This window comes from Aeromonas bestiarum, from assembly GCF_028751155.1.
Classification (GTDB): domain Bacteria; phylum Pseudomonadota; class Gammaproteobacteria; order Enterobacterales; family Aeromonadaceae; genus Aeromonas; species Aeromonas bestiarum.
In genome coordinates this window covers 3,930,001-4,150,269 of the sequence record NZ_CP064746.1, presented here as the reverse complement: position 1 = coordinate 4,150,269, position 220,269 = coordinate 3,930,001, and the positions used below count along the sequence as shown (strand labels likewise).

Here is a 220,269-nt window from a genome sequence, read left to right as displayed (position 1 = left end):
CGCTGGGCGGCGAACGGCGGCCAGTCGTGTTTCCCTTCACCTTGAACCCCAGCCCCTTCATAGCGATGACCACGGCCTCCAGCTGTGCGGCCTTGAGCCCCTTGGCAGAGCGGGATCCGGTGACCGACTCCAGCAGGGCGCGATAATCCTCATCATCCAGCCCCAGTTCGCGGCGGCCGACGTGCACCAGGGTAAGCAGACGCTTGGCATCAGGCTGCATGGCGGCCTCCGTTAAATTGATGGAGAGCGACGAACCGCTGCAGGTGCTCTGGGTCAACTTCTTCCCAGCTGATAAAACGGGGCTTGCCCTCCACTTCGCGGCGTTTGGCCCGCAGTTGTGTGGGGATGGTCTCGCTGCTAATGCGCGAGGCATCCAGCTCGAAGCCTTCCGCCACCGCCTTCTGGATCAGCCAGCGCAACCAGGAGTAATTGTTACCTGCGCCATAGACCTCTTTAGCCAGCAGACCCAGATAAACAGTGCCCTGATGCTGGGCCAGATAACGCTGGATGCGGCGCACCGTCAGCAATCCATCGTAAGTGATCAGTGAACGTGGCTCGATCAGTCCCTTATCTATCAGGGTGCGGATCCATCTCAGCATCTGCCGTTCAGAGCACTCTCCCAATGCCTCGGCCAGCATGGCCGCGCTCTTGTGGCGGTAGTCAGGAACCTGCTTGATCTTTTGCGCCAGGGCTTCCCAGCTGTGTTTATTCATCATCGTCTTGCTCCTCATCTGCATCGCTCACCGAGAGCGCAGCGACATAAATCTTGTTGGTCTTGGGCGGCTTGCCTTCTCGCCAGCGGGGCACGGTGCGATCAAGCCAGGCCATGGCCTTCTGGTCGTCTTCGGCCTTGGCCGCCTTCACGGCGGCCCGGTTCATCCCCTTATGCTGGCGGGTGACCATGCCGGGCATATTGGCCTTGACGTAGTCCACCTGACGTCGTTGGTAGGCGGTCAGCTTCATGCTGCTTTCTCCTTCCAACGCTTGACGGCGATCTCCCCCTCGCAGGCCTTGCAGTAGTGCTGCAGCCCATCGCAGGATCTGGCGCTGTTCCACACTGACCAGAAGGCCGTGTCTTGCGGCCAGTATTCGTTGCAGCCGCTGCAGAGCTTTTCCAGACCCATCTCGGGATCCAGCCTCGCCTTGCCAGAGGCCAGCCGCTTGGCCAGCAAGCCGGGTTTCATCAGTGGCGTGTATTCACCGTGCATACGGCCCCCTTGCCATTCCACTGCAGGCGGTCGGCCTCCAGCTCTGCCAGCAACTGTTCGGCGCCGCGCAGGGCATCACCGGCCAGATCGTTGGCGTGGTACTTTCTTGCGCCCCGTGACAGGGCAACAAACCGGCGCTGCAGCACCAGCTTCGCTTTCCAATCCAGCGCGATGGCCATCTCGCCATAGAGCCGGTTTAACAGGTTGTTCAGCACTTCTCGGGTCATAGCGTCCTCACTGGTTTCAGGAGTGGGTTATGACCGGGCCCGGTCGGCTGCTCATCAGTGCCTGGCAACCACGCCAGGCAGACGGGGGCGAGCCCCCGTTTCGCTTACTTGCCCAGCTGCTTACGCGCCTTGTTGACGATGGTGGTCAGCATGGCCAGGCGGGAGCGATGCTTCGCGGCTTGGCCGTACTGGTTGATGAAGTCGATGGCCAGCTGCGCATCGTCCAGGGCCTGCTGCGGGTTGCTTTGCAGTTGGCACTCCAGGGAGCTTTTGCCATCGGCCACGCTGGTGTTGAGCAGGTATTTCACGTTCGACATGTCGGTCACTCCCTACTTCACAATTTCGTACACCGCCCAGGCGGCAGCCGGGATCAGCAGCGCCCAATAGAGCGCCACCGCCAGATAGAAGGTCCGGGGTTTGATGCTCATGCCGTCACCTCTTTCAGCTCGCTGACCAGCTCCAACCCCTCGATCTTCTTGAACTGGCGCACCAGGGTTGCACTGCTGCCGAAGAAGGGGGATAGATAGAACTTCCCCTGTTTTTCTGGCTCCTTGCCATACAGTTCATTGGCAAACTTGGCGCCACACTCGCGCTTGGTTCTGGCATAGTTCACCAGTTCTTTCTTGCCATAGCGCTTGATGAACTTGTGGAAGTAGACCTGTTTAACCACCTTGTTCATGAACTCGTCAGTGGGGTCTATCTCGTCCAGATATTTCCACCAAATTCCCTTGATCGAACCATCGATATAAACCGGCAGAACGCTGGTGCTTTCGCTCTTTCGCTCACGGGTCACGAGAATTTCGTGCCCATGCAGCTTGAATTTGACCCACACCCAACTGCCTTTCAGCTCGGCCTCAATGGCCTTCCACTGCTCCTTGCTGATGCTCATACTGCCCCCAACTTTGCTTGTTCCTGGCCACCGACACCGGCATTCAGCTCCACCTGCTTCGCGGCAATCCAGCCATGCAGCGACGCGGACTGATCACGCTTGGTCGCCTTGGCGGCGCGGGAGATTCAATGCGTTCTTGGCCGCTTTTCAGGCTGCCTTCCACAGATCCTGGGCGGCGATATAGCGGCCCTCGCGCTCCAGTTCGGCGGCGCGGGTGGCCAGTGCCAGGTAGCCGTTCGGCTTATTTGCGATTTGGTGGGCGATCTCGTCGCCCTTCAAAGCCGGATTACTCATGGTGTTGCTCCTGTTTAAATGCGGTTCAGTGCTTGTCGTAAACGGTGACGATTGAGCCGTTCTTCAAGATGAAGTAGGCATGGTCACATTCGAGGATCCGGCGCGGGCTCCATCCCGCCTCGCGCTGCCGGATCCGCCGCAGCTGGCGTTTGCTTGGGCGCCACGCCCGTGACAGGGCGCCCAGCATCTCCAGTTCGCTGCGGCCGGTACGTTGCACCCAACGCTGGAAGGCGTGGCGGGTGACGTACAGCGGGCCATAACGGGTTTCAAACTCCATCGTCTATCCCGACAAGCCCAAGGCCTTCGGTCATGATGGCCAGCTCTGCTTCGGTGACGGGCCACTCGGTCGGGTTATAGGGCGGGTTATCGAGCAGCCCGCACATCCAGCCCAGGGCGTCGCGTACACCTTGCTCATAGGTGCCATCTTCAAACTCGGTGCCCTGGTCTTCACTCTGGTCTGCCAGCAGTTGGGCCAGCGCCAACTGCTTGATCACTTCGGGGGTCAGGTTCTTCATGGCGGGCCTCACAGCTTCGACCAGTCGATGACGATTGCCTTGTAGGCCCCGGTACCGGTCTTCTCATAGAACCGGATGTACTCGGCCTTGCCGACCACGGTGATGGCGTCGGCGATGGCCTGCATGGCTGATTTCCATTCAGCATCCTGAATGTCGAGCTTGCGCAGGGAGAGCACCTGATTGACGTCCACGTGGCCGCCCTTGTTGACGCGGAAGGCGTGATCCACCAGGGCGCGGATCTCGCTGCTGCTGCCCTCGCTCCAGCGGCCGATGCAGGCGTCGATCAGGGTTTTGGCGGTCTGCAGGCGCTCGTCGAACTTGCGGTGTTCGCCGATGGCCCGCACCACCTGGAAGCGGCCATCAAAACTGGTCAGGGTGACGTTTCCCTTGGTGCCGCCGTACTGCACGCCGTACTCGGCGGCCGACAGATCCATGAAGGCTTCGATCTCCTGGGCGATGCTGGCCTTGCGGGCCAGCAGGCGCAGCTTCTCTTCGTGCGCCTCGTTGCACAGGCGGGTCACCAGGTCATCGCGCAGCAGGTCGAGCGGGGCGATCAGAGACTCCGGTACGAAGTGCCCCAGGGCGTTCTTGCGCAGGTTGTTGGGTTGGGTGGTCATTGCTGTGTTCTCCTGTTAAGCCGGGAAGCCGGCGGCGCGGTGGTGCAGGTACTCGACCGCGGTCATGTTGCCGGTCAGTTCGAAGTCGTCTTGCGGCAGGTCTTCATGCCAGTGGACGATGCAGTCGCCGAGGCGGGCGGCATAGGCGCGGCGACGCAGCCCATTGACCTGCTCCCTCAGCTCGATGGCGTCCTTTTTCAGCGCATCGGTGGGGTAAGCGATCTCGATCATGGGGCGGACTTGGGCAGCCTTGACGGCCAGCACCTGGCAGCCACTCTTGCGCAGGGTGGCGATGACGCGCTGGGCGATGACGCCGATGCTGTTGGTGCGAATGTTCATGCGTTCTCTCCTTGTGAATCACGGTCAAGCGGCGCCCAGGTGAGGTGCAGCCAGTTTTCTTCATAGCTCTGTGTCAGTCCCTGATCGCACTGGATCACCACCTCGCCATCACTGCGGCTCACCTCGTGGCCCTTGCGGCCGCTCGGCAGGTGGACATGGGTCCAGTTCTGGTCGGTGGTGACGCCGTAGAAGGTCGTCTGTTGGGGGTTGGCGTTCATCGAACACCTCCAATTTCTTCAGCAAATGCCTCGACAAGCGATTGGCTGCACAGCACCAGTGGCAAGACATCCATGGCCTTACTACCAACTGACTCAACCATCACCATCCCGTCTCGATAGAGGGTGTAGTGCTCGCTACCTGTGGCGTTATATACACGGGCAATCGGCAGCCCTGATTCAGGGAATTTGCGGCCAAGCCAGCACAGGAATTTGAACCAGATGGAATTCATCACTCCCCCTCCAGCTTGTTGAAGGTGTGCAGCAGGATCTGCTCGGTCAGCGGTTCACCGCCCGAGTACATCACCGCGAGTTTCAGATTCTTGCTGACCAGGCGCAGGGCCCCCGGGCGTTCGCTGATGCGCAGCAGCAGATCCAGCTCGGCCGCACCGGTGATGTTCCAGGCGCTGGCAAAGGCGAGCACATCGGCCTTCTTGGCCTTGGTCAGGGCGCGTTTCATGGCGATGCGGGAGAACAGGCGGGCAAAGTCCTCGCTGCGCGGGCCGCCGGTCAGCTGGGTGTAAACCCGGCTGTTGCCGACCAGCACCAGGCCCACTTCGACCTCCTCGGCCAGGATGCGCAGCTCTTCCAGGGTGGGGCGGTCTACGTGGTCCGCTTCGTCCACCACGATCAAGCCCTTGGTGTTGCGCAGTCGACGGCGCAGGGCGCGGGCCAGGGGGCCACGCAGACGCGGGGCGTTGTCCATGCCCAGCTCCATGGCCAGCTCGTAGAGGCATTCGGTCATGGTGGCGCGGCTCGGACTGGTGGTGATCACCCAGACGTTGTTGTTGTTGCGCTGGAACTCGCGCAGGGCGGTGGTCTTGCCCACGCCAGAGATGCCGTGAATGATGACGATGCTCTGGGTGGTCAGCGCATAGCCCATGTCGGCCATGATCTGCTTGGCGGTCTCGGTCATCACAAAGCCGGGATCGCGGGGGGCATCGGCCCGCTGGTCGCGGGCGGTCAGCCAGTTGGCCAGCTTCTGCACCATCGCGGTCGGGTCCGCCTTGTAGTTGCCATTGAGCAGCTGGTTGACGGTCGAGCCGGAGACGCCGATCTCTTTGGCGATCTGCGCCTGGGTGACGGTGCTCTGCTCCAGCAGGGCTTTGACGCGGGCGATCACGTCGCTGCCGGTGTTGCTGTTCTGGTCTAAAGTGACTACGTTTGACATGTAAATCTCCTTTCAGGCGGCCCCACAGGCCGCTTTTTTCTTGGGTAAACGCCGGTTAAATCCGGCTTTTCTTCAACGTGGCCAGGGCCAGCTCGTTGGCTGCGATATAGCGAGCCTCGTAGTCGACGACTGGGGCGGGTTCTGTCTTGGGTTGGCTGGCCGCCAGGGGCGCTGGCTGCACCGCCAGGGCGGCATTGCCGAGCGCCACCGGGCGCACCATCTCCACCACCTTGGTTTCGGGGGCGGGTTCATCGCTGATGCTGGGCAGCAGGGCGGCGGCTTCGAGGGCAGACATCCCTTGCTGGGCCAGTGCGGCGGCCTTGTTGGCCTTGACGAACTGGGTGCGCTTGCGCTTGTGCTCGCGGGCCTGCTGGGTGTCACCAAAGGCGACTTTGTCCTGGCACTCCGCTTCGCAGATGGTCTGGCCATGCAGGGTGGTGACGATCACCGCCTCGTGCAGGCGCTGGGGGTCGAACTTGGCCACCACTTTCTGCCCGGCGTACTGGGCCAGATCGGGGTGGTAATAGCGGTTGTTGCGACTGGCGATGGCGCCGCCGGCTTCGAGCCTGATGGTGCCGTGCTGGCTGACGCGGGTGGCCTCGGCCTGCAGCATCATCATCATCAGTTGCTCGCGGCTGGCCTTGCGCACGGTGGCCTGGGCATAGCTCTGGGCAAAGGCCTGGTCAAAGCTCATGACGCCCCGGCAGGCTTCTGTCTGGCGGCCCAGCTTGGCGTTGTACATCGCTACACCCTCGGCAACCATGCGCAGAAAGTCCTCTGCATTAGCCACCCGTTCACCATAATTATCCGGCTTGGCCATGGGATTGGGGCCGGTGTAGCAACCATCCAAACCGGGGGCGATATCGATGTATTGCTCCAAACCACCCTTGCCGAAAGCACGCTCGATCGGCTTGGCCTGACCGTGCCCCTTACCCAGCAGCACGCTGGACCAGTGCAGCTTGATGCCCAGCTGAGGGATAAGGCCGAGCGGATCGTCTGGCTTGACCTTGAAGCGGTAGCGGTTCGGCACGCCCCCGGTCATCCATTTGTTGGCGGCGGCGCGGGTGTTATCGATGGTGATCTCGCGCGGGATGCCGTATTGGCTGCAGACGTCCATCAGGGACAGGCGGATGCTGTCGGTGTTCTCGCTGATGTCGGTGCGCCAGCCCACGATCTTGCGGCTGTAGATGTCTTGCCAGAACCAGGTCTTGGGGCGGATCACTTCGCCGTTGAACCAGCGCACGAAGACGTTGTGCAGGTAGCCGTCGCCGTTGATCCACTCCATGGCATCCAACCCTTCGATAGTGCGCTCCTGCGGCGGGTAGAGCTGCATCAGCGCGTGCTCGCCCTGGCGCAACATCACCTGCTGGGGCTTGGGCACTTCCAGCTCCAGGCGGCGCATCAGGCTGCTCAGGCTGGGCACGGCCCAGGCTTGATCGCGGGCGGCCAGCTTCAACCGCTCATAACAGACCGAGGCGTTAGGCTGCTCGCGGCGCAGGTAGTCGGCCTTGAAGAACTCCCAGGCTTGATCGCTGACGGGGGCCAGACGGGCGGCGCGGCTTTCGGTGGCTGCTTGCTGCTGCTTGGGCACCAGCACGGCCAGCCAGTCGCAGTCATCGAATCCCTTCACTGCGGCGCAGTAGCGGCGCAGGGTCGGCAGGGCGATGGCGAACTCGGCAGAGATATGCTGGTAGGCCTCCATCAGGGTGCTGCCGTTCGCCACCAGGGCATGCACGGATTGCACCGCTTTCAGGCGGTCTTTGGCCTTGGCGTGGGCCTTGTCGTTGGCCTTGCTCCAGTTGGCCCACAGCTGCTCTTTGCAGTAGCGCGGCGCCTGGGGCTTGGGCAGATCCAGCGTCATGCCACCGACCTTGACCTTGCCGGATTTGCGCAGCAGGGCGGCTTGGACAACCGGCGGCAAGATGCTGATGTGGTATTCGGTGGCTTTGCTCCCTTCGCGCTGGCGGGCTTTCTCAGGATCGGATGAAGCCAGATCCTTCATGATGTTTCTGATTTGGCGGTCTGTTGTTGGCATGCCTGCTGTGCCTGCCAACTCAGATGAGGTGAACCACTCCATCGCGATGCTCCTCAACTGGCCTGTTGCAGGTTTTGATAACGGCTAGGCCAGATGTCTTTTGGTTCAAGACCAAGAGCACCAGAGATGATTTTTTCCCCTTTCGGCCATGGCAAGCGGAATGCGTTTGCCAGTGTGCTGGCCGCTAGTCCGTTGGCACGGCTCAGCGCAGAGATGGTCATCCCCTTTTTCTTGAGAGCGGCGACGACATCAGCACGATGCCAGTCAACATTTCCGCTCCCCTCCGGTGTCTTTTTCTGCGAGACTATTTCGCTAACTTGGTAACTCATCTTTGTAACTCCATCTGGTTACTCGTCTTATTAACCAGACTATAAAGACGAAACGGACGTGAGATCAAGCGAATCGGAAATTTATTTTTCCGTTGTTTCCGATTCGACTTTTCAGAATCACTCCTCAATACGCATACAAAGCCAATACAAACAATTGGTTACGGGATTCGGAAATGAGTGAACATGAATCGGAAGTGATTTCCGATTCCCAGGGTGGGAATCGGAAATTGTGGGTCACTGCAAAAGAGGTGGCCGGGCTGGAAGGAATGCCGACGACAGACCGCCGCACCAGGGACATCCTGGACGAGTGGGCGAAAGGAAAGGAGGGGGCCCGGCGCAAGCGTTCTGGCACCAAGGCATTCGAGTATCACATCTCAGTGCTACCCAAGGCGGTGAGCGATCAGTTATCGCCGCCGAACCAGGGAGGAGTGGCGACGTGGGTTCCTGGCGCTGGTGCAGCGTTAAGTGCCCCTATTGCCACAGTGGCTGGCGGGCCGATGGCGGCTGCGGGTGGTTTTCCATTTATTGGTGCCGCTGCAGCAGTGGGATCCGTTGCTGGAGGTCTTGGTAAACTTCTTGGTAGAGATAGTAGTATTGAAGAAGAATCAATAAGTTATAAAACAAGAAGACATGATGATGTCGTTGAACTGCGTTTCTTCATAGAAGAGCCAGAGCTTTTCTTGAATGAGATGGGGGGCACCTTCCCGGTCTCTTCCAAGTGGCTGAAATGGCGTGGGTTCGAGCCAAGCGATTTGGCTTTCTTTGTGCAGAACGGCGACAGCATGGCGCAGCGGATCAAGCACCGCGACACCGTCATCATCAATAGCCGCGACAACCGTCTGGCTGATGGATCCCTCATGGTCGTTGAAGTCGACGGCGCCGCGCTCATTCGCAATGTGCAGAAGATCCCGGGCGGATGGAGCCTGAACTGCGAGAACCCGCGCTATGAGCCAATCACTCTGCCTGTCGATGCCGATGAGGTGTGCAAGGTGATTGGCCGCGTTGTGCGCATCATCAACGAAACGTGATGTCGGTTTAAAGCCTGTTTAAACCCGGCCTCATCAAATCAGCTGTGATCAATTCACTAGCGATTTTTTGCCGCTTTTGGATCCGCTGATCATTTCGTGGATCCGCTCCAACGAAAACGGCCTGCAGAGTTTTGATCGCTCTACAGGCCGCTTTCCTTCTGGTTTCCCGATCCCATCTAATCCCTCAAGATCCCACTTATTCCCTAACCATTCCCAGTGATCAGTTCAATAGGTCCTATACAGACACCACTGGGCCGAATACCTCGCGCCGCACTATCTCATCCTCCTGGCGGGCGCCGACGATCAGGGTCGGCTCGAAGAAGAAACCGTTGCCGGGGCGGATCTTGCCCCCCGCCGTCACCTCCACATGACCGCTGCTCTGGGCCCGCTCGACGAAGCTGGCGACCCGGTTGCGCTGCCTGTCCGAGATGAGCGGCCCCATCTCCACCCCCTCCTCGCGCTGACTACCGACCTTGATGGAGGCCACGGCATCCGTCATGGCGGCGACAAACTTGTCGTAGATCTTGCCCTGGGCATAGATGCGGCAGGCGGCGGTGCAGTCCTGGCCGGCGTTGTAGAAGCCGAAGGTGCGAATGCCGGCCACCACGGCCTCCAGATCCGCATCGTCGAAGATGATGACAGGCGCCTTGCCTCCCAGCTCAAGGTGGGTGCGCTTCATGGTACGGGCGGCGCTCTGCAGTATCTTCTGGCCGGTGGCGATATCACCGGTCAGGGACACCATGCGCACCAGCGGATGCTCCACCAGCGGTGCCCCCACGCTCTCGCCACGGCCGCAGACGATGTTGATGACGCCGCGGGGGAAGAGCTCGCTGGCGAGCTCGGCCAGGCGCAGGGCGGTGAGCGGAGTCTGCTCTGAGGGCTTGAGCACTACCGTATTGCCGGCGGCGAGCACGGGGGCCATCTTCCAGGCCGCCATCATCAATGGGTAGTTCCAGGGCGCTATGCTGCCCACCACACCTATGGGATCCCGGCGGATCATGCTGGTGTGTCCCTCTATGTACTCCCCCGCCAGCGGCCCCTGCAGGCAGCGAGCCGCGCCGGCGAAGAAGCGGAAACAGTCCACCACAGCCGGCAGCTCGTCATTGAGTACCGCCAGATAGGGCTTGCCGCAGTTGAGGGATTCGAGCGCCGCAAACTCCTCGGCATGACGCTCTATGGCATCGGCGAGGCGCAGCAACAGGTTGCTGCGTTGGGCCGGGGTGGTGCGACTCCACTGGGTGAAGGCGCGCTGGGCGCCGTTCACCGCCCGGCTCACCTGCTCGAACGAGGCTTCGGGCACAGAGGCGAGCAGCTCGCCGGTGGCCGGGTTGAGGATGGGCTCGGCCGGGCCATCTCCGGTAACAAACTGGCCGTCGATCAAGAGTTGGGTTGATAGCTTCATGTTGCATCCTTGCGCACGCGTTGAGTTGTTACTTGCCACTGCCGGCGACATCCTGGCCGTCGCGGGTGAGGTAGTAGGCAAGCAGAATGGGGATAGTGGTGAAGGCCACTATGATGAGGGCCACCACGTTGGTGACGGGTCTATCCCGGGGGCGGATCAGCTCCTGATACATCCAGATGGGCAGCGTGGTCTGCTGGCCCGCGGTGAAGGTGGTGACGATCACCTCGTCAAAGCTCAGCGCAAACGCCAGCATGCCCCCCGCCAGCAGCGCGGTGGCCAGATTGGGCAGGATCACGTAGCGCAGGGTCTGGAAGCCGTCGGCGCCGAGATCCATGGACGCCTCGATCAGCGACTGGTTGGTGCGGCGAAAACGCGCCAGCGCATTGTTGTAGACCACTACCACGCAGAAGGTGGCGTGGCCTATGACTATGGTCCAGAAGCTGAACGGGATCTCCAGCAGGCCGTAGGCGGATCGCAGCGCTATGCCGGTGACTATGCCGGGCAGGGCGATGGGCAGCACCAGCAGCAGCGACACCACCTCCTGGCCGAAGAAGCGGCTGCGGGCTATGGCCCCTGCCGCCAGAGTGCCGAGCACCATGGCCGCCAGGGTGGCCAGTCCCGCCACCTCCAGCGACAGCTGGATGGCGCGCCACACATCGGGTCTGTTCAGGGTCACCTCGAACCACTTCAGGGTCAGGCCGGGGGGCGGAAACTGGTAGCTCTTGCTCTCGCTGGTGAAGGCGTAGAGGAAGATGAACAGGATCGGGATGTGCAGGAACAGCAGCCCACCGATGGCGGCGTACTTGAGCAGACCGGATGGGCGCTGGCCATGGTCCTGATTGATCGAGGGATTAGATCGCATCTAAGGCCCCCAGTCGTTTCGCTGTTGTCAGGTGGATAGCCATAATCAGGCAGGGTACCTGCGTGCTGGTATGGAGGCGTGATATCTGGGCATTAGAGCGCATCGAAGGCTCCTAAACGTTTCGCTATGGTGAGGTAGATGGCGATGATCAGGATGGGGACCAGCGAGAAGGCGGCGGCGAACGGCAGGTTGCCCGCCGTGCCCTGCTGCATGTAGACCACCTGGCCTATATACATGGTCGAGTTGCCAATGATGCCGGGGATGATGTAGTCCCCAAGCGTCAGGGAGAAGGTGAAGATGGATCCCGCCACCACGCCCGGCAATGCCAGCGGCAGTATCAGGGTGCGAAAGGTCTGTGCCGGGGTGGCGCCGAGATCGCTGCTCGCCTCCAGCAGGGAGCGCGGGATCCGCTCCACCGCCGCCTGGATAGGCAGGATCATGAAGGGCAGCCAGACATAGACGAAGACGATGAAGGTGCCGAGCCGCGAGAACGACAGCGAGGGGCCGCCTATCACCGGCAGGGAGAGGATGCCATCCAGCAGCCAGTCCAGTCCCAGACTGTCCGCCAGCCAGCTGATGACCCCCTCCTTGGCCAGGATCAGTTTCCAGGCATAGACCCGCACCAGATAGCTGGACCAGAGCGGCAGCATGATGCCCACGTAGAACAGCGCCCGGGTCTTGCCGCTGGTGTAGCGTGCCATGTAGTAGGCGATGGGGAAGCCGAGCAGCGCACAGGCCAGGGTCACCAGCAGCGACATGCCGACGGTGCGGCCTATGACGTCGAGGTTCTCCGCCCGCAGCAGGGCGACGAAATTTTGCAGTCCGAGCTCGTGGCGTACCTGGCCGCTGAACTCATCCAGCCCGAAGAAGGCGTTGGAGAGCAGCATCAGCAGGGAGCCCACGTAGATGACGCCGAGCCAGATCAGCGGTGGGCCGAGCAGGATCCCCAGCAGCAGGCCGGGTCGACCATAGAGCAGGGTGGAGAGGCGCCGCAATGGCCGCAAGCGTGCAGGTTCTGTGATGTGGCTCATGGCAAGGCTCGCACTGTGGGGGAGGCTCATGGCTGAGCCCCGGACTCGGAGCCATTCAGACGATGAATGGCCTGTTCCGGCCAGCTGAGGCTGACCCGGCTGCCATGGGCCAGACGGGCCTGCCCCTCGTTGGGGTGGTTGACGATAAGCTCGAGCCGCTCACCCAGATCGACCCGGTAGCGTACGAAGGGACCCAGGTATTCCACTTCGCGCACCTCCCCGGACCAGCCGGGGCTGCCGGCCTCGGCGAGCCGGATCCGCTCCGGGCGTACCATCATCTGGCGAGCATCGCCGCACAGACGGTGGGCCTGCTCCCCCTCGAACAGGTTGACGGTGCCGACGAAGCGGGCGACGAAGGGAGTGGCGGGGGCGTCGTAGATGGTATCCGGCGCGGCTATCTGTTCTATCTTGCCCTGATTGAAGATGCAGATGCGGTCGCTCATGGAGAGCGCCTCCTGCTGATCGTGGGTGACGAAGATGAAGGTGATGCCGAGCTGGCGCTGCAAGGCTTTCAGTTCGAGCTGCATCTGCTCGCGCAGCTTGAGATCGAGCGCCCCCAGCGGCTCGTCCAGCAGCAGGATGCGCGGCTGGTTGATCAGCGCCCGGGCGATGGCGATGCGCTGGCGCTGGCCGCCGGAGAGCTGGCCCGGTTTGCGGCTGCCGACGCCGGGCAGGCGTACCAGCTCCAGCATCTCGTCCACCTTGCGGTAACGCTCCGCCTTGGCCACGCCCTTGAGCATCAGGCCGTAGCCGATGTTGTCGCGCACATCCATGTTGGGGAAGAGGGCATAGTCCTGGAATACGGTGTTGAGGTTGCGATCGTAGGGCGGCACCCGGGAGCAGGGCTCACCGAACAGGCGGATCTCCCCCTCGCTCGGGTATTCGAAGCCGGCGATCATCCGCAGGCAGGTGGTCTTGCCGGAACCGCTCGGGCCAAGCAGGGTAAAAAACTCGCCGGAAGGGATCTGGAAGGAGATGTCGTCGACCGCCTTCACCTCGCCATAGTGGCGGCTGACGCGGTCAAATTGTACGGCGTTCATGGAGCGTCCTTGTCTGTGCAGGGATGGGCCGGACTCCTGTCCGGCCCGCTGGGTTGCGCGTAGTCAGCTCAAGCTCAGCGACCACCCAGGATGGCGATATAGTCGGAGACCCAGCGATAGTGCAGAGGACACGCGGGTCTCCTGTTACTGGCGCAGGGGAACCGATGGATGTCGTGCTGATCAATCTGCATCAGCGACCACCCAGGATGGCAATATAGTCGGACACCCAGCGATAGTAGGGCACGCAAGTCCCCTGGCTCTTGCACTGGGAGACGGGGGTACGCCAGAAGTGCACCCGATCGAAGTTGTCGATGCCGTTGGTCTTGCAGCCCTCTTTCCCCAGCAGGGCGTTGCCCTCACAGGCGGCGGGCACCACGGGCACTGAGCCGAACCAGGAGGCGAGATCCCCCTGCAGCTTGTTGTTGAGGGAGTGCTCCAGCCACTGGTAGGCGCAGGTCAGGTTCTTGGCCTCGCTGTGTACCATGCTGGTGTCGGCCCAGCCGGTGACCCCTTCCTTGGGCACAGTGGTGGCGATGGGCTGCTTGTCGGCGATCAGGGTGTTGGCCTGGAATGGCCAGGAGTCGGAGGCCACCACTCCCTCGTTCTTGAAGTCATCGATCTGGACGAAGGCATCGTGCCAGTAGCGGCCCACCAGCTGGCGCTGCTTGCGCAGCAGCTCGAGGGAGGCCTTGTACTGATCCTCGTTCAGCTCGTAAGGGTCTTTGATGCCGAGTGCCGGCTGGTGGGTCATCAGATAGAGGGCTGCATCTGCGATGTGAATGGGGCCGTCGAAGGCCTGTACCCGTCCCTTGTTGGACTTGCCGTCCGGCAGGGTTTGCTCTTCGAACACCAGGCTCCAGGAGTCAGGGGCCTTGGGGAACACCTTGGTGTTGTACATCAGTATGTTGCCACCCCACTGGTAGGGCACGCCGTAGTGCTTTCCCTCCACCGTGTGCCAGGGAGCACTCTGCAGGCGGGGATCTATCTTGCTGTAGCTCGGGATGAGCGCCAGGTTGAGCGGCTGTACCTTGCCCCCTGCGATGAGGCGCAGGCTGGCATCGCCGGAGGCTGTCACCAGATCGAAGCCCCCCTCGTTCATCAGCGCCACCATTTCGTCCGAGGTCGCCGCCGTCTTGACGCTGACCTTGCAGCCTGTCTCCTTTTCGAAGCCGGTCACCCAGTCGTAGTTCTTGTCGGTCTCGCCACGCTCTATGTAGCCGGCCCAGGCCACGATATTGAGTTGGCCTTCACCCTTGCCGAGTTCGGTGGGGGCAGCCTGGGTCTGGCCTGCCAGCAGGGCGGGGATCAGGGCCAGGGTCAGGGGGGTCAGTTTCATCTTGCTCTCCTTGCATGATCGGAAACCATGGCGATACCGCAATGGCAATTAACATCCTGTTAACCAGTCATGAGCGTAGGAGAAGACGGTGGTAATGAGAATTTCAATTTTTAACGCCAGAGGTATCTGCCAAATCGATATCGAGTGCAGATGAATCTGAATTTCTGTGGCAAATGCGGTCGTCAGGTCTCCGGGAGCGGTTAGCGAGAGACCTGCTGACGGGCCCGCAAGCGGCTCTGATCCCGCACTATGTCGATGAATTCGCGGGCAGTCCAATCCAGCCGCGAGCCGCGCCGCCACACCAGCCCTATGTCGATGGCGGGAATGGGCTCCTTGATGGTGCGGGCCTCGACCCGCTCCTGCTCCAGTGACCAGGGGCGATAGGCAAAGTCCGGCAACAGGGCAACCCCGAGCTGACTGGCTACCAGGCTGCGCACCGCCTCCACCGAGGCGGTACGCAGTACGATGCGCGGCGCTATGCCGTAGCGGCGCAGGCCGCCGCCGATGATCTGGTCCAGCTGATCGGCGGTCAGCGAGATCATGGGCTCTTCGCCGAGTGCCTTGAGGGAGAGGGTCGATTCGGCGCAGAGGGGGTGGTTGGCGGCGAGCCAGACCCGCAGCGGCGAGCGGGTCAGCAGCTCGGTATCGAACGCCTCCTGGCGGATGGTGCGGTTGGTCATCAGGATCCCCACGTCCACCTCGCCGTTGACTATCTGGTGCTCGAGATAGGGCTGTTCATCCTCCTTCACCTCGATGCGCACCGCCGGAAAGGCGCGGCGAAAGCGCCCGAGCGCCTCCGACAGGTAGTAACCGGCCACCAGGGTAGTGACCCCTATGGTGAGCTGCCCCTGATCCTGCTGGGCCACCGCCTTGAGGGACTGGCCTGCCTCCGTCATGGCGCCAAGGATGCGGCGGGCGTGCAGCAGAAACTGGTGGCCCTGGGTGGTGAGGCTGACCCCGCGCGGATTACGTTCGAACAGGGCGGCGCCCAGCTCGGTTTCCAGCTCGCGAATGGCGCTGGTGACCGCCGACTGGGAGATGTGCAGCTCGGCGGCTGCGCGGCTGACCGAGAAGCTGTCGGCCACGGCGACGAAATAGCGGATCTGGCGAAAGGTAAAATTCATCTGGGCATCCTGCCACTCGCGACTGGGGTGTCTGCCAGCTTAACCTCGAATCCCGCTCAAACAAAAGGCGCCGTGATGGCGCCTTTGTCATTGATCTCGCAACGATTAGCGGGAGCTGGCAGCGGCCACCAGCGGAACCCGGTTCACCGCCTTGCCCAGGTAGGCGAGGGTGATGGTCACTATGATGCAAGTGAAGCTGAGCCACATGTAGGGCAGGTAGTCGAGGGTGGCGACCCCGAGCACCCCGGCCATGAAGATACCGTTGTCGCTCCAGGGCACCATGCCGCAGGTGAGGGTGCCGCCGAACTCGGCATTGCGGGAGAGGTTCTTGCGTGCCAGTCCCAGCCGGTCGTAGTTCTTGGCCATGATCTTGGGGGTCAGGATCAGCGACACATACATGGCCGAGCCGAACACGTTGGCCAGGAAGGCGGTGCCTATGGTGTGGCTGGTCAGGCTGCCGACGCTGTTGATGCGCTTCTCGAAGGCGCCGGCAATCACGTCCAGAATACCGACCTTCTCCAGCAGGCCGCCAAAGCCCAGACCGAAGATGATCACGGCCACCGAGCCCAGCATGGACTCCATGCCACCACGACCCAGGATGTTGTCGATGAAGTCGATGCCGGAGATGATGGGGAAGGGGCTGTAGGCTGAGTGCATCGCCTTGACCGGATCCATGTCCTGAAATGCGATGGCCCAGATCAGGCCCAGCAGGGCGCCGAAGCTGATCACCGGGAAGGCGGGTTTGCGGTTGGCCAGCAGGCCCAGCACCAGCACCACGGGGACTATGGCCAGCGGCGTGATGTTGAACTGCTTGTCGAGCGCCTCCATCACCAGATTGACCTGCTCCAGGCTGACATTGCCGGAGTACTGCATGCCGACCAGGGTGAACAGCACGGCCGTGATGACATAGGAGACTAGGCTGATGGGCAGCATCCCCTTGATGTGTTCCACCACATCGACGTTGGACATGGTCGATGCCAGCACCACGGAGTCGGAGAGCGGGGAGAGCTTGTCACCGAAATAGACACCGGAGAGCACGGCGCCGGCCACCAGGGGGGCGGGGACTCCCAGGCTGTGGCCAATGCCCATCATGGCGATGCCGGCGGTGGCGGCAGAGCCCCAGGAGGTACCGGTGGCCAGGGAGGTGAGGGAGCAGATGATCAGGGTCGCCAGCAGGAAGATGGAGGGGTGTATCACCTTGAGACCGAAGTAGATGATGCTGGGCACTATGCCGCCGGCGATCCAGGTGCCGACCAGGGCACCGACGGAGACCAGTATCAGGATGGCCCCCATCCCCTTGGAGACGCCATCGACGGCGGCCTGCTCCAGGGACTTGTAATCATGGCCGAGCTTGATGCCAAGCCCCATGATGACGAACCAGGCGATGAACAGCGCCAACTGGATTGGCAGGTCGAGCACGCTGGTAAACGAGAAGGCCAGGGCCAGGAAAATGGCCAGGCAGGTAAACACCTGCGACATGCCCGGTAGTCGGATGTGGTTTTGTTGGTTTTGCATAGATACTTCCTAAACTCTTGCTCGCCAAGGTCAGTCCCTCTCGTCCTGTGGATACACGTATCCCGAGGGGCCAACCCAAAAAGAGGCCGCAATCTACCACAAACCAGGGGGGGCAAATCCCAACAGATTTAGCAAAAATGCAGTTTTGATTGAAAAACTTACAAATTAGTTGATCTCATAACCCGTTTTTGAGTGCTCTGTTTGCCCCTATGGGACATTCGACTCTGATAGAAAAGTCCGATTGCATACTCCTAAAATACAAATGATAATCGTTATCAAGTAATGCGGGAGGAGGCATCACCATGATCTGGATTGTGAGAGTCATGTTGTTGGTCGGGCTGCTGGCCGTGCTGGGTTGGGGCCAGGAGAAGGAGTATGGCATCTGGAGTCTTGGCTTTGTGCTGGCCGCCTGGGTCATGCTGGAACCCAGGCTGAGGCCTGCCCTTATCCTGCTGCCGGTGGCCGGGATGACCGGCATAGCGGCTCTGATCTGGCAGCAGCCCTGGTGAGGATCAGGGGATGGGGGCGCTCTGAACCTTCTCCTGTGCCAGCTTGAGCGACTCAATGACGTTTTTCTCCATCTCGGTACGCTTGGCATCGGTCAGGAAGTAGATCATGTCGACGTCGTGACGTATGTAGTGGGAGGGCAGCTGGTTGAGGGTCAGGCAGCAGAGATCGGCCATCTGGTTGGTGTTCAGCGTCAGGTTCAGACCCTGTCTCTCAATCTCCTTGAGCACCAGATGCTCGTAGAAGTTGTGAATGTCGGTATCCAGTATCATATGCGTTCCTTGGCATGACGATGGGCGGTAAGTCGTCAAAAGCATAGTCATAACAAGGAGTAAAAACAAAAAGCCCATCACTTGCGTGATGGGCTTTTTATGTAATGAATGGTGCGAAGAGAGGGACTCGAACCCTCACATCCGTGGGACACTAACACCTGAAGCTAGCGCGTCTACCAATTCCGCCACCTTCGCACACTGATTTTCTCCAGCTGGTTTTTAAATGCGGTTGGAGCGCATTGCTCTGTTTTTACATGTCAGAATCATGGTGCGAAGAGAGGGACTCGAACCCTCACACCCGGGGGGCACTAACACCTGAAGCTAGCGCGTCTACCAATTCCGCCACCTTCGCACATTGTGTTACCAGTTTTGATTTACATGCTGTCTGGAGAAGCATGGTGCGAAGAGAGGGACTCGAACCCTCACATCCGTGGGACACTAACACCTGAAGCTAGCGCGTCTACCAATTCCGCCACCTTCGCACATTGTGTTACCAGTTTTGATTTACATGCTGTCTGGAGAAGCATGGTGCGAAGAGAGGGACTCGAACCCTCACACCCGGGGGGCACTAACACCTGAAGCTAGCGCGTCTACCAATTCCGCCACCTTCGCACATTCGGGTTATCAGTCTGGATTGACATGCTGTCTGATAAAAGCATGTTGCAGTATGGTGCGAAGAGAGGGACTCGAACCCTCACATCCGTGGGACACTAACACCTGAAGCTAGCGCGTCTACCAATTCCGCCACCTTCGCATCACTGCGGTGGGGGATTCTATAGAGTTTTGGAAGAGCGTCAACAGCCAAAGGGGACTTTTTTCGCTGTTGACGTTCAAAGCAGTGCTAAGGGCACAAAACTTCAGCAATTAGCGTCATTGACGCGCCAGGGCGTCCCGATACATCTGCTCATACTGGGTGACCGAGTCCGGCCAGTTGAAGCGGGTGTTCATGGCGTTGCGCTGCACTCTGGCAAACCGTTCGGGATCCTGCAGGTAATAGAGCAGGCTGCGGCGCATGGCATCGAGCAGTATGTTGGCGGTCGGATCGTTGAAGCAGAAGCCGGTGGCGTGCTCAGGATCGGCATCCCAGTCCACTACGGTATCCTTGAGGCCACCGACGGCCCGCACCAGCGGCAAGGTGCCGTAGGCCAGGCTGTACATCTGGTTGAGACCGCAGGGTTCGAACAGGGAGGGCATCAGGAAGAAGTCGGCGCCCGCTTCCACCAGGTGGGCCAGCCGGTCGTCATAGGTGTTGATGAAGGCAAACTTGTCCGGGTACTGCTGGGCCATGGCCTGCAACTGGGCGGCGAGGGAGGGATCCCCCGAGCCCACTATCACCACCTGCACCTTGTGATGCAGGAACTTGTCCAGCACCGGCAGCAACAGGTGCACCCCTTTCTGCTCGGTCAGCCGGCACACCATGCCGTAGATGGGCAGATCCGCCACCGGCAGGCCGGTTTCCTGTTGCAGCGTCTGTTTGCAGATCCGCTTGCCGGCGAGGTTGTCGACGTCATAGGTGGCGGGCAGGAAGTCGTCGAAGGCCGGATCCCAGTCCTGATAGTCGCAGCCATTGAGAATGCCGCGTAGGTCGGCTGCCCGCTGCTGGAAGATGCTGGCCATGCCGTGGGCGCCCAGGTGAGTCAGCAGCTCGCTGGCGTAGTTGGGACTGACCGCGTTGATCTTGTCGGCATAGAGCACCCCGCACTTGAGCAGGTTGATGTGACCGTAGTCGTAGCTGATGCGCTGTTCATACTCGGCAATCTCGGGCATGGCCCAGAACTGCTCCCGACCGAACACCCCCTGGAAGGCCGCGTTGTGAATGCTGATCACGCTGCGGGTGTGCTGGAAGAAGGGGTTATGGGCATGACGGGACTTGAGCAGCAGCGGCAGCAGACCGGTATGCCAGTCGTTGCAGTGCACTATGTCGGGGGCAAAGTTGAGCTGTTCGCAAGCATGCAGGGCCGCGGCCGAGAAGAAGGCGAAGCGTTCACCATTGTCGCCATAGGCCTGGTTGTTCTCGGCGTAGAGCTGGGGTCGATCGAAATATTGCGGGCAGTCGAGCAGGTAGACACAGACTCCTTCCAGCTCCATCTGATAGATGCGATAGCCGATATCCGGCAGTCCCGGATGGGTTGGCAACCAGCGCGAGGCGATCAGTCTGGCCTCATCACGGCGTTTGATCGTCTTGTAGAAGGGCAAGATGATCCTGACGTCATGGCCCTTCTGGGCCAGATACAGCGGCAGGGCTCTGGCCACGTCCGCCAGGCCCCCGGTCTTCACAAGCCCCTCAACTTCCGAGGCAACAAACAGGATTTTCAGTAGGTTAATAGCCAACTCTTGCTCCCTTAGGTACCACGACGATACCGCCTTCGGATACGGTAAATCTCTCTCTGTCATGGTCCAGATTTTCACCGATCACGGTGCCGGGTGCAATTTCAACGTTCTTGTCAATGATGGCGCGCCGAATGGAACAGCCTTCGCCAATCTTCACATCCCCGAGCAACACCGACTCGCTGATGTGGCTGCAGGGGCCTATGTTGCAGCGAAAACCCAGGATGGAGCGCTGGATTTGGCTGCCCTGAATGAAGCAGCCGCCGGAGATCAGGGAGTTGGCAATCTTGACCTTGCAGTCATCGGTATCGACGAAGGTGGCTGGCGGCAGGGGCGGATAGTGAGTGTGCAGCGGCCACTTGCGGTTGTAGAGGGAGAAGGGGGCGTCGTCCGCCACCAGATCCATGTGCGCCTGCCAATAGGAGTCGAGGGTGCCCACGTCGCGCCAGTAGACGTTGGGCTTCTCGCCCGGGATCACGTTGGTACTGTAGTCGTAGACATAGACGGGGGCGCGCGGGAACAGGCTGGGGATGATGTCCTTGCCAAAATCGTGGCTGGAGTTCTCCTCGGCGGCATCGCGCTTGAGCTCGCGGTAGAGCGCTTCGGTTTCGAAAATGTAGTTTCCCATCGAGACCAGTGCCTGGGTGGGATCCCCCGGGATGTGCTTAGGATGTTTGGGTTTTTCTTCGAAGCCTATCATGCGCCCTTCCTGATCCACCTCGATCACCCCGAAGGCGCTCGCCTCCTCGATGGGCATGCGCAGGGCGGCGACGGTCAGGGCGGCGGCCTTCTGTTTGTGGAAGGTCACCATCTGGCTCACATCCATCTTGTAGATGTGGTCGGAGCCGAAGATGCAGACGTGCTCGGGGTCGGAGATCTCGATGAAACGCAGGTTCTGGTAGATGGCATCGGCCGTGCCGTCATACCAGCGTTTGCCCATTCGCATCTGGGCAGGAATGGGGTCGATGAAGCGGTCCGTGATGCCGACTATGTTCCAGCCCTTCTTCATGTGCAGATAGAGGGACTGGGACTTGAATTGGGTCAATACGTAGATGCGCAGGAAGTCTGCGTTGACGAAGTTGTTGAGGACGAAGTCGATCAGTCGATAGCTGCCGCCGAACGGGACAGAGGGCTTGCTGCGAGTGGTGGTAAGCGGCTGGAGACGGGTTCCTTCGCCGCCTGCCAGTATCATGGTGAGTATGCCTGCCATCGTATTTCTCTCCCTGAATTTATGATATGAAAAGGTTTTCAGCTCACTGCAAAAAAACACCCCTAAAGGGGTGGTTAAACGATTGACAATTACCTTATCAGATCCCGGATGGGGCCCTCTACTTGTTTTATTACACCGGTTACACTTTGCTCAGATACACCTTGAATTTGCTGTCGCTGTTGACCACTTCGGTCCGTTTGAAGTGCGTATCCAGTATAGGCTGATATCGCAGGAAGGCGTTGGCGACTATGGTCAGACCGCCATTCACCGACAGGTATTCCGGTGCCTTGGCGAGGAAGGTTTCGGTGGCCGCATAGAAGGTCTTGAGCCCGGCGTGGAAGGGAGGGTTCGAGACGATATGTTGAAACTTTTCAGCAATGTCGGAGTAAACGTCAGAGGCATGAACCTTCCCCTGCAAGCCATTGACGGCCAGGGTGCGGCGGCTCGACTCCAGCGCCAGCGCGCTGATATCCACCATGCTGACCGCCAGATCCGGATTACGCTTGGCCAGCATTGACCCTATGACACCGGCGCCGCAACCAAAATCGAGCAGCTTGCCCCGCATCGGCGGCAGGCTGGCCAGCAACATCTGGCTGCCCAGATCCAGCTCATCGGCACTGAATACCCCCGGCAGCGCCAGCACGGTCAGTTCTGTCTCACCCGCCTTGCATTCATACCGGCTGAACCAGGCGTCCAGTTCGAATGGCGCTACCGGTTTGCTCAGCTCACCGTGATAGAGGGAGCAGCGGCGCGCCGAGTCGCGCTTGATGGGCTTGTCGCCGTAAGGGGCCAGCAGTTTGTCGGCGCCATTGATGCCGCCGCGATTCTCACCGGCCAGAAACAGATCGGCGCCTGCCTCCAGCAGGGGGGCCATCATGGCCAGCAGATATTGCGCCTCGGCCTTGGCCTTGGGCATCAGCAGCAGCAGGGCATCGAAACGGGGGGCACCGCCGAGCTGGTGATCGAACTGGATGGCGTCCCCCAGTGCGGCCTGTTGGCTGCGGTAGTAGCAATAGTCCGTGGTGAATACTGTCAGGGATAGGGCCAGCTCGGCCAGCTGGCGGGGATAGTCATCCTCCAGCGTCCCGCAGACAAGTAGCCGCTTGCCGACAAAGAGGGCTTGGTTTCGTTCCAGCATCTGGCTGACGGCACTGACAGGGCTGCTCATCGGGTCTCTCCACACAATTTTGGGCGGCCATTATACATAGCCCCTTTCGCCTTGACATTTATGCCGTGTTCCCGAAATATGCCCAGACACCATTTTTTGACCAGAGATGATGAAATGCGGTTCAACGGGTTGAAACGAAAGCACAAGAAAAGCCTGACATTCGGGCCTGCTAACGTTCGCGCGTAACCTCTCATCCCTGAGAAGATTCAAACCCCGGTTGCGCAGCCCGTACCGGGGTTTTTTTATTGCCATATGCGAGTCAACGGAGAAGGAAATCCCATGTTTCAAGGTTCGATAGTTGCCCTGATCACCCCATTTCGACAGGGCCAGCTGGATGAGGCCGCACTGGCCCGTCTGGTGGAGTGGCACATAGCGCAGGGGACCCACGGCATAGTGCCGGTCGGTACCACGGGTGAGAGCCCGACCCTGACCCACGACGAGCATTGCCGGGTGGTGGAACTGGTGGTCAAGCAGGTGGCGGGACGCATTCCCGTGATTGCCGGCGCCGGCTCCAACAACCCGGTCGAAGCCATCGAATACACCCGCCACGCCGAGCAGGCGGGGGCCGATGCGACCCTGCATGTGGCCGGTTACTACAACCGTCCCAATCAGGAGGGGCTCTACCACCACTTCAAGGCGGTGCACGATGCGACGACCAAGCCCATCATCGTCTACAACATTCCGCCGCGCGCCATCGTGGACGTGCAACCGGCGACTCTGGCCCGCCTGGCCGAGCTGCCGCGCATCGCCGGCGTGAAGGATGCCACCGGCGACCTGGCCCGCCCCTGGACCGAGCGCCAGCTGATCAAGAAGCCGTTTGCCTGGCTCTCCGGCGAAGATGCCACGGCGGTGGCCTACAACATAGGTGGCGGCCAGGGCTGCATCTCGGTGACGGCCAACGTGGCACCCAAGCTGGTGGCCGAGGTGCAGAACCTGACGCTGGCCGGTGAGTGGCAGGCCGCCCGTGAGTTGCAGGACACGCTCATTCCGCTGCATCAGGCCATGTTCGCCGAGCCGAGCCCGGCGGGCGCCAAGTATGCGGTTTCCCTGCTGGGCTTTTGCAGCGAAGAGTGTCGCCTGCCGGTGATGCCGCTGTCCGAGGCGACCCGCGAACGCATCCGCAGTGCGATGCAGGCATTGAATTTGTTATAAAAATTGGGCTCTGGATCGCGCTTTTGACTGCCTAGTCAATTAATGTGCAAGGTTTGCCGATATACTCGCTTGGATACAACCAAGGATGGCAGGCATGCAGGAATGGGATCCAGAGCACTTCACCAGTTTTGAACATCTCTGTGAAGTGACGCTGGCAGCGGTCAGGGAAAAGACAGAAGCCGAACAAATTTACCTCTGGTTGCGGGCTCCCGAGTCCCAACTTTACAGCTTTCAGCTCGATCAGGGGCTGATCTGCCTGAATGCGGACATTGCCGCCCCCCTCAAACTCCCCGTCATCTTCATCGAGCATGCCTTCGACAAGGGCCAGCTGGTGGTGGAGCAGATAGCCCCGACGACCGATGTCTGGGAGACGGTCGAACCCGAAATTCCACGCCTGCGTGCCTGCTTCCCGCTCAAACGCCAGAAGGGGCTCAAGGCCGTGGTCTATCTGGAGACTCGCCGTCGCCTCGATCGCCTCTCCCGACGCCAACAGCAGAGCATCCAGTTGCTGATGCACTACCTGGCCGCCGAGCTGGAGAGCCGGTTGCTCGCCAGCCAGATCGATCAGGAGCGGGATCAGCGCAGGCACACCCAGGCCGATCTCATCCGCAGCCAGGCGCTGCAAGACTCTTTCCTCAGCATGTTGCAGGCGCTGCATCAGGTGGGGGTCAAACTCTCCCGCTGCGACAGCGAGCATCAACTGCTGCACGATGCGGTGGCGCTGGCCCGTCAGGATCTGCAGTTCGACCGCATCGCCATCTTCCTGGTCGACGCCGAGTTCAAGACAATGCACGGCACCTGGGGCACCAACGAGGCGGGTGAACTCATCGACGAGCACCACTTCATCAGCCCCATTCCGGAGCACCCCACAGTGCAGGAGGCTCTGCGCCGCAAGGACTATGTGCTGGTGCTGGAAGATGCGCCGCTCTACTACGAGAAGCAGGAGGTGGGGCGCGGCTGGAATGCCATGGTCTCGCTGTGGGACGGCGCCACACCCATCGGCTGGATCGCCGCCGACAACCTGCTGTGGCGGCGGCCGCTCAAGGCGTACCAGAGCGAGATCTTCAAGCAGTATGCGGCCATGCTCTCCCAGCTGTTGATCCGTCAGCGCACCCAGGCCGCGCTGGAGCGCTTCAACCGGGAGCTGGAGCTGAGGGTCAGCGAGCGCACCATGCAATTGGCGGAGACCAACCGGGCGCTGGAGGCGGCCAACAAGCGACTGTCGCTGCTGTCGCTGGAGGATCCCCTGACCGGCATAGCCAACCGTCGCCACTGGGATCTCACCATGCAGCGGGAGTGGGAGTGGGCCCGTCGTCACCAGGGCCTGCTGGCGGTGCTGATGATCGACGTGGACGAGTTCAAGTCCTACAACGATCACTTCGGCCATGCCAAGGGGGATCTGTGTCTGCAACAGGTGGCCAGTTTGCTGCAGGAGGCGGAGCGGCGACGCACCAACCTGGTGGCCCGCTATGGCGGGGAGGAGTTCGTGATCCTGCTGTGCGGCCCGCAACCCGAAGAGGCCGAGCGGTTGGCGGAGCGGATTCACGAGGGGCTCAGTGAATTAAAGATCCCACATCCGGCTTCCCGAGTTGCTGATTTCATTACGGTTAGCATAGGCTTTAGCTATCTGGTTCCCTCGCTGGATGGAACATGGCAGAGCTTGACCGAACAGGCCGATCAGGCGCTCTATCATGCCAAGTCGCAGGGGAGGGCGTGTACGCTAGCCTATCGGTGAGCCCATGTTGTTACGTCGCTATCCCATCTTCAATCGTCGTCTCGCCCTCGTTGCCTATGGCATGGACTATCAGCTTGCCGACCCCGCCGAATGGACTCTTCTCGCGACGCAATGCCGTCTGCTGGCCCAGGGGCGCCAATACTTGCTGCCCTTCAGCCATGAACAACTCGATGAGCAACGTCCCCTGCTGTTCGATCAGGACACTATCCCACTGGTCGAGGCCTCGACCGAGCGGTTGCCCGCCTCGTTTCCCGTGCTGGCCCAGTGGCGCGATTATCGACGCCGCCTGGCCGTGCACGGCGCCCAGCGCGAGCCCCGATGGTTCAATGCCTCCCGTCTGCTGGTGTTCTGGATGGGGGAGGAGGGGATCAGTCAGCCGACCGAGCACAAGCGGATGGCGCTCGACATCGAGACCTGGGGCGATTTTCTGCCGCTCAAGGAGGCGGGGGTGGACTTCTTTGCCGGCGGTTTCCTCGCGCGTCCCGAGCTGGTGAATCAGCGCGCCGCCCAGCCGGACATGAAGCTGGTGCAGGAGATACTGCAAATCATCTGCCATGAGGAGTTCTCCTTTGCCAGGGTCGCCAGCCTGCTGGAGCAGGACGCCTGGCTGCCGGGCCAGCTGATGACCTATGTCAACGCCCCCGGCTTCGATCACGCCAGTCCCATCGTCTCGGTCACGCGGGCGCTCTCCTATCTGGGGGAGCAGGAGATCCGCAAGTTCGTGCTCATCTACGGGCTGGCGCGGGTCAGTCAGCACATGCCGGAGGCCTGTACCCGCATGGCCATCGCCCGTGGCCGTTTCTGCGAGCTGATCGCCGTGACCGCGCTCGGCAAGGCCGTCGCCAGCTGGGCGTTTCTGGTGGGGCTGGTGCTGGATGGCTCGCTGCTCTCCGAGCAGCTCAAGGCCCATCTGCCCAAGGATGTGAAGCGGGCGCTCGAGTCCAGTGAGGGGCCGCTCTTTCATCTGTTCCAGCTGGTGAAGACCTATGAGCAGGGGAACTGGCCGCTGCTTGCCCAGCTGGCGCCTAACTACCAGCTGGATCCCGCCAAGCTGACCCCCATCTATTTTCAGGCACAAATGTGGGGGCAAGCGTTTCTCGCCACCTAGGTCATGGCGACGGGGCGCGGCTCTGGCTAGAATGGGGACCCATTTTCAGACACAGACCCCGCACTATGACCCTCTCCGGATTTCAAGGCCTGGTATTTGACCTCGATGGCACTCTGGTGGACTCAATGCCGCTGCACCTTGCCGCCTGGGCGCACACGGCCCGGGAGTTTGGTTTTCACTTCGATGCCGACTGGTTCTATGAACTCGGTGGCATGCCGAGCCGCAAAATCGCCCTGCTGGTCGCCGAGCAGCAGCAGATCGCCCTGGATCCGCTGGTAGTGACCCGTTGCAAGACGGATCACTACGTGGCCAACCTGCACAAGGTCACCGTCTTTCCGGCCATGCTGGAACTGGTTCAGCGCCATCACGGCCTCATTCCCATGGGGATAGGCACAGGCTCGCCCCGTATCAATGCCGAGGCCGTGCTGCGCAATACCGGGCTGGATCGTTACTTCCCCGTGGTGGTGACCGCCGACGATGTGGATCTGCACAAGCCCCATCCAGATACGTTTCTGCTGGTTGCACGTCGGCTGGGGGTCGAGCCGGCGACCTGTCTGGTGTTCGAGGATACGGGAATTGGCGTACAGGCCGGTCAGGCTGCGGGGATGCAGACCTGCATGGTCAGGGATGGCAGACCGGTCGACTTGCAGTATTGAAGTGAAGGGCGGTGAAACAGGTGGATCCACTCGGAGGAAGAGTGGAGTCCATTCTCATACGGGACAGACATGATAAATGAGAATGGACTCGGTCACCCTTTGACGCAGCAATGGCGTGGGGGTGATTCAGGAAAGCGCATTACTGCTCGCTGCTACCGCCGCCCTGATTGTCATCGTAACGACCGGGGGCGCCATGGGGACGCGGCGCCATGGAGACGCGCGGCTTGCGGGCACGCTGTATGCTGACCTGGGGACGGCCGGAGTGCATGGCGATGGTGGAGATCTTGGCCTTGTAGACCAGCTGCTGGTTGCCATGGGCATCGGTCAACAGCACGCTGTACTGGTCGAAACCGCTGATGGTCCCCTCCAGCTTGATGCCGCTCACCAGGAAGATGGCAACCTGACTGCGATTCTTGCGCAACCAGTTGAGGGCAGAATCTTGCCCGTTCCCGAGGGAGAAGGCTTGCTCGATCGTGGAGTAGCTTGGGGATTCAGTTGTCATAAATTATTGTCCCGCGGAAAAAAAGTGGCGTTTGATTGTGCTAAATGGTCACTGGCTTGTCAAAGTCATTCTCGCTCCCATCCCGGATGGTGCAACGACAGTGCTGGTCGGCAGGGGCCGCTGCTGTAATAATTGGCGGCTCTGGCCCCGTGGCGGGCCTCATGCTGGGGTTTCATCTTGCATCCGGTTTCACACCAACACCTACCCACCTATACCCATGACGCGACCGCGTGCGAAGAGTGTGACCTGCTGGTGCCGGCCACCGCGCTGGCCGTCGGGGAGACGAGCAGCTGTCCGCGTTGCGGCCATACCCTGAGCCGTCATTTGCCGGAGCAGGAGCGCAGGCCCATCGCTTACGGCTTTGCGGCCCTCATCATGTTCGTGCTCTCCAACGCCTTTACCTTCATGTCGTTCTCGGCCAAGGGGGTGGGGCAGGAGATGACGTTTCTGCAGTGCATCACCACGCTGGTGGATCAGGGCTATCTGTTTCTGGGTGCCGTGCTGAGCCTGACCCTGATCGGCCTGCCGCTGGTCTACATCGGCTCCATCATGCTGGTGCTGTGGCGGGTCGACAGGGACTTGCACAGCAATGCCCTGCGCTCCCTCGGTCGCCTGCTGTGCCGGATCAAGCCCTGGCTGATGGTGGATGTCTTCCTGATCGGGGTGCTCATCTCGCTGGTGAAGCTGATGGGGATGGCCGACATCAAGATGGGGCTGTCGTTCTGGGCCTTCGTCGGCTATACGGTGCTGCTGATCAAGATGATCTCGTCGCTGGACCGGATGTGGCTGTGGCAACGGCTGTTCGGCCCGACCGAGGCCCGTGAGCTGGATGCAGATGCCGAGGCCGCTGCCATGGCGTCCGGGCTGGTGGGCTGCCACATCTGCGGCGCCCTGAGCGAGGCGGGCGAGCACAGCTGCCCGCGCTGCGGCGGCAAGCTGCACAGCCGCAAGCCGGGCGGCCTGAACCGGACCTGGGCCCTGCTCTTCACCTCTGTGATCCTCTATGTGCCCGCCAACCTCTATCCCATCATGGACACGGTCTTCCTGGGGGACGACAGCCCTTCCACCATCCTCGGCGGCGTGGTCTTGCTATGGGCCATGGGTTCCTACCCCATAGCCGCGGTGATCTTCATCGCCAGCGTGGTGGTGCCGCTGGTGAAAATTCTGGCTCTGTTGTGGCTTTGCTATATGGTACAGCGCGGCCACGGCGCCTCGCCCCTTGGCAAGCTCAAGCTCTATCGCATGACTGAATTCGTGGGACGCTGGTCGATGATCGACGTCTTCGTGGTGGCCATACTGGCGGGCCTGATCCGGCTCGACAACCTGATGACCATCTACCCCGGCCCCGCGGCCGTCGCATTTGCGGGTGTGGTGCTGATTACCATGGTGGCAGCCATGAGTTTCGATTCCCGCCTGATCTGGGATTTACAACAAGGAGAACGCGAACGTGAGTGAGCGTAAGAAAAGGTGGAAACCCGGCTCTGATTTTCTGAGCTCGGCCGCCGCAATCTGGATGGTACCGCTGCTGGCGCTGTTCATCGGCATCTGGATGTTGTTCCAGCACTGGTATTCGCAAGGTCCCAGCTTCACCCTGACAGTGGCCACCGCCGAAGGCATAGTGGCGGGCAAGACGGTGATCCGCTCCCGCGAGGTGGAAGTGGGCCGCATCGAGGCGGTGGAGCTCAGCGAGGACTACAGCCATGCGGTGCTGAAGGCTCGCTTGACCAATGCCGCCGCCGGCATGCTCAAGAAAGACAGCCAGTTCTGGGTGGTCAAGCCCAGGGTTGGCCGGGAAGGGGTCTCGGGCCTCGGCACCCTGCTCTCCGGCGCCTACATCGAGCTGGCCCCCGGCAAGAAGGGCAGGCCGCTGGACGAATACGCCATGCTGGACAAGCCGCCGCTGGCCTCCCAGGACGCCAAGGGACTGCGGCTCTCCCTGAGCAGCCGGGATACCCGGGCGCTCGGGGTGGGCTCGCCCATCAACTACCAGGGCTTCACCATAGGCCAGGTGGAAGAGGCCAAGTTCCTGCCCGAGAAGAGCGAGATGCAGTACCAGATCTTCATCAACGCCCCCTATGACGTGCTGGTGAGCGGCAACTCCCGCTTCTGGATGACCCCGGGCTTCGAGGTCTCCATGAGCAGCGAGGGGATGAAGGTGAAGATGGACTCGCTGGAGAGCCTGCTCGACGGCGGTATCACCATGGGGCTGCCCCCTGGCTGGGCACCGGGTGAGCCGGCCAAGCAGATGGACGATTTCACCCTGTTCCAGGATCAGGCCAGCGTGCTGGCCGGTAGCCTGGATCAGTTCATCGACTACGTGTTCCTGTTTGAAGACAGCGTCGGTGGCCTGCACCCCGGTGCGGCGGTGGAGTATCGCGGCATCCGGGTCGGCACCGTCATCTCGGCACCCTATCTCATCGATGAGAAAGGGGTGCAGATATTCCAGAACCGGCAGATCCCGGTACTAGCGCGCATCGAGGTGCAGCGCCTCTCCCACCGCTACGCCAACGCGGAGAAGGAGCAGTGGCGCGCCCTGTTCGGCAAGCAGTTCAAGGAGGGGTTGCGGGCGACGCTCAAGACCTCCAGCCTGTTGACCGGCGGCAAGGTGGTGGATCTGAACTTCTATCCGGATGCCCCCAAATATCAGGCCATCAAGCTGGCCGGTTATCAGGTATTCCCGACCGTGCAGGCCGGGCTGGACCAGATCGAGCGCAAGGTGAACCAGATCCTCGACAAGTTTGTCGACATGGACACGGCCAAGACGCTGAACCAGGTGAATCACACCCTGGTTACCCTGGACCAGACCCTCAAGAACGTCAGCGCGGTGAGCGCCAATCTGGACAAGTTTACCGGCCAGAGCGCGACCCAGCAGTTGCCGGCGTCCCTGAACGACAGCCTGAAGCAGTTGCAGAGCACGCTGCAAGAGTACGATGCCAACTCCCAGACCAATCAGGATCTGCGTCAGTCGGTACAGTCGCTCAATCAGCTGATGCGTGAGTTGCAGCCACTGGTGCATTCGCTCAACGAGCAGCCGAGTTCGTTGATCTTCGATCGCGCCCGTCCCCGTGATCCCGAGCCCAAGCGAGGCCAATGATGAAAAAACAGATGATGACGCTGGCCTTGCTGGGTCTGCTGGCGGGTTGCAGTTCGGCGCCGACGGCGCTGCACTACTACTCCCTCGATGCCGAGGCGCAGCAGCCGACCACTATGACGGCACAACCGCAGCACCAGCTGGTGCTCAAACCTGTCTCCCTGTCCGGCCAGCTGGACAGGATGAGCCTGGTCTATCAGCTGGAGGGCAGGGAGTTGCACTTCGCCGAGTACCATCGCTGGGCGGGGTCGCTCGATGCCCAGCTCGATCAGCTGACCCTGAACGGTCTCTCCAGCCGGCTGCCCGGTTGGGTGGTGCGTCAGGACGGTGCTCGCAAGGGGCCAGTGCTGACCATCTCGGTCGAGCGCTTCCAGGGGCGCCACGACGGGCGCGCCGTGCTGAGTGGCCGCTGGCGACTGCTGACGGAAGAGGGCACAGTCCTGCGCGACGTTCCCTTCCAGCAGGTGCGGGTGTTGCCGGAGGATGGCTACGGCTCCCTGGTCAGCGAACTGGGACAGGGCTGGCAACAGCTGCTCGACCAGATTGCGGCAGAGGTGCGCAAGGGCGCCTGAAACCGCCGAGAATGAAAACGGGAGGCCAGAGGCCTCCCGTTTTTTTATCCCGGCACCACAGACCCGGTGCCAAGGCGGTGGAACTTACTGCTGAACGTCGGATACCCCTTCCACCTTGACCTCGACCCGGCGATCCGGGGCCAGGCAGACGATCAGCTCACGCTTGGATTTGCTGGTGCAGCTGTCGCCGGTGACAGGGGAACCCTTGCCACGCCCTTCCACATTGACCTTGCCTGCCGGCAGGCCCTTGCCGACCAGGTAATCGGCGACTGTGTGGGCACGCTGCTCGGAGAGCTTCTGGTTGTAGGCATCCGAGCCGATGCGGTCGGTATAGCCGATCACTGTGGCGACGCCATCCTTGGGTCTGGCTTGCTCAATCTGGCCGTAGAGGTTATCCAGCGCCTGTCCGCCTTCCGCTTTGAGGGTCGCCTTGTTGAAGTCGAACAGCACGTCCGAGCTCAGTGTGAACTGCTTCTCGACCACCACGGGCTCAGGCGCGGGGGCCGGAACCGGGGCCGCGACCACGGGAGCAACCTGACCGAAGCGGTAGACCACGGCGACCGCCAGCAGGCCGTTGTCGAGCTCGGCCCCCGTCTTGTCGAGCGCCTTGTCACCGAGCGGGGTTGTGTACTGGTATTCGAGGCGGGCGGCCCAGTCGCGGTTGAAGGCGTATTCGGCCCCCAGTGCGCCGACGAAGGCGGCCCCGTTGTCATTGTCGAACTGCTTGCTGTCGGTCCAGGCGTAGGCACCACCGAGGCGAGTGTAGAGATCCAGGCTGTCGCTCACCGGCAGACCTATCTTCATGGTGAGCTGGGCCAGCTGGGCCTTGATCTCGTCCTGGCTGATGTCGGTGGGCGTCAGCAGGTCGGTTGCTGTGTACTTGTATTTGCCGAGCCAGTCATAACCGAGCTCGACGCCGAGGTTCTGGTTGATCTGGTAGCCGAGGAAAGCGCCGGCGCCGACGTCGTTCTTGTCCTCTTCGCCGATGGTGAAGTTGTCCTTGATGCTCTGGTTGTGATCGACACCATAGAAGTTGGACCAACCCAGCTTGGCGCCGCCATACCAGGTGTTGTCTTGTCCGGCAGCCTGGGCGTTGGCCGCAAGCAAGCCTGAAACCAGTAAGGTAATCAGTGTTTTATTCATGTTGAGCCTCTGCAATTTCATATTGGGGGGGAGGTTTTTCTATGTCGCCTCTCCTTATGGGTCGGGGCTTATAGCACAGCCACAACAGATTAAAGGTAGTCGCTTTCCATGGGTTCTCAAGCAACTGATATAAAACATATTGTGATTATTATTGCCGCAGTTGAGCTGTGTGATTTGATCTCTGGGACGGGGCGGCAATAGTTAACCGAGGCAGGATCGCACCGGGGTGGGCATGAAAAACAAATGGATATGGCTGTGCTGGTCGCTGTGGCTGGCGCCGGTCTGGGCTGCTGACTCGCTGCAGGTGGTGACAGAAGACTATGCCCCCTACAACTATCTGGAAGAGGCCGAGATCAAGGGGCTGGGCACCGAAGTGGTGGAGGCCATGTTGGAGGAGGCGGGATTCGAGTACGACCTCGACATCTATCCTTGGGCGAGGGCCATCTCGCTGGCCCGCAGCCGCCCCAACGTGCTCATCTACAGCATCAGCCGCTTCCCCGAGCGCGAGGCGCAGTTCCAGTGGATCGGGGTGATAGCCCGCATCAACTTTCATGTGTTTGCCCTGGCCAAACGCGACGATATCAAGCCGTTCAGCCAGCTGTCACAGGCGCGGGCCTGGTCCATCGGCACAGTGCGCAACGATGCGCTGGAGCAGTATCTGATCGGTCTCAACTTCTCCAACCTGCAGCGCAACAACAGCAACGAGGCCAACATGCTCAAATTGTTGATGGGGCGCATCGATCTCTGGCCCGTGTCGCAGGAGGCGGCGAACTACTATGTGCGGCAGGCGGGCTATGGGCCAGACACCCTCAAGATAGTGCACGACATCGAAGACTTTACCGGGGGAGAGCTCTACGTGGCGGCGAGCCTGAAGACGGCGCCTGAGGTGATCAAGCGGCTGCAGGAGGCGCTGGCCACCATCCGGCAGAACGGCATCTATGACGGCATAGTGAAGCGCTATCGCTGATTGATGGTGTCGTGACGAGGCAAAAGAGGGGCCGACCGAGTGTCGGCCCCTTGTCATCAGTGGGCGAGGAACTCGTACTGGCTCTCGATGAAGGTGGCGGCGCGCTCGCTCAGGGCGGCGTGCACGACAGTGGTGGGGTGGACCTGATCCCAGAACATCTTGCCCTCACAGTTGAGGGTGCTGGCGCTGCGGCGGGCCATGGGGCTGGCGACGGCCTGTGCCAGCAGCGGGTTGCCGGCGATGGCGAGGCGCTCCTGCGGGTTGAAGGCGGAGAGCTGGCTGTCGGTGCTGGCGCTGCGGGAGGCAAACGGCTTCCATACATAGCTGCCACCATAGCAGGCGTTCTCCGTGTCGCTCAGGCCGAAGTTCTGCGGATCACGCAGCATCTCGGCAAACTGCTTGTCGATCTCGAACAGCTTCACCATGCCGGTGGGAGCCAGCTGGCGTGCCAGGTTCAGCAGCAGCTGGTTGTGGTAGGCGGAGACATGGCTGGCCGCCTCGACCACCTTCTGGCTGCGGGCCGAGGGGTTCTGGCCCAGATCCGGCAGGTTGAACAGCAGTATCTGCTTGGCGCCGTTCAATACCATGCGGTTGGCCGCATCGCTGATGGCGTCGCGCACCCGCTTGGCATCCTGCTCTGTGTTCCAGCCATAGGCCAGATAGTCGTTGGCGCCGACCCAGAGGATCACCAGATCGTCCGGCTTGAAGCTGTCTTTTTGCAGGAACTGGGTGACCTCGTAATCCAGGTTGTTGATGACCTGATACTTGGGATTCCAGGAGATCTTGTTGTAAGCCACGGCGGTGGCTCCGCCTTCCGCCTCGTTGGCTATGGTCAGGCCCGGGAACTGCTTGGTCAGCTGCTCCAGCCAGACGGGCCCGTTGGAGAAGCGGCCCTCATAGTAGGGGGGGCTGGAGGGGAGGTAACCGCGCATCTTGCTGTACATCTTGCCGGTATCGGAGAGGCTGTCGCCAAACATCACGATCCGGGAGAAGGCGGGACGGCTGTCGGCTGCCTGAACTGTCAGCGCGACCAATCCCAATAAACACACAAACCATTTTTTCATCTTGTTGTTCTCGTTGCTTTGAAAGCAGGTGGTACCTGCAGGCTTTTCCTCGATAGGCAAAGGTGCTGGGAAGCTGTTTTGCCATTTTGCAGGGTATCCAGCCGAATTAAATTTCGCAGCAGGCGGTGCTGATTAAATCGATTACGGTCACACCCCCTTCACCCAGATGGGGAGGCTTCACGTTTGTTTCACGCCCCGGCTTGCACACTGCTCCCGTACCCAATGACAGGAGCATGAAATGAACAAGGCAAGCGTAATCGGTCTGTTGACCCTGATGTCCATCTCTTCTTTCGCCATGGCGGCCTATACAGGCCCGCAGGAGCAGAACAAGGTGTCCGTCGCGCAGTTGAAGGATCTGGCCGATGACAGCTGGGCCACCCTGGAAGGGAAGCTGGTCAAGCACCTGGGCGGCGAGAACTACATGTTCCGTGACGCCAGTGGCGAGGTGGAAGTCGAGGTGGATCAGGATGTGTGGCGCGGCACCGAGGTGGGCCCGGACGATCTGATCCGCATTCGTGGTGAAGTGGACCACAGCTGGAACAAGACAGAGGTGGAGGTGGAGAGCCTGGAGAAGGTGGGCGCCGCTCCGCAGAGCAAGGGCGGGTTTGTCGCCAAGTAAGGCAGGATAGCCGCACGCCAGACGTAACAAGGGCGCCTCCATGGAGGCGCCCTTTTGTTGTTGGTCTGCTTAGCCGGTGCGGGCCAGCGTGCGCTTGAATCCCTTCTCGGCCTGATTGACCTTGTAGAGATAGCGTCTGGCTTCCGCCTTGGGGTGCTGCTCGGTCAGGATCTGGTACACAGCCTCGGGGGATAGCTGGTTGATCATGCCGGGCGCAGCCTTGCGGTCGCTGGAGAAGGTGTTCAGCACGCCGCCGGCACCGCCGTTGTAGGCCGAGATGACGGCATAGCGGCGGGAGAGCGGATCCTGGATGTCCACCAGATAGACGGTCTGCAACAGGTGCAGGTAGGCGGTGCCCACGTCTATGTTGTAGGCCGGGTTGAACAGATCCTCCCGGGTCGGCTGGCCGTTCCTGCCCTTGACCCGCACGTAGACGTCCCGTCCGGCGGTGGCCGGGATCACCTGCATCAGGCCATAGGCGTTGGCGTGGCTGACCGCATAGGGGTTGAAGCTGCTCTCTGTCTTGATCACCGCGTAGATGAGGCTTTCGGCGACCCCGTACTTGCGGGAGGCTTCCCGTATAATGCCGGCATACTTGTAACCCCGTCTGTCCTCGTGGTTGGCCACCATGGGGATGTCGACGAAGAAGATGGTGCGGATCCCCAGGGTGCGCTTCTTCATCGCCGTGCTGAGCAGGTAATCGGCGTAGCGCTCGGCACGCCAGTCGAAGCGGATCGGCTGGCCCAGGTTGTCCAGCACCTGACCATAGAGGAAGGGCTCGCCACCGGGCAGAATTTCACGGTCGGAGTACAGATCCACTTCCGCCGGGTCGTCCGGGGTCAGCAGGGTCTCTATGATGGCGCGGCGCAGGTGGGCACGAGGGTCAAGCCCGGAGACGGTTTCCACCATGATGTGGCCGCTGGAGAAGTCGATGTGAGCCCGGCTCTTGTACTGATCCGTGTATTTGACGTAGTCAAATTTGCCCGCGAACAGCGCCTCACGCCCCCATATCTCGTTCACGTTATGGGAGAGCGCGCTGATCATGTGTTCGAAACCGCGAATGTCCTTGCCGTTGACCAGATCGTCATCCTCACTCCCGCTGGGCTTGGGGGAGGATGAGCAGGCAGAGAGAAACAGCAGGGTGCAAAGCAGCCAAAAAATTCGGCCCATAGGATCCTCAAACTGGGCGGCGGGGCCGCCCGTCATGCATGGCTGTGAACAGAGAGAGGTATAGCCGTCACTGGCTCACAGGTACAACTCATTGGTTCATAGGCCGGTCACTGGCTGTGAACCGGGAGCTGGATCGCCGTCGCTGGCTCACAAGTACAACTCATCGGCTCATTGGCTGGGAGGGGTATAACCGTCTATGGCCACTTCACCCGCTTCAAACAGGTAGCTCACCATCTCTTTTTCCAGCAGCTGACGATGCTCCAGGTTCATCATGTTCAGCTTCTTCTCGTTGATCAGCATCACCTGCTTCTTCTGCCATTCGGTCCAGGCTTCCTTGCTGATGTTGTCAAAAATCCGCTTGCCGAGTTCACCGGGATAGAGTTGGAAATCCAGGCCCGGGCCCTCTTTTTTCAGGCGTTGGCAAAATACAGTACGGCTCATGTTGACCTCTATGGTTGTAAGTCCGGGTAGGCGAGCAGGCGGGCCGTGGCGGCCGCCAGACCCACCTCTGCAGGATGGCGTAAGTTATACCAGAGTCGGTTATCCGCTTCCATGAGCTGGGGGGCCGGTGGCGCATCGATTTCAATCAGGAAAGGCTGAATATCGAGATGGAAGTGGCTGAATGTATGCCGAAATCCGCTCAGTTCCCGATAATCATGGCCGCTCAGTCCGAGTCGCTGCATCAGCCCCTCGACCTCCGTCAGCGACTCCACCTGCGGGAAGCAGTAGAGCCCGCCCCAGATCCCCTGTGGCGGCCGCTTCTCCAGCAACAGCTGGTCGCCGTGACGAATGAGCAGCATGATGCCGGCGCGGGCCGGAATGCTCTTCTTGGGCTTGCTGTTGGGGTAGGCGGTGGGCTTGCCCTGCGACAGCCCCTGGCAATCGGCCTGCACCGGGCAGCGCTCGCAGGCGGGTTTGCTGCGGGTGCAGACGGTGGCTCCCATGTCCATCATGGCCTGGTTGTAGTGGGCCACGCCGAGCTTGGGCGTGAGGCGGATGGCGAGCTCCCACAGATCGTTCTCCACCTGTTTCTGGCCGGGCCAGCCCGGCAGTGCCAGCCAGCGGGTGAGCACCCGCTTCACGTTGCCGTCCAGAATGGCGTGGGGCTGGCCAAGGGAGAGGGAGAGCACGGCGCCCGCGGTGGAGCGGCCTATGCCAGGCAGGGCCATCACCTCTTCCAGCCGCTCCGGGAACAGGCCGCCGTGCAGTTCGCAGATCTGCTGGGCCGCCTTGTGCAGGTTGCGGGCGCGGGCGTAATAGCCGAGCCCGGCCCAGTGGTGCAGCACCTCATCTATGGGGGCCTGTGCCAGGGCCTGCACGTCGGGGAAGCGGGTCATGAAGCGTTGATAATACGGGATCACGGTGGCGACCTGAGTCTGCTGCAGCATGATCTCGGAGACCCAGACCCGATAGGGCGTCTTGTCCTGCTGCCAGGGCAGGGTCTTGCGGCCGTGGATCTGGTACCAGTCCAGGATCCTGGTGGCGAAGGTGGTGTTGTCTGAATTGCTCACATGGCTCTCATGTTATTGATTAAAAAGGGGAGCTCTCAGGCTCCCTCTTGAAATGGACGCCGGCTCAGCGGGGCTGAGCCGGCGTTGTGGTCGTGACGGGATCAGCCGCGCCAGTCCTGCAGCGCCTTGAGACTGACGTTCTGGCCCGCCACCTGCAGGATGATGTAATCCTGGGCGATGGCGATCAGGGTAACGCCGGGGGCGACCTCGCTGCCCTCACGAAACTCACGGCCGTTCAGCATCACGGCCCGCTTGGCCGGGTTGGACGAGAAGACGTGGGAGCCGTAGGCCAGGGGCGGCACCCGCTGCTTCAGCTCCAGCGGCAGGGCGCTGATCGGCATGGCCTGAGACTCGCTCTGGGCCTGGGGAGCCGTCTCCTCCATCAGCGGCGTGCTGTTGAGTGCATTCATGATGCGCTCAGCCAGCCCCTGGCTGCCGTTGGCGGCAGGGGCACTGTCATTGGGGGTGACTCTGGGGCGCACCACGGGTTCCGGCAGCGGCGGGGGCAGCGGGCGGGTGATCATGGGTCTGGGTTCGACCCGCACGAACGGCGGCGTGACCACCTCTTTCACCTCCACCGTCTTCTCGATGGGGCGGTTGTTGAGCAGGTGCCAGCCATAGTTGGCGCCGGCCCCCATCAGCAGGGCAAGCGGGGCCAGCAGCCACCAGATCCAGCGCCGGTTCTGCTCCTCTTCCTGGGTGACGGGCAGCCCCATCGCCGGAATATGCGGGGTGAACTGGGGCTGTTCGGCCCGGCGCAGTGCCTTGAGCAGGGTAGACATCAGGAAGCCTCCTCCGACAATGTGACCATGGGCTCATCGTTCATGGTATCCGGCGTGGCCGGTGTACTGGCGCGCTGGGACTCATCTTCCAGCTTCGGCATGGGCTCACCGGCCATCACGTTGAGGCGCAACAGGGTATTGCTGCCGGCGATGCCGTCCGGGTTCAGCCCCTGCTCGCGCTGGAACTGCTGCAACTTGTTCTTGAGCTCGGCGTCGAAGCGACGCACCTTGCGATCCGGCTGTTGAAGGGCACGGCTGAGAGCGTTGTCCAGCCACTGCACCTGGGTCGCCCCGGCATTGTTGCCGATCAGGGCGACACCGCCCTTGGGCATGCGCCACAGCAGGGTGTAGCTGCCGCCCCAGAAGTCGGACAGCCACTGCCTGTCCACCTGCCAGCTCTGGTTGCCGATGAGCAGGTTGGCCTTGTCCGGCCCGAGATTCACCAGGGTTGCGTAATAGATGCCGCCCGTCTCGTCGGTCAGGCTGATGAGGGCCGGGTGCTGCAGGGCCTGCAGCTCCGCCAGCGAGGCGTCGCCCTCCTGGCAGCGCAAGCCGGCGCGCGGTGCATTGTCGCAGGTCGCCTCCTCCAGCTCTGTCTGGTAGCCCCACACCTTGTAGAGATTCTGCATGGCGCTATCCGGCTCCAGCGCCTGATTGATGGCGCGGGTCAGCTGCTCCTGCTGCTCCGGGGTGTCGTCCACCTTGACCGGCACCTCCACCTTGATCACGGGGCGTTCGGGGAAGAAGCCGAAGAACTGCCAGCCCCACCAGCCGGTGGCGACCAGCAAGGCCCCCGCCAGGGCGACCATGAGGCCGGACTGCCAGGTGCCTTCGTCGCGAATGCCGCTCACCTCATAGGCCGCCAGGCTGATGTCGCCGTGCACTATCTTGTGGCTGCCACGGGCGAAGGCGGCGATCAGGGCGCGATCGCAGATGAGGTTGATGAGGCGGGGAATGCCGCCGGAGAGGCGGTGCAGGGTCTGAAGTGCCTTGGGGGTAAAGATGGGCTGGACGCAGCCCGCGACCTGCAGCCGGAAGCGCACATAGGCATCCACGTCCTGATGCGAAAGCGGCAGCAGGTGATAACGGGCCGTGATGCGCTGGGCCAGCTGGCGCAGCAGGGGCTGGCGCAGCATCTGTTGCAGCTCGGGCTGACCGATGAGCACCACTTGCAGCAGCTTCTTCTCGTCGGTTTCCAGGTTGGTGAGCAGGCGCAGTTGCTCCAGCACACCGGGCAGCAGGTGCTGGGCCTCATCCACCAGCACCACGCTGCGCTTGCCTGCCGCCAGATTGGCCAGCAGGTGGTCGCGAATGAGATCGAACAGCAGCTTGAGACCGGCGTCCTTGTCGTACGGCAGCTGGAACTCGTCGCAGATGGCCGCCAGCAGGTCACGCTCGGTCAGGGATGGATTGAGGATGTAGGCGATCTCGGTCTCGGTCGGCAACTGCTGCAACAGGCAGCGGGAGACGGTGGTTTTACCGGTTCCCACTTCCCCGGTCAGCAACACGAAGCCTCCCCCATCCTGCAACCCGTAGTTGAGGTGGGCGAGGGCCTCCCCGTGACGTTCACTCATATAGAGGTATTTGGGGTTGGGCGAGATGGAGAACGGGGGCTCCGACAGACCGAAGAACTGTGTGTACATAAGGATCCATTCCATTGTTATGGGCGGCAGGTTAAAGCCTCCCCACCGGGATGTCAAAGACCCGGATGCCATAAGGGGGGCTGGCGCATCTGGCGGCCAAAACCGCTGTTTTTATCGAATGTGGCCTGGTTGTGGCGGGGATAGGTCAGAGTGGCTGTCGGGCCAAACCAACCGGGCGATCACGGCTGCCTGATCGCGGGGGCGTGGCGGCGCCATCGTGCCCGCCAGGCAAAACCGGTATAATCGAGGCAGGTTTATCAAGGGAGACAGAGATTGCAGACTTATCTGGTTGGGGGCGCGGTGCGGGATCGCCTGCTGGGATTGCCGCAAGGGGATCGGGATCACCTGGTGGTGGGGGCGACCGTGGAGCAGATGCTGGCGCTGGGGTTCACCCAGGTGGGCCGCGACTTCCCCGTGTTTCTCCATCCCAAGACCCAGCAGGAGTACGCACTGGCCCGTACCGAACGCAAGCAGGGCCGCGGTTACACCGGGTTTGTCTGCCACGCCTCCCCCGAGGTGACGCTGGAGCAGGATCTGCTGCGCCGGGATCTCACCGTCAATGCCATCGCCGAGGACGAAGAGGGTCGGCTGCACGATCCCTACGGCGGCATCCAGGACCTGGAGCGACGGGTGCTGCGTCACGTCTCCCCGGCCTTTGCCGAGGATCCGCTGCGCATCCTGCGGGTTGCCCGCTTCGCCGCCCGTTTCCACGCCCAGGGCTTCGTGGTGGCCCCTGAGACGCTGGCGCTGATGCGCGAGATGACCGACGCCGGCGAGCTGGCACACCTGACCCCGGAGCGGGTCTGGAAGGAGCTGGAGAAGGTGCTGCTGGGAGAGACTCCCCAGATCTTCTTCGAGGTGCTGCGCGAATGTGGCGCCCTCAAGGCGCTGTTCCCTGAGCTGGACGCCCTGTTCGGGGTACCGGCGCCCGCCAAGTGGCACCCTGAGATAGACACCGGCATCCACACTCTCATGGTGCTGGGGCAGGCGTGCCGCCTCTCCCCCGAGCTGGCGGTGCGCTTCGCCGCCCTGTGCCACGACTTTGGCAAGGGGCTGACTCCGCCCGCCTTCTGGCCGAGCCACCACGGTCACGGCCAGAAGGGCTTGCCGCTGATCCGCGATTTTTGCGAGCGTTTTCGGGTGCCGAACGACTGCCGCGATCTGGCGCTGCTGGTGAGCGATCTGCACACCCATATCCACATCGCCTTCGAACTCAAGCCCGCGACCCTGCTCAAGGTGTTCGACAAGGCGGATGCCTGGCGCAGACCCGAGCGTTTCGCCCAGCTGCTGGACGCCTGCCGCGCCGACTTCCACGGCCGCACCGGCTTCGAGGAGCGGGTCTATGCCGAGCCCGACTATGTGGCCCAGGCGCTCTGCGCGGCCCAGGCCGTGCCCGTGAAAGAGATAGTGGCCGCCGGTTTCAAGGGCGAGGCCATTCGCGAGCAGCTCGCCAAGCGTCGGCTCGATGCCATCAGCCGGGTGCGGGACGAGTGGACCTTTATCGAGGAGTAGGCGCGGCTTCTGCCAGCTGTCCGCCATGAAAAAGCCCGGGTCACTGACCCGGGCTTTTTGCTGAGGTGTGTCTTGCCATTGTGATGGTTCACACCTCTGAGTATTTGGAAGTCTCGATAGTACAAGGTATTAGGCGAACTCAGCGCGACCTCTTGCGATGTTTAAATTGACTGTGGTTGAGCAGATCGAAAAAGGGTCACAAGCAAGCTCAAATACACCATGTATTTAGGACTACTCTACCGTTCTGGTATGGCTCACCAATTTTGGTCCCGGTGGCCATCAATATGTAAAAGGGCGCCAATCTGGCGCCCTTTGTTCTATGTGCGTTGCGACCTGTCAGCCATCAACCCGTGTTGCGCATACCTGCCGCTATACCGGCTATGGTGACCATCAGCGCCTGATCCAGCTCGGGGTGCAGGGTCTCAGGGTTCTTGCGCGAGCGGCCAAGCAGCTCGACCTGCAGCACGTTGAGCGGGTCTGTGTAGGGGTTGCGCAGCTTGATGGACTCCTTGATCCAGGGCTGGTCGTCCAGCAGGTCACCCTGCGGGCGCAGCTCCAGCACCACCTGGATGGAGTCGGCAAGCTCCTGACGCAGCTGCTTGCCGAGGGCCCACAGCTCTTGCGGCACCAGACGGGTGTCGTAGTACTCCGCCAGCCAGAGGTCGGCCTTGAGGAACACCATCTCCAGCATCTCGAGGCGGGTGCGGAAGAAGGGCCACTGGCGGCTCATCTCGTCCAGCACGCTCTTCTGGCCGTCATCTATGGCCTGCTGCAGGCCCTTGTGGGCACCGAGCCAGGCCGGCAGCATCAGCCGGTTCTGGGTCCAGGCGAAGATCCAGGGGATGGCGCGCAGGCTCTCGACGCCGCCGTTGGGCTTGCGCTTGGCGGGACGGGAACCTAGCGGCAGCTTGCCGAGCTCCATCTCAGGGGTGGCGGCGCGGAAATAGGGCACGAAGTCCGGGTGGCCGCGCACTATGCTGCGGTAGTGATCGCAGGAGACGGTGGCCAGCTGCTCCATCACGGCGCGCCAGCACTCCTTCGGCTTGGGCGGCGGCAGCAGGTTCCCCTCCAGCACGGCGCTGGTGTAGAGGTTCAGGCTGTGAATGGCGACCTTGGGCAGACCGAACTTGAAGCGGATCATCTCCCCCTGTTCGGTGACCCGCAGACCACCGCGCAGGGATCCCGGCGGTTGGGACAGGATCGCCTGATGGGCGGGGGCGCCGCCGCGACCGACGGTGCCGCCACGGCCATGGAACAGGGTGAGGCGGATGTTGTTGGCCTCAGCCAGCCCCACCAGGGATTCCATGGCGGCATACTGGGCCCAGCCGGCGGCCATCATGCCCGCATCCTTGGCGGAATCCGAGTAGCCGATCATCACGTACTGGCGACCCTGGATGTAGCCGCGATACCAGTCCACCGACAGCAGGCGCTCCATCACGGCGGTGCCTGCCATCAGGTCTTCCTGGGTCTCGAACAGGGGGGCGACCGGCATGCGGAACTTGCAGCCGGCCTCTTTGAGCAGCAGCTGCACCGCCAGCACGTCGGACGGTGCGCCGGCCATGGAGATGATGTAGATGCCGAAGGCATCGGGATCGTGACCGGCGATCACCCGACAGGTGTCTATGGTCTCGCGGGTCTCGTCGCTCGGTTCCCAGTCGGTCGGGATCAGCGGGCGGCGGGAATTCAGCTCGTTGAGCAGGAAGGCCTGCTTGTCGTCCTCGCTCCACTCGGCGTAGTCGCCCATGCCGAGGTAACGGGTCAGCTCGGAGAAGACCTGACCGTGGCGCTCGCCATCCTGACGTATGTCCAGCTTGACCAGGTGGATGCCGAAACAGGCCAGCTTGCGCAGCACGTCCAGCAGCATGCCGTCGGCTATGTTGCCCATGCCGCAGGCGTGCAGCGAGTGGTAGCAGAGCTCCAGCGGCTCGCGCAGCTGGGCCGTGGTCTTGACCAGATCCCGGCTCTCGCTCGCCTGACCCTGCACCTTGGCGGTGAGAAATTCCTGGGTCTCGCGCAGCTGTTCACGCAGCTCGCGCACCAGGGCGCGGTAGGGTTCGGGGTGATCGCCCACCCGCTCGCGCACTGCGTCTGTGCAGTCGGACATGGAGAGCTCGGAGGTGAGCTCCTTGATGTCCTTGTAGAACAGGTTGACCGCCATCCAACGGCCCAGCTCCAGTACTTCTGCGGTCACCTTGGCGGTGACGAAGGGGTTGCCGTCACGGTCACCGCCCATCCAGGAGGTGAACTTGACCGGCGCGGCATCCAGCGGCAGCCGCACACCCAGGTGCTGTTGCAGACGCTCGTCCAGATTGCGCATGAATTCGGGAATGGCCGGCCAGAGGCTGTTTTCCACCACGGCGAAGCCCCACTTGGCTTCGTCCACCGGGGTCGGACGCTGCTCGCGGATCTCGTTGGTGTGCCAGGCCTGATTGACCAGCTGTTCGATGCGATTGAGGATCTTGTCCCGCTCGCGAGGCAGCAGATCGGAGAGCTCCAGCGCCTCCAGACAGTCGTTGAGCTGCACGTGTTTGTGGATCAGGGTGCGACGGGTCACCTCGGTCGGGTGAGCGGTCAGCACCAGGTCGATATCCAGCTCGCGCACGGCCTGAATGATGGCTTCCTGCGACAGGTTAGAGGCCTTGAGCTTGGCGAACATCTGCTCCAGCGGATCCGGGGTGCAGACCTGCTCTTCGCAGCGGCGGGAGATGGTGTGGAACTGTTCGGCCACGTTGGCGAGGTTGAGGAACTGGCTGAAGGCGCGGGCCACCGGCAGCAGCTCGTCATCGCTCAGGGTGCGCAGGGTATCGAGCAGACGTTCCCGGTCTGCCTCATTGCCTTTGCGGGAGGATTTGGCCAACTGGCGAATGGTTTCGATCTTGTCGAGGAAGGCCTGTCCCTGATGATCCTTGATGGACTTGCCCAGCAGTTGACCCAGCATGCCTACGTTGGCGCGTAGCGCGGCGTACTTTTCGTTCATTCCACATCCTTATCTGGTTGGTGTCTCTCTCCATCCGAGGTGAGAGACAGCCTCACTTATTGTTGTGTGATTACAACATATGCTCCGTCATCTTAGGGTGACAATCTACCCAGATTGTCTGCGCAAGGTCAAATAACAGGCCGATTCAGAACATGTATTTCCCTCACCTGTCCCGAGGCGGCATGTTATGTAACTTACTTACATTCCCGTCAATTCAGAGGCAAAACCGGCGGATCAGGTGTTGCAGCACAGCCGTGGTCGGTTTGACGAAGGAGAGATCCAGGTATTCGTCCGGCTGATGGGCCTGGGTGATATGGCCCGGGCCCAGCACGATTGTCTGGCATCCCAGCTGCTGGATAAAGGGCGCCTCGGTGCAATAGTTCACCGACTCCGCCTTGTGCCCGCTCGCCTTCTCGGCCTCGCGCACCAGCACTGAGTCGTCCGCGCAGGCATAGGCGGGGATGGGCTCGTGCAGGTGTTGCAGGTGCAGGCAGCCCGGCTGGTGGATTTCGATGGGGGCGAGTGCCTCCTTCAGCATGCCCATCAGCTCGTCCGGCCCCACCTGCGGTGTGGGGCGCATGTCTATGTGCAGCTCGCAGCAACCGCAGATGCGGTTCGGGCTGTCGCCGCCCTGGATATATCCCAGATTCAGCGTGGGCTGCGGCACCGCGAATCTGTGGTCGGCGTAACGATCTTTCAGATCCTGCTGCAAGCGCAGCACCCGCCCCATGGCCTGGTGCATTATCTCCAGCGCATTGACGCCGTTGGCGGGATCCGAGCTGTGACCGCTCTTGCCCGTGATGCGGATCGCCTCCGACATATGCCCCTTGTGGGCCACCACGGGCACCAGTCCGGTGGGCTCGCCGATCACCGCGTAGTCGGGTTTCAGCTCGGCCGCCGCTGCGATGGCGCGGGCGCCCGCCATTGTGGTCTCCTCATCGGCGGTGGCCAGGATGCGCAGCGGCTTGCTGAGGGTGGTGAGATCTATCTCTTTGAGCGCCTCCACGATAAAGGCGAAGAAGCCCTTCATGTCTATGGTGCCGAGGCCGTACAGGCGGTTGCCCTCTTCGGTCACCTTGAAGGGATCCTTGCTCCAGGCGCCCTCGTCGAACGGGACTGTATCTGTATGGCCCGCCAGCAGCAGGCCGCCCTCGCCCTGACCGATCGTCGCCACCAGATTGAACTTGCCCGGCAGATCCGGCAGGGCGGTCACCTCGCACTGAAAGCCGAGCTGGCCGAACCAGTCGGCCAGCAGCCGGATCACCGCCTCGTTGCTCTGATCCCAGCGGGGATCCGTGCTGCTGATGGAGGGAATCGCAATAATATTCTTATAAAGTGCAAAAAAATCCAGATTGGCCATCAGCTCCTCCTTGCGTCCCCGGAATGTTTCTGTTAGAAAATACAAATGCAAAGTGAGTGCATGAATATTCTGTAAGTTTGCCTGAATATCTGGCTCATCGACAAGGCTTCTAGTTGTAAGGGAAAGTTAATGTTCTGTCACCTGATCTATAACCGACGACACACACCCGCCTGAATTGCCCCTCCGCACGCGTTGCGTCAAAGGGGCGGTTCCTCACCCCTTGCACCATCTGCAGCACCATGCTGTGAATTTCGAACCCTGACTTGGAATACTCAATAATGCTTAACACCGTTATCGTCGGTGCCAGTGGCTACGCGGGAGCCGAACTGGCCGCACTGGTCCAGAACCACCCTCAACTCAAGCTGTTCGGCCTCTATGTGTCGGCCGGCAGCCAGGATGCCCACAAGCGTTTCTCTTCCCTGCATCCCCAATGGGTCGGCGCGCTGGATCAGCCGCTGCTGCCGCTGGACGAGGATGGCATGACCCGGATCCTGACCCAGGCCGATCTGGTGCTGCTGGCTACCGCCCATGAGGTGAGTGCCGAGCTGGCACCCAAGTTCCTGGCCAAGGGTCTGCCGGTGTTCGATCTCTCCGGTGCCTTCCGGGTCAAGGATCAAGGTTTCTACAACAGCTTCTACGGCTTCACCCACGACAGCGAGCAGTGGCTGGATCAGGCAGCCTACGGTCTGGCGGAATGGAACAGCGATGCCATTGCCGCCGCCCAGCTGATTGCGGTGCCGGGTTGTTACCCGACCGCTTCCTTGTGCGCCCTCAAGCCGCTGCAGCAGGCCGGCCTGATCGCCAAGGGGTGGCAGCCCATCATCAACGCCGTGTCCGGTGTCTCCGGCGCCGGTCGCAAGGCTGCCATCAACACCAGCTTCTGCGAAGTGAGCCTGAATCCCTACGGCACCTTCAACCACAGACACCAGCCTGAGATCAGCCACCACCTGGGCTGCGAGGTGCTCTTCCAGCCCCACCTCGGCAACTATGTGCGCGGCATCCTGGCCACCATCTATGTGCAGCTGGCGGACGGCGTGACGCCGACTCAGGTGGATCAGGCCTTCCTCAAGGCTTACGAAGGCAAGCCGCTGGTGCGCCTCACCGGCCAGATGCCCTCCATCCGTGGCGTGGCAAGCACCCCTTACTGCGATATCGCCTGGCAACAGCAGGGCAACATGCTGGTGGTGGTTTCCGCCATCGACAATCTGCTCAAGGGCGCCGCCTCCCAGGCTGTGCAATGCATAAATATCAAATTCGGATTTGAACCGGCCACCGGCCTGATTTAAGGACTTAAGGAAGGATTGCAACGATGGACAAACAGACGCTGGTAATCAAGTTGGGTGGTGCCCTGATCGAGAACGACGAGGCGCTGACCGCCCTGTTCGCCACCCTCAAAACCTTTCTGGATGAGCAACACAGACCCCTGGTGCTGGTGCACGGTGGCGGCTGCCTGGTGGATGACCTGCTCAAGGGGCTGGGTCTGACTTCCACCAAGAAGAACGGCCTGCGGGTGACCCCGTTCGAGCAGATCCCCTTTATCGCCGGGGCGTTAGCTGGCACGGCGAACAAGCAGATGATGGCCAAGGCCATCGCCACCGGCATTCCGGCCGTGGGGCTCTGCCTCGCCGATGGTGGCCTGTGCCAGGTAACCCAGCTCGACCCGGATCTCGGTGCGGTCGGCGACTGCAAACCGGGCAACCCGGCGCTGGTGACCGGCATACTGGGGCAGGGCTTCCTGCCGGTGGTGAGCTCCATCGGCATCACGGCCGATGGCCAGCTGATGAACGTCAACGCGGATCAGGCGGCCACCGCCATTGCCGAGGCGCTCGGCGCCGATCTGGTGATGCTGTCGGACGTGAGCGGCATCCTGGATGGCAAGGGCAAGCTGGTGCCGCAGCTGAACAAGGCGACCGCACTGGATCTGATGGAGAAGGGCGTGATCAGCGATGGCATGGCGGTCAAGGTGAAAGCCGCGCTGCATGCCGCAGAGACCCTCGGCAAGCCGGTCTGTGTGGCCAGCTGGCGTTACCCGGATCAACTGCTCAAGCTGCTGGCCGGTGGTGCCGTCGGCACCCAGGTCACCCTCTAACCCTGGCCGGAAAAAGGAACATCCGATGCAACATCTTCTGAAAGACAGCGACTTGAACAAATCCCAGATCCTGGCGCTGATCGCCCTGGGCAAAGCGGTCAAGGCCGACCCTAAAAAGTACAGCCAGGCGCTGGCGGGCAAGAGCGTGGTCACTTTGTTCGAGAAGCCCTCCCTGCGTACCCGGGTCACCTTCGACATCGGCATCGCCAGACTCGGTGGCCACAGCGTCTATCTGGATCAGCAGAACGGTGCGCTGGGCAAGCGCGAATCGGTGCAGGACTTTGCCGCCAACCTGTCACGCTGGTGTGACGCCATAGTCGCGCGGGTATTCGACCACCAGACGCTTGTTGGATTAGCGGAGCACGGCACCGTGCCCGTGGTGAACAGCCTGTGCAACCTCTACCACCCCTGCCAGGGGCTGGCCGACTTTATGACCATTGCCGAGCACTACGCGGATCTGTCCAAGGTGAAGCTGGCGTATCTCGGCGATGGCAACAACGTCAGCCACTCTCTGTTGCTGCTGGGGGCGACGCTCGGTACCGACGTGACCCTGATCTGCCCCAAGGGCCATGGCCCGGATACCCAGATCTTCCTGCAGGCCCAGGCGCTGGCGGCCGATTCCGGCGCCACCATTCACATCAGCGATGACGTGGGGGATATCGAAGGGTTTGACGTGGTTTACACCGATACCTGGGTCTCCATGGGTGACAACACGCCAATGGAGCAGGTAAAAGATATCTTTATGCCTTATCAAATCAACCAGGCCCTGCTCGACCGCACCGGCATCCAGCATGTGCTGCACTGCCAGCCGGCGCACCGGGAGCTGGAGATCACCTCCCAGGTCATGGATGGCCCAGCCTCCCTCATCATGGACGAGGCCGAGAACCGTATGCATATCCAGAACGCCGTGCTGCTGACCCTGTTTGGACAGGGGCACAAGTAACGCGGCAACCGAACCTGAAGCACAACCTTTTATCGAATCATCATGGAGAGAAGTAAAATGAGCGGAATCAACAAGATAGTACTGGCTTACTCGGGCGGACTGGATACCTCGGCCATCATTCCCTGGCTGAAAGAGAACTATGATGCGGAAATCATCGCCTTCGTCGCCGACGTGGGTCAGGAGCGCGACGATCTGGAAGGGATAGAGCAAAAAGCCATCGCCTCCGGCGCGACCAAATGCATCGTCAAAGACCTGCGCGAAGAGTTCGTCAAGGAGTACGTCTATCCGACCCTGAAGACAGGGGCCGTCTATGAAGGCACCTACCTGCTCGGCACCTCAATGGCGCGTCCCATCATCGCCAAGGCCATGGTGGAAGCTGCGCTGGCGGAAGGCGCCGACGCCATCTCCCACGGTTGCACCGGCAAGGGCAACGATCAGGTGCGTTTCGAAGGCGCCGTGGCGGCCCTGGCCCCGCAACTGAAGGTGATCGCCCCCTGGCGTCTGTGGGACATGCGCTCCCGTGAAGATCTGCTGGCCTATCTGGAAGCCCGCGACATCCCCTGCAAGGCGACCCTGAAGAAGATCTACAGCCGCGATGCCAACGCCTGGCACATCTCCACCGAGGGTGGCGAGCTGGAGAGCACCTGGAACGAGCCGTCCGAAGCGGTCTGGCAGTGGACCGTCTCCGCCGAGCAGGCACCGAACGAGCCGGAATACGTCAAGTTGACCGTGGCTCAGGGTGAAGTGGTCGCCGTTGACGACCAGCCGCTGACCCCGCACCAGATCCTGATGACCCTGAACGAGCGTGCCGGCAAGCACGGCGTCGGTCGCATCGACATCACCGAGAACCGCATGGTGGGCATGAAGTCCCGTGGCTGCTACGAGACCCCAGGTGGCACCGTCATGGTGGCGGCACTGCGCGCCGTGGAAGAGCTGGTACTGGACAGACCGACCCGCGCCTGGCGCGAGAAGCTGGGTGCCGAGTTCTCCCACCTGGTCTATGACGGTCGCTGGTTCACCCCGCTGTGCAAGGCCATTGTCGCCTCCGCCAACGCCATCGCCGAGGATCTCGACGGCGAAGTGATCCTGAAGATGTACAAGGGTCAGGTCACAGCAGTGCAGAAGAAGTCACCGAACAGCCTCTACTCCGAAGACTTCGCCACCTTCGGCGCCGACGAGGTGTACGACCAGAGCCACGCGGAAGGCTTTATCCGTCTCTACACCCTGGCCAGCCGGATCCGCGCCATGAAGGAACAGCATCAGGCCATCGGTGGTGATCATACCCACGGCTAAGCCTTGAGGTTTCAAGCCGCAGAAAATCGGTGAGGGGGCTTGGCCCCCTCACTTATAAGCGGCTAAGCGGCGACCTGGTTCTCACTGGGATAACCGGTGAGCTGTGACAAGAGCGGCAGCACCTCGGCTGCTTCTGTGAGATAACAGGGCCAGTTTCCGAATGATGTTGGTGTGTTTTGCTCCCTTCTCCCCTTGTGGGAGAAGGGTTGGGGATGAGGGGGTGGTAGCCAACCATACCCTCACCCTGGCCCTCTCCCAGAGGGAGAGGGAACCGGTTCGCAGCTGCTGGATGTGACGTGACCAACGGCAACAGCATCGATCACCACCGCACTGTTATGCAGAAAAATACAGGGCAAGATTTCAGCGCGCAGGCCAAGGGGCCGCGCGAGTACGGCAGGCGTAGGCGCCTACCGACAACGCATTCAAGGAGAGCAGTATGGCACTTTGGGGTGGACGCTTCAGTCAGGGAGCAGACAGCAGGTTCAAGCAGTTCAACGATTCGCTGCGCTTCGATTACCGCTTGGCGGAGCAGGACATTCAGGGCTCCATGGCCTGGGCCAAGGCGCTGGTCAAGGTGGGTGTATTGACCGCCGATGAGCAGGGCAAACTGCAACAGGCGATGGAGGTGCTGCTTGCCTCGGTGCAGCAGGATCCCCAGCAGATCCTGAGCTCGGATGCCGAAGACATCCACTCCTGGGTCGAGAGCGCGCTTATCGCCGCCGTCGGCGATCTCGGCAAGAAGCTGCACACCGGTCGTTCGCGCAACGATCAGGTCGCCACCGACCTCAAACTCTGGTGCAAGGCCCAAGGGGAGTTGCTGCTTGCCTCCATCACCGCCCTGCAAGCCGGACTGGTCGCCTCCGCCCGTGCCAATCAGGCCGCCGTGCTGCCGGGTTACACCCACCTGCAGCGCGCCCAGCCGGTCACCTTCGCCCACTGGGCGCTGGCCTATGTGGAGATGCTGGAGCGGGATTATTCCCGCCTGCAGGATGCGCTCAAGCGCCTCGACACCAGCCCGCTCGGCTGCGGCGCGCTGGCGGGCACCGCCTATGCCATCGACCGCGAAGCCTTGGCGCTCGACATGGGCTTTGGCGGCGCCACCCGCAACAGCCTGGATTCGGTCTCCGACCGGGATCACGTGGTAGAGTTGATGCACGTGGCGTCCCTCTCCATGACTCACCTGTCGCGCTTTGCCGAGGATCTCATCTTCTACAACACGGGGGAGGCGGGTTTCGTGGAGTTATCCGATGCAGTGACCTCGGGGTCGTCGCTGATGCCGCAGAAGAAGAACCCGGATGCGCTTGAGCTCATTCGTGGCAAGACAGGCAGGGTAGTGGGCGCCCAGATGGGCATGCTGATGAGCCTCAAGGCGCTGCCGCTGGCCTACAACAAGGACATGCAGGAAGATAAGGAAGGGCTGTTCGATGCCCTCGACACCTGGCACGACTGCCTCGACATGGCGGCGCTGGTGCTGATCGATCTGAAAGTGAACGTCGAACGCACCAAGGCGGCGGCCCAGGGCGGCTATGCCAACGCCACCGAGCTGGCAGACTATCTGGTGGCCAAGGGGATTCCGTTCCGTGAGGCGCACCATATCGTCGGCGAGACAGTGGTCTATGCGATCGGCGTGAAGAAGCCGCTGGAAGATCTCTCTTTGCCTGAGTTCCAGCGCTTCAGCCCTGTCATCGGTGAGGATGTCTATCCCAACCTGGAGCTGGAAGCGACCCTGGCCAAGCGGGTCGCCAAAGGCGGCGTTGCCCGGGAGCTGGTGGATGCGGCCCTCACCACCGCCGAACAGTGGCTGGCCAAGCGCGGCTAGTCGCCGAGCTGGATGAACCGAAGAGGGCTTAGGCCCTCTTTTTATATCTGCGCCATCGCCTGCCGACCTCGATTGCGCAAGAATGGGCCTCTGCATGGAAGCCAATGCCTCGCTCAAGGAGCCCTTATGTATCAACCACCCCATTTCGCCGTTACCGATCCCGAGACGCTGTACCAGTTGATCCTGGCCCACCCGCTGGGGGCTCTGATCACCCACGGTGAGCGGGGGCTGGATGCGAACCATTTGCCGTTTGAGCTGGACGCCGGTAGTGGCGAGCAGGGCGTCCTGCGCGCTCATGTTGCCCGCAACAACCCGCTCTGGCAGGAGGTCAGGGATGGCGACGAGGTGCTGGTGATCTTCAAGGCTGCCGACGGCTACGTCTCCCCCAACTGGTATCCGAGCAAGCAGGAGCATCACCAGCAGGTGCCGACCTGGAACTACGCCGTGGTCCATGCCCATGGTCGCATCCGGGTGCGCGACGATGCCCGCTTCGTGCGCCGCCTGCTGGCAAGTCTGACGAGGGTTCATTAGGCGGCGGAGCCCAAACCCTGGAAGATGGCGGACGCGCCGCGAGACTATCTCGAGGCCAGGGTACAGGCCGTGGTCGGCATCGAAGTCGAGATAACCGGGCTGGTAGGCAAGTTCAAACTGAGCCAGAACAAGGATGAGGCGGACCGGCAGGGGGCGGCCAATACCCTGCAGGCTCGCGGGCAGACCGCGCTGGCAGAGGCGATGCTGAGTCCACCACCTTCACTACCCTAGCGTTGCATCCTGCGATCCGGCCCAACAAAAACGGCAACCCTGAGGTTGCCGTTTTTAATGTATCCGCCCTTGCTCACACGCTGGCATTCAGCAGCTTGCCAACCCCTTCCCCCTTGCCATTGGGCAGGGTCTGCTTGAAGGCGCCGAGCAGCTGATCCAGGTTCAGATCGCTGCTGCCCAGTGTGCCCTTGAGGGCATCGAGTTCGCTTTGCAGGGCGTCGAGACGGGTGCTCTGGGTGCCGTTGGCCAGCTGGCTGCGGGCCGTGTCTATGGCCTGGGGCAGGGACTGGCCATTGTTCTCCTGACCCAGGGTCTGCAGCAACTCGCTCATGAAGTGGTTGATGGCGGGGCGGTTCTGCTCGCTGTTGGCGTCCTTGACTCCCAGCCGCTGGAACAGGCTCTGCACCGTGGGTGCCAGGCGATCTTCCTGCACGGGGGACTCGGCCTTGGCCTGTGGCGTGCCGTCGCCGAGCAGCTTGCTGCCGAGCTTGAGGGCAAGGGAGGCGAGGGGAAGCAGGGTGCTGATGGCGATCATGATGTCACTCTCCGGTACGGCTGATGACAGTGACAGAGCAGGGATTGGGCCAGTTTGGTGAAAAATGCAGCAGTCGTGGGCAGGCCGCTGATCCTGTTGTGAATTTAGTTTTGCAGGCCGTAGGGGGGAGGGGCAAGTGTGGGGGAAAGCGGCAACCCCTTGCAGCCCGGAAGCTGGCCGGTTTGCCGCCATCGCTGCCGGTTCACAGATTCTTGAACGGGCGGCGCTTCTCCTCTTCGATGACGATGGCTTCCAGATTGGCGATCCGCTCCCGCAGTTCCTGGATAAGCACATCCTGTTTGCCGAGGCGATCCGTGATGCGGATATCCCCCAGCTGGTAGCGGGCGCGTTTGCTGAGATAGCCGAACAGCATGCTGATAAAGACGATCAGGACTATGCCTGTCCACATTGTCATGGGTGACTCCTTGTCGATAAATACGCGAGAAAACCGCCTTGCAGGCCCTCTGTTGTCTCATACCCAGAAAGGGGTCGCAATGCCCGCGCTGGTGAGGAGTATGAGCCCTCGGCTCAGGCCAGTGCCTATGTGCAAGCCGCGTCACGCCGTTGATCGGTGCGTCGTGCTGGCGCCTTGGCGATCCTCAGACCCCTTGCCAGAGGGGCCGGCCGAGCCAGAGTCCCCACAGGGTGAGGTGCAGCAGCACGATAAACCAGAACACCAGCCGGTAGCTGCCCTTCTGGGTCTTGTGGCGCAGCCAGTGACGGGCCACCAGGGCCCCTGGCCAGCCGCCGCACAGCTCCAGCAGGTGGAGGCGGGATTCGGGGATGCGCCAGCCACCGCGAATGGCCTGCCGTTTGTCGTGGGCGTAGGCCAGCGCCGTCAGCAGGCTCATGGTGGTGACTATGGCCAGCGGCCACCAGTTGGCGTCAGCCAGGCCAAGCCAGGCGGTCCAGAGCAGGGGAAACAGGGCCAGCCAGATCACAGCGCCAGCTCCCAGCCGCGGGGGGCATCCGGCGTCAGGGTGCGGATCACGCGAGCGGGGTTGCCCACCGCCACCGAGTCGGCCGGTATGTCGCGGGTGACCACGGCGCCGGCGCCTATGATGGAGCGCGCCCCGATCGTGACGCCGGGGCAGATGATGGCGCCGCCGCCGATCCAGCAGTCATCGCCTATGCGAACCGACTTGTTGTAGGCGGTCCAGTTGCGCCGCTCCAGATAGTCCGTGCTGTGGGTGGCGGTGTAGATCTGCACGTTGGGGGCCAGCAGCACATGGCTGCCGATGTGCACCTCGCCCACGTCGAGAATGGTGATGTTGAAGTTGAAGAAGGTCTTCTCGCCGATGTGGATGTTGCGGCCGAATTCGCAGGTGAAGGGGGTACTGATCCAGCAGGAGTCGGGGCAGTGGCCGAACAGCTCGCCGCACAGGCGCTGGCGCAGTGGCTGATCCCCGGCCGGGGAGGCGTTGAGTTGTGCCAGCAGCGCCTGGCCGCGGATCCGGTCGTTCGCTATCTCCTCGCTCTGGCTGTCCAGGGCGCCGCCCGCCAGTACCTTGTCCCAATCGCTTGCCATGCTCACCTCTCCTCATGTGCCAAGAGGAGCCAGTATACGCCAGCGACCCGGCGGCGTCAGGCTGTCACTTGCTGCAACCTCAGGCACCCGGCCAGATGAGCGGCAGGATCAGCAGGGCAGAAACGAAGTAGGGCAGCAGCACCCGCAGCCCCAGTCGGCGGCCGCCGATCCCCAAGGCCAGCAGCCCCTTCACCAGCGAGTTGACCAGCCCGGCGAGCAGGATGCCGCGGGCCGCCACCTCCAGCGCCAGCTCCTTGTGGGAGAGTTGGGAGAGCGACAGGGTAATGGCGTCCACATCAGTGATCCCCGATACCAGCGACAGCAGATAGACACCTGAGTTGCCCACCTTGCTCTGCAGCAGGGTGGCCATGAAGCCGATCAGTGCCAGCAGCAGGCCGAACTTGATGGCGGTGGCGAGATCGAGCGGGTTGCTGGTCTGGGGCTGCACAGGACCATCGGTCAGCTCCTCGCGCTGGCGCCAGAACCAGAAGGCGAAGCCGTAGACGGTGGCCGCCAGCAGCAGCAGGGGCGCCGCCAGGCGCATCGCCAGCTCGCTGTGAATGAGCAGCACCAGCACCAGCAGCCGCAGCCACATGGTGGCTCCCGCCATCAGTATGCCGGTGGCCAGCAACCGCTCCAGCCCGCCCTGTTCCCTGTTGAGGCGGGCAAACTGCAGGGTGAGGGCGGTGGAGGAGGCGAGCCCCGCCAGTATGCTGGTGAGCACCAGTCCCGAGCGGGTGCCGAGCAGGCGTACCGCGAAGTGGCCCGAGAACGAGATGCCGGCGATCACCACCACCATCAGCCAGATCTTGAAGGGGTTGAAGGCATCGAGGGGCCCCATCTCCTCGTTGGGCAGCACCGGCAGCAGTACCAGAGAGATGAGCAGGAAGCGCAGGGTGGCGTGGAATTCGGTCTCGCTCAAAAACAGCATCCCCTGCTGGATCTTGCCCTTGAGCCCCATCAAGAGGGCCGCCAGCACGGCGCAGGCTACCGCCTCGCTCGGGCTCAGCAGCACGGACATCAGCCCCAGCAGGTAGGTGAGCAGCATGGCCACCGAGCTGGTGAGACCGAACTCCCCCTGCCAGCGCTGGGCCAGCCAGACCGAGAGGCCGCAGCCCGTCACCACCGCCAGCAGGCCGAGCAGCGGCAGCCAGGGCCCCAGGGTCGGCAGCAGCAGGGCGCAGACACCGCCGAGCAGGCCGATGAGACCATAGGTCCGCATCCCGGCGATGCGCTGGTTGTCCCCCAGCTGGCGCACCTGCCAGCCGCGCTCCAGTCCTATGATGAGGCCGATGGCCAGCGACACCAGGGCACCATTGACGGGGTCTGCATTGATCCACATAACGACTTCCTTTTCGCTGTGTCATGGCCTTGATCCCATGATGGCACAGCCAACAGGGGGGCAGGGAGGCATGGCTCACAGAGTGTGCGAGTGGCGCCGGTCGGCGGGTTGATATGAGCAAAAGAGATAAGCAAAGCGTTATTTCTTGGTTCTCGGTATAACAAGCCCACGGCATGCTGCATTCAACCCAACGAGATATGGAGTATCACCATGAAACTGCGAACGACCGCCCTCACCCTGCTCTCTCTGCTGGCCCTCGGCCAGGCCAACGCCGCCGAGATCCTCCTGCTCAACGTCTCCTACGATCCGACTCGCGAGCTGTTCCAGGAGTACAACGGCGCCTTCGCCAAGGAGTGGAAAGCCAAGACGGGTGACGATGTGGTGGTGAGCCAGTCTCACGGTGGCTCCGGCAAGCAGGCCCGTGCCGTGGTGGACGGGCTGGAAGCGGACCTGGTGTCGCTGGCGCTGGCCTATGACGTCAACGCCGTTGCCAAGCAGGGCTTGATCGCCGCCGACTGGCAGAGCCGGCTGGCCAACAACGCATCTCCCTATACCTCCACCATCGTCTTCCTGGTGCGCAAGGACAATCCCAAGCAGATCAAGGATTGGGGCGATCTGGTGCGCAAGGATATCGCCATAGTGACGCCGAACCCCAAGACCTCCGGCGGGGCGCGCTGGAACTACCTGGCGGCCTGGGGCTATGCCCTGAAGAAAAGCGGCAGTGAGGAGGGCGCCAAACAGTTCGTCGGCGATCTCTACAAGAACGTGAAGGTGCTGGACTCCGGCGCCCGTGGCGCCACCACCAGCTTTATCGAGCGCGGCCTCGGCGACGTGCTGCTGGCGTGGGAAAACGAAGCCCTGCTGGTGCTCAATCAGCCAGGCAACCGCGACAAGTTCGAGCTGGTGGTGCCGTCGGTCTCCATCCTGGCGGAGCCGCCGGTGGCCGTGGTGGACAAGGTGGCCAAGAAGCACGGCACGGAAGCGGTCGCCAAGGCCTACCTCGAGTACCTCTACTCCGACGAGGGACAGCGCATCATCGCCAAATACCATTATCGCCCCAGCAATCCGGCGATCCTGAAGGAGACGGCGGCCCAGTTCCCGCAACTGACCCTGTTTACCGTCAAGGATCTGGAAGGCGATTGGGACAAGGCCCAGAAGAAACACTTTGCCCAGGGTGGCCTGTTTGACCAGATTTACCAGCCGGGCGGCTAAGGCGCCCCGCTTCCTCGTGGCATGTTCACCCCGCACTGGCCCCTGTGCCAGCTGATAGGAGCACCAAGATGAACAAGATCCTCCTGGTTCCCGGTCTGCACAACAGTGGGCCGGATCATTGGCAGAGTCGCTGGCATCAATATTTCCCCCACTGGCAGCGCATGGTTGGCCTGCCGTGGGACAAGCCGGACCTGACGGTCTGGAGCGCCAAGCTGGCGAGCAAGCTGCGCAGCCGGCGCGGCCGGGCCCATCTGGTGGCTCACTCCTTCGGCGCCCTGGCGGCCATCACGGCGGCACGCCAGCAGCCCGACAAGGTGGCCTCGCTGTTCATCGTGGCGCCGGCCGATCCGGCCCGTTTCGGTTTGCCTGACGAGCTGCTGGCGGGCTCGCTCAAGGTCTCGGCCCAGCTGATCGCCAGTCGCAACGATCCCTGGATGAGCTTCGAGCGGGCCGAATACTGGAGTCGCCAGTGGCAGGTGCCGCTGTTCGATGCCGGCGAAGTGGGCCATATCAATGCCCAGTCCGGCCATGGGGAGTGGAGCCAGGGGCTCAACCTGCTCGGCACCCTCTACCGGCGGGCCGAGATGGTGGTCGAACCGGCGCCAGCCGTGTGGGAGCGGCGCGCTGCCCTCAGTTTCCGTTGATGTTTTCGCTGATCCGGTTCAATACGCCGACAAGGAGAGAGATAGCACCCGACACCACAACAGTTGATTTTTGATGGCTTGGTACATTGCACGACGCTCCATTTTTTAGGTCTTTTATTTATATAAAAGACCTTTTTTTCATTTTATGGCTCTAAAAGCCTGATCCGCCGTTGTTAGATAAAAAAGTGCTTAGCAAAGGCATTATTGGTGTTTGTTGCCCCTAACTGGAATGCGCAGAATCGCTCTATCGAATGTTTTTCATAACAAACGGAAGCGTTATGCGATTTGGTTCTTACTCAGTCCTGCCGGGCTTTGGCCCGACCCTCGGCTTCAGCCTGCTCTACCTGGGCGTGCTGGTGCTGCTGCCGATCTCGGCGCTGGTGCTGTTCGCGGTGAACAACCTCACCCTCGCCGAGTTCTGGCAGGTGATAGGCTCCCCGCGGGTGCTCGCCTCCTTTCGCCTGAGTTTCGGGGCGGCCTTTATCGCGGCGCTGCTCAACAGCCTGTTCGGCCTGATCCTGGCCTGGGTGCTGGTGCGTTACACCTTCCCCGGTCGCCGGCTGGTGGATGCGCTGATCGATCTGCCGTTCGCCATGCCCACCGCCGTCTCCGGCATCGCCCTGTGCGCCATCTTCGCCCCCAACGGCTGGATCGGGCAGTGGGTCGCCCCGTTTGGCATAGAGCTCGCCTACAACCCCATCGGGGTGGTGATTGCCCTCACCTTCATCGGTCTGCCCTTCGTGGTGCGCACCCTGCAGCCCGTGCTGCGGGAAGCCGAGACGGAGCAGGAAGAGGCCGCCGCCAGCCTGGGGGCTGACCGCTGGCAGACCTTCCTGCGGGTGCTGTGGCCGACCCTGGTTCCTGCGCTGATCACCGGCTTTGCGCTGGCGTTTGCCCGCGCCGTGGGGGAGTACGGTTCAGTCATCTTCATCGCCGGCAACCTGCCCATGGTTTCCGAGATAGCGCCGCTGATGATTATGAGTCACCTGGAGGAGTACGACTATGCCGGTGCCTCCGCCATCGCCGTGGTCATGCTGCTCATCTCTTTCATTCTGTTATTGCTGATCAACAAGCTGCAGGCCTGGAGCTGGGCGCGCATAGGAGGTAGCCGGATATGAACGTATTTGCCATCAGCTTGAATGCTGTCCCTCATACCGGGGAAGCCGCAGGCAAACACCGGTCGGATATCTCTGAACGGTGCAGGAGCATGATGTTATTGCCGATCAGCCAAGTGCTGCAGGCCTGGAGCTGGGCCCGTATCGGAGGGAGCCGCATATGAACGCCTCACATTCAAGCCTGGACCTTGCCCTCGACGTGGCAAAGGCCACCCCGGTTCGTCATCCCCCCGTGACCCGTGAACCCGTCTGGGTCAAGTGGCTGCTGATCTCCCTCGGGCTGGGCTGGTTTGCCGCTCTGCTGCTGCTGCCGTTGGCCACCGTCTTCATTCAGGCGCTGAGACCCGGGCTGGCCTTCTTCTGGCACGCCATCAGCGAGCCGGATGCCCTGAGTGCGCTCGGGCTGACCGCCCTGGTCACGCTCTGCGCGGTTCCCCTCAACCTGCTGTTCGGGATAGCGGCGGCCTGGGCCATAGCCCGCTTCCGCTTCCCCGGCCGGCAACTGCTCATCACCATCATAGATCTGCCGTTCTCGGTCTCGCCGGTGATCGCTGGGCTGATGTTCGTGCTGATGTTCGGCAGCCGCGGCTGGTTTGGCGACTGGCTGAGCGAGCACGACATCAAGGTCATCTTCGCCACACCCGGCATCATTTTGGCGACCACCTTCATTACCGTGCCCTTCGTGGTACGCGAGCTGCTGCCCCAGATGGAGGCGCGCGGCCCGGAAGAGGAAGAAGCCGCCATCATGCTGGGGGCGAGCGGTTTGCAGATGTTCTGGCGGGTCACCTTGCCAGGCATCCGCTGGAGTCTGATGTATGGCCTGCTGCTCTGTACCGCCCGGGCCGTGGGGGAGTTTGGTGCCGTCTCCGTGGTCTCCGGCCATATTCGCGGCCAGACCAATACCCTGCCGCTGCACATCGAGATCCTCTACAACGAGTACCAGACCGGTGCCGCCTTCGCGGTGGCCAGCCTCCTGGCGCTGTTCGGGATCTTCACCCTGCTGGGAGAAACCCTGCTGGCCCGGCTGCGTGGGCAGCCCACCAAGTCCCATTGATGTTATTGCGACACGGATCTGGCTGCGCGGTCAGCCCGATCCGGATACCCCATTGATATGGATTGGGGTGTGATGGCGAGCAGGACCGGCCGTACGGGCTGGCCAGCTCGGAGACGCCATCCATCCCGATTTAACGGTTCAGAGAGGCAGCCATGAGCATTCAGGTTCAACAACTCAACAAGCATTTCAATCAGTACGCGGCCCTGGCCGACATCAACCTCGACTTTCACGACGGCGAGCTGGTGGCCCTGCTCGGCCCCTCCGGCTGCGGCAAGACCACCTTGCTGCGGATCATCGCCGGGCTGGAGCAGGCCGACAGCGGCAGCGTCATCATCCGCGGGGAAGATGCCTCGGATCTGCACGTGCGCGAGCGCAACGTCGGCTTCGTGTTCCAGCACTACGCCCTGTTTCGCCACATGACGGTGTTCGAGAACGTGGCGTTCGGCCTGCGGGTCAAGCCGCGCAGCGAGCGTCCGGCCGAGGCGACCATCCGCGCCCGGGTCAAGGAGCTGCTGGATCTGGTGCAGCTCAGCCACGTGGCCGAGCGCTATCCGACCCAGCTCTCCGGTGGCCAGCGCCAGCGGGTCGCCCTGGCCCGCGCATTGGCGGTGCAGCCCAAGGTGCTGCTGCTGGACGAGCCTTTCGGCGCCCTCGATGCCCAGGTGCGCAAGGAGCTGCGCCGCTGGCTGCGCGAATTGCACGACGAGCTGCACGTCACCAGCCTGTTCGTGACTCACGATCAGGAGGAGGCGCTGGAGGTGGCGGATCGGGTGGTGCTGATGAACGCCGGCCGGGTCGAGCAGATAGGCACCCCGGCCGAGGTCTATGACCATCCCGCCAGCTCCTTCGTCCACAGTTTCCTCGGCAGCGTGAACCTGTTTCGTGGCCGGGTGGCGGAGCAGGGCTTTGGCATCGGCGAGCAGCTGCTTGGCGGCCCCATCAGCTCCCATCAGCTGGCTCAGGGCAGTGCGGCCATCGCCTATGTGCGCCCCCACGAGCTGGAGATACTGCCGGCGGATGCGCCCGGCGGGATCAGCGCCACCATCACCCGTCTGCTGCCCATGGGGCCGCGCATCCGGGTGGAACTGCGTGGCAATGGGGATACAAACGGTGCACACTTCGAGGCCGAACTGAGCAAGGAGGCGGCCAAAGCCTTCACGCCGGGGCAGGGGGTGCGACTGGTCGCCAAACAGGCTCAACTCTATCCGGACTACCAGATCTGACGGCCATCGCCGCTTGAAATGAACAGATAGGATGGCGGAGTGAGCCCGCCTGGGATACAAGGGTGTCAGGCCGTTGTCGGACTCGATGAGGAGTCCGGCCAGGCAGATAACAAGAAAACGGCGGCGGGTAACCCCCGACCGGCCAGTCAGCGCAGGAGGCGATGACGTGAATTTTCAGCAGTTACGTATTATCCGGGAGGCGGCGCGGCGGGATTACAACCTGACCGAGGTCGCCAATGCCCTGTTTACCTCCCAGTCCGGGGTCAGCCGCCATATCCGCGAGCTGGAAGAGGAGCTGGGGATAGAGTTGTTCATCCGCTACGGCAAACGGCTGCTCGGCATGACGGAGCCGGGCAAGGAGTTGCTGGTGATCGCCGAGCGCATCCTCAACGACGCCAACAACATCCGCAAGCTGGCCAGCACCTTTGCCAACCGCGAGTCGGGCCGGCTGCTGGTGGCGACCACTCACACCCAGGCCCGTTACGCCCTGCCGAGGGTGGTGAAGGCGTTTCGCGATCAGTTCCCGCAGGTGCAGCTGGAGCTGCGCCAGGGCAGCCCGGAGGAGATAGTGCGGCTGGTGCAGACCGGCGAGGTGGACATAGGCATCAGCAGCGAGCAGCTCGACAAGAGCGAAGGCGTGGTGGCGTTTCCCTACTATCGCTGGCACCACAACATAGTGGTGCCCGAGCAGCATCCCCTCACCGCCGAGCGGGAGCTGACCCTGGCTGCGCTGGCGAACTGGCCCATCATCACCTATCAGGCCGGACTGACCGGACGGGCACGGGTGGACGAGGCGTTTGCCGAGGCGGGAATAGCGCCGCAGATCCTGCTGACCGCCCAGGATTCAGACGTCATCAAGACCTATGTCGAGCTGGAGATGGGGGTCGGCATACTGGCGGACATGGCGTTCGACACCCAGCGCGACAAGGGGCTGGTGCAGCTCGACGGCAGCCGGCTGTTTGCGCCGCACACCGCCTGGATCGGCCTCAAGCAGGGGCAGTTCCAGCACAACTTCGCCTGGCAGTTCATCCAGCTCTGCAACCCCGAACTGGCGCTGGCAGACATCCAGGCTCGTGCCATGGGCGGCGAGCCCGCCCTCGACTTCCAGATCTGAGTCCTGCTGCGAGATGAGAGAACAGGGAGCCATGGGCTCCCTGTTTTTTATCTGCCTATCGATGGAAAGCCGCCTCTGCCTATTTGCCGGTGTGGGGCCCCAGCATGCGGTAGAGGGTGCGATCGCCCTTGATCCTGTGGTGATACAGGGCCGCGACTACGTGCAGCATGACCAGGGTGGCCAGCGACAGGCAAGCGAGGCGATGAACGTCGAAGAAGAAGCGGTTGATCTCGGGAGTGTTGATGGGGTTGGTTATCGGGTAGAGCCAGAACAGGGGATAACCCCGCTCCAGCATCAGGAAACCGCTCAGCAGCACGGCGAACATCAGCCCGTAGAGCAGGGCATGGGCCAGCTTGACCCACCCATTATGATGGTCGGCGCCGTTCTCGGGCAGCGGATGCCTCAGATGTTGCCAGCCCCAGCGCAGCAGGAAGAGCGGGGTGATCAGGGTGGCCATCGACATGTTCAGCACCGACAGAAACTGAAACAGCCGAGGGTGGCTGTCGATCACCAGGTGCATCAGGTAACCGGCCAGGGTGGCGTAGAGAATGACGACAGCCATCAGCCAGTGCAGCAGGCGACTCAGAGGGTCATAGTAGTTTTTCGTCATAGTGTTGGTCCGATGGGGGATCTCGCGGTGCCCAGGGCAGCGGGATCCCGGATAACAGGCGCAAAAAAGAGGCCGCTCGGGCCTCTTCTGCTCAGGTGTTGCGGGTTCAGTTCACTTGGGTCCAGGCATCCTGCCAGTTGGAACCCACGCCGGGCTCATACTGGGTCGCTGTGCTCGACCAGATGGTGCACCAGCCACTGTAGGGGAAGGGCTTGCACTGGTAGATCTTGCCATTCTTGGGCTGCAGCACCTTGGTGCCGTTGGTGTAGGACTTGAGTCCCTCCGGGAAGCTGAACTGGTAGTCGCCACCGGACGGATCCTTGAGCATCAGATCCAGCGTTTGCTGCAGGGAGGCACCACCCGCCTTCGGCTTGCCTTCGATCACCAGCTGATGATGACCGGCGCTGAGCCCGGTCAGCGGCATGGTGAAGCTCTGGCTGCTGTCTTTGATGTCGGCACTGGTCTGGCCCTTGGCGGCGCCGCCATGGTCATACAGGGTGTTGGTGACGGCGAGATCCCCCTGGGCGGTGACGCTGAAGTTCAGGGTGACCTTGCCGTTGTCGAGCAGGTATTCACTCTCCAGGCCGCTCACGCTGATGCTGTCGCTCACCGGAGGTTGCTGCTGCTCGAGCTGGACCTCGACCCGTTGCAGGTTGCTGCCTGCCTTCAGGTAAACGGGGTTCTGGCCGTAGACGGGGTTGAACTGGCCGTCGGTGCCCTGCTGGCCGGCGCGGATCTGGCTCTGCTCGGCGTTGATCTTGGCCGCCAGATCGTGGGCCCAGTTATTCTTCTGGCCCTGCTCCGTGGTGGTGATGGTCAGCTCGGTCTGCAGATCGGTGCGCTCGCCGTTGGCGTCGAACACCCGGGTCTTGGCCTTGTCGCCGGCCACCAGATCGGTGGAGGGGTAGATGGTCCCGCCCTGGCTCCAGTTCAGCGGTGGCTGGGTGCCACCATCGAACTTGGCATCGATCAGGTTGTAGAAGCTGTTGCTGGTATCGCCCACTTCCCACACGCCGAGGATCAGCTGATAACCGGTGCGTGCCGGCAGGGTGCAGTTATGGGTGACCTGTTTGGGCGGTTGTACCATGCCCCCGTCGATGACGCAGAAGGGGTTCAGATCGAAGGCGGCGCGGGTCAGCGGCTGGTTCGGGTTCCAATCCTGCTTGGTGAGGTAGTAACGCCAGTTGCGGGTCACGTGGTTGGCGGTGAAGTTCCAGCTGATGGCAAAGGGCCCGGCCTGCACCTGGCGCTTGGTCCAGCGATCGCTGGTCTGAACGTCGAGCTCACCGAACTGCGGGTGACCGGCCGAGGCTATCTGACCGTCGGCGGGGCCGTCTTTGGGGAAGCCGGACGGCGCCTCCAGGCTCTGGGGCTCATACTGCACAGCACCACACTGGCTGTTGCCGCCAGTCTTGCACAGGTAGTTGCGCGCCTCTGGCTGGTTGATATAGCCATGGGCGAGCACGCCGCCGCTGGCCAGCAGCGCGAGCGCCGCCGCGACGTAATTGAGTTGGATTTTTGCTGCCATACATTCCTCTGTTCGATAGATGTGGGCAGTCAAGTTGGCAGGGGAGTTCCCCGATACACACTTGCGTGTGGCAACCCCGCTATCCTGGACGACGTGTCTTTAGACCGGAGGCTTTGCGTCCTGGCCTTTCAACCAGTTTGCCAAATGACTACATAAAGGGTCATGGTGTCGCGTTTGACGACAATCCCATCATGACTAGTTTTGATTAAATAATTAAGTGTAAATGTTTACAGCTTGACCTCATCGGAGTAGTGCAAACACTTAACTTTATGTTTTTGAATGTATATTTAATCTACTCACCTTTCTGAACATCCTTGATTACGTCGATAAAATGCAAAAATACGACATTTTTTATCAATAAAAAAATCCCTGCCAGCCAGGCTGGCAGGGATGGTCGTTGCGACAGGGCGGGACGGATCAGTGGCGAGCGCGGGGGCGTTCGGCCTGATGGCTCTGCCGATGCAGCGGTGCCAGCCGCTGTTCCAGCTGCTGGTCGATGGCGCTGCCGAGCTTGAACACCGCCAGCCGCTCGTCCAGGCTGCGGGATAGGCTGGCCAGCAGCTCGCTCTCCCGGGCCAGTTGCGAGGCGGACTGGGACATCTCCAGCGCCGAGTCGTTGATGCCGCTGACGTTGCGGTTCATGTCCTCGGCCACCATGCTCTGCTGTTCGGCGGCTGTGGCTATCTGGGTCGCCATGTCGCTCACGTGCTGGATGTGGTTGACGATGAGGGAGAGATCCTGCCCCGCCTTCTCCGACTGGCTGACGCTGCTCTCCGCCAGCTTGCGGCTGGCATCCATGGCGCTGGCGGCGGTGACGGCCCGCTGTTGCAGCTGGGCTATGGTGCTCTGGATCTCCTCGGTGGACTGGCGGGTACGGCTCGCCAGCTGGCGTACCTCGTCGGCCACTACCGCAAACCCGCGTCCCTGCTCCCCGGCGCGGGCCGCCTCTATGGCGGCGTTGAGGGCCAGCAGGTTGGTCTGCTCCGAGATGGCGCTGATGACGGCGGTCACCTCGCTTATCTGCATCACCCCCTCCTTGAGCTGATTGACCTGCAGCGTGGCCTGCTCCACCTCGGTGGCCAGCGCCTGTATGCCGTGCACGCTGGCATGCACGTCCCGGTTGCCGAGCCCGGCCTCGCTGGTGGCATCCTGGGTATCGCGGGCGGTATTTTCCGCGTGGCCCGCCACATCCGAGATGGTCGCGCTCATCTCGTTCATGGCGGTGGCGAGCTGAGCCAGCTGATCCCGCTGGCTGTTGACCGCCTGATTGGTCTGCTCGGCGGAGGCGGCGATGCGCAGGGCTGCATCCGCCACGTTGCGGGCACCCTGGCTGGCCTCCAGCAGGGCGTGGCGAATGGCATCTAGCCCCTGGTTGGTGCAGGTGGCGACGACCCCCAGCTCATCCTTGCCGTGTATCGGTATGCTGACCACCAGATCCCCGGCCGCCACCTGCTGCATGGCGCGCTTGATCTCGGCCAGCGGATTGACGATGGAGCGGCTGATGGCAAACCCCAGCAGCCCCATCAGCAGGATCACCAGCAGGGTGGCGCCCCCCATCAGCTGGTACTGGGACCAGATGGTGGCCTCTATGTCCTGCAGCAGCACGCCGGAGCCCAGGATCCAGCCCCAGGGCTGGTAGCCCGCCACCAGCGACATCTTCTGGGCCGCCTCACCCGTGGGGGTAATCCATTGATATTCCAGCCGGCCATGCTGGCCTCCCTTGCCAAGATCCACCATGCGTTGCCAGTGAGCCCCGGCGGTTGCGCCGCTTTCCCCCATCTGTTGGCCGACCAGCTCAGGCTTGGTGGGGTGCACCACCACGTGGCGGGTCTCATCGATCACGAACAGATAGTTGTCGCCATCAAAGCGCATGCTGTTGAGCATGGCCTTGGCTTCGGCCTGGGCCTGGGGGGCGGGCAGTGTGGTAGCGAGGGCCTGGATCCGGCTCATGGCGAGATCCAGCACGGCCTGCAGCCGTGCCTCCCGCTCACTCATCAGATTGCGATTCAAGGCACTGGCCGAGATGAGCAGCAGTGCGATGAAGCCGACCAGTGCCAGTGAGAGCAGCAGCATCAATTTGCGGCTCACGGCGATATCACCGAGCTTGAACATAATCTCTTCCTTCTTTCCCGTGCGGGTCTGGTGGTGGCCAGTCATGATGATGGCCCTGATTATTTCATTATTAACATTTAATTAACTTTCAATAACTTGTGGTCACTAAACGCTAATTGAGTATTTTGACAACCAGTATAGCCAGCAGACAGAAACCCTCGCTTTTGGTAGCGTGGTCGTGCGCATCCCGGCGCACCATTTGCCGTACAATTTGCAGAAAATGTGAATGAGTTGGCATTTCACCAAAAAAGGAGTGGGCGCCCCAGGGGCAGCCCCATAACAAGAGGGAATTTATGAGTTCCATTGCCAGGAATTACTTGAACCAGCTCAACGCCGACTACCTGCAGGTACACAGGCGCAAGGAGGACCTGTTCTGGTCCACCTACATGGGCACCAGCGACGATCAGGCCGGCTTCACCGCCGCCGAGCAGGCCTACAAGGCCTTCTGTGCCGATCCTGCGCGCCTGCCGGTACTGCGGGAGATGCAGGCCTTGGCCGAGGAGACGGAACTCAAGCGGGGTCTGGGGGGCTGGATCGCCTTCTTCGAATGCAATGTCATCGAGGATCCTCAGGCCGCGGCCTTGATGGACGAGCTGGTGGCCGCCGAGGCGGCGCTGTTCGCCCGTCGCCGGGAGCTGAAGCTGACGTTACTGGACGAGCAGGGCCGCCAGGTGGCTGGCAGCCTGCCCGCCGCCAGCACGGCACTGGCCGCCAGCGCCGATGAAGCGGTGCGCCAGAGCGCGCTCGCCATGTTCCATACCCTGGAGCAGTGGGTGGTCGACAACGGCTATCTGGAGATAGTTCGGCTTCGCAACCGCTTCGCCCGCGCCATAGGCTATCGGGACTACTTCGATTACAAGGTGCGCAAGAACGAGCAGATGAGCCCGGCGCAGCTGTTCGCCGTGCTCGATGACTTCATCGCCCGTACCGAACAGCGGGTGCACCAGAGCCTGGCGGAACTCAAGGCGGCCAAGGGGGAGACGGCCCTGCTGCCCCACAACCTGCGCTACAGCGTGAGCGGCGACGTGACCCGCCAGCTCGACCCTTATGTGCCGTTTTCACGGGCGCTGAAGGACTGGGTCGAGAGCTTCCGCCGGCTCGGCATCCAGTACCGGGACGCGACCCTCACCCTGGATCTGCTGACCCGGGAGGGGAAATACGAGAACGGCTTCTGCCACGGTCCGGTGCCGAGCTTCTGGCAGGAGGGCCAGTGGGTGCCCGCCGTGGTCAACTTCACCAGCCTGGCGGATCCGGCTCAGGTCGGCAGCGGCTGGAGCGGCCTCAACACCCTGTTCCACGAGGGGGGCCACGCCGCCCACTTTGCCAACGTGACCGGCAACGCCCCCTGCTTCTCCCAGGAGTTTCCGCCTACCTCCATGGCCTATGCCGAAACCCAGTCCATGTTCTGCGACAGCCTGCTGGACGATGCCGACTGGCTCAAGCGCTATGCCAGAAACGCCGCGGGGGAGGCGATCCCCGATTCGCTCATCAAGGCCATGATAGAGGCGCGCCAGCCGTTTCGTGCCTTCAACGAGCGCCAAATTGCCCTGGTCTCCTACTTCGAGCGGGATCTCTACGCCATGGCCGATGGCGATCGCACCCCGGCCGCCGTGCTGGCGCTGGCCCGCCAGTGGGAGCGCAAGATCCTGGGGACAGAGAGCCCGCGTCCGCTGCTGGCCATCCCGCACCTCCTCAATCAGGAGTCGGCCTGTGCCTACCACGGCTATCTGCTGGCGCTGATGGCGGTGGAGCAGACCCGCGCCTACTTCCTCAGACGTGATGGCTATCTCACCGACAACCCGCGCATCGGGCCGGATCTGGCCGCCCACTACTGGGGTCCGGGCAACGGCATGACCCACGACCAGACGCTGCAGAGCCTCACCGGCGAGGGCTTCAGTGCCGCGCCGCTGGCACGGGCATGCAACCTGAGCGTGGCTGACGCCTGGGCGCAAGCCGAAGCCTGCATGACGGCGGCGCAGCAGCGGCCGCCGGCAGGCGAGGGCACGCCGCTCAATGCCCGCATCCGGGTGGTGCACGGGGATCTGCTGGTTGCCGACAACAGCCAGTCGGAGGCGGCCATGCTGGCCGATTTCGAGGCCTGGATCCGGCGCCATGGCGAGGCCGAGCCCGCCACCCTGGGTTAGGAAACCCCGGCTGCAAGAGAGCCCTGCCAATTGGCAGGGCTCTCTCTTTATATGACGAGCGGGTTCGTTACATCTTCAGCAGGGTCACCGGCTTGCCCTTGAGGGCGACCAGCAGCTGCCTGCCCGGCAGCTTGTGGCCATCGATCATCATGCTGCTGTGGCTGAAGTTGGCCACCAGCCGGCTGCCGTCCGAGAAGCGGGTCTCCTGCACCCGGCCCACCCCGTCCCGCCAGCGAAACCCCACCAGCGCCTTGTCCCACAGCGCCTCGTGCAGCGGGGCAAACTGGCTGTTGAGCCTCACCAGCTCCGGCAGGCGACTGTCCAGGGTGCTGCGGCTCAGGTTGACCAGGGGCGGCGTGTTGTAGAGCAGGCCGAGCAGGGCGCGATCCTCCTTGATGCCCGGGAACTTGAGGTTGTCCAGCAGCCAGTGGTGGCTGTTGAGCACAGAGTCGTGGAACACCGCCTGGTAGAGAGGCAGCCGATCCGCCGGGTTGAACACCGTCTTCAGGTAGCGCGGCTTGAGCCGGGCTGGCTGGAAGAAGACCTGCGGCGCCTCGTCCGGCCACCACTTGCCGAGGTAGTAGGGAGACTTGGCCTGCTTGCGCATGGCGGCATCCTCCCAGCCGAAGCCCCAGCTCTGGATGCCGTGGGCAAACATCAGCGGCTTGCTGGTGAGGGCGTTGCCATCCTCCGAACCCAGCACCAGCCCGAGCCGCTCCCCCACCCAGCTCATGCGGGCGTTGCGGTCGGCGATCATGGCCTGACTGCCCTGCTGGTGGGCCGGGTTGTAATCGTTGGAGGCCATGGCGGTGCCGTCCACGTCGAGGAACAGGCTGTTGATGCCGCTGGCCTTGGCCAGCTCGCTCATGCGGCTCTTGGCAAACGGCAGGGTGCAGCCCGGGTTGAGGTAGACCCCCTCGCCGCCGAAGCCCGGCTTGGGCTTGCCATTGGCCTCGACGATGGCGCAGCGCTTGCCGATCTCGATCGGCAGCTGGGCGGTGAGCCAGCTGTCGTTGCTGCCGGGGGGGATGGCGGTATCGTAGGAGTCATAGCTGCCCACCAGATAGCCCTGGCGCTGGGCGTCGGTGAGGGCATAACCCTGCTGCAGGGCTGCCGTCCATTGCGGTGTGCCGAGCCAGAGCTTGCGCAGCCCCGCCTGTTGCAACGCCTCGACCACAGGCAGCGACAGCCCCTGGCCCCAGCGCTCCTGCGCCACCAGCTGCTCGCCGAATCGGCCCTTGACCCACTGCTGGCGCAGGGCCAGCACCTTGCTCTGGGCCAGGGGGCCCTGCTGGGCGGGCAGCGGCAGCTGGCTGGCAATCAGCCGGTTTAGGCCGGCCATGATCAGGGCCTGCTGCCAGGGCTCGGGCGCCTTGGCGGCCAGCGCCTCCCGCTCCTCGGCGTGAAAGTCTTGCAGCCACTCAGGCTTTTGCCGGAGTTTGGCCTGCAGGCCGGGCCAATCCGTCACATCCTGCCGATCGAGCAGGGCATCGCCCCACAGATAGACATGGCTGGCGCCGATCAGCCGCCGCCCGGCGGGAATGCTGGCGACCTTGTCGGCCAGAGACTGCCAGGCCCCCTCGCTCTGCAGCCACGCCCGGTAGCGGCGGGCGCCGGCCAGCCAGTCATCCCCCGCGCTCAGCCGCACCACCATGGGTGCCTGCTGGTTGAAGCTGCTGAATTCATGGCTGGCGCTCAGTTGCAGCCGGCCTCCCTGGCGGCTGAAGCGAAGCCGGTTGTCGTAGGGGGTCTGCAGGATCCAGCTGTAGGTCTGCTTGCCGGCATCCTGGCTCCAGAGCGGCAGCTTGAGGTCGTAGTGGGTGTTGAGTTCGGCCAGCTCGTCGCCGACATAGCCGAGCCAGTCGCTGTCGCGTACCGAGAAGCGGCTGCCCTCGCCGAAGGCCAGCGACAGGTGGGTCTGGTTTTTCGGCAGGCTGTACCAGGCCAGCTGACGGGGACTGTCGCTGACCAGTGTCAGCAGCAAGTCATTGCCGTCCAGCTTGACCTCCACCCTGGCGTCCTGGGCGGGCCAGCGCCAGCTGGCCTGCTGCTCGCCCTGCTGCAACTGATCGACCTGGCGGGCGGGCTGGCCGGCGCTGACCGGGATCTTGTTGACCGAAATGGCCAGGGTGTCGGGATCTATGCGGTAACTTTGCGTCTCACCCTGCAGCGTCAGGGGGGCGGCGGCCAGCGGCGCCGCCAGCAGTGAAATCAGCAGCCAGCCCAGTGCTGGCGCCTTTGTCGGTGAAGCCTTCATTCAACATCCTTGACCTGATTGATGCCATCAGGGTACGCCGTCGTCCGCCCCCCGGTACAGCCGAATTTGGCTGAGTCCGGTGAACCAGATTGCTGATCTATCTGCGTTGGTTGTTTGCCGAATGTATCCGTGATGTGGCGCTGCATCTGTCTTTCAGCTTGCCTCCTGACGGTTCGAGAGGGGGTCGCTGCACAACGGGTCCTTGTGGGCGGTCACACACTGCCACAAATTTCCGCTCTCCAGGCAAAGTCTTGTGACCGGGCGAAGGTGTAATGGCGCCATGAGCAGGGAGATGACGCCCTGCAGTGATGGAACTGGGGGAGTGTGATGACGGACAAGCGAGTGTTGTGGGGGCTGCCGGTGCTGGCGACAGTGATCTGGTGGGCGGGATATGCAGGAGATGCCAACGGCGTCTGGCCCTGGCGCCATGAGATGTTGCTGCTGACCGGCCTGCTGGGGCTGGGTTACATGGCGCTGACCCTGTTGCTGGCACTGCGCCTGCCGAGACTGGAAGTCTGGTGTGGCGGGCTGGATCGCATGTTGCGATTCCATCGTCACAGCGCCATGGCCGCGACCCTGGCCCTGACCAGTCACTGGTTGCTGGTGGAAGCGCCCAAGTGGGCTGTGACGGCCGGCTGGTTGACCCGGCCGGCCCGTCGGGGGGCCGGAGCGGGTGCCGATAATGGCCTCTCCCTGCATGCCCTTGGCAATACGCTGGGGGAGTGGAGCTTCTATCTGCTGATCGCCCTGGTGGTGGTGAGTCTGTTGTCACTGGTGAGTTATGGCCGTTTTCGGCTGATCCACCGTCTGGCACCGCTCATCTATCTGGCGGGGTGGATACACGGTCTCTGCCTGTTGCCCCAGGTTGGCCTGCTGACACCCGTGGGGCTCGGAATAACTCTGCTGGGTGGCGCAGGGGCTGTGGCTGCCATCTACTCCCTGCTGGGCTTGACCGGTCAGCGGGATCGTCATCAGGGCCGCATAGTGGCGCTGCGCACCCTGGCGGACAGTACCCGTGAATTCACCTTGCAGCTGGAGACGCCGTTGTCGCACTACAGGCCAGGCCAGTTTGCCTTCTTCGAGTTTGATGCGAGTGAGGGCCCTCATCCCTTCACGCTGGTGCGGGTGTCGCCCGACAAGCGTCAGCTGGTGATCGCGGTGCGGGCGCTGGGAGACCATACCCGTCAGCTGGTCGAGGCGGCCCGGATCGAGGATGCTGTGACCGTGACAGGGCCTTATGGCGCCTTTGTCTGTCCCGCTCGACATGGGCAGTCGCTCTGGCTTGGCGCCGGGATCGGCATTACGCCCTTCGTCGCCTGGCTGGAGGGGTTGGTAGCCCGTAGTGAACGAGGGGAGGGGATCACCTTGATCCAGTGTGCACCGGATCTGGCCGGCGCCGTCTATCACCAGCGATTGGCCGAGTTGTGTCAGCGTACCGGGGTTCGCTATCAGCTGCATCTGGACAAGGAGGCGGGGCGGCTGGACTTGGCCAGCCTTGCGCAGAACAAGCCCGCAGACGTCTGGTTCTGCGGGCCGGAAAGGATGGCAGACGCCCTGGCCCGGCTGTTGCCGGGTGGGCGCCTGCACCGCGAGCTATTTCGCTTTCGCTGACAACTGGGCGAGGGCGGCCTGCACCGCGGCTTCCAGCTGGGGGTCTCGGCCGCCAACTATGTCGGCCGGGGTCAGCGCCACCTGCACGTCCGGGATCAGCTCCTGATTTTCGTAAAGCGTGCCGTCCGGATTGCGCAGTCCCAGGGTCGGGATGCCGTAGGCAAGCCCCGGGATCAGTCTGGATTCGTGGCCATAGACCATGGTGCCCGTGCCCGGCACAGGCTCGCCGATTATGGGGCCCACCTTGAGGGTGCGGTAGTACTGGGGGAAGGCCGAGCCTTCCGAGTAGCTGCCCGCGTTGACCAGCACCACCGAGGGCTTGGTCCACTGGCGTGTGGCGGCGTCCGTCTCCCCCTTGCCGAGCCGTGGCCAGCTGCGGGCCATCCCCTTGGCGCTGCCGTTGCCGGTCAGAAACTCCACCAGGGTATTGGCCAGGTAGCCGCCCTTGTTGAAGCGCACGTCCACTATCAGTGCCTCGCGATTGCGCTGACGGCCGAGGGCATCGGCAACCATCTCCTCATACACGGCGCTGCTCATCTCCGGCAGATAGACGTAGCCGACCCGACCCTGACTCAGTTGCGCCACCTGGGCGCGGCGCTTGGCGACCCAGCCATCCAGTTGCAGGCGGTACTCCTGCGGCAAGTCCATGGCGGTGACATCGAGCTGCACCGGATCCTTGCTCCCCTTGGGCAGCAGGGTGAGGGCCAGTCGCTGGCCGGCCTGGTGATTGAGCAGGGCATCCAGCTCGTTCAGGCTGCGCAGCTCTGCGCCGTTGATGGCCAGCAGGCGGGCGCCCGGCACCAGATCCGTCTCCTGATCCAGCGGGCCGCCGGCCAGCAGGGCCGTCAGTTCGACCCCGTGTTTGTCTTCGCGCCAGTAGCCGCCGAGGCTGGCGGTGTCATCGGGCAGCCGCGGGAAGGGCGCCGGGCCATAGCCCCAGGTGTGGGAGACGTTCAGCTCGCCGGCCAGCTCCGCCAGCAGGTTGCCGAAGTCCCGACCATTGCCGATGCCGGGCAGCTGGCGGCGATAGGCGGCCACATAGCCATCCCAGTCCACTCCGTTCATGTCGGCCCGATAGAATTCGTCCCGGGTGAGCCGGGTGATCTGGTCAAAGGCGGCCGTCATCCGAGCTTGCCAGCGCCCGCTCTGCAACAGGGCGAAGGGGTGAGGGGTCGCCTCGCCGGAGGCCATGTCTATCAGGGTCACTTCCCCCTCCCGCACCAGGGTGGCGAGGCTGGCGTCGTCATTGAGGCTGGCCAGCGCCGGGCCAGGCTGTTCGGCGAACAGCAGCTTGGTCTCCCCCTTGCGCAGCTCCTGGGCGTAGCCCTTGATCTCGCTCTCGCCATTGGCATCCGTCTCCTCCACCAGATAGATCAGGTGATCATCGACGATGCGGCTGGCGAGGACGGGGCCGCGTGGTTGCAGCTGCAGCGCTTCCCTGTGTGCCAGCTTGTCGCTCTCGAAGCCGTAACCCCCCTTGGGGGGCGCCTGTTCGGCGAGGAAGTCGCTCTTGGCGGCGCGGCTGCTGTAGAGGCCGAGCAGGCTGCCATCCAGCGGCTCGCCGTCGGCGCCGAGCTTGCCGTACTTGGCGGATTGCCAGTAAAGGATGCCGCCATCCTGACTCCAGGCCGGGCTGCCATCCTGATAACCGTTGAGACTGACGTTGACCGGTTTGGCCTTGGCGTCCCGGGTGTCGATGACGGCGATCTCCTGCTGGGCCGAGTCGGGCTGTAGGGTCAGCGCCAGATGGCGGGAGTCGGGGGCGAAGGCCAGCTCCACCGCATGGCGGGAGGGGTTGAACTCGGCGGCGACCAGCGGTCGCTGCTTGCCGCTGGCCAGATCCAGCAGGTGCACGGCCTGACCGTCCACCACGAAGGCGAGCTGCTTGCCGTCGGGGGAGAGGGTCGGCTTGCTGATGGCGACACCCGGCATGGCCAGCAGCTTCTCCTCGATGAGGGGGCCGGGCTCGCTGAACAGCCGGTCCGGCTGCGCCTTCTTCAGGCGATAGAGGGCGGCCGGCCCATGCTGCTCGGAGAGATAAATGAGCCCCTGTTCCTTGTCCACGTAGCGCGGCGATGACTGCTCGCTGGGGTGGCGGGTGAGCTGGCGTACCCGCTCGCGGCGGGTGTCGACCGCAAACAGATCCCCCTGGCTCACCAGTATCACCTCCTCCCCATCCTGGCGGGCGAGGGCCTCGTCGATGACGACCGGAGTGTCGCTCTGCTCGTCGGGAGCCTGGGCCGAGAGCGGCCGGATCGTCAGCTTGCGCGGCGCCTCGCTGCCGGCATCGAGCCGGTAGAGCTCACCCTGCCAGGACCAGACCAGATCGCCGTGGCGGGAGGCGCTGAGACCGCGCACCGGATGGCCCTGATAGTGGGTGAGCTGGCGATCCTGACCGCTGGCCAGATCCCGTTGCCAGACGTTGAAATCGCCGCTGCGCTCGCTCAGGTAATAGAGCGCTTCGCCCTTGTCATCCCAGACGGGATCGCTGGCGGCGATCCTGTCTTCGGTCAGCTGGCGATGCTGTTTGCCATCGAACAGCCAGAGGCGGGAGACGGCAAAGGAGCGCTGGTGCTTGCGAAACGGCTGATCCATGCCCGGCATCTGATAAGCCAGCTGGTTGCCGTGGGGGCGGGCCAGGGTCGCGGGCAGGGGCTGGGCCGGAGTCAGGGCGCCGCCATCTATGGGGGTCCAGTAGAGGGCGCTGGCCTGCAGCCCCTCTGCCACGAAGTGATCCGCCTCCGGACTGGTCAGGCGCTGGCTGCTCAGCAGCAGCTGTTTGCCATCGGCGCTGAATGCCTGGGGCAGGTCGGGGCGCGAATCCCGGGTCAGCCGCACCATCTCGCCCCCCTCGCTCGGCACCACGAACACGTCTTCATTGCCATAGAGGTTGGCGGCGAAAGCAATCTGCTTGCCGTCCGGTGACCAGAGCGGGCGCTGGCTCAGGTAGTCGCTGCCGGTGAGCGGCGTGGCGAGGCCGCCGTCCCCCGCACTCAGGTAGATGCGACCCTGCCAGGTGAACGCAAGCTGCTTGCCGTCGGGGGAGAGCGCAGGCTCGCGCAACCAGCGCGGCTCGGCGGCCTGCAGGGGGGCGCAGATCAGCAGGATCAGCAAGGAGAGTCGGTATCGCATCGTGGAGGTTCCTGAGGGGTGAAAAGCGCCTTATCTTCCCCCAATCCCCCGCGGGGGACTATCCCGAGATAGGGGGGGTATCCCGTTGTTTTGGCAGTTAATTGTAACAATCTATAAAAGATGGCGCGGGATATGTTTCTCTGGATATATTGAGTATTGATGGCGATCCAATATGATGGCGCTCGCCCGCCACTCGGGGCGGTGCAGTTCAGATGATTTGGTAACAAGAAAAGCCCTTACCAGAGGCTTGTCGAGGGATGGAATGAGAGCCGTATTACTGTGTTTGCTGGGGCTGTGGCCCGCACTGAGTTTTGCCACCTTGTCGGCCGACATGATAGTGGTGAAGAAGTCTTCCTATAGCCTGACCCTGATGAAGGATGGCAAGGAGGTCAAACGCTACTGGATCGCCCTGGGGCCGGCCCCCAAGGGTCACAAGCAGCGGGAAGGGGATCAGCGTACGCCGGAAGGGCGCTACATCCTCGACTACAAGAAGACCAACTCCAACTATTACAAGGCCATCCACATCAACTACCCGAACCTGGACGACATCAAGACGGCCAACGAGCTGGGTGTGCGACCGGGTGGCATGATCATGATCCATGGTCAGCGCAACAGCATAGGCAACACCCGTTTGCAGCCGTCCAACTGGACCAATGGCTGCATCGCCATGCTCAACAAGGATCTGGACGAAGTGTGGAACGCCATCGAACCCGGTACCCCCATCGTCATTCAGCCCTGACCCTCTGCAGCGCGCCACCTCCGGGTGGCGCCCTGTTTTTCGGCTCCCCCTGTTCTGTCTCCATCCTCTCTTTGCCCGTTGCCCCTTGGTATCTGTCCCCCTGCTGTGCTAGTTTTTCCGGCTCGCCGTGGATGCAACAAGGATGATCCCATGCCGTCAGCAACAAGCTCCCAGCCCGTCGGGGCCGAGAGTAGTCGCGCGCTCTGGTGGCGCGCTTCCATCGACATTCTGCCGCTCTCCATCTCAGTCATTCCCTGGGGGATCCTGTGCGGCGCCCTGGCGCTGCAGGTGGGCTTGAGCCCGCTGCAGGCCCAGCTGATGTCGCTGCTGGTCTATGCCGGCGCCGCCCAGCTCTCGGCCACCACCCTGTTCGGGGCCGGTACGCCCCTGCTGCCCATCATGGGCTCCACCTTCGTCATCACCTCCCAGCATCTGCTCTATGGCTTCACCTTCCGCCGCGATGTGCTGCCGCTCGCCCTGCGCTGGCGTGCCAGCCTGGCGTTCTTCCTGACCGACGAGATGTTCGCGGTGGCGCTGAAAGACAGGGAGCGCAGCGGTGCCTTCAATCCCACCTACGCCCTGATTGCGGGCTTCGTTTTCTATCTGTTCTGGAATCTGGCGACCCTGCTCGGCATCGCCGCCGGTCAGTACATAGACGGGCTGGACAAGATGGGGCTGGACTTTGCCATCGCCGCCACCTTCATCGCCATGACCATACCCGCCATGAAGAACCTGCCCATGGTGGCGGCGACCCTGGTGAGCGGCGGCACTGCGCTGCTCACCAAGCCGCTGCTGGCGGAGATCCATATCATCATATCGGCGCTGGCTGGCATGCTGGTGGGCTACGTGCTGCACCGGATGAGGAGATGACCATGAGCTGGCTGATGATAGGCCTGCTGGCCCTGATTACCTTCTTCAACCGCTTTGCCTTCTTCTCGCGGCTGACCCGCTATCAGCCGGGCGCCGAGATGGGGGCCTTCCTCAGCTTCTCGGCCCAGTCGGTGTTGACCGCCATCTGGCTGCCCATCGTCTTCAGCTATGAGCCGGGCAAGGGGCTGACGTGGGATCCGGACTACCTGGCCGCCACCCTGCTGGTGACGGCGCTGACCCTGTTGCGGCTGCCGACTCTGCTGGTGGTTGTGGTGGGCATGGGGGGCTTCTTCCTGCTGCGCTGGCAGGGGGGACTGGCGGCGCTGCTGCCCTGGTTCGGCTGAGCCGTGATCCCGCATGGTGGATATCTTTTATGGATATCCGCCATGTTGTGAATGTCACTTCAAAAAACACCTCCAAAATGTGAGGATTTAGGGACCATCCGCCGAGGAGCTCCCCCATGTCTTTCACCGAAACCTGTCAGCGCATAGTGCGTGATCACCACCTCTCTGCCGCCCAGAAGAGCCATGCCCTGGCGCTGGCCGCCGAAAACGCGCTGCCTTACCCCGAGCTGCCCCCGGCGGTCGCCGAGGCTAGGGTGCAGGGTTTTCTCTGTGACATGTTCGAGGGGCATGCCCCCTACAAGCCGCGTTACGTGTTGCCGGACTATGAAAAGTTCCTGAGTCAGGGATCCGCCTGGCTGGAGCTGGCGCCGCCCAAGGATTTCGACGAAGCGCTCGATGCCCTGCGCATCCTCTATCACCATGTGCCCTCCGTCACCGGCATGCCGGTCTGGCTGGGGCGGCTCGATCATCTGCTGCTGCCCTTTGTCAGGGATCTGGATGACGAGACCCTCCATCGCAAGCTGAAGGGGTTCTGGATCTACCTGGATCGGGTGCTGCCGGATGCCTTCATGCACGTCAACATAGGCCCCGATGACAACCGTCTCTGCCGCCTGCTCCTGCGCATCGACGGCGAGCTCAAGCAGGTGGCGCCGAACCTGACCCTGTTCCACGATCCGGCGCAGACCCCGGACAGCCTGCTGATGCTGGCGGTGCAGAACATAGCCAGCTGCAGCAAGCCGCACATCGCCAACTACCCGCTCCATAGCAACACCTTCGATCAGCGCGGCTTCGGCATCGTCAGCTGCTACAACGCCCTGCCCCAGGCGGGCGGCGCCAATACCCTGGTGCGGCTCTCCCTCAAGCGGGTGGCCGAGCAGGCCCACGGCATAGATGACTTCATGGGCTGTCTGCTGCCCCACTACTGCCGCCTTGCCTCCCAACTGATCGAGGCGCGCGCCGCCTTCCTCCATCAGGAGTCCGGCTTCTTCGACAGCTTCCTGGTCAAGGAGGGCTTGCTCGATGAGGATCGCTTCGTCCCCATGTTCGGCATCTATGGCATGGCGGAGGCGGTCAATTTGCTGATGGACAAGGAGAATCTGCCCGAGCGCTACGGCCGTGACGAGGAGGCCAACCAGCTTGGCTATCGCATCTCGGCCCAGCTCTCCCGCCATGTGACCGAGACGCCACAGGTACACGCCTGGGGCGGTCGCGCCCTGCTCCACTCGCAGGGCGGGCTCAGCGTGGATCGCGGTGTGACGCCCGGGGTACGCATCCCTTACGGCCAGGAGCCGGATCCGGCCAGCCATGTGCTGGCGCTGGCGCCGCACCACGGTTTTTATCACTCCGGGATCAGCGAGATCCTGACCCTGGATCCCACCATACGTCAGAATCCTCAGGCGTTGTTGCAGCTCTGCAAGGGGGCGCTCGCCATCGGCATGCGCGAGTTCACCGCCAACGTGGCGGACAGCGATCTGGTGCGGGTGACCGGCTACATGATCCGCAAGAGCGACGTGGCCCGTTTCGCGACCGAGGGCTCGCGGCTGCAGACCACCTGCCTCGGCGCCGAGGCGAGCGAGCTGACCGGGATCCGCCAGCGGGCGCCGCGGGTAGTAGGGCGCGAGGCGACCCTGTGTGACTACTGAGTGCGGCAGCCGGGCAGGAGCGGCGCGCACCGCGACGGTCAGCCGCTGGCTGCCCTTCTCCTGCGTGGACGGCCCCGGCAACCGGCTGGTGCTCTTCCTGCAGGGGTGCAACTTTCGCTGCCCCGGCTGCCATAACCCGCACACTATCGGCATGTGCGATCACTGCGGTGACTGCGTGCCCGGCTGCCCGAGCGGGGCCCTGACGCTCGTCGAGGGCCGGGTACGTTGGCAGGCGGCGCTCTGCACAGATTGCGATCGCTGCATCGACGACTGTCCGCGCCATGCCAGCCCCAAGACCAGCCAGATGTCGGTGGCCGAGGTGCTGGCCCTGCTGCGCCGCTACGGCCCGCTGCTGACCGGCATTACCGTCTCCGGCGGCGAGGCCACCACCCAGCTGCCGTTCGTGATCGCCCTGTTCACGGCCATCAAGGCAGCGCCGGATCTGGCTCATCTCAGCTGCCTGCTCGACAGCAACGGCTCCCTCGCCGCGACCGGCTGGCAGCGACTGCTGCCGGTGCTCGACGGCGCCATGCTCGATCTCAAGGGGTGGCGCGACTCTGTGCATCATAAGCTGACCGGCCATGGCCGCGAGCGGGTGCTGGCCTCGCTGCAACTGCTGGCCAGCCACGGCAAGCTGGCCGAGCTGCGGCTGCTCCATGTGCCGGGGCGCAGCGATTTTCTGGATGCCGATGGCAAGCTGGAGGCGGGCCTGGCCAGCTTTCTGCAGAGCCTGGGGCCAGTCCCCATTCGCCTCAACGGTTTTCGCCATCACGGGGTGCGCGGGGTGGCGACGAGCTGGCAGGAGGCGGACAGGGAGGCCTTGACCCGGCTTGCCGTCGAGCTGAGGGAAAGGGGGCTGGGGCCTGTGTCCCTGCCTGCGATCTGCTGAATGGCTAATCGATGCTAATCAATTGATCGCAAAGGTATTTTGTGTGGTTTCCTGGTCGATGTCCGGCGAGCAGGCGGCAAGTTTGTGGCCTGGCTCCGGGTTTTGGACTCTGTGAGTCTCAAGATGACGTAACTGTGATTGCTGTCTATTTGAGCTCTGGGAAGGGGCGGCTAGAATGGGGCATTCGCCCACCATCAACAGACGAACATGAGTGAATCCAACGCCTTATACCGAGTGCAGTTCATTTGTCACAACGAGCGTTACGAAGTCTATGTCAGGGAAGTGAGCCAGGGTCAGCTATTTGGCTTCATCGAGATCGCGAACTTCGTGTGGGACACCCACACGGCGCTGATCGTCGATCCCAGCCACGAGAAATTGAAGAGTGAATTTGCCGACGTCAATCGCACCATGATCCCCATGCACCACGTGCTGCGGGTCGATCAGGTACGCAAGCAGGGGGCTGCCCGCATCACAGAGCTGGGCAACAACGTCGCTTCCTTTCCCAGCCCCATCTATACCAAGAAGCCCTGAGGCTTCCTCCTCTCTGCGAGCCTTGCCATGGGGATCCCGCTGGCGAGGCTCTCTTCTCTTCGGATCTGTATTGGCGCCCGCAGGATCTGCAATGGGTGCCGCCTGGGTGCGCTAACCCAGTTCCCGGGCCAGTTGCAGGATCCGCTGGCGGAACCAGCGCCGCGCGGGCTCTTCACCGGCCGGGCCGTACCACACCAGGCTGTGGGTGACGGCGCCATAGTCGAACGGGACCGGGCGGATCACCAGATCCCGGCTCATGGCCTGCTCGGCCCAGCCTTCGACGGCGGTGAGGATCAGATCGCTCTGGCGCAGCAGGGCCGCCGCGCTGCCAAAATCCGGCAGGGTGGCGCTGATCTGGCGGCGCACCTGCAACTGGGCCAGGCTCTGCTCGAAGAAGGGGTTGGCAAGCTCCTGATCGCGAATGGCGATATGGCGCCAGCTCAGGTAGGCATCCAGATCCCAGGGCTTGTCCAGCGCCGGGTGGCCTGCCCGCAACAGGCAGACCAGCTTGTCTTCCCGCAGCGTCTCCCATACCAGACCCGGTTGGCGGGGCAGGGGCTGGCTCTGGTCGTGGGGCAGGATCACGAAGTCGAGCTTGCCCGCCGCCAATGCCGCCAGCCCCTGTTCATCCTTGTTCCAGATGTCGGGCACCAGACCGGGCACCTCCCGCATCAGCTGGCCGAGAATGGGGCCCATGGGCCAGACCATGCCGCTTTCCCGCAGGGCGAATTTCAGTTGTCCCTGCCAGGTGGCGGGGTCGAAACCGCCCTGGCTGGTGAGGCTGTTGAGCTCGCTCAGCAGCCGGTGCAGGGTGGGGCCGAGTCGCTCGGCAAACGGGGTCAGCAACAGCTGGTTGCCCTGGCGGTAGAGCAGCTGATCGCCGAGCAGATCCCGCAACTGGTTGAGGGTCTTGCTGACGGTGGAGGGGGTGGTGCAGAGCCGCTCGGCTGTGCGGGTGACGCTCTGGCTGTCGAGCAGCAGGTGCAGGGTGACCAGATGGCGACCTCCCAGCCGGGACAGGGCAATCAGATCCATAGAGACTCCACAAGCGAGACAAGTGCGGGCAGGGGCGGTCGATTGACCCGATGGCGACCCCTCACAGTTACACATGACAGTGCAATCAGGTCCATAGCGGCTCCATAAAATCGGGACAAACAAAAAGCCCCGCCGAGGCGGGGCTTGAGCGGATTAGCCCTTGAGCACGGCCGCCATGGCATCGGCCACATAGTCGACGTTGCGGCTGTTGAGGCCCGCCACGCACATGCGACCTGAGCGCACCAGGTAGACGGCGAACTCTTCGCGTAGGCGGTCAACCTGCGCCGGTGTGAAGCCGGTGTAGCTGAACATGCCGCGCTGGCTGATGAAGTAGCCAAAATCGCGGCCAGGCACCTTGGCGCTCAGCACCTCGAACAGCTTCTGGCGCATGGCCTTGATGCGGGTGCGCATCTCGCCCACCTCGTCGACCCAGAGGGCGTGCAGACTGGCATCGTTCATCACGGCCGCGGTGATTTGGCCGCCGTGGGTGGGGGGGCTTGAGTAGTTGCGACGCACGGTCGCCTTCATCTGGCCCAGCACCCGGCTCGCCTCTTCGGCATCCTTGCAGATGACAGACAGGCCGCCGCAACGTTCGCCGTAGAAGGAGAGGTTCTTGGAGAAGGAGTTGCTGACGAAGAAGCTGACACCGGCGGCCACCATGGCACGGATGGCGTAGGCATCCTCTTCCAGCCCGTCACCGAAGCCCTGATAGGCGATGTCCATGAAAGGAATGAGATTTTTCTCGACCACCAGCGCAATGACCCTGTCCCACTGGGCAGAGGAGAGATCCACGCCGGTCGGGTTGTGACAGCAGGGGTGCAGCAGCACTATGCTTTTCGCCGGCAGGCTGCTCAGGCAGTCGAGCATGGCATCGAACTGGACGCCGCCGGTGGCTTCATCGTAGTAGGGGTAGTCGTGCACCTTGATGCCGGCCCCCTCGAACATGGCCTTGTGGTTGTCCCAGGTCGGATTGCTGACCCACACCTCCGAGGTCGGGAAGTAGCGCTTGAGCAGGTCGGCGCCGATCTTGAGCGCGCCCGAGCCGCCTATGGTCTGGATGGTGGCGATGCGGCCGGCCTTGACCGCCTCGTGGTCGGCGCCAAACAGCAGGTGCTGCACCGCGGTGCGGTAGTTGGCGGCGCCTTCCATCGGCTGATAGGGGCGCGGTGCCGGCGCGGCGGCGCGGCGGGCTTCTGCCTGCTGCACCGAGGCCAGCAGCGGAATGCGGCCCTGCTCGTCGTAATAGAGGCCGATCCCCAGGTTCACCTTCTGCTCGCGGGTGTCTTTGTGGAAGGTCTCGACCAGGGTCAGTATGGGGTCGCCAGCGTAGGCATCGACGTGTTCAAACATGGGGGGTCCTTGCGAAGTGGAATCCAGGGTAAGGCGATCAACGATCGGCGGTCATGATGGCGTAAAGCGGGCGAGGGCTCAAGTCTGAAACGGACCTGGGATGCCCGGCCGGCCCAGCCCGGCTGTCAAGCGGCCCGCACTGCCGACGCGTTTCACCGCAGGCATGCAGGCTGGCCGCCAGCGCGCAGGCGGGGGCTCCCTTACTTCAGATAGGATCTCAGCACCCGCACCACCTGATCCAGATCCTCCAGCCGCTCGGCCGGGGTGGCCTCCTCAGCGCCCAGATGTTCGCGCATATGCCCCTCAAGCACCTCCAGCATCAGGCCGTTGACGGCGCCGCGGATGGCGGCTATCTGCTGCAAAATGGCTGCGCAGTCACCCTCCTGCTCCAGCGCGCTTTCCAGTGCGCCTGTCTGGCCCTTGATGCGGCGCACCCGCGCCAGCAGCTTCTTTTTGCCGTGAATGGTGTGTGACATGCAGGATCCTCTCGATCAATAAAACTATACTGGGGTATAGTATATTGCATTGTCGCCCTCAGGAGAAATTCATGTCATCCCTCGTCTCATCCCATTGCCATCAACCCGTCGTACACCAGGGCAATCCGCTGGCCGAACAGAAGACCCGCTGGGCCGTGCTGCTCACCGTCATCATGATGGTGGCGGAGATCAGCGGCGGCTGGTTCTACAACTCAATGGCGCTGCTGGCCGACGGCTGGCACATGAGCTCCCACGCGCTGGCGCTCGGCCTCTCGGTGCTGGCCTACCGCGCAGCCCGCCACTTCGCCCGTGACCACAGATTCAGCTTCGGCACCTGGAAGATAGAGGTGCTTGGCGGCTTCACCAGTGCCCTGCTGCTGGTGGGAGTGGCAGCTCTTATGCTGTTCGAGTCGGTGTTCCGGCTGCTGGATCCCAGCCCGATCCACTATCAGCAGGCCATCGTCATCGCCATCGTCGGCCTGCTGGTGAATCTGGCCTGTGCCTGGCTGCTGAAGGACGATCATGGTCATCACCACGGTCATGACCATGGCCACCATCATGATCATCACGGCCACGATCATCATGACCATGCCGACCACCAGGGTCATCAGGATCTGAACCTGCGTGCCGCCTACATCCATGTGCTGGCGGATGCGGCCACCTCGGTGCTGGCCATACTGGCGCTGGTGGGTGGCATGTGGTGGGGGGCCGACTGGCTGGATCCCCTGATGGGCATAGCGGGCGCCGTGCTGGTGGCCGTGTGGGCCTGGGGTCTGCTGCGCGACTCGGGCCGGGTGCTGCTGGATGCCGAGATGGATACCCCGCTGGTGGCGGAGATCCGCGAGGTGATAGCCGAGTTGCCGGAGGCCGAGATCCGCGATCTGCACGTCTGGCGGGTGGGGCAGGAGCAGTATGCCTGCGTGCTCTCCCTGCTGATGGCTGCCCCCATGCCTGCCCGGGAGATCCGCGAGCGACTCGCCATCCACGAGGAGCTGGTGCACGTCACCATAGAGATTGCCCAGCCCTGATCATGCCCGGCTGGTCGCACGAGACATGAAGAAGGGGCCCAGGCCCCTTCTTGTGGTTTGAATCAGTGGTGCTGGCCGTGATCATCGTCCGGCTTGTGCTGCCAGATGGCCCCCAGCAGCAGCTTGAGCAGCAACTGGGGCGGGTTGTCCAGCAAGGATCCCGACTCCAGCTGCAGGTGGCCATCGGCCCGAAAGCCCAGGCTGGCGTGGACTGTGCCATCTTCGCTGCCCACCTGGATGAGACCGCTCAAGGTGCCACGCTCCCCCGGCTGGCAGCGCAGGCGCAGCTCGCGCGGCTCCCCCAGCAGGGTGAAGGCCCGGCAGAGGGGCGGTGTGTCTTCATAGTCGGGCCAGTTGAAGAAGTGGTACTGCTCGGCGAGCACGCCCGCCTGCTGGCAAAATTGGTCAAACAACTGCGCGATCGCCTGATACTCCTGATCCAGCCGTTTGGCCTGTTCCTCAATTCGCTTCATATGCCGTGACTCCCTCTCTATCCACTTGATCGGAAATTGATTTTTCCGGTATGGACTCATCTGTCTGCTGGTATGGGCCGAAAGTGAGGCCGGGTCTGTGAGCCCGATCCAACTTTCGTTATGAAAACGTTATCTTGTTGAAAAGGGTTGGTTTTTTTGCCCTGCTGCTCACATTTGAAACGATTGCCGCTGATTAATATGACACCGCTCGGCAATGACCGGGTACTCGACTATCGAGACTAACTACAGCGGGAATTATAAAAAAATGGATATGAAAAAGACCAAAGTGGCGCTGGTAACAGCCTCACTGCTCGCGCTTTTGTCCGGCTGCAATGACAACAGCTCCTCCCCCACCCCTGACCCTACTGACGGCCCCGTCGCCCGTCTGCCCAATGTGCAACCCCCTGCCGAGCAACTGGTGGCCGGGCCCGATCAGGCGGTGATCGCCCTGGTGGATACCCAGACCAGCGCGGCGCGCGGGGTGGATGGTCCCTTTGCCAACTACAGCCTGCACCTGTGGAACAACGACGCCTGCAGCGCCACCGCCGAGAGCGGCCTGAACGCGGGCTGGGATGACAAGGTCAATACCCCGGCGGCGGCCGACGGCTTCGGTCCCAGTTGGGTGGTACCGCTGGCCAAGCTGGAAGGCTGTATCAACTTTATCGCCCGCAACGGCGATCTGGCGAACCTGACCGGCAGCGACATGAAGGTGGTCTTCAGCGATCACCCGGATCGCACAGTGGCAATCGTCGCGGGCAAGAGCGAGGTCTTCGGCAGTCGTGCCGACGCCTTCACTGCCGCCTTTGGCGTGGCGGGGGCCAGCGCCCATCTGATCGATGGCAACACCCTGATCTGGCAAGGGGGCAAGGACAAGCCCCATGTGCGCCTCTATTACACTGAGTCGGGCACCATCAAGGCCAATGCGGAAGGGGTATTCGACTTCCCCTACATCACTCTAACGGCTACCAGTCTCACTGCCGAGCAGCAGGCCAAGTATCCGCACCTCAAGGATGCCGCCGCCTTCGCCCTGCCGGCTGGCAAGGACCTCAAGCCCCTGCTCAAGGGCGAGCTGGTGGCCATAGGCACAGATGCCGACGGCATACTGCAGGGGGCAACGCTGGTGCAGAGCGCCGGTGCCCTTGATGCCCTCTATGCCGACGCCGCCGCCAAGCTGGCCTATGGCGCCATCGTCGAGGGGGGCAATGTCACCTTCCGGCTGTGGGCGCCGACCGCCAAGTCGGTCAAGCTGGCACTGTTTGATGACAAGCACAGGGCGCTGGGCGAGCGCACCATGACTCGGGACGAGGCCAGCGGCAGCTGGAGCGTGCAGGGTGGCAGCGAGCTGGTAGGCAAGTTCTACCGCTACGACATCCAGGTCTATCACCCGGTCAGCCGCAAGCTGGAATCCTATCAGGTGACAGACCCCTACTCCCTGAGCCTGGCGATGAACTCAGAGTTCAGCCAGGTGGTGGATCTCGATGATCCGGCCCTCAAGCCGGAAGGGTGGGACAGCCTGAAGGCGCCCCACAGCCAGCAGAACCCTGCCGACATCACCATCTATGAGGCCCATGTCCGCGATCTGACCGGCAACGACGACTCCACCTTGCCTGCGCACCGCGGCAAGTTCCTGGGGCTGACCGACAGCGACAGCGTGCCGGTCAAGCACCTGCAGGCGCTGGCCAAGAGCGGCGTCAGCCACCTGCATTTGTTGCCGGTGTTCGACATCGCCACCGTCAACGAGGATCCGGCCAAGGTGGCCAACCTTGCCGATGACTTCAGCAAGCTGTGTCAGGTCAACCCCGAGGTGCAGAACTCCAAGTTCGCCAGCCATTGCGGTGGCGGTCAGACCATAGAAGCCGTGCTCACCGATCTGCAGGGGGCCGACAGCAAGGAGAACCCGCAGGTACAGGAGCTTTACGGCTATCTGCGCGGGGTGGACTCCTTCAACTGGGGCTATGACCCTTACCACTACACGGCGCCGGAAGGCTCTTACGCCACCAATGCCGAGGGCAGCCAGCGCATCCTGGAGTTCCGCGAGATGGTCAAGGCCATCAAGCAGAACATCGGCATGAACGTGGTGATGGACGTGGTCTACAACCACACCAACGAAGCCGGCCTGGGTCCCAAGTCGGTGCTCGACAAGATAGTGCCCTGGTACTATCAGCGCCTCAATCCGGAGACCGGCTCGGTGGAGAACTCCACCTGCTGCTCCAATACGGCGCCGGAACACGCCATGTTCGCCAAGCTGATGGATGACTCCCTGGTCACCTGGGCCCGCGATTACAAGATCGACGCCTTCCGCTTCGACCTGATGGGTCACCACCCGAAAGATCAGATGGTGCAGGCGCTGGCCGCGGTGAAGAAGGTCAACCCCGAGATGTACTTCTACGGCGAGGGCTGGAACTTCGGCGAGGTGCAGGATGACAAGCGCTTCGTGCAGGCGACCCAGAAGCACCTGGGCGGCACCGGCATAGGTTCCTTCTCCGACCGGCTGCGGGATGCGGTGCGCGGCGGCAGTCCGTTTGACGGTGGCGATACCATTCGCAAGACCCAGGGCTTCGGCAACGGTGCCCTGGTGGATGCCAACGAGATGGACGGCGTCGAGCTGGCCACGGCGCTGCATCAATCCGACCTGGTTCGCCTCGGCATGGCCGGCAACCTCAAGGATTTCGTGCTGACCGACAAGGATGGCATGCCGAAGAAGGGCTCCGACATTGACTACAACGGTCAAGCTGCGGGTTATGCCCAGGATCCGACCGAGATCCAGAACTATGTCGACAAGCACGACAACCAGACCCTGTTCGACAACCTGATCTACAAGGCGCCGGAAGGAGCCGATTTGGTGCGGATGCAGGGGGTGTCGCTGGCCACCGCCATGCTGGGGCAGGGCATTCCGTTTACCCACGCCGGTGTCGAGCTGCTGCGCTCCAAATCCATGGAGCGGGACAGCTACGACTCGGGTGACTGGTACAACCGGGTCGACTACAGCCTGGCCGACAACAACTTCAACAAGGGGTTGCCGCGCAAGGACAAGGATGGCGACAACTATCCGCTGATCGAGCAGGTGCTCGACAAGCACGTCAAGCCGAGCGGGGCCGACATGGCGACCATGGTGGGCTTCTACCAGGAGCTGGCCGAGCTGCGTCAATCCTCACGTCTGCTGCGTCTGGGCAGCGGCGCCGAGGTGATCAAGCGGGTCGACTTCCGCAATACCGGCCCGGATCAGGAGCCAGGCCTCATAGTGATGACGGTGGATGACGGCATCAATGCGGGTGCGGATCTGGATCCGGCCATCGACGGTCTGGTGGTGATGATCAACGCCACCAATGCTCCCCAGAGCATCGGCGACTTCCGTGACGGCAATGATCAGCCCATCGATCTGAGCACGCTGCAACTGAGCCCGGCCCACCATGCCGGTAGCAGCATAGCCCGCGATGCCGCCGTCAATGGCGGTACCCTGACCCTGGGGGCCTGGTCCGCTGCCGTGTTCGTCAAGCCGCAGGCCGGTGCCCAGGGGGCGGGTCTGCCGGTGAGCAAGAAGACTGATCTGAGCACGGTTCCGCCGTTTGGTGACACAGATGTCTTCGTGCGTGGTTTCCTGAACCAATGGGATCCGGTCAACAAGATGATCTTTGGCGGCAACTTCACCTACGAGTTCACCACAGAAGTGACGGCCGACAAGCTGGGGATGACCCAGGTGAAGATTGCCGGTAGCGACTGGGGCGGTTCGATCAACTACGGCAAGTGCAGCAACACCGACCAGCTGGCGGTAGGCCAGATCAGTGTGCTCTGTGCCAATGGCGGTGATTTGCCGTTCAATGCTGACAAGGCGGGCAGCTACAAGTTCGTCTTTACCGCCATGAACAAGGAGAAACCAAGCTTGAGTGTCAGCTTTACCGCACCCACCGCGACCAAGTAAGCAGCCCCATCGAGCCCGGGGCTGGCTCGGCGGCCCAGGGTTGAATTCCACCTTGCCAAGGGTGGGATAACGCCGAGAGCGTAAGCAAAGCGCGACTGCCAACCGGCAGCCGCGCTTTTTCTTTGTCGTCGTGGGCGAGGCAATAAAAAAGCCGCCCCACAGGGGCGGCTGTTGGCTGTGCCGTTAACGGCTGGCTTAGCGCTTGCGCAGCAGGCGCAGGGCGTTGGCCGTCACCAGGGCGGTGGCGCCGGTATCCGCCAGCACGGCAATCCACAGACCCGTGATGCCGAGCAGACTGGTGACCAGGAAGATGGCCTTCAGTCCCAGCGCCAGCGCTATGTTCTGGTGGATGTTGGCCAGCGCCGCCCGCGACAAGCGGATCATGGCGGCGATGCCGCCGAGCTGGTTGTGGGTCAGGGCGGCATCGGCCGTCTCCAGCGCCACGTCTGTGCCGCCACCCATGGCGATGCCGATGCTGGCGCGCTTCATGGCGGGGGCGTCGTTGATGCCATCCCCTATCATGGCGACCTTCTGGCTGGTGGCCAGCTTGGCTATCTCCTCCACCTTGCCCTCCGGCAGCAGGCTGGCGCGCCAGCCCATGCCGAGCTCGTTGGCAATCGCCTCGGCGGCGCGCGGGTTGTCGCCGGTCAGCATTATGCTGCGCAGTCCCAGCCCCTTGAGCTCCGCCAAGGCCGCCGCCGCTTCGGGCCGGATCTGATCCCGCAGGGCCAGCAGGGCCGCCGGCGCTGCGCCCGGCTGGCCGAGCACCACTACCGTCTTGCCCTGCTGCTCCAGGGTGGTTATCTGGGCGTTGAGGGCATGGCTCAGCGAGTCAATCCGGCTCGGCGCCAGCAGTTGCCAGAGGGTGCCGTCGATGCGCCCCTCCACCCCCATGCCGGGCAGGGCACGCAGATCCTGAGCCGCGGCCAGAGTCAGTCCCTGCTCGGTCGCTTTGGCTACCACGGCGCGGGCCAGCGGGTGGTGGGAGCCCTGCTCTATGGCGGCGGCCAGTGCCAGCAGTTCGGCCTCGGGCCGGCCATTGAGGCTGACCAGCTCGGTCAGCTGCGGCTTGCCCAGGGTCAGGGTGCCTGTCTTGTCAAACGCCACTGTATCTATATGGGCCAGTCGCTCCAGCGCGGCGCCGCCCTTGATCAGGGCCCCCTGCCGGGTCGCCGCCGCCAGGGCGGAGGTGACAGCCGCCGGGGTGGAGATCACCAGGGCGCAGGGGCAGCCGATGAGCAGCAGCGCCAGTCCGCGATAGACCCACTCGTCCCAGCTCTGGCCGAAGGCCAGCGGCGGCACTATCACCACCAGCAGGGCGACCAGCATCATGGCCGGGGTATACCAGCGGCTGAAGCGGTCGATGAAACGCTCTATGGGCGCGCGCTGGGTCTCGGCCTCCTCGATCAGGTGCAGTATGCGGTCGATGGCGTTGTTGCCGGGCTCGGACACCACCTCGAGGCGCAGCACCCGATCCGCCGCCAGACTGCCGGCGGGTACCTTGTCACCCTGGCGACGCTCCACCGGAATGGATTCCCCGGTCAGGGCGCTCTCATCAAAGGCGCCGAGGGCATCGAGCAGACGGGCATCCGCCGGCAGGCGGGCGCCCGGGGCTATCTCTATGATGTCGCCGGGACGCAGCTGGTCGGCCGCCACCTCTTCCCGCACGTCACCGTCAACCGTGGTGCGGATCCGCAGCGCCTTGTCGGGCACCAGCGCCATCAGGGCCGTGACCCCGGCGCGGGCGCGGCCGGCGGCATAGGCCTCCAGATGTTCCCCCAGCATGAAGAGCAGCAGCACCATGGCCGCTTCGGCGGTTTCACCTAGGAAGAGGGCGCCCAGCGCCGCCACCGTCATCAGGGTCTCGATGGCGAAGGGGGAGCCGCTCTTGGTCAGGGCCCAGGCCTTGCGGGAGATGGGCCACAGGCCCCACAGGGTGGCCAGGGTAAACAGCGGCTGACCGAACTCTTTCGGCAGCAGGGCCGCTACCAGCATCAGGCCGGCCAGCGACAGCGGCTGCCAATATTTGGCGAGCAGGGTCATCTGCGGGCTGCGCCGCCTGGCGTTGTCGTCTCCGGGCTGAGTTGCGCCCTTGAGCCGGAAACCCGCGGCCAGCACGGCGGCGGTGACGGGATCGGGGGAGAGGCCGGGGGCCAGATCCACCACCAGCTTCTCGGTGGCAAACAGCACCCGGGCCTGCTGCACGCCAGCGACCCGGCTGACGGCTGTCTCGATCTTGCGGGCGCAGCTGGGGCAATCCATCCCCAGCACCTGCCAGCTGTGGCGGCGACTGTCCTGCTCCGGCGCGATTAACGGCTCGGCGGTGTCGGCGGTTTGCTCATGGTGATCATGCTCATGATGATCATGCTCATGATGATCATGATCATGGTCATGGGGCGGCTGCGGGCTGCAGCAGCCCTGGCTGTGACAGCCTGCTCTGGGGGGCTCTTCGTCCCCCGGCGATTCACTCACCCCCTGATCCTGATGATCATGGGGGGCCTTGCTGGCACAGCTGCTGACCGGCGTGGCACTGTCACAGCAATGGCTGTCGTGCTGATGCTCGTTCTGACTGGTGGCAGACTTGCTGACGGCCTTGATGGGGGCGGCGGCAGCTTGATGGCTGCAGCAGGATTTGCTCATGATGAGTCCCTCTTGGATGGATCCCGCCGGTGCGAGATCTTCGATGACTGAGCCGAGTGTAAACCTTGGTGTTAAGTCCAAGGTCAAGCTCCTTTATCTTGCTGACTGAGCCGGCAGGGGCTAGCTGTCCGGGTCAGGATGAAGCGCCCTTATATCCTTGTGGTTGGCGGGTGTTTGTCACCGCCCGGCGCGCCTATACTGGGGAGCCCTATCCTCCCTCGATAATCAAGGACATAACATGAGCAATTCCGTTACCCTGCAAGGCAACCCCGTCTCCGTCGCCGGTCACTTCCCCGTTGCCGGTGAGCAGGCCAAGCCCTTCTCCCTGGTTGCCAAGGATCTGTCCGACCTGACCCTGGCGGCCTACGCCGGTCAGCGCAAGATCCTGAACATATTCCCGAGCGTCGATACCCCGACTTGTGCCACCTCAGTGCGCAAATTCAACGAACAGGCCAGCGCGCTGGAGAACACAGTCGTGCTCTGCATCTCCGCCGATCTGCCGTTCGCCCAGTCCCGCTTCTGCGGCGCCGAGGGTCTGGACAAGGTGGTGACTCTCTCCACCCTGCGTGGTGCTGCCTTCCTGCAGGACTACGGCGTGGCCTTCTCCTCCGGTCCGCTGGTTGGCCTGGCCGCCCGCGCCATAGTGGTGCTGGATGCAGACAACAAGGTGCTGCACAGCGAGCTGGTGGCCGAAGTGGCCGACGAGCCGAACTACGCCGCTGCCCTGGCCGCGCTGTAAGTTTGTGAGCGCAAAAATCCCGCCACGGCACGCCGTGGCGGGATTTTTTATGGATGGCGTCTGGTCATCAGGGCGTGCTGGATGATGCCGGCGGGGCCAATGGCTCGGGATGGGGCTGCCACACCTCATAAGGGCGATGCAGTCTGGAGTAGATCTCGGCCAACTTGCCGGACGCGGCCAGCCGGTCGATGGCCGTGCTGAGGAAGTGATCCATATCATCACCCGCCGCCCCCTTGGCGATGATGAAGACATCCTCGAAATCGCCGAAGTGTTCCCGGTGGATGTTGGTCAGCCCCAGCTGGCGCAGCACCAGGTCGGCTTCCTCCTGGGCCCAGATGAAGGCATCGATGCGACCGCGTGAGAGCTTGCGCAGCGACTGCTCTATGCTCATGGACCTTTGCAGCGGAATGGGCAGAAAGCCCGGAGTGGCTTCGATCAGCAGATCCCGTTGGGTAGGCTCAACCCCATAGGCCATGTCGGTGGTGACGGGGTGAGCCGTGTTGCTGTAGATGACATGGGTGACTTTGCCAAAGCTGCGGGTGCTGAAGCGATAGGGCAGCATGTCCGCATCGTGCAGATTGCGGATCGCGGGCAGGCTGAAGTCGGCCTTGCCTGCGATGACTCCGGCCATGGCACGGGCAATGGGGTATATGGTGATACGGATGCTGACCTCGGGAGACTGCTCATCAATCGCCCGCACCAGATCGACGAAGGGGCCCGTCTTGTCGGCGTTGATGAGGCCCGGCAGCTCGCCAAGATGGGCGTTGAGGATGCGAACCGGTTTGTCCGATGGCGTGGCCGGCGTGCCTGCCAGGGAGAGGCTCAGGGTGGTGACCCCCAGCAGGCCGAGCAGGAGAAACAGCAAGATGTAGATATGTCTGGTCATGATCTGGTCACACCCTTGGGTGATGGTTCCAGAAGTGTAGTCAGAGCCGCTTCGGCCAGATCGAACCGGACTTGCCTGCAGGGCCGCGATGGATGGGGTTTTACTTATCGCTCCCTGCTCACTAGACTTCGCCTCCCACTTCTTTATTCAGCCGATATCTGCGTAGCCCCATGACCTTTAGCGAACTCGACCTCAATCCCGCCCTGCTGGCGGCCCTGCCAGCCAGCCTGCACACCCCGACCCGCATCCAGCAGCTTGCGATACCCGTGGTATTGGCGGGGCAGGATCTGCTGGCGCTGGCCCAGACCGGCAGCGGCAAGACGCTGGCGTTCGGGCTGCCGCTGCTGCAGCGGCTGGATCCCGCCTCCAGTCTGGTGCAGGGGCTGGTGCTGGTGCCGACCCGCGAGCTGGCCACCCAGGTGAGCGCCGCCTTGCAAGGGGTCGCCGAGGCGCTGGGGTTGCGCGTTTTGACCCTGTGCGGCGGCGTGGCGCAGGAGCGGCAACAGGCCGAGCTGGCACTGGGGCCGCAGCTGCTGGTGGCGACGCCGGGGCGGCTGCGGGATCTGCTCACTCAGCAAGTGCTGGGATTGGATAGCCTGCAACAGCTGGTGCTGGATGAGGCGGATCGCCTGCTGGAGATGGGCTTCTGGCCCGACATCCAGTGGCTGATGAATGAGATGCCCGCCGAGCGTCAGACCCTGCTCTTCTCCGCCACCCTGCCTGCCGAGCTGGATGAGCTGGCGACCGGCCTGCTGACAGAGCCGACCCGCATCGAGGCCAATCCCCTCAACAGCCTGGTGAACGAGATCGAGGAGCGGCTCTATCTGGTCAACAAGAGCAGCAAGGTGCCGGCGCTGATCAGCCTGCTCAAGGAGCAGGCCTGGCCGCAGGTGCTGGTCTTCATCAGCGCGCGGGACGATGCCGATGGCGTGGCCAGGAAGCTGGCCAGGGCGGGGATCCCGGTTGCCGCCCTGCATGGCGAGAAGGAGCAGGCGGTGCGGGATCAGGCGCTCGACGATTTCAAGGCCGGCAAGGTGCGGGTGCTGGTGGCCACCGACCTGATGGCGCGCGGCATTCACGTGGAGGCGCTGCCGCTGGTGATCAACCTGGACCTGCCCGCCAGCGCCCCCGTCTATGTGCACCGCATCGGCCGCACCGCCCGCGCCGGGCGCGAGGGGCTTGCCATTTCGCTGGTGTGCCACGGCGAGAGCGATACCCTGGCGGCGATCCGCACCCTCACCGGCCGTGAGCTGCCGCTGGCGGAACTCGCCGGTTTCCCGGTGACCGACCTGCCCGCCAGCGGGGAGGGCAAGCGCCCCCCGCGCGACAAGCAGGCGAACCGTCGCACCGCCAACAAGCGCAGCGTCAAGCAGTTCAAGGGCAAGGCCTGATTCAAGGATGGCCTGCCCGCTTGGGCAGTACCAAAGGACGCCGGTTTCACTATGCTCCATGGGTTCAACCACGGAGGGATAGGCAATGGCGAGTCTGTTAATGGGGCCCCTGCTGGGGCTCGAAGCTGAGACGCAATACAGCATCTGTTTTCTGGCGGGGCCTGGCTGCAAGGGCGCCAGCATAAGGATCAACGGCAACCTGTTGCCTGCTGGCAAGCAGGCGGATACCCCAAAGGGCGGCTTTTGGCGGGCCAGCTGGACGGCCAACCCGGCCGCCGGGGGAGCGACTGTGGAGTACCAGATCCTGCTGGACGGGGAGCCCGCCCGGGATCTGGCCGGGGACGACCACTGGCAGTTTCATCTGCCTGGGTCGGCGGAGCAGGTGCGTATAGGTTATGCCTCCTGCAACGGTTTCTCCGACTTCAAGCTGCTCACCTCCACGCCTCAGCCCTATGTGATGTGGGATCGGCTTGCCGCCGAGCACGCCGCACATCCCTTCTCGCTGTTGCTGATGGGGGGTGATCAGGTCTATGCCGACTCCCTCTGGACCACAGTGCCCAGCCTCAAGGCCTGGAATGAGCTGGACAGGACGGAGAAGGTCAAGCGCAAGGCGACCCGTACCATGGAGGAGCAGCTCGATCGCTTCTATTGCGATCTCTACTGCAAGCAGTGGGGACGGCCCGAGGTGGCCCGCCTGCTGGCCCGGGTGCCAAGCGCCATGATGTGGGATGACCACGACATCTTCGATGGCTGGGGCAGCTATCCCGAGGATCTGCAGGGCTGCGATGTCTATCGGGTCATCTATGCCGCCGCCTCCCGCTATTTCCGGCTGTTCCAGCTGCGCAGCGGCGCCAATGCCTCCCTGCTGGACCCGGTCAACTTGGCCCACCACTCCTGGCTGCTCAGTTTTCGGGGCTACCGGATCCTGGCGTTGGACAACCGGGCGAACCGCACCCAGGCCCGGGTGATGAGCCAGTCCCAGTGGGATCAGATCAACGGCGCACTGGCCGGCTGCGACGCGGGCCACCTGCTGGTGATGGCGGGCGTGCCCGTGGTCTACCGGGACTTCTCCTTCACCGAGGCGGCGCTGGATGCCACCCCCTGGGAGGAGGAGCTGACCGACGATCTCAAGGATCACTGGCGGGCCAAGGCCCATCAGGGGGAGCGGGCCCGGCTCATCATGCGGCTGCTGGACAACGCCCGAGTACGGCGCCAGCACAAGACCCTGATCCTCTCCGGTGACGTGCACGTAGGCTGCCTTGGTGTCATTCAGGACAAGCGTGAAGGGGTCACCAATGTGCACCAGCTGGTCTCCTCCGGCATAGTCCATCCCTGTCCCACCCAGTTCCAGTGGATGGGGATCCTCGCCATGACCAACGACAATCCCGAGTACCTCGACGAGAACCGCTCGATCCGCGCCGAGCTGATCAAGCCGTTCGGCGCCCCCGTCTACCTGCGCACCCGCAACTTTGCCACCCTGCTGATGGGCAGCGACAACAAGCTGTGGGCCAACTGGCATTGCGAGAACGGGCTGGCCGCCAGCTACCCGCTGGCCTGAAGGGCTGGCAAACGCAAAGGGCCCTGGCGGGCCCTTTTTCTTTTCAACGTCAGGCTCCCCGGGCCGTTTTCCGCTCAGGGCTTGCCCTGTGCCTGGGCGAAGAAGTCGCGCCTAAACTGGCCGAGCACTTCCTCCCTGTGCTGCTGCCAGCGCTCGGGATCCATGTTCCCCTGACTGGCCGCCAGCTGCTGCTCCAGCTCGGCCAATTGCTGCTGGTAGTGGCCGCGCTGATCCAGTTGCTGCTGGCGGGTGGCGGCAAAGGCCAGGCTGGCCTCGGCCCGATCGGCGGGCAGGAAGTGGCGGGCCAATGTCTCCAGCTCCTCGTCCCCCCACAGCTGGCGCGCCTGCTGCAGGCGGGCGTCCGGGTTGAACAGATCCGCCGCCAGATCCGGATGATCCGCCGCCCACTCATCCTGCAAGCGGGTCAGGGCGGCCAGCCGCTCCGCCAGGGTCAGCTGTTCACCCTCGCTGGCCAGCTGCGCCAGCGCCTCGGCATAGCGCCCCTGCAACCGGGTGAGGCTCTCCCCCTCGCTCATCCACTGCGACTCCAGTTCACTCAGGTTGGCGAGGCGCTCGGCGAGCGGCTGCTCGCTGTCGCCTACCTCGCTGGCGAGCTGCTGGCTCATCTCCTGCGGCATCTCCCGCCAGCTGGGGTGCGGAGCTGTGGGCTGGCTCCCGCTGGCAGCCGGGGTGAGCCGGGTCATGAGGGCCGTCATAGGGGGGGCTGGCGCCTGCTGTGGCTGATGTGCCCCGCGCAGGCTGGCCTGTGCATCGGCCGGCGTCTGCGGTGGTTCATATTGCCAGCCGAGGTTGAGCAGCAAGAGCGAGAGGACTGCCAGGGCCAGCAAGCCGTAGCGGCGCTTCATCGGCTGATCTCTCCCTTGACCGGGAAGTGATCGGAGAGGTTGCTGGCGGGCCAGAGGCTGCCATCGCTGCTGCGCGGGATCCAGACGCTGTTGAGGTTATGGCTGGCGGCGCCGTACTCCCGGCTCACCACCAGATAGTCCAGGTATTCCACGTTGGCACCACCGGAAAGGGGCCCGCCGGCATAGGGGTTGAGCCTGGGGTCGAAGGTGGCCTCTGTGTAGCCGCCATAGGCGGGCTCATGGGCATTGAGGTTGCTCAGCATGTTGGCGTAGTCGTCGGCAAACTTGCGCTTGTTGACGTTGAAGTCGCCGCCGTAGATGACGGTGTCACCGGCCGGGATCTTGAGGCTGGCGGCCAGGGTGCGCATCTGGCCGAACTGGATCTGGCGCAGCCGTCTCGCCTCGTCGGTGTCGAAGCTGGCGGTGTGGGTGGCGAACAGGTGCCAGGCCTTGCCCCCCTTGATCACCTCGGCGTACATGACCCCCTTGTCGGCGAAGCAGTCGGTGCCGGTGCACTGGGGATAGACCAGCTGGGCCTCGCGCACGATTGGGTAGCGGCTGACGATCACCACGCCGCCGTCGTGGATGTTGACCCCCGGCTTGTCGAGCACCTTGGTCTGATAGGGATACTCTTTCGCCAGCGCCTGCAGGAAGCCCTCGCGGCGGCCATCGAACACCTCCTGCAGCAGCAGGGCGTCATAACCCTTGAGGTGCTCGGGCAGCAAGGCCAGCCGCTCGCCTATGCTGGCGGCGATCACCGGCAGGGCCCAGACGTTGTAGCTGGCGACCTTGAGCTTGCTCTCCGCCGGTTCTGGCTGCTCCCGCTTTTGTGGTGGCGTCAGCATGTAGTGCAGATCGTCGTAACGGCCGGTGAACTTGGCGGCGAAGGCCAGCTCCTGCGGCCCCTGGGTGCGATGCAGGGCGCGATCGCTCTGCCAGCCCGAGCTGGCGGTCGGGGTGTCGCCACCGTGCTGCAATGTGGTGTTCCACCAGGTGCCCTCCATCAGCTGGTTGAGGCGATAGGTGTCGCCACCGGCCGTGGTGACCCGGGTTTCGAACAGATAGCTTTTGCCCGCCTTCACCCCCTCGTAGCGGTTGAAGCTGAGCACCATGGCGCTCTCCCAGGGGCCCAGCTCAGTCCTGTGCTGGATCCACTGGCTGCCCGCCTGCAGCTGGCCGGAGCCGCTCTGGCGGATCTCCAGCCGCAAGGGTTCTGGGCCGTTGTTGGTGAGGTAGACATCGGTATCGGCCAGCGCCTGCAACGGAAACTGGCTGGCCAGCAGCAGGGCGGCATAACTGAGAGGCTTGTGCATCATTAAGTCCTTTTGGTTGAGGCACGATGGAAAGTGACTGTTATGGCGGGCACAGAGGTCATTTCATTTACATTTTTGTTACAAATAAATGAAAGGCCCCATATGGGGAGAGTGCGGCATTGAGGGGAGGGATCTGTGCCCCGCCCACGTGGAGGGCAGAGCAGGCTCGGCAATCAGGGGCGCGCGTGCCGGCCGGCATGCGTGCCCTTGTGACGGGTCAGTGGCGGAACTGGTTGATCAGGCGGGAGAGGGCGTGCAGCCGCTCCACCAGCAGCGTGATGCCGTCCAGGGCCTGTCTGCTGTTGTCGGCTGTGTGGCTGGCCAGCTGGTGGATCTGGTGGATGCCATGATCCAGGGTGCTGGTGACATCCGCCTGCTGGCTGACGGCCTGGGCTATCTCGTCGCTGGTGTGGGTGACCTGAGCCAGCATGCGGTTGATCTGGTTGAGGACCTCGGCTGTGGTGCTCACATGCTGCTGGCAGCGCTCCGAGGTCTGGGCCCCCTGGGTCATGCCATCGGCCAGCTGGCGGGTGGTCTGCTGCAGCGCCTGGATCATCTCGTTGATCTCGCCGGTGGAGCTGCGGGTCTTCTGGGCCAGCGCCCGTATCTCGTCGGCCACCACAGCAAAGCCGCGCCCCTGCTCACCGGCCCGCGCCGCCTCGATGGCCGCATTGAGGGAGAGCAGGTTGGTCTGATCGGCGATCTGGCTGATCACCGCCAGGATCCCGCTGATCTTCTGGCTGTCGCCGGTCAGCTGCGCCAGTACCCTATGGTTGGCGTCAAGCTCCTGATGGAGCTGGTTGACCGATGCCTGGGTGGTCGTCAGCGCCTGCAGCCCCTCGGCCGACACCTGCTGCACCTCGCCCACCAGGGCATTGGCCTGATGGGCGTTGCTCGCCACGTCGCGAATGGAGTGGCTCAGTTGTGTGATGGCGGCGGCCAGCTGCTCGCTCTGGGCCCGCTGCTGTTGCAGATGGATGTCTATGGTCTGGATATTGCCCCTGTCATCCTCGGCGGCCTGCAGTATCTGCTGGTTGGTGTCGGCGCTGCGCCCCACCACCGCCTTGAGCTCGGCCCGCTTCATGCGCAGGGCCAGCTCGAGAGCAGCCAGGGTATCCCGCCGTTTGGTGTAGAGCACCTGACAGAGCGGGGTGCCCATCTCCTCGCCGGCCGTGACGGCCAGCCGGTTGAGCCGCTGTTGCAGCCGCCCGCCGTGGATCATCTGGGCCAGCAGCGCCGCCGCAGCGGGTGCTCCCCACAGGGGGTTGCCGGTGGCGAGGGCCGCCAGCAGGGCGAGCAGGGCCGTGCCGGAGAGGAGCAGGGTGAGCTGGCCCGGCTCCAGGGTGAGCCGGCTGAGCCAGGGCAGTGCCTTGCCCGCCCGGATGCGGGCGTAGAGCTGCTCAGCCCAGGCGATGTCCTGCTCGCTCGGGCGGGTACGCACCGACTGGTACTCTATGATCTGCCGCTGTTCGTTGAGAATGGGGGTGACGTAGGCGTTGACCCAGTAAAACTTGCCGCTCTTGGCGCGGTTCTTTACCAGTCCCATCCAGCTCTTGCCCTGTCGCAGTCGTTGCCACATGTCGGCAAAGGCGGCCTTGGGCATGTCGGGGTGACGCACCAGATTGTGGGGGACCCCCTCCATCTCGTCGGCGTTGTAACCGGCCACCTCGCAGAAGTGCTGGTTGGCATAGGTGATGTGGCTGGCGGGATCCGTGGTTGAGATCAGTGATAGATGGTCGGGGAAGCGTATCTCCCCCTCCCGTTGGGTTGTTGTCATGTGAGCATCCTGAGTGAGCCAAGTAACTGATAGTTTTGTTTTTATTTTTTGTGATGGTTACCGGCCCATTTTATGGGGCAAAGATGACGCTAACTTGGCTTGGGTCAATTAATCGACACGCGGGCCTGGCAAAAAAGTACAAATAGAAAGTCTATATCGAACGGACAGGCCGCAGGCAGGGGGCAGAGGAGGGGAAACAAGGGCGCCCCGGGCGGGGCGCCCGGGATCAGCGGCTGGCCAGGGGGTAGGTAAACAGGGCCAGATGGGCGAAGTTGAACAGGAAGTGGATCGCGATGGCGACGCTCAGGCGACCACTGAACTGGAACGCCAGGCCGTAGCAGGCGCCCGCCAGGGCGGCAAACAGCATCAGCAGCGGGCCGCCGGCCAGGTGGGCGGCGCCGAACAGCAGGCTGGCCACCAGGATGCCGAGCCAGAGCCGGCTGCGGGCGGCCACCCCCTGCTGGATGAAGCCGCGAAACAGCGCCTCTTCCGCCACGCAGGTGAACAGCAGGTTGTTGAGGGCAAACAGCCACCACCAGTGGGGCAGGCCAGCTTCGGGCTTGAGCGCCCCCAGCTGCCAGGCGGTGATCAGCAGGGCCGCCAGCGGCAACAGCAGCAGGGCCAGCGCTCGCCAGCGGATCGCACCGCCCTGGCCGAGCAAGGCGGGCCAGGCCAGCAGCAGGCCGAAGAAGACCAGCGGCTTGTCCAGATTGAGGTACATGTTGAAGGGCACGCTGGCGGGGCCGGCCTGCACCTGATCCAGCACCTTCAGATTGCTGAAGCCGGGGATGAGGTGCAGCATCAACGCTATGGCCCACAGCAGCATCAGGGTCAGGGCGGCGCCACGCCAGGGCTGGGGCAGGCTGGGGGTGCGCCAGGCCAGCAACAGGCCCGCCAGCGTGATCAGCAGGGCGAATGGGCTGAGATGGTCGAGGTAGAGGGCGGCCAGCAGGGCGACCCCCAGCAGGATCAGGCCGGGCAGGCGTTGCCGGGCCAGACAGAGCAAGACGGCCAGCGCCAGTGCTCCCCAGATGAGCGAATCAGGTAGAGGTAACATTGAGTCTCCAAGGCCGATAAAAGTCCCGCACCTTAACAAGTCGTCACATCATGACACAAGGCTTAATAGGCTGGTCGGATCCCTGCAAGGGCGAGTCCGCGGCGGGGCGCAGCCATGAAAAAGCCGGAGCTTGGGCTCCGGCTTTTCTGATACGGCATTGCCAGGTATGGGGCGTTTTCGCGGCCCGCCCCGGCAATCACCCGGGATTTATCGACCGGATTCGGCGATGACGCGAGCTATGATGTCGGCACGCTTGGTGGCTTCCAGCTCGCCCAGGGCGATGAGGCCGGCCTTGAAGATGACGTTCTTCGGCAGGCTGACGTCGTCCAGAGTGGTGATGGCTTCGACGTGCAGGCCGTTCAGACGGCTGGCATCGCGCGGGCTCAGGTTGACCTGAGTGTTCATCACCTGCTTGCCTTTCTTCTTGGCAGGCACGGCCTGTTTGGTCTGGTCCTGCTCGTCTTCCGGCTGTTCTGGTTGTTCGCCGTCAAAATCGTAAATAGACATAGTCAATCCTGTTGGGTTGCAAGGGGCATGCTCGCCCGAAATGTGGGTATTCAGCCCATATCCTCGTTGCGGATAAAGGCGCGCCAGGAGCCGAGCACCTGGGCAAAGTCTTCCAGTCCGCACATGGCCAGCTGCTCATCATCGTAGTAGGCGAGATCGTCGAGATCCTCATCCAGTTCGATATTGAGGACGTTGGCCTTCACTTCGGCCTCCTCAGGGGTGAGCAGCAGTGAATAGTCACCGCCGTGCAGCAGGTATTCAGTGCGGGTGCGATTGGACAGCTGGTCGATGATGGAGAAGAGCTCGTCGAGCTTCTCCTCATCCTTGCCAACTTCATCGATCAACCACTGACCGATGGCCTCATGGCCCATGGAGAACCGGGCGCGATAGCCACCGAACGGGTCGCGGCGAAATTCATAGTCCATAGCGGAGTCCATATCGGAAGGATGAAGCCACCACGCCACACAGCGGCATAACGCCAGATCCATGATCCATGGTGGGGCACACATAGCGTAAAGTGGCCTATTCTAGCGATCCCCCCCGCGCTTGTCTTGATGATGTGGGATCTTTGCGCGTCGGCCCGTGCGATTGTGGGCCCCCAGGCGTCATGCCAGCTTGTTGTCCGGAGATGTTATGCAGCTAAACGATACCCTGGCCCGTCAGATTGTCAGTCGGGCGATGAAGATATTGTCGTTCTCGGTCAACGTGATGGATGAACACGGTTTGATCATCGCCTCCGGCAATCCCGAGCGCCTGCATCAGCGCCACGAAGGGGCCGTGCTGGCGCTGACAGAGAACCGGGTGGTGGAGATAAGCGAGGCGACCGCCCGGCAGCTCAAGGGGGTGCGTCCCGGCATCAACCTGCCCATCGCCTATCAGGGGGAACTGCTCGGGGTCATCGGCATCTCGGGCGATCCGGAAGAAGTGCGTGCTTACGCCGAGCTGGTACGCATGACGGCCGAGCTCATTCTGGAGCAGGCGGCGCTCACCGAGCAGTTGCAGTGGGACAAGCGCCACAAGGAGGAGCTGGTGCTGCAGCTCATTCGCGGCGAGGGGCGGGTCGATCAGCTGCAGCAGGCGGCCCGTTTCCTCGAGCTGGATCTGGACCAGCCTCGGGTGGTGGCCGTGCTGGCGTTGGAGGAGGCGGATCCGGCCCGCCTGCGGGAGCTGGTGCATCTGCTGGAAAATCCGGAGCGGGACAATCTGGTGGCCATCAATGGCCTCGACGAGATAGTGGTGCTCAAACCGGCCCAACTGAGCGAGGGCGTCTGGCAATCGGAGCAGGAGCGCAGCCGCATCAAGCAGTTGCTGGCCCGCATTCCCCACTTCAAGGTGCGGATCGGGGTGGGTGATTACTTCGGCGGCATAGACGGGCTGGCACGCTCCTACCAGACGGCGCGGGATACCTTGCGCCGGGGCATGCGGCAGGCGCCGCGCAAGCAGGTCTACTTCTTCGAGGATTACCGGCTGCCTGTGCTGCTCGGCAGTCTGGCGGACTCCTGGCAGGCGGATCAGCTGCGGGCCCCCTTGCTCAAGCTGGCGCAGGAGGACAGAAAGGGAACGCTGCAAAAGACGCTACGCCAATATTTCTTGCAGGATTGTGATCTGCATCCCTGTGCCGAAGCCCTGTTCATCCACCCCAATACACTGCGCTACCGGCTGACCCGGATCGAGCAGATAACCGGGTTGAATTTCAACAAGTTAGATGACAAGTTCCTGCTCTACCTCGGGCTCAATCTCGATAGCTGATTTGTTGTAATGAACAAGAAGTATCTCTTTAAAGAGACCTTATTTGGCTTTTCAGCCAAAGCATTCCGATCCCGGATCACCATAATGGCCACCACTCACTCATTTGAAAGGTGCCCGTCATGATCCCTGTATCCGCGCTCGGCGCTCTCGCCGCGCTCTCCATCGCCATCTTCCTCATCCTGAAGAAGGTGCCGCCTGCCTACGGCATGATAGTCGGCGCCCTGGCCGGTGGCCTGATCGGCGGGGCCGATCTGACCCAGACGGTCGCCCTGATGATAGGTGGCGCCCAGGGGATCACCACGGCGGTGATGCGGATCCTGGCGGCCGGTGTGCTGGCGGGCGTGCTGATCGAATCGGGCGCGGCCACCACAATCGCCGAGACCATAGTCAAGAAGCTGGGCGAGACCCGCGCCCTGCTGGCGCTGGCGCTGGCCACCCTGATCCTGACCGCGGTCGGCGTCTTCGTGGACGTGGCCGTCATCACGGTCGCCCCCATAGCGCTGGCCATAGCGCGCCGTGCCGACCTCTCCAAGGCGGCCATACTGCTGGCCATGATAGGTGGCGGCAAGGCGGGCAACGTCATGTCCCCCAACCCGAACGCCATCGCCGCGGCCGATGCCTTCCACCTGCCGCTCACCTCCGTCATGGCGGCCGGCATCATACCGGGCCTGTTCGGGCTGGTGATGGCCTACTGGCTGGCCAAACGGCTGAACAACAAGGGCAGCAAGGTCGCCGCCGACGAGGTGGTGAGCTTCAGTGGCAGCAAGCTGCCCGGCTTTGCCGCCGCCATCAGTGCGCCCCTGGTCGCCATACTGCTGCTGGCCCTGCGCCCCATCGCCGGCATCGTGGTGGACCCGCTGATTGCACTGCCCCTCGGCGGTCTGGTCGGCGCCCTTATGATGGGCAAGTTCAGCAAGGTGAACCAGTTCGCGGTCTCGGGCCTGGCCCGCATGGCGCCGGTGGCCATCATGTTGCTGGGTACAGGTACTCTGGCGGGCATAATCGCCAACTCGGGTCTGAAGGATGTGCTGATCAGCGGCCTGACCGCCTCAGGTCTGCCCTCCTACCTGCTGGCCCCCATCTCGGGCGCCCTGATGTCGCTGGCGACCGCCTCGACCACGGCCGGGACTGTAGTGGCTTCCAACGTGTTCAGCTCCACCCTGATCGAGCTCGGCATCAGCAGCCTGGCGGGGGCCGCCATGATCCATGCCGGTGCCACCGTGTTTGACCACATGCCCCACGGCTCCTTCTTCCATGCCACCGGTGGCAGCGTCCACATGGGCGTGGGGGAGCGCCTCAAGCTCATCCCTTATGAAACTGCCGTCGGCCTGACCATAGCAGCCGTCTCCACCCTGATGTTTGGCGTGTTTGGTCTCGCCTGAGGAATTGATATGAAAATTGTTATCGCACCGGATTCATTCAAGGAGAGCCTGAGCGCCATGGCGGTGGCCGATGCCATCGAGGCGGGTTTCAAGCAGGTGTTGCCAGATGCCACCTACATCAAGCTGCCCATGGCCGATGGCGGCGAGGGCACTGTGCAATCCCTGGTGGATGCCACGGGTGGCAGCATACTGCCGTTTTATGTGACAGCGCCGCTCGGCAACCAGGTGCAGGGCTTCGTCGGCCTGCTGGGGGATGGCGAACGCGCCGTCATCGAGATGGCGGCTGCCTCCGGCCTGCACCTTGTCCCACCCGAGCTGCGCAATCCGCTGCACACCTCCAGCGTTGGCACAGGTGAGCTGATCCTGGCGGCCCTCGATATGGGGGTGAAGCACCTGATCCTCGGCATAGGCGGCAGTGCCACCAACGATGGCGGTGCCGGCATGATGCAGGCGCTCGGCGGCAAGCTGCTCAAAAGCGATGGCACCCCCATAGCGCCGGGCGGCGCCGGGCTGGCGGAGCTGGCCACCATAGATCTGAGCGGGCTGGATTCGCGTTTGAGCAAGATCACCATAGAGGTGGCCTGTGACGTGGACAATCCGCTGTGCGGCCCGACAGGCGCCTCCGCCGTGTTTGGCCCGCAGAAGGGAGCCAACGCCGAGATGGTGGCCCAGCTGGATGCCAACCTCTCCCACTACGCCGACTGCATCGAGCATTCCCTCGGCTGCCAGGTGAAGGCGATCCCGGGGGCTGGCGCCGCCGGTGGCATGGGCGCGGCCCTGGTGGGCCTGCTTGGTGCCGAGCTCAAGCCCGGCATCCAGATCGTCATAGCGGCGCTGAAACTGGCCGAGGCGGTGGCCGATGCGGATCTCGTCATCACGGGGGAGGGACGTATCGACAGCCAGACCATTTATGGCAAGACGCCAATCGGTGTCGCACGCTGCGCCAAGCAGTTCGGCAAGCCGGTGATAGGTATTTCGGGCTGCCTCACCGACGATTACGGTGTGGTGCATGAGCACGGACTGGATGCGGTGTTCGCCGTGGTCAATCGCGTCATGTCCCTGCCGGAGGCGCTGGCCACCGCCACCACCAACCTGCAGCTCACGGCCCGCAACGTGGCCGCGCTCTATATGCTGCGCAGTTAATCCTTTTCTGGCTGGTGCCTGGCACCGGCCAAACCCTGCCCCGTGTCGCGGTGATGACCGGCATCCACTGCCGGTCTGCCCGAAACACCTTGCCGATCTGTCGATCGGCTTTTTTCATTATCCTGCTGTATCCCCACCACTTTTCTGCGGTTTCTGTGTTCCGGTTGCGCACTTTGCGGCATAGTGATCCCCCATAGTACAAGGAGCAACCCATGATCTTGCTGACCCTGGGGGTACTGCTGTTTACCCTTATCCACCTCTACCCCTGCTTCGCCGCTGCCCACAGGGAGCGCCTGCGCGACCGGCTGGGGGAGAATCGTTACAAGGGGCTCTTCTCGCTGCTGGTATTTGTCGCCATCGGCTTCATTCTTGCCGGCTGGCGCAGTGCCAGCCCCATGCCGCTCTACTTGCTGCCCGCCTGGGGGCCGACCCTGATGATGGCCGCCATGCCGGTCGCGTTGATCCTGTTCTTCTCCGGCCAAGGGCCCAATCACCTGCGGCGCTGGCTGGTGCATCCCCAGCTGCTCGGCACCCTGATCTGGGCCGGCGCCCATCTGGCGGTCAACAGCGAGGCCCGCTCCCTGGTGCTGTTCGGTGGCATAGGTCTATGGGCGCTGATCAGCATCATCTGGATTTCGGTGCGTGACTGGCAGCGCCATCCCCGTCCCGCAGCGAACTGGGTTGGCACAGGGATAAGCGTGGGGGCCGGGCTCGCGGTCACGGCGCTGCTGATCTTCTGGGGCCATGGCTGGCTGACCGGCATACCGCTGCGCTGAGGCAGGGTTGAACCGACTGCGCCGTTTGTGCGTATGACGCTCATCTGTTCAAAAGGAGTTGCCCGATGAAATGGTTCACTTTGTTATTGCTGCTCGGTGCGGGAGCCGTATCTGCCGCCTGTCCCGACTACTTCAATGTGGAGATGCGAGAGCTCAACAACACCCAGCGCCACAACCTCTGCCAGCTGACCGAGGGCAAGGTGGTACTGGTGGTCAATACCGCCTCCTATTGCGGCTATCGCGGCCAGTTCCGGGATCTGGAGCAGCTCTATCAGACCTACAAGGACAAGGGATTGATAGTGCTGGGCTTTCCGTCCAACGACTTCTGGCAGGAGGCGGGGGATGAGGGCAAGACAGCTGCCGTCTGTCGCCGTGACTACGGGGTGACCTTCCCCATGTTCAACCGGCTGGCGGTGCGCGGTGACGATGCCAGCCCGCTCTACAAGGGGCTGGCCGCGGCGGCGGGCGAGGCGCCGGGCTGGAACTTCCACAAGTACCTGATCGGGCGCGACGGCAAGCTGGTCGCGAGTTATGGTGCGAACCAGAATCCGGCCGACGATCCCCTGCAAAAAGAGGTCAAACGGGCGCTCGGTCTTTAGGCCTACCCCGCTGCGGGCGGCTCTGGAATAATGGAGGCCCGCTTTCCTATCTGGTAATCCCGTGCTGCAACGTCTGCCCCAAATGGTGATCTTCGATGCCCTGGTCCGTGAACAGGGCATCTCGGCGGCCGCGCGACGGCTCGGCGTCTCCAAGTCCCACATCAGCAAGCAGCTGGCCCAGCTTGAGACCGAGCTCGGTGCCCAGCTGGTGCAGCGCACCACTCGCCGCTTCTCCCTGACCGAACTCGGCCAAGAGTATGCCCGTCACTGCCGCGCTCTGGTGGCGGTGGCGCTGGAGGCGGACTCCATGGTAGCGGAGCGCCGTGGCAAGGTAAGCGGCATCCTGCATCTGGGGGTCGGTCAGTCATTTGGCCGGTTGCACGTGATCCCGCGCCTCAAGGCGTTTCAGGATCGCTACCCAGAGCTGGAGCTGGAAGTCTCCCTGTTCGATCACAGAACCAACCTGGTGGATGAGGGGCTGGATCTCTGGATCACCACCTATGAAGACAAGCCAGAGGCGCTGGTGGGGCAGCGACTGGCGGATATCCACTTCGTGCTGGTGGCCTCGCCGGACTATCTGCTGAGCCACGGCACCCCGCTGCACCCCAAAGATCTGGCCCAGCACAATTGCATCACTTACCAGAGTCGGGAGCGGCGCTACCACGAGTGGTCGTTTCGCCAGGGCAAGGAGCGCCAGACGGTGCAGGTGGCCGGCAACTACCGGGTGGATCTGGCGGAGGCGGTGCGCGATGCCGCCCTGGCCGGGCTCGGCATCGCCTATGTCGCCAATTACTTGCTGGACAAGGAGTTGCAGTCCGGTCAGTTGATCCCCCTGCTGCCCCAGTGGCGGCCGAACCAGAAGATGGCGGTGCACGCCGTCTACGCCAGACGCGAACATCTGGATCCCAAGATCCGGCTGTTCATCGATTTCCTCAAGGAGAGCTTCGGTCCCAATCCCTATTGGGAACAGCGACTCGCCCCCTGGCTCGGCGGCAAATTGTCCGGCACAGAGGAATAATCGTTTCTATATACGAACACTGGCTTTCGCGTGATACCAAAATTGAACCAAATCAGCGGGTTGGCGCAACCGGTATCGTGCAAACGTTTTTGCTAACAGGGCTGTAACCAAGCGGGCTTGCAGTGGCGGAGCATGGAGCGCAGAATCCGCGCCCATCTTTTGCCCCACCTGATGGAATCCCTATGATAGCCCTGCTCGGCATACTGAGTATCCTGGCCCTGGCCGTGCTCTGCTCTGATAATCGTCGTCGTATCCCGTTGCGAACAGTGGGTCTCGCCCTCTGCCTGCAAGTCCTCTTCGCCGGCCTGGTGCTCTGGCTGCCTGCCGGTCAGCATGTGCTGAACGGGGTCAGCGAGAGCGTCAGCAGCGTGATTGGCTACGGTCAGGAGGGGATCGCCTTCCTGTTCGGCGATCTGGCCAAGTTCAAGCTGGGCTTCATCTTTGCGTTCAACGTGCTGCCGGTCATCATCTTCTTCTCTGCTGTGATCGCCATCCTCTACCACATAGGCCTGATGCCGCGGGTCATAGCCCTGCTGGGCGGCGGTCTGCAGAAGCTGCTGGGTACCGGCCGTGCCGAGAGCCTCTCCGCCACCGCCAACATCTTCGTCGGCATGGTGGAGGCGCCGCTGGTGGTCAAACCCTATCTCTCCAAGATGTCCGACTCCCAGTTCTTCGCCGTGATGAGCTGCGGTCTTGCCTCCGTGGCCGGCGGTACCCTGGTGGGTTACGCCAGCATCGGGGTCGAGCTGAAATACCTGATAGCCGCGGCCTTCATGTCGGCTCCGGCCGGTCTGGCCATGGCCAAGATCCTGGTACCGCCCGGCATTGGCGAGGTGGATCACCATCAGGACGTGGAGATGCCGCGCTCAACCAACGTGATCGAAGCGGCGGCCGATGGCGCCATGGCTGGCCTCAACATAGCGGTCGCGGTCGGTGCGACTCTGCTGGCCTTCGTCGGGGTGATCGCCATGCTCAACGGCCTGCTGGGCTGGGCCGGTGATCTGGTGGGGCTGGAGCTGAGCTTCCAGATCATCCTGGGCTGGCTGTTCGCCCCCGTCTCCTGGCTGATCGGCGTGCCCTGGGATCAGGCCCAGGCCGCTGGCGCCCTGATAGGGACCAAGATAGTCATCAACGAATTCGTTGCCTTCATCGCCCTGGTGCAGGATCAGACCCTGAACGAATCGAGCAAGGCCATAGTCACCTTCGCCCTGTGCGGTTTCGCCAACATCTCCTCCATGGCGATCCTCATCGGTGGTCTGGGTGCTATGGTGCCGGAGCGCAAATCCTTCATCGCCCGTTACGGCATGCGCGCCATACTGGCGGGTGTGCTGGCGAACCTGATGAGTGCCTCGCTGGCGGGGCTCTTCCTCGCACTCTGATTGACCCTGAAGTTAGCACCTTCCGGTCAGAGCCCGCTTCGGCGGGCTTTTTTGTGGCCGCGTTCGGGCAAAAAAAAAAAGCGCCTCAGAGGAGGCGCGGGGAAAAAAGACAGATTGGAAGCGTCACATGGGTGCCACTTGAATGAGGGATGAGCCATGCCATCCAAGTGTGAAGCCATGATGCCTGACCCTGTCTGAAGCCCTTCTGAGGCGATTCTTCATACTGTGTTCATTTTGCTAAACGTGAAACGGGGCCAATCCAGCGGCTGAAGCCCGCGTTTACAGGGATGCCGCTGTTGTCAGGGAGTCAATTCAAATGAACCGGCGGTCTGCTGCTCCAGCGCCAGCAACCAGCGTTTGATGGGTATGCCGCCGGCATAACCGGTCAGCTCGCCACTGCGCCCTATCACCCTGTGGCAGGGCACTATGATGCTGAGGGGGTTGCGGCCATTGGCGGCGCCCACCGCCCGCACCGCCTTGTGGTTGCCGATGGACTGGGCTATTTCGAGATAGCTGACGGTCTCGCCGTAGGGAATGTCGCACAGGGCGCGCCATACCGATTGCTGGAACGGGGTGCCTTTGGCTGCGAGCGGCAGCTCGAAGCGCTGCAGCCGGCCAGCGAAATAGGCGGCGAACTGCTCGACATAGGGCGCCAGCGCCAGATCATCCTGGCGCCACTGAGGGGTTGGCATTATGGGGCGCTCACCCTGCATGAACTCCACGTGGCGCAGGCCATCCTTATCGATGGCGATGAGCAGGGGGCCGTGGGCGCTGTCGCAAAAACTGTATCTCATCTTCTCTCATCCTTGGCGTGGGCAAGTCGTAAGGCTGGCGATATTACTCCAGCACGGGTTTGCCGCGGGCCGACTTGATGTCGCCCTTGCGCTTCTTGGCGTCGACCCGCTTGCGCTGGGAGCTGCGGGTCGGCTTGGTGGCATGACGGGCCTTGGGGCGCCAGGCGGCCTTCTTCAGCAGCTCCACCAGGCGGCTCATGGCCTCCTTGCGGTTCATGTCCTGGCTGCGATGGGTCTCGACGCGGATCTGGATAAAGCCGTCGTGTACCCGGTTGTCGCTCAGCTTGTCGAGTCCCTCCTTGTAGAGATCCGGCAGGCTGGGGGAGCTGCGGTAATCGAAGCGCAACCAGACGGCGGAGTCGGTCTTGTTGACGTGCTGGCCGCCGGCACCCTGAGCCCGCATGGCTTGAAACTGCAGCTCATGCCAGGGCAGGGTCACGCTGTTGGAGATGACTAACATACTGCTGTGCTCTTGTTTGGTGCATCGGGAGAGGCTGGTTCAGCTTGGTGCCTCATTATGGGGCGAGATGCGCTCCCTTGGTGATGTTGGGGGGTATCTATCCCGGACACAAACACTATCCTTTTGAAATTAAACAATAAAAAGACTTGGCACAAGAATTGATTCCCAATTCATGACATACCATGGATTGGGAGCAACCAGATGAAGCTGATTACTGCGATTATCAAACCCTTCAAGTTGGACGATGTGCGCGAAGCCGTCGCCAACCTGGGGGTCGAGGGTCTGACCGTGTCCGAGGTCAAAGGGTTTGGCCGCCAGAAGGGGCACACCGAATTATACCGGGGAGCCGAGTACCAGGTCGACTTCTTACCCAAGGTGAAGCTGGAAATAGCGACGGCCGATGACAACGTCGAAGGTGTGATAGAGGCGATCTGCAAGGCGGCCTACACAGGCAAGATCGGTGACGGCAAGATCTTCGTCTACGACCTGCTGCAGGCGGTGCGCATTCGCACCGGCGAGAGCGACGACGAGGCGCTCTGATCTCTCGCGCCTGATACCGGTTCGAGCAAGGGCACTCTGTTACTGATTGGCCGGACCGGACAGATTGCCGATGTGAAGTCGCGGATGGACTCCATGGTGGGGCTGGATAGGATTCTATCCGGCCCTTTTGTTTGCACGGCGTTTAAATATGTGATCCCGCACTCGATGTTTTCTTGATCCCGCTGTCGCGGCCAATGCAAAATACAAACAGCAATGGTTATCACTCGATATAGCAACTCAAGGAATGGATGATGAAAATGAAGATGCTGGCTCTGGTTTTCTCGACTCTGGCTGCTCAGGGAGCGTTGGCGGCAGGGGAGGTGAACGTCTACTCCAACCGGCAGGATGAGCTGATCAAGCCCATCATCCAGCAGTTCGAGAAGGAATCGGGTATCAAGGTCAACGTGGTGTTCGCCAAAGAGGGGCTGAACGAGCGTCTGGAGCGGGAAGGCAAGCTCTCCCCGGCCGATCTCATGCTGACCGTCGACATCAGCCGGCTGACCGATCTGGTGGACAAGGATCTGGTGCAGCCGGTGGACAGCAAGATACTGCAGGAGAATATCCCTTCCATCTATCGCGATTCGGACAACAAGTGGTTTGCCCTGACCACCCGGGTGCGCGCCATCTATTCCAGCAAGGATCGCCTCGGCAAGCTCGACACCATCAGCTATGAAGATCTGGTGAAGCCTGAATTCAAAGGGAAAATTTGTACCCGCAGCGGCAAGCACGAGTACAATGTGGCGCTGGTTTCCTCCATGATCGCCCATCACGGCATGGCGGATGCCAAGACCTGGCTGGAAGGGGTCAAGGCCAACCTGGCGCGCAAACCGCAGGGCAACGACCGGGATCAGGTCAAGGCGATCAAGGATGGCATCTGTGACCTGTCGCTCGGCAACAGCTACTATCTGGGCGCCATGCTGAAAGATCCGGCGCAGAAGTCCTGGGCCGATGCGGTCTACATCAACTTCCCGAACCAGGCCGACCGCGGTGCCCACGTCAACGTGAGCGGCGTGGCCATGACCAAGTACGCCAAGAACAAGGATGAAGCCCGCAAGCTGATGGAGTTTCTGGCTGGCGACACGGCCCAGCACATGTATGCGGACGTGAATGCCGAGTATCCGGTCAAGGCCGGGGTGGAGCCGTCCGCCATGGTCAAGTCCTGGGGCAGTTTCAAGTCTGACCCCATGCCGGTCAGCGATTATGCCAAGCACCGCAAAGACGCCTTGCAGCTGCTGGATGAAGTGAAATTCGACTTGTAATCAGATGGGGCCAAGGGCCCCATCAACTTCTGTGGTCTCATGAAAAATTGTGGATGGATTGCCAGCAGCTGGGCCACCGCCCTGCTGCTGGGTTTGCCGGTGCTCGCCCTGATCTTCTCTGCCTTCTCGGCAGAGGAAGACCTGTTTCGCCACCTCGCCGATACGGTACTGCTCGACTACCTCGGCAATACGCTGGGGCTGGTGGCGGGTGTGGTGCTGCTCAGCCTGCTGTTCGGGGTACCCACCGCCTGGCTGGTCGCCATGTGCCAGGTGCCGGGGCGCCGCGCCCTGCAGTGGGCGCTGATGCTGCCCATGGCCATGCCCTCCTATATCGTTGCCTACGTCTATACCGACCTGCTCGACTACTCGGGGCCGCTGCAGGCGGGATTGCGAACCCTGTTTGAGTGGAGCAGACCGACGGATTACTGGTTCCCGGCCATTCGATCCCTCGGCGGCGCCGCCTGGGTGCTGGCGCTGGTGCTCTTCCCCTACGTCTATCTGCTGGCCCGCGCCTCGTTTCTGGAGCAGTCGGTCAGCCTGATCCACTCCAGCCGCTTGCTCGGCTGTACCCCCTGGCAGAGTTTTCGTCGTCTCAGCCTGCCGCTGGCCCGTCCCGCCATCATGGTGGCCATCTCCCTGGTGGCGATGGAGACCCTGGCCGACTTCGCCACAGTCCACTTCTTTGCCATCAACACCCTGACCACGGCGGTCTACGACACCTGGCTCGGCTACGGCAGCCTGGCCACCGCCGCCAAGCTCTCCTGCCTGATGCTGCTGGCGGTGGTGCTGCTGATCGCCGTCGAGCGTCGCTCCCGTCGCCGTCAGCAGGTGTTCCAGAAATCCATGGGTCATGAGCCGCCGCTACGCTACCCGCTCAAGGGAATGAGTCGTTGGCTGGCCGGTCTCTGGTGCTGGGGACTGGTACTGGCCGGTTTCGGCCTGCCGTTCGTCATCCTGCTTGATTACGGGGTGCGCTATTTCGAACTCTCCTGGACGCCGGAGTTTGTCCGCTTCGCCGGCAACAGTCTGCTCATCTCGACGCTGACCGCCCTGCTCGCCATGGGCATAGCCCTGCTGCTCGGCTTCTTCCGCCGCCTCGATGGCGGAGTCAGGAGCCTGCTGCCCCTGCGCATCTCTGCCATGGGGTACGCCATGCCGGGCACTGTGCTGGCCATCGGCGTGCTGGTGCCGCTGACGGCCCTCGATTTTGCCATCAACGATCTGGCCGAGTGGCTCGGCCGCCAGGGCCCCGGCCTGCTGCTGACCGGCACCATCACCGCCATCGTGTTCGGCTACCTGGTGCGCTTCGTGGCCATCGCCATCGGCTCGGTAGAGAGCAGCATGGGCAAGATCTCCCCCAGCCTTGACATGGCGGCCCGCTCCCTGGGGCAGGGGGATGGCGGCATGCTGCGACGGGTTCATCTGCCGTTGGTGCGGCGCGGCCTGTTTGCCGGCGCCATGCTGGTGTTCATCGAATCCATGAAGGAGCTGCCCGCCGCCCTGCTGCTGCGGCCCTTCAACTTCGATACCCTGGCGACCCACGTCTATCAATTCGTCTCGGACGAGATGCTGGAGCGGGGGGCGCTCGGCGCCATCGTCATAGTGCTGGTGGGCTTGCTGCCGCTGATCTGGGTCAACCGCAGCCTGGACAGTCCGGGCCACTGAACGGGCAGATGAATCTCTGCAATCTTGTCCGGCCGCAGGTCGGTTCGAACCAAAAGAATATGAGGAAGCCAGCCGTGTCTTGCTTGCAGGTTGAAAATGTCAGTTGCCGTTACAACGGCCGCAATGTGCTGGAGCAGCTCTCCCTGACGGTGGCCGACAACGAGATCGTCTGCCTGCTGGGTGCGAGCGGTTGCGGCAAGACCACGCTGCTCAAGGCCATCGCCGGTCTGCTGCCACTGGCCGGGGGCGCTATTCGCCTTGGCGATACCCTGCTGGATGGGCCCGGTGGCTGCGTGCCCCCCGAGGCGCGCAACATCGGCATGATCTTTCAGGATTACGCCCTCTTTCCGCACCTGACGGTGGCCGACAACGTCGGCTTCGGCCTGACCCGGCTCGATCGCCGCGCTCGCCAGCAGCAGGTGGATGAGGCGCTGACGCTGGTCAATCTGCAGGGGCTGGGGGCGCGTTATCCGCATGAGCTCTCCGGCGGCCAGCAGCAAAGGGTCGCCATCGCCCGCGCCCTGGTGTGCAAGCCCAAGCTGATGCTGCTGGACGAGCCTTTCTCCAACATAGATACCCAGGTGCGGATGAAGCTTATTCTCGAGATCCGCGCCCTGCTCAAGCAGCAGGGGATAGGCGCCATCTTCGTCAGCCACAGCAAGGAGGAGGCGTTCGCCTTCGCCGACCGGCTGGCGCTGTTTCGGGCGGGTCACATCGAGCAGGTGGGCCAGCCTGAGCAGCTCTATCGTCGCCCGCAGAACCGCTTCGTGGCGGAGTTTCTCGGCGGGGTCAACTACCTGGCGGCCGAGGTGGTGGACAGCCACTGCGTGCAGACGTCGCTGGGGGTGGTGTGCGGCACCGAGCCTCACGGCCGTGCCGTGGGCGAGCTGCTGCAATTGATGCTCAGACCCCAGCAGCTGTTGCTGGAGGCCGTCGACGGCGGTGAGCTGGCGGTGCTGGAGCAGCAGTTCCTCGGCCATCACTGCCGGGTGTTGTTCGAGTGTGGCGGCCAGCGGCTCGAGGCCAGCATTGGCGAGCCGCTTGGCGGGATGCGGGCCAGGGTCAACCTTGCCCCGCATGCGCTGGTGCTGTTTGATCCATTGCCGTGACAGACCTGATATCGTTGTGAAATCAAGGAACTGGATTCACTCTGGTTTATAATCGCGCAACGCAACGCCAACATAGCTAATGCCTGTTCAGGGGAGAGATATATGAAAGCCCAAGCCGGGATCTGTGCAGAGCCGAATCTGCACGCCCTCTATCTGATGTTCAATCGCACCGGTGACGGCGCCGAACTGGTGGCCCGTCTGGCCAGCTTGCCTGCCCTGTGGGATGCGGTGAGTGCCGATTTCCCCGATGCCGGTTTCAGCGGTCTGGTCGCCGTCGGCGCCGATGCCTGGGATGGTCTCTACCCTGCCGCCCGTCCGCCCCAGTTCCGTGGTTTTATGGCTCAGGAAGCCAATGGTCATAAGGCGCCGAATACCCCGTTTGATCTCTTCGTGCAGCTGCGCGCCGATCGGGTCGATGTGCTGCACCACGCCGGTCAGCGCGTGATGGCCCTGCTGGCGGGGCTGGTGGCACTGGCCGAAGAGGTGCGCGGTTTCCGCAATCTGGATTGCCGGGATCTGACCGGCTTCGTCGACGGCACCGAAAACCCCCAGGATGAGCACAGGGCCGAAGTGGCGCTGCTCGAGGGGGGCGAATTTGCCGGTGGCTCCTATATCCACGTCCAGCGCTGGGTGCACGCCATGAGCGACTGGGAGAGGCTGGCCCTGAAGGAGCAGGAAGACATCATAGGTCGCACCAAGGCCGACAACATAGAGTATGAGTCGGCCGACAAGCCGCTGACCGCCCACATCAAGCGGGTCAACCTCAAGACCCCGAAGGGCGAGTCCATGGAGATACTGCGCCAGAGCATGCCCTGGGGCACCATGACAGAGCAGGGGCTCTACTTCATCTCCTGCTGCCGCACGCCGCAGCACTTCAATGCCATGCTGGCCAGCATGTACAAGGGGGAGGGCAGTCACTTCGACCACCTGCTGCGCTTCACCAGCGCCGTGACCGGGGCCGCCTTCTTCGCGCCTTCCGAGGATTATCTGGTGTCGCAGGGTAAATAAGCGCGGTTGAGATAACCAACAAAAATCCCGGCCTTGGCCGGGATTTTTCGTTCAGGGGGCGTCACCACAGCGGGACGGCCAAGCCTGATTAAGGGGTCTGTTCGAACAGCTCGAGGGCGGAGAGGTAGAGCTCCTCGATGTCGGTGTCGCTGGTCGGGGTGATGAAGATGGTGTCATCACCGGCTATGGTGCCGAGGATCCCTTCGGCCTTGCCGAGGGAGTCGAGCAGGCGGGCGATGAGCTGGGCCGCACCCGGGCTGGTGTGGATCACCACCAGGGCGCCGTTGTGGTCGACGTCCAGTACCAGGTTCTTGAGCGGGCTGGAGGTGGTGGGCACGCCCAGTTCCACCGGCAGGCAGTAGACCATCTCCATCTTGGCATTGCGGGTGCGAACGGCGCCGAAGCGGCTCAGCATGCGCGATACCTTGGACTGGTTGATGTTTTCGAAGCCCATCTCTTGCAGGGCAGTCACTATCTCTGCCTGGGAGCCAAATCGTTCTTCTTTCAGCAAGGCTTTAAAGGCCTTGGCCAGTTTTTCTTGCTTGTCGTTATGCTTCATCTTGGACTCACGAATGAGGAGGTGTGGCTGCCTGTCACGCTCAGGCGGCAGATATGAACAGCGTGCCCATTTTGCATTCATGTGCCTATTTTTGCAAGGAAGCGGCGCTTGTTCTGCATATTGATTCAAAATTAGCTTGCATCCACCCATGTTGGGGCTAAAATCGGGACGAAATTTTGAAAACTTATTCAATTGGGCTGTATGGGTATTGAATTAATCGGTATCGAAAAATCCTGGCACAAGGTGCCGGTACTGCAAGATGTCAGCTTTCGGACTGCACCCGGTGAGACCTTGGTGCTGCTGGGCCCGAGCGGTGCTGGCAAGAGTTCGCTGCTGCGCATGATGAACCTGCTGGACACCCCGGATGCCGGTGTATTGCGCATAGGTGAAAGTGAATTTTCTTTCCCGTCCAGCCTCTCTGCCGCCGAATTCAACCGTCAGGCACAGGCGCTGCGCCGCAAGGTGGGCATGGTGTTCCAGCAGTACAATCTGTGGCCACATCTGACCGTGATGGAGAACCTGATCGAGGCCCCCGTCAAGCTGCTCGGCATGAGCAAGGCGGCGGCCACCGAGAAGGGCGCCTACCTGCTGACCCAGCTGCAACTGGCCGACAAGCGCGATGCCTGGCCTGCCCGGCTCTCCGGCGGTCAGCAGCAGCGAGTGGCCATCGCCCGTACCCTGATGATGGATCCGCAGGTGCTGCTGTTTGACGAGCCGACGGCGGCCCTCGATCCCGAGATCACCAAAGAGGTGGCGGAGATCATCCGCAATCTGGGCCAGACCGGTATTACTCAGGTAGTGGTGACCCACGAGGTGGAGTTCGCCCGCAAGGTGGCCAGTCAGGTGATCTATCTGGAGAAGGGACGGATCATCGAATCTGGCTCCGCCGCCATTTTCACATCCCCGCAAACCAGCCGGTTTGCCGAGTTCTTGATGCATTGATATTCAAATCGATAAGGAAGCTGTCATGAAAAAGAGTCTGTTGCTGGTTGCTGCCATGGGCCTGTTGAGCACCTCTGTGCTGGCCAAGGAGATCAAGTTCGCCACCGAGGCCACTTATGCTCCGTTCGAATACCTGGATGACAAGAACGAGTTCCAGGGATTCGACATCGATCTGGCCCGTGCCATCTGCACCCAGGCCAAGCTGGAGTGCAGCTTCCACAACCAGGCCTTCGACAGCCTGATCCCCAGCCTCAAGTTCCGTCGCTATGACGCCGCCATCGCCGCCATGGACGTGACTCCGGAACGGGCCGCCCAGGTCGACTTCTCCGACATCTATTACGAGAACTCCGCCGTGTTCGTGGCCAAGAAGGGGGCCTTCAAGGGGCCGGAAGAGCTGGTGGACAAGACGGTCGGCGTGCAGAACGGCACCTCCCACCAGTCCTATCTGGTGGACAACTGGATCAGCAAGGGCCTGCTGACCGTGCCTTACGCCAGCTACCAGAGCGCCTTCCTCGACATGATGAACGGCCGTACCGACGGCGTGTTTGCCGATACCGCAGTCGCCGCCGACTGGCTCAAGCAGCACAAGGAGTATGCCGTGATCGGCACCCCTGTGACCGATGCCAAGTACTTCGGTACCGGCTTTGGCATCGCCGTGGCCAAGGGCAATCAGGAGCTGCTGACTCAGCTGAACAAGGGGCTGGCCGAGATCAAGGCCAACGGCACCTATCAGAAGATCTTCGACAAATACTTCGCGCACTAAGCCATGTTGAGCCTGTTGTTGGATGCAGCCTGGATGACCCTGGGGCTGGCCTTGGCATCACTGGTCGGGGGCATGGTGCTGGCGCTGGCGTTCAGCGCCGCCGAACTGAGCAAGCAGCGCGCGCTGGTGTGGCCTGTGGCCACACTCACCACGCTCATTCGTGGCCTGCCCGAGTTGCTGGTGGTGCTGTTCATCTACTTCGGCTCGACCCAGGTGCTGTTCCTCATCACCGGCGAGTATGTGGAGTTCAGCCCGTTCGCCTGCGGCGTGCTGGCGCTCTCCCTGCTGTTTGCCAGCTATGCCACCCAGACCCTGCGGGCCGCGCTCAATGCGGTGCCCGCCGGGCAGCGGCTGGCGGCGCTGGCGCTCGGCCTTGGCAAGGGGCACATCTTCTTTCGCATTGTGCTGCCCCAGGCCTGGCGTCATGCCCTGCCGGGGCTCGGCAACCAGTGGCTGGTGCTGCTCAAGGACACGGCGCTGGTCTCTCTGATTGGGGTGAACGAGATGATGCGTCAGGCCCAGATGGCCTCGGCCAGCACCTATGAACCCTTTACCTGGTATGCAGCCGCAGCCCTCATCTATCTGGCCATCAGTCTGGTGAGCGAGTTCGGGCTCAAGCAGGCAGCCCGCTATACCCGCCGCTACGGAGGTTGACCATGCAGGACTATCTCATGACTCTGCTGGGGGGATTGGTGATCACCCTGCAACCGACCGTCTTCAGTCAGCTGAGTGAATGCGATTTTAAGCAGACAGCCCGCTATACCCGCTGCTACGGAGGTTGACCATGCAGGACTATCTTATGACGCTGCTGGGGGGTCTGGCGATTACCCTGCAACTCACGGCATTCAGCCTGCTGCTCGGTGTGCTGCTGGCCGCCGCCATGACCTGGGTGCTGGAACGACGGATTCCGGTGGCGACCCAGCTGGTACAGCTGTGGGTGCTGATCTTCACCGGCACGCCGCTGCTCATCCAGATCTTCCTCATCTACTACGGGCCGGGCCAGTTCGAGTGGCTCAAGTCCGGACCACTCTGGCCGCTGCTCAAGCAGCCCTGGTTCTGCGCCGTGCTGGCCCTTGGCTTCAACACGGCGGCTTACTCCACCCGGTTGTTCAAGGGGGCGCTGGATGCCATTCCATCCGGCGAGGTGGAGGCGTGCCGTGCACTCGGCTTCTCGGCCGGGCAGACCCTGTGGATGAAGGTGCGCCACGCCGCACGGCGGCTGGTACCCGCCTATTCCAACGAGGTGATCCTGGTGCTCAAGGGGAGTTCGCTCGCCAGCACCATCACCATCATGGATGTGATGGGTCTGGCCCAGGGCCTCAACGCCCAGACGTATGACACTCTGGCGGTGTTCACCGTGGCCGGTGGCCTCTATCTGACCATGAACGGATTGTTAACAATTGGGTTTCGCTGGTGTGAACGGCGAGCCCTGGCATTCCAGGCCTGAGTTCGGTAGATCTACCTATTTATGGTAAGGGGAAGTGCAGGAAATCTGTGCTTCCCCTCTGATTTTCTGCATTTCCCCCCATTTTTATTCGCCGCCTGTTTCTTGGCTCACAGAACCCGTGATTGCAACTGTTATCAGATTGTTTTTTAGGGGGGGATCCATTAAGGTTGGGCCCACAACAAGAAACAACCTTAAACCTACGCTTAAACATGGAGTTGATCATGAAAGTTGCCGTTCTGGGTGCCGCCGGTGGCATAGGCCAAGCCCTCGCTCTGCTGTTGAAAAATCGCCTTCCTGCTGGTTCCGAACTGAGCCTGTATGACATAGCCCCGGTCACTCCGGGTGTGGCGGTCGATCTGAGCCATATCCCGACTGACGTGAAAGTAAAAGGTTTCTGCGGTGAAGATCCGAGCCCGGCTCTGGTCGGCGCCGATGTGGTGCTGATCTCCGCCGGTGTGGCGCGCAAGCCCGGCATGGATCGTTCCGATCTGTTCAATATCAACGCCGGTATCGTCAAGAATCTGGTGGAAAAATGTGCTGCTACCTGCCCGAAAGCGCTGATCGGCATCATCACCAACCCGGTCAACACCACGGTCGCCATCGCCGCCGAAGTGCTGAAGAAAGCCGGTGTCTATGACAAGCGCCGCCTGTTCGGTGTCACCACCCTGGACGTGATCCGTGCCGAGACCTTCGTGGCCGAGGCCAAGGGTCTGAACGTCGACAAGGTGCGTGTCAACGTGATCGGTGGCCACAGTGGCGTGACCATTTTGCCGCTGCTGTCCCAGATCGAAGGCGCCTCCTTCACTGCTGAAGAAGTGGCTGCCATGACCAAGCGTATCCAGAACGCCGGTACCGAAGTGGTGGAAGCCAAGGCCGGTGGCGGATCTGCCACCCTCTCCATGGGCCAGGCGGCCTGCCGTTTCGGTCTGTCGCTGATCAAGGGTCTGCAGGGCGAAGCCAACGTCATCGAGTGCGCCTATGTGGAAGGCGACGGCAAGCACGCCACCTTCTTCGCGCAACCCATACTGCTGGGCAAGAACGGCGTCGAAACCGTACTGGACTACGGCAAGCTGAGTGCCTTCGAGCAAGCGGCTATGGATGGCATGCTGGCCACCCTGAAAGCCGATATCCAGCTGGGTGTCGACTTCGTCAAGTAAGCCGTATGGCTGGCAAACAAGGGGAGCTTCGGCTCCCCTTTGTCATGGGTGACAGATGCAGATGGCGACGGGCTAAGGGGATGGGGCCGGCTGCCGATAACAGAGAGCAGCAGGAGAACCTTATGATGAAACCACTTACCCTTGTCGGCCTTGTCTGTTTGCTGACCACCCAGGTAGAGGGCGCTGAGCCTCAGGCATCCGCCGCCACCCCCACAGCGAGCAGCGCGGTTTCCGCTGCCGAGCAGGCGATGGCATCCCAGAGCGCAGTGTCTGCCGCCGAGTCGCCAGCGGTTGCAGCCCAGAGCGCAGTGTCTGCCGCCGAGTCGCCAGCGGTTGCAGCCCAGAGCGCAGTCTCTGCCGCCGAGTCGTCAGCGGTTGCAGTCCAGAGCGCTGTGTCTGCTGCCGCCCCCCAGCCTGCCGGATCCGGCGCTGTCCCCGCTGCCGCGCCCTTGCCTGTGGCGTCCGAGTCGACACCCGCAGCTGAGCCCGCTCCCGTCGCGACGGGATCTGCGCCCGCGACCCCATCCCCCGCCGCCACAGCGGAGAGCGGACTCTCTCCGACCAGCCGGCCCATGACCAGCACGCCATCGGGTGGCGGCGGTCTGGGTATCGACAGCAGCAATTTGCAGGCGGTCCCCCTCTATCGCCAGGACGAGCTGCTCAACTGGATTGAACAGGGTCGTCACTTGCAGCAGGTGAAGCAGGACAGGTGCCAGCTCACCCAGGATATAGAGGTGCGGGCCGAGGTGATGAAGGTGCCGGCCTATCAGTTCCTGTGGGGCGACATGCTGGCCTGGGGGGTCTGCATCAAGCCCGATGCCGAGCTCGGGGTCAAATTCATGTGGGAGGCGGCCAATCAAGGGCTGGCGCCGGCGCTGGAACAGCTGGGCCGCTACTACTGGAAGGGCACTCTGGTGCAGAAGGATCTGGTCAAGGCCGAGACCCTGATGCGTGAAGCCGCCAGTCTGGGGTTTCAACGGGCACAGGTCGAGTGGGTCGAGATGCTGCTACAGGGGATGGGCAGCCCGCTGGATTATGAAGAGGCCTACCACTGGCTGCACAGCACAGTCATTGGTGACAAGGCGCTGCACCAGAAGGCGACCAGCCTGCTGAGCCGCCTGGCCAACCGCATGCCGGCCAATGCCATCGCCCGTGCCAAGGCGATGCACTGAATAAAAAATGACCCACAGATCTGCATCTGTGGGTCCGGATCCGGCCGCCGTGCCATGACAGGCTGGATCCTCCTTGCTTTATAGGGGGCAGCCCCGTTTAAAGATCCTGATGGGGACCAAAAACTTCGTAGTGCAGCTGATCGGCCGGTATGCCCGCCGCGCTCAACTGCGCCTTGATAGCCTGCATGAAGCCAAGCGGACCGCAGAAGTAGTAGTGGGCCTGCGGCGCCAGCAACTCGGCCACCTGGCTCAAGTCCATGGTGCCGTGGAAGTCGTAGTCCTTCCCTTGCTCATCCTGAGCCTCCGGCTCCCGATACCAGACCCGGCTCTGCAGCTGGTCGTGCTGCTCGTGCTTGTGCCGGATATCCTCCTTGAAGGCGTGCAGTGAACCCTGTTCACAGGCATGCAGCCAGCAGATGTCGGCTGCATGGCCCTTGGCCAGCAGCTGGTTGAGCATGCTCAGCATGGGGGTGAGGCCCACGCCGGCGGAGAGCAGTACCACGGGCGTGCTGGCATCGGCCTGCAGGAAGAAGTCGCCGGTCGGTGGCATCAGTTCCACCTGATCGCCAGCATGCAGATGGTCGTGCAGCAGGTTGGAGACCTGGCCCTGGGGCTCGCGCTTGACGCTGATGCGGTAATCGCGACCGTTTGGCGCATCGGAGAGGGAGTATTGGCGGATCTCCTGATATTCGAGCTCGGGGTGGGCCAGCTTGATGCTGAGGTACTGGCCCGGCTTGAAGTCCAGTACCGGCTTGCCATCCACCGGCGCCAGCAGGAAGGAGGTGATGAGCTCGCTCTCTTTGCGCTTCTCCTTGATGATGAAGGGGCGGGGACCCTGCCAGCCACCGATCTCGCTCGCCTTCTCCTGATAGATCTCGCTCTCCCGGCCGATGAAGATGCTGGCCAGCACACCATACGCCTTGCCCCAGGCATCCAGCACCTCTTCGGTCACCGCACTTCCACCCAATTCTTTGAGCGTGGCCAAGAGATGACTACCTACAATGTGATATTGTTCCGGCTGGATCATGAAACCCGTGTGTTTGTGGGCGATGCGTTCCACCGCGCCGGCCAGGGCTCCCAGGTTGTCGATATTCCTGGCGTAAGCCGCCACCGCATTGAACAACGCCAGCGGTTGACCGCCGCTGCGCTGGTGCGCCAGGTTGAAAATATCCTTCAGTTCCGGGTTGTGGCTGAACATGCGCTGGTAGAAATGCTGGGTGAGGGCAGGCCCCGCCGATTCGAGCAAAGGGATGGTGCTTTTGATGACGGCGATGGTGGCTTGGTCTAACATAGGAGGTCCTTGCTAATTGAACATCTAAAATGTCACTTAATAAGCTGCATCCTAGATGTTTATTTGATCTGAATCAATAATCAATTTTCCGCGTTATGCGACACAGGCACTATGAGACTAACTAGCTATACCGATTTTGGATTGAGAGCCCTGCTCTATCTGGCGACCCTGCCACAGGGCGAACTGTCGAGCGTGGCCAAGGTCTCCGCCTTGTATGGCGTCTCCCGCAACCACATGGTCAAGGTGGTGAATCAACTGGTGAAGCTGGGTTATCTGCAATCCCAGCGCGGCAAGAATGGCGGGATCCGCATGGCCTGCGCGCCGGAGACAGTCAATATCGGCCAGGTGATCCGGGCGCTGGAGGGCAATCTGGACGGCATCGACTGCAACTCGCCCGCCTGCCATATAGTCTCTGTCTGCTTGCTGAAGAATGCCCTGAAGGAGGCGATGAATGCCTTTTTGGCGGTGATGGACAGCTATACGCTGCAAGACCTGCTGGCCAATCGCGAGGAGCTGCAGAAGGTGTTCGGCGACTTGATCCCGACCCTGGTGCTGGAGCCGGACGAGGAGAGCGAGTGAGATAAAAAAGGCTGCCATCGGCAGCCTTTTTTCAATCTTCGAATCCCGACTCGTTGCGGTATAAATCCGGCATGATCCGCGCCATCTTCACCATGTTGTTCTCCACTTCCAGGATCTCGATGGGATAGCCGGCCAGCCGCAGGCTGATGTTGGGCTGGGGGATCTCCTCCAGGTATTCCAGGATTACACCGTTCAGGGTTCTGGGCCCGTCGATGGGCAACCGCCAGCTCATCTCCTTGTTCAGCTCGCGGATGCTGGCCGAGCCCTCCACCAGAAACGAGCCATCCGGCTGGGGGTGGATCTCGTCGCTGGGCGCCGGTGTCATGGAGGTGGTGAAGTCGCCCACTATCTCTTCGAGTATGTCATCCAGGGTGATCAACCCCTGAATATCCCCGTACTCATCCACTATGAGGCCGATCCGCTCCTTGTTGCGCTGGAATTTGGCCAGTTGCACGTTGAGCGGCGTGCCTTCCGGGATGAAGTAGATCTCGTCCACTTCCCGCAGCAGGCTCGACTTGTTGAACTGATCCCTGGCCATCAGCCGCAGCGCATCGCGGGCGTGCAGGAAGCCCACCACATCGTCGATGTTGTCGCGGTAGAGCAGGATCTTGGTGTGGGCACAGTGGGCCAGCTGACGCAGTATGGTCTTCCAGTCATCGTTGATGTCGATGGCGTAGATATCGCTGCGCGGCACCATGATGTGTTCCACCGTCATCTTGTCCAGATCCAGAATGCTGAGCAGCATCTCCTGATGGCGCTGGGGGATCAGGCTGCCCGCCTCGTTGACTATGGTGCGCAGCTCCTCGGTATTGAGGGAGTCATCCTTGTTGGGATGGAGCCTGAGCAGCTTGAGCAGACCGCTGGTGATGCCGTTGATCAGCCAGACAAAGGGGTAGAGCGGCACCATCAGCCCCTTGAGGATCCAGGAGGCGGGATAGGCGATCTTCTCCGGGTACATGGCCGCCAGCGTCTTGGGAGTCACCTCGCCAAACACCAGCACTATCAGGGTCAGGCCGAAGGTGGCGATGGCTACCCCGAAGGCGCCAAACAGCCTGATGCAGACTATGGTGGCGATGGCCGAGGCGAGGATGTTGACCAGGTTGTTGCCGATCAGGATCAGCCCCAGCAGACGATCCGGGCGGGACAGCAGCTTCTCTACCCGACGGGCAGCCTTGTGCTTGGTTTGAGCCAGATGCCGCAGCTTGTAGCGGTTGAGCGACATCATGCCGGTTTCAGAACTTGAGAAAAAAGCAGACAAGAGGATCAAAATAACGAGAACAATCAATAATGTGCTCGTTGATATGCTGTCCAAGAAGGGCTCCTGTGGGGGCTGGATGAGTAAAGGGGGGTGAGTATCAGCTCAGCAGGACTTCTTTGACGAAGCGGCTGCCAAAGTAGGCCAGGGTCAGGATGAAGCTGCCGATCAGGCTCAGGGTGATGACCTTGCGACCGCGCCAGCCACGGGTGTGATGACCCCACAGCAGCAGCACGTAGACGCACCAGGCCAGGATCGAGAGGATCGCCTTGTGGGATTTGCCCTGGGCGAACATGTCTTCCAGGAAGAAGAGGCCGGAGGCGATGGAGAGGGTCAGCAGGAACAGGCCTGCCGAGATGAGCTGGAACAGCCGTTTCTCCACCGTCATCAAGGGCGGCATGGCTGGCAACTGACTGATCTTGCGGGACTTCAGCTGTCTGTCCAGACAGGCGAGCTGCAGCGCGAACAGGCAGGCGATCATCAGCACCGAATAGGCCATCAGCGCGAGCCCTATGTGCAGCAGCAGTTGGGGATGGGCCTCCAGATGGGTGATATAGCGACCCGGGATCAGGGCGCTGGCGGCCAGCAGCAGGGCGGAGAAGCTGTAGACCACGGGCAGCAGGATCCAGCCGTTGAAGCGGCGGGTGACGCAGGTCATGAAGCAGCTGATGATGAGGCTGACCAGGGACGCGACGTTGAGCATGCTCAGGTTCTGGCCTGAATGGGTCACCAGCACTTCGCCGGCCACGGCGGCGCCGTGCCCAATCAGGGCCAGTCCGATACAGGCAAACAGGGGAGCTTGCCCCACAGGTTTGGCACTGAGCAGCAGGTGCAGCGAGGCGATGATGGCCAGCAGATAGAACGCCAGGGCCAGAACAGAGATCACGATCATAACCAGGTCGTTGTTGAACAGGCAGTTGGGAATAGGAGAGGCAGTATACCTTGCACAAGATGTGCTCGCCAGTTGTGCTACCGCCGATCTGCCCATATATAGTGAGCAGGTCCCCATTGCTGCCGTGCGGTGAATAATCGTCCTCGCGTCCGCTCTGGGTTATAATGCCCCCAATTTATTACGCCAAGAACCGGAATCCGTCATGTTTGAGAATTTGACTGAACGACTCTCGCGCACCTTGCGCAATGTCAGTGGGCGCGGTCGCCTGACCGAAGAGAACATCAAGGATACCTTGCGCGAAGTCCGCATGGCGCTGCTCGAGGCGGACGTCGCCCTGCCGGTGGTGCGTGACTTCGTCGCTCGCGTCAAGGAGCGGGCGGTCGGCCAGGAAGTGGCCAAGTCCCTGAGTCCGGGCCAGGCCTTCATCAAGATAGTGCACGGTGAACTGGTCTCGGTGATGGGCGAGGCCAACGAGCAGCTCAACCTGGCCGCCCAGCCGCCGGCCATCATACTGATGGCGGGTCTGCAGGGTGCCGGTAAGACAACGACCGTAGGCAAACTGGCCAAGCTGCTCAAAGAGCGCAGCAAGAAGAAGGTGCTGGTGGTCAGTGCCGACGTCTATCGCCCCGCGGCTATCAAGCAGCTGGAGACGCTGGCGAGCGACATAGGCGTCGATTTCTTCCCGAGTGATGCCAGCCAGAAACCGGTCGACATCGCCACCGCCGCCATCGATCAGGCGCGCAAGAAGTTCTATGACGTTGTGATAGTGGATACCGCCGGTCGTCTGCACGTCGACAGCGACATGATGGACGAGATCATCCATCTCCACGCCACCATCAAGCCGATCGAGACCCTGTTCGTGGTGGACGCCATGACGGGTCAGGATGCCGCCAACACCGCCAAGGCGTTCAACGAGGCGCTGCCGCTCACCGGCGTGATCCTCACCAAGGCGGACGGCGACGCTCGCGGTGGTGCCGCCCTTTCCGTGCGCCACATCACCGGCAAGCCGGTCAAGTTCATCGGTATGGGCGAGAAGACAGATGCGCTGGAGCCGTTCCATCCGGATCGTCTCGCCTCCCGCATCCTCGGCATGGGCGACGTGCTGTCGCTTATCGAGGAAGTGGAGCGCAATGTCGACAAGGAAAAAGCCGCCAAGCTGGCCAACAAGGTCAAGAGTGGCAAGGGCTTCGATCTGGAAGATTTCCGCGAACAGCTGGCCCAGATGCGCAACATGGGCGGCATGATGGGCATGCTCGACAAGCTGCCGGGCATGTCTGGTCTGCCGGACAACGTCAAGGATCAGATGGATGACAAGCTGACCGTGCGGATGGAGGCCATCATCAGCTCCATGACGCCCAGGGAGCGTGCCCATCCCGATCTCATCAAGGGATCTCGCAAGCGCCGTATCGCCGCAGGTTCCGGCATGCAGGTGCAGGACGTGAACAAGCTGCTCAAGCAGTTCACCGAGATGCAGCGCATGATGAAGAAGATGTCCGGCAAGGGCGGCATGCGCAAGATGATGGGGCAGATGAAGAACATGTTGCCGCCAGGATTCGGTGGCGGTCGCGGTCCCTTCTGATCCCGACCGTTTCAGCCAGGCCAGGGGCTCACCAGAGGTGGGCCCTTTTCATTGTGAGCCTTGTGCAAAAAATGGCTGGCTTGGTTGCAATTATTACGAATCCAAGTAGAATTACGCGGCTTATTTTAAGCTAGGGTCCGCGTGTTTGCGGGCCTTGTTCATTAGATGTTAATGAGGACGATATGGTAACCATTCGTTTACAACGTGGTGGCGCGAAAAAGCGTCCGTTTTACCAGGTAGTAGTTTCTGACAGCCGTTGCGCCCGTGACGGTCGCTTCATCGAGCGCGTTGGTTTCTTCAACCCGGTTGCTTCTGGTTCTGCCGAAAAGCTGAACCTGGACCTGGCTCGTATCGAGCATTGGGTTGCTACTGGTGCCGCTGTTTCTGACCGCGTTGCCAAGCTGATCAAAGACGCTGCCAAAGCTGCTTAATCAGCCAAACGGTAAGGAGTTAAGGTGGAAAAACCTATAGTTCTGGGCACCCTGGGTACCGTTTATGGCATCAAGGGCTGGCTTAAAGTGAACTCCTTCACCGATGTTGCCGAAGCGATTTTCGATTACAACCCCTGGCTGATTAATCAGAACGGGGCGTGGCGTGAACTCAAGGTTTCGGCCTGGAAGCGTCACAACAAGGGTCTGATTTGCAAGATCGATGGTATCGATCTGCGTGAAGATGCCCTGGCATTGACCAATGTCGAGATTGGTGTTCCCGCCGATCTGTTGCCTGCGTTGCCTGAAGGTGAGTTCTACTGGCGTGACCTGATTGGTTGCTCGGTATCGACCACCAAGGGATACGACCTGGGCAAGGTGACCGAATTGATGGAAACCGGCTCCAACGATGTGTTGGTGGTTGAGGCCAATGTAAAAGATGCCTTTGGTGCAAAGGAGCGGTTGATTCCGTTCCTGGAAGAGCAGGTGATCAAGCATATTGATCTGACTGCTCGAACAATCGAAGTTGATTGGGATCCTGGTTTCTAGTTTCCCGCGGTAACACGAGTGCCGGAGGTTTCTTATGTGGATTGGGGTGATTAGCCTCTTCCCGGAAATGTTCCGAGCCATTACCGAGCACGGGGTAACGGGTCGGGCCGTCAAGAGTGGCCTGCTGCAGATTGAGTGCTGGAACCCCCGGGACTTTACCCACGACAAACACCGTACGGTCGACGATCGTCCTTATGGTGGTGGGCCCGGCATGTTGATGATGGTTCAGCCGCTGCGTGACGCGATTCATGCAGCCAAGCAAGCGGCGGGAGACGGGGCGAAAGTCATCTATCTCTCTCCTCAGGGACGCAAGCTGACTCAAGCTGGCGTAACCGAGTTGGCGACGAGTCAGAAACTGATTCTGGTAGCCGGTCGATACGAAGGTATCGATGAACGCGTGATACAAACCGAAGTCGACGAAGAGTGGTCTATCGGGGATTACGTGTTAAGTGGTGGCGAGTTGCCTGCCATGACCCTGATCGATGCGGTTTCGCGTCTGGTCCCAGGGGTTTTGGGCGATCAGGCCAGTGCCGAGCAGGACTCCTTCACGGATGGCTTGCTGGATCATCCCCACTACACTCGGCCGGAGTTGTTGGATGGATTGGCGGTGCCAGAGGCGCTGACAAGCGGCAATCACGAAGTGATTCGACGCTGGCGTCTCAAACAGTCGCTCGGACGAACCTGGCAAAGAAGGCCGGAACTTATTAACAACCTAGCTCTGACTGACGAGCAAGAATCACTTCTTGCCGAGTATGTCCGCGAAGTGCGTGACAGCGTTAAGTAGAGTTTTCAGTTTATCCTAGGTAAGGAAAGACAATGAGCAAAATTATTCAGCAGCTTGAACAAGAGCAACTGCGTACCGACATCCCGGCTTTTGCCCAGGGCGACACCGTACGTGTTCAAGTTCGTGTTAAAGAAGGTGGTAAAGAGCGTCTGCAGGCTTTCGAAGGCATCGTTATTGCCAAGCGTAACCGCGGTCTGCACTCTGCTTTCACCGTTCGCAAGATCTCCAACGGCGAAGGTGTTGAGCGTGTATTCCAGACTCACTCTCCGCTGATCCACAGTGTAGAACTGAAGCGTCGTGGTGATGTTCGCCGCGCCAAACTGTACTACCTGCGCAACCTGTCCGGCAAAGCTGCTCGTATCAAAGAGAAGCTCAACTAATTCGATTCGAATTGGTGTCGGTATGTCGGCGAAAAGCTCGACAGGTAGTGAAAAGGCTCGCCAATGGCGAGCCTTTTTTGTGTCTGCAATTCGGATGCCGGCCAGACGCGCCAGTGTTCTGCTCGTCGCCTACTGACTGACCCGCACCACTGAGTTGTCACGTCCGAAGGGGCCGGGCACATAGTCGTCCGCTTCCCAGTCGTTATCGTAGTGAGTCTCCCCGTTCGGTTGCACCAGTTGGTAGCAGTATTCGAAATGGCTGGGGCCATCGGTGGGCAGGTTGAGGGTGGTTCTGAACTCTCCGCTCTTCATCCGTTTGAGCTCTATGGGTTGCCACTGGCTGAATTCCCCCAGCAGCAGTACCTGTTCAGCCTCACCTGCGGCCACTTTTTCCACTGCGAAGGTCACCTTGACCTCGGGACGGGACTTGAGGAATTGCTTGTTGATCGGCATGACGCCTCCTTGTCATTGATTGCGAAGAAATGGCTTCTGGCTATTTTTATATCACTTTATGACAAGGATGTTTATAACGGAGATCAAAGGGGCAGGGCAAAGTGGCGTTGCAGCAGGCCGTGGGTGAAGCCTGTCTTGAGGTAAAAGCCCCGTGGCAGGGTCAGGATCGGCTGGCCATTGCGACCGATGGCACGGGTCAGCGCCTTGTTGTTGGCGGCCTTGGGGCGCAGTTGCATCACCTGGCCGTGGCGAGCGCTGATCTGCTCCACCTCGCCCAGCACTATCATGTCCATCAGCTCCTCCCAGTCCTGGCGCAGCAGCCGATCCTCCTCCTCACTCGGGCTCCACATCAGCGGCATGCCGACCCGCCGCTCGCCTATGGGAATGTCGCGGCTGCCCTCCACCGGGATCCAGAGCACCCGGGAGAGCTTGTTGCGCACGTTCGACTGCTCCCAGCGCTGGCCGCTGACGCCGATCAGCGGCGCCACGCAGACGAAGGTGGTCTCCAGTGGTTTGCCCTGAGGATCTATGGGGATCGTCTTGAGCTCTATGCCAAGTTCGGGGAAGTCCTGCTCCGGCTTGCTGCCGGCGCTGGCGCCCAGTTGCCATTCGATCAACTGGCCGACCCAGCCCTTGTCCCGCCTCAGATCCCGCGGGACTGCAAGGCCGGCATCGGCAGCCAGCTGTGCCAGCGTGAAGCCCGCCATGGCATGGGCTCGGCTCAATAACTCCTGCTCGGACTGGGGCTGGGTGGTCATGAATGACTCCTGTAAAGGGGGATTATTCTAGCAAGTCTGATCCCTGGTGAGGATCGTTGTTTTTATAACCGATCCTGCCGAGGGGTTGCACAGGGGGGGCAGTTTTGTGTGTAAGCACTTATCATAATGATTTTTAACGGATTTGTCTTTGTTGCGCCGATCTTTCCCACGCAGGATCCCGACTTGAAATAGTTGTCCAAGGGTTTGCTCATGCTGTTGCACACAGTTATCCACAGAAATCTTGGATAACTGGCTCAAAGTGGTGATAGTCGGGGTGTTGTTACAAAAAAATGTGAAACTGCACCGATTTTTGCTGTGATGACAGGGCAGATAGTGTGCCACTCCTGTGGATAAATTAGCCGTGGTGGATCTTTGAGCAGCCGAACTTGTTCACAATCGGGATCCCGGATCTCCGGCCGGGAAAGACATGGATCTTGATCCAGCACTCTGCATTTAACACTATGTATTTAAATACATATTTAGTTTTTATTGCCATGCTGTATGCTGATGCCCTGGGTAGAGCAGATAAATAAAACTACTGTATATACCCGCTTGCTCACAGGCTTATGCACAGTCTGGGTGGGCAACTTGCGGGGCTTGATCCTCGGGTTTGTTTATAAGTCGGCTTGAAATTGAAAGTTATTCATGAGTGGGGGATTGCAGTCCTTGTTTGCTGCCACGGGGTGAATGTGGAACAATCTCCTTATAGATTCAGCCTTTATAAGGTGATCACGTGATAGATGGCGACGGGTTTCGTCCCAATGTCGGAATCGTGATCTGTAACCGTGACGGGCAAGTATTGTGGGCTAAGCGCTATGGGCAGCACTCCTGGCAGTTTCCGCAGGGGGGGGTTGATGACGGTGAGACGCCTGAGCAGGCCATGTATCGTGAGCTGTATGAGGAGATAGGCCTCAAGCCCGAGGATGTGACCATCATGGCCACCAGTCGCAACTGGCTGAAGTACCGCTTGCCAAAACGCCTTGTTCGTTGGGACAGTTCACCGGTCTGTATTGGCCAAAAACAAAAATGGTTCTTGCTACAGCTGGATCCGGGCAGGGAGTCCAGGATCCAGTTCGGCTGTCATGGTCACCCCGAGTTTGATGATTGGCGTTGGGTCAGCTTCTGGTATCCGGTACGCCAGGTTGTCTCCTTCAAGCGAGAAGTCTATCGACGGGTGATGAAGGAGTTTGCTCCGCTGGCGATGCCAGTGCCTGTGGTGCAAGTTAATCGGAAAGATGGGCGGCGCAACCGCTCTCGCTAAGGAGCACACCTAGTTGCTGACGGAACTCAGACGCATCGTCGAAAGCATGGCCGAAGCCAACACCCTGGAGCTGGCCCTGCAGGCATTGGTCAGCCAGACCCGGCTGGCCATGATGGTGGACTGCTGTTCCGTTTATGTTTCTGAACCGGACATGCGCCGCTACCGGCTTGCCGCGACCGATGGTCTGGCCGAGTCGGCGGTGGGCAAGGCGACCCTGCCATTCGAGCAGGGCATAGTCGGTCTGGTGGGTCAGCGCGAAGAGCTGATCAACCTGGCCGATGCCCCCTCCCATCCCAGTTTCAAATTCCTGCCCGATGTCGCCGAAGAGGCGTTTCGCTCTTTCCTTGGCGCCCCCATCATGCATCAGCGCCAGGTGGTGGGCATTCTGGTGGTGCAGCAGAAGGACAGTCGCCTCTTCGATGAGGGGGAGGAGTCCTTCATGGTCACGCTGGCGGCCCAGCTGGCGGCCCGCATCGCCCAGGCGCAGGCCAAGGGCTGGTTGCAGAAGACCGACTGGAGCAAGCCGCTGCGCGGCATCGCCGGGGCCAGCGGCATTGCCATGGCCAAGGCCTGGGTGTGGCGGCCCCGCAAGGAGCTCAGCTCCATCACCCCGCGCAAGGACGAGGAGCACGCCAAGCAGCTGGAGCGGCTGAATGTGGCGGTGGAAGAGGTACGCCACGATCTGGAGAGTCTGGCGCTGCGGTTTCGCGAGAGCTACAGCCAGGATTCGGTCGCCATCTTCGACATCTATCTGCATCTGCTCAACGATCCCGGTTACATCAAGCCCATCCGCAACAAGGTGAGCAAGGAGCACTGGACGGCCGTGTCGGCGGTCAAGCTCATCAGCGACCGGCTGATCGATCAGTTCAAGGGGATGAAGGATCCCTACCTGCAGGAGCGCTCCACCGATGTGAAGGACATAGCCCAGCGGCTCATCAGCCGGCTGGTGCAGAATGAACCGGAGCACATCACGGTCGGCGAGCCCGTGGTGCTGGTCGCCGACGAGGTGACGGCCACCATACTCGCCGAGGTGCCGCGGGAATTCCTGACCGGGGTTGTCTCCCTCAAGGGGGGCACCAACTCCCACGCCGCCATTTTGGCCCGTGCCATGGGGGTGGCGGCCATCATGGGGGTGGATCTGCCGCTCGGCGACATAGGCGGTCGCATGCTGGTGGTCGACGGCTACAGCGGCGATCTATTCATCGAGCCCAATCAGGTGATCCTGACCGAGTATCGGCAACTGCTCAACGAGGAGCGGGCGCTCGATACCCTGGTGCGCAGCGTCGACAACCAGCCATCGGAAACTGCCGACGGTACTCCTGTCTCCTTGCTGCTCAACGCGGGACTGAGCGCCGACACCGAGATCTCCCTCAATCATCTGGCGGACGGGGTCGGGCTCTATCGCACCGAGATCCCCTTCATGCTGCAGGACAGCTTCCCCTCCGAGTGGGAGCAGACGGCGCGCTATCGCGGCATCCTGGAAACCTATCGCAATCGTCCTGTCTGCATGCGCACGCTGGACGTGGGGGGCGACAAGCAGCTGCCCTATTTCCCCATCGTCGAGGAAAATCCCTTCCTTGGCTGGCGGGGGATCCGGCTCACCCTGGATCACCCCGAACTGTTCCTGGTCCAGCTCAAGGCCATGCTGCGGGCCAGCGAGGGGCTGGACAACCTGGCCATCATGCTGCCGATGATCAGCAGCGTCAGCGAAATCAGGGCCTCCCGCCGGCTGCTGGATCAGGCCTGGCGAGAAGTGTCGGAAGAGGCGGCCAGTCGCGATGCGGTGATCCGCTACCCCAGCCTGGGAGTGATGATAGAGGTGCCGTCCGCTCTCTATATACTGCCCGAGATGGCGCCGCTCATCGACTTCTGGTCGGTGGGCAGCAATGACCTGACGCAGTACCTGCTGGCGGTGGATCGCAACAATGCCCGCGTCGCCAACATCTACGATGCCTTCCATCCCGCGGTGATCCGCGCCCTGCAACTGCTGGTCGATGCCTCCCATCGCTACCAGAAACCTGTCTCCGTGTGCGGCGAGCTGGCCGGTGATCCGGTCGGCGTGCTCTTGCTGCTGGCCATGGGCTATCGGCGCTTCAGCATGAACACCCACAACATTGCCAGGATCAAATACGTGCTGCGTCAATCCACCCTGAGCGAGCTGACCGCGCTGATGGCCGACGGCCTCAAGCACGACAATCCTCACGTGCTGCGCGGCCTGTTCGCCCGTTACCTGGAAGAGCACGGTCTGGGCGGTTTGCTGCGGGCCGGTCACAAAACGAAACAGACTGATTGATAATCATGCCTTGTCCCTGCTGACGAATGATCGGAAAATGCGGCTTTTCTTATGACTGGGGCCGCATATGCAGCACGATGGATATTGGGTTTTCTCGCAGGTTGATCCTGTAGCATTCAGTTTGGGGCCACTATCGGTACGCTGGTACGGTCTCATGTATCTGTTTGGTTTCGCCTTCGCCATGTGGTTGGCGGGGCGTCGCGCCGATACACCGAACAGCGGCTGGACCCGCAACGAGGTCTCCGATCTGCTGTTTTACGGCTTCCTCGGGGTGATCCTGGGTGGTCGGGTCGGTTACGTGCTGTTCTACAACTTCGACATGTTCCTGGCCGATCCCCTCTACCTGTTCAAGATCTGGACCGGCGGCATGTCGTTCCACGGTGGCCTGATCGGCGTCATCACCGCCATGATCTGGTTCGCTCACAAGACCAAGCGCCACTTCTTCACCGTGGCCGACTTCGTGGCACCGCTGATCCCGTTTGGCCTCGGCGTGGGTCGCATCGGCAACTTCCTGAACGGCGAGCTGTGGGGCCGGGTCACCGATGTGCCCTGGGCCATCATATTCCCCGAGGCTGGCCCTGAGCCGCGTCACCCTTCCCAGCTCTATCAGTTCGCGCTGGAAGGTGTGGTGCTGTTCATCATCCTCAATCTGTTCTGGCGCAAGAACCCGCCCCGTGGCGCCATCTCAGGCATGTTCCTGTTGTTCTACGGTCTGTTCCGCTTCCTGGTGGAGTTTGTGCGCCAGCCGGACAGCCAACTGGGCCTCTACTTCCAGGAGATCAGCATGGGCCAGATCCTCTCCATGCCGATGATCATCGTCGGTGCCATCATGATCTGGGTCGCCTACAAGCGTCCTCAGCTGTTCGGCAACGCCGCGAAGGAGGCCAAGCAATGAGAGCCTATCTTGGTCTTATACAGAAGATCCTGCCACAAGATACCTGCGGGAGTGTGAGGATGTTTGGTGATGCCGTGAAGGAGGCCAAGCAATGAGGGCTTATCTCGACCTGATGCAGAAGATCCTGGATGAGGGCACGGTCAAATCCGACCGCACCGGCACAGGTACCGTCTCCCTGTTCGGCCACCAGATGCGCTTCAACTTGGCGGACGGCTTTCCGCTGGTCACCACCAAGAAGTGCCACCTGCGCTCCATCATTCATGAGCTGCTCTGGTTCCTCAACGGCGATACCAACACCGCCTATCTGAAAGAGCACGGCGTCAGCATCTGGGATGAGTGGGCCGATGAGAATGGCGATCTGGGGCCTGTCTATGGCGCCCAGTGGCGCTCCTGGCCGGCGGCCGATGGCACCGTCATCGATCAGATCCAGCGGGCTGTGGATGACATCAAGCACAATCCGGATTCTCGCCGCATCATAGTCTCCGCCTGGAACGTGGGCGAACTGGACAAGATGGCGCTGGCTCCCTGCCACGCCTTCTTCCAGTTCTATGTGGCGGACGGCAAGCTCTCCTGCCAGCTCTACCAGCGCAGCTGTGATGTGTTCCTCGGCCTGCCGTTCAACATCGCCAGCTATGCCCTGCTGACCCACATGATGGCCCAGCAGTGCGATCTGGAAGTGGGCGATTTTGTCTGGACAGGCGGTGATGTGCACCTCTACTCCAATCACATGGAGCAGACCACGCTGCAGCTCTCCCGCGAGCCACGACCCTTGCCGCAGCTGGCGATCAAGCGCAAGCCGGACTCCCTCTTCGACTACAGGTTCGAGGATTTCGAGATCCTGGGGTACGACCCCCATCCCGGCATCAAGGCGCCCGTCGCCATCTAATGTAAAAGGCGCCTTGAGGCGCCTTTTTTATGCATAAAAATAACTGAAAATTCATTTTATTGATTGCGTCATCAAGGGGGCCTGAGTGCAGTAAAACCTGCTTATAGCAGGCACCTTCTATTTTGCCTTCGGTTTTCTCGTTGTATTCAGCAGCAAGAAACGATTTTCCATTAATTGTTATGGGATATAGACTCAAATCAAAGTAATACTGTGGATAATTTAACCATGAGCAACGTAATAAAGAAGTTTCTGCAGCTGGAGGCCGCCTCCGGAATAATTCTGATCATGGCAGCCATACTGGCGATGGTATTGGCCAACACGGGTCTGGCCGGTGGCTATCAGGCATTCCTCGATACGCCGGTGCAGGTGCGCATCGCCGCACTCGACATCAACAAGCCGTTGCTGCTCTGGATCAACGACGGTTTCATGGCGATCTTCTTCCTGCTGGTCGGGCTTGAGGTCAAGCGCGAGATGCTGGAAGGGGCCCTCTCTTCCCGGGTGCAGGCGACCTTCCCGGCCATAGCCGCGGTCGGCGGCATGCTGGCCCCCGCGCTCATCTACGCCTTCTTCAACTACTCGGATGAAGTGGCGCGCGCCGGCTGGGCTATCCCCGCCGCGACCGACATCGCCTTCGCCCTCGGGGTGATGGCGCTGCTGGGCAAGCGGGTGCCGGTCAGCCTCAAGGTGTTCCTGCTGGCGCTGGCCATCATGGACGACCTGGGTGTCATCATCATCATCGCGCTCTTCTATACCCAGCAGCTGTCGCTGACGGCGCTGGCGGTCGGCATACTGGCGACCCTGACCCTGCTGTGGATGAATCGCCGTGGGGAGGACAGGATCGGCCTCTACATGCTGGTGGGGCTGGTGCTCTGGGTGGCTGTGCTCAAGTCCGGCGTCCATGCGACCCTGGCTGGCGTCATAGTGGGCTTCATGATACCGCTCAACGGCAAGCGTTATGCCTCGCCGCTCAAGCATCTGGAGCACTCGCTGCATCCCTGGAGTGCCTACCTGATACTGCCGCTGTTCGCCTTTGCCAATGCGGGGGTTTCGCTGGACGGGATAGGCCTGTCGTCCCTGCTGAGCCCTGTTCCTCTTGGCATCATGCTGGGACTGTTCGTGGGCAAGCCGCTCGGGGTGTTCACCATCAGCTGGCTGGCGGTCAAGCTGGGCATCGCCCAGTTGCCGGGCGGGGTCAACTTCAAGCAGATTTTTGCGGTCAGCATACTGTGTGGCATCGGCTTTACCATGTCGATGTTCATCGCATCGCTGGCGTTCGAGCACGGCGGATTGGATTACGGCAGCTATTCGCGCCTCGGGATCCTGGTGGGATCCACCCTGGCGGCAGTGGTCGGTTATCTCGCCCTGCGGATGTCGCTCCCCAACCGGGAGGCGGATCAAAGCACGGAGGGGTTATGAGAAGAGTGATAGGCTTGGTCATGCTGGCGAGCCCGGGGCTCTGGGCGGCCAGTCTGGAAGATTGTCAGCAGGATGCGGCATCAAGCAGCTGCTCCGCCTATCTCAACGGGGTGGTCGACAGCGCCGTCATGCTGGGGGACAAGCAGGCCAAGGCCCAATTCGGTGAGACCTTCGCCGAGCGGGCCCTGAGCAGTCGGGCCGGTGAGCGGGTCAAGCAGTCCAACAAGCGCTACTGCGGCGAGCGGATGCCTGACAAGGTACGCCTCAAGGCCAACCTGCAGACGCAGTTCACCGCAAACAAGGTTGACTCGATCAGCGACATGTATGACATTCTGGCGGCTGAACTCAGCTGCTACCGGAGTCCGCGTACCGCGGGAACCCCATCGGATGTCACACCTTAACTACAATCATCTTTACTATTTTTGGATGACTCAGAAGAAGGGCTCCGTCACCCAGGCGGCGGAAGCCCTCTTCTTAACCCCGCAGACTGTCACCGGTCAGATCAAGCTGCTGGAGCAGCGCCTGGGCGGCAAGCTGCTGATGCGCAAGGGGCGCTCCCTCGAGGCCACCGAGCTGGGCCAGCTGGTATTCCGCTATGCCGACAAGATGTTCAGCCTCTCCTACGAGATGCTGGATATCGTCAACTACCGCAAGGAGAGCCAGATACTGTTCGACGTCGGCATCGCCGATGCACTCTCCAAACGCCTCGCCAGCCGGGTACTGCTCTCGGTCATTCCCAACGATGGCTCCATCCACCTGCGCTGCTTCGAATCGACCCACGAGCTGCTGCTGGAGCAGCTGAGCGAGCACAAGCTCGACATGATCCTCTCCGACTGCCCGGTGGACTCCAGCCAGCATGCGGGCCTGCTCTCCAAACGGCTCGGCGGTTGTGGCGTCAGCTTCTTCTGCAAGGCGCCGCTGCCCGAGAAGCCCTTTCCCGCCTGTCTGGAGGAGCGCAAGCTGCTGATCCCGGGACGCCGTACCGCCATGGGCCGCCAGCTGACCCAGTGGTTCGAGCAGCAGGGCATCTCCCCCAGCATCCTCGGGGAGTTCGACGATGCGGCCCTGATGAAGGCCTTCGGTTTCTTCAATCAGGGCATCTTCATGGCCCCCACCATCTATCGGGAGGAGATCCTGGAAGGGGAGGAGGTGATGCTGATCGGAGAGACCCAGGATCTGATGGAGGAGTATTACGTCATCTTCGCCGAGCGGATGATCCAGCATCCGGCGGTAAAACGGGTATGCGAGAGTGATTTCTCCTTCCTGTTCGCCGGGCGGGAGGACTTCACCATGATTCAACCGGCAACCCTGGCATTTTAAATCAGCGGGTCACAGAGTATGATTCTTGCCTCGGACGAGAGGGGATGAGATGCAACTGGAAGAGATGGAGGCGAATGCGAGCCGGGCTGTGGCGCTGCTCAAGGCTCTGGCCAATGAACGACGACTGTTTATTCTGTGCCAGCTGCAGGATCGGGAACTGTCGGTGGGGGAGCTCAACGAGGTGCTCGGATTGAGCCAGTCAGCCTTGTCGCAGCACTTGGCCGTGCTTCGGCGGGATGAGTTGGTGGAGACGCGAAAAGAGGCCCAGACGGTCTACTATTCGCTGCGCAGCCACGAGGTGCGCGAAATGATTGCCCTGCTGCACAAGCTTTACTGCAGCGCAGATAAATAAAAACCGGCACTGAGGCCGGTTTTTTTAGCTTTATACAGCCGAAGCTGATTAAGCCATAGCTTTGATCTGGGCAGACAGGCGGCTCTTGTGACGAGCAGCTTTGTTCTTGTGGATCAGGCCTTTGGTAGCCATGCGATCCATGATCGGCTGAGCGGTAGCAAAAGCAGCAACGGCAGCAGCTTTGTCGCCAGAAGCGATGGCAGCAATTACTTTCTTCAGATAGGTACGGGTCATTGAACGACGGCTGGCGTTGTGTTGACGACGTTTCTCTGACTGAATCGCGCGCTTCTTAGCAGATTTGATATTAGCCAAGGTAAAACTCCTAAAACTGTCTTAGCGAGTGTATTGAAAAGGCCCGGAAATATGCCTTCTCAACCACATATTGTCAAATGATTTGTGCAAATAAACACCGCCCCCCGGTGGTGTGTCTGTTGGGAGGCGGTTAAACTGTCGGCCGATTCTACCAGCATTCTTTCCATTCTGACAGTTCCAGAGGCTTTGTCTTGAGTAAGAAATTGATCAAATCCGGCATGATAGTGTCCGCAATGACGCTGGCGTCCCGTGTGATGGGCTTGGTTCGCGATGTGGTCATCGCCAATCTGCTCGGCGCCGGGGTGGCCGCAGACGTCTTCTTCTTTGCCAACCGCATTCCCAACTTCCTGCGCCGGCTGTTCGCCGAAGGAGCCTTCAACCAGGCGTTTGTTCCCGTGATGACGGAGTACAAGAAGAAAGGCGACGAGCGCGAGGTGCGCGAATTGCTGGCCGCCGTGGCGGGTACGCTCGGTGGCATAGTCACCGTCGTTACCCTGCTCGGGGTGCTGGGCTCGGGCGTGCTGACGGCCCTGTTTGGCTGGGGCTGGTTCTGGGACTGGCTGCATGGCGGGCCGGCGGCCGAGAAGTTCGAGCTGGCCAGCCTGATGCTCAAAATCACCTTCCCTTACCTCTGGTTCATCACCTTCACCGCCATGGCGGGGGCCATACTCAACACCTTTGGCCGCTTTGCGGTCTCCTCGTTTACGCCTGTGTTTCTCAACCTCACCATGATAGCGGCGGCCTGGTGGATAGCACCCTTGATGCAGCGGCCAGAGATAGCACTCGCCATCGGTGTCTTCCTCGGCGGTCTGGTGCAGTTCCTGTTCCAGTATCCCTTCCTGCGCCAGATCAACATGCTGGTGTGGCCCAAGTGGGGTTGGCATCATCCCGGGGTGATCAAGATCCGCACCCTGATGATCCCGGCGCTGTTTGGCGTCTCGGTCAGCCAGATCAACTTGCTGATCAACACCATGCTTGCCTCCTTCCTCGCCACCGGCGCCATCAGCTATCTCTATTACTCGGATCGGCTGCTGGAGTTTCCCCTCGGCCTGTTTGCGGTGGCCATCAGTACAGTGATCCTGCCTGCGCTGGCCAAGAAGCACGTGGATGAGGATCCGGCCGACTTCGCCCGTACCATGGACTGGGGGGTACGCATGGTGATGCTGCTCGGCCTGCCGGCCATGGTGGGGATAGCCGTGTTGCGCGAGCCCATACTGCGAGTGCTCTTCATGCGCGGCGAGTTCGGCATGCATGAGGTGAGCATGTCCAGTGCCAGCCTGCTGGCCTCCACCACGGGCCTGCTCTCCCTGATGCTGATCAAGGTGCTGGCGCCGGGCTACTACGCCCGCCAGGATACCAAGACGCCGGTGCGGATCGGGGTGATGTCCATGGTGGCCAACATGGTGTGCAACCTCATCTTCATCTTCCCGCTCGGCTATGTGGGGCTGGCGCTGTCGACCGCCTGCTCGGGCACCTTGAATGCGGCCTTGCTGTTCAAGGGCTTGTATCAGCAGTCGGTCTACCGTCCATCCCGCCATACCGGGATTTTCTGCCTCAAGCTGCTGGTGGCGACCGTGCTGATGGGGGGGCTGCTTGGCTACCTGTCGCCGGATCTCGCGCAATGGGGCGCCTGGGGCATGGGCAAGGCCAGCATGCAGCTGACCATGTTGCTCTGTCTGGGCGGGGCCCTGTATGGCGTCATACTGCTGGCGCTGGGCATTCGGCCAAGACACCTGAGATCGGGTCAGTAGCCGCAGTGACACTGCCGCCATGGGCGGGTGAAACTTGCAAGGGGTGGCTCTGATGGCGCTGGGCATTCGGAATTTGACCCGGATGCCTGAAATCGGGCCATGAGGGCTGACCCTGCCTGCTGGCTGATATATAATCCGCCGATTTCCATGGCAGCAACGCACAAGGCACTGATGGAGCTTATTCGCGGTATTCACAATATCAAGCCCCGTCACCGGGGGTGTGTATTGACCATAGGCAACTTTGATGGGGTCCATCAGGGTCACCATGCCGTGCTGGCACGCCTGCAGGAAAAAGCCGTCCAACTCGGCCTGCCCGCCTGCGTCATGCTGTTCGAACCCCAGCCCCTTGAGCTGTTTGCAGGTAGCGAAGCGCCTGCCCGCCTCAGTCGGCTGCGGGAGAAGTACGAGGCGCTCAGGGGCATGCAGCTCGATCGCATGCTCTGCGTGCGCTTCAACTATCGCTTCGCCGAACAGTCCGCCGCCACCTTCATCGAGCAGCTGCTGGTGGATAAGCTCGGCGTGCACTATCTGGTGGTCGGCGATGATTTTCGCTTCGGCAAGGGGCGGGAAGGGGACTTCCAGTTGCTGGAGGCTGCGGGGCAGCGCTTCGGTTTCGAGGTGATCAGCACCCAGAGCTTCCAGCTCGAACGCCAGCGGGTCAGCAGCACGCTAGTGCGCGAGGCCCTCAAAGCCGGCCGGATGGCGGAGGTGGAGCTGATGCTCGGTCGCCCCTATACCATCAGTGGCCGGGTGGCCCACGGTGACAAGCTGGGCCGCACCATAGGTTTTCCCACCGCCAATCTGGCGCTCAAACGCCAGGTGATCCCGGTCGGTGGCGTGTTCGCGGTGGAAGTGGTATGTTCCGGCAAGACCTTCCCCGGTGTCGCCAATGTGGGTGTACGGCCGACCTTGAGCGGTACACAAGCCAGATTGGAAGTACATCTATTTGATTTTTCTGGCGATCTATATGGTCAACAGGTCAAGGTGCTGCTTCGCCACAAGCTGCGCGAAGAGCAGAAGTTTGCCTCTTTCACCGCCTTGAAAGAGCAGATCGAACGAGATGCCCTGGCGGCCCGAGCCTGGTTCGGGCTGCCACCATTCAATTTACCCAGCACTCTTTTAGAAAAGAAGGGAACCCAGGACTGATGAGCGACTATAAACATACCCTGAATCTTCCGGAAACCGAGTTTCCGATGCGTGGCGATCTGGCCAAACGCGAACCCAACATGCTGAAACGTTGGTACGATCAGGATCTTTACGGCGCCATTCGCCGCGCCAAAGCGGGCAAGCCCTCCTTCATTCTGCATGATGGCCCTCCCTACGCGAACGGCAGCATTCACATCGGTCACTCGGTCAACAAGATCCTGAAAGATGTCATCATCAAGTCCAAGGGCCTCTCCGGCTTCGATTCTCCCTATGTGCCCGGCTGGGATTGCCACGGTCTGCCCATAGAGCTGAAAGTGGAAGGTATGGTCGGCAAGCCGGGCGAGAAGGTTTCCGCCGCCGAGTTCCGCGCCGAGTGCCGCAAATATGCCAAGACCCAGATCGAAGCGCAGAAGACCGACTTCATCCGTCTGGGCGTGCTGGGTGACTGGGAACATCCCTACCTGACCATGGATTTTGGCACCGAAGCCAACATCATCCGCTCCATGGCCAAGATCGTCGAAAACGGCCACCTGCACAAAGGTTCCAAGCCGGTGCACTGGTGTACCGACTGTGGCTCCGCCCTGGCTGAAGCCGAGGTTGAGTACTACGACAAGAACTCCCCCTCCATCGACGTGCGTTTCAAGGCCGTCGACGAGGCTGCTGTTGCCGCCAAGTTTGATTGCGCCGAAGGCCACACCGGCAAGGGCCCGCTCTCCGTGGTGATCTGGACCACCACCCCCTGGACCCTGCCGGCTAACCGTGGCGTCGCCATGCACGCCGATCTGGACTATGCCCTGGTGCAGGTGGATGGCGAGCATCCGGAGCGCCTGATCCTGGCGGCCGACCTGGTCAAGGACGTGATGGACCGCGCCGGTATCGAGCAGTTCCACAACCTGGGTTATGCCAAGGGTGCTGCGCTCGAGCTGCTGCGCTTCAACCACCCCTTCTACAGCTTCGACGTGCCTGTGGTGCTGGGTGATCACGTCACCCTGGATGCCGGTACCGGCGCCGTTCACACCGCCCCTGGCCACGGTCAGGAAGACTTTGTGGTCGGTCAGAAGTACGGTCTGGAAGTGGCCAACCCGGTTGGCAGCAACGGCGTTTACCTGCCGGATACCGAACTGTTTGCCGGCCAGCACGTGTTCAAGGCCAATGCGGCCGTGGTCGAGGTGCTGAACGAGCGTGGCGCCCTGCTGCACCACATGGTGTTCAACCACTCCTACCCGCACTGCTGGCGTCACAAGACCCCGATCATCTTCCGTGCCACCCCGCAGTGGTTCATCAGCATGGAACAGAAGGGTCTGCGCAAGCGCGCGCTGGAAGAGATCGAGCGCATCGAGAAAGACGGGATCACCCAGCACGGCCAGAGCGGCTGGGTACCGGCCTGGGGCAAGAACCGCATCCAGGCCATGGTCGAGAACCGTCCTGACTGGTGCATCTCCCGTCAGCGCACCTGGGGCGTGCCCATCTCCCTGTTCGTTCACAAGGAGACTCAGCAACTGCACCCGGAATCCGTGCGCCTGATGCATGAAGTGGCCAAGCGGGTCGAGCAGGCCGGCATCCAGGCCTGGTGGGATCTGGACAAGGCCGAGCTGCTGGGCAGCGACGCCGACCTGTACGACAAGGTGCCCGACACCCTGGACGTCTGGTTTGACTCAGGCTCGACCCACTCATCAGTGGTCGATGCCCGTCCCGAGTTCAACGGTCACTCCGCCGACCTCTATCTGGAAGGTTCCGACCAGCACCGTGGCTGGTTCATGTCCTCCCTGATGATCGGCGTGGCCATGAAAGACAAGGCGCCCTACAACCAGGTGCTGACTCACGGCTTCACCGTGGATGGTCAGGGTCGCAAGATGTCCAAGTCCATCGGCAACGTGGTCAGCCCGCAGGACGTGATGAACAAGCTGGGTGCCGACATCCTGCGTCTGTGGGTCGCCAGTACCGATTACACCGGCGAGATGACTGTCTCCGACGAGATCCTCAAGCGCTCTGCCGATGCCTATCGCCGCATCCGCAACACAGCCCGTTTCCTGCTGGCCAACCTGAACGGCTTCAATCCGGCAACCGACATGGTGGCTCCGGCTGACATGGTGGTGGTGGATCGCTGGGCCGTGGGTCGTGCCAAGGCGGTACAGGCCGAGATAGTGACGGCATTCGACGAGTACAACTTCCACGGCGTGACCCAGAAGCTGATGCAGTTCTGCTCCATCGAGATGGGTTCCTTCTACCTGGACGTCATCAAGGATCGTCAGTACACCGCCAAGGCAGATAGCCTGGCTCGTCGCTCCTGCCAGACAGCTCTGTATCACATAGTGGAAGCCATGGTGCGCTGGATGGCGCCTATCATGAGCTTCACCGCCGACGAGATCTGGGCCCTGTTGCCGGGTGAGCGCAGCGAGTTCGTGTTCACCGAGGAGTGGTATGACGGCCTGTTCGGGCTGGATGCCGGCGAGCAGATGGGCGATGCCTTCTGGGCCGAGATCCTGACCGTGCGCGGTGAAGTGAACAAGGCGCTGGAAGCGGCCCGTGGCGAGAAGCGCATCGGCGGCTCCCTGCAGGCCGAACTGACCCTGTTCGCCAAGCCTGCGCTGGCCGAGCGTCTGAATGCCCTGGCTGACGAGCTGCGCTTCGTGCTGCTCACCTCCAAGGCCAAGGTCGTGATCGCTGACAGTGCACCGGAAGGTTCCGTTGCGACCGAGCGCGATGACCTCTGGCTGAGCGTGGCCCAGTCCGCCGCCGCCAAGTGCGACCGCTGCTGGCACCATGTGGAAGACGTGGGCACCATAGCCGGTCACGAAGAGATCTGTGGCCGCTGCGTCACCAACGTCGAGGGTGACGGCGAAACACGTCAATTTGCCTGATGAACATGACTCATAACAAGAGCGGCCTGCGTTGGCTGTGGCTGGCGGTGCTGGCATTCGTACTGGACCAGGCGAGCAAGCTCGCCGTGGTCAAGCTGCTGCCGTTTGGCTATCCGGGGGTGGAGATCACCCCCTTCTTCAATCTGGTGCACGTCTACAACAAGGGTGCGGCGTTCAGCTTCCTGGCCGATCAGGGGGGCTGGCAGCGCTGGTTCTTCGCCGTGCTGGCGTTTGCCATCTGCGGGCTGCTGATCCACTGGCTGCGCAAGCAGTCGGTTACCCAGCGCTGGAGCGGCATCGCCTATTCGCTCATCATCGGCGGGGCCCTTGGCAACGTGTTTGATCGGCTGGTGCTTGGCCACGTGGTCGACTTCCTCGACTTCTACTGGCAGCGTTCCCATTGGCCGGCGTTCAACCTGGCCGACAGCTTCATCTTCATCGGCGCCGCCATGATAGTGCTGGAAGGCTTCCGTTCCGAGAAGAAGAGGGAGGTGGCATGAGTCAGCCTATCGCCGCCGAAATTACGGCCAACAGCAGCGTGCTGTTTCACTTCGCCATCAAGCTGGAAGACGGCTCGGTTGCTGACAGCACAGCGCTGCACGGCAAACCGGCCCGCCTGCGGATGGGAGATGGCAGCCTGACCAACACCTTCGAACAGTGCCTGCTGGGCCTGCAACAGGGCGACGCCAAGAGCTTTACCCTGGCGCCGGAGCAGGCGTTCGGCCTCGCCAATCCCGACAACATCTACCATCTGGATCGAGCCAAGTTCGGCGCCGAGGTGGAGCCCAAGGTCGGCACCATCATCCTCTTCGACCAGCCCAATGGCAGCGAGCTGCCCGGCATCATACGGGCGGTGGAAGGCATGTCGGTGACGGTCGATTTCAACCACCCCCTGGCCGGTCATACCGTCACCTTCGAGGTGGAGATCCTGGGCGTTGATGACGAGGAAGAGGTTCACTGATGGATATTCTGCTCGCGAATCCTCGCGGTTTCTGCGCCGGCGTTGATCGTGCCATCAGCATAGTCGAGAGCGCGCTGGAGAAGTTCGGTGCTCCCATCTATGTCCGTCACGAAGTGGTGCACAACCGCTATGTGGTGAACAAGCTGAAAGAGGCGGGGGCCGTGTTCGTCGAGGAGCTGGACGAGGTGCCGGACGACAGTATCGTCATCTTCTCCGCCCACGGCGTGGCCAAGACGGTGCGCGAGATGGCCAAGTCCCGTGCCCTCAAGGTGTTTGATGCCACCTGCCCGCTGGTGACCAAGGTACACATGGAAGTCCATCGCGCCAGTCGCAAGGGCTCCGAAGCCGTGCTCATCGGTCACGCGGGTCACCCCGAGGTGATCGGCACCATGGGCCAGTACGAGAACCGCGAAGGCGGCATGTATCTGGTGGAAACGCCGGACGATGTGGCCAAACTCCAGGTGAAGAATCCGGATGATCTCTGCTTCGTCACCCAGACTACCCTGAGTGTGGATGAAACCTCGGATGTGATCGACGCCCTGCGCAAGCAGTTCCCCAAGATCCAGGGGCCGCGCAAGGACGATATCTGTTACGCCACCCAGAACCGCCAGGATGCGGTGCGGGAGATGGCGGGGCTGGTAGATGCCATGCTGGTGGTCGGGTCACGCAACTCTTCCAACTCCAACCGTCTGCGCGAGCTGGCCGAGAAGGTGGGGGCTCGCGCCTACCTGATCGACGATGCCTCCATGATCGAAACCGGCTGGCTGGAGGGGGTCGAGCGCATCGGGGTGACGGCCGGCGCCTCGGCACCGGACGTGCTGGTGCAGAACGTTATCGCCCGCCTGCGCGAGCTGGGCGGCAATATGGTTGTCGAGCACCCGGGTCGCGAAGAGAACGTGGTGTTTGAAGTGCCGCTCGAGCTGCGGATCCTCTGATCCGCATCCTGTTGGTCGGGATGAGATGATGGGTCCCCGAGCCACCTCCTGCGAGGTGGCTTTTTTATGCACGATTCTTATGAATCTTGTTTACCCGGATGCCGCAGGAACCCAGCGAAAATTGATGATGTATGTCCAAGATTTGAGTAGATTGAATTGCAAGCGAAGAGCCGCAGTCTAGACTGCTGATGATCTTCTCATCTGGCTTGATGGCACATGGATATGCAGGCAAGCCCCCAACGAAATCAGAGCGAAACAGGATGTTTTTGCGTTCAGGTTTTAGCCTTATCGAGCTGATGGTCACCATAGCGATCGTGTCGATCCTGCTGACCCTGGGAGTCCCCTCCTTTAGCGCGGTATTGCGCAACATCACGTTGACCACCCAGGCCAACAATTTCGTGGCCGCCATCAACCTTGCCCGCTCCGAAGCCATTCGCCGCAATACGGCGGTGACCCTCTCCGCCACAGCCAGCAACATTACCCAGCATCACTGGGAGTCGGGCTGGCAGATCTGGGTCGACAGCAACGGCAATGGCACCCTGGATAACGGTGAGCTGCTGCGCCTCTTCCCCGACATGGGGTCAGGCACTCTGGTCAGCAACACCTCGCTCTTGCGTTTCAGTGGCAACGGCTTTCTCGATGGCCGCCAGCAGGTGACGCTGGTGTTTTCCCTGCAACCACCAGACTGTGCCGCCGAGCCGGCACGGGACATCATGATCACCCCCGCCGGCCGTCCCTCCATCCAGGAGACCAGCTGCATATGAAGCGTCAACAAGGGCTGTCACTGCTCGAAATCCTGATCTCCGTGCTGGTGCTGTCGATCGGCATCCTCGGCATGGCAACCTTGCAACTGCAGGCACTCAAGAGCAACCAGTCGGCGCTGACCCGCACCGAGGCGACCCAGTACGCCTACATGATCACCGACATGATGCGGGCCAATCGCAGCGCGGCCCTGCTCGGCCAGTACAATGTGGGGCTGGGGGAGGCCGTCTCCGGCAGCTCGATGGCCATGTTGGATCTGCAGTACTGGAAACAGGCGCTGACCGGTCTGCCGAGCGGCGATGGCGCCATTGTGATCAGCGCGGGGCAGGCCACCATCACCATCCAGTGGGATGCCAGCCGGCTGCCGACCGAGCCTTCGTTGCGCAGCATGACGCTGAGGACGGATCTATGAGCGGGCGCATGTCACTGCGACGGCAGGCCGGGGTCGGTCTGGTGGAGGTCATGATAGCCCTGGTGCTGTCTCTGCTGACGGTGGGCATCATCATTCAGGTTTTTCTCGGCAACCATAAGACCTATCTGACCGGCGAGGCCATAGCCCGGGTGCAGGAAGACAGCCGATTTGCCGTCAACCTGCTGCAAAAAGAGCTGCGAATGGTGGGTTATCAGGGCTGTCTGAGCAAGCAGGGGGTCAACATTACCAATACCCTCACCGGCGGGACTGCACTGCCCTACAACTTCACCGTCTATCTGCGCGGCTATGACAATGTCACCGCCACTCTGCCCGCCGCCTTGTCGGCCCTGTTCACCGCAGGCGAGCCCAAGCCCAGGCCGGGTAGCGACGTCTTGTTGATCCAGGGGCCAACCGGGGCCGGGGTGCCGGTGACGCGCAACAACAGCGCCGCCCAGCTGTTCGTGCAGCAGATCTCCAGCAAGGCGAACTACTGCGGCACCGGCAAGCAGGGCTACAGCGACTTGTGCGAAGGGGACATAGTCATGGTCTCCGATTGCCAGAAGGCCCGGATCTTCCAGATCACCCAGACCCAGGTGGTGGGGGCGGGGACCGAGGTCAACATAGGTCACTCCAATGACAACAAATACACCCCAGGCAATGCTATCAGTTCCTGGGGCGGGGCCAGCAGCCCGGTCGAGGAGCGTTTTGGTGCCGGTTCGATACTGAGCCGGATGGAGACCCGGATCTACTACATTGCCCGGGCCTCGGCCACCGCCCCCTACATCCTCTATCGCAAGAGTGGTCTCGCCGCCGGCATGCCGCTGGTCGAAGGGGTGACCGACATCCAGCTGACCTTCGGCGAGGATCAGAACCGGGATCGGGCGGCGGATCGTTACGTGAGCGCCGCCAGCAATCCGAACTGGGACAACGTGCTGGGGATTGGTGTCCAGCTCTTGATGCGCAGCGCTCAGGGCAATCTGGTCTCCGCGCCCCAGGCCTTGAGCTTTGCGGGCTCGACCTTCCAGGCTGGTGACAATCACTGGTACTGGGTGGCCGAGACCACGGTCGCCCTGCGCAACCGGCTGCCATGAGGATGGAATCCATGATGCCTCGACAACAGGGAATGGCACTGGTGATCAGCCTGATTTTTCTGGCCATGGTGAGCCTGCTGGCGATAACCAGCATGCAGGGCGCACTGTTGCAGGAGAAGATGGCGGGCAACCAGAAGGAGTCGCAGCAGGCGCTGCAGGCGGCGGAGGCCGGTTTGCGTGCCGCCGAGCGCTATCTGGAAGCCGGTAATTCAGGCCCCTATGACAACAGCGCCGGTTTGTACGAGTTCGTCAGCGTGGCGGTGGATCCCGCGTCTCCCTCCACGGCCTGGCGTACCTATGCCAACAGCGGTCTGGCGGGGCGCGCCCCCGAGTACTTCATCGAGCGACTGCCCTACACCCAGGCTGGCAATGAGAGTCTGGCGGTCGACGAACCCATAGGCGAGCGTCGCCTCTATCGCATCACGGCAAGGGGATTCGGTCTCTCGGATGAGAGCCGGGTGCTGTTGCAATCGACCTACAGCCGCTAGGAGGGCAACCCATGCGCACATCTGGCTACGGACTCTCGGTCCTGCTGCTCTGCTCGCCGGTGCAGGCCGCGCTCGATATTGCCCAGGTTCCCCTCTATCTCGGTACCCGGGCCGAGCCCAACATCATGTTCAGCCTCGATGACTCCGGCTCCATGCACTTCGAGCTGATGCCGGAGGGGCTGATCGAGAACAGCGCCCGCTACGTCTATCCCCGCGTCGACAACGTGTATGGCAGCGAGGACTATGACAACCGGACCGTCACCTTCACCAGCAACAACGACCGCAACGCCTATACCCGCTCTAGCAACAACAACAAGCTCTACTACAACCCGCTGCAGAGCTACCGCCCCTGGGTCAAGGCGGATGGCACCCTGATGGCGAATGCCAGCATCAGCTGTGCGCCGCACAATCCATTCAATACGGCCGCCGGTTGCCGTGACCTGACCAAGAACAACCGGTCTAGATCGCTGCGTTACTACACCGGATTCTCCTCCAGCGACTACAACGATGACGAGACGTTCTGGCCCGCCGTCTATTTTGCCTACAAGGGCAGTGGCGATGTGAAGAAGGTGGGCAGCTACACCCGGGTCGAGATCAAGTCGGGCAGCACCTATGGCGGACGCCCCAACCGCAGCGACTGCAAGAGCGCGCCCGTCTGCACCTATGACGAGGAGATCCAGAACTTCGCCAACTGGTATACCTACTATCGCTCCAGGATCCTGGCGGCCAGGGCCGGGGTTGGGCGGGCCTTTGCCAGTCAGGGGCAGGCCATCCGGGTCGGCTTTGCCACCATCAACGCCAGTGGCAGCGTGATCCGTGGCGTGGCCCCCTTCTCCGGCACCGATCGCAGCGCATTTTTCAGTGACCTCTACAGCCGCGACATTCTGGCGTCCGGCACACCGCTACGCACCAGTCTGAAGGATGTGGGGGAGTACTTCTCCCGCACGGACAACAATGGCCCCTGGGCCGCCAGTGCGGGCAGCACTCTGCCGCACCTCACCTGCCGTCAGAGTTACAACATACTGATGACGGACGGCTACTGGAACGGAGACACCCCTTCGGTGGGGGATCAGGACAAGGACGGTTACAGCAATACCCTGGCCGATGTGGCCTACCAGTATTGGAAGACGGATCTGCGCACCGATCTGGCCAACAAGGTGCCGACCAGCACGGCGGATCCCGCCAACTGGCAGCATCTGGTCAATTTCACCGTCGGGCTGGGGGTGAATGGCTCGCTCAATCCGGCCAACGGCATCCCGAGCAGCTGGCCCAATCCCCATGATCCGGATGACAAGGAGTACAAGAACCCGACCTACATTCCGGAGTACAAGATCGATGATCTCTGGCATGCGGCACTCAACAGCAAGGGCAGCTTCTTCAGTGCGGCCGACCCCGACACCTTTGCCGCGGCCCTGAGCAGCACCCTGGCCCAGATCGCGGCCCGCAACAGCTCAGCCAGTTCGGTGACCGCCAACGCGACCCGGCTGGACAGCAATACCCACATCTATCAGGCCCGTTACAACAGCGGGGACTGGTCGGGACAACTGGTTTCCATTCCGCTCAACAGCGATGGCTCATTGGGCTCCATGGCCTGGGATGCGGCGACCCTGATCCCGGCGCATTCGGCCCGCACTATTTTCACCCGGCAAAACGGGGTCGGCATCCCTTTTACCTGGACCGATCTCAATGCCACCAACCGCGCCCTGTTCAACATCGCCGGCGACAACCAGGGGGAGAACCGGGTCGCCTATCTGCGCGGTGATCGCAGCCGTGAACAGAGCAATGGCGGCCTGTTTCGCAGTCGCAGCGATCTGCTGGGGGACATCATCAACTCGGATCCCGTCTATGTCGGCAGCCGGGATTACGGCTACGGCAGCGCCACCGGTCTGACCCAGGCGGAGCGGGACGGTTATCAGAGTTTCCTCGGGTCGACGGCCATCCGCAGCCGCACTCCCATGCTCTACGTGGGGGCCAATGACGGCATGCTGCACGGTTTCAGGGTCGCCAACGGGGTGGAGACCCTGGCCTATATTCCTGCCAGCCTGCTGGGAGATCTGAGCCTGTTGACCAAGCCGGATTACAGTCATCGTTACTATGTCGATGGTACTGCCAAGGTGGGCGATGCCTATCTTGGCAGCAGCTGGAAGACGGTGCTGCTGGGGTCGACGGGGGCCGGTGGCAAGGCGGTATTCGCCATCGATGTGACGGCACCGGACAATTTCAGCGCCGACAAGATGCTGTGGGAATTCACCAATGCCGAGATGGGAGTGGCGCTGGCGGCACCGACCCTGGTTCGGGTCAAGTCCGGCAACAAATGGGTGGCGCTGGTGGCCAACGGTTACAACAGCACCAGCCAGACGGCGCGCCTGTTCGTACTGGATCTGGCGACCGGCGCCGTGATCAAGGAGATAGATACCCAGGTGGGCTCGGCCAGCGAACCGAACGGTCTCTCATCGCCCTTGCCGGTGGATGAGGATGGCGATCGGGTGGCTGATTATGTCTATGCCGGCGATCTGCAGGGCAACCTGTGGAAGTTCGATCTGACCGACAACAACAGCGCTCAGTGGGGCAGCGCCTTCAAGACCGGCAACAAGCCAAAGCCGCTGTTCCAGGCCTGCAATGGCACCTGCTCGGCCAGTACGCGCCAACCCATTACCATGCGGCCACTGGCGATCCGCCATCCCAAGGGGGGCATCATGGTGCTGATGGGGACGGGGAGCTATTTCACCAACGATGACAAGCTGTTGCCTGCAACTCCGAGGCTGGAGGCCGTCTATGGCATCTGGGACGCGGGGGCCGAGGTGAGCAGCAGCCAGTTGCTGCAACAGAGCATCACCCACGAGTATTCGGCCAATGGCACCAGCATCAAGTTCAACGTGCGGGTGGTGTCCAGCAAGGCAGTCAACTACACCAGCCAGAAGGGCTGGTACCTGGTCTTGAAGTCACCCGGACTGAGCAAAGGAGTGGGGGAGCGCGCCGTCTCCGAGATGCTGTTTCGGAACAAGCGGCTGATCTTCAACACCTTGATCCCCTCGGCAGATGCGTGTGATTTTGGCGGCCGTTCCTGGTTGATGGAGCTGGATCCCGTGTCGGGGGCCCGTTTGACCTACTCGGTGTTCGACGTCAATGGTGACGGTGCCGTCAACGATGATGACTATGTGGGGATCAAGGATGATGCCGGCAATGACGTCAAGGTGCCGGTCAGTGGCAAGCAATTTGACGAACTCACCACGACCCCAAGCGTGGTGGAGGATGCAGACATGGAGCGTAAATACATCAGCGGATCCAGTGGCAACATCTCGGTCACGCTGGAAGAGGGGGCGGGCGATCTGGGTGGTCGTCAATCCTGGTTGCAACTGGACTAGAGGCTGGCATGGAGCGTGGATTTTCCCTGATGGAGTTGATGATTGCGGTGGCCGTGATGGCCATCCTGACCGTGATCGCCTACCCCAGTTACAACAACTACATCGCCTCGGCCAAGCGGGCCGAAGCCAAGGCGGCCTTGCTGGAGGCCGCGCAATATCTGGAGCGGCAGTTTACTGCGGAGGGCAATTATGATGGCGGGAATCTGGCCTCTGCCGGACTGGCGACCCTGCCAAAGGAGGGGGGAGAGGCTTATTACAACCTGGCGCTCAATGCCAGCGGGGGCCGTTATACCCTGACGGCGATTCCAACCGGAGCCATGAATGGTGACCCCTGCGGCCTGCTGACCCTGGATCAGGGCGGGCAGCAAGGGGTGTCAGGCGCCACCATGACGGCGGCGGAGTGCTGGTAGTACGTCGATACCGGTCGCCTGTTACCAGCAATCGGCTGGGGTCTTGGTGTCGGCCTTGTTGAGTGTCAGGGTATCGCAGGCAGTGCTGCCGGCCTTGTCTCCGACCTGAGCCCCTTTGGTGGTGGCGATCAGGGTATAGGTGGTCGCGGTCGCCCCCGATGCAACCCCGAAGGTGTAATAGTCACTGCTGGGATTACCGAGCAAAGAAGGAGTTGTTTCAAACCCTGATTTATTAACATATTCAGAGTTTGAAATTCGGTATTCCTCCTGCTTGAGCTGCATGCTGAGCAATCCCTTGAAGGCTTCAGCCCGGCGGGATTTGCGCAAACCATCGGTGAAGCTGGGGTAGGCGACAGAGGCAATGATGGCGACGATGGCGATCACGACCATCAACTCCAGCAGTGTGATACCTGATTGTTTGATTCTCATGGGCGGCATGGTTCGTGAAACAGGTTGATACTATAGGATAGTACTGACAGTACGCTCTACTGGCATGAGCAAAAAGAAAGGAGTCTTGAGCTAATGGAATGCACAGAGGGCAGATCCGCCGGTTTTACCCTGATCGAACTGATGGTTGCTCTGGCCCTGGTCGCCCTGCTGTTGACCGTGGCCATCCCCAGCTATCAATCATTGCGCCAGGACCAGATGGTCAAGGCGGCGACTCAGGCCGTCTATACGGATGTGATGTTGCTCAAGTCCGAAGCACTCAAGCGCAATCGCAACTTGCAGATGATCCTGTTCAACAGTGGCACCAACAACTGGTGCTATCGCATCAGCATCGACGCGACCTGCGGCAGTTGCAGCGATACTTGCTCCAGTATCGAGGGTCGCAAGGGGGCCGATGCCAGCGAGTTCCCGGGCATTGTCCTGACGGCGACCTATACCGAATCATCGAGCCAGGTGCGTCCCATCACGTTTTCCCCCCGTCGCGGCACCCTGCCCAGCGGCAGCATCACGGTTGCCTCGTCCGTTGCCAGCATGAAGGTGGTGACCAGCAACCTCGGGCGGGTACGCACCTGTGCCGTCAGCAACCTGGTCGGGGAGGTGACATGCGATTGAGGGCTCATGGCTTCAACCTGGTCGAACTGATGGTCGCCATGGTGGCCGGGCTGCTGCTGGTCGCGGCTGTGACCTCGCTGTTCGCCACCATCCTCAAGGCCAATCATACCGCCATGCAGACCAGTCGCCTGAATCAGGAGATCCAGCTGCTGACGGACATGATAGCGCGCGATATCCAGCGAACCGGGTATGACACCAATGCGACTCAATTTCTTGCCGCAACATCCGGCAGCCGCTCCAGTTTCTATTTTGATACGGCAACGGATCTGATGAATGAAACGGCGACGGGCTCCGGCCTCTATACCTGCATCAGGGTGCGCTATGACAATGATGAGAACGGTGTACTGAACACGGATGACACCCTGGTCTACAGCTACAGCAGTGCTGACAAGGGGATCAAGCAGGGGACTGGCGCTACGATATGTGGCAACGGCAGCCTTGTTTCTACCGATGACACCATAGAGATAACCGCCATGACCCTCAGGTTGCTGCCGAGCAGCCAGGTCAGCGGGGCGCGGGCACTGCAGTTGATGATGAGCGGTCGCTTCAAGTCTGCGCCCGCACTGACCCTGAATCTGCAGCGGGACATCAAACTGCGTAATGATGGGTACTGATATGAGCCGACAGTCGGGTTTTACCACCTTCACCATCACGTTGCTGCTGGTGCTGATCTTGTTGGGTATCTCACTGCTGGTCGGCAAGATGCTGGTGGCCGATCGACGGGTGACCCTCAATGAGGTGCTCTATCGTCAAGCCATGGCGATGGCAGAGCAGGGCATGGCGGATGGATTGGGGCGGCTGGCGCTGGACCCGGGTTGGCGCACCAGTTCGGCGACAACCATGCTGACCACGGGCAGCTACACACTCTCGTCAGTGGATGACACGGCCATTACCGTGGGGTCCGTGGTGGTGACTCCGATCCGGGTGCGCTCCCAGGCGACGCTGAGCAATGATCAGGCACAGGCAGCAGTAGAGACCAAGGTGGTTCGTTTCAACGTGTTGGCGGGATCGCCAGCGGCTCCCTTGACCGTGGCCGGCGGCATGGCGGTCGGCGGCAACTTCACCATAGTGGCCAATCCCAATGGCGGTGGGCTGGGGGTGCCCCTGTCGGTCTGGACCAGTGGCAACGTCGACCTCATTACGGGCACGGGGCAAACCTGTCATCAGGGGGATTACAGCGGCGGCTGTTCGGCCAATATCAGCCAGAAAGGGGACAAGCAGTCGGATATCAAGGACAACGATGCCGCCTTTCCGACCGATCTGGTCTGGTATCTGTTCAATGAAAAGGATGATGCTGCCGGTTGGACCAATCTGGAGGCCAGAGCCACCCAGCGGTTGACCGATTGCAGCTCCCTAGGCCCCACCTCGACCGGGCTCATCATAGTGGATGGCGACTGCAAGCCTTCTGCCAACGTCGGTTCAGAGGCCGCCCCCGTGATCCTGATAGTGCGCAACGGCAATTTGGCGGTGAATGGCAACACTGTGCTGTACGGTCTGGTCTTTGCCTACTCGTCCAACCCGGCCGCAGCCGGTACGGATGTGAAGCTGACCGGCGGGGCCATAGTGCATGGCGCCATGGTATCCAATTATCAGCTGGGAAATGCCAACGGCACCTACGATGCAAAGTTTGATGCCAATGTATTGAGCAACATCTCGAATGGCGCCGCTTTCCAGGTCGTCAATCAGGTGCCCGGCAGTTGGCGGGACTGGTAGAGGAAGATGAGGATGAATAGGCAAAAAGGATTTGGCCTGCTTGAGATTTTGATCACGCTGGTCGTGCTGGGGGTCGGGGTTGTCGGCCTGGTCGCCATGTCAAAGTCGGCGCTGACTGTTTCACAGGATGGCCGTCGCTATGAGACTGCGATGCGCCTGGCTGAGTCAAAACTCGATGAGTTCCGCAACTTCAATGGCGTGATGACGGCAACGGCGCCGCTCACGGCCTACAACCAGATCACCTCGGCCAGTGCCGCCGTTACCCTGTCGGGGGAACCCTATTCTCTGGCCTGGACCGTGACCAATCAGTATCTGAATGGCTCAACCTGGCAAGGCACTGCGCCAGCCGGCTATCGCCTCAGCTATCCGGGGAGAAAGGCGGTGGCAGTCAATGTCGGCTGGTCGGATAGTGAAGGGCAATTCCATACGCTGCAGCTTGTCGGGAATGTATCGCCGATAGAGTCCTTGAGCACAGATCAGTTGAACGGGGGCTTGAACACCGCAAGGCAGGGGCCCAAGGTCAACTATACGCCTGGGGTCGCCCCGGATGTCATCTCGGTTGAGCTGGGCGATGGCAACAAGCAGGAGACCAGCAAGCCCTTGCCCACAGTCACGTCCAAAGATGGTCAGGTCGGCAAGTTGGTACAGTTTGAAACCGTGACTTACAAGCCTGAGGCCGGAGGCAACACCCAGCAGGTGTTGCAGGACATGGCCTCAGTCTCCTGCTCATGCAGTTATGGCTCCAGCCTGACCGCCTATTTGCCGGGGCAGGTCTACAGTTCGGCGAGCAAGCAACTTTACTGGAAAGCTGGCGCCATGCTGAGCAAGCCGGCCGGGACGCTCGACAGCAGCGTCAATGGCCAGCCGACGCTGTGTACCAGCTGTTGCAAGGATCACTTCGATGGCAGTGGTTCCAGCTTTACTAACTTCTATGCTCCGCTCAACACCAGCCGGGTGCGCTACAACAGTGCCTTGAGCACTGTCACCAGTGGCAAATATGTGGACGCCTGTCGTTTTGTCCGGCTGGACGGTTTCTATCGCCCCTTGCCAGACTGGAACCTGGTCAAGGTAGTGGTGACCACGGCCGATTTTCTGGCCAAGCCGGCCAATCAGGCCAGCTATCAGAAATACATCAAGTACGTGGTCAAGACTTACATCGACTGGCAGAAGTCGACCCTGAACTGGACGCAAGGCGCCTCCGCCACGCTCCCGACGATCACCGACTTTTCGGCCTGGCTGGCCTCCAATGCAGAGACGGGGGGAGATACCACGACAGGCATCACAGTCAGTACCGGCACGGCGCAGCTCATCGCTCGCGGCATCTATGTGGACGTGCTCGACCCTGTCTATCTGGTTGGCATCGACACCAGCGCGACTGACTATCTGACCAAGGTACCGTTTCAGGATATCAACCTGACAATGCTGGCAGAGTGGACCATGGGACCACTGACCCTGTTGACCGGCAGCGCCACCGATTATGCGACCGTCACCAATGAAGCGGTGAAAACCGTGGTGGACCTCAATAACTACTATTTCGGCAGTTACAGTCGCGGCTACATGACGGCGAAAAAATCGACCAAAGACAGCGGCCAGATACTGCGGGACGTCATTATCCGGGTCGCCGCCTATCAGGGGAACTCGGGGATCACCGCCTCCCTGATCTCCCCGCAGGATCAATCATTGGCATTGAGCGCCGACATGCTGGTGAAAATTGATGCAAGCCAGCAGACGGTACCGACCATCAAAGTCGGTGGGCGGATCGAGTGTTTGACGCGGGGTAATGGTAAAAATGCCCCGCCAGAGGCCTGCAGCAAGAACACCTTCAACAACCTGAGCATCAGCACGCCAAACTCGGGGGCGACCTGCCGTATCGACAAACCGCAGGCGAACAACCAGCCCGCAGCCTATCTGTGCGAGGCCCCGGAAAATGCGACGCTGGCCATCAATCTTTCCTACACCAATCAGGGCAGCACAACCTACATGCTGCAGCCGCCCTCTTTCAGCGTGCAGATGACGCCACAGCCCAACAACCAGGTGTTGAGCGGGCCCTGTTCCCTGCTGGTGGACAATGGCGTCACCAACGCTGCCAACCTGACTTGCACCCCTTGAGCCTTGGGCGCTGGCACAGCCAGCGCCTTTTCTTTATCATTCCCCATCATTTTCGATTTTAAGATGTATCGCCATGGCAAAAGCCCTCTCTCTGATGCTTGCCCAGTTGAATCTGACGGTAGGCGCCATCGAAGATAACTGTGACAAGGTGCTGGCTGCGGCCGCCCAGGCCGAGCAGCAAGGTGCTGATCTGCTGGTGTGCTCCGAGCTGGCCCTGACCGGCTACCCGCCGGAGGATCTGCTGTTGCGTGCCGATCTGATGATCCGGGTCGACGCTGCGCTGGCTCGCATCGCGGCCTGGCAGGGCAAGTGTGCCATTCTGGTGGGTCACCCCTGGCGTGAGGGGGCTGCGCTCCATAATGCGGCCTCTCTCTATGAGCAGGGCAAACTTATCGCCCGTTACTTCAAGCAGGATCTGCCCAACTACGGAGTATTCGACGAGAAGCGCTACTTCACCGCAGGCACGGATAGCTGCGTGGTGCCCTTCCGTGGTCATCAGCTGGGGCTGCTCATCTGCGAAGATCTGTGGCAACCGGGCCCGGCGCTGGCCGCCAAGGCGGCGGGAGCCGAGCTGCTGCTCACCATCAATGCCTCGCCCTACGATCAGGAGAAACCCTGGATCCGCCATGAGCTGATGACGACCCGCTGTCATCAGACAGGTTTGCCGCTGGTCTATCTCAATCAGGTGTGTGGCCAGGACGAGCTGATCTTCGACGGTTGTTCCAAGGTGTTCAATGGTCGGGGCGAGCTGACCCATAAATTGGCTCCGTTTGCCGAAGAGCTGGCGCTGGTGCACTTTGCCGCCGGGCAGCCGCTGAAAGAACGGGAGCCTGCCGCGTCGCTCGACCCCTTGGCCGAGACCTATCAGGCACTGGTGCTGGCGGTGCGTGACTACATCACCAAAAACGGTTTCCAGGGGGCCGTGCTGGGTCTCTCCGGCGGTATCGATTCCGCCCTGACCCTGGCCATAGCGGCCGATGCCATAGGGGCGGACAAGGTGCAGGCTGTGATGATGCCGTTCCGCTACACAGCCCAGATGAGTGTGGAGGATGCCAAGGAGCAGGCCGAGCGGATGGGGGTCGAGTTCGACATCATCTCCATCGAGCCCATGTTCGAAGGTTTCATGACCCAGCTGGCACCGCTGTTTGCCGGCACAGCCCGGGATACCACGGAAGAGAACCTGCAGGCTCGCTGCCGCGGCGTGCTCTTGATGGCGCTCTCCAACAAGCGTCGGCGCATAGTGCTGACCACGGGCAACAAGAGCGAGATGGCCGTGGGCTATGCCACCCTGTATGGTGACATGGCGGGCGGTTTCGACGTGCTCAAGGACGTGCCCAAGACGCTGGTCTTCAAATTGTGCGAATATCGCAACTCGGTCGATTACGTGATCCCGCAGCGGGTCATCGACCGTCCCCCCTCGGCAGAGCTTGCGCCAGACCAGGTGGATCAGGACAGCCTGCCCCCCTACGACATCCTGGATGCCATCCTCAAGCGCTACGTGGAAGAGGATGCCTCGGTCGCCGATCTGGTGGCAGAGGGATTCGAGGAGGCAGTGGTGCGCAAGGTGATCCGGCTGGTGGATCTCAACGAATACAAGCGCCGTCAGGCCGCCGTCGGGCCCCGTATCACTGCCCGCAACTTTGGTAAGGATCGCCGTTACCCCATCACATCCGGGTTTGGCAAACAGAACTGGTAAGGAGTCACCATGAAGAAGATTGAAGCCATCATCAAACCGTTCAAGCTGGACGATGTGCGCGAGGCCCTGGCCGAGATCGGCATCAACGGCATGACGGTATCCGAAGTCAAAGGCTTCGGCCGCCAGAAAGGGCACACCGAGCTCTATCGCGGCGCCGAATACATGGTGGATTTCCTGCCGAAGGTAAAGGTGGAGCTGGTGGTGCAGGACGAGGATCTCGATGCCTGCCTGGAAGCCATCCAGAACACTGCCCGCACCGGCAAGATAGGTGACGGCAAGATTTTCGTCTGCGAGGTGGAACGGGTCATTCGCATTCGTACCGGCGAAGAGAACGAAGACGCGATTTGATGTGATGCATGTGCCTCGTAACGATCAAGAGAACGAAGATGCAACACGGCTGATGTCATGGATGCGCCTCGCTGCGGTGGCCGGCCTGCTGGCCGGCCTGACTGCCTGCAGTACTAGGCCGCCGGCTCAACCGGAGAACCTGTGCCAGATCTTTCGGGAGAAACCCGAGTGGCACAAGGCGGCACTCGAGATGAACGAGAAGTGGGGGACGCCGATCCAGGTGGTGATGGCCATGATGTACCAGGAGTCCTCCTTCGTACACGATGCCCAGCCGCCGATGGGATACTTCCTCTTCATCCCGACCGGGCGGGCCAGCTCCGCTTATGGTTATGCCCAGGTGAAAGACGAAACCTGGGACGATTACCAGCGGGAAACCGGCAACGGCTGGAGCAGTCGCGACGACTTTGCCGACGCCATCGATTTCATGGGCTGGTACACTAACAAGGCCCAGCGGCTGAATGGCACCTCCAAGTGGGATGCCTATGGCCAGTATCTCAACTATCACGAAGGGTGGGGTGGCTACCGGCGTGGCAGCTACCGCAGCAAGGGGTGGTTGATGAAGACCTCCCGCAAGGTAGAGGCTCGCGCCCAGCGCTACGGCGCCCAGTATCGACAATGCAAGGATCAGCTCTCCAGCGGGGGCTGGTTCTGGTAACCAAATCAGGAGTCAGAAATGCCGTTATTGGACAGTTTTACCGTTGACCACACCCGCATGGAAGCCCCTGCGGTACGCGTGGCCAAGACAATGCAGACCCCGAACAAGGACACCATTACCGTGTTCGATCTGCGTTTCTGCGTGCCGAACCAGGAGATCCTCTCCGAGCGCGGCATCCACACCCTCGAGCACCTGTTTGCCGGTTTCATGCGGGATCACCTGAACGGCAATGGGGTGGAAATCATCGACATTTCCCCCATGGGTTGCCGTACCGGCTTCTACATGAGCCTGATCGGCGCACCGGACGAGGCCCGTGTCGGCGCAGCCTGGCAAGCGGCCATGGCCGATGTGCTGACAGTGCAGGATCAGGCCAAGATACCGGAGTTGAACGAATACCAGTGTGGCACCTTCAGCATGCACTCGCTGGAAGAGGCCCATGCCATCGCCCGCCACGTGCTGGAGCGCGGCATCGGCGTCAACCACAACGACGAGCTGGCCCTGCCGGAAGAGAAGCTGAAAAGCCTCTAAGCCTGGTATTGCAAGCATGAAAAAGGCCGGTCATTGACCGGCCTTTTTGTTGTCTGGAAGGATCAGGAGGGCAGCGGCATCACCCGGTTGCGGCCCAGCTCCTTGGCCTTGTAGAGCAGCTTGTCGGTTCGTTCGACCAGGGCATCACCCGTCTCCTGGCCATTGTACTCACCCACCCCGAACGAAGCCGTGATGTGGTCGATGCGGCGGCCTGACTTGCGATCCAGAATGGACATTTTCTCGATGGCCCGGCGCAGGCTCTCGGCCATCTGGCGGCTCAGGGCCAGGCTGCGCATGGGCACCAGCAGGGCAAACTCTTCACCACCGAGCCGGTAGGCGGTGATGCCCTCCTTGCAGGTTTCCCGCAGCCGCTTGCTGAAGGCGCGTAATACCTGATCCCCCAGTAGATGGCCATATTCATCGTTGAAGTTCTTGAAGCGGTCTATGTCCGATAAAATGAGAGAGAAGGGGCGCTTGCTGCGGATCAGGCCGTCTATCTCCAGATCGAAGGCGCGTCGGTTGAGCAGGGAGGTGAGGGCATCTTCGTTGGCCAGCTTGCGAGTTTCATTCAGCGCCTCGCGCAGCTCCTTGATCTCCTTCTCGGCGCTGCTGAGCTGATTGCGAAAATGCATGGTCGACATGCGAACATCCCGCGACTCGCGTACCAGATCCCGCAAGATACCCATGGTATCCTCCAGGCTCAGCCCCTCATCGTCGATGAGGCTCAGCCGATCGAAGCTCTTGTCGAGCATCTCCTGGAACATGCCGGTGTCGGAGATGGCATCCTGCATGCTATGGCCGAGCTCGTTGGCCATGGCAGCCAGAGTGAGCTTCATCGCCTCCATCTGCTGCTCGTCCTCGGCGGCGAGATGCTGGTGATAGAGCCGTTCGCAGGTGGTGAGAGAGCAGGTGCCCTGCAGCTTGATGGCCTGATCGATGGCCTGATTGAGCTCGGGCATGCTGGCGGCCACATAGTTATACCAAAGGGTGTAATTATCCGGCGTCGTGGGAATTTGATACTTGATCATCAGGGGAACCGCCTGCTTCAGATAGGCGGCGGATTGGGCGAACGAGTCCTTGCTCATGAGTTCCGTGTCTCATCATGCCTGCAAACTTTGCATAGTATGACAGAGAGATTGGCCAAAAGGCAGCCGATGGATGCCATTAGCTCCCCCCTTCGATATAATGTCTGCGTTATTACCTACCCTAAGGCCTGCTTATGTCTCAAAAAGATCCTTTCCTCCAACGCGAGGCCGAAAAATACGAAAACCCCATCGCCAGTCGCGAGATGCTGCTGGAGCTCATCAAGGGCCATGAAAAACCCATGTCCCGGGAAGAGCTGGCCAAGGCTCTCAAACTGACCGACGAAGAGCCGTTGGAAGCCTTGCGCCGTCGTCTGCGCGCCATGGAGCGTGATGGGCAACTGGTATTCACTCGCAACCAATGTTATGCCCTGCCGGATCGTCTGAATCTGGTGAAAGGGTATGTACTCGGCCACAAAGATGGTTTCGGTTTTCTGCGCCCGGAAGGTGGTGGACCGGATCTCTATTTGAACAACCGCGAGATGCAGCGTCTGATGCATGGCGACTACGTGCTGGTACAGCCGACCGAGATTGACCGCAAGGGTCGTCAGGAAGCGCGTCTGGTGCGTCTGCTCAAGTCCCGCGAGGCGGATATCGTCGGCCGTTACTTCGTCGAGAATGGCGTCGGTTTCGTGGTGCCGGATGACAGCCGCATCGGCCAGGACATCATCATCCCCGAAGGGGAAAACAAGGGTGCCCGCCAGAGCCAGGTGGTAGTGGTGCGCATCAACCAGCGCGCCACCTCCCGCATCAATGCGGTCGGTACCGTGCTGGACGTGCTGGGCGAGAACATGGCGCCGGGCATGGAGATCGAGATCGCCCTGCGTACCCACGGCATCCCGCATACCTGGCCGGAAGAGGTGACCAAGGAGGTTGCCGGTCTGGGTGAACAGGTACCGGAGAAGGCCAAAGAGGGTCGTATCGACCTGCGTGCCCTGCCGTTGGTCACCATAGACGGGGAAGACGCCCGTGACTTCGATGACGCCGTCTTCTGTGAAGCCAAGCGTGGTGGCGGCTGGCGCTTGTGGGTGGCCATCGCGGATGTCTCCTCCTATGTGAAGCCCGGCACTGCGCTGGATGCCGAAGCGTATCAGCGTGGCAACTCCGTCTATTTCCCCGAGTTCGTGGTGCCCATGCTGCCGGAGGTACTCTCCAACGGCCTCTGCTCCCTGAACCCGCAGGTTGACCGTCTGTGCATGGTGTGCGAGATGACCATCTCAGCCGCCGGCCGCATGTCCGGTTACAAGTTCTACGAAGCCGTGATGAACTCCCACGCGCGCATGACCTACAGCAAGGTGGCGGCGATCCTGGATGGCGAGCCCAAGCTGCGTCAGCAGTACGAGCCGCTGGTGGGTCACATCGAGGAGCTCAACAACCTCTACAAGGCGCTCAAGCACGCCCGTCACCAGCGTGGCGCCGTGGAATTCGAGAGCGAAGAGACCCGCTTCATCTTCAACGCCCAGCGCAAGATCGACCAGATAGTGCCGCTGGTGCGCAACGATGCCCACAAGATCATCGAAGAGTGCATGATCCAGGCGAACGTGGCCGCGGCCCGTTACATCGAGAAGAACGAAGCCTTTGCCCTGTTCCGGGTGCACGACCGTCCGGGCGAAGAGCGCCTGACCGGTTTCCGTGACTTCTTGGCCGAACTGGGTCTGGAGCTCAAGGGCGGCCTCGAGCCCGAGCCGAAAGACTTTGCCGAGCTGGCCGCCAAGTTTGAAGGGCGTCCGGATGCGGAGCTGCTCTCCACCATGCTGCTGCGCTCCATGCGTCAGGCTGTCTATCAGGCTGACAACATAGGTCACTTCGGTCTGGCCCTGAAGTCTTATGCGCACTTCACCTCGCCGATCCGTCGTTACCCCGACCTGATACTGCACCGCGCCATCAAGTACCAGACGGCCAAGGAGCAGCAGGGCAATCTGCGCCACAAATGGACTCCGAGCGGTGGTTACCACTACCAGCTGGAAGAAGTGGATCCCATGGGCGAGCACTGCTCCATGACAGAGCGCCGTGCCGACGATGCGACCCGCGACGTGGCCGACTGGCTCAAGTGCGAGTACATGCTGGATCACGTGGGTGACGAGTTTGACGGCGTCATCGCCAGCGTCACCGGCTTTGGTTTCTTCGTCCGTCTGGCGGAGATCCACATCGACGGTCTGGTGCACGTCAGCACCCTCACCAACGACTACTACCAGTTTGATCCCCTGCACATGCAGCTGATCGGCGAGAACTTCCGCCGTCGCTACCGTCTGGGTGACAAGGTACGCGTCAAGGTGATGGGCGTGAACCTGGACGATCGCAAGATCGACTTCGTGATGGTGGAAGAGCCGCTCCAGGCCACCGGCAAGAACGCCAAAGAGATGGCGCGCAAGCAGGCCGAGATCAAGAAAGAGAAGGCCAAGAGCGCCCAGCGCCACGAAAAACGCAAAGAGGGCAAGGAGATCGGCAAATCCGACAAGGGTGGCCGCGCCAAGCCCAGCAACAGACGACCGAGCAAAAAGGCTCGTGATAAGGTCAAGAGCACGAAATGAGTACTGAACTGATCTACGGCATTCACGCTGTATCCGCGCTGCTTGAGCGCACCCCGGAGCGTTTCATCGAAGTGTGGGCCCTCAAGGGCCGGGATGACGACCGGCTGCAACCCCTGCTGACCGAGCTTGAATCTCTCGGTCTCAAGGTGCAGAGCGTGAACCGCAAGACGCTCGATGACAAAGCCGAGGGCAACAATCACCAGGGCATCATGGCCAAGGTGATAGAGGCACCCAAGCTGGCCGAGCACGATCTGGCCAGCCTGCTGGACGGCTTGGCGGTGCAAGAGACCGCCCCCTTCCTGCTGGTGCTGGACGGGGTAACCGATCCGCACAACCTGGGTGCCTGCCTGCGCAGCGCCGATGCGGCCGGGGTCCATGCGGTGATAGTGCCGCGGGACAAGGCCAGCGGCCTGACCTCTGTGGTGCGCAAGGTCGCCTGTGGCGCCGCCGAAGTGGTGCCGCTCATCCAGGTCACCAACCTGGCCCGCAGCCTGCGCGAGTTGCAGGAGCGCGGCGTCTGGCTGGTCGGCACCGCCGGTGAGGCGGATCACGACCTCTATCAGGCCAAGCTGACCGGCCCCATGGCGCTGGTCATGGGCGCCGAAGGCAAGGGCATGCGCCGCCTGACTCGCGAGCATTGCGACGAACTGGTGAGCATCCCCATGGCCGGGGCCGTCTCCAGCCTCAACGTCTCGGTGGCAACGGGTGTCTGCCTGTTCGAAGCCGTGCGTCAGCGTCGCGCCTGAGGCGAACGGGATGGACAGACCCCCGTTCAGCCGGGATCGGGTCATGAATGAGCAGGAGGCCACGCGCCTCCTCTCTTTTGCCCGCTCGTTGACCTTGAGCCCCCGCACCTGTCTCTGGCATGCGGGCGACAGACCCGATCTGCTGGTCAGGGTGGAGCAGGGGTTGCTGCGGGCCAAGGTGGTGCTGGCGGATGGCCGTGAGTACATCAAGGAGTTCTACTGGGAGGGGGACGAGTTTATCGACTTCCACCATCTGCTCAGTGGTGAACCTGCCCGCTATAGCGTGGAGGCGCTGGAGCCCTGCCGGCTGCAACTCTTCAACCTCGGCGACTTGCGTCAGCTCCCTTGCTGGTCCGCCTGGTATCACCACCTGCTGGCGGTGCAACTACGCATCAAGGAGGAGAAAGAGTTGCTCTTGCTGACCGAGAGCCCCCAGGCCCGTTATCAGCACTTCCTGCAATGTTTTCCCGAGCTGGACGCCAGGGTGCCGGATCACCAGATCGCCGCCTATCTGGGCATCACCCCCATCAGCCTGAGCCGCATTCGCAAACGGCTGAAGGATCTTAACAAAGGTTAATGCCAGCTCGTTGCTGGCTGGCTATGCTGCCCTTCTCATCATGAGCAAGGAATCCCCATGAACTGGTCCCTCAAGTCTTTTGAACAACTCGACGTCAACGAACTCTATGAACTGCTCACCCTGAGATCCCGCGTCTTCGTGGTGGAGCAGACCTGTGTCTTCCTCGATCTGGACGGGGTCGACAAGCGTCCCGACGTGCAGCACCTGCTCGGCTGGCAGGATGGCGCGCTGGTGGCCTACGCCAGACTGATGGCGCCCGGCGTCGCCAAGGCGAATCAGGTGGTGATCGGTCGGGTGGTGACTGCGCCCGAGGCCAGAGGCGATGGTCTGGGTCACCAGTTGATGCAACAGGCGCTGCTGGAATGCGAACAACTGTGGCCCGGGGTCAGCATCTATCTGGGCGCTCAGGCGCACCTGCAGGGTTTCTATGGTCGTCATGGCTTCACCGCCGTGGGCGAACCCTATCTGGAAGATGACATTCCCCACATCGGCATGACCTCCTTTTAATATCTTTTAGGCATAACAATGAAATTATTATGTCTTGAGGTAGTAAAGAAAACGGGTGCTCGCCGCCATGTTACTGGGTACCCTCTGAGTGATTAATCGGCAACCGTTGATGGATAGGTTTAAAAATGGTTTTTTACCCCATTAATACAGAACAAGATTCAGCGATTGAGCCGTTGAGCCATTTTATATGCGTTCGCCACACGAGTGGCTGTCGCTGATGGAGCTGTTGCGCAAGCGGTTCGCTCTGGACCTGCAAACCTTCGCCATCATCACCCTGGTGCTGGGCAATCTGGCCCAGGCCTTCTCCGATGTGCTGGTCAAGCTGATCGGCCCCGGTTTCAGCCCCTTTCAATACATGTTCCTGCGCCAGCTGCTGACCCTGCTGGTGTTGCTGCCCTTCATGCTGCGGGTGCCGAGAGCAGCCTGGGGACTGGGTGCCTGGAAATGGCACCTGCTGCGCGGTCACCTCTGCCTGCTCGGCGGGGGTGGCATGATGCTGGCCCTGACCCAGCTGCCGCTGGCCACGGCCAATGCCATCTTCTATGTCTCTCCGCTGCTGACCCTGCCGCTGGCGGCCTGGTTGCTCAAGGAGAAGATCAATTCCCGGGTCTGGTTGCTGGGAGGCATGGGGCTGCTCGGGGTCGTGTTCGTGCTCAAGCCGGGGGATTTTCATCTGGCGGGGCTGGGTGCCCTGGTGACCGCCTTCACCCTGGCGCTGTTCAACGTGACCGGCCGCAAGTTGCCAGCGGGTATCTCTGTGGTGGCGACCCTGTTCTGGGCCAACCTGCTGGCATTGCCACTGACGGCGGGCTTGGCGGTGAATCAATGGCAGCCGGTGGACTGGCGTCTGCTGGCGCTGATCGGTGGCAGCGGCGTGATGCAACTGCTCTACCATGCCAGTTGCATCTATGCCTATCGGCAGGTCGAGGCCAACCGCATCGCGACGACCGAGTATTCCGGCCTGATGTTCGTGGTGCTGCTGGGGGTCTGGCTGTTTGGCGAGATCCCGGCCTGGAACCTCTGGGTCGGGGTGGGCTTTATCCTGCTGGCCATCCATTGGCAGCGTCGCCTGCGCTAGCGCGCTCTCCTCCATATGACAAACCGGCTGCTTGCCGGTGTGTCATATGAGCAGCTTATGAAGCCGATCCCGGTTGTTGCACCGAAAATAGGTTAGCCTGTCCCGCTCTCAGTGACAGGAACCCCATCGTGACACCCACCCTCTTTGCGGCCATCCTGCTGGCCGCGCTGCTGCATGCGCTCTGGAATGCGCTGGCCAAGCGCCAGGCCGAGGGGCGCGTCAGCGTCTTGCTGGTCTCCCTCTGCTCCGGGCTGTTTGCCGCCCCCTTCTTGCCGCTGGTGGGGTTGCCTGTGGCTGCCGAATACCCCTGGCTGGCGCTCTCCATCCTGCTGCATTGCGGCTATTGCCTGTTTCTCGGTCGGGCCTATCGACTGGGGGAGTTCGGCCAGATCTATCCGCTGGCCCGTGGCAGTGCCCCCCTGGTGACCCTCTTGCTCGGGGCCCTGCTGCTGGGGGAGGTGCCCGGTGGGCTGGCGGTAGCGGGTGCCCTGGTGCTGGTGAGCGGGGTGCTGTTGATGGCCTGGCGCGGCGGTATCAGGCTGGCGCCTGCGGCCCTGCGGGCCGTGCTGATCACGGCGCTGTTCACCGCCGCCTATACCCTTTCCGACGGCGCTGGCGCCCGCTCGGCCGGTGAACCGATACGCTATACCCTCTGGCTGTTTGCCCTGACTGCGCTGATGATGCCGCTGCTGATGCGCTGGCAGAGCCGCACCGCCTGGCGCGCGCTCGATCTCGCGGCATGGCGTACCGGTGCCCTCGGCGGCGCCCTGTCACTGCTTGCCTACGGCATCGTCATCTGGGCCATGACCCAGGCGCCCATCGGGCTGGTGGCGGCCCTGCGCGAGAGCAGCGTGCTATTTGCCGTGCTGCTCTCCTGGGGCTGGCTGGGGGAGAAGCTGGGGCGGGTACGGCTGTGGGCCGCGCTGGTGATCCTCTGCGGTATCTTGCTGATCCGCCTCGGCTGATTGGTGACGAGGTCAGGCCGGGATAGCCCCGGCCTGACGGTTGGCTCAGGGAGTGACCCGGGTCGTCAGGGTGAAGCCCTCCTCGCAGGGGGCGAGCTGCACCCGAACCTGGCCCAGCTCGGCCAGGGTGCCGACATGGGTGCCGCCGCAGGGGATGGTGACCTCTTTACCTTCAAGCATGCAGTGCCAGTAGCGCGAATCTATGATGGCCTCGCCGGCCCGGCTGCGGCGGATCTCGCCGCCAGTCGCCAGCCAGTCAGCCAGCTGCTGGTTGATCCTCTCTTCTATCTGCGGCAGATCCGCCAGCAGCGCCTCGCTGTTGACTCCCTTCTTGCGCAGGCTCTTGCCGATGCGGTACTGCTCCTGGGAACCCATGGGCTCGACCCGCGAGGTCTGGATGGCGAGGCGGTCAAAGTCGGGCTGATCCAGCGCGTCGCGCTCGCTCACCTCTTTGCGCCAGTAGGGAACCAGCACCCGGTTGAGGGCCAGCGCCGCCAGATGGCAGCCGCTGTGGCCCAGGCTCAGGGCGTGGCGGACTGTGGCATCCACCTTCAGTTCAACCCGTGAGCCCACCGCCAGAGAGTGCCGGCCTGCCAGGGGATGCACCACCACGAAGGCCCAGCCTTCGGCGCCACGTTTGACCGGAATCTCTGTGTCCACGAACAGTTCGCCTTCCGGGCTGATGGCACCCATGCGGCAGGGGCCCAAGCTGGCGTCGCCGTCATCCCAGCAAACCGTGCCCACATCGCCTGGCTGATCGGGCCAGAGGTGGCTCTGGGGGTGGAAAGGAGTGAGGTCGGTGACCAGCAGGCTGGTGTCGCCGCTCTGGCAGAAGAGCACGCTGGCCTGTTCATGATGGTGGCCCAGCACGAAGCTGGCTCGGGTATGTTCCATGGATGGCTCCTGCTAATCGAAGAGGAAGAGAGAGCCGCAGCATACGCCAAAGTGCAGACCGGCTCATTAACCCAGGTTAATGAGCCGGCCTGAATCGCGGGTTGTGAGCGCTAGATCATGGCAACCAGCAGGTAGGCGTTGAGCCCGATCACCAGCGCGACGATAAGGCGACCGACTGCCTGGGTCACCGGATGGTTGCGATACTCGCCCATCAGCGCCCGATCGCCGGTCAGGATCAGCAGTGGAATGAGCGCCAGCGCGATACCGAAGCTCAGTACCACCTGGCTCAGCACCAATATTTCGGTGGTGTTGAGCCCCATGGCGATCACCACGAAGGCGGGGGCCATGGTGATGGCGCGGCGCAGCCAGAGCGGTATGGTGAAGCGCACGAAGCCTTGCATCACCACCTGACCGGCGAGTGTACCCACTACCGTGGAGGAGATGCCTGAGGCCACCAGTGACAGGCCGAACAGGGTGGCGGCAGCCTCCCCCAGCAAGGGAGTGAGCGTCTGGTAGGCGGTTTCGAGTTCGGCCACGGGCTGGTTGCCGGCGCCGTGGAAGGCGGCCGCCGCCATCGCCATCATGGCCAGGTTGACGAAGCCGGCTATGGTCATGGCGATCGCTACGTCCACCCGGGTGGTGTGCAGTCGCTGAGGCACTGTGCCCTGATCCTGGGTGTGCTGGGTCAGCGCCGAGTGCAGGTAGATGACGTGAGGCATGACAGTTGCACCGAGCAGGCCAGCGGCCAGATAGACGGCGTCGCTGTTGGGCAGACCGGGGAAGAGGGCGCCTTCCAGCAGGCTGGGCAGGTGGGGGCGGGAGAACACCAGCTCGACGATATAGGCCGCCGCCACGAACAGCAAGAGGCCGCCAACCACGAACTCCAGCGGCTTCTGACCGCGGGATTGCAGCATCAGAATGCCCCAGGTGACCACGGCCGTGATGCCGGCTCCTTCCAGCAGGGTGACGCCGAGCAGCAGCTTGAAGCCCACGGCCGCACCTATGAACTCCGCGAGATCCGTGGCCATGGCGATGATCTCCGCCTGTACCCAGTAGGCCCAGACCGCCGGTTTGGGCAGCCGATCTCGGATGTGCTCCGCCAGGTTCTTGCCGGTGACTATGCCGAGTTTGGCTGAGAGAGTCTGCACCAGCATGGCCATCAGATTGGCCCACACCACCACCCACAGCAGCTGATAGCCGAAGGTGGAGCCGGCCTGGATATTGGTGGCGAAGTTGCCCGGGTCTATATAGCCGATGGCTGCAATAAAGGCGGGGCCAAGCAGGGTCAGTTTGAATTTGCGGGCCGAGATGGCCGTGGTCAGCGCGGGTTGCATGGAATCACCCTCCATAAGATTATGGAGATAGAATAGATCTAAATGATAATTATTATCAATTGATGTTTTGTATCATGCCCATAGATAAAAACATCTGTGGCGGCCAGTTGCAGTGAGGGATGTGATTTCGTACAATACGCCGCCCTAGAAAGCAGTGTCTAAACACACCATACGTTCCTTGCCTCCGAGGTCTGGCTGCACCTGGGCGGAGGCTGAATTAATCCGTAAGGAGCTAAAATGCGTCATTACGAAATCGTCTTCATGGTTCATCCGGACCAGAGCGAGCAAGTACCCGGCATGATCGAGCGTTACACCGGCGCTATCACCACCGCGGGTGGTACTATCCATCGCATGGAAGATTGGGGCCGTCGTCAACTGGCTTACCCGATCGACAAGCTGCACAAGGCTCACTACGTTCTGATGAACGTGGAAGCAGAGCAAGCCGTTATCGATGAACTGGAAACCAACTTCCGTTTCAACGATGCCGTTATCCGCAACATGATCATGCGCACCAAGCACGCCGTGACTGAAGTTTCTCCGATGGCCAAGGCCAAGGAAGAGCGCTTCGTCCGTCGTGACGACGAGCGCCGCGAAGATACTGTTGAAGCAGCGTCTTCCGAAGAGTAATTCTGGATCACTGAATAGAGGATAAAGGCCATGGCACGTTATTTCCGTCGTCGTAAGTTCTGCCGCTTCACTGCCGAGAACGTTACCGAGATCGACTACAAAGATATCGTTACTCTGAAAAACTACGTCACTGAATCTGGCAAGATCGTACCGAGCCGTATCACCGGTACCCGCGCCAAGTATCAGCGTCAGCTGGCACGCGCCATCAAGCGTGCTCGTTACCTGGCTCTGCTGCCGTACACCGATCTGCACAACAAGTAAGAATCGGCCCGGCACTTAAGCCTAACTCAACTTTTATAGAGGAAAGGTAATGCAAGTTATCCTGCTCGACAAAATCGCCAAACTGGGCGGTCTGGGTGATCAAGTCGCTGTTAAAGCTGGCTACGCCCGTAACTATCTGATCCCGCAAGGCAAAGCCGTTATGGCTACCAAGGCCAACATCGAGACTTTCGATGCTCGCCGTGCTGAACTGGAAGCCAAACTGGCTGCCGGTAAAGCTGCCGCTGAAGAGCGCGCTGCCAAGCTGGGTGAACTGGCTGCTGTTGTCATCGCCTCCAAATCTGGCGACGAAGGCAAGCTGTTCGGTTCCATCGGTACCCGTGACGTGGCTGAAGCCATCACTGCTGCCGGCGTTGCTGTTGCCAAGAGCGAGGTCCGCATGGGCAACGTTCTGCGTAACACCGGCGAGTACGAAGTTGTTGTTCAGCTGCACGCTGACGTCAAAGCAACCGTACAAGTTCAGGTTGTTGCCCTGTAATAGCGTTTCGCTTTTGCAGAAAAACCCGCGCACTTGCGCGGGTTTTTTATTTTGGGATCAAAGGGTAAAGTGAGGTTCTGTTCCTCTGGAGGAGATCCTTATGGCAGCCTGGGTCGAAGGTAGGGTCATCGAGCGCATCGAATGGACCCCCACCCTGTTTTCCCTGCGTGTGGAGGCCGAACTCGTCCCCTACAAGGCAGGTCAATTTACCAAGCTGGCCCTCGAGCAGGGTGAGCGCCGCATCCAGCGGGCCTACTCTTTCGTCAATCCCCCCTCTGCGCCTTACCACGAGTTTTACTTCGTCGAGATCCAGGGCGGTGAGCTGACGCCTTCCCTCGGTTCCCTGCAAACGGGCGACACTCTGCTGGTGCAATCCCAGGCGACCGGCTTTCTGACCCTGGATGAGCTTCCGCCCGGCCGCGATCTCTGGTTGCTCTCCACAGGTACCGCCATAGGGCCCTTCCTCTCCATGCTGGCGGACGGCGAGGCATTTGAGCGCTTCGAGAACCTGGTACTGGTGCACGGGGTACGCAAGGGGGAGGAGCTGAGCTACCGAGCGCTTATCGATGGTTTTTCCGAACGCCACGGCGAGCGCTTTCGCTACGTGCCCTTCGTCAGCCGCGAGGCCTGGCCCGATGCGATGGAAGGGCGGATCCCGGCGGCCATCGCCGACGGGCGACTGCAGGAGCGAGTCGGGCTCGCATTTTCACCCGAGCTGAGCCAGGTGCTGATCTGTGGCAATCCGGCCATGGTGAAGGAGACGCAACAGACCTTGCTGGCATTGGGGCTGGCCAAGAACCTGCGGCGGGCGCCGGGCAACATCAGTGCGGAGAATTACTGGTAGTCCAATGAACACAGGGGCCATGGGCCCCTGTGTGATGTCTGCAGTGGTTCCGGCTAGTTCTTCTTGCCGTTCCCATTCCCGTTGCCGTTGCCCTTCTGCTTGTTGTGGCCCTGACCCGGATTGTTGCCGCTGTGGATGCTGCGGTTGTAGTGATCGCGATACTTGCCATCCACCTTGTCGCAGTTGAGCTGGATCCGGCTGTCGCCTATGCCGAGATCCAGGCAGTTGTTCTGCCACCAGTCGTACTCTTTCTGATCCCAGTTGATGTCCAGCTTGATGTCATCGGTGGAGAGCTTGACGCCATCGTTGTTCTTGAAGGAGGGCGCCGCAAAGGCCACGCCATGGGCCAGCAGGAGGGAGAGCAGCAGGGCGGTTTTATTCATGATGACCTCGGATTCAGGGTGATTGCTATCAGTCTAGAAGGTGCAGGCTTAACCTGAACGGAACCAGCATCATTGTGGCTGCGCCGGCTTTGCAGCTTGGCACGCCACCTTGCCAGAGAGGCTGCGCCGCTTCTTCGGTGCGACGGACCCGCTTGTCATTGCGTCGAGGCTGGCAGCTTGGGTTCGAGCCATCATCATGCCGGTGGCGGCTATTTGCCCAATCTGGTCGCAGCCTGTCCATCCAGGGCAGTATCTGATTGAATTCAAACGATTAGCCTTCATTCTGTCGATGGGGGGACTATAATCGGCAGCCAACTTTTCCTGCACAGTATCCCCACTTCATCATGAATACACAGGCTTCTGCCATATTGCGCTACCCCAAGGGGTGGTTCGCTCTGACCACGGTGTACAGTTTTACCGGGTTGGCCATTCTGGCCTCCATCGTCTTCTCCCTGTTGCTGTTTCTCTCCATCGACGACAACCCCCTGATGAAGTGGCTGTTCGGCGGTCTGGCCATCATTTTCGAACTGGGCAAGTTCTACGTCTGGTACGAGTACGGTGAGTGCAAGGCGCGCCGCGATCTCGGCGGCGCCTTCTGGTCGCTGCTGTTCTACAGCGTGCTGGCCGCCATCTCCATCGGCGGCAGCATCGGCGGCATCAACAGCGCCACCAACACCATACTGAGCCAGCAGGCGCGCCACGAGCGGGAGCTGGCCCGCTTCGATGAGCAGATCGCCAGCATAGAGCGGCAGATCCAGCTCAACGAGGAGGCTGCCCGCAAGTACATAGAGATGGCGCGTATCTCCAGCGGCGTCAGCGGCTTGCAGCAGGCCAATACCAAGCTCAGGTTGAAGCAGGATGAGTTGCGCCAGGAGCGGGATGCCAAGCCGGTCAATGAGCAGTCCTCCATGCTGGGGCTGATGAGCAGTCTGGCGGACGGGGTGGGCATGAGCATCAGCCAGGTGCAGTTTCTGCTGGTCTGCTTCCTCTCGGTGCTGCTGGATGTGTTTGGCGCCTTCTTCGTCAGTCTGATCGGCGAGGAGAACCGCTTCCGCCGCATGTGGCTGTGGCAGCAGGCGCGGGAGCAGGCAGCGGCGCGGCAGGCGGAGGCTGCGATCACTGCGCCCCCGGTGGTGAGCAAGCCGGAACCCGAGCCCGCTGTGGTGGCCCAGGTGCGCTCCGTGCTGGAGAGCGGCGAGCTCAAATGCAGCAAGCGCGGGGTAGCCGAGGCGTTGTCGCTGTCGCTGGAAGAGGTGGACAGGGTATTCCAGCATCTGCTGGCCCAGGGGGTGCTGGGGCAGGGCAGCAACCGCCACTATCACCTGCGTATTGAAAACAACGTGGCGTGATTCACTCGAACCAGGTCAGTCCCTCATAAGGCTTGCTTCTCAGCGAGGCAAGCCTGCTTTCTAGGTTGCCTGCGTGGATCTCGAGTCGATGGCCATCAGGATCCTTCAAATAGAGTGAATCCCCCTCGCTGCTATTATTTTTCCACTCTTCTATGCCCGCCTGGCGCAGGTTGGCACAGAAAGTGGTGAATGACTCAGGCGAAATAGTGAAGGCGATATGAGTGTAATCCTGTGCGGGGGAGGGGGCGTCGCAGGAGAGGCATAACCATAGATCCCCCAGCGTCAAATAGGCGCCACGCGCCCAGCGAACCCTGGGTCGACACCCAAGAAGGCCCACATAAAACACGAAGCTTTTCTCAAGATCAGCTGTCGCCAACGTCAGGTGGTTCAGTCCGGTCAGCATGATTTCTCCATTTATGTTCACTAGTGCGTGAGCACCATCATCAGGCTGAGGAAGGCGGCCAGCCCCCCACCTATGCCGATGATCCAGTAAAACCCCTTGGCCCCCTGTTTGAGCGGGATGCGGAAGTAGAGCAGAAACGCCCACCACCCCAGGGCCAGCAACAGAGGAATAAGAAACATTCGAGCCATGGTGTCCTCGCTGTTATTCTGTTGACCCTTGATCAGTCAACAGGATGGATTGTGCAATGACGCAGCTACAGATTACCGCATTCGGCGACCCCTCGGTACTCAAGCTCAACCCTTCGCAGGGCAAGGTGCCCGCCGAGGGGGAAGTCCGGGTGCGCATCTGCTTTGCGGGAGTCAATCCCATCGATGCCAAGACCCGGGCCGGCCTTGGCTGGGCGGCGGCCCAGAACAAGGACAAGCTGCCCTGGACGCCGGGTTATGATGTGGCTGGCGTGATTGAGAAGGTGGGCCCAGGCGTGACCTCGCTGGCAGAGGGAGATCAAGTGTGCGGCATGGTGGGCTTTCCGCTGGCGGGCGGCGCCTATGCCGACAGCACTGTGGTGAGCGCAGAGGCGCTGGTCAAGCTAGATGGCATCAGCCTCAAGCAGGGCGCCGCCCTGCCGCTGGCCGGTCTCACCGCCTGGCAGGGGCTGTTTGAACATGGTGCCCTCAAGGCCGGGCAGCGGGTGCTGATCCTGGCCGGTGCCGGCGGCGTTGGCCATCTGGCGGTGCAGTTTGCCAGCGCTTACGGCGCCGAGGTGGTCGCCACGGCCAGTCGTGACAATCACGGTTTTCTCCATGGCCTGGGGGCCGGTCATCTTGTGGATTATCACGACCCTGACTGGGTCGCGCAGATCCTGGCCCAGGGTGGGCAGGTCGATCTGGTGCTGGATCTGGTGGGCGGCGAGAGCGGCAAGGCGGCGCTGGCTTGCGTCAAGCCCGGTGGCCGTCTGGTGACTGTACCCACCATCACGGCCCAGCAGATCAAGGATGCGGCGGTCGATGCCGGCATAGAGGTGCTCGGCATGCTGGTGCACCCCGACAGCAAACAGCTGGCCCAGATGCTGATCCTGCTGCGCCAGGGGGATGTGCACATCACGGTCGGTGGCGAGTTTGCCCTGGCCGAGGGGGCGCTGGCCCATCAGGTCATCGAACAGGGCCATGTGCGTGGCAAGCTGGTGCTGCGCATGCCTGCCGCCGATGGCCAGCCCGGATGACTGGTATTGCCGAGATGGGGCTGGGCTGGCTGTTTCTGAGCGCCTTCACCTCCGCCACCCTGCTGCCCGGCAGCTCGGAAGTGCTGCTGGGGGCCATGGCGGCCAAGGGTGAGTGGAGCATGACCAGCCTGCTGCTGTGGGCGACGCTGGGCAATACCCTGGGCTCCATGACCACCTGGTGGCTCGGCTGGCTCGCCACCTTCAAGAAAAAACCGGAAGATTTTCAAGGCCGTGGGGAACAAAAAGCCCTCGGCTGGCTCAAACAACATGGTCACTGGTGTCTGCTGCTGGCCTGGACGCCAGTGGTCGGTGATGGCCTCTGTCTGCTGGCCGGTTGGCTGCGTCTCTCCTTCTGGCGCTCTCTCATCCTGATCGGGCTCGGCAAATTATTGCGTTATGCCCTGGTTTTTCTGTTGGCCAGTCACATTTTCTAGCCCCTTTCTTCACTCACGAGGTAACCGTGAACAAACTCATTCCATTAAGTCTTCTTCTGGGCTTCACCCTGCCCGTGCTGGCAGCCCCCACCCTGGTGTCGGAGCAGGTCAAGGAAGAGGGCAAGCTCGGCATCCCTTACCAGATGTACAAGCTGGACAACGGTCTGACCGTGATCCTGGCGTCCGACAAGTCAGATCCCCTGGTGCACCTCGACGTCACCTATCACGTGGGCTCGGCCCGCGAGCAGGTGGGCAAGTCCGGGTTTGCCCACTTCTTCGAACACATGATGTTCCAGGGCTCAAAACACGTTGGCGATCAGGAGCATATGAGGATCATCAACGAGGCGGGTGGCGACATGAACGGCACCACCAACAAGGATCGCACCAATTATTACGAGACTGTGCCGGCCAATCAGCTGGAGAAGGTGCTCTGGCTGGAAGCGGATCGCATGGGCTTCCTGCTCGATGCGGTGAGCCAGAAGAAGTTCGAGATCCAGCGCGCCACCGTCAAGAACGAGCGCGCCCAGCGCATCGACAACCAGCCCTATGGCCTGGTGAGCGAGAAGGTGGGGGAGGCGCTCTACCCGCGCACCCATCCCTACTCCTGGCAGCCCATCGGCTATGTGGAGGATCTGGACCGGGTCGGGGTGGATGACCTCAAGCAGTTCTTCCTGCGCTGGTACGGCCCGAACAACGCCACCCTGACCCTGGGTGGCGACTTCGATACCAAACAGGCGCTGGCCTGGATCGAGCAGTACTTCGGTTCCATCCCGCGCGGTCCTGACGTGGCCGAGCCGACCCCTGAGCCGGTGAGCCTGCCCGAGACCCGCTACGTGACGCTGGAGGACAAGGTCCATCTGCCGCTGCTCTACATCAGCTACCCGACCGTCGCCCTCGGCGATCCGCAGGAGCCGGCGCTGGACATGTTTGCCGACGTGCTCGGCGGCTCCGCCAGCTCCATGCTCTACCAGTCGCTGGTGAAAACCGGCAAGGCCATAGACGTGGGCGCCTCCCACTACTGCGAGGAGCTGGCCTGCACCCTGACTGTCTACGCCTACCCCAACCCGGCGGTGGATGGCAGCCTCAAGACCCTCAAGGGGGAAGTGGACAAGGTGATCGGCGAGTTTGCCGGTCGCGGCCTCAAGCCGGAGGATCTGGAAAAGGCCATCAGCAGCTATCGCGCCTCGGCCATCTGGGGTCTGGACAGCGTCTCCGGCAAGGTGAGCCAGCTCGCCATGGGCCAGGTGTTCGCCCAGGATCCCAACTATGTGTTCAAGAGCCTGGATGCCATCGGCAAGGTGACCCCTGAGCAGGTCAAGGCGGCCTATGACAAGTTCATCGTGGACAAGCCGGCGGTGGTGCTGAGCGTGGTGCCCAAGGGCAAGACGGATTGGCAGGTGACCAAGCCGAACTTCACCCCTGCCAAGCGCGAGCTGCCCGATTACAGCCAGCATGGGGAGCCGCTGGCACTGCGCCCGGTCAAGGACAACTTCGATCGCAGCGTGCAGCCCAAGGCGGCGGATGCGGTCAGCGTCAAGGTGCCCGCCATCTGGCACGGCAAGCTCGACAAGGGGATCGAGATCATCGGCACCCAGAGTGACGAGATCCCGGCCGTCTCCATCATGGTCGCCCTGCCGGGCGGCATGCGGGCCGAAGGCAAGGGAGAGCTGGGGCTCGCCAGCCTCACCGCCAGCATGATGGGACAGGGCTCGGTGCGCCTGACCGAGGCCCAGCTCAGCGACGAGCTGCAAAAGCTCGGCTCCAGCGTCAGCGTCTCCAGTGCCCAGTACAGCAACCTGGTCACCATCAGCAGCCTGACCGACAAGCTGCCCCAGACCCTGGCGCTGGTGCGCGAGGTGTTCGAGCGGCCCGGCATGCGGGAGGCGGACTTCGAGCGGGTCAAGGCGCAGATGCTGCAAGGCATGAAACAGAGCGAACAGCAGCCGGAGTGGCTGGCAGGCCAGGCGTTCCGCGAGCTGGTCTATGGCAAGCAGAACCGCCTCGGTCAACCGGGTGACGGTGTGCTGGCCGACGTCGAGAAACTGACCCTGGCGGACGTGAAGCGCTTCTATCAGAACTACTACAACCCGGCCAACGCCAAGGTGGTGGTAGTCGGGGATGTGGCTCAGCAACAGGTGGAGGATCAACTCGGCTTCCTGACCCAGTGGAAGGGCGCCACGCCGGTACTCGGCAGCCTCAAGCCCAAGGGTGAGCAGGCCAAGCCGGGTATCTATCTGGTGGACAAGCCGGGGGCGCCCCAGTCGGTGATCCGCATCGGTCGTCGCGCCATGGCGTTTGATACCACGGGGGATTACTTCACCGCCGGGCTGATGAACTTCAACCTGGGGGGCAACTTCAACAGCCGTATCAACCTCAACCTGCGCGAAGACAAGGGCTACACCTACGGGGCCAGCTCGGGCTTCTCCGCCAATCGCGAGGTGGGTACCTTTGCCACCGGCGCCAATGTGCGGGCCGATGCGACCGTGGATGCCATCCGTCAGTTCCTCAAGGAGATGGACAGCTACCGCGCGACCGGCCCGACCCCGGTGGAGCTGGCCTACATGCGCAGCGCCGTCTCTCAGCAGGATGCGCTCTCATACGAAACCCTTGGCCAGAAGGCAGGCTTCCTGCTGCAGATGATCATGTATGACCTGAAGCCGGACTATGTGCAGGCCCAGAATCAGCTGATCAAAACGGTGTCACCCGAGGCGCTCAAAGCCAGCGCCGCCCGCTGGCTCGATCCGGCCGACATGGTGATTGTGGTGGTGGGTGACAAGCAAAAGCTTGAAAAACCCCTGAAGGAGCTTCATCTTCCCATCTATCCGCTGCAGCTGCCCTGAGGGCGCTTCATAAAAATAGCGCCGCCCCCCTGTGGGGCGGCCACACATGAGCCGTGAATATGACTACTACTAGCTTGTCACTCACCGAGTTGTTGACCGCCCTGGGTTCGCCGGAACGGCTGACTGCCCTCAAGGGGATCCGGCGCGGGATCGAACGTGAATGTCTGCGCATCACGCCGGAAGGGACCCTCTCCCAGACGGATCACCCCAGGAGTCTGGGCTCGGCCCTGACCCATGCCAACATCACCACCGACTACTCGGAGAGCCTGCTGGAGTTCATCACCCCGGCCACCGACTCCATCGACAGCCTGATCGAACAGCTGGGCGACATCCATCGCCACGCCATCCATCATCTCGGTGACGAGCGCATCTGGCCGCTCTCCATGCCCTGCTTCGTCGGCGACGAGGAGAGCATACGGCTGGCCCAGTACGGCAGCTCCAACATAGGGCGGATGAAGACCCTCTACCGGCAGGGGCTGAAGAACCGCTATGGCAGCCTGATGCAGGTGATCGCCGGGGTGCACTTCAACTTCTCCATGCCGGACAGCTTCTGGAGCGAGTGGCAGGATCTGGTGTGCGAGGGCTGCTGCAGCCAGCGCTTCATCTCCGACAAGTACATGGGGCTTATTCGCAACGTCTACCGCTTCGGCTGGCTGGTGCCCTATCTGTTCGGCGCCTCCCCGGCCATCTGCGACTCCTTCCTCAAGGGGCGCAAGAGCAGCCTGCCGTTCCAGAAGACCGGCAAGGGCACCCTCTATCTGCCCTATGCCACCGCGCTGCGCCTGTCCGATCTCGGCTACACCAGCAGCTCCCAGAGCAAGCTCAACATCAGCCATGACAACCTGCCCGCCTATGTGGCCAGCCTGCGCCGCGCCATCAGCACCCATGATCCCGAGTTTGCCAAGATAGGGGTCAAGGTGAACGGCGAGTACCGTCAGCTCAACGACAACGTGCTGCAGCTGGAGAACGAGCTGTACGCCCCGATCCGGCCCAAGCGCACCCCGCGCAGCGGCGAGAAACCCTCGGATGCGCTGGAGCAGCGCGGCATCGAATACATAGAGCTGCGCACCGTGGATGTGAACCCCTTCACCCCGTTCGGCATAGATGTGGATCAGATCCGCTTCTTCGATCTGTTCCTGGTCTGGTGCCTGCTGCGCCCGTCTCCCGTGCTGGGTGACGAGGAGATTGCCCGCAATCGCCGCAACCAGAACAAGGTGGTGCTGGAGGGGCGTCGCCCCTGCCTGGAGCTTGAAGACGAGCAGGGCAATGCCATCGGCCTCAAGGAGTACGGGCTCCAGCTGTTTGACGAGCTGGCTCAGGTGGCCTCCCTGCTGGATCGCTGCTGTGGCCGCAACCGCTACCGCGAGACGCTGGCCATGCACCGCGAGAAGCTGCTCAACCCCGAGCTGACCTACTCGGCCCGCCTGCTCAAGCAGTTGTTGGAAAGCGGCCAGGACAACGGCTGCTTCGGCGACGAGCTGGCGAGCCGCTATCGGGAAGAGATGCTGGCCGGCGAGCTGCAGTATTGGGACCAGGCTTACTTCGCCGCCGAGGCGCGGGAATCCCTCGCCAAGCAGCGGGAGCGGGAGCGCAGCGACAGCCTGTCGTTCGACGACTTCCTGGCCGACTACTTCGGTACCCGCCAGACCACGACCTGATCCGTCCGCCTTTCGATCCGCAAGCCGCTCCTGGAGCGGCTTTTTTATTGCGTCTTTCCCGCCTCTCCCCGGCGTATTTCCGTGGCCAGAGCGTTCGAAAATGGCGCCCGAAAATAAGTGTGAGTCAGCCTTCACTTCAGCAGGGCGGGTGGGGCTTTTATTGTCAATCCGCTCACATTTCCCTCTTTTTCGGCTTGAGTCTTGCGCCGTGGACGCCTAACGTCACGACAACTGAAACGATTCAGCTTTCACAAAAACCATTCACAAGAACAAGAGACACGAGGATAAATCCATGTTGAAGAGACTCTCCATTGCCGTACTGCTCGCCCTGGGTGCGAGCTCGGGCCAGGCCGCCGAATTTCTGCTGACCGACTCCCAGCAGGGGCTGGATGTGGGGGACTGGAAGATCAGCAGCGACAAGCTGGGGATCAAGAGCCCTGTGCCCTTCTCCGTCGAGAAGAAGCGGCTGCACGGCGGGCGTCAGGAGGGGGTGGATCTGCTGATCGTCGACAACGGCGTGATGAAGATTACCCTGGTGCCGACCCGCGGCATGGGGATCAAGGAGGTCAAGGGGGCCGATGTGCGCCTAGGTTGGGATTCCCCCGTCAAGGAGGTGGTCAACCCGGCCTTCATCGATCTGGAGAGCCGCGCCGGTCTCGGCTGGCTCGATGGCTTCAACGAGATGCTGGTGCGTTGCGGCTACGAGTGGACCGGTCACCCCGGAGTCGACGACGACGGTCGCCTCAAGAGCCTGCACGGCCGGGTGCAGAACATACCGGCGTCCGTGGTCAGCGTGACCATAGACGAGGAGCTGCCCTATGCCATTCACGTGCTGGGCCGGGTGGACGAGCGCACCTTCAAGATGAGCGAGCTGGTCACCTGGACCCAGCTGAGCGTAGTGCCCGGTCAGGCGGAGTTTGCCCTGCAGGACAAGCTGACCAACCACGCCGACTACGAGAACGAGTACCAGATCATCTATCACAGCAACTTCGGGGCGCCGATCCTGGAGGAGGGGGCGCGCGTCAGCACCCCGGTGAAGCAGATCTCCCCGTTCAATGACTACGCCAAGGCGGGGCTGAAGAGCTGGCAAACCTATCTGGGGCCGACCAAGGGCTTCGATGAGATGGTGTTCAATCTGGTGCCCTACAGCGACGCCGAGGGCAATACCCTGGCGGTGCTGAACAACCGGCAGGGCAGCGCCGGCGTGGCTGTGGGTTACAACACGCACCAGTTGCCCGTGCTGACCCTGTGGAAGAACACCGATACCCGGGCCCAGGGCTATGTGACGGGTATCGAGCCCGGCACCAGCTATGCCTACAGCACCAAGTACCAGCGTCCGCTGGGGCTGGTACCCAAGATCCAGCCGGGGGAGACCAAGACCTTCGATCTGACCTATCGCCTGCTGCGCAATGGGGAGGAGGTGAAGCAGGCGCTGGCCCAGGTGGATAAGATCCAGGCCGGCCGTCCCACAGAGCTGCGCGAGCAGCCGCTGGTCAAGCTGCCCTGAGTGGCAAGCACACAGCAAAAAGCCGCTCTTGAAGCGGCTTTTTCATGTCAGGCGTGGGCACGCTCAGACATGGTTGTACATGGCCTCGATCTCGCTCTGGTACTTGGATTCGATGATCTTGCGGCGCAGCTTCATGGTGGGGGTGATCTCCCCCAGCTCCATGGAGAAGGCGCTCGGCAGCAGGGTGAACTTCTTCACCTGCTCGAACTTGGCCAGCTCCTTTTGCAGATCCTGGATGCGGGCATCGAAGAACTCCATCACCCGGGAGTTGCGCAGCAGCTCGGTCTTGCACTGGTATTGCAGGTTGATGGAGCGGGCGTACTCCTCCAGCGATTCGAAGCAGGGCACGATCAGCGCCGACACGAAGTGGCGGGCATCGGCGACGATGGCGATCTGCTCGATGAAGCGATCCTTGCCTATGGTCCCCTCCACCAGTTGCGGTGCCACGTACTTGCCGTTGGAGGTCTTCATCAGCTCCTTGAGGCGTTCGGTGAAGTAGATGTTGCCGTCGCCGTCGAGCTCGCCCGCATCGCCGGTGCGCAGGAAGCCGTCTTCGGTCATCACCTCGGCGGTGGCGTCTGGCTTGTTGTAGTAGCCGCGCATCACGGTCGGGGAGCGCACCAGCAGCTCGTTGCTCTCACCCAGCTTCACCTCTATGCCGCTGAGGGCAGTGCCGATGGAGCCCAGCTTGAACTGGTGGTCCTCGTAGCAGCAGACGGTGGCCGTGGTTTCTGTCATGCCGTAGCCGTACTTGAGGTTGAGCCCCATGGCCTGGAAGAAGAAGTTCACGTCGTCGGCGAGGCGGGCGCCCGCCACCGGCAGAAAGCGGGTGCGACCACCGAAGCGGGCGCGCAGCTTGCGAAACACCAGTCGCTCCGCCAGCCAGAGCTGGGCGTAGAGCAGCGGCGAGGTCGCCTTGCCGGCCTGACGGCTGGCGACCAGCTGCTTGCCGACGCCGGTGGCCCAGCCAAACAGGGCACGACGCAGGCGTGGCGCCTGAGCCACCTTGGCCTGGATCATGGCGTAGGCCTTCTCGTAGAGGCGCGGCACGGCGCACATCACGGTCGGCTGCACCTCGCCGATCACATCCATCACCTTCTGCGGATCGCGGATATAGACGTTCTCGGCACCGCAGTAGAGCACGTAGTAGGTCCAGGCGCGCTCGAACACGTGGCTGAGCGGCAGCATGCACAGCGACACATCCTGCTCGTTGAGGTCCAGGCGGCTGTTGTGCATCTCGAAGCAGGCGGCGATGTTGGCAAAATCGAGCATGACCCCCTTGGGTTCACCCGTGGTGCCCGAGGTGTAGATCAGGGTCAGCAGGTCGTCCATCCGGTACTGGGTTTCCCGTACCCGCAACTCCTGCTCGCTGGCCTGATGGTTGCCGGAGACCAGAAAAGCCTGGAAGTGGCTGGCCGCCGGGCAGTCACGCAGGTTGACCTTGCCATCGAGGGCGACGATCTGGCGGATCTCGCCATCCTTCAACAGGGTGAGCGCTTGATCGAACTGGGCCTGTTCGCCGACGAACAGCAGACCTATGTTGGCGTCGCGTACGATATAGCGCAGTTGCTCAAGGGTGCTGGTGGGGTAGATGGGCACGCTGACGCCGCGGGCGGCCAGGATGCCGAGATCGGCCTGGGTCCACTCCGGCATGTTGCGGGCATAGAGACCCACCATTTCGGTGGGCTGGTGGCCGGCACGGATCAGCGCCTGGGCACAGTAGTCCATGGCCTGTCCCAGGGTTCGCCAGCCGATGGCACGCCACTGGCCATCCTGTTGTACGCGCAGGGCGGCCTTGTTGCCAAGCCGGGCGATACGTTCACGCATCAGTTGAACCAGATGGAGTTTCGGCATCAGTCAAACATCCTCAAGTAACAGTTGTACGCCCGCAGGGGCACTAAAAATCGCGCTGGAGTTTAAACTCTAAGATTACAGCTTACAAGTGTGCGCTGTTTGTCCTGGATCACAAAGTCAGCAATCCGGGCGAGCTTGAGGCATGATGGTCGATGACCAAGAGGAGCCATTCAGGGAGGGTGAACAATGAGTGTCGGGATCAAGGGCGTGGTCACGGGGGCATTGCTGTTGCTGGCCGGGGCCGGCGGGCTCTGGTTTGCGCTGGGGGATATGGCCAGCGAGCAAGACAACCCCTGGCTGATAGGCGCTGACGGATACGCCAAAGCGCAGCAGCTGGCCCTGCACAAGGGGTATCCGCTGCTCTATGTGATCGAGCGCGCCAAGTGCCGACGCTGCAAAGGACTGGACGCCACATTGTGGCAGTCAGAGGAGATGGAGCCCGTGCTGGCCAGGCTGGTCAAGGTGCGGCTCAACCCGGATGCGGGGGATGGCAGCGAGCACATACTGCGCCGCTTCCCGCAGGTGGCGACCCCGCCCGGCATCTATGTGCAGCAGCCGGGGGAACCGCTCAAGCCCATCAAGATAGCGGTGGATCTCCAGCAGATCTGGATGCCGGGCGTCACCTGGCGGCGCGGCTTCTTCATGCCGTTGTCGGCGGCCGGCTTCGACGCCGTGCTGCACACCACCCAGAGCCTGCAGGATCCGGCCCTCGACAATGCGCCATTGCTGTAGGAGGCGGGCTAGCCGAAGTCGAACAGGCGGGACATGAGCACGGCGTCTTCCCGATCCTGGCCGGTGCCGTAGTAATCGGCGCGGCGGCAATACTCGGCAAAGCCTTCGCTCTCGTAGAGACCGATGGCTGCCTTGTTGCTGTCGCGCACCTCCAGGAACCAGGCCTCGGCCCCCTTCGCCTTGCTGCGGGCCAGATAGGCCTTCAGCAGCGCCCGTCCCAGCCCCTTGCCCTGACAGTCGGGGTGCACGCAGATGTTCATCAGCGAGCTGTCGCCCGCCACCAGATCCGAGATGTAGAAACCGGCGGGGCGGCCATCCAGCAGCATCAAGCCATTGAGATAGCGCGGCCCGAAGCAGGAGATCAGGTTGGCCTGGCTCCAGGGCTCCTTGTGGGCGGCCTGTTCTATGGGGTAAATCAGCTCGAAATCTGTCTCGAGCAGGGGACGAAACTCAGGCATGGTGGCTCCGGGTCGGGGCGGCGGAAGGAAAGGGGGCAGATCCGGGCGACAGGGTCGCTTAACCGAGGCGCGATCTGAGTTGCTGCCACAGTGCCCGTTTCTGGGCCGGTGTCGGCGTGAGCGGGCAGACCAGCGCATCGGGCCAGGCGGGGTCGGCCCGTTCCAGCCAGAGCTGGGGGGGCTTGTGCCCGGCGGGCAGCATGGTCAGCAGCGTCACCTCGTCGACGCCTATGCCGAGCAGCTGGCAGAGATCCGCCAGCAGGGTCGGGGCGGGCAGGCGAGGGGCCAGGATCCAGAGCTTGCCGGCCGGCGGCGTGTCGAGTTCAGGCTGGGCCAGTTCGACGGAGGGCAGATCCCGAGCAGGGGCTGGCTCGGCGGCCTCCTGGTGGCCTGGGGCGGCATGGGCCCTCAGCAGGGCCGGGCGGCGCAGTTGCCAGCTCTGTATGCCCATGCGGGCCAACAGGGTTTGACGCATCAGGTCGGGCGTGAGGCCGCTTTGCTCAAGGGATGGCGCCTGATGTGCGTTCTGACGCTCGGGATCTTGCATGGCTGTGGCTCTGTCTTGATCTGCATTGGTGAAAAAAGCTCTGCGCAGGGTACACTCGAACGCGTTTTGCTGCATCTTTTGCGGTATGTTTTAGCCAGGAGTGGTGGCCCAGCGCCCATGCGCCCGCCGGTTTTTCCCGCAGGTGGCCTCGACACAATACAATAAGCAGAACAGGGAACATTCGACCGAGTCGCGGGTGTGCCGGTTCCAGACAACCCCAGTATCGGAAGTGCGCTTATGCCACCTTTAGCACCACAGAATCTTCGCCTTGCCCCCATTCATGAACGCTTGCCACGCCTGCTGTCGGCCCTCGGCGAGGGATTGTATGAGCGCCAGGATGCCCTGCGGCTCGGTCTGCTGGCCGCCCTCAGCGGCGAGAGCGTCTTCCTGCTGGGCCCGCCCGGCATCGCCAAGAGCCTGATCGCCCGCCGCCTCAAGCTGGCCTTTCACGAGGCGCGGCACTTCGAATATCTGATGACCCGCTTCAGCACGCCGGAGGAGGTGTTCGGCCCCCTCTCCATTCAGGCGCTGAAGGAGGATGGCAAGTACCTGCGGTTGACCACGGGCTACCTGCCGGAGGCCGAGGTGGTGTTCCTCGACGAGATCTGGAAGGCGGGCCCCGCCATCCTCAACACCCTGCTCACCGCCATCAACGAGCGACAGTTTCGCAACGGCGACAGCCAGCACCCCATCCCCATGCGGCTGCTGGTGACCGCCTCCAACGAGCTGCCGGCGCCGGACAGCGGGCTGGAGGCGCTTTACGATCGCATGCTGGTGCGGATCTGGATGGACAGGGTGCAGGAGAAGGCCAACTTCCAGGCCATGCTGGCGAGCGACGGCCAGTCCCATCAGAACCTGCCGCCCTCGGTGCAGATCCACAGCGAAGAGTATGAGGCCTGGCAGGTGCAGATCGACCAGGTGCGGCTGCCCGACGACTGCTTCGAGCTCATCTATCAGCTGCGCCAGCAGCTCGACAGCCAGCTGGCCCACAGCTGCTACGTGTCGGATCGGCGCTGGAAGAAGGCGGTCAGGCTCATCAAGGCGAGCGCCTTCTTCAACGGCCGCGACGAGGTGGCCCCCCTGGATCTGCTGCTGTTCAAGGATTGCCTCTGGCACGACGATGCCTCCCGCACCGCCCTGCTGGAGATGATGACCGAATTTTCCCGCCTCTACGGCTACCAGCAACTGGCCATGACCCGCCAGCTGATGGGGCTGCGGGATCAGTTCAAGCAGCTCAGGAGCGCTGTGGCCCAGCGCCTGTGCTGCAAGGCGAAGCAGCGCCAGCAGTGGTTCGGACGCCGCGCCCGCGGCATCCAGATCCCGCTGGCCAACGCTCGTCCGTTTGGCAAGCTGGTGCACTTCAACCTGCTCACCCCGGCGGCGCTGGATGGCGACGATCCGGAGCGGCTGATCGAGACTCTGGTGTTCGATCGTACCCTGCTGTCGCACTGGCACCCCACCGGCGAGGCGCTGGTGGGCTGGCCGCTAGGCAACCCCAAGGAGGGGCACTACGAGCTGGTGCTGGACGACGAGCTGCGGCTGCAGGTGCTGGACCTGCAACGCCAGCAGATCCCGCTGGTGCTGGTGGAGCGCACTGCCATCCCCGAGGTGGTGATAGCCCCCTGGCAGGCGGCGCTCACCGGACTGCTGGCCGAGAGCGGCCTGCTGCAACAGGAGCTCAAGCGTCAGCGCGGCCTGTTCGAGCGCCATCAGCAGCACCTCTTCATCGGCCGTCACTGGCTGCAGCAGGTGGAAGACAGCTTCTTCGTGCTGAACCGGGATCTGGAGCAGCTGCGCAGCGACATCAGCCACTGGCACGATCGTCTGCCGAAGCTGGACGCCTGAGCCATGGGGAGCGTGAGTGGGGTAGCCATGAGCCATGTCGGCGGAGGTCGCCATGCTTGAGATCGGCATGATGGACTTGGGGCTGCTCATCGGCGAGGGGGAGCTGGCGGGGGAGATGGCGCTGCTGCTCGCCTCGGCACCCAAGATCTCCGAGTTCATCAAGCGCTCCCCGCTGCAGGGCAAGCTGCTGCAAAAGCGCATCCGGCGCTGGAGCGAGCAGCTCGGCGAGGAGATGCGCCACAAGCCGGTGCCGGTGGCGCTGGAGCAGGAGTACCGCTTGTATCAGGCGCACAAGGGCCTGTCGCTGGCCGAGCTGATGGGGCGGCTGCCGACCCTGCTGGACGGGCTGGAACAGTTCAGCCCCTTCGCCGGCGAGGCGCGCAGCCTGGTGCGCCAGATCATGGCCCACCCCACCGACAGTCAGCGGTTGTTGCTGATGGAGAAGTGGCGCACCAGCCTGGTGGGCAGCCTGCTGCAACTGCAGCAGCAGATCGCCGAGGCGGAGCGGGAGAAGCAGCGCCAGGAGATAGAAGATCAGCTGCTGGCGAGCCGCACCCTGGCCGATGCGCTGGATCCGAACCAGATCTCCGCCGGCGGCCTCTGGGATCTGGCCCAGGGCAGCTGGCACAAACGCAGCCTGGTGCTGATCAAGCAGTACGCCCGCATGCTGCAGCGCGAACCCCTGCTGGCCGAGATAGCCAACCTGCTGGGGCGCAGCGAGCAGGACAACCGGGCCAACGAATCCCCGGTGCCGCCGGTGCAGGTACACGAGCTGGAAGAGGTGCAGACCGACGACGTGCCGGACGATCTGGTGGGCATACACCCCGCCAGCGACCTGATGCGGCTGTTGCCGAGCGAGGCCGTGATGCTGGCCCTGCCGGAGCTGGAGCTGGAGTTCTATCGCCGCTATCTGGAGCGGCGCCTGCTCAGCTACCAGTCACGGGGCACCTTGCCGCGCCAGCGTCTCCTGCTGCGCACTCCCGAGCTGGGGGGCCATCAGCTGCAGCAGCGGGGCCCTTTCATCGTCTGCATCGATACCTCGGGCTCCATGGGCGGTTATCCGGAGGAGTGCGCCAAGGCGCTGTTTCTGGCCCTGCTCAAGGTGGCGATGGACGAGAAGCGGGGCTGCTATCTGATGCTGTTTTCTACCGAGGTGGCGACCCTGGAGATCACCGCAGACACGGGTCTGGACAAGGCGGAGCGCTTCCTCTCCATGAGTTTTCACGGCGGCACCGATCTGGTGCCCTGCCTCGAGAAGGCGTTGATCAAGCTCGATGATCCCGCCTTCGCCAGGGCCGACGTGCTGGTGGTCTCCGACTTCATCGCCCAGAGCCTGCCCCACGCCCTGCTGGATCGGATGAACCGCCAGCGCAAACAGCAGACCCGTTTCCACGCCGTCGCCATGTCCCGCCACGCCAAGCCGGCGCTGCTGCGGGTGTTCGACAACAGCTGGCTACTCGACTGCGGCCTGCGCGGTCGCCTGCTGCGCCGCTGGCAGCGCAGCTGAAACGCGCCGTGCCGGCAGACTGGCCAGCACAACCCCGATACACAAGAGGCCAAGCGCCAGCCACACCGGCGGCGTGACGGTTTCCCCCAGCAGCCACCAGGCCAGCATGGCCGCCATCACGGGCGTGAGCGAGCCGAGCGCCGAGCTGACTTCGGCGCCCAGGGTGCGGATGGCGTGGGCGTAACAGAGCGCCGCCAGCAGGCCGGCACCTATCCCTTGCAGCAGGCCCTGCCATAGCCAGACGCTGGCATGACTCACGGCGGGCAAGGGGCTCCACAGGAGCGTCGGCAGCAGCAACAGGGCCGACGGCACCGCCACCAGCGCGGCCGCATCCAGCGCCGCCAGTCCGCTGCGCCTGACCGCCAGGGTAAACAGGGCCCACAGCAGGGCCGCCCCCAGAAAGCAGACTTGTCCCTGCCACAATCCCGGCTTTCCGCCCAGCAACAGGGTAGCGGTTGCCAAGGCTATGAGGGCAAGCCCCCAGCGCCGCTGCGCGGGGCAGGGGGTGCGCCACAGCAGCAGGCCCAGCAGGCTGACCATGAGGGGCACAGTGCCCGGGATCAGGGCGCTGCCCTGGGCCACAGGGGCCAGCTGCATGCCGGTGGCGCCGAGCCAGAAGAAGGGCAGGCCGGCCCCCGCCAGCATGGCCAGCTGCCAGCGCAGGGGTGTGCGGCGCAGGCGGATGCGGTGACGCCAGTAATAGGGGAGCAGCAGCAGGGCAGGGATGCCAAAGCGCAGCAGCGCCAGCGCCTGTGGCGGGAGCTTCTCCTCGGCGCCGAGGCGCAGGGAGAGAAAGAAACCGGACCAGAGCAGCACGGTGGCAAGGGCGGCGGCCCAGCCGCTGCAACGGGGTGACAGTGTGAATGACATAGGGCTCCCTCCATGGCGTGTCCCGGGTCATTATCTCGCCAGGGGGGAGGGTGTTGCAGGGCAAACTGTTTGAGAAATTCCGGTGTAATTGCTAGTTTCAGCCAATCCAAAAGGGATTTTTACCGGATATCACCAAGATGCTCGACAGGATTGATTTACATCTGCTGCGGCTGCTGCAACAGGACGGGCGCCTCACGACAGTGGAGCTGGCGGAGCGGGTCGGGTTGTCTGCCTCCCCCTGTGCCCGGCGTCTGAAGCGGCTGGAAGGGGAGGGCCACATACGGGGGTATCGCGCCGTGCTGGCGCGGGAGAAGCTCGGCCTTGGCATCACCATCTTCGTCAACGTGCGGCTCAGCCAGCACAGGGAGCCGCTGGTGGAGGCCTTCGAGCAGGCGGTGGCGGCCATGGCGGAGGTGATCAGCTGTCACACAGTCTCCGGCAACTACGACTACCTGCTGGAGGTGGTGGTGCCCGACCTGCCCGCCTACGAGCAGTGGATCCGGCGGTTGCAGTCCCAGGACATGGTCAACGACATCAGCAGCCACTTCGCCATTCGCGCGGTCAAGGTGATGGGGCCGCTGCCCATTTGACTAGGTTCAGGTACAGGGCTGGTGGCCGAGCCCGCGCTCGTTCACCTGCTCCTGATCCAGCAGCGGCTGACCGCTCGGCTGGGAGACGTAAAAGCCCCGCTTGCCGCTGCGCTTGACCCGATACATGGCCTGATCGGCCCGGGCCAGCGCCGTGCTGAAGTCATCCTGTGGCCGGATCGCCGCTATCCCCATGCTCAGCCCCACGGCGGCGTCGCCGTTGGGCAGCTCGAACGGGGTCGAGATGGCATCTATGCAGCGGCGGGCCAGGTGGCTGGTGCGGGGATCCTCGCTGGCCCAGGGCAGCAGCAACACGAACTCGTCGCCGCCGAGGCGGCCGATCCTGACCCCCTCCTCGCAGCAGGCCTTGAGTCGCCGGGTGAGGGCGATCAGCAGCTCGTCTCCGGCCCTGTGCCCCAGGTTGTCGTTGACCTGCTTGAAGTCGTCGAGATCGATGAAGCAGATGGCCTCGAACGTCTGCGGGAACTGGCGTTGCAGCGCGGTGCGGTTGAGCAGGCCGGTGAGGGGATCCCGGTGGGCCAGCTGGGCCAGCTGCTGCTCATACTCCTTCTCGTGGGTGATGTCGATGTGGGTGCCCATCACCCGCAGCGGCTTGCCCTCTTCATCCCACTCCACCACCCGGCCCCGATCCAGCACCCAGGTGATCTTGCCATCCTTGGCGATCATGCGGTGCATCGCCTGATAAAACGGGCTCTTGCCGCTCAGGTGATCGAAGAAGGCCTGCAACACCCGCTCCCTGTCCTCCGGATGCAGGTGTTCGCGCCACACATCGAAGTGGGCCGACAGCTCCTTGGGCTGGTAGCCGAGCATGGCGCCCCAGCGCCGGTTGAAGATGATGAGCTTGCCGGTGGGCACGTGATTCTGCCAGATGCACAGGCCTGTGCCGTCCATGGCGGCCTCCAGCTTCTCCCGTGCATCCTCGGCCACCCGCTTCAGCCGCTCATTCTCCTGCAGCAGCCTGTCATAGGCGGCCTGCAGCTCCTCGTGTGTCATGAAGGCACTCTTCCCTGTGGTGAATGCCGCTATAGTCGATGCTGATTTTCCTCCTGTAAAGGGGATGAAAACGCCAGTGTGAGGGCCAGCCTGAACCTGTGGTGTTTCTCTCCCTCACTCTGGTTGCTGTGCCCATGGGCAAGGAGAGATATGATGGGGCATCCGAGTGCCAGCACCATCGAATGGGGAAACCGAACCGGCATGAAACGCATCATGACCTTGATCCTGCTGACCTGCCTGTGCGGTGCCCCCGCCTGGGCGGCCAGGGTGCCGCTCGTCGAGCCGCAACTGTCCCGAGAGTTGCAACTGCTGGAGGAGGGATTCCAGCCAGACCGCATGTTCCGTTTGCGCATCGCCGCCCTGGTGGCGAGCCGCGCCGCTTACCCGCCCGAGGTGCAGGGCCGCATAGTCCGGCTGCAGTGCTGGGCCATGTCTGCCGAGCGGGACAGCGAATATCGGGCCGTGGTGGCCTTTGCCGACCAGGAGCTGGCCCTTGCCCGTGAGCGCAAGGACAGGATCACCGAGAGCGGCCTGCTCACCTGTCGCGGTTTTCACCAGCAGATGCTGGGCAACATGGAGCAGGCCGGGGCCGATTACGAGCAGGCGCTGGCGCTGGCGCGCAGGCTGGGGGATAGGGTGCAGGAGGCCGACATCCTCAGCTACCGTGGCGACATGAAAGCCTATCAGGGGGAGCTGGCCGAGGGGCTGATGGAGCTTATCGAGGCACACAAGCGCTTCGAGGCGCTGGGGCAGGATGGCAAGGCGCGGGAGGTGTTGTCCCAGATCGCCAACGCCTACCGGCGCATGGGGCTCTATGCACGGGCCGAAGGCTACTTTCAGGAGCTGGAGCGCGACTACAGCGCCCTGGGGGATCAGGAGCGGCTGGTGGACATTCGCTCCCAGCAGGGGCTGCTCTATGCCGAGATGGGGGAGTTCAACCGCGCCCTGCCGTTGATGGCGCAGGCCGAGCAGCTCTATCGTTCGCAACACAAGGAGGGCTTGCTGGCCTGGATCCAGATCGAAATGGCCACCATCCTGATCAACCAGGGCAAGGTGGCCGAGGCCATGGCCAGACTGCAGCAGGCCGATGTCATACTGCGCAGCCGCGAGGATGTCGACAGCGTGACCCTGGCCCATTGGCAACTGGTGATGGGCATGGCGGAAGACGCACTGGGCCATCCGACCAAGGCGCTCTACTACCTGACGCACGCCGAACCCATCTTTGCCAGGGAGAAGAACCAGCGTTTCCTGGCACGGGTCTACGAGGTGCGGGCCCGCATTCTCGAACAGCAGGGCCAGGTCAATGCGGCCCTGGCCAGCCTCAAGCTGTACGTGCAGACCCGGCATGCCCTCGAGCTGGTGCTCAGGGAGCAGCGCTCCCTGCAGATGCGCTTCGAGTTCGATCTGGCCCGCAAGGAGCTGGAGAACCAGGCCCTCAAGACCAAGCAATTGTTGCAGGAGGCCAAGCTCAAGCAGTTGCAGGAGCGGCGGCAATGGCAATACCTGGTGGTGATCCTGCTGCTGCTGGTGATGGGCATGCTGGCGCTGTACCAGTTCAACCGCTCCCGCAAGCTGCGCCGGCTCGCCATGACAGATGACCTCACCGGCATCCACAACCGCCGCCAGATCCAGGCCCAGGGGCAGGCCTGGTTCAAGCAGGCGAGGGAGCAGGGCAAGTCCCTGTGCGTACTGATCCTGGACATAGACCACTTCAAGCAGGTCAATGACAGGCTGGGCCACCACATGGGGGATCAGGTGCTGGCGGCCGTCGCCAGGAGCATAGCCGCCCAGCTGCGCACCCTGGACAGGGTGGGGCGCAACGGCGGCGAGGAGTTTCTGGTGCTGTTGCCCGACACCTGCATGGCGGAGGCGGTCGAGGTGGCGGAGCGGATCCGCCATCGGGTCTCCCAGCTGCGCATCGAGGGGATGCCGGAGGGGCATCCGGTGCACGTCAGCATAGGCTGTGCCCAATACAGCCCCCTCGACGACAGCCTGGGGGATCTGATCCAGCGAGCCGACGAAGCCATGTACAGGGCCAAGCAGGCCGGCCGCAATCAGGTGATGCGGGCCGAGTAGGGCGCTCCGGCGCCCTTCGCGAACGGCCCTAAGCCGGGCTGGGTATTTTTCACTCGCGCGGGTATAATGTCGCGCAATTTTGCTTTGACTCAGGCGAGAAGACCCATGTAATGCAACCCGCTTCCCCTGTCCCACCCGGTTGGCCTCGGTGCCGGCCCGTGTGGCGTTAGTTGCATGCAGTCCTGTGTATGCCGGCGGACCCGAGGCCGCATACATGCAAATGTGCCGTGAGTCGAATGCGGCATCCCGGATTTATTCCCACGGTGGCCAAGGCCATCGCTCAATAGAAGAACGTTGAATTATGTCAGCTGAATTTCTGAGTGAAGTCTCCAAGAGACGCACTTTTGCGATCATCTCGCACCCGGATGCGGGTAAAACCACCATCACCGAAAAAGTCCTGCTGTTCGGACAGGCCATTCAGCGCGCCGGTACCGTCAAGGGCCGTGGCTCAGGCCAGCATGCCAAATCCGACTGGATGGAGATGGAGAAGCAGCGCGGTATCTCCATCACCACCTCTGTGATGCAGTTCCCCTATGCCAACTGCCTGGTCAACCTGCTCGATACCCCGGGTCACGAGGACTTCTCCGAAGATACCTACCGTACCCTCACCGCGGTCGACTGTTGCCTGATGGTCATCGACGCCGCCAAGGGTGTTGAAGACAGAACCCGCAAGCTGATGGAAGTCACCCGTCTGCGGGATACCCCCATACTCACCTTCATGAACAAGCTGGACCGCGAAGTGCGCGATCCCATGGAAGTGATGGACGAGGTGGAGCGCGAGCTGAAGATCATGTGCGCCCCCATCACCTGGCCCATCGGCTGCGGCAAGTCCTTCAAGGGTGTCTACCACCTCTACAAGGATGAGGTCTATCTGTACCAGACAGGTCAGGGCCACACCATCCAGGAGAAGCGGGTGGTCAAGGGCCTGCACAACCCGGATCTGGACGCCGCCATCGGCGAGGATCTGGCGGCCCAGCTGCGCGGTGAACTGGAGCTGGTGCAGGGCGCCTCTCCCGAGTTCGATCACGAGGCCTTCATCGCCGGCGAGATGACCCCTGTCTTCTTCGGTACCGCGCTCGGCAACTTCGGCGTCGACCACATGCTGGATGGCCTGACCGACTGGGCGCCGGCGCCCATGCCGCGCAAGGCCGAGAGCCGTCTGGTCGAGGCGACCGAGGAGAAATTCTCCGGCTTCGTGTTCAAGATCCAGGCGAACATGGATCCGAAACACCGCGACCGTATCGCCTTCATGCGCGTGGTGTCCGGCACTTACAGCAAGGGCATGAAGATGCGCCATGTGCGCATCGGCAAGGACGTGAACATCTCCGACGCCGTCACCTTCATGGCCGGTGATCGGGAGCAGGCCATCGAGGCCGTCGCGGGCGATATCATAGGTCTGCACAACCACGGCACCATACAGATAGGCGACACCTTCACCCAGGGTGAGGATCTCAAGTTCACCGGCATCCCGAACTTCGCCCCCGAGCTGTTCCGCCGCATCCGCCTGCGCGACCCGCTCAAGCAGAAGCAGCTGCTCAAGGGGCTGGTGCAGCTCTCCGAAGAGGGCGCCGTGCAGGTGTTCCGTCCGCTCATCAGCAACGACCTCATCGTCGGCGCCGTTGGTGTGCTGCAGTTCGATGTTGTGGTCTCGCGTCTGAAGAGCGAGTACAACGTCGAGGCGCTGTACGAGGCGGTCAACGTCTCCACCGCCCGCTGGGTGGAAGGAACCGACGTCAAGAAGTTCGAGGAGTTCAAGCGCAAGAACGAGTTGAACCTGGCGCTGGATGGCGGTGACAACCTCACCTACATAGCCCCGACCATGGTCAACCTGCGTCTGTCTCAGGAGCGTCACCCGGACGTTCACTTCCGTCAGACTCGCGAGCACTGATAAGCGCTTGCCCGATAGGCAGACAAGATAAAAGAAGACCCCGCCCAGGCGGGGTTTTTTTTTGCATGGCGATCAAGGTGCAGATAGGGGCGGAGCCGCCGTCACCCGTCGACAAGGGGCTCAATGCCCCCTATAAAGGGGGCTGTTACATGATTCAGGGAGTGATGCATGTCGGTCGAACTGCCCGTCGAGGCACAATTTCAAGCGTACAACGCCCACAATCTCGAGGCCTTCCTGGCCTGCTTTTCCGACGCGTTCAAGGGATACCGGATGCCGACGGAGAGCCCGAGTACAGTCGGCAAGGCGGCGCTCAGAGCCTTCTATGCCGAGCATCGTTTCAACAACCCGGCCCTGCGAGCCGAGCTGCTGTCGAGAACCGTCATCGGCAACAAGGTGTTTGATCACGAGAAGATCCACGGCCTCTCTCCCGAGCCGCTGGAGAGCATGGCCGTCTTCGAAGTGGAAGCCGGCCTGATCAAAACGGCCTGGTTCTACTTTCCCGCCTGAAAGGCGCCCAGCGCCCCTGTCCGCCTTGGCCTGACTGCAAACGCCGTCCTGTGATACCGGATGGTGTCAGGCCTCGTCCTCCATGCCGCTGGCGAGGCTCGCCAGCCAGCGTTTGACCAGCCGCAGCTCGGTTTCATCGAGGGGGGCCGCCAGCGCCTGTTCCAGCAGGGCGACCCTGGCCTTGGCCTGCGCCAGCAGTTCAGCCCCGGCGGGACTGAGGCTGAGCTGCTGGATGCGGCCATGGACCGCGTGAGGGGTGCGGGCCAGCAGGCCGCTGCGCTCCAGGCTGGTCACCATGGGGCTTATCGTCTGGGGGGTGAGCAGGGTCAGCCGGGCCAGCTCGGCGTTGGAGCTGCCGGGGTAGGCATCCAGCATGGTCAGCAGGGCAAACTGGGGGGCCGTGACGGGCAAGTCCGCCAGTGCCCGCTCCATGCGCAGGCGCTGGGCGGCGGCGGCCTGGCGCAGCAGGTAGCCGAGGTGGCCCGCCTCGCCACGCTTGCCTTCGCCGGGGGCGGGAGTCTTTGGTTTCAATCCAGTCTCAACAAGGGGCTTGTCTATCATGTCAGGGGGCTGATATGTTGTTCGTGTCCTGATATTAAGCCATGACGAAGGAGAACACCAGAATGAGCCCCCGCATCGATTACCCCCACTTTCGCCAGCTGCTGCCGGCAGCCCACGATGCCCTGATCGCCGCCGGCAAGGCGGTGGACGACGCCGGCCTCGACAAGGAGCTGAGCGAGCTGGTGAAGCTGCGCGCCTCCCAGCTCAACGGCTGCAGCTTCTGCCTGCAATATCATCTCAATATCGCCCGTCGCAGCGGAGTGGGGCAGGCCAGGCTGGATCAGCTGGCTGCCTGGCGCGATGCCACCGTCTTCACTGCATCTGAGCGGGCGGTCCTGGCCTGGACCGAGTGCCTGACCCGTTTGCCCGAGGCCGGGGTGCCCGATGCGCTCTATGGGGAGCTGCGCGAGCACTTCAGCGAAGCCGAGATAGTGCAGCTGTCGGTGACGGTTGCCACCATCAACAGCTGGAACCGGCTCGGGGTGGCGCTGCGCTTCGTGCCGCCCGCCGCTCAATTTTAAGCAGAAGCAAAATCAAAGGGCGGCACCAGTGCCGCCCTTTCCTCATCCTCGACCCCATGTCTCAGGCGATCGTCTGGCCATCGCCGGTGCCAAGCGCCAGCACCATGCAGATCTCGCAGGCATCGTGGCCGGTGCAGCCGAGCGGCCCCGGCAGGTGCTCGAAACCCAGCGACGCGTAGAGCGTGGTCGCCTCGCGCAACACCTCGGTGGTTTCCAGATAGCAGCGCTGGTAACCCAGGATTCTCGCCTCGTCCAGCGCCTGCAACACCAGTCGCCGCCCCAGTCCCAGCCCGCGCAGGGAGGGCATGAAGTACATCTTTTGCAGCTCGCAGACCCGTTCCTCTTCCCCTGCCAGCGGCGCTATGCCGCCGCCACCGAGGATGGTGCCATCGGGCCCTTCGATCACCCAGTAGCGGCTCTTCTCCCCTTGGTAGGTCTCGTGCAGCCGATCCAGGTTGGGGTCGGCCACGCCATAGCCCTTGTCGGCGGTGAGGCCGTATTCGGCGGAGACGGCGCGCACTACGGCGGCGATATGGGGGTTGTCGGCGGCTGTGATGGGACGGATGCGGTAGCCCTGCTGACGGCGGGCGCGGGAGAGGGCGCTGCGGTAGAGACGCAGACCGGCCCACAGTTGCTCGCGCTCGCTCAGGGTGAGCTGGGCCAGGGTCTCTTCCATGGCGTTGTCCATCTCCTGATGCAGATCCAGCAGCTGGGCCTGGCCGGCGATGGTGAGGCGCGCCTCCTTGCTGCGGCCATCGGACGGATGGGGGTGCCAGCTGATGAGTTCGCGCTCGGCGAGCCGCGCCAGCGGACGGCTGGCGTTGGATTTGTCGATGCGCAGCCGCTCTGCCAGCTGCTGGTTGGTGGCGGGGCCGTTCTCCAGCTCGATCAGCAGATGGGCTTCTAGCGGGGTGAGCGCGAGTTCGCCGCACTGCTGGGAGAGCATGCCGAGTTCGCGAACCAGATCGCGCGACAGGGCGCGCAGGGGACGGGGATCCATATCAGGGCTTCCTATTTGGTTGTCTTCAACAACCAATATAGTCAACAAGTTGTCACTAGCAACCTTTTTATGGGGCTTGAATGGTGGAGCATGAGGCGGGCAAGGAGAGGACGGACATAAAAAAGGGCCCGTAAGGGGCCCAAACATTGGAAACCCGCGCCCGGAGGCGCGGATCCCATCCTTGGTCGGTCATGAACCGGCGCGCTTACACCAGCTCTGCCAGCATGGCGTCGGCATAGGGAACCAGCGTCTCGCCCTTCTGCACCCTGGCGATGTAGTCCGGGTTGGCGATCAGCGGGCGGCCGATGGCGACGAGGTCGAAGCGGTTGGCCTTGATGGCATCCAGGGCCGTGTCGGCGCTGTAGTTGCCCACCCCCACCAGATGACCGTCGTAATGGGCGCGCAGGTAGTCGGAGGCGCGGCCATCCAGATAGTCGAAGGTGAGGCTGTCATCGAAGATGCCCAGATGCACATAGGCCAGGGCGCGTCGGTTCAGTTCGCTCAGCAGATGGTCGAACACGGCGCGATCCCGCTGGTCACCCTCAAGGTGCACATAGGCACCGGGGGAGAGGCGCAGGCCAACCCGCTCGGATCCGATGCGGGCGTTGACCGCATCCACCACTTCCAGTGCGAAGCGGCTCATGTTCTGCGGGCTGCCACCGTACTGATCGCTGCGCAGGTTGCTCGAATGGTGCAGGAACTGATCGATGAGGTAGCCGTTGGCGCCGTGGATCTCCACTCCGTCGAAGCCCGCCTCGATGGCGTTGGCGGCGGCCTGGGCGTAATCCTCGGCCAGCTGGGCGATTTCGCTCTCGGTCAGGGCGCGCGGCACCTGATAGACCAGCTCGCGCATGCGCGGTACCGTGCCCTCATGGGCGACGGCAGACGGTGCCAGCACCTCGCCATGGTGGAAGAAGGGGTGGGAGAGGCGACCCACGTGCCACAGCTGGGCGAAGATCTTGCCGCCATTGGCGTGCACGGCGCTGGTGACGTTTTTCCAGCCTGCGATCTGCTCCGGGCTGTAGATCCCGGGGGTGTTGGGATAGCCTTGGCCGTCCGGACGAATGATGGTGGCTTCGGAGATGATGAGGCCGATGTCGGCACGACGGGCGTAATAGGCGGCCATCTGCTCGGTGGGCACCAGGCCTGGGCCGGCCATGCAACGAGTAAGCGGTGCCATCATGAAGCGATTCGCGAGGGTTAGGGTGTCGTTGAGGCGATAGGGCTGAAACAGGGTATTCATGATCGTCTGTCCTGAGGGAGTGATTCTTGAACGTGCATTCAAGACGTTTTTTGTTTTGTGTGCAAGTCTTTTTTGAACGAGCATTCAAGATGGGTTGGTCTTGCCTGCCTGCTGGGGTAAACTTGCCGCCCTTTTTGTTCCCCCTCATCGGCTCTGCGCCGGTGATCGCTTTTTCAACGGAGAAACCATGCGCAGCGCCGAGTTCAACCGGGACGACGTCTTGCGAAATGCCATGGAGGCATTTCGGGCCAAGGGTTACGCCAAGACCACCATGCAGGAGCTGGTGGCGGCGACCGGGTTGCATCCGGGCAGCCTTTACGCGGCGTTTGGCAACAAACGCGGCCTGCTGCTGGCGGCGGTCGATCACTATGTGCAGGAAAAAAGCGCGCTGCGCCGTGGCTTCTTTGCCGGCCAGAGCCCGCTGGCGGGGGTGCAGGCCTACCTCAGCCAGATAGTGAACGATGCCCTGTGCGGCACCTGTCTGGTGACGCGCACCCTGATGGAGCTGGCGGAGCAGGACGAAGAGCTGCACCTGCGGCTCAAGGCCATTTATGCCGAGCTGGACGCCGATCTGGCGCAGATCCTGAGTCTCGCCCAGCAGCGCGGCGAGCTGATGGCCGACCGCGACATCCCGACCCTGACCGCCTTCCTGCTGATCAACATCCAGGGTCTGGTCACCTTCGCCCAGTGCCGCCCCGACCGCGCCCTGCTCGACGGTGTCGTTACCCAGCTGATGACGGCCCTGCGGGCATGATGACAGGCAGATAAACAACAGTGGCTCCCGCGGGAGCCACTGTTGTTTCTGGGGATGTTACACGCAGCTGGGTTGTTTGCTCCCTTCTCCCCTCACGGGAGAAGGGTTGGGGATGAGGGGCAGTCTCTGCTCAGCGCAATGAGAGCAAAAGAAGTCCCAGTACGGCCTCCATCCGACTCAATACATCGTTATTCCACACCCTGATCACCTGAAAGCCCTGCTCATTGAGGTAGGCCGTTCTTGTTTCATCATGATGCCGCCCTGCCGGTTCGTTGTGCTGCGACCCATCTACCTCTATGATCAGCTTCTGTTCAAGAGAGATGAAATCGACAATGTAGGGCCCGATGGGCATCTGGCGACGGAATTTCACCCCTGCCAGACGGCGGTCGCGCAATTGCTGCCACAGCTTCTGTTCGGCAAGGGTGGCTTCTCGCCTCATGCGCTTGGCAAACGGATGGGTCTTCATGGCGCATATCCAGTGCTATTCGACCCTATTAGATATAGCCATTCCCTCGTCTGGTGGCTGAGTGGGTTCCTTCCCCTCACCCTGGCCCTCTCCCAGAGGGAGAGGGGACAGCTCGAGGCATAGTTGCGAGCCGGGGACAAGAGCCCCGCTTTGGAGCCATGGAGAGCGAAACCAAACTAGCGGGCAGAACAGCAAAGCTAACGATGACTCAAGGTTATCTGCGGGCACGGTGTGCTCCCTTCTCCCCTTGCGGGAGAAGGGTTGGGGATGAGGGGGGGGGGGAATTTACAGCGGAAGAGAAGGGGCTCGAGAGAGCTTTATTCGGACCGCACCAGCTCCTTCATCAGACCCTTTAGCCATACCAATGCGGGCTGTTGCGCATGGTACGTGAGATGCCAGACGCAGCGGGCTTACCTCGGGCCAACCAGCTCCTTCATCAGCCCTTTTAACCACACCAGAGCCGGTTGCTGCGCATGCACCGGGTGCCAGACGCAGTTGAGATGGTAGTCGGGCACGTCCGCCGGCAATGGCAGGCTTTTCAGCGGCCAGTGGCTGGCGAGCAGTTCGGCCACCATGCTGGGCAGCACCAGCAGGTGGTCGCTCTGGCTGACGATGGCGGCGGCGGACATATAGCTTTGACTGTTGACCGAGATGGTGCGACTAAAGCCCAGCGTCTTCAGATAGCGGTCGAGGCTCGCCTCCGAGGTGCCGAGCGGCGAGTGGAACACATGGGGCATGGCGATCAGCTGTTGCAAGGTGATGCGCTCCTGCCATTGGGAGGGATCGCTCTCGGCCCCGGTGGTCGCCGATTTGGCAATGGGCAGATCGGCGCGCACCAGCCCGGCCAGCGGCTCGGTGAGCCAGGTCTCCTTGCCCAGATACCCAGGCACCTGCATGTACTCGTCAAAGCCCAGCACCAGATCGATTTCGCCGCTCGCCAGCTCGGCTTCGGGCAGGGTGTCGCGCAGTATGCGGATCTCTATGGTGACCCCGGGCGCCAGCGTCTTGAGGCGTTGGATAAGCGGCGGGATCAGCACGCACTCCACATAATCCGTGGTGCAGAGCACGAAGCGGCGCTTCGACTGGCTCGGCTCGAATACCTCCTCGTCGGAGAGCTGTTGCTCCAGCAGCCGCAGCGCCTGCTGTACGCCAAGATGCAGCCGCTGGGCGCGCGGGGTGGGCAGCATCCCCTGTGGGGTGCGCACCAGCAGCGGATCGCCAAAGAAGGTGCGCAACCGACCTAGGGCGTGGCTCATGGCGGGCTGGCTGATAAAGAGCGTCTCGGCGGCGCGGGTGACGCTGCCTTGCGTCATCAGGGCGTCAAAGGCGAGCAACAGATTGAGGTCGAGCTGGTGCAGTTTCATGGTGGGATCATTTGCCGTGCTTATGGGACAATCCATCCTATTCATTTGATGGATAGGTGCGCAACTTCTTACACTGCGGGCCACGCTTATTTTTTTCAGGGGGCGCCCGTCCGGCACGCTGTCGGGGCGGGGGCCCGCCCGTTTCCCCCATTACCGGCCCCGTGAGGCGTGCATCGCCATCACAGGCCCGCAAGGATATTGCGATGAGCATCAAGACGATCAACTCCACCCCAGTCGCCGACGGCTTCACCATGCCCGCCGAGTGGGCGCATCAGCAGGCCGTCTGGATGATCTGGCCGTTCCGTCCGGACAACTGGCGTGAGGCCGGTCGTTTCGCTCAACAGACTTTTGCCAAGGTGGCCGATGCCATCGGTGGCGCTACTCCGGTCTTTATGGGGGTGCCAGCCGAGTTTATGGAGCAGGCCCGCGCCATCATGCCCGCCCACGTTACCCTGGTAGAAATGGCCAGCGATGACTGCTGGGCACGCGACACAGGCCCGACCGTGGTCACCAACGCCGCAGGCGAGTGCCGTGGGGTGGACTGGGGCTTCAATGCCTGGGGCGGCCACAAGGGCGGTCTCTACTACCCCTGGGATCAGGATGAAAAAGTGGCGGCCCAGATGCTGGCCCAGCACGGCATGGATCGTTACGCTGCGCCGCTCATTCTGGAAGGGGGCTCCATCCACGTCGATGGCGAAGGCACCTGCATGACCACAGCCGAGTGCCTGCTCAACGAAAACCGCAACCCGCACCTGAGCAAGGAGCAGATCGAAGCTTATCTGCGTGACTATCTGGGCGTGAACAGCTTTATCTGGCTGGGCGAGGGCGTCTACATGGACGAGACCGACGGCCATATCGACAACATCTGCTGCTTCGTGCGTCCGGGTGAAGTGGCCCTGCACTGGACTGACGACCAGACAGATCCCCAGTACGCTCGCTCCCTGGCCGCCCTCAAGGTGCTGGACGCGGCGGTGGACGCCAAGGGTCGCAAGCTGAAGGTGTGGAAGCTGCCCCAGCCGGGCCCGCTCTACTGCACCCAGGAAGAGTCCGCCGGTGTCGAGAGCGGTACCGGTGTGCCGCGCGAGGCCGAAGGTCGTCTGGCCGGTTCCTACGTGAACTTCCTCATCACCAACGATCGCATCGTCTACCCGCTGCTGGATGCCGCCACCGATGGCGAAGCCCAGCGCATTCTGGAAGAGATCTTCCCGGAGCATAAGGTCGTCGGCGTGCCGGCCCGCGAGATCCTGCTGGGCGGTGGCAATATCCACTGCATCACCCAGCAGATCCCCTCCGGCAAATAAGAACCGGATGACGATCCTGCTGTGAGGCCGTCATTAAAGGCTTATGTGCAGCTCGCTTATGTGGAACAAACGGCTCACGTATGTTTATACGCTCCGGTTCCTGTGCTGCTCTTCACTGAGCTTCCGGCCTCTCGCGACGGGTCGTAAACCGGTTCCAAGCCAGCCGAGGTTGGTATTCAAAACTCCACGCTGGTGGGGTTTTATCTCTTGATGATGTGATGGTCGCAAGCGCTGATGCGGCGACCACCATCACAAACAGTCACCCTTTTACAGGAGATCCCCATGATCGAAGTGACCGAGGTTTCCATTGCCGAGCTGCGTGCCGCACTCGAAGCAGGCCGCACCACTGCGGTCGAACTGGTCAAGGCCTATCTGGCCCGTATCGCGGCCTACAACGGCCCCGAGACTGCCACCAAGCTCAACGCCCTGGTGGTCGCCAACCCCGATGCGCTGAAAGAGGCGCAAGCCTCAGATGCCCGCCGTGCCCGTGGCGAGACCTTGAGCCCGCTGGACGGCATCCCCTACACCGCCAAAGACAGCTACCTGGTCAAGGGGCTGACTGCCGCCTCCGGCAGCCCGGCCTTCAAGGATCTGGTCGCCCAGCGCGATGCCTTTACCGTCGAGCGGCTGCGCGCCGCCGGTGCCATCTGCCTTGGCAAGACCAATATGCCGCCCATGGCCAATGGCGGCATGCAGCGCGGCGTCTACGGCCGTGCCGAGAGCCCCTACAACGCCGACTACCTGACTGCGCCCTTTGCTTCCGGCTCCTCCAACGGTGCCGGTACCGGCACAGCCGCCAGCTTCTCTGCCTTCGGTCTGGCGGAAGAGACCTGGTCGAGCGGCCGTGGCCCGGCCTCCAACAACGGCCTGTGTGCCTACACACCGTCCCGTGGCGTCATCTCGGTGCGCGGCAACTGGCCGCTGACCCCGACCATGGATGTGGTGGTGCCCTACGCCCGGACCATGGCAGACCTATTGGAAGTGCTGGATGTGGTGGTGGCGGACGATGCGGATACCCGCGGCGATCTGTGGCGCCTGCAGCCCTGGGTCAAGATCCCCAAGGCCTCCGAGGTGCGCCCAGCCTCCTATCTTGAGCTGGCCGCCAAGCCCGATGCCCTCAAGGGCAAGCGCCTCGGCGTGCCGAGCATGTTTATCAACAAGGATGAACTGGCCGGCACCAGCGAAAACCCCGGTATCGGCGGCCCGACCGGCCAGCGTATCCATACCCGTCCGTCGGTGATAGCCCTGTGGGAACAGGCCCGTCAGGCGCTGGAAGCCGCAGGCGCGATCGTTGTCGAAGTGGACTTCCCGCTGGTCTCCAACTGCGAAGGGGACAGACCCGGCGCGCCGACCGTGTTCAATCGCGGCATAGTCACCCCCGAGTTCCTCAATGACGAGCTGTGGGAGCTATCCGGCTGGGCGTTCGACGACTTCCTGCGCGCCAACGGCGATCCCAAGCTCAATAAGCTTGAGGACGTGGACGGGCCCAAGATCTTCCCCCACGATCCGGGCACGCTGCCGAACCGCGAGGGCGATCTGGCGGCGGGCATGGACGAGTACGTCAATATGGCCAAGCGCGGCCTCAAACGCTTTGACGAGATAGCCTCTGTGCCGGACGGCCTGCGCGGCCTTGAAAAGACCCGCAAGCTGGACCTGGAGGACTGGATGGACGGGCTCAAGCTCGACGCCGTGCTGTTCCCCACTGTTGCCGACGTCGCCCCGGCTGATGCGGATGTGAATCCGGCCTCCGCCGATATCGCCTGGAGCAACGGCATCTGGGTTGCCAACGGCAACCTCGCCATTCGCCACCTCGGCGTGCCGACCGTCACTGTCCCCATGGGCATCATGGCCGATATCGGTATGCCGGTGGGGCTGACCTTCGCCGGTCGCGCCTATGACGACAACAAACTGCTGCGCGTCGCCTCAGCCTTCGAGTCCACCGGCAGCAAGCGGATGGTGCCGCCACGTACGCCGCCGTTGGGGTGATTGGTGTTAGTTCCTGATAGCAGAGCCAGCCAAGGAGTGGCTGGCTCTGAAAAATGTGTTTCAAGAGGCGTTAATGGGAGGGGCGACCATCCTATTAACGCCGTACAACTCTACAAAACAGCGGAAAGGTTAGAAATATAATATGTCATTGTTTTTAATGCTTTCAATTATTATCTTTAGGTCGATATTATTACAATGAACCATACATGTAGTATCTTCTTTCTTTTGGAGAGGATCTGGTAAAGGTTCGAATCCTGATATCTTGTAGTAGTCAGGGTTAATATCGGAAAAAAGAATGAATGCTCTTGTTTGAAATCGGTTGTAGTACTCTGTTGTTACTGCGTTTAATAGGCTTCTGGCAAAGCCATTTCGTCTTTTATCTGGGGGGGTAGAGAGAGAACCTATTCCTATAGTTGACACTCCAGAAATAGAAGGTAGCGCATAGCATATGACGGAACTCAATAAATAGCCATCTTGTTCAAGTATGTACCAAGTTCCTTTTTTATATTTTTCAGAACGATTACAAGAAAGTAGATATGTGCTGAGTTCTAATCCGTCTCCCCAAGCATCAAAACCCATGCTATAGACACTATTCATATCGTTTAATGTAGCTGTTCTAATTATGAGATTATCAAATATAAAAAATGGTAGTTTTTTTGCTGGTGTTAAAAATGACATAAACCACCTTAAATAAGTGAGACATTACAGCTAACTGCAAGAATGTGAAAAATGTGTTATCTATGCTTTCAACATTATTTGCGGGCTGCCTTTGAGTCAATGTATATCTTTGTTTTTTGTTAAAAAAGGGTGCAGTGTTGTGTTTTTTAATCTTTCTCGGATTTTCTGCGATAGGGGGGGGATGATGACTTTTTAGGACTGTATGTTCGAATAGCGAAGCGTATTCTGACGATCGCGAACAGGTTGTGGCCGAGAGGTTGCTGATATTCAGAGTTTCCTTGCTGGGCTTGTCATGACTTGGTGCGTGGCGGTAAACGGACGATTACGCTGCGCTAATCGTCCCTACATCAAGGCGGTGACTGCGTGTTTTGAGCCTTTACCTCTATCCACTCCCCTCACACATCCCCCGTATCTTCTGCTTACTGCGTAAAAGGCCCGGTTTGCCACTGGGGGCAAGGGGCTGGATCTGTCGAGGGAGCAAGAGGATGAAAGGTTACTTCAAGGAGACGCTGGGCAATCTGGGCTTTACCGATATGAAGGCCTATCCCCGGTCGCTGGCGCGGCTTAAAGGGATGCCGCTGCCGCTCAAGGGCCGTAGGTTCGAATAGCGCAGCGTATTCGGACGGTCGCGAACAGGTAGTGGCCGAGAAGCCGCTGACATCCAGAGTTTCCTGTCTGTCTTGTCATAACTCGGTGCGTGGCGGTATGCGGACGATTACGCTGCGCTAATCGTCCCTACATCATTGGGTTTATTGTGTTACCTCCCCCTCATCCCCAACCCTTCTCCCGCAAGGGGAGAAGGGAGCAAATTCGCTCTGCTGATTGTGTGTTGGCTCTGTGGTGCGGGTGAATATGAGTGGCTTGGAATTGGCATGAACCATCCCCTCTCCCTCGGGAGAGGGTTAGGGTGAGGGGTCGCTATCTGTGTTGTAGGTTCGAATAGCGAAGCGTATTCGGACGTTCGCGAACAGGAGGTTGCAGCCGATTTTTCCTGACGTCCCCCGACTTCACCTTCTCTTCACAGAAGCCCATTTCCCCTTCACAAATCTCCCGTATTTTCTGCCCACTGCTAAAAAGGCCGGGCTTGCCACAGGGGTGGCGAGGGGCCGGTCGTATCGAGGGAGCAAGATGATGAAAGGTTGGATAAAGTGCGGGCTGGCCGGTGCCCTGGTGCTGATGGCGAGCGTCTGGGACGGCAGCGTGTATGCGGCGGCGATATCGCTCACGCAGGTGAGCGGCCCCGTCTACGTGGTAGAGGACAACTACTACGTCAAGGAGAACTCCATGGTCTATTTCGGGGCCAAGGGGGTGACGGTAGTGGGGGCGACCTGGACGCCGGATACCGCCCGCGAGCTGCACAAGCTGATAAAAAGAGTCAGCAGCAAGCCTGTGCTGGAGGTGATCAACACCAACTACCACACCGATAGGGCAGGCGGTAACGCCTACTGGAAGTCCATCGGTGCCAGGGTGGTATCGACCCGCCAGACCCGGGATCTGATGAAGAGCGACTGGGCCGAGATTGTCGCCTTTACCCGCAAGGGGCTGCCGGAATACCCGGATCTGCCGCTGGTGCTGCCGAACGTGGTGCACGATGGCGACTTCACCCTGCAAGGGGGCAAGCTGCGCGCCTTCTACGCGGGCCCGGCTCACACCCCGGATGGCATCTTTGTCTACTTCCCCGAGGAGCAGGTGCTCTATGGCAACTGCATCCTCAAGGAGAAGCTGGGCAACCTGAGCTTTGCCGATGTGAAGGCCTATCCGCAGACGCTGGCGCGGCTGAAAGCGATGAAGCTGCCCATCAAGACGGTGGTGGGTGGTCACGACTCACCGCTGCACGGCCCCGAGCTTATCGATCACTACGAGGCGCTGATCAAGGCAGCCCCGCAGGCATAGAGAGCCAGGCCGCAGGGATAACAAGAGGCGCCGCACACTTGAAAGGTGCTGGCCAGAGAAAACGCCCGAACGGGCGTTTTCCTGTTTCAGCGCACCGGATTTCCTGTGGCCGATCTCCTAGTCTTGCCGATCGGCAGCCGGTCCCCGGCATTAAGGCTGTTCAAGCCGGGTGCGCTTTCATAAGATGGATTCCTCTCTGGCCAGCCATTAACAAGCAATTGATATGCAATATAAATCCCTCGAGCGGCTGAAGCAGGCCTTTATCACCGGCATGTGGGCCTCGCTTGCCAGCATAGTTATCGGCTTCGCCTTCAAGGTGTGGCTGGCGCAGTGGGTGGCCAAGGGGGATCTGGCGCTGTTCAACAGCGTGGTGGATTTGATCTCCCTGTCGCTGATCCTGATGACCGGCTTTCGCTCCTCCATGGTGGTGAGCTACTCCCAGACCAAAAACGACAGAGACATCATCAATATCTTCCGCTACTTCCTCATAGGCATGGTGCTGCTCACCTGGGGGCTGGTGATCCCCTATATCAAGCACGGGCTCCATATCCGGGTGGAGTATCTGCAACTGGTGGGGGTCATCTTCGGGCTGGGGCTCAAGGTCTATTTCACCAATCTGGTGGCCATGTACCGCATGTACGATATCTCCAACAGGGTCACCTGGCTGGAGCCGCTCGCCAATGCCCTGCTGTTTATGGCCTGTTACTTCGGGCTGGGGATGGATGCGCTCTCGTCGCTCTTCTACGGGCTGACCTCCTCTTCGCTGGTCATCGCCGGTTATATGTATCTCTATCGGCGCAGGGCCATCGCTACCCGGCCGCTGGCCAAAGTCGAGCTCGGCCCCGAGATGCGCAGCTATGTGAAGAAGAGCTTCACCGCCTCGCTGGAGGCGGGGGCTAGTATCCTGATGATCTACATTACCGTGCTGCTCACCATACGCCACTTCAGCATCGACGAGCTGGGGGATTTCCAGGTGGTGGTGCGCCCCATCTTCACCTATATGACGCTGCTGTTTGTCTTCCCCATCTACCGCTTCGTGCTGCCTGAGCTGGCGGTCAATCTGCGCAACGGCGATCACCGCCAGATCAGGATGATCCGCCGCTGGATCTTCCGCCTCTCGGCCATCGTCAGTCTGGTGTTCTTTGTGCTGATGCTGCTGGCGGGCAAGCCGCTGGTGTTGCTGCTGTTCCCCGTCGACTATGTGGGCGCCGTGCCCGTGCTGTTCCACTTCTCCATCTTCTTCATCTTCATGATGCTCAACGGCTATCAGCTTGCCTATATCAAGGCCCACGGCCACTTTACCCAGAGTCTGCTGATCCGCCTGGTCGGCATAGTGGCGCTGGTGGCGGCCTACTATCTGGTGGCCGAGTTCACTACCAATGTGGTAGCCATTATCGTGGCGCTGGGGCTTGGCTATATGGTGATGTTTATCCTCTCGACCCTGGCGGAGCGGCGGATCCTGAAATCCCTGCCACTGGTGCTGGCGACCCGCTAGGTGTTCAGTCGCCAAGGGTGGCGCTGGCCATTGTCGGATAACAAAAAACGCCCATGCGGGCGTTTTTTGTGGGCGGCGTTGAGCGGCTTAACGCTTGCCCTTGCCACTCTTGTTGCCGCCGAGGGCCTGCTTTCTGGCTCGCTGCTTCTGGGCCGCCTTGCCGTTGCGGCGTGGCTCGGGCCCAAAGCGGGTGAGGTCGGGCTCAAAGCCCGGGAACCACTGTTGGGGCAATCGGGTGTCGAGCACGGTTTCCACCTTTTCCAGCAGGGGCGCATCTTCCGGGCTGAACAAGGTGATGGCCAGCCCCTTGTTGCCAGCGCGGCCGGTGCGACCGATGCGGTGCACGTAATCCTCTGCGACAAAGGGGAACTCGAGGTTGATCACGTAGTTGAGATCGCTGATATCGAGGCCGCGGGCGGCCACGTCGGTGGCGACCAGCGCCTGCAGGGTGCCGGCGCGAAACTCCAGCAGCACCTTCTCCCGCGCCCCTTGCGACAGATCGCCGTGGAAGGCCAGCGCATTGATGCCCGCCTTGCCCAACTGTTGGGCCAGCTTGTCGGCCCCCTGACGCGTGCGGCTGAAGATAAGCACAGGCGCCCAGCCCTTCACCTTGATCAGGTGCTCCACTAGTGCCAGCTTGCGCTCGCCATCCACCGCATAGACCCGCTGCTCCACCTCGGCCGCCGTGGTGTTGCGCGGTGCCACCTCGATCAGTTCGGGGTCGCGCAGCAGCACGCGGCTCAAGGCAAACAGGTTGTCATCGCAGGTGGCGGAGAAGAGCAGGGTCTGGCGATCCGCCGGTATCTGTTTGAGCAGCGCCTTGATCTCGTCCATAAAGCCCATGTCGAGCATGCGATCCGCCTCGTCAAACACCAGATGGCTGAGGCGCTCAAGGCTCAAGGCCCCCTGGCGCAGATGGTCGAGCAATCGGCCCGGGGTGGCGATCAGCAGATCCACCCCGGCTTTCAGCGCCTCGACCTGCGCGGCTATGCTGACCCCGCCGTAGACCAAAGCGCTGGTGAGACCCGTACCTTGCCCGTAGCGCGTCACGCTCTCGTGTACCTGCACCGCCAGTTCGCGGGTCGGCACCAGCACCAGGGCGCGGATCGGGCGGGATGCATCGCTCGCCGGGTGCTGCATCAGTTGCTCCAGCAGCGGCAGCACGAAGGCGGCTGTCTTGCCTGTGCCTGTCTGGGCGCCCGCCATCAGATCGCGCCCCGCCAGAATGACGGGGATGGCGCTGGCCTGGATCGGGGTGGGCGCGGCATAGCCGAGTTCGGTCAGGGTCTGCTGCAGACGGGGGGAGAGGGCCAGTTCGGCAAAGGAGGCAATGGACATAGGGCACCAGTGTGGGGTTATCGCGGCCAGGGCCACGACAGAAACAATTGTAGTGGCCGGCATGGTAACAGAAGCGGGGGCATGGGCAGAAGGCGGGCGAGGGGAGTGGGCCTCTATCCCGCGCTTCGCTCTGCTGGTCGGGCTCGGGAGCTGCGCCATGGCGAGCAGCGCCCTGTAATGGTCAGCGGCAGTGAAACACCTCTTCCAGCGCATCCACCACGGCGCGTACCCGGCTGGCCTTCTGCAGGTCGGGGTGGAGCACCAGCCAGATGTCGACCGGATCGCTGAGGGCGGGCAGCACGCGCACCAGCTCAGTTTCTTTGTCTGCCAGAAAGGTGGAGAGCAGGGCTATTCCCAGCCCCTGGCGGGCCGCCGCCAGCAACAGCAGCTGGGCATTGCACTGCAGCACCACGTTCGGTTCGTGCAGCGGCTCCCCGCACAGGCTGTGCCAGTGGCGGGAGACCAGCTCCTTGGCAAACAGCAGCAGGGCGTGCTGACTCAGGCCGTGGCCGCTCTTGGGCGTGCCGTGGCGAGCCAGATAGTCGCGAGAGGCGTAGAGCCCCATCTCTATGGTGGTGAGCCGCTTGATCACCAGCTCGTCGTTGTCGGGACGCAGCCCGCGGATGGCGAGATCGGCCTCCCGGTAGGCGATGTCGCTGACGCTGACCGCTGTCTGCAGGCTGAGGCGGATACCTGGGTGGCGTTCGCGCAGCAGGGTGAGGGCGGGCAGCACGAAGGCCTGGGCCAGGGTGTCCGTGGTGGCGATGCGCACCTCGCCGCACAGGCTCTGATCCCCGGCGCTCGCCTTGCGCTCTATGGCCTTGATGGCCTGTTCCATGGCGCTGGCATCCGCCAGCATGGTTTCGCCTAGGGGGCTCAGATCATAGAGTTTGGGGGTACGGATAAAGAGCTTGGAGCCCAGATTCTGTTCCAGTGCCGTGATGCGTCGCCCGACGGTGGCCTGATCGACCCCCAGCACCCCGGCCGCGCCACGCAGTGTGCCCTGTCTTGCCAATGCGAGAAAAAAACGTGCGTCATCCCAGTTGATCATCGAGCCTCCCACTCAAAGTGCCCCCTCGGGGCGAGCCCATTAGAAGCCAGCGCAGGCGGGATCACAAGGCGAGTGTGGCCTTGTTGGCATGCAAATAGATGTCATCGGCATGCATTATTGAAGCAGCATGATGCATTTGTGCCGCTGTCGGGAGGGATGGTCGGGCGCTATCATGGCCGACTCTCGTCAGCGGGGCTCGGCCTCGCGTTCATCGGAGTTGTGCATGTCATCATCCCTGTCCACCGCCCGGCCCTGCGAGGCGCAGGCTTCCCATGGCGCCATTCTGCTGTTTCTGCCGCTGGCCCTGATGTCGGCGTTGCTCAACAGCAGCGTGCCCACCCCCCTCTATCCCCACTACCAGCAGGCACTGGCGCTGAGCGATGTCAGCCTCACCCTGATCTATGGCGGCTACGCGGCCGGGGTGCTCATCTCCCTGTTCGGGGTGGGCAATCTGGCGGGGCGGGTGGCGGACTTGCGCGCCATGATATTGCCGGCGCTGCTGGCGGTCGCGGGGGGCGCCCTGCTCTTTTCCCTGGCCGATTCGTTCTGGTCGCTGCTGCTGGCACGGGTGCTGGCCGGGATTGGCACGGGAGCCCTGACCGGCGCCGCCAACGTGGCCCTGCTGCGTTTCGGCCCCCGCGACGGCGGCAAGCGGGCGGCGCTCAGTGCGACCCTCTCCTTCACCGCCGGACTGGCGCTCGGCCCGGTATTCAGCGGGTTGGCGTTGCAGCTGGACTTCTATCCGACTCAGCTGCCCTTTCTGCTCATCATGGGGCTGGCGGCCTGCGCCATGACAGGTGTTGTGCTGAGCTGGCCCGCCAGCGCGCAAGGGGCGCCGGCCGCGGCGCACGGGCAGGGCAAGGGATCTCTGGGGGAGGGGCTCAAGGCCACTGGCGTTGCATTCTTTCTTTGCGCGGCGGCCCTGTTTACCGCCTGGGCGGTGGCGGCCAGCCTGCTGGCAATCGGCCCCAAGGTGGTGAGCCAGTTGCTGGGGCTGCGGGATCTCGGCCTGTTCGGCTATCTGATCGCGGCTTATATGGTGCTCTCCGGCCTGTGCCAGCTCTGGGCCCGCCGCCTCGATGCCCGCCATACCCTGCAGAGCGGTTGCCTGGCGCTGGCACTCTGCGTGCTGCTGTTTACCGGCGCCGTGCACGTCCAGTCGCTCTGGCTGGCGGGGCTTGGGCTGCTGGTGGCCGGTTATGCCCAGGGCGCCGTGTTTGTCGGCAGTGCGACCCTAGTCAACCGCATCTCCCCCGGCGCCAGCCACGCCCGGCTGGTGTCGCTCTTCTATGTGATCGCCTATGTGGCGAACTGGGTGCCTGTGCTGCTGGGCTGGGTGAGTGACGGTGTCGGCCTGCGGGCGGCGGTGGATCTGCTCGCCATCGGCAGCGTGCTGATCAGCCTTGGGCTGGCCTGGGGGGTATGGCGCAGCCGCTTCGAGCGGGCTTCGGCTTGACCAGCTTACCTATCAATCCGCCAGCAACACGCGTTTGGCGTCCAGATGGTGCATCCATTCCCGCAGGATCAGCAGCACGGCGGCAAAGCGTCGCCCCTTGGGCAGATGGGCCGCCGCCAGCGGATCCCCTTCCACCATGGCGGCAAACTGGCCGAACAGCTGCTCTATGCTCTCCCGGCTCAGCTCATGGCTGCCGAGCTCGCCAGCCAGCGGGAGCGGGCTGTGCAGCGTCACCAGCTCGTGGGCCGGAATGCGTGCCGCCAGCGGCATCAGCACATCCTCCACCACCATGATGGCTCGCTCCAGTTCGAGTGCGCTCGGCGGATCCTGGCGAAACGGGGCCGGTGTCATGGCCTCGAGACCAAATGCCAGCTTGTAGGTGATGGTTATGCCGTCTGCCTGGGTGATCTGCACCTTGCTGGTCTGCTCCCCCAGCTTCAGCATGATGGCGGGGTGGCTGCTTGTCATGGGATCTCCTTGCCATGTTGATGACCAGACCTATCCATACACCCGCCCATGCTCGCTGGCGAGGGCTTTCAGCTCCCCCATCCGGGTGATACGGCTTGCAAACTTGGTTATTGATGGCATTCTAGATGTCTAAATGGCTATTTCATTTCTACGCTTCAGGAGTTCTGATATGGATATTCGCACCGCTCCCCGCGCTCTCGCGCTCGCCCTCCTGCTGACCAGCAGTCTCGCCTGTGCCAACGAGGCTCTGGTGATCCAGACCGATTTTGGTCTCAAGGATGGCGCAGTGTCGGCCATGAAGGGGGTCGCCTTCGGGGTGGACCGCACCCTGCCGCTCTATGATCTGACCCACGAGATCCCGGCCTACAGCATCTGGGAAGCCTCCTACCGCCTCTATCAGACCATCAACTACTGGCCCAAGGGCACAGTCTTCGTCAGCGTGGTGGATCCGGGCGTGGGCACGGCGCGCCACTCAGTGGTGCTCAAGACCAGGAGCGGTCACTACATAGTCTCGCCGGACAACGGCACCCTGACCCTGGTGGCCGAGCACTTCGGCATCGAGGCGGTGCGCCAGATCGACGAGAAGCGCAATCGCCTCAAGGGCTCCGAGAAGTCCTACACCTTCCACGGCCGCGACGTTTACGCCTACACCGGCGCCCGGTTGGCCTCCGGTGCCATCAGCTATGAGCAGGTGGGCCCGCTGCTGCCGGCCGAGGTGGTGAAGATCCCTTATCAGCCTGCTGTGGCCGAGCAAGACGGCACCGTCAAGGGCACAATCCCGATCCTGGATGTGCAGTACGGCAACGTCTGGACCAACATAGACGAGACACTGCTCACCAAGGCGGGCGTCAACAAGGGGGATCAGGCCTGCCTCAAGATCAGCGAAGGGGACGTGCTCAAGTACGAGGGCAAGGCCCCCTACGTCAGCAGCTTTGGTGACGTGCCGGAAGGCCAGGCGCTGGTCTACCTCAACAGCCTGCTGCAGGTCTCGGTGGCGCTGAACATGGACAGCTTCGCCGTCAAACATCAGGTGCAGTCCGGTGCCAACTGGCATATCAGCCTGAAGAAGTGCTCATGATCATCAGCTGACACCACTCACAGCGGGCGCCACGGCGCCCGTTTTGTTGCTGCTTACCGCAGCGCGGCGGGGGGCGGTACTTCTATATAGCGCCCGTCCAGCTCCCGCTGGTAGTAGTGGCCGGCTCTGACGTAGTAGCGACGGCCATCCAGATCCAGCGGGGTGAGACTCGCGTCCGTCTGCACCTCGACAACCTGGGTTGGCGGCGTGACCACCACATAGTGACTCTCCTGCTGCTGGTAATAGATGTCGCCGAGCACATAGTAGGTGAGCCCGGCCAGCAAGACTGTCTCCACTCCGCCGGGCAACAGATCGATGCGATGGCCCGGCGCGGGGGCGGACCAGGGGCCTGCATAGTGGCCATGGCGGGTCGCGGGAGGCGACATCTCCCGTCCCGGCGGGCCGCCAGCTCCACCCCCGCCAGCGCTCGCGGGGAGGGTGATGAGCAGCGCCAGTGCCCAGGGCCAGGAGCTATCCCTGTTCATCCTATTGGCCCTTGAGCGGGGCTGTGGCGGACTGGAGCCTGATTGGCTGGGGTGGCAGCTCCCGCACGCTGACCATCACCTCGTAACCTTTGTTGGCCTCGGCGGCGGGGATGTTCTTGAACAGCTCCTGGGCCGTGGCCCGGGGATCCTTGCTCTGCTTGCTGGCCTGATAGAGAACCGAGGGGGGCACCGGCATCTGAGCGCCGGGGTGGCCTGGCATGGGGGGCGGCATATCGCTGGCGTGCACAGACAGGCTGCCGAGCAGCAGGGGCAACAGGAGGGCTTTGCATGACATGGGATGACTCCGTCCGGGTGAATATGGCCCATCAAACGCCAGCCAGGCTCTGCGCTCAATCGCTTTTACACCCTCTTTTCACCCCCTTTACAGTTGTGACAACGGGCGCCTGGGCGCCCGTTGCGTGTCATGGGAGGAGGTCGGCCTCAAAACTCGTTGGAGAGCGCCTTGTAACCCTTGACCAGATCTATGTTGGTGTGGGCCACGTCCTCGGAGAACTCGGTGGCATCCACTGTGACCCTGGGGATCTCGGCCAGATCGCTCTGCTGGTTGATGCGAGTGGTGGAGGGCACATAGAAGCCGGGCGGCAGATCGCAGCCATCCACCACAGAGTTGTGGCGCACCACCGAACCTTCACCTATGTGGCAGTTGAACAGCACGCTGTTGAAGCCGATGAAGACCCGGTTTCCCACTTCGCAGGGCCCGTGCACTATGCTGCGGTGGGCGATGGATGTGTACTCGCCTATGGTGACGGCGGCGCCGGACTTGGAGTGGATCACCACACCGTCCTGAATGTTGGAGTTGGCGCCTATGATGATGGGCTCCATGTCGCCACTGGCATCCACCTCGTCGGCGCGGATCACCGCATAGGGGCCGACAAACACGTTTTCCTTGATGATCACCTTGCCACAGATGATGGCAGTCTTGTCGATATAGGCTGATTCGTCGATGACCGGCAGGTGGCCGGAAGGATTCTTGCGGATCATGTTACATCCTGTTGAAGATGAAATCGGGACGGGGAAAAGGCGAGACCACTGGCCTGCCGGTGGGTCAGCTTACGCCTGTGGGCCGGGAGGGGGAACCCTTTACTGGTCTGACCCTTGGGGTGGTGCGCTCATCTTCTCGGGGTGTTCCCGACGCGCAAATTATGGGAGCATGATTTCTGCCGAACGGGCCGCGTGGCCCGCCTGGTACTCTTTTGATATAAGGCTGGATACCCAAGATGAAGAAGATTGTTGTGCTGCTCGGCACCCTGCTGCTCTCCCCCTTGTTCTCTTCTGCCGTGCAGGCCAAGGGGGAGGCGGGCGAGTTTGACTATTACGCCCTGGCGCTCTCCTGGTCGCCGGAGCATTGCGCCGTCAAGCCGGCCGATCGGGACCAATGTTCCCGCCTGCTGGGATTCGTGCTGCACGGCCTCTGGCCCCAGTACCAGCGCGGCTACCCGAGCAGCTGCTCCCGCGAGCGGCTGGATCCTGCCATGGAGCAGCAGTTTGCCGGGCTCTATCCCAGCCGTTTTCTCTATCGCCATGAGTGGGAGAAGCACGGTACCTGCTCCGGCCTCGACCAGCCGCAGTTCCATCAGCTGGCCAGCGACCTGCATCTGAAGGTGAAGATCCCGGCCGCGTACCAGTCGCCTGCCGAGCCCCTGCGCAAGAGCCGTTTCCAGCTCAAGGCGGATCTGGCCAGTGCCAACGACTGGCTGGCGCCAGACAACATCACGGTTGCCTGCGCCGACGGGGGCCGCTTCCTGCGGGAAGTCTACATCTGCATCAACAAGGAAGGGACGGATGCCGTCACCTGCTCCGACGAGATGCAAAAGCGTGAACTGCGCTCCTGCGGTCAGCCGGACTTCCTGCTGCGCAGCGTGCGCTGACCCCTCCTTATCTTCATCGGGCCCCTTGCGGGCCCGATGTGCAAATACCTCCATCGGAAAGGAGTCTGGCAATGACCGACATGAAACAGTTCTCGGCGCGAGAGCGAAGCCTGCTGCTCGGGGTGAAAGGAGTGGGCCCCACCGTCATCGGCCGGCTCGAACAGCTGGGTTATCACACACTGAGCGAGCTGGCCGGGGCGGACACGAGTCACATAGTCCAGCTGGTGGCCAGCATGCTGGGCTCGACCTGCTGGCAGAACAGCCCGCAGGCCCGCGGCGCCATCGATAGTGCCATAGGGTTGGCGCGCAGCCAGGTTGCAGCCGACGCCGTTTCGGACTGTGAGCAGGGAACATAGCCATGAGCCTGTTCGCCGAACTGGGGATGCGTTATCCCATCATTC

216 protein-coding genes, 5 tRNA genes, 1 other RNA gene, 2 pseudogenes and 1 riboswitch (2 of these 225 cut by a window edge) are annotated in these 220,269 nt (G+C 62.0%); of the genes and pseudogenes, 125 read left to right on the top strand and 99 right to left on the bottom strand.

Annotated features, from left to right (window positions below):
• The 18 genes from IU367_RS19165 to IU367_RS19080 all read right to left on the bottom strand — a co-directional run.
• A protein-coding gene (locus IU367_RS19165) for a gp16 family protein (RefSeq protein WP_274452814.1) crosses the window boundary here: on the bottom strand, positions 1-220 show its start. 407 nt of this gene lie to the left of the window's left edge; the window shows 220 of its 627 coding nt (coding positions 1-220); the start codon lies at positions 218-220; its stop codon lies beyond the left edge, outside the window.
• Complete coding sequence (locus tag IU367_RS19160) at positions 210-716, bottom strand: helix-turn-helix domain-containing protein (protein ID WP_274452813.1); 507 nt, start codon at positions 714-716, stop codon at positions 210-212. Before IU367_RS19160 ends, IU367_RS19165 begins: the two co-directional genes overlap by 11 nt.
• Positions 706-963 carry a hypothetical protein gene (locus IU367_RS19155; protein WP_274452812.1) on the bottom strand — a complete coding sequence of 86 codons (258 nt, stop codon included), beginning with the start codon at positions 961-963 and terminating at the stop codon, positions 706-708. Before IU367_RS19155 ends, IU367_RS19160 begins: the two co-directional genes overlap by 11 nt.
• The gene (locus tag IU367_RS19150) at positions 960-1,208 is read right to left on the bottom strand and encodes a hypothetical protein (protein WP_274452811.1); all 249 of its coding nucleotides are present in this window, start codon (positions 1,206-1,208) and stop codon (positions 960-962) included. Before IU367_RS19150 ends, IU367_RS19155 begins: the two co-directional genes overlap by 4 nt.
• A complete protein-coding gene (locus tag IU367_RS19145; protein ID WP_103259285.1) occupies positions 1,184-1,435 on the bottom strand; it encodes a hypothetical protein in 252 nt (83 codons plus the stop codon). The genes IU367_RS19150 and IU367_RS19145 overlap by 25 nt, the downstream gene beginning before the upstream one ends.
• A 41-nt stretch (positions 1,436-1,476) precedes the next feature.
• Positions 1,477-1,541: hammerhead ribozyme type II (locus IU367_RS19140), an RNA gene on the bottom strand.
• A complete protein-coding gene (locus tag IU367_RS19135; RefSeq protein WP_274452810.1) occupies positions 1,540-1,752 on the bottom strand; it encodes a hypothetical protein in 213 nt (70 codons plus the stop codon). The genes IU367_RS19140 and IU367_RS19135 overlap by 2 nt, the downstream gene beginning before the upstream one ends.
• A 107-nt stretch (positions 1,753-1,859) precedes the next feature.
• Positions 1,860-2,324 carry a hypothetical protein gene (locus IU367_RS19130; RefSeq protein ID WP_274452809.1) on the bottom strand — a complete coding sequence of 155 codons (465 nt, stop codon included), beginning with the start codon at positions 2,322-2,324 and terminating at the stop codon, positions 1,860-1,862.
• A gap of 147 nt (positions 2,325-2,471) precedes the next feature.
• Positions 2,472-2,618, bottom strand: coding sequence for a hypothetical protein (locus tag IU367_RS19125; protein WP_274452808.1), 147 nt, complete (start codon positions 2,616-2,618; stop codon positions 2,472-2,474).
• A gap of 25 nt (positions 2,619-2,643) precedes the next feature.
• Positions 2,644-2,895, bottom strand: coding sequence for a hypothetical protein (locus tag IU367_RS19120; RefSeq protein ID WP_103259281.1), 252 nt, complete (start codon positions 2,893-2,895; stop codon positions 2,644-2,646).
• Complete coding sequence (locus tag IU367_RS19115) at positions 2,885-3,133, bottom strand: hypothetical protein (RefSeq protein WP_265432843.1); 249 nt, start codon at positions 3,131-3,133, stop codon at positions 2,885-2,887. Before IU367_RS19115 ends, IU367_RS19120 begins: the two co-directional genes overlap by 11 nt.
• Positions 3,134-3,141: 8 nt before the next feature.
• Entirely contained in the window at positions 3,142-3,750 is a 609-nt protein-coding gene (locus IU367_RS19110; protein ID WP_274452807.1) for a DUF3164 family protein, read from the bottom strand.
• Positions 3,751-3,765: 15 nt separating this feature from the next.
• On the bottom strand, positions 3,766-4,089 hold the full coding sequence (locus tag IU367_RS19105; protein ID WP_274452805.1) for a hypothetical protein: 324 nt from the start codon (positions 4,087-4,089) through the stop codon (positions 3,766-3,768).
• Positions 4,086-4,307, bottom strand: a complete 222-nt coding sequence (locus IU367_RS19100; RefSeq protein WP_274452803.1) for a hypothetical protein — start codon at positions 4,305-4,307, stop codon at positions 4,086-4,088. The genes IU367_RS19105 and IU367_RS19100 overlap by 4 nt, the downstream gene beginning before the upstream one ends.
• Positions 4,304-4,537, bottom strand: a complete 234-nt coding sequence (locus IU367_RS19095; protein ID WP_274452801.1) for a hypothetical protein — start codon at positions 4,535-4,537, stop codon at positions 4,304-4,306. Before IU367_RS19095 ends, IU367_RS19100 begins: the two co-directional genes overlap by 4 nt.
• Entirely contained in the window at positions 4,537-5,475 is a 939-nt protein-coding gene (locus IU367_RS19090) for an AAA family ATPase (RefSeq protein ID WP_274452800.1), read from the bottom strand. Before IU367_RS19090 ends, IU367_RS19095 begins: the two co-directional genes overlap by 1 nt.
• Positions 5,476-5,530: 55 nt before the next feature.
• A complete protein-coding gene (locus tag IU367_RS19085; RefSeq protein WP_274452799.1) occupies positions 5,531-7,552 on the bottom strand; it encodes a transposase domain-containing protein in 2,022 nt (673 codons plus the stop codon).
• Positions 7,553-7,563: 11 nt separating this feature from the next.
• A complete protein-coding gene (locus IU367_RS19080; protein WP_187593171.1) occupies positions 7,564-7,839 on the bottom strand; it encodes a helix-turn-helix domain-containing protein in 276 nt (91 codons plus the stop codon).
• A 173-nt stretch (positions 7,840-8,012) separates the two neighbouring features.
• On the opposite strand from IU367_RS19080, the gene IU367_RS19075 reads away from it, so the two are divergent.
• Entirely contained in the window at positions 8,013-8,867 is an 855-nt protein-coding gene (locus tag IU367_RS19075) for a helix-turn-helix domain-containing protein (RefSeq protein WP_274452796.1), read from the top strand.
• 238 nt (positions 8,868-9,105) lie between these two features.
• Here the strand turns inward: IU367_RS19075 and IU367_RS19070 are convergent.
• The 7 genes and pseudogenes from IU367_RS19070 to nhaC form a co-directional block, all read right to left on the bottom strand.
• Positions 9,106-10,269 (bottom strand): annotated as a pseudogene (locus IU367_RS19070) (gamma-aminobutyraldehyde dehydrogenase); the annotation flags it as partial.
• A gap of 28 nt (positions 10,270-10,297) precedes the next feature.
• A complete protein-coding gene (locus IU367_RS19065) occupies positions 10,298-11,131 on the bottom strand; it encodes an ABC transporter permease (protein ID WP_216640184.1) in 834 nt (277 codons plus the stop codon).
• A gap of 92 nt (positions 11,132-11,223) precedes the next feature.
• Entirely contained in the window at positions 11,224-12,192 is a 969-nt protein-coding gene (locus IU367_RS19060; RefSeq protein ID WP_103472131.1) for an ABC transporter permease, read from the bottom strand.
• Positions 12,189-13,202 carry an ABC transporter ATP-binding protein gene (locus tag IU367_RS19055; RefSeq protein ID WP_274452791.1) on the bottom strand — a complete coding sequence of 338 codons (1,014 nt, stop codon included), beginning with the start codon at positions 13,200-13,202 and terminating at the stop codon, positions 12,189-12,191. The genes IU367_RS19060 and IU367_RS19055 overlap by 4 nt, the downstream gene beginning before the upstream one ends.
• 190 nt (positions 13,203-13,392) lie before the next feature.
• On the bottom strand, positions 13,393-14,538 hold the full coding sequence (locus IU367_RS19050; RefSeq protein ID WP_274452789.1) for an ABC transporter substrate-binding protein: 1,146 nt from the start codon (positions 14,536-14,538) through the stop codon (positions 13,393-13,395).
• A 200-nt stretch (positions 14,539-14,738) separates the two neighbouring features.
• Entirely contained in the window at positions 14,739-15,662 is a 924-nt protein-coding gene (locus IU367_RS19045; RefSeq protein ID WP_043137224.1) for a LysR family transcriptional regulator, read from the bottom strand.
• A gap of 105 nt (positions 15,663-15,767) precedes the next feature.
• A complete protein-coding gene (gene nhaC, locus IU367_RS19040) occupies positions 15,768-17,177 on the bottom strand; it encodes a Na+/H+ antiporter NhaC (protein ID WP_274452787.1) in 1,410 nt (469 codons plus the stop codon).
• A 302-nt stretch (positions 17,178-17,479) separates the two neighbouring features.
• On the opposite strand from nhaC, the gene IU367_RS19035 reads away from it, so the two are divergent.
• A complete protein-coding gene (locus tag IU367_RS19035; RefSeq protein ID WP_021141290.1) occupies positions 17,480-17,686 on the top strand; it encodes a hypothetical protein in 207 nt (68 codons plus the stop codon).
• A gap of 3 nt (positions 17,687-17,689) precedes the next feature.
• Here IU367_RS19035 and IU367_RS19030 read toward each other — a convergent pair whose 3' ends face one another.
• The 9 genes from IU367_RS19030 to rsmC all read right to left on the bottom strand — a co-directional run bounded on the left by IU367_RS19030 (position 17,690) and on the right by rsmC (position 22,662).
• Positions 17,690-17,956 (bottom strand): late competence development ComFB family protein, encoded by a 267-nt coding sequence (locus IU367_RS19030; protein ID WP_274452784.1) that lies wholly within the window; start codon positions 17,954-17,956, stop codon positions 17,690-17,692.
• A 109-nt stretch (positions 17,957-18,065) separates the two neighbouring features.
• Positions 18,066-18,151, bottom strand: a tRNA-Leu gene (locus tag IU367_RS19025).
• A 71-nt stretch (positions 18,152-18,222) separates the two neighbouring features.
• Positions 18,223-18,308 (bottom strand) — tRNA-Leu (locus tag IU367_RS19020).
• 44 nt (positions 18,309-18,352) lie between these two features.
• A tRNA-Leu gene (locus tag IU367_RS19015) sits at positions 18,353-18,438 on the bottom strand.
• A gap of 44 nt (positions 18,439-18,482) precedes the next feature.
• Positions 18,483-18,568, bottom strand: a tRNA-Leu gene (locus IU367_RS19010).
• A 56-nt stretch (positions 18,569-18,624) separates the two neighbouring features.
• Positions 18,625-18,710: transfer RNA gene (locus IU367_RS19005), tRNA-Leu, on the bottom strand.
• 116 nt (positions 18,711-18,826) lie between these two features.
• Complete coding sequence (gene glgA / locus IU367_RS19000) at positions 18,827-20,287, bottom strand: glycogen synthase GlgA (protein WP_274452782.1); 1,461 nt, start codon at positions 20,285-20,287, stop codon at positions 18,827-18,829.
• A complete protein-coding gene (glgC, locus tag IU367_RS18995) occupies positions 20,277-21,536 on the bottom strand; it encodes a glucose-1-phosphate adenylyltransferase (RefSeq protein ID WP_274454401.1) in 1,260 nt (419 codons plus the stop codon). The genes glgA and glgC overlap by 11 nt, the downstream gene beginning before the upstream one ends.
• 97 nt (positions 21,537-21,633) lie before the next feature.
• The gene (gene rsmC / locus IU367_RS18990) at positions 21,634-22,662 is read right to left on the bottom strand and encodes a 16S rRNA (guanine(1207)-N(2))-methyltransferase RsmC (protein ID WP_274452780.1); all 1,029 of its coding nucleotides are present in this window, start codon (positions 22,660-22,662) and stop codon (positions 21,634-21,636) included.
• Positions 22,663-22,941: 279 nt separating this feature from the next.
• On the opposite strand from rsmC, the gene dapA reads away from it, so the two are divergent.
• The 4 genes from dapA (at position 22,942) to IU367_RS18970 (ending at position 27,313) form a co-directional block, all read left to right on the top strand.
• On the top strand, positions 22,942-23,814 hold the full coding sequence (dapA, locus tag IU367_RS18985) for a 4-hydroxy-tetrahydrodipicolinate synthase (RefSeq protein ID WP_043554405.1): 873 nt from the start codon (positions 22,942-22,944) through the stop codon (positions 23,812-23,814).
• 94 nt (positions 23,815-23,908) lie between these two features.
• Complete coding sequence (locus tag IU367_RS18980; protein WP_241325563.1) at positions 23,909-25,549, top strand: GGDEF domain-containing protein; 1,641 nt, start codon at positions 23,909-23,911, stop codon at positions 25,547-25,549.
• Positions 25,550-25,553: 4 nt separating this feature from the next.
• Positions 25,554-26,657, top strand: a complete 1,104-nt coding sequence (locus IU367_RS18975) for an EAL and HDOD domain-containing protein (RefSeq protein WP_274452778.1) — start codon at positions 25,554-25,556, stop codon at positions 26,655-26,657.
• A gap of 65 nt (positions 26,658-26,722) precedes the next feature.
• Positions 26,723-27,313 carry an HAD family hydrolase gene (locus IU367_RS18970; protein ID WP_043554408.1) on the top strand — a complete coding sequence of 197 codons (591 nt, stop codon included), beginning with the start codon at positions 26,723-26,725 and terminating at the stop codon, positions 27,311-27,313.
• 139 nt (positions 27,314-27,452) lie between these two features.
• Here IU367_RS18970 and hfq read toward each other — a convergent pair whose 3' ends face one another.
• Complete coding sequence (gene hfq / locus IU367_RS18965) at positions 27,453-27,815, bottom strand: RNA chaperone Hfq (RefSeq protein ID WP_011707507.1); 363 nt, start codon at positions 27,813-27,815, stop codon at positions 27,453-27,455.
• Between the two features lie 177 nt (positions 27,816-27,992).
• Between hfq and IU367_RS18960 the strand changes: the two genes are divergently transcribed.
• Genes IU367_RS18960 through IU367_RS18950 form a run of 3 tightly spaced genes read left to right on the top strand, consistent with a single transcriptional unit; the run spans position 27,993 to position 31,478 of the window.
• Positions 27,993-29,270 carry a paraquat-inducible protein A gene (locus tag IU367_RS18960; RefSeq protein ID WP_274452776.1) on the top strand — a complete coding sequence of 426 codons (1,278 nt, stop codon included), beginning with the start codon at positions 27,993-27,995 and terminating at the stop codon, positions 29,268-29,270.
• Positions 29,263-30,909 (top strand): intermembrane transport protein PqiB, encoded by a 1,647-nt coding sequence (pqiB, locus tag IU367_RS18955; protein WP_016352115.1) that lies wholly within the window; start codon positions 29,263-29,265, stop codon positions 30,907-30,909. The genes IU367_RS18960 and pqiB overlap by 8 nt, the downstream gene beginning before the upstream one ends.
• Positions 30,909-31,478: a PqiC family protein gene (locus IU367_RS18950; protein WP_098985029.1), complete on the top strand. Its 570-nt coding sequence runs from the start codon at positions 30,909-30,911 to the stop codon at positions 31,476-31,478. The genes pqiB and IU367_RS18950 overlap by 1 nt, the downstream gene beginning before the upstream one ends.
• A gap of 84 nt (positions 31,479-31,562) precedes the next feature.
• On the opposite strand, the gene ompA is transcribed toward IU367_RS18950, so the two are convergent.
• On the bottom strand, positions 31,563-32,621 hold the full coding sequence (ompA, locus tag IU367_RS18945) for a porin OmpA (protein ID WP_098985030.1): 1,059 nt from the start codon (positions 32,619-32,621) through the stop codon (positions 31,563-31,565).
• Positions 32,622-32,853: 232 nt separating this feature from the next.
• Between ompA and IU367_RS18940 the strand changes: the two genes are divergently transcribed.
• A complete protein-coding gene (locus tag IU367_RS18940) occupies positions 32,854-33,588 on the top strand; it encodes a substrate-binding periplasmic protein (protein WP_043137191.1) in 735 nt (244 codons plus the stop codon).
• A gap of 56 nt (positions 33,589-33,644) precedes the next feature.
• Here IU367_RS18940 and IU367_RS18935 read toward each other — a convergent pair whose 3' ends face one another.
• Positions 33,645-34,652, bottom strand: coding sequence for an SGNH/GDSL hydrolase family protein (locus IU367_RS18935; RefSeq protein WP_043137347.1), 1,008 nt, complete (start codon positions 34,650-34,652; stop codon positions 33,645-33,647).
• Between the two features lie 238 nt (positions 34,653-34,890).
• Between IU367_RS18935 and IU367_RS18930 the strand changes: the two genes are divergently transcribed.
• Complete coding sequence (locus IU367_RS18930; protein ID WP_043137188.1) at positions 34,891-35,271, top strand: YgiW/YdeI family stress tolerance OB fold protein; 381 nt, start codon at positions 34,891-34,893, stop codon at positions 35,269-35,271.
• Between the two features lie 69 nt (positions 35,272-35,340).
• Here the strand turns inward: IU367_RS18930 and mltC are convergent, their stop codons facing one another.
• The 5 genes from mltC to IU367_RS18905 form a co-directional block, all read right to left on the bottom strand.
• Positions 35,341-36,441: a membrane-bound lytic murein transglycosylase MltC gene (gene mltC, locus IU367_RS18925; RefSeq protein ID WP_043137185.1), complete on the bottom strand. Its 1,101-nt coding sequence runs from the start codon at positions 36,439-36,441 to the stop codon at positions 35,341-35,343.
• Between the two features lie 168 nt (positions 36,442-36,609).
• Positions 36,610-36,882, bottom strand: coding sequence for an oxidative damage protection protein (locus IU367_RS18920; protein ID WP_005313967.1), 273 nt, complete (start codon positions 36,880-36,882; stop codon positions 36,610-36,612).
• A gap of 8 nt (positions 36,883-36,890) precedes the next feature.
• The gene (gene mutY, locus IU367_RS18915; RefSeq protein ID WP_274452770.1) at positions 36,891-37,952 is read right to left on the bottom strand and encodes an A/G-specific adenine glycosylase; all 1,062 of its coding nucleotides are present in this window, start codon (positions 37,950-37,952) and stop codon (positions 36,891-36,893) included.
• Positions 37,953-38,053: 101 nt separating this feature from the next.
• On the bottom strand, positions 38,054-38,734 hold the full coding sequence (gene exeB / locus IU367_RS18910) for a GspB family T2SS assembly factor variant ExeB (protein ID WP_274452768.1): 681 nt from the start codon (positions 38,732-38,734) through the stop codon (positions 38,054-38,056).
• A complete protein-coding gene (locus IU367_RS18905) occupies positions 38,734-40,377 on the bottom strand; it encodes an ExeA family protein (protein WP_274452766.1) in 1,644 nt (547 codons plus the stop codon). The genes exeB and IU367_RS18905 overlap by 1 nt, the downstream gene beginning before the upstream one ends.
• A 273-nt stretch (positions 40,378-40,650) precedes the next feature.
• Between IU367_RS18905 and IU367_RS18900 the strand changes: the two genes are divergently transcribed.
• Positions 40,651-41,889 carry a multifunctional CCA addition/repair protein gene (locus tag IU367_RS18900; RefSeq protein ID WP_274452763.1) on the top strand — a complete coding sequence of 413 codons (1,239 nt, stop codon included), beginning with the start codon at positions 40,651-40,653 and terminating at the stop codon, positions 41,887-41,889.
• A 343-nt stretch (positions 41,890-42,232) separates the two neighbouring features.
• Here IU367_RS18900 and ppc read toward each other — a convergent pair whose 3' ends face one another.
• Complete coding sequence (gene ppc / locus IU367_RS18895) at positions 42,233-44,866, bottom strand: phosphoenolpyruvate carboxylase (RefSeq protein ID WP_274452761.1); 2,634 nt, start codon at positions 44,864-44,866, stop codon at positions 42,233-42,235.
• A gap of 214 nt (positions 44,867-45,080) precedes the next feature.
• Entirely contained in the window at positions 45,081-46,226 is a 1,146-nt protein-coding gene (gene argE / locus IU367_RS18890; protein WP_098980837.1) for an acetylornithine deacetylase, read from the bottom strand.
• A gap of 278 nt (positions 46,227-46,504) precedes the next feature.
• On the opposite strand from argE, the gene argC reads away from it, so the two are divergent.
• The 6 genes and pseudogenes from argC (at position 46,505) to IU367_RS18860 (ending at position 53,132) form a co-directional block, all read left to right on the top strand.
• A complete protein-coding gene (gene argC / locus IU367_RS18885) occupies positions 46,505-47,512 on the top strand; it encodes an N-acetyl-gamma-glutamyl-phosphate reductase (protein WP_274452759.1) in 1,008 nt (335 codons plus the stop codon).
• Positions 47,513-47,535: 23 nt separating this feature from the next.
• Positions 47,536-48,315 (top strand): acetylglutamate kinase, encoded by a 780-nt coding sequence (gene argB, locus IU367_RS18880; RefSeq protein ID WP_043142293.1) that lies wholly within the window; start codon positions 47,536-47,538, stop codon positions 48,313-48,315.
• A gap of 25 nt (positions 48,316-48,340) precedes the next feature.
• Positions 48,341-49,258 carry an ornithine carbamoyltransferase gene (locus tag IU367_RS18875; RefSeq protein WP_241325706.1) on the top strand — a complete coding sequence of 306 codons (918 nt, stop codon included), beginning with the start codon at positions 48,341-48,343 and terminating at the stop codon, positions 49,256-49,258.
• Positions 49,259-49,315: 57 nt separating this feature from the next.
• Positions 49,316-50,551, top strand: coding sequence for an argininosuccinate synthase (locus tag IU367_RS18870; protein ID WP_042643720.1), 1,236 nt, complete (start codon positions 49,316-49,318; stop codon positions 50,549-50,551).
• A gap of 436 nt (positions 50,552-50,987) precedes the next feature.
• Complete coding sequence (gene argH / locus IU367_RS18865; RefSeq protein WP_274452751.1) at positions 50,988-52,370, top strand: argininosuccinate lyase; 1,383 nt, start codon at positions 50,988-50,990, stop codon at positions 52,368-52,370.
• Between the two features lie 126 nt (positions 52,371-52,496).
• Positions 52,497-53,132, top strand: a pseudogene (locus IU367_RS18860) (FMN-binding negative transcriptional regulator).
• Between the two features lie 73 nt (positions 53,133-53,205).
• Here the strand turns inward: IU367_RS18860 and IU367_RS18855 are convergent.
• The 5 genes from IU367_RS18855 to IU367_RS18835 all read right to left on the bottom strand — a co-directional run bounded on the left by IU367_RS18855 (position 53,206) and on the right by IU367_RS18835 (position 56,537).
• Positions 53,206-53,667: a hypothetical protein gene (locus tag IU367_RS18855; protein WP_274452750.1), complete on the bottom strand. Its 462-nt coding sequence runs from the start codon at positions 53,665-53,667 to the stop codon at positions 53,206-53,208.
• Positions 53,668-53,869: 202 nt separating this feature from the next.
• On the bottom strand, positions 53,870-54,082 hold the full coding sequence (locus IU367_RS18850; RefSeq protein ID WP_042868993.1) for a hypothetical protein: 213 nt from the start codon (positions 54,080-54,082) through the stop codon (positions 53,870-53,872).
• Between the two features lie 184 nt (positions 54,083-54,266).
• Positions 54,267-54,608, bottom strand: coding sequence for a DUF1294 domain-containing protein (locus IU367_RS18845; protein WP_043142303.1), 342 nt, complete (start codon positions 54,606-54,608; stop codon positions 54,267-54,269).
• Positions 54,605-55,195, bottom strand: coding sequence for a sugar O-acetyltransferase (locus IU367_RS18840; RefSeq protein WP_274452747.1), 591 nt, complete (start codon positions 55,193-55,195; stop codon positions 54,605-54,607). Before IU367_RS18840 ends, IU367_RS18845 begins: the two co-directional genes overlap by 4 nt.
• Before the next feature lie 79 nt (positions 55,196-55,274).
• On the bottom strand, positions 55,275-56,537 hold the full coding sequence (locus IU367_RS18835; protein ID WP_043557462.1) for an MgtC/SapB family protein: 1,263 nt from the start codon (positions 56,535-56,537) through the stop codon (positions 55,275-55,277).
• A gap of 210 nt (positions 56,538-56,747) precedes the next feature.
• Between IU367_RS18835 and IU367_RS18830 the strand changes: the two genes are divergently transcribed.
• From IU367_RS18830 to cbl, 6 genes are all read left to right on the top strand, one after another.
• Entirely contained in the window at positions 56,748-57,749 is a 1,002-nt protein-coding gene (locus IU367_RS18830; RefSeq protein ID WP_274452746.1) for a sulfate ABC transporter substrate-binding protein, read from the top strand.
• A gap of 68 nt (positions 57,750-57,817) precedes the next feature.
• Positions 57,818-58,393: an RBBP9/YdeN family alpha/beta hydrolase gene (locus tag IU367_RS18825; RefSeq protein WP_043557464.1), complete on the top strand. Its 576-nt coding sequence runs from the start codon at positions 57,818-57,820 to the stop codon at positions 58,391-58,393.
• Positions 58,394-58,671: 278 nt separating this feature from the next.
• The gene (gene cysT / locus IU367_RS18820) at positions 58,672-59,511 is read left to right on the top strand and encodes a sulfate ABC transporter permease subunit CysT (protein WP_172955206.1); all 840 of its coding nucleotides are present in this window, start codon (positions 58,672-58,674) and stop codon (positions 59,509-59,511) included.
• Between the two features lie 157 nt (positions 59,512-59,668).
• A complete protein-coding gene (cysW, locus tag IU367_RS18815; RefSeq protein WP_098980825.1) occupies positions 59,669-60,562 on the top strand; it encodes a sulfate ABC transporter permease subunit CysW in 894 nt (297 codons plus the stop codon).
• Between the two features lie 152 nt (positions 60,563-60,714).
• Positions 60,715-61,785: a sulfate/molybdate ABC transporter ATP-binding protein gene (locus IU367_RS18810; RefSeq protein ID WP_043141048.1), complete on the top strand. Its 1,071-nt coding sequence runs from the start codon at positions 60,715-60,717 to the stop codon at positions 61,783-61,785.
• Positions 61,786-61,951: 166 nt separating this feature from the next.
• A complete protein-coding gene (cbl, locus tag IU367_RS18805) occupies positions 61,952-62,899 on the top strand; it encodes an HTH-type transcriptional regulator Cbl (RefSeq protein ID WP_043141046.1) in 948 nt (315 codons plus the stop codon).
• A gap of 79 nt (positions 62,900-62,978) precedes the next feature.
• On the opposite strand, the gene IU367_RS18800 is transcribed toward cbl, so the two are convergent.
• The 3 genes from IU367_RS18800 to IU367_RS18790 all read right to left on the bottom strand — a co-directional run bounded on the left by IU367_RS18800 (position 62,979) and on the right by IU367_RS18790 (position 67,149).
• On the bottom strand, positions 62,979-63,509 hold the full coding sequence (locus IU367_RS18800; protein WP_241278913.1) for a cytochrome b: 531 nt from the start codon (positions 63,507-63,509) through the stop codon (positions 62,979-62,981).
• A 106-nt stretch (positions 63,510-63,615) separates the two neighbouring features.
• Positions 63,616-65,037, bottom strand: coding sequence for an N-acetylglucosamine-binding protein GbpA (gene gbpA, locus IU367_RS18795; protein ID WP_274452744.1), 1,422 nt, complete (start codon positions 65,035-65,037; stop codon positions 63,616-63,618).
• Positions 65,038-65,103: 66 nt separating this feature from the next.
• Positions 65,104-65,189: riboswitch (cyclic di-GMP riboswitch) on the bottom strand.
• Between the two features lie 265 nt (positions 65,190-65,454).
• On the bottom strand, positions 65,455-67,149 hold the full coding sequence (locus tag IU367_RS18790; protein WP_274452743.1) for a methyl-accepting chemotaxis protein: 1,695 nt from the start codon (positions 67,147-67,149) through the stop codon (positions 65,455-65,457).
• 293 nt (positions 67,150-67,442) lie between these two features.
• Between IU367_RS18790 and IU367_RS18785 the strand changes: the two genes are divergently transcribed.
• A complete protein-coding gene (locus IU367_RS18785; RefSeq protein WP_274452742.1) occupies positions 67,443-69,293 on the top strand; it encodes a M3 family metallopeptidase in 1,851 nt (616 codons plus the stop codon).
• 67 nt (positions 69,294-69,360) lie between these two features.
• Here the strand turns inward: IU367_RS18785 and IU367_RS18780 are convergent, their stop codons facing one another.
• A complete protein-coding gene (locus IU367_RS18780) occupies positions 69,361-71,550 on the bottom strand; it encodes a glycoside hydrolase (RefSeq protein ID WP_274452741.1) in 2,190 nt (729 codons plus the stop codon).
• 327 nt (positions 71,551-71,877) lie between these two features.
• Here IU367_RS18780 and IU367_RS18775 point away from each other — a divergent pair, with 327 nt between their 5' ends.
• A complete protein-coding gene (locus IU367_RS18775) occupies positions 71,878-73,161 on the top strand; it encodes a ferredoxin reductase family protein (protein ID WP_274452740.1) in 1,284 nt (427 codons plus the stop codon).
• Here IU367_RS18775 and IU367_RS18770 read toward each other — a convergent pair.
• On the bottom strand, positions 73,144-76,293 hold the full coding sequence (locus IU367_RS18770) for a S41 family peptidase (RefSeq protein WP_274452739.1): 3,150 nt from the start codon (positions 76,291-76,293) through the stop codon (positions 73,144-73,146). The genes IU367_RS18775 and IU367_RS18770 overlap by 18 nt on opposite strands.
• A gap of 262 nt (positions 76,294-76,555) precedes the next feature.
• On the opposite strand from IU367_RS18770, the gene IU367_RS18765 reads away from it, so the two are divergent.
• The 6 genes from IU367_RS18765 (at position 76,556) to IU367_RS18740 (ending at position 81,309) form a co-directional block, all read left to right on the top strand.
• Positions 76,556-77,032, top strand: coding sequence for a L,D-transpeptidase family protein (locus tag IU367_RS18765; RefSeq protein ID WP_042869032.1), 477 nt, complete (start codon positions 76,556-76,558; stop codon positions 77,030-77,032).
• Positions 77,033-77,182: 150 nt separating this feature from the next.
• Entirely contained in the window at positions 77,183-77,902 is a 720-nt protein-coding gene (locus IU367_RS18760; RefSeq protein WP_274452736.1) for an AzlC family ABC transporter permease, read from the top strand.
• A gap of 2 nt (positions 77,903-77,904) precedes the next feature.
• Positions 77,905-78,246: an AzlD domain-containing protein gene (locus IU367_RS18755; RefSeq protein WP_043140686.1), complete on the top strand. Its 342-nt coding sequence runs from the start codon at positions 77,905-77,907 to the stop codon at positions 78,244-78,246.
• Positions 78,247-78,362: 116 nt separating this feature from the next.
• Positions 78,363-79,889, top strand: coding sequence for a YjjI family glycine radical enzyme (locus tag IU367_RS18750; protein ID WP_274452735.1), 1,527 nt, complete (start codon positions 78,363-78,365; stop codon positions 79,887-79,889).
• Positions 79,879-80,778, top strand: coding sequence for a YjjW family glycine radical enzyme activase (locus IU367_RS18745; protein ID WP_274452733.1), 900 nt, complete (start codon positions 79,879-79,881; stop codon positions 80,776-80,778). Before IU367_RS18750 ends, IU367_RS18745 begins: the two co-directional genes overlap by 11 nt.
• 207 nt (positions 80,779-80,985) lie before the next feature.
• Entirely contained in the window at positions 80,986-81,309 is a 324-nt protein-coding gene (locus tag IU367_RS18740; protein WP_043140690.1) for a DUF1820 family protein, read from the top strand.
• Between the two features lie 111 nt (positions 81,310-81,420).
• On the opposite strand, the gene IU367_RS18735 is transcribed toward IU367_RS18740, so the two are convergent.
• From IU367_RS18735 to IU367_RS18725, 3 genes are all read right to left on the bottom strand, one after another.
• The gene (locus tag IU367_RS18735) at positions 81,421-82,344 is read right to left on the bottom strand and encodes a LysR family transcriptional regulator (protein WP_241278923.1); all 924 of its coding nucleotides are present in this window, start codon (positions 82,342-82,344) and stop codon (positions 81,421-81,423) included.
• A gap of 153 nt (positions 82,345-82,497) precedes the next feature.
• The gene (locus IU367_RS18730; RefSeq protein ID WP_274452731.1) at positions 82,498-83,694 is read right to left on the bottom strand and encodes an amino acid aminotransferase; all 1,197 of its coding nucleotides are present in this window, start codon (positions 83,692-83,694) and stop codon (positions 82,498-82,500) included.
• A 200-nt stretch (positions 83,695-83,894) separates the two neighbouring features.
• Positions 83,895-84,170 (bottom strand): metal/formaldehyde-sensitive transcriptional repressor, encoded by a 276-nt coding sequence (locus IU367_RS18725; RefSeq protein WP_005313657.1) that lies wholly within the window; start codon positions 84,168-84,170, stop codon positions 83,895-83,897.
• Between the two features lie 71 nt (positions 84,171-84,241).
• Here IU367_RS18725 and dmeF point away from each other — a divergent pair, with 71 nt between their 5' ends.
• Positions 84,242-85,198 carry a CDF family Co(II)/Ni(II) efflux transporter DmeF gene (dmeF, locus tag IU367_RS18720; RefSeq protein WP_043140698.1) on the top strand — a complete coding sequence of 319 codons (957 nt, stop codon included), beginning with the start codon at positions 84,242-84,244 and terminating at the stop codon, positions 85,196-85,198.
• Positions 85,199-85,260: 62 nt separating this feature from the next.
• Here dmeF and IU367_RS18715 read toward each other — a convergent pair whose 3' ends face one another.
• Entirely contained in the window at positions 85,261-85,671 is a 411-nt protein-coding gene (locus tag IU367_RS18715) for a hypothetical protein (RefSeq protein WP_043140700.1), read from the bottom strand.
• Positions 85,672-85,936: 265 nt separating this feature from the next.
• On the opposite strand from IU367_RS18715, the gene pulA reads away from it, so the two are divergent.
• Positions 85,937-89,590 (top strand): pullulanase-type alpha-1,6-glucosidase, encoded by a 3,654-nt coding sequence (gene pulA, locus IU367_RS18710; protein ID WP_274452727.1) that lies wholly within the window; start codon positions 85,937-85,939, stop codon positions 89,588-89,590.
• A 195-nt stretch (positions 89,591-89,785) separates the two neighbouring features.
• Here pulA and IU367_RS18705 read toward each other — a convergent pair whose 3' ends face one another.
• Positions 89,786-92,230 carry a zinc/cadmium/mercury/lead-transporting ATPase gene (locus IU367_RS18705; RefSeq protein ID WP_274452725.1) on the bottom strand — a complete coding sequence of 815 codons (2,445 nt, stop codon included), beginning with the start codon at positions 92,228-92,230 and terminating at the stop codon, positions 89,786-89,788.
• A 238-nt stretch (positions 92,231-92,468) separates the two neighbouring features.
• Here IU367_RS18705 and tpx point away from each other — a divergent pair, with 238 nt between their 5' ends.
• The gene (gene tpx / locus IU367_RS18700; RefSeq protein WP_043140547.1) at positions 92,469-92,969 is read left to right on the top strand and encodes a thiol peroxidase; all 501 of its coding nucleotides are present in this window, start codon (positions 92,469-92,471) and stop codon (positions 92,967-92,969) included.
• Between the two features lie 67 nt (positions 92,970-93,036).
• Here tpx and IU367_RS18695 read toward each other — a convergent pair whose 3' ends face one another.
• Entirely contained in the window at positions 93,037-93,855 is an 819-nt protein-coding gene (locus tag IU367_RS18695) for a type 2 periplasmic-binding domain-containing protein (RefSeq protein ID WP_043140550.1), read from the bottom strand.
• Positions 93,856-94,025: 170 nt separating this feature from the next.
• Between IU367_RS18695 and IU367_RS18690 the strand changes: the two genes are divergently transcribed.
• Positions 94,026-95,246, top strand: a complete 1,221-nt coding sequence (locus IU367_RS18690; RefSeq protein ID WP_274452724.1) for a DEAD/DEAH box helicase — start codon at positions 94,026-94,028, stop codon at positions 95,244-95,246.
• 85 nt (positions 95,247-95,331) lie between these two features.
• A complete protein-coding gene (locus IU367_RS18685) occupies positions 95,332-96,804 on the top strand; it encodes an alkaline phosphatase D family protein (RefSeq protein WP_274452723.1) in 1,473 nt (490 codons plus the stop codon).
• A gap of 74 nt (positions 96,805-96,878) precedes the next feature.
• Here the strand turns inward: IU367_RS18685 and IU367_RS18680 are convergent, their stop codons facing one another.
• From IU367_RS18680 to IU367_RS18655, 6 genes are all read right to left on the bottom strand, one after another.
• Positions 96,879-97,670 (bottom strand): F0F1 ATP synthase subunit delta, encoded by a 792-nt coding sequence (locus IU367_RS18680; RefSeq protein ID WP_274452722.1) that lies wholly within the window; start codon positions 97,668-97,670, stop codon positions 96,879-96,881.
• The gene (locus IU367_RS18675) at positions 97,667-98,983 is read right to left on the bottom strand and encodes a sphingomyelin phosphodiesterase (RefSeq protein WP_274452721.1); all 1,317 of its coding nucleotides are present in this window, start codon (positions 98,981-98,983) and stop codon (positions 97,667-97,669) included. Before IU367_RS18675 ends, IU367_RS18680 begins: the two co-directional genes overlap by 4 nt.
• 217 nt (positions 98,984-99,200) lie before the next feature.
• The gene (locus tag IU367_RS18670) at positions 99,201-100,760 is read right to left on the bottom strand and encodes a methyl-accepting chemotaxis protein (protein WP_274452720.1); all 1,560 of its coding nucleotides are present in this window, start codon (positions 100,758-100,760) and stop codon (positions 99,201-99,203) included.
• Between the two features lie 226 nt (positions 100,761-100,986).
• Entirely contained in the window at positions 100,987-101,817 is an 831-nt protein-coding gene (locus IU367_RS18665) for a CPBP family intramembrane glutamic endopeptidase (protein ID WP_241278934.1), read from the bottom strand.
• Positions 101,818-102,024: 207 nt separating this feature from the next.
• A complete protein-coding gene (locus tag IU367_RS18660; protein WP_005313598.1) occupies positions 102,025-102,324 on the bottom strand; it encodes a hypothetical protein in 300 nt (99 codons plus the stop codon).
• Between the two features lie 50 nt (positions 102,325-102,374).
• A complete protein-coding gene (locus tag IU367_RS18655) occupies positions 102,375-102,749 on the bottom strand; it encodes a YacL family protein (protein WP_043140571.1) in 375 nt (124 codons plus the stop codon).
• A 208-nt stretch (positions 102,750-102,957) separates the two neighbouring features.
• Between IU367_RS18655 and IU367_RS18650 the strand changes: the two genes are divergently transcribed.
• From IU367_RS18650 to IU367_RS18620, 7 genes are all read left to right on the top strand, one after another.
• Positions 102,958-104,073, top strand: coding sequence for a sugar diacid recognition domain-containing protein (locus tag IU367_RS18650; RefSeq protein ID WP_274452718.1), 1,116 nt, complete (start codon positions 102,958-102,960; stop codon positions 104,071-104,073).
• 119 nt (positions 104,074-104,192) lie between these two features.
• Positions 104,193-105,455: a GntP family permease gene (locus IU367_RS18645; RefSeq protein ID WP_241325733.1), complete on the top strand. Its 1,263-nt coding sequence runs from the start codon at positions 104,193-104,195 to the stop codon at positions 105,453-105,455.
• 9 nt (positions 105,456-105,464) lie between these two features.
• The gene (locus tag IU367_RS18640) at positions 105,465-106,598 is read left to right on the top strand and encodes a glycerate kinase (protein ID WP_274452717.1); all 1,134 of its coding nucleotides are present in this window, start codon (positions 105,465-105,467) and stop codon (positions 106,596-106,598) included.
• Between the two features lie 212 nt (positions 106,599-106,810).
• Positions 106,811-107,374: an NnrU family protein gene (locus IU367_RS18635; RefSeq protein WP_274452716.1), complete on the top strand. Its 564-nt coding sequence runs from the start codon at positions 106,811-106,813 to the stop codon at positions 107,372-107,374.
• 65 nt (positions 107,375-107,439) lie between these two features.
• Positions 107,440-107,973, top strand: coding sequence for a glutathione peroxidase (locus IU367_RS18630; protein WP_098980798.1), 534 nt, complete (start codon positions 107,440-107,442; stop codon positions 107,971-107,973).
• Positions 107,974-108,055: 82 nt separating this feature from the next.
• A complete protein-coding gene (locus tag IU367_RS18625) occupies positions 108,056-108,991 on the top strand; it encodes a LysR family transcriptional regulator (RefSeq protein WP_181003630.1) in 936 nt (311 codons plus the stop codon).
• A gap of 182 nt (positions 108,992-109,173) precedes the next feature.
• The gene (locus tag IU367_RS18620; protein ID WP_274452715.1) at positions 109,174-110,370 is read left to right on the top strand and encodes a NupC/NupG family nucleoside CNT transporter; all 1,197 of its coding nucleotides are present in this window, start codon (positions 109,174-109,176) and stop codon (positions 110,368-110,370) included.
• Positions 110,371-110,669: 299 nt separating this feature from the next.
• Here IU367_RS18620 and IU367_RS18615 read toward each other — a convergent pair whose 3' ends face one another.
• Positions 110,670-111,164, bottom strand: a complete 495-nt coding sequence (locus IU367_RS18615; RefSeq protein ID WP_274452714.1) for a methylated-DNA--[protein]-cysteine S-methyltransferase — start codon at positions 111,162-111,164, stop codon at positions 110,670-110,672.
• 43 nt (positions 111,165-111,207) lie between these two features.
• Positions 111,208-111,624 (bottom strand): alternative ribosome rescue aminoacyl-tRNA hydrolase ArfB, encoded by a 417-nt coding sequence (arfB, locus tag IU367_RS18610; protein WP_274452713.1) that lies wholly within the window; start codon positions 111,622-111,624, stop codon positions 111,208-111,210.
• 201 nt (positions 111,625-111,825) lie between these two features.
• On the opposite strand from arfB, the gene glnK reads away from it, so the two are divergent.
• From glnK to IU367_RS18585, 5 genes are all read left to right on the top strand, one after another.
• Positions 111,826-112,164 carry a P-II family nitrogen regulator gene (glnK, locus tag IU367_RS18605; RefSeq protein WP_042869091.1) on the top strand — a complete coding sequence of 113 codons (339 nt, stop codon included), beginning with the start codon at positions 111,826-111,828 and terminating at the stop codon, positions 112,162-112,164.
• Positions 112,165-112,415: 251 nt separating this feature from the next.
• Positions 112,416-113,423: a Fe(3+) ABC transporter substrate-binding protein gene (locus IU367_RS18600; protein WP_274452710.1), complete on the top strand. Its 1,008-nt coding sequence runs from the start codon at positions 112,416-112,418 to the stop codon at positions 113,421-113,423.
• Positions 113,424-113,462: 39 nt separating this feature from the next.
• The gene (locus tag IU367_RS18595) at positions 113,463-115,088 is read left to right on the top strand and encodes an ABC transporter permease (RefSeq protein ID WP_274452709.1); all 1,626 of its coding nucleotides are present in this window, start codon (positions 113,463-113,465) and stop codon (positions 115,086-115,088) included.
• A gap of 74 nt (positions 115,089-115,162) precedes the next feature.
• Positions 115,163-116,197: an ABC transporter ATP-binding protein gene (locus IU367_RS18590; protein ID WP_043140597.1), complete on the top strand. Its 1,035-nt coding sequence runs from the start codon at positions 115,163-115,165 to the stop codon at positions 116,195-116,197.
• 102 nt (positions 116,198-116,299) lie between these two features.
• Positions 116,300-117,205 (top strand): Dyp-type peroxidase, encoded by a 906-nt coding sequence (locus tag IU367_RS18585; RefSeq protein ID WP_274452708.1) that lies wholly within the window; start codon positions 116,300-116,302, stop codon positions 117,203-117,205.
• Between the two features lie 88 nt (positions 117,206-117,293).
• Here the strand turns inward: IU367_RS18585 and argR are convergent, their stop codons facing one another.
• A complete protein-coding gene (gene argR, locus IU367_RS18580; RefSeq protein WP_005308670.1) occupies positions 117,294-117,764 on the bottom strand; it encodes a transcriptional regulator ArgR in 471 nt (156 codons plus the stop codon).
• A 201-nt stretch (positions 117,765-117,965) separates the two neighbouring features.
• Between argR and IU367_RS18575 the strand changes: the two genes are divergently transcribed.
• The 7 genes from IU367_RS18575 to IU367_RS18545 all read left to right on the top strand — a co-directional run bounded on the left by IU367_RS18575 (position 117,966) and on the right by IU367_RS18545 (position 123,245).
• Complete coding sequence (locus tag IU367_RS18575) at positions 117,966-118,706, top strand: ATP-binding cassette domain-containing protein (RefSeq protein WP_043557508.1); 741 nt, start codon at positions 117,966-117,968, stop codon at positions 118,704-118,706.
• 25 nt (positions 118,707-118,731) lie between these two features.
• Positions 118,732-119,469 carry a transporter substrate-binding domain-containing protein gene (locus IU367_RS18570; RefSeq protein ID WP_043140605.1) on the top strand — a complete coding sequence of 246 codons (738 nt, stop codon included), beginning with the start codon at positions 118,732-118,734 and terminating at the stop codon, positions 119,467-119,469.
• A 3-nt stretch (positions 119,470-119,472) separates the two neighbouring features.
• A complete protein-coding gene (gene artQ, locus IU367_RS18565) occupies positions 119,473-120,123 on the top strand; it encodes an arginine ABC transporter permease ArtQ (protein WP_043140609.1) in 651 nt (216 codons plus the stop codon).
• Between the two features lie 2 nt (positions 120,124-120,125).
• The gene (locus IU367_RS18560) at positions 120,126-120,251 is read left to right on the top strand and encodes a hypothetical protein (protein WP_274452706.1); all 126 of its coding nucleotides are present in this window, start codon (positions 120,126-120,128) and stop codon (positions 120,249-120,251) included.
• Between the two features lie 2 nt (positions 120,252-120,253).
• Positions 120,254-120,916, top strand: coding sequence for an arginine ABC transporter permease ArtM (gene artM / locus IU367_RS18555; RefSeq protein WP_274452704.1), 663 nt, complete (start codon positions 120,254-120,256; stop codon positions 120,914-120,916).
• Between the two features lie 221 nt (positions 120,917-121,137).
• The gene (mdh, locus tag IU367_RS18550; RefSeq protein WP_043140614.1) at positions 121,138-122,073 is read left to right on the top strand and encodes a malate dehydrogenase; all 936 of its coding nucleotides are present in this window, start codon (positions 121,138-121,140) and stop codon (positions 122,071-122,073) included.
• Between the two features lie 572 nt (positions 122,074-122,645).
• Positions 122,646-123,245 carry a tetratricopeptide repeat protein gene (locus IU367_RS18545; RefSeq protein ID WP_043140619.1) on the top strand — a complete coding sequence of 200 codons (600 nt, stop codon included), beginning with the start codon at positions 122,646-122,648 and terminating at the stop codon, positions 123,243-123,245.
• 97 nt (positions 123,246-123,342) lie between these two features.
• On the opposite strand, the gene hmpA is transcribed toward IU367_RS18545, so the two are convergent.
• The gene (hmpA, locus tag IU367_RS18540) at positions 123,343-124,536 is read right to left on the bottom strand and encodes an NO-inducible flavohemoprotein (protein WP_274452703.1); all 1,194 of its coding nucleotides are present in this window, start codon (positions 124,534-124,536) and stop codon (positions 123,343-123,345) included.
• 111 nt (positions 124,537-124,647) lie between these two features.
• Between hmpA and IU367_RS18535 the strand changes: the two genes are divergently transcribed.
• Positions 124,648-125,115: an Rrf2 family transcriptional regulator gene (locus IU367_RS18535; RefSeq protein WP_042869116.1), complete on the top strand. Its 468-nt coding sequence runs from the start codon at positions 124,648-124,650 to the stop codon at positions 125,113-125,115.
• Positions 125,116-125,146: 31 nt separating this feature from the next.
• On the opposite strand, the gene IU367_RS18530 is transcribed toward IU367_RS18535, so the two are convergent.
• Positions 125,147-126,427, bottom strand: a complete 1,281-nt coding sequence (locus IU367_RS18530; RefSeq protein ID WP_043140623.1) for an HlyC/CorC family transporter — start codon at positions 126,425-126,427, stop codon at positions 125,147-125,149.
• A 43-nt stretch (positions 126,428-126,470) separates the two neighbouring features.
• Positions 126,471-127,262, bottom strand: a complete 792-nt coding sequence (locus IU367_RS18525; protein WP_065402074.1) for a cytochrome C assembly family protein — start codon at positions 127,260-127,262, stop codon at positions 126,471-126,473.
• 202 nt (positions 127,263-127,464) lie between these two features.
• On the opposite strand from IU367_RS18525, the gene ffh reads away from it, so the two are divergent.
• The 5 genes from ffh to rplS all read left to right on the top strand — a co-directional run bounded on the left by ffh (position 127,465) and on the right by rplS (position 130,982).
• Positions 127,465-128,841, top strand: coding sequence for a signal recognition particle protein (gene ffh / locus IU367_RS18520; protein ID WP_042038808.1), 1,377 nt, complete (start codon positions 127,465-127,467; stop codon positions 128,839-128,841).
• A 182-nt stretch (positions 128,842-129,023) separates the two neighbouring features.
• On the top strand, positions 129,024-129,272 hold the full coding sequence (gene rpsP, locus IU367_RS18515) for a 30S ribosomal protein S16 (RefSeq protein WP_021141082.1): 249 nt from the start codon (positions 129,024-129,026) through the stop codon (positions 129,270-129,272).
• 24 nt (positions 129,273-129,296) lie between these two features.
• The gene (gene rimM, locus IU367_RS18510; RefSeq protein ID WP_043141859.1) at positions 129,297-129,818 is read left to right on the top strand and encodes a ribosome maturation factor RimM; all 522 of its coding nucleotides are present in this window, start codon (positions 129,297-129,299) and stop codon (positions 129,816-129,818) included.
• Between the two features lie 34 nt (positions 129,819-129,852).
• Positions 129,853-130,602, top strand: a complete 750-nt coding sequence (gene trmD / locus IU367_RS18505; protein WP_042652118.1) for a tRNA (guanosine(37)-N1)-methyltransferase TrmD — start codon at positions 129,853-129,855, stop codon at positions 130,600-130,602.
• A 32-nt stretch (positions 130,603-130,634) separates the two neighbouring features.
• Positions 130,635-130,982: a 50S ribosomal protein L19 gene (gene rplS / locus IU367_RS18500; protein WP_005313505.1), complete on the top strand. Its 348-nt coding sequence runs from the start codon at positions 130,635-130,637 to the stop codon at positions 130,980-130,982.
• A 129-nt stretch (positions 130,983-131,111) separates the two neighbouring features.
• Here the strand turns inward: rplS and IU367_RS18495 are convergent, their stop codons facing one another.
• Both IU367_RS18495 and mutH read right to left on the bottom strand, forming a co-directional pair.
• Positions 131,112-131,435, bottom strand: coding sequence for an isoamylase early set domain-containing protein (locus tag IU367_RS18495; RefSeq protein ID WP_043141863.1), 324 nt, complete (start codon positions 131,433-131,435; stop codon positions 131,112-131,114).
• Positions 131,436-131,518: 83 nt separating this feature from the next.
• Complete coding sequence (gene mutH, locus IU367_RS18490; RefSeq protein WP_103471609.1) at positions 131,519-132,193, bottom strand: DNA mismatch repair endonuclease MutH; 675 nt, start codon at positions 132,191-132,193, stop codon at positions 131,519-131,521.
• A 733-nt stretch (positions 132,194-132,926) separates the two neighbouring features.
• On the opposite strand from mutH, the gene rppH reads away from it, so the two are divergent.
• The 8 genes from rppH to IU367_RS18450 all read left to right on the top strand — a co-directional run bounded on the left by rppH (position 132,927) and on the right by IU367_RS18450 (position 140,616).
• Positions 132,927-133,454 (top strand): RNA pyrophosphohydrolase, encoded by a 528-nt coding sequence (gene rppH, locus IU367_RS18485; protein WP_043141866.1) that lies wholly within the window; start codon positions 132,927-132,929, stop codon positions 133,452-133,454.
• Between the two features lie 13 nt (positions 133,455-133,467).
• Complete coding sequence (gene ptsP, locus IU367_RS18480) at positions 133,468-135,747, top strand: phosphoenolpyruvate--protein phosphotransferase (RefSeq protein WP_241325743.1); 2,280 nt, start codon at positions 133,468-133,470, stop codon at positions 135,745-135,747.
• Between the two features lie 67 nt (positions 135,748-135,814).
• Entirely contained in the window at positions 135,815-136,642 is an 828-nt protein-coding gene (gene lgt / locus IU367_RS18475; RefSeq protein ID WP_043141870.1) for a prolipoprotein diacylglyceryl transferase, read from the top strand.
• 91 nt (positions 136,643-136,733) lie between these two features.
• Complete coding sequence (gene thyA / locus IU367_RS18470; RefSeq protein ID WP_274452702.1) at positions 136,734-137,528, top strand: thymidylate synthase; 795 nt, start codon at positions 136,734-136,736, stop codon at positions 137,526-137,528.
• A 225-nt stretch (positions 137,529-137,753) separates the two neighbouring features.
• On the top strand, positions 137,754-138,944 hold the full coding sequence (gene nhaA / locus IU367_RS18465) for a Na+/H+ antiporter NhaA (RefSeq protein WP_042869135.1): 1,191 nt from the start codon (positions 137,754-137,756) through the stop codon (positions 138,942-138,944).
• Between the two features lie 20 nt (positions 138,945-138,964).
• Positions 138,965-139,345, top strand: a complete 381-nt coding sequence (locus IU367_RS18460) for a Rossmann-fold NAD(P)-binding domain-containing protein (RefSeq protein ID WP_274454400.1) — start codon at positions 138,965-138,967, stop codon at positions 139,343-139,345.
• Positions 139,332-140,264 (top strand): transcriptional activator NhaR, encoded by a 933-nt coding sequence (nhaR, locus tag IU367_RS18455; protein ID WP_043557518.1) that lies wholly within the window; start codon positions 139,332-139,334, stop codon positions 140,262-140,264. Before IU367_RS18460 ends, nhaR begins: the two co-directional genes overlap by 14 nt.
• A gap of 49 nt (positions 140,265-140,313) precedes the next feature.
• The gene (locus tag IU367_RS18450; protein WP_042869139.1) at positions 140,314-140,616 is read left to right on the top strand and encodes an ArsR/SmtB family transcription factor; all 303 of its coding nucleotides are present in this window, start codon (positions 140,314-140,316) and stop codon (positions 140,614-140,616) included.
• Between the two features lie 48 nt (positions 140,617-140,664).
• On the opposite strand, the gene rpsT is transcribed toward IU367_RS18450, so the two are convergent.
• Complete coding sequence (rpsT, locus tag IU367_RS18445; protein WP_005892298.1) at positions 140,665-140,928, bottom strand: 30S ribosomal protein S20; 264 nt, start codon at positions 140,926-140,928, stop codon at positions 140,665-140,667.
• Between the two features lie 191 nt (positions 140,929-141,119).
• On the opposite strand from rpsT, the gene murJ reads away from it, so the two are divergent.
• The 12 genes from murJ to tppA all read left to right on the top strand — a co-directional run bounded on the left by murJ (position 141,120) and on the right by tppA (position 155,110).
• Positions 141,120-142,679 carry a murein biosynthesis integral membrane protein MurJ gene (murJ, locus tag IU367_RS18440; RefSeq protein ID WP_274452701.1) on the top strand — a complete coding sequence of 520 codons (1,560 nt, stop codon included), beginning with the start codon at positions 141,120-141,122 and terminating at the stop codon, positions 142,677-142,679.
• Positions 142,680-142,850: 171 nt separating this feature from the next.
• Complete coding sequence (gene ribF, locus IU367_RS18435; RefSeq protein ID WP_274454399.1) at positions 142,851-143,825, top strand: bifunctional riboflavin kinase/FAD synthetase; 975 nt, start codon at positions 142,851-142,853, stop codon at positions 143,823-143,825.
• Positions 143,825-146,686, top strand: coding sequence for an isoleucine--tRNA ligase (gene ileS / locus IU367_RS18430; protein ID WP_274452700.1), 2,862 nt, complete (start codon positions 143,825-143,827; stop codon positions 146,684-146,686). The genes ribF and ileS overlap by 1 nt, the downstream gene beginning before the upstream one ends.
• Positions 146,686-147,186: a signal peptidase II gene (gene lspA / locus IU367_RS18425; protein ID WP_043141560.1), complete on the top strand. Its 501-nt coding sequence runs from the start codon at positions 146,686-146,688 to the stop codon at positions 147,184-147,186. The genes ileS and lspA overlap by 1 nt, the downstream gene beginning before the upstream one ends.
• Before the next feature lie 8 nt (positions 147,187-147,194).
• A complete protein-coding gene (fkpB, locus tag IU367_RS18420) occupies positions 147,195-147,647 on the top strand; it encodes an FKBP-type peptidyl-prolyl cis-trans isomerase (RefSeq protein WP_216640194.1) in 453 nt (150 codons plus the stop codon).
• The gene (gene ispH / locus IU367_RS18415) at positions 147,647-148,582 is read left to right on the top strand and encodes a 4-hydroxy-3-methylbut-2-enyl diphosphate reductase (RefSeq protein WP_274452699.1); all 936 of its coding nucleotides are present in this window, start codon (positions 147,647-147,649) and stop codon (positions 148,580-148,582) included. Before fkpB ends, ispH begins: the two co-directional genes overlap by 1 nt.
• Before the next feature lie 260 nt (positions 148,583-148,842).
• The gene (tppE, locus tag IU367_RS18410) at positions 148,843-149,346 is read left to right on the top strand and encodes a type IVa pilus pseudopilin TppE (RefSeq protein WP_043141552.1); all 504 of its coding nucleotides are present in this window, start codon (positions 148,843-148,845) and stop codon (positions 149,344-149,346) included.
• A complete protein-coding gene (pilV, locus tag IU367_RS18405) occupies positions 149,343-149,756 on the top strand; it encodes a type IV pilus modification protein PilV (protein WP_043141549.1) in 414 nt (137 codons plus the stop codon). Before tppE ends, pilV begins: the two co-directional genes overlap by 4 nt.
• Positions 149,753-150,847, top strand: a complete 1,095-nt coding sequence (locus IU367_RS18400; protein WP_337999319.1) for a PilW family protein — start codon at positions 149,753-149,755, stop codon at positions 150,845-150,847. The genes pilV and IU367_RS18400 overlap by 4 nt, the downstream gene beginning before the upstream one ends.
• A gap of 11 nt (positions 150,848-150,858) precedes the next feature.
• A complete protein-coding gene (locus IU367_RS18395; protein ID WP_274452697.1) occupies positions 150,859-151,335 on the top strand; it encodes a pilus assembly PilX family protein in 477 nt (158 codons plus the stop codon).
• 11 nt (positions 151,336-151,346) lie between these two features.
• Positions 151,347-154,700 (top strand): pilus assembly protein, encoded by a 3,354-nt coding sequence (locus IU367_RS18390; protein ID WP_274452696.1) that lies wholly within the window; start codon positions 151,347-151,349, stop codon positions 154,698-154,700.
• Between the two features lie 8 nt (positions 154,701-154,708).
• Positions 154,709-155,110, top strand: coding sequence for a type IVa pilus pseudopilin TppA (gene tppA / locus IU367_RS18385; RefSeq protein ID WP_274452695.1), 402 nt, complete (start codon positions 154,709-154,711; stop codon positions 155,108-155,110).
• Between the two features lie 21 nt (positions 155,111-155,131).
• Here the strand turns inward: tppA and IU367_RS18380 are convergent, their stop codons facing one another.
• Positions 155,132-155,539: a type IV pilin protein gene (locus IU367_RS18380; protein ID WP_274452694.1), complete on the bottom strand. Its 408-nt coding sequence runs from the start codon at positions 155,537-155,539 to the stop codon at positions 155,132-155,134.
• Positions 155,540-155,632: 93 nt separating this feature from the next.
• Here IU367_RS18380 and IU367_RS18375 point away from each other — a divergent pair, with 93 nt between their 5' ends.
• From IU367_RS18375 to luxS, 8 genes are all read left to right on the top strand, one after another.
• Positions 155,633-156,169: a GspH/FimT family pseudopilin gene (locus IU367_RS18375; protein WP_274452692.1), complete on the top strand. Its 537-nt coding sequence runs from the start codon at positions 155,633-155,635 to the stop codon at positions 156,167-156,169.
• Positions 156,160-156,783, top strand: coding sequence for a PilW family protein (locus tag IU367_RS18370; protein WP_274452691.1), 624 nt, complete (start codon positions 156,160-156,162; stop codon positions 156,781-156,783). The genes IU367_RS18375 and IU367_RS18370 overlap by 10 nt, the downstream gene beginning before the upstream one ends.
• Before the next feature lies 1 nt (position 156,784).
• Positions 156,785-157,882 carry a PilX N-terminal domain-containing pilus assembly protein gene (locus tag IU367_RS18365; protein WP_274452690.1) on the top strand — a complete coding sequence of 366 codons (1,098 nt, stop codon included), beginning with the start codon at positions 156,785-156,787 and terminating at the stop codon, positions 157,880-157,882.
• Between the two features lie 12 nt (positions 157,883-157,894).
• The gene (locus IU367_RS18360) at positions 157,895-159,991 is read left to right on the top strand and encodes a type IV pilus modification PilV family protein (protein ID WP_274452689.1); all 2,097 of its coding nucleotides are present in this window, start codon (positions 157,895-157,897) and stop codon (positions 159,989-159,991) included.
• 73 nt (positions 159,992-160,064) lie between these two features.
• Positions 160,065-161,687 carry an NAD+ synthase gene (locus IU367_RS18355; protein ID WP_274452688.1) on the top strand — a complete coding sequence of 541 codons (1,623 nt, stop codon included), beginning with the start codon at positions 160,065-160,067 and terminating at the stop codon, positions 161,685-161,687.
• Between the two features lie 9 nt (positions 161,688-161,696).
• Positions 161,697-162,035, top strand: a complete 339-nt coding sequence (gene glnB / locus IU367_RS18350) for a nitrogen regulatory protein P-II (RefSeq protein WP_005308848.1) — start codon at positions 161,697-161,699, stop codon at positions 162,033-162,035.
• A gap of 61 nt (positions 162,036-162,096) precedes the next feature.
• Positions 162,097-162,690 (top strand): transglycosylase SLT domain-containing protein, encoded by a 594-nt coding sequence (locus tag IU367_RS18345; protein WP_274454398.1) that lies wholly within the window; start codon positions 162,097-162,099, stop codon positions 162,688-162,690.
• 18 nt (positions 162,691-162,708) lie between these two features.
• On the top strand, positions 162,709-163,218 hold the full coding sequence (gene luxS, locus IU367_RS18340; RefSeq protein ID WP_241278978.1) for an S-ribosylhomocysteine lyase: 510 nt from the start codon (positions 162,709-162,711) through the stop codon (positions 163,216-163,218).
• 62 nt (positions 163,219-163,280) lie between these two features.
• On the opposite strand, the gene IU367_RS18335 is transcribed toward luxS, so the two are convergent.
• The gene (locus tag IU367_RS18335; protein WP_181003604.1) at positions 163,281-164,303 is read right to left on the bottom strand and encodes a GGDEF domain-containing protein; all 1,023 of its coding nucleotides are present in this window, start codon (positions 164,301-164,303) and stop codon (positions 163,281-163,283) included.
• Positions 164,304-164,437: 134 nt separating this feature from the next.
• Here IU367_RS18335 and rnr point away from each other — a divergent pair, with 134 nt between their 5' ends.
• From rnr to IU367_RS18305, 6 genes are all read left to right on the top strand, one after another.
• Positions 164,438-166,831: a ribonuclease R gene (rnr, locus tag IU367_RS18330; protein ID WP_098980771.1), complete on the top strand. Its 2,394-nt coding sequence runs from the start codon at positions 164,438-164,440 to the stop codon at positions 166,829-166,831.
• On the top strand, positions 166,828-167,577 hold the full coding sequence (gene rlmB, locus IU367_RS18325) for a 23S rRNA (guanosine(2251)-2'-O)-methyltransferase RlmB (RefSeq protein WP_241278979.1): 750 nt from the start codon (positions 166,828-166,830) through the stop codon (positions 167,575-167,577). The genes rnr and rlmB overlap by 4 nt, the downstream gene beginning before the upstream one ends.
• A 10-nt stretch (positions 167,578-167,587) precedes the next feature.
• Positions 167,588-168,154 (top strand): Crp/Fnr family transcriptional regulator, encoded by a 567-nt coding sequence (locus IU367_RS18320; RefSeq protein ID WP_241325756.1) that lies wholly within the window; start codon positions 167,588-167,590, stop codon positions 168,152-168,154.
• Positions 168,155-168,211: 57 nt separating this feature from the next.
• On the top strand, positions 168,212-168,661 hold the full coding sequence (locus tag IU367_RS18315; protein ID WP_274452687.1) for a GNAT family N-acetyltransferase: 450 nt from the start codon (positions 168,212-168,214) through the stop codon (positions 168,659-168,661).
• 217 nt (positions 168,662-168,878) lie between these two features.
• Positions 168,879-169,739, top strand: coding sequence for a DMT family transporter (locus tag IU367_RS18310; protein ID WP_172955202.1), 861 nt, complete (start codon positions 168,879-168,881; stop codon positions 169,737-169,739).
• 128 nt (positions 169,740-169,867) lie between these two features.
• Positions 169,868-170,704, top strand: coding sequence for a DMT family transporter (locus tag IU367_RS18305; protein ID WP_274452686.1), 837 nt, complete (start codon positions 169,868-169,870; stop codon positions 170,702-170,704).
• Positions 170,705-170,749: 45 nt separating this feature from the next.
• Here IU367_RS18305 and IU367_RS18300 read toward each other — a convergent pair whose 3' ends face one another.
• Both IU367_RS18300 and IU367_RS18295 read right to left on the bottom strand, forming a co-directional pair.
• On the bottom strand, positions 170,750-171,598 hold the full coding sequence (locus IU367_RS18300; RefSeq protein WP_274452685.1) for an alanyl-tRNA editing protein: 849 nt from the start codon (positions 171,596-171,598) through the stop codon (positions 170,750-170,752).
• Between the two features lie 110 nt (positions 171,599-171,708).
• A complete protein-coding gene (locus IU367_RS18295) occupies positions 171,709-172,932 on the bottom strand; it encodes an Nramp family divalent metal transporter (RefSeq protein ID WP_274452684.1) in 1,224 nt (407 codons plus the stop codon).
• 237 nt (positions 172,933-173,169) lie between these two features.
• On the opposite strand from IU367_RS18295, the gene rpsF reads away from it, so the two are divergent.
• The 4 genes from rpsF (at position 173,170) to IU367_RS18275 (ending at position 175,160) form a co-directional block, all read left to right on the top strand.
• Positions 173,170-173,559, top strand: coding sequence for a 30S ribosomal protein S6 (rpsF, locus tag IU367_RS18290; RefSeq protein ID WP_005313395.1), 390 nt, complete (start codon positions 173,170-173,172; stop codon positions 173,557-173,559).
• A gap of 30 nt (positions 173,560-173,589) precedes the next feature.
• A complete protein-coding gene (rpsR, locus tag IU367_RS18285) occupies positions 173,590-173,820 on the top strand; it encodes a 30S ribosomal protein S18 (RefSeq protein ID WP_005313392.1) in 231 nt (76 codons plus the stop codon).
• 49 nt (positions 173,821-173,869) lie between these two features.
• Complete coding sequence (rplI, locus tag IU367_RS18280) at positions 173,870-174,316, top strand: 50S ribosomal protein L9 (RefSeq protein ID WP_043135484.1); 447 nt, start codon at positions 173,870-173,872, stop codon at positions 174,314-174,316.
• A 100-nt stretch (positions 174,317-174,416) separates the two neighbouring features.
• Positions 174,417-175,160: a ferredoxin--NADP reductase gene (locus IU367_RS18275; protein ID WP_098980764.1), complete on the top strand. Its 744-nt coding sequence runs from the start codon at positions 174,417-174,419 to the stop codon at positions 175,158-175,160.
• Positions 175,161-175,213: 53 nt separating this feature from the next.
• On the opposite strand, the gene IU367_RS18270 is transcribed toward IU367_RS18275, so the two are convergent.
• Entirely contained in the window at positions 175,214-175,543 is a 330-nt protein-coding gene (locus IU367_RS18270) for a hypothetical protein (protein ID WP_274452681.1), read from the bottom strand.
• Between the two features lie 344 nt (positions 175,544-175,887).
• Between IU367_RS18270 and IU367_RS18265 the strand changes: the two genes are divergently transcribed.
• On the top strand, positions 175,888-176,892 hold the full coding sequence (locus IU367_RS18265; RefSeq protein WP_274452679.1) for a Preprotein translocase subunit SecY: 1,005 nt from the start codon (positions 175,888-175,890) through the stop codon (positions 176,890-176,892).
• A 1-nt stretch (position 176,893) separates the two neighbouring features.
• On the opposite strand, the gene fos is transcribed toward IU367_RS18265, so the two are convergent.
• Positions 176,894-177,295, bottom strand: coding sequence for a fosfomycin resistance glutathione transferase (fos, locus tag IU367_RS18260; protein WP_274452678.1), 402 nt, complete (start codon positions 177,293-177,295; stop codon positions 176,894-176,896).
• 20 nt (positions 177,296-177,315) lie between these two features.
• Entirely contained in the window at positions 177,316-177,483 is a 168-nt protein-coding gene (locus IU367_RS18255) for a hypothetical protein (protein WP_005308905.1), read from the bottom strand.
• Between the two features lie 44 nt (positions 177,484-177,527).
• Between IU367_RS18255 and IU367_RS18250 the strand changes: the two genes are divergently transcribed.
• The 5 genes from IU367_RS18250 to IU367_RS18230 all read left to right on the top strand — a co-directional run bounded on the left by IU367_RS18250 (position 177,528) and on the right by IU367_RS18230 (position 184,956).
• Positions 177,528-178,517 (top strand): NADP-dependent oxidoreductase, encoded by a 990-nt coding sequence (locus IU367_RS18250; RefSeq protein WP_274452677.1) that lies wholly within the window; start codon positions 177,528-177,530, stop codon positions 178,515-178,517.
• Entirely contained in the window at positions 178,514-178,951 is a 438-nt protein-coding gene (locus IU367_RS18245) for a YqaA family protein (RefSeq protein ID WP_043135490.1), read from the top strand. The genes IU367_RS18250 and IU367_RS18245 overlap by 4 nt, the downstream gene beginning before the upstream one ends.
• 26 nt (positions 178,952-178,977) lie before the next feature.
• Positions 178,978-181,791: a M16 family metallopeptidase gene (locus IU367_RS18240; RefSeq protein ID WP_274452674.1), complete on the top strand. Its 2,814-nt coding sequence runs from the start codon at positions 178,978-178,980 to the stop codon at positions 181,789-181,791.
• 59 nt (positions 181,792-181,850) lie between these two features.
• On the top strand, positions 181,851-183,449 hold the full coding sequence (gshA, locus tag IU367_RS18235; protein WP_274452672.1) for a glutamate--cysteine ligase: 1,599 nt from the start codon (positions 181,851-181,853) through the stop codon (positions 183,447-183,449).
• Between the two features lie 292 nt (positions 183,450-183,741).
• Entirely contained in the window at positions 183,742-184,956 is a 1,215-nt protein-coding gene (locus IU367_RS18230) for an aldose 1-epimerase family protein (RefSeq protein WP_274452670.1), read from the top strand.
• A gap of 63 nt (positions 184,957-185,019) precedes the next feature.
• Here the strand turns inward: IU367_RS18230 and IU367_RS18225 are convergent, their stop codons facing one another.
• Entirely contained in the window at positions 185,020-186,810 is a 1,791-nt protein-coding gene (locus tag IU367_RS18225) for an AMP-dependent synthetase/ligase (protein WP_274452668.1), read from the bottom strand.
• A 186-nt stretch (positions 186,811-186,996) separates the two neighbouring features.
• Between IU367_RS18225 and IU367_RS18220 the strand changes: the two genes are divergently transcribed.
• The gene (locus IU367_RS18220; RefSeq protein ID WP_274452666.1) at positions 186,997-187,542 is read left to right on the top strand and encodes a thioredoxin domain-containing protein; all 546 of its coding nucleotides are present in this window, start codon (positions 186,997-186,999) and stop codon (positions 187,540-187,542) included.
• 8 nt (positions 187,543-187,550) lie between these two features.
• Here IU367_RS18220 and rimI read toward each other — a convergent pair whose 3' ends face one another.
• Positions 187,551-188,000: a ribosomal protein S18-alanine N-acetyltransferase gene (gene rimI / locus IU367_RS18215; protein WP_274452664.1), complete on the bottom strand. Its 450-nt coding sequence runs from the start codon at positions 187,998-188,000 to the stop codon at positions 187,551-187,553.
• 58 nt (positions 188,001-188,058) lie between these two features.
• A complete protein-coding gene (locus IU367_RS18210) occupies positions 188,059-188,547 on the bottom strand; it encodes a hypothetical protein (RefSeq protein ID WP_420796487.1) in 489 nt (162 codons plus the stop codon).
• 237 nt (positions 188,548-188,784) lie between these two features.
• On the opposite strand from IU367_RS18210, the gene IU367_RS18205 reads away from it, so the two are divergent.
• Together IU367_RS18205 and viaA are read left to right on the top strand one after the other, a co-directional pair.
• Entirely contained in the window at positions 188,785-190,392 is a 1,608-nt protein-coding gene (locus IU367_RS18205) for an ATPase RavA domain-containing protein (RefSeq protein WP_043135499.1), read from the top strand.
• A gap of 52 nt (positions 190,393-190,444) precedes the next feature.
• Positions 190,445-191,899: an ATPase RavA stimulator ViaA gene (gene viaA, locus IU367_RS18200; RefSeq protein ID WP_098984954.1), complete on the top strand. Its 1,455-nt coding sequence runs from the start codon at positions 190,445-190,447 to the stop codon at positions 191,897-191,899.
• Here the strand turns inward: viaA and IU367_RS18195 are convergent.
• A complete protein-coding gene (locus IU367_RS18195; RefSeq protein WP_274452661.1) occupies positions 191,846-192,769 on the bottom strand; it encodes a DMT family transporter in 924 nt (307 codons plus the stop codon). The genes viaA and IU367_RS18195 overlap by 54 nt on opposite strands.
• 137 nt (positions 192,770-192,906) lie before the next feature.
• Here IU367_RS18195 and IU367_RS18190 point away from each other — a divergent pair, with 137 nt between their 5' ends.
• Positions 192,907-193,359 (top strand): Lrp/AsnC family transcriptional regulator, encoded by a 453-nt coding sequence (locus IU367_RS18190; protein WP_043135501.1) that lies wholly within the window; start codon positions 192,907-192,909, stop codon positions 193,357-193,359.
• 6 nt (positions 193,360-193,365) lie between these two features.
• Here the strand turns inward: IU367_RS18190 and IU367_RS18185 are convergent, their stop codons facing one another.
• Positions 193,366-194,370: a sensor domain-containing diguanylate cyclase gene (locus IU367_RS18185; RefSeq protein WP_098980751.1), complete on the bottom strand. Its 1,005-nt coding sequence runs from the start codon at positions 194,368-194,370 to the stop codon at positions 193,366-193,368.
• 213 nt (positions 194,371-194,583) lie between these two features.
• Here IU367_RS18185 and IU367_RS18180 point away from each other — a divergent pair, with 213 nt between their 5' ends.
• From IU367_RS18180 to IU367_RS18170, 3 genes are all read left to right on the top strand, one after another.
• Positions 194,584-196,446, top strand: a complete 1,863-nt coding sequence (locus IU367_RS18180) for a GGDEF domain-containing protein (protein ID WP_274454395.1) — start codon at positions 194,584-194,586, stop codon at positions 196,444-196,446.
• A 298-nt stretch (positions 196,447-196,744) separates the two neighbouring features.
• Positions 196,745-198,334 carry a peptide chain release factor 3 gene (gene prfC / locus IU367_RS18175; RefSeq protein WP_098980750.1) on the top strand — a complete coding sequence of 530 codons (1,590 nt, stop codon included), beginning with the start codon at positions 196,745-196,747 and terminating at the stop codon, positions 198,332-198,334.
• 168 nt (positions 198,335-198,502) lie between these two features.
• Positions 198,503-198,841 carry a nuclear transport factor 2 family protein gene (locus tag IU367_RS18170; RefSeq protein ID WP_274452658.1) on the top strand — a complete coding sequence of 113 codons (339 nt, stop codon included), beginning with the start codon at positions 198,503-198,505 and terminating at the stop codon, positions 198,839-198,841.
• A 66-nt stretch (positions 198,842-198,907) separates the two neighbouring features.
• Here IU367_RS18170 and IU367_RS18165 read toward each other — a convergent pair whose 3' ends face one another.
• Positions 198,908-199,372 carry a MarR family winged helix-turn-helix transcriptional regulator gene (locus tag IU367_RS18165; protein WP_274452656.1) on the bottom strand — a complete coding sequence of 155 codons (465 nt, stop codon included), beginning with the start codon at positions 199,370-199,372 and terminating at the stop codon, positions 198,908-198,910.
• Between the two features lie 92 nt (positions 199,373-199,464).
• On the opposite strand from IU367_RS18165, the gene IU367_RS18160 reads away from it, so the two are divergent.
• Entirely contained in the window at positions 199,465-199,923 is a 459-nt protein-coding gene (locus IU367_RS18160; protein ID WP_274452655.1) for a carboxymuconolactone decarboxylase family protein, read from the top strand.
• 61 nt (positions 199,924-199,984) lie between these two features.
• Here the strand turns inward: IU367_RS18160 and IU367_RS18155 are convergent, their stop codons facing one another.
• Positions 199,985-200,923 (bottom strand): bifunctional helix-turn-helix transcriptional regulator/GNAT family N-acetyltransferase, encoded by a 939-nt coding sequence (locus tag IU367_RS18155; RefSeq protein WP_274452653.1) that lies wholly within the window; start codon positions 200,921-200,923, stop codon positions 199,985-199,987.
• A 205-nt stretch (positions 200,924-201,128) separates the two neighbouring features.
• Positions 201,129-202,166 carry an alkene reductase gene (locus IU367_RS18150; protein WP_241325773.1) on the bottom strand — a complete coding sequence of 346 codons (1,038 nt, stop codon included), beginning with the start codon at positions 202,164-202,166 and terminating at the stop codon, positions 201,129-201,131.
• 187 nt (positions 202,167-202,353) lie between these two features.
• Between IU367_RS18150 and IU367_RS18145 the strand changes: the two genes are divergently transcribed.
• Positions 202,354-202,920: a TetR/AcrR family transcriptional regulator gene (locus IU367_RS18145; protein WP_005313321.1), complete on the top strand. Its 567-nt coding sequence runs from the start codon at positions 202,354-202,356 to the stop codon at positions 202,918-202,920.
• A 130-nt stretch (positions 202,921-203,050) separates the two neighbouring features.
• On the opposite strand, the gene IU367_RS18140 is transcribed toward IU367_RS18145, so the two are convergent.
• Both IU367_RS18140 and IU367_RS18135 read right to left on the bottom strand, forming a co-directional pair.
• Positions 203,051-203,386: an endonuclease domain-containing protein gene (locus IU367_RS18140; RefSeq protein WP_274452648.1), complete on the bottom strand. Its 336-nt coding sequence runs from the start codon at positions 203,384-203,386 to the stop codon at positions 203,051-203,053.
• Positions 203,387-203,796: 410 nt separating this feature from the next.
• Positions 203,797-204,750: a LysR family transcriptional regulator gene (locus tag IU367_RS18135; protein WP_274452646.1), complete on the bottom strand. Its 954-nt coding sequence runs from the start codon at positions 204,748-204,750 to the stop codon at positions 203,797-203,799.
• A gap of 203 nt (positions 204,751-204,953) precedes the next feature.
• Here IU367_RS18135 and aguA point away from each other — a divergent pair, with 203 nt between their 5' ends.
• Together aguA and IU367_RS18125 are read left to right on the top strand one after the other, a co-directional pair.
• Positions 204,954-206,051: an agmatine deiminase gene (aguA, locus tag IU367_RS18130; protein ID WP_274452645.1), complete on the top strand. Its 1,098-nt coding sequence runs from the start codon at positions 204,954-204,956 to the stop codon at positions 206,049-206,051.
• Positions 206,052-206,333: 282 nt separating this feature from the next.
• On the top strand, positions 206,334-208,037 hold the full coding sequence (locus IU367_RS18125) for an amidase (RefSeq protein WP_274452643.1): 1,704 nt from the start codon (positions 206,334-206,336) through the stop codon (positions 208,035-208,037).
• A gap of 129 nt (positions 208,038-208,166) precedes the next feature.
• Here the strand turns inward: IU367_RS18125 and IU367_RS18120 are convergent, their stop codons facing one another.
• Complete coding sequence (locus IU367_RS18120; RefSeq protein WP_084204711.1) at positions 208,167-208,715, bottom strand: GNAT family N-acetyltransferase; 549 nt, start codon at positions 208,713-208,715, stop codon at positions 208,167-208,169.
• Positions 208,716-209,200: 485 nt separating this feature from the next.
• Between IU367_RS18120 and IU367_RS18115 the strand changes: the two genes are divergently transcribed.
• From IU367_RS18115 to IU367_RS18105, 3 genes are all read left to right on the top strand, one after another.
• Positions 209,201-209,323, top strand: a complete 123-nt coding sequence (locus tag IU367_RS18115) for a hypothetical protein (RefSeq protein WP_274452642.1) — start codon at positions 209,201-209,203, stop codon at positions 209,321-209,323.
• A gap of 520 nt (positions 209,324-209,843) precedes the next feature.
• A complete protein-coding gene (gene cphA / locus IU367_RS18110; protein WP_478219187.1) occupies positions 209,844-210,608 on the top strand; it encodes a CphA family subclass B2 metallo-beta-lactamase in 765 nt (254 codons plus the stop codon).
• A 223-nt stretch (positions 210,609-210,831) separates the two neighbouring features.
• Positions 210,832-212,103, top strand: coding sequence for an MATE family efflux transporter (locus IU367_RS18105; protein ID WP_103471564.1), 1,272 nt, complete (start codon positions 210,832-210,834; stop codon positions 212,101-212,103).
• 87 nt (positions 212,104-212,190) lie between these two features.
• On the opposite strand, the gene IU367_RS18100 is transcribed toward IU367_RS18105, so the two are convergent.
• Together IU367_RS18100 and IU367_RS18095 are read right to left on the bottom strand one after the other, a co-directional pair.
• Entirely contained in the window at positions 212,191-213,441 is a 1,251-nt protein-coding gene (locus tag IU367_RS18100) for a DEAD/DEAH box helicase (RefSeq protein WP_274452640.1), read from the bottom strand.
• 181 nt (positions 213,442-213,622) lie between these two features.
• A complete protein-coding gene (locus tag IU367_RS18095; RefSeq protein WP_043135524.1) occupies positions 213,623-214,492 on the bottom strand; it encodes a LysR family transcriptional regulator in 870 nt (289 codons plus the stop codon).
• Between the two features lie 223 nt (positions 214,493-214,715).
• On the opposite strand from IU367_RS18095, the gene IU367_RS18090 reads away from it, so the two are divergent.
• Positions 214,716-215,948, top strand: coding sequence for an MFS transporter (locus tag IU367_RS18090; RefSeq protein ID WP_274452638.1), 1,233 nt, complete (start codon positions 214,716-214,718; stop codon positions 215,946-215,948).
• Positions 215,949-215,960: 12 nt separating this feature from the next.
• Here IU367_RS18090 and IU367_RS18085 read toward each other — a convergent pair whose 3' ends face one another.
• Complete coding sequence (locus IU367_RS18085; RefSeq protein ID WP_274452637.1) at positions 215,961-216,416, bottom strand: hypothetical protein; 456 nt, start codon at positions 216,414-216,416, stop codon at positions 215,961-215,963.
• Between the two features lie 169 nt (positions 216,417-216,585).
• On the opposite strand from IU367_RS18085, the gene IU367_RS18080 reads away from it, so the two are divergent.
• A complete protein-coding gene (locus IU367_RS18080) occupies positions 216,586-217,494 on the top strand; it encodes an SAM hydrolase/SAM-dependent halogenase family protein (protein ID WP_274452636.1) in 909 nt (302 codons plus the stop codon).
• Positions 217,495-217,547: 53 nt separating this feature from the next.
• Here IU367_RS18080 and IU367_RS18075 read toward each other — a convergent pair whose 3' ends face one another.
• The 3 genes from IU367_RS18075 to IU367_RS18065 form a co-directional block, all read right to left on the bottom strand.
• Positions 217,548-217,880 (bottom strand): DUF6515 family protein, encoded by a 333-nt coding sequence (locus tag IU367_RS18075; RefSeq protein WP_274452635.1) that lies wholly within the window; start codon positions 217,878-217,880, stop codon positions 217,548-217,550.
• A 100-nt stretch (positions 217,881-217,980) separates the two neighbouring features.
• Positions 217,981-218,274 carry a hypothetical protein gene (locus tag IU367_RS18070; protein WP_274452634.1) on the bottom strand — a complete coding sequence of 98 codons (294 nt, stop codon included), beginning with the start codon at positions 218,272-218,274 and terminating at the stop codon, positions 217,981-217,983.
• A gap of 146 nt (positions 218,275-218,420) precedes the next feature.
• Positions 218,421-218,981, bottom strand: a complete 561-nt coding sequence (locus tag IU367_RS18065) for a gamma carbonic anhydrase family protein (protein WP_042869323.1) — start codon at positions 218,979-218,981, stop codon at positions 218,421-218,423.
• Positions 218,982-219,217: 236 nt separating this feature from the next.
• Between IU367_RS18065 and IU367_RS18060 the strand changes: the two genes are divergently transcribed.
• The 3 genes from IU367_RS18060 to IU367_RS18050 form a co-directional block, all read left to right on the top strand.
• On the top strand, positions 219,218-219,868 hold the full coding sequence (locus IU367_RS18060) for a ribonuclease T2 family protein (protein WP_172955197.1): 651 nt from the start codon (positions 219,218-219,220) through the stop codon (positions 219,866-219,868).
• Positions 219,869-219,939: 71 nt separating this feature from the next.
• On the top strand, positions 219,940-220,224 hold the full coding sequence (locus IU367_RS18055) for a helix-hairpin-helix domain-containing protein (protein ID WP_274452631.1): 285 nt from the start codon (positions 219,940-219,942) through the stop codon (positions 220,222-220,224).
• Between the two features lie 2 nt (positions 220,225-220,226).
• Positions 220,227-220,269: the start of an NAD(P)H-dependent flavin oxidoreductase gene (locus IU367_RS18050; RefSeq protein ID WP_274452629.1), read on the top strand. 1,004 nt of this gene lie beyond the right edge of the window; only the first 43 of its 1,047 coding nucleotides appear in the window; the start codon lies at positions 220,227-220,229; its stop codon lies beyond the right edge, outside the window.

What these genes read in the sequence shown, in the direction of transcription:
- IU367_RS18920 (WP_005313967.1), bottom strand. Translation starts at nt 36,882, where the DNA reads ATGAGCCGTACTGTATTTTGCCAACGCCTGAAAAAAGAGGGCCCGGGC.
- IU367_RS18930 (WP_043137188.1), top strand. Translation starts at nt 34,891, where the DNA reads ATGAACAAGGCAAGCGTAATCGGTCTGTTGACCCTGATGTCCATCTCT.
- IU367_RS18105 (WP_103471564.1), top strand. Translation starts at nt 210,832, where the DNA reads ATGCAATATAAATCCCTCGAGCGGCTGAAGCAGGCCTTTATCACCGGC.
- IU367_RS18525 (WP_065402074.1), bottom strand. Translation starts at nt 127,262, where the DNA reads ATGATCGTGATCTCTGTTCTGGCCCTGGCGTTCTATCTGCTGGCCATC.
- argE (WP_098980837.1), bottom strand. Translation starts at nt 46,226, where the DNA reads ATGGCCAATCTGGATTTTTTTGCACTTTATAAGAATATTATTGCGATT.
- IU367_RS18755 (WP_043140686.1), top strand. Translation starts at nt 77,905, where the DNA reads ATGAGCTGGCTGATGATAGGCCTGCTGGCCCTGATTACCTTCTTCAAC.
- IU367_RS18125 (WP_274452643.1), top strand. Translation starts at nt 206,334, where the DNA reads ATGATCGAAGTGACCGAGGTTTCCATTGCCGAGCTGCGTGCCGCACTC.
- IU367_RS18100 (WP_274452640.1), bottom strand. Translation starts at nt 213,441, where the DNA reads ATGTCCATTGCCTCCTTTGCCGAACTGGCCCTCTCCCCCCGTCTGCAG.
- IU367_RS19035 (WP_021141290.1), top strand. Translation starts at nt 17,480, where the DNA reads ATGATCTGGATTGTGAGAGTCATGTTGTTGGTCGGGCTGCTGGCCGTG.
- rplI (WP_043135484.1), top strand. Translation starts at nt 173,870, where the DNA reads ATGCAAGTTATCCTGCTCGACAAAATCGCCAAACTGGGCGGTCTGGGT.
- IU367_RS18575 (WP_043557508.1), top strand. Translation starts at nt 117,966, where the DNA reads ATGGGTATTGAATTAATCGGTATCGAAAAATCCTGGCACAAGGTGCCG.
- IU367_RS18535 (WP_042869116.1), top strand. Translation starts at nt 124,648, where the DNA reads ATGAGACTAACTAGCTATACCGATTTTGGATTGAGAGCCCTGCTCTAT.
- IU367_RS18450 (WP_042869139.1), top strand. Translation starts at nt 140,314, where the DNA reads ATGCAACTGGAAGAGATGGAGGCGAATGCGAGCCGGGCTGTGGCGCTG.
- IU367_RS18365 (WP_274452690.1), top strand. Translation starts at nt 156,785, where the DNA reads ATGAGCCGACAGTCGGGTTTTACCACCTTCACCATCACGTTGCTGCTG.
- IU367_RS18790 (WP_274452743.1), bottom strand. Translation starts at nt 67,149, where the DNA reads ATGTTCAAGCTCGGTGATATCGCCGTGAGCCGCAAATTGATGCTGCTG.
- IU367_RS18765 (WP_042869032.1), top strand. Translation starts at nt 76,556, where the DNA reads ATGAGAGCCGTATTACTGTGTTTGCTGGGGCTGTGGCCCGCACTGAGT.
- IU367_RS18975 (WP_274452778.1), top strand. Translation starts at nt 25,554, where the DNA reads ATGTTGTTACGTCGCTATCCCATCTTCAATCGTCGTCTCGCCCTCGTT.
- IU367_RS18780 (WP_274452741.1), bottom strand. Translation starts at nt 71,550, where the DNA reads ATGAAGGCTTCACCGACAAAGGCGCCAGCACTGGGCTGGCTGCTGATT.
- IU367_RS18740 (WP_043140690.1), top strand. Translation starts at nt 80,986, where the DNA reads ATGAGTGAATCCAACGCCTTATACCGAGTGCAGTTCATTTGTCACAAC.
- cphA (WP_478219187.1), top strand. Translation starts at nt 209,844, where the DNA reads ATGATGAAAGGTTGGATAAAGTGCGGGCTGGCCGGTGCCCTGGTGCTG.
- IU367_RS19030 (WP_274452784.1), bottom strand. Translation starts at nt 17,956, where the DNA reads ATGATACTGGATACCGACATTCACAACTTCTACGAGCATCTGGTGCTC.
- IU367_RS18735 (WP_241278923.1), bottom strand. Translation starts at nt 82,344, where the DNA reads ATGGATCTGATTGCCCTGTCCCGGCTGGGAGGTCGCCATCTGGTCACC.
- IU367_RS18645 (WP_241325733.1), top strand. Translation starts at nt 104,193, where the DNA reads ATGATCCCTGTATCCGCGCTCGGCGCTCTCGCCGCGCTCTCCATCGCC.
- IU367_RS18195 (WP_274452661.1), bottom strand. Translation starts at nt 192,769, where the DNA reads ATGTCATTCACACTGTCACCCCGTTGCAGCGGCTGGGCCGCCGCCCTT.
- IU367_RS18120 (WP_084204711.1), bottom strand. Translation starts at nt 208,715, where the DNA reads ATGTCATTTTTAACACCAGCAAAAAAACTACCATTTTTTATATTTGAT.
- IU367_RS18595 (WP_274452709.1), top strand. Translation starts at nt 113,463, where the DNA reads ATGAAAAATTGTGGATGGATTGCCAGCAGCTGGGCCACCGCCCTGCTG.
- lspA (WP_043141560.1), top strand. Translation starts at nt 146,686, where the DNA reads ATGAACATGACTCATAACAAGAGCGGCCTGCGTTGGCTGTGGCTGGCG.
- IU367_RS18875 (WP_241325706.1), top strand. Translation starts at nt 48,341, where the DNA reads ATGCAACATCTTCTGAAAGACAGCGACTTGAACAAATCCCAGATCCTG.
- IU367_RS18205 (WP_043135499.1), top strand. Translation starts at nt 188,785, where the DNA reads ATGCCACCTTTAGCACCACAGAATCTTCGCCTTGCCCCCATTCATGAA.
- IU367_RS18380 (WP_274452694.1), bottom strand. Translation starts at nt 155,539, where the DNA reads ATGAGAATCAAACAATCAGGTATCACACTGCTGGAGTTGATGGTCGTG.
- exeB (WP_274452768.1), bottom strand. Translation starts at nt 38,734, where the DNA reads ATGTCTACCCTGCTCAAGGCACTGCGCCGGGCCGAACAGCCCCAGTTC.
- IU367_RS18320 (WP_241325756.1), top strand. Translation starts at nt 167,588, where the DNA reads ATGGACAGACCCCCGTTCAGCCGGGATCGGGTCATGAATGAGCAGGAG.
- IU367_RS18850 (WP_042868993.1), bottom strand. Translation starts at nt 54,082, where the DNA reads ATGACAATGTGGACAGGCATAGTCCTGATCGTCTTTATCAGCATGCTG.
- tpx (WP_043140547.1), top strand. Translation starts at nt 92,469, where the DNA reads ATGAGCAATTCCGTTACCCTGCAAGGCAACCCCGTCTCCGTCGCCGGT.
- IU367_RS18190 (WP_043135501.1), top strand. Translation starts at nt 192,907, where the DNA reads ATGCTCGACAGGATTGATTTACATCTGCTGCGGCTGCTGCAACAGGAC.
- gbpA (WP_274452744.1), bottom strand. Translation starts at nt 65,037, where the DNA reads ATGGCAGCAAAAATCCAACTCAATTACGTCGCGGCGGCGCTCGCGCTG.
- IU367_RS18835 (WP_043557462.1), bottom strand. Translation starts at nt 56,537, where the DNA reads ATGTGGATCAATGCAGACCCCGTCAATGGTGCCCTGGTGTCGCTGGCC.
- IU367_RS18070 (WP_274452634.1), bottom strand. Translation starts at nt 218,274, where the DNA reads ATGTCATGCAAAGCCCTCCTGTTGCCCCTGCTGCTCGGCAGCCTGTCT.
- IU367_RS19095 (WP_274452801.1), bottom strand. Translation starts at nt 4,537, where the DNA reads ATGAATTCCATCTGGTTCAAATTCCTGTGCTGGCTTGGCCGCAAATTC.
- IU367_RS18800 (WP_241278913.1), bottom strand. Translation starts at nt 63,509, where the DNA reads ATGACGAAAAACTACTATGACCCTCTGAGTCGCCTGCTGCACTGGCTG.
- IU367_RS18640 (WP_274452717.1), top strand. Translation starts at nt 105,465, where the DNA reads ATGAAAATTGTTATCGCACCGGATTCATTCAAGGAGAGCCTGAGCGCC.
- IU367_RS18870 (WP_042643720.1), top strand. Translation starts at nt 49,316, where the DNA reads ATGAGCGGAATCAACAAGATAGTACTGGCTTACTCGGGCGGACTGGAT.
- argC (WP_274452759.1), top strand. Translation starts at nt 46,505, where the DNA reads ATGCTTAACACCGTTATCGTCGGTGCCAGTGGCTACGCGGGAGCCGAA.
- IU367_RS18825 (WP_043557464.1), top strand. Translation starts at nt 57,818, where the DNA reads ATGAACAAGATCCTCCTGGTTCCCGGTCTGCACAACAGTGGGCCGGAT.
- IU367_RS18460 (WP_274454400.1), top strand. Translation starts at nt 138,965, where the DNA reads ATGCTGGCGAGCCCGGGGCTCTGGGCGGCCAGTCTGGAAGATTGTCAG.
- IU367_RS18075 (WP_274452635.1), bottom strand. Translation starts at nt 217,880, where the DNA reads ATGTCGCCTCCCGCGACCCGCCATGGCCACTATGCAGGCCCCTGGTCC.
- IU367_RS18760 (WP_274452736.1), top strand. Translation starts at nt 77,183, where the DNA reads ATGCCGTCAGCAACAAGCTCCCAGCCCGTCGGGGCCGAGAGTAGTCGC.
- ileS (WP_274452700.1), top strand. Translation starts at nt 143,825, where the DNA reads ATGAGCGACTATAAACATACCCTGAATCTTCCGGAAACCGAGTTTCCG.
- luxS (WP_241278978.1), top strand. Translation starts at nt 162,709, where the DNA reads ATGCCGTTATTGGACAGTTTTACCGTTGACCACACCCGCATGGAAGCC.
- IU367_RS18770 (WP_274452739.1), bottom strand. Translation starts at nt 76,293, where the DNA reads ATGCGATACCGACTCTCCTTGCTGATCCTGCTGATCTGCGCCCCCCTG.
- IU367_RS18660 (WP_005313598.1), bottom strand. Translation starts at nt 102,324, where the DNA reads ATGTCTATTTACGATTTTGACGGCGAACAACCAGAACAGCCGGAAGAC.
- IU367_RS18705 (WP_274452725.1), bottom strand. Translation starts at nt 92,230, where the DNA reads ATGAGCAAATCCTGCTGCAGCCATCAAGCTGCCGCCGCCCCCATCAAG.
- IU367_RS18905 (WP_274452766.1), bottom strand. Translation starts at nt 40,377, where the DNA reads ATGTACACACAGTTCTTCGGTCTGTCGGAGCCCCCGTTCTCCATCTCG.
- mltC (WP_043137185.1), bottom strand. Translation starts at nt 36,441, where the DNA reads ATGGGCCGAATTTTTTGGCTGCTTTGCACCCTGCTGTTTCTCTCTGCC.
- IU367_RS18715 (WP_043140700.1), bottom strand. Translation starts at nt 85,671, where the DNA reads ATGAAGCGAATTGAGGAACAGGCCAAACGGCTGGATCAGGAGTATCAG.
- gshA (WP_274452672.1), top strand. Translation starts at nt 181,851, where the DNA reads ATGACTACTACTAGCTTGTCACTCACCGAGTTGTTGACCGCCCTGGGT.
- IU367_RS19160 (WP_274452813.1), bottom strand. Translation starts at nt 716, where the DNA reads ATGATGAATAAACACAGCTGGGAAGCCCTGGCGCAAAAGATCAAGCAG.
- IU367_RS18345 (WP_274454398.1), top strand. Translation starts at nt 162,097, where the DNA reads ATGCGCCTCGCTGCGGTGGCCGGCCTGCTGGCCGGCCTGACTGCCTGC.
- nhaA (WP_042869135.1), top strand. Translation starts at nt 137,754, where the DNA reads ATGAGCAACGTAATAAAGAAGTTTCTGCAGCTGGAGGCCGCCTCCGGA.
- IU367_RS18390 (WP_274452696.1), top strand. Translation starts at nt 151,347, where the DNA reads ATGCGCACATCTGGCTACGGACTCTCGGTCCTGCTGCTCTGCTCGCCG.
- IU367_RS18270 (WP_274452681.1), bottom strand. Translation starts at nt 175,543, where the DNA reads ATGAATAAAACCGCCCTGCTGCTCTCCCTCCTGCTGGCCCATGGCGTG.
- IU367_RS18115 (WP_274452642.1), top strand. Translation starts at nt 209,201, where the DNA reads ATGAAAGGTTACTTCAAGGAGACGCTGGGCAATCTGGGCTTTACCGAT.
- mdh (WP_043140614.1), top strand. Translation starts at nt 121,138, where the DNA reads ATGAAAGTTGCCGTTCTGGGTGCCGCCGGTGGCATAGGCCAAGCCCTC.
- IU367_RS19115 (WP_265432843.1), bottom strand. Translation starts at nt 3,133, where the DNA reads ATGAAGAACCTGACCCCCGAAGTGATCAAGCAGTTGGCGCTGGCCCAA.
- IU367_RS18695 (WP_043140550.1), bottom strand. Translation starts at nt 93,855, where the DNA reads ATGACCAGACATATCTACATCTTGCTGTTTCTCCTGCTCGGCCTGCTG.
- rpsF (WP_005313395.1), top strand. Translation starts at nt 173,170, where the DNA reads ATGCGTCATTACGAAATCGTCTTCATGGTTCATCCGGACCAGAGCGAG.
- IU367_RS19100 (WP_274452803.1), bottom strand. Translation starts at nt 4,307, where the DNA reads ATGAACGCCAACCCCCAACAGACGACCTTCTACGGCGTCACCACCGAC.
- IU367_RS19065 (WP_216640184.1), bottom strand. Translation starts at nt 11,131, where the DNA reads ATGCGATCTAATCCCTCGATCAATCAGGACCATGGCCAGCGCCCATCC.
- IU367_RS18220 (WP_274452666.1), top strand. Translation starts at nt 186,997, where the DNA reads ATGAGTGTCGGGATCAAGGGCGTGGTCACGGGGGCATTGCTGTTGCTG.
- thyA (WP_274452702.1), top strand. Translation starts at nt 136,734, where the DNA reads ATGAGGGCTTATCTCGACCTGATGCAGAAGATCCTGGATGAGGGCACG.
- rpsP (WP_021141082.1), top strand. Translation starts at nt 129,024, where the DNA reads ATGGTAACCATTCGTTTACAACGTGGTGGCGCGAAAAAGCGTCCGTTT.
- IU367_RS19105 (WP_274452805.1), bottom strand. Translation starts at nt 4,089, where the DNA reads ATGAACATTCGCACCAACAGCATCGGCGTCATCGCCCAGCGCGTCATC.
- IU367_RS18210 (WP_420796487.1), bottom strand. Translation starts at nt 188,547, where the DNA reads ATGCAAGATCCCGAGCGTCAGAACGCACATCAGGCGCCATCCCTTGAG.
- nhaC (WP_274452787.1), bottom strand. Translation starts at nt 17,177, where the DNA reads ATGCAAAACCAACAAAACCACATCCGACTACCGGGCATGTCGCAGGTG.
- ompA (WP_098985030.1), bottom strand. Translation starts at nt 32,621, where the DNA reads ATGAATAAAACACTGATTACCTTACTGGTTTCAGGCTTGCTTGCGGCC.
- IU367_RS18275 (WP_098980764.1), top strand. Translation starts at nt 174,417, where the DNA reads ATGGCAGCCTGGGTCGAAGGTAGGGTCATCGAGCGCATCGAATGGACC.
- IU367_RS18650 (WP_274452718.1), top strand. Translation starts at nt 102,958, where the DNA reads ATGCAGCTAAACGATACCCTGGCCCGTCAGATTGTCAGTCGGGCGATG.
- IU367_RS19130 (WP_274452809.1), bottom strand. Translation starts at nt 2,324, where the DNA reads ATGAGCATCAGCAAGGAGCAGTGGAAGGCCATTGAGGCCGAGCTGAAA.
- nhaR (WP_043557518.1), top strand. Translation starts at nt 139,332, where the DNA reads ATGTCACACCTTAACTACAATCATCTTTACTATTTTTGGATGACTCAG.
- IU367_RS18785 (WP_274452742.1), top strand. Translation starts at nt 67,443, where the DNA reads ATGAGTTCCATTGCCAGGAATTACTTGAACCAGCTCAACGCCGACTAC.
- IU367_RS18635 (WP_274452716.1), top strand. Translation starts at nt 106,811, where the DNA reads ATGATCTTGCTGACCCTGGGGGTACTGCTGTTTACCCTTATCCACCTC.
- IU367_RS18145 (WP_005313321.1), top strand. Translation starts at nt 202,354, where the DNA reads ATGCGCAGCGCCGAGTTCAACCGGGACGACGTCTTGCGAAATGCCATG.
- IU367_RS18400 (WP_337999319.1), top strand. Translation starts at nt 149,753, where the DNA reads ATGAGCGGGCGCATGTCACTGCGACGGCAGGCCGGGGTCGGTCTGGTG.
- IU367_RS18310 (WP_172955202.1), top strand. Translation starts at nt 168,879, where the DNA reads ATGGAGCTGTTGCGCAAGCGGTTCGCTCTGGACCTGCAAACCTTCGCC.
- pulA (WP_274452727.1), top strand. Translation starts at nt 85,937, where the DNA reads ATGGATATGAAAAAGACCAAAGTGGCGCTGGTAACAGCCTCACTGCTC.
- IU367_RS19060 (WP_103472131.1), bottom strand. Translation starts at nt 12,192, where the DNA reads ATGAGCCTCCCCCACAGTGCGAGCCTTGCCATGAGCCACATCACAGAA.
- IU367_RS18750 (WP_274452735.1), top strand. Translation starts at nt 78,363, where the DNA reads ATGTCTTTCACCGAAACCTGTCAGCGCATAGTGCGTGATCACCACCTC.
- cysW (WP_098980825.1), top strand. Translation starts at nt 59,669, where the DNA reads ATGAACGCCTCACATTCAAGCCTGGACCTTGCCCTCGACGTGGCAAAG.
- tppA (WP_274452695.1), top strand. Translation starts at nt 154,709, where the DNA reads ATGGAGCGTGGATTTTCCCTGATGGAGTTGATGATTGCGGTGGCCGTG.
- cysT (WP_172955206.1), top strand. Translation starts at nt 58,672, where the DNA reads ATGCGATTTGGTTCTTACTCAGTCCTGCCGGGCTTTGGCCCGACCCTC.
- ribF (WP_274454399.1), top strand. Translation starts at nt 142,851, where the DNA reads ATGGAGCTTATTCGCGGTATTCACAATATCAAGCCCCGTCACCGGGGG.
- IU367_RS18970 (WP_043554408.1), top strand. Translation starts at nt 26,723, where the DNA reads ATGACCCTCTCCGGATTTCAAGGCCTGGTATTTGACCTCGATGGCACT.
- dmeF (WP_043140698.1), top strand. Translation starts at nt 84,242, where the DNA reads ATGTCATCCCTCGTCTCATCCCATTGCCATCAACCCGTCGTACACCAG.
- rnr (WP_098980771.1), top strand. Translation starts at nt 164,438, where the DNA reads ATGTCTCAAAAAGATCCTTTCCTCCAACGCGAGGCCGAAAAATACGAA.
- hfq (WP_011707507.1), bottom strand. Translation starts at nt 27,815, where the DNA reads ATGACAACTGAATCCCCAAGCTACTCCACGATCGAGCAAGCCTTCTCC.
- IU367_RS18680 (WP_274452722.1), bottom strand. Translation starts at nt 97,670, where the DNA reads ATGAAGCGCCGCTACGGCTTGCTGGCCCTGGCAGTCCTCTCGCTCTTG.
- IU367_RS18185 (WP_098980751.1), bottom strand. Translation starts at nt 194,370, where the DNA reads ATGACACACGAGGAGCTGCAGGCCGCCTATGACAGGCTGCTGCAGGAG.
- IU367_RS19135 (WP_274452810.1), bottom strand. Translation starts at nt 1,752, where the DNA reads ATGTCGAACGTGAAATACCTGCTCAACACCAGCGTGGCCGATGGCAAA.
- IU367_RS19080 (WP_187593171.1), bottom strand. Translation starts at nt 7,839, where the DNA reads ATGAGTTACCAAGTTAGCGAAATAGTCTCGCAGAAAAAGACACCGGAG.
- IU367_RS19120 (WP_103259281.1), bottom strand. Translation starts at nt 2,895, where the DNA reads ATGGAGTTTGAAACCCGTTATGGCCCGCTGTACGTCACCCGCCACGCC.
- IU367_RS18150 (WP_241325773.1), bottom strand. Translation starts at nt 202,166, where the DNA reads ATGAATACCCTGTTTCAGCCCTATCGCCTCAACGACACCCTAACCCTC.
- rpsR (WP_005313392.1), top strand. Translation starts at nt 173,590, where the DNA reads ATGGCACGTTATTTCCGTCGTCGTAAGTTCTGCCGCTTCACTGCCGAG.
- IU367_RS18570 (WP_043140605.1), top strand. Translation starts at nt 118,732, where the DNA reads ATGAAAAAGAGTCTGTTGCTGGTTGCTGCCATGGGCCTGTTGAGCACC.
- IU367_RS18250 (WP_274452677.1), top strand. Translation starts at nt 177,528, where the DNA reads ATGGATTGTGCAATGACGCAGCTACAGATTACCGCATTCGGCGACCCC.
- IU367_RS18160 (WP_274452655.1), top strand. Translation starts at nt 199,465, where the DNA reads ATGAGCCCCCGCATCGATTACCCCCACTTTCGCCAGCTGCTGCCGGCA.
- rsmC (WP_274452780.1), bottom strand. Translation starts at nt 22,662, where the DNA reads ATGAGCAGCCCTGTCAGTGCCGTCAGCCAGATGCTGGAACGAAACCAA.
- IU367_RS18950 (WP_098985029.1), top strand. Translation starts at nt 30,909, where the DNA reads ATGAAAAAACAGATGATGACGCTGGCCTTGCTGGGTCTGCTGGCGGGT.
- IU367_RS18600 (WP_274452710.1), top strand. Translation starts at nt 112,416, where the DNA reads ATGAAAATGAAGATGCTGGCTCTGGTTTTCTCGACTCTGGCTGCTCAG.
- IU367_RS19050 (WP_274452789.1), bottom strand. Translation starts at nt 14,538, where the DNA reads ATGAAACTGACCCCCCTGACCCTGGCCCTGATCCCCGCCCTGCTGGCA.
- ispH (WP_274452699.1), top strand. Translation starts at nt 147,647, where the DNA reads ATGGATATTCTGCTCGCGAATCCTCGCGGTTTCTGCGCCGGCGTTGAT.
- IU367_RS18225 (WP_274452668.1), bottom strand. Translation starts at nt 186,810, where the DNA reads ATGCCGAAACTCCATCTGGTTCAACTGATGCGTGAACGTATCGCCCGG.
- IU367_RS18585 (WP_274452708.1), top strand. Translation starts at nt 116,300, where the DNA reads ATGAAAGCCCAAGCCGGGATCTGTGCAGAGCCGAATCTGCACGCCCTC.
- IU367_RS18335 (WP_181003604.1), bottom strand. Translation starts at nt 164,303, where the DNA reads ATGAGCAAGGACTCGTTCGCCCAATCCGCCGCCTATCTGAAGCAGGCG.
- IU367_RS18730 (WP_274452731.1), bottom strand. Translation starts at nt 83,694, where the DNA reads ATGTTTGAACACGTCGATGCCTACGCTGGCGACCCCATACTGACCCTG.
- IU367_RS18685 (WP_274452723.1), top strand. Translation starts at nt 95,332, where the DNA reads ATGGCGAGTCTGTTAATGGGGCCCCTGCTGGGGCTCGAAGCTGAGACG.
- IU367_RS18065 (WP_042869323.1), bottom strand. Translation starts at nt 218,981, where the DNA reads ATGATCCGCAAGAATCCTTCCGGCCACCTGCCGGTCATCGACGAATCA.
- IU367_RS18395 (WP_274452697.1), top strand. Translation starts at nt 150,859, where the DNA reads ATGATGCCTCGACAACAGGGAATGGCACTGGTGATCAGCCTGATTTTT.
- artM (WP_274452704.1), top strand. Translation starts at nt 120,254, where the DNA reads ATGCAGGACTATCTTATGACGCTGCTGGGGGGTCTGGCGATTACCCTG.
- glnB (WP_005308848.1), top strand. Translation starts at nt 161,697, where the DNA reads ATGAAGAAGATTGAAGCCATCATCAAACCGTTCAAGCTGGACGATGTG.
- aguA (WP_274452645.1), top strand. Translation starts at nt 204,954, where the DNA reads ATGAGCATCAAGACGATCAACTCCACCCCAGTCGCCGACGGCTTCACC.
- mutH (WP_103471609.1), bottom strand. Translation starts at nt 132,193, where the DNA reads ATGACCACCCAGCCCCAGTCCGAGCAGGAGTTATTGAGCCGAGCCCAT.
- rimI (WP_274452664.1), bottom strand. Translation starts at nt 188,000, where the DNA reads ATGCCTGAGTTTCGTCCCCTGCTCGAGACAGATTTCGAGCTGATTTAC.
- glnK (WP_042869091.1), top strand. Translation starts at nt 111,826, where the DNA reads ATGAAGCTGATTACTGCGATTATCAAACCCTTCAAGTTGGACGATGTG.
- tppE (WP_043141552.1), top strand. Translation starts at nt 148,843, where the DNA reads ATGTTTTTGCGTTCAGGTTTTAGCCTTATCGAGCTGATGGTCACCATA.
- IU367_RS18615 (WP_274452714.1), bottom strand. Translation starts at nt 111,164, where the DNA reads ATGAGATACAGTTTTTGCGACAGCGCCCACGGCCCCCTGCTCATCGCC.
- IU367_RS19150 (WP_274452811.1), bottom strand. Translation starts at nt 1,208, where the DNA reads ATGCACGGTGAATACACGCCACTGATGAAACCCGGCTTGCTGGCCAAG.
- IU367_RS19110 (WP_274452807.1), bottom strand. Translation starts at nt 3,750, where the DNA reads ATGACCACCCAACCCAACAACCTGCGCAAGAACGCCCTGGGGCACTTC.
- IU367_RS18810 (WP_043141048.1), top strand. Translation starts at nt 60,715, where the DNA reads ATGAGCATTCAGGTTCAACAACTCAACAAGCATTTCAATCAGTACGCG.
- IU367_RS19155 (WP_274452812.1), bottom strand. Translation starts at nt 963, where the DNA reads ATGAAGCTGACCGCCTACCAACGACGTCAGGTGGACTACGTCAAGGCC.
- IU367_RS18295 (WP_274452684.1), bottom strand. Translation starts at nt 172,932, where the DNA reads ATGCAACCCGCGCTGACCACGGCCATCTCGGCCCGCAAATTCAAACTG.
- pilV (WP_043141549.1), top strand. Translation starts at nt 149,343, where the DNA reads ATGAAGCGTCAACAAGGGCTGTCACTGCTCGAAATCCTGATCTCCGTG.
- IU367_RS18675 (WP_274452721.1), bottom strand. Translation starts at nt 98,983, where the DNA reads ATGCACAAGCCTCTCAGTTATGCCGCCCTGCTGCTGGCCAGCCAGTTT.
- argH (WP_274452751.1), top strand. Translation starts at nt 50,988, where the DNA reads ATGGCACTTTGGGGTGGACGCTTCAGTCAGGGAGCAGACAGCAGGTTC.
- IU367_RS18155 (WP_274452653.1), bottom strand. Translation starts at nt 200,923, where the DNA reads ATGGATCCCCGTCCCCTGCGCGCCCTGTCGCGCGATCTGGTTCGCGAA.
- IU367_RS19090 (WP_274452800.1), bottom strand. Translation starts at nt 5,475, where the DNA reads ATGTCAAACGTAGTCACTTTAGACCAGAACAGCAACACCGGCAGCGAC.
- rlmB (WP_241278979.1), top strand. Translation starts at nt 166,828, where the DNA reads ATGAGTACTGAACTGATCTACGGCATTCACGCTGTATCCGCGCTGCTT.
- hmpA (WP_274452703.1), bottom strand. Translation starts at nt 124,536, where the DNA reads ATGTTAGACCAAGCCACCATCGCCGTCATCAAAAGCACCATCCCTTTG.
- IU367_RS18560 (WP_274452706.1), top strand. Translation starts at nt 120,126, where the DNA reads ATGCAGGACTATCTCATGACTCTGCTGGGGGGATTGGTGATCACCCTG.
- IU367_RS18980 (WP_241325563.1), top strand. Translation starts at nt 23,909, where the DNA reads ATGCAGGAATGGGATCCAGAGCACTTCACCAGTTTTGAACATCTCTGT.
- ffh (WP_042038808.1), top strand. Translation starts at nt 127,465, where the DNA reads ATGTTTGAGAATTTGACTGAACGACTCTCGCGCACCTTGCGCAATGTC.
- IU367_RS18090 (WP_274452638.1), top strand. Translation starts at nt 214,716, where the DNA reads ATGTCATCATCCCTGTCCACCGCCCGGCCCTGCGAGGCGCAGGCTTCC.
- IU367_RS18375 (WP_274452692.1), top strand. Translation starts at nt 155,633, where the DNA reads ATGGAATGCACAGAGGGCAGATCCGCCGGTTTTACCCTGATCGAACTG.
- argB (WP_043142293.1), top strand. Translation starts at nt 47,536, where the DNA reads ATGGACAAACAGACGCTGGTAATCAAGTTGGGTGGTGCCCTGATCGAG.
- fos (WP_274452678.1), bottom strand. Translation starts at nt 177,295, where the DNA reads ATGCTGACCGGACTGAACCACCTGACGTTGGCGACAGCTGATCTTGAG.
- IU367_RS18315 (WP_274452687.1), top strand. Translation starts at nt 168,212, where the DNA reads ATGAACTGGTCCCTCAAGTCTTTTGAACAACTCGACGTCAACGAACTC.
- IU367_RS18840 (WP_274452747.1), bottom strand. Translation starts at nt 55,195, where the DNA reads ATGGCAAGCGATTGGGACAAGGTACTGGCGGGCGGCGCCCTGGACAGC.
- IU367_RS18630 (WP_098980798.1), top strand. Translation starts at nt 107,440, where the DNA reads ATGAAATGGTTCACTTTGTTATTGCTGCTCGGTGCGGGAGCCGTATCT.
- IU367_RS18140 (WP_274452648.1), bottom strand. Translation starts at nt 203,386, where the DNA reads ATGAAGACCCATCCGTTTGCCAAGCGCATGAGGCGAGAAGCCACCCTT.
- IU367_RS18725 (WP_005313657.1), bottom strand. Translation starts at nt 84,170, where the DNA reads ATGTCACACACCATTCACGGCAAAAAGAAGCTGCTGGCGCGGGTGCGC.
- lgt (WP_043141870.1), top strand. Translation starts at nt 135,815, where the DNA reads ATGCAGCACGATGGATATTGGGTTTTCTCGCAGGTTGATCCTGTAGCA.
- IU367_RS18670 (WP_274452720.1), bottom strand. Translation starts at nt 100,760, where the DNA reads ATGACAACAACCCAACGGGAGGGGGAGATACGCTTCCCCGACCATCTA.
- IU367_RS19145 (WP_103259285.1), bottom strand. Translation starts at nt 1,435, where the DNA reads ATGACCCGAGAAGTGCTGAACAACCTGTTAAACCGGCTCTATGGCGAG.
- ppc (WP_274452761.1), bottom strand. Translation starts at nt 44,866, where the DNA reads ATGAACGAAAAGTACGCCGCGCTACGCGCCAACGTAGGCATGCTGGGT.
- IU367_RS18355 (WP_274452688.1), top strand. Translation starts at nt 160,065, where the DNA reads ATGGCAAAAGCCCTCTCTCTGATGCTTGCCCAGTTGAATCTGACGGTA.
- IU367_RS19055 (WP_274452791.1), bottom strand. Translation starts at nt 13,202, where the DNA reads ATGAACGCCGTACAATTTGACCGCGTCAGCCGCCACTATGGCGAGGTG.
- IU367_RS18665 (WP_241278934.1), bottom strand. Translation starts at nt 101,817, where the DNA reads ATGTTACCTCTACCTGATTCGCTCATCTGGGGAGCACTGGCGCTGGCC.
- IU367_RS18360 (WP_274452689.1), top strand. Translation starts at nt 157,895, where the DNA reads ATGAATAGGCAAAAAGGATTTGGCCTGCTTGAGATTTTGATCACGCTG.
- IU367_RS18655 (WP_043140571.1), bottom strand. Translation starts at nt 102,749, where the DNA reads ATGGACTATGAATTTCGCCGCGACCCGTTCGGTGGCTATCGCGCCCGG.
- IU367_RS18775 (WP_274452740.1), top strand. Translation starts at nt 71,878, where the DNA reads ATGACGGACAAGCGAGTGTTGTGGGGGCTGCCGGTGCTGGCGACAGTG.
- IU367_RS18940 (WP_043137191.1), top strand. Translation starts at nt 32,854, where the DNA reads ATGAAAAACAAATGGATATGGCTGTGCTGGTCGCTGTGGCTGGCGCCG.
- IU367_RS18265 (WP_274452679.1), top strand. Translation starts at nt 175,888, where the DNA reads ATGAATACACAGGCTTCTGCCATATTGCGCTACCCCAAGGGGTGGTTC.
- artQ (WP_043140609.1), top strand. Translation starts at nt 119,473, where the DNA reads ATGTTGAGCCTGTTGTTGGATGCAGCCTGGATGACCCTGGGGCTGGCC.
- IU367_RS19085 (WP_274452799.1), bottom strand. Translation starts at nt 7,552, where the DNA reads ATGGAGTGGTTCACCTCATCTGAGTTGGCAGGCACAGCAGGCATGCCA.
- IU367_RS18085 (WP_274452637.1), bottom strand. Translation starts at nt 216,416, where the DNA reads ATGACAAGCAGCCACCCCGCCATCATGCTGAAGCTGGGGGAGCAGACC.
- rplS (WP_005313505.1), top strand. Translation starts at nt 130,635, where the DNA reads ATGAGCAAAATTATTCAGCAGCTTGAACAAGAGCAACTGCGTACCGAC.
- IU367_RS18255 (WP_005308905.1), bottom strand. Translation starts at nt 177,483, where the DNA reads ATGGCTCGAATGTTTCTTATTCCTCTGTTGCTGGCCCTGGGGTGGTGG.
- arfB (WP_274452713.1), bottom strand. Translation starts at nt 111,624, where the DNA reads ATGTTAGTCATCTCCAACAGCGTGACCCTGCCCTGGCATGAGCTGCAG.
- IU367_RS18855 (WP_274452750.1), bottom strand. Translation starts at nt 53,667, where the DNA reads ATGATCGCCATCAGCACCCTGCTTCCCCTCGCCTCCCTTGCCCTCAAG.
- IU367_RS18495 (WP_043141863.1), bottom strand. Translation starts at nt 131,435, where the DNA reads ATGCCGATCAACAAGCAATTCCTCAAGTCCCGTCCCGAGGTCAAGGTG.
- IU367_RS18245 (WP_043135490.1), top strand. Translation starts at nt 178,514, where the DNA reads ATGACTGGTATTGCCGAGATGGGGCTGGGCTGGCTGTTTCTGAGCGCC.
- IU367_RS18625 (WP_181003630.1), top strand. Translation starts at nt 108,056, where the DNA reads ATGGTGATCTTCGATGCCCTGGTCCGTGAACAGGGCATCTCGGCGGCC.
- IU367_RS18620 (WP_274452715.1), top strand. Translation starts at nt 109,174, where the DNA reads ATGATAGCCCTGCTCGGCATACTGAGTATCCTGGCCCTGGCCGTGCTC.
- argR (WP_005308670.1), bottom strand. Translation starts at nt 117,764, where the DNA reads ATGAAGCATAACGACAAGCAAGAAAAACTGGCCAAGGCCTTTAAAGCC.
- IU367_RS18370 (WP_274452691.1), top strand. Translation starts at nt 156,160, where the DNA reads ATGCGATTGAGGGCTCATGGCTTCAACCTGGTCGAACTGATGGTCGCC.
- IU367_RS19125 (WP_274452808.1), bottom strand. Translation starts at nt 2,618, where the DNA reads ATGAGTAATCCGGCTTTGAAGGGCGACGAGATCGCCCACCAAATCGCA.
- IU367_RS18060 (WP_172955197.1), top strand. Translation starts at nt 219,218, where the DNA reads ATGAAGAAGATTGTTGTGCTGCTCGGCACCCTGCTGCTCTCCCCCTTG.
- IU367_RS18935 (WP_043137347.1), bottom strand. Translation starts at nt 34,652, where the DNA reads ATGAAAAAATGGTTTGTGTGTTTATTGGGATTGGTCGCGCTGACAGTT.
- viaA (WP_098984954.1), top strand. Translation starts at nt 190,445, where the DNA reads ATGCTTGAGATCGGCATGATGGACTTGGGGCTGCTCATCGGCGAGGGG.
- IU367_RS19045 (WP_043137224.1), bottom strand. Translation starts at nt 15,662, where the DNA reads ATGAATTTTACCTTTCGCCAGATCCGCTATTTCGTCGCCGTGGCCGAC.
- IU367_RS18055 (WP_274452631.1), top strand. Translation starts at nt 219,940, where the DNA reads ATGACCGACATGAAACAGTTCTCGGCGCGAGAGCGAAGCCTGCTGCTC.
- IU367_RS18170 (WP_274452658.1), top strand. Translation starts at nt 198,503, where the DNA reads ATGTCGGTCGAACTGCCCGTCGAGGCACAATTTCAAGCGTACAACGCC.
- IU367_RS18135 (WP_274452646.1), bottom strand. Translation starts at nt 204,750, where the DNA reads ATGAAACTGCACCAGCTCGACCTCAATCTGTTGCTCGCCTTTGACGCC.
- dapA (WP_043554405.1), top strand. Translation starts at nt 22,942, where the DNA reads ATGTTTCAAGGTTCGATAGTTGCCCTGATCACCCCATTTCGACAGGGC.
- IU367_RS18095 (WP_043135524.1), bottom strand. Translation starts at nt 214,492, where the DNA reads ATGATCAACTGGGATGACGCACGTTTTTTTCTCGCATTGGCAAGACAG.
- trmD (WP_042652118.1), top strand. Translation starts at nt 129,853, where the DNA reads ATGTGGATTGGGGTGATTAGCCTCTTCCCGGAAATGTTCCGAGCCATT.
- IU367_RS18545 (WP_043140619.1), top strand. Translation starts at nt 122,646, where the DNA reads ATGACCAGCACGCCATCGGGTGGCGGCGGTCTGGGTATCGACAGCAGC.
- IU367_RS18830 (WP_274452746.1), top strand. Translation starts at nt 56,748, where the DNA reads ATGAAACTGCGAACGACCGCCCTCACCCTGCTCTCTCTGCTGGCCCTC.
- IU367_RS18080 (WP_274452636.1), top strand. Translation starts at nt 216,586, where the DNA reads ATGGATATTCGCACCGCTCCCCGCGCTCTCGCGCTCGCCCTCCTGCTG.
- IU367_RS18180 (WP_274454395.1), top strand. Translation starts at nt 194,584, where the DNA reads ATGACCTTGATCCTGCTGACCTGCCTGTGCGGTGCCCCCGCCTGGGCG.
- IU367_RS19075 (WP_274452796.1), top strand. Translation starts at nt 8,013, where the DNA reads ATGAGTGAACATGAATCGGAAGTGATTTCCGATTCCCAGGGTGGGAAT.
- IU367_RS18300 (WP_274452685.1), bottom strand. Translation starts at nt 171,598, where the DNA reads ATGGAACATACCCGAGCCAGCTTCGTGCTGGGCCACCATCATGAACAG.
- IU367_RS18230 (WP_274452670.1), top strand. Translation starts at nt 183,742, where the DNA reads ATGTTGAAGAGACTCTCCATTGCCGTACTGCTCGCCCTGGGTGCGAGC.
- IU367_RS18690 (WP_274452724.1), top strand. Translation starts at nt 94,026, where the DNA reads ATGACCTTTAGCGAACTCGACCTCAATCCCGCCCTGCTGGCGGCCCTG.